General features: G+C 63.5%; 202 protein-coding genes, 1 tRNA gene and 3 pseudogenes (2 of these 206 running past the window's edge). 118 read left to right on the plus strand and 88 right to left on the minus strand.

All coding sequences use genetic code 11. The features are described from left to right. Positions 1-989, minus strand: the 5' portion of a protein-coding gene (locus AC5O5R_RS21410) for an MBL fold metallo-hydrolase (protein ID WP_172225850.1). Its footprint begins 70 nt before the window's first position; only the first 989 of its 1,059 coding nucleotides appear in the window; its start codon is at positions 987-989; its stop codon lies beyond the left edge, outside the window. Positions 990-1,150: 161 nt separating this feature from the next. Here AC5O5R_RS21410 and AC5O5R_RS21415 point away from each other — a divergent pair, with 161 nt between their 5' ends. Both AC5O5R_RS21415 and AC5O5R_RS21420 read left to right on the plus strand, forming a co-directional pair. After that, positions 1,151-2,224 carry a diguanylate cyclase gene (locus AC5O5R_RS21415; RefSeq protein ID WP_172225873.1) on the plus strand — a complete coding sequence of 358 codons (1,074 nt, stop codon included), beginning with the start codon at positions 1,151-1,153 and terminating at the stop codon, positions 2,222-2,224. Between the two features lie 52 nt (positions 2,225-2,276). Next, positions 2,277-4,862: a bifunctional diguanylate cyclase/phosphodiesterase gene (locus AC5O5R_RS21420; protein WP_172225847.1), complete on the plus strand. Its 2,586-nt coding sequence runs from the start codon at positions 2,277-2,279 to the stop codon at positions 4,860-4,862. An 8-nt stretch (positions 4,863-4,870) separates the two neighbouring features. On the opposite strand, the gene AC5O5R_RS21425 is transcribed toward AC5O5R_RS21420, so the two are convergent. Both AC5O5R_RS21425 and AC5O5R_RS21430 read right to left on the minus strand, forming a co-directional pair. After that, complete coding sequence (locus tag AC5O5R_RS21425) at positions 4,871-5,224, minus strand: DUF2025 family protein (RefSeq protein WP_172225844.1); 354 nt, start codon at positions 5,222-5,224, stop codon at positions 4,871-4,873. 120 nt (positions 5,225-5,344) lie between these two features. After that, positions 5,345-6,259: a LysR family transcriptional regulator gene (locus AC5O5R_RS21430; RefSeq protein WP_172225841.1), complete on the minus strand. Its 915-nt coding sequence runs from the start codon at positions 6,257-6,259 to the stop codon at positions 5,345-5,347. 112 nt (positions 6,260-6,371) lie between these two features. On the opposite strand from AC5O5R_RS21430, the gene AC5O5R_RS21435 reads away from it, so the two are divergent. After that, entirely contained in the window at positions 6,372-7,130 is a 759-nt protein-coding gene (locus tag AC5O5R_RS21435; protein ID WP_172225838.1) for an SDR family NAD(P)-dependent oxidoreductase, read from the plus strand. 19 nt (positions 7,131-7,149) lie between these two features. Here AC5O5R_RS21435 and AC5O5R_RS21440 read toward each other — a convergent pair whose 3' ends face one another. From AC5O5R_RS21440 to AC5O5R_RS21470, 7 genes are all read right to left on the minus strand, one after another. Continuing rightward, complete coding sequence (locus AC5O5R_RS21440) at positions 7,150-8,007, minus strand: efflux RND transporter periplasmic adaptor subunit (protein WP_172225836.1); 858 nt, start codon at positions 8,005-8,007, stop codon at positions 7,150-7,152. 12 nt (positions 8,008-8,019) lie between these two features. Next, a complete protein-coding gene (locus tag AC5O5R_RS21445) occupies positions 8,020-8,226 on the minus strand; it encodes a DUF1656 domain-containing protein (RefSeq protein WP_172225833.1) in 207 nt (68 codons plus the stop codon). Continuing rightward, positions 8,213-10,201: an FUSC family protein gene (locus AC5O5R_RS21450; RefSeq protein WP_172225830.1), complete on the minus strand. Its 1,989-nt coding sequence runs from the start codon at positions 10,199-10,201 to the stop codon at positions 8,213-8,215. Before AC5O5R_RS21450 ends, AC5O5R_RS21445 begins: the two co-directional genes overlap by 14 nt. Positions 10,202-10,405: 204 nt before the next feature. After that, positions 10,406-10,522, minus strand: a complete 117-nt coding sequence (ccoM, locus tag AC5O5R_RS21455) for a cytochrome c oxidase subunit CcoM (RefSeq protein WP_003254862.1) — start codon at positions 10,520-10,522, stop codon at positions 10,406-10,408. 135 nt (positions 10,523-10,657) lie between these two features. Continuing rightward, positions 10,658-10,819 (minus strand): hypothetical protein, encoded by a 162-nt coding sequence (locus AC5O5R_RS21460; protein WP_172225827.1) that lies wholly within the window; start codon positions 10,817-10,819, stop codon positions 10,658-10,660. A 67-nt stretch (positions 10,820-10,886) separates the two neighbouring features. Next, entirely contained in the window at positions 10,887-11,216 is a 330-nt protein-coding gene (locus AC5O5R_RS21465) for an aspartate-semialdehyde dehydrogenase (RefSeq protein WP_172225824.1), read from the minus strand. A 63-nt stretch (positions 11,217-11,279) separates the two neighbouring features. Next, positions 11,280-11,975 carry a M949_RS01915 family surface polysaccharide biosynthesis protein gene (locus AC5O5R_RS21470; RefSeq protein WP_172225822.1) on the minus strand — a complete coding sequence of 232 codons (696 nt, stop codon included), beginning with the start codon at positions 11,973-11,975 and terminating at the stop codon, positions 11,280-11,282. A gap of 149 nt (positions 11,976-12,124) precedes the next feature. On the opposite strand from AC5O5R_RS21470, the gene rapA reads away from it, so the two are divergent. Beyond that, positions 12,125-14,971 carry an RNA polymerase-associated protein RapA gene (gene rapA / locus AC5O5R_RS21475; RefSeq protein WP_172225819.1) on the plus strand — a complete coding sequence of 949 codons (2,847 nt, stop codon included), beginning with the start codon at positions 12,125-12,127 and terminating at the stop codon, positions 14,969-14,971. Between the two features lie 306 nt (positions 14,972-15,277). Further along, positions 15,278-17,542, plus strand: coding sequence for a putative bifunctional diguanylate cyclase/phosphodiesterase (locus AC5O5R_RS21480; protein ID WP_172229083.1), 2,265 nt, complete (start codon positions 15,278-15,280; stop codon positions 17,540-17,542). Here AC5O5R_RS21480 and AC5O5R_RS21485 read toward each other — a convergent pair. Beyond that, the gene (locus tag AC5O5R_RS21485) at positions 17,442-18,329 is read right to left on the minus strand and encodes an NAD(P)-dependent oxidoreductase (RefSeq protein WP_172229085.1); all 888 of its coding nucleotides are present in this window, start codon (positions 18,327-18,329) and stop codon (positions 17,442-17,444) included. The two genes, AC5O5R_RS21480 and AC5O5R_RS21485, sit on opposite strands and share 101 nt — an antisense overlap. A 177-nt stretch (positions 18,330-18,506) precedes the next feature. Next, positions 18,507-18,818, minus strand: a complete 312-nt coding sequence (locus tag AC5O5R_RS21490) for a DUF2288 domain-containing protein (protein WP_172229087.1) — start codon at positions 18,816-18,818, stop codon at positions 18,507-18,509. 359 nt (positions 18,819-19,177) lie between these two features. Between AC5O5R_RS21490 and AC5O5R_RS21495 the strand changes: the two genes are divergently transcribed. From AC5O5R_RS21495 to nhaA, 8 genes are all read left to right on the plus strand, one after another. After that, on the plus strand, positions 19,178-20,293 hold the full coding sequence (locus AC5O5R_RS21495) for a branched-chain amino acid ABC transporter substrate-binding protein (protein ID WP_172229089.1): 1,116 nt from the start codon (positions 19,178-19,180) through the stop codon (positions 20,291-20,293). 188 nt (positions 20,294-20,481) lie between these two features. After that, complete coding sequence (gene livH, locus AC5O5R_RS21500) at positions 20,482-21,405, plus strand: high-affinity branched-chain amino acid ABC transporter permease LivH (protein WP_008097482.1); 924 nt, start codon at positions 20,482-20,484, stop codon at positions 21,403-21,405. Then, entirely contained in the window at positions 21,402-22,658 is a 1,257-nt protein-coding gene (locus AC5O5R_RS21505; protein WP_172229091.1) for a high-affinity branched-chain amino acid ABC transporter permease LivM, read from the plus strand. Before livH ends, AC5O5R_RS21505 begins: the two co-directional genes overlap by 4 nt. Beyond that, positions 22,655-23,422 carry a high-affinity branched-chain amino acid ABC transporter ATP-binding protein LivG gene (livG, locus tag AC5O5R_RS21510; protein WP_172229093.1) on the plus strand — a complete coding sequence of 256 codons (768 nt, stop codon included), beginning with the start codon at positions 22,655-22,657 and terminating at the stop codon, positions 23,420-23,422. Before AC5O5R_RS21505 ends, livG begins: the two co-directional genes overlap by 4 nt. After that, positions 23,423-24,124, plus strand: coding sequence for an ABC transporter ATP-binding protein (locus tag AC5O5R_RS21515; protein ID WP_003254879.1), 702 nt, complete (start codon positions 23,423-23,425; stop codon positions 24,122-24,124). A 239-nt stretch (positions 24,125-24,363) separates the two neighbouring features. Then, positions 24,364-25,038: a COG3650 family protein gene (locus AC5O5R_RS21520; protein WP_172228554.1), complete on the plus strand. Its 675-nt coding sequence runs from the start codon at positions 24,364-24,366 to the stop codon at positions 25,036-25,038. Positions 25,039-25,142: 104 nt separating this feature from the next. Next, positions 25,143-26,750 carry an NAD(P)/FAD-dependent oxidoreductase gene (locus AC5O5R_RS21525; protein WP_172228552.1) on the plus strand — a complete coding sequence of 536 codons (1,608 nt, stop codon included), beginning with the start codon at positions 25,143-25,145 and terminating at the stop codon, positions 26,748-26,750. Between the two features lie 311 nt (positions 26,751-27,061). Continuing rightward, entirely contained in the window at positions 27,062-28,237 is a 1,176-nt protein-coding gene (gene nhaA / locus AC5O5R_RS21530) for a Na+/H+ antiporter NhaA (protein ID WP_172228550.1), read from the plus strand. Between the two features lie 70 nt (positions 28,238-28,307). Here nhaA and AC5O5R_RS21535 read toward each other — a convergent pair whose 3' ends face one another. Continuing rightward, positions 28,308-28,772 (minus strand): outer membrane lipoprotein, encoded by a 465-nt coding sequence (locus AC5O5R_RS21535; protein WP_172228548.1) that lies wholly within the window; start codon positions 28,770-28,772, stop codon positions 28,308-28,310. Positions 28,773-28,919: 147 nt separating this feature from the next. Between AC5O5R_RS21535 and AC5O5R_RS21540 the strand changes: the two genes are divergently transcribed. Then, positions 28,920-29,153, plus strand: coding sequence for a hypothetical protein (locus tag AC5O5R_RS21540; RefSeq protein WP_172228546.1), 234 nt, complete (start codon positions 28,920-28,922; stop codon positions 29,151-29,153). Between the two features lie 41 nt (positions 29,154-29,194). On the opposite strand, the gene pdxH is transcribed toward AC5O5R_RS21540, so the two are convergent. From pdxH to dinG, 5 genes are all read right to left on the minus strand, one after another. Continuing rightward, complete coding sequence (gene pdxH, locus AC5O5R_RS21545; RefSeq protein WP_172228544.1) at positions 29,195-29,842, minus strand: pyridoxamine 5'-phosphate oxidase; 648 nt, start codon at positions 29,840-29,842, stop codon at positions 29,195-29,197. Between the two features lie 18 nt (positions 29,843-29,860). Then, the gene (locus AC5O5R_RS21550) at positions 29,861-30,838 is read right to left on the minus strand and encodes an OmpA family protein (protein WP_172228542.1); all 978 of its coding nucleotides are present in this window, start codon (positions 30,836-30,838) and stop codon (positions 29,861-29,863) included. Between the two features lie 99 nt (positions 30,839-30,937). Then, positions 30,938-32,083, minus strand: coding sequence for a serine hydrolase domain-containing protein (locus AC5O5R_RS21555; RefSeq protein ID WP_172228540.1), 1,146 nt, complete (start codon positions 32,081-32,083; stop codon positions 30,938-30,940). Positions 32,084-32,230: 147 nt separating this feature from the next. After that, a complete protein-coding gene (locus AC5O5R_RS21560) occupies positions 32,231-34,465 on the minus strand; it encodes a beta-galactosidase (protein ID WP_494514740.1) in 2,235 nt (744 codons plus the stop codon). 79 nt (positions 34,466-34,544) lie between these two features. Next, positions 34,545-36,689, minus strand: coding sequence for an ATP-dependent DNA helicase DinG (dinG, locus tag AC5O5R_RS21565; protein ID WP_172229223.1), 2,145 nt, complete (start codon positions 36,687-36,689; stop codon positions 34,545-34,547). 98 nt (positions 36,690-36,787) lie between these two features. Here dinG and AC5O5R_RS21570 point away from each other — a divergent pair, with 98 nt between their 5' ends. Then, a complete protein-coding gene (locus AC5O5R_RS21570; protein WP_172229221.1) occupies positions 36,788-37,252 on the plus strand; it encodes a CopD family protein in 465 nt (154 codons plus the stop codon). A 58-nt stretch (positions 37,253-37,310) separates the two neighbouring features. Here AC5O5R_RS21570 and AC5O5R_RS21575 read toward each other — a convergent pair whose 3' ends face one another. Both AC5O5R_RS21575 and AC5O5R_RS21580 read right to left on the minus strand, forming a co-directional pair. After that, complete coding sequence (locus tag AC5O5R_RS21575) at positions 37,311-37,586, minus strand: DUF1145 domain-containing protein (RefSeq protein WP_172229220.1); 276 nt, start codon at positions 37,584-37,586, stop codon at positions 37,311-37,313. Positions 37,587-37,710: 124 nt separating this feature from the next. Then, positions 37,711-38,403: a PA1041 family peptidoglycan-binding anchor lipoprotein gene (locus AC5O5R_RS21580; protein ID WP_172229218.1), complete on the minus strand. Its 693-nt coding sequence runs from the start codon at positions 38,401-38,403 to the stop codon at positions 37,711-37,713. 159 nt (positions 38,404-38,562) lie between these two features. Here AC5O5R_RS21580 and AC5O5R_RS21585 point away from each other — a divergent pair, with 159 nt between their 5' ends. The 4 genes from AC5O5R_RS21585 to AC5O5R_RS21600 are packed head-to-tail and all read left to right on the plus strand — an operon-like array spanning position 38,563 to position 40,235. Beyond that, a complete protein-coding gene (locus AC5O5R_RS21585) occupies positions 38,563-39,057 on the plus strand; it encodes a DUF6231 family protein (protein WP_172229216.1) in 495 nt (164 codons plus the stop codon). 2 nt (positions 39,058-39,059) lie between these two features. Beyond that, positions 39,060-39,536 carry a YchJ family protein gene (locus AC5O5R_RS21590; protein WP_172229214.1) on the plus strand — a complete coding sequence of 159 codons (477 nt, stop codon included), beginning with the start codon at positions 39,060-39,062 and terminating at the stop codon, positions 39,534-39,536. Positions 39,537-39,538: 2 nt separating this feature from the next. Next, positions 39,539-40,024 (plus strand): LEA/WHy family protein, encoded by a 486-nt coding sequence (locus tag AC5O5R_RS21595; RefSeq protein WP_172229212.1) that lies wholly within the window; start codon positions 39,539-39,541, stop codon positions 40,022-40,024. 7 nt (positions 40,025-40,031) lie between these two features. Continuing rightward, a complete protein-coding gene (locus AC5O5R_RS21600) occupies positions 40,032-40,235 on the plus strand; it encodes an SEC-C metal-binding domain-containing protein (protein ID WP_172229210.1) in 204 nt (67 codons plus the stop codon). Between the two features lie 44 nt (positions 40,236-40,279). Here the strand turns inward: AC5O5R_RS21600 and AC5O5R_RS21605 are convergent, their stop codons facing one another. Then, positions 40,280-41,425: an MFS transporter gene (locus AC5O5R_RS21605; RefSeq protein WP_494515479.1), complete on the minus strand. Its 1,146-nt coding sequence runs from the start codon at positions 41,423-41,425 to the stop codon at positions 40,280-40,282. A gap of 202 nt (positions 41,426-41,627) precedes the next feature. On the opposite strand from AC5O5R_RS21605, the gene AC5O5R_RS21610 reads away from it, so the two are divergent. The 7 genes from AC5O5R_RS21610 (at position 41,628) to pdeM (ending at position 52,701) form a co-directional block, all read left to right on the plus strand. Continuing rightward, a complete protein-coding gene (locus AC5O5R_RS21610; protein ID WP_494514741.1) occupies positions 41,628-42,986 on the plus strand; it encodes an aminotransferase-like domain-containing protein in 1,359 nt (452 codons plus the stop codon). A gap of 85 nt (positions 42,987-43,071) precedes the next feature. Further along, positions 43,072-45,513, plus strand: coding sequence for a penicillin acylase family protein (locus AC5O5R_RS21615; RefSeq protein ID WP_172231584.1), 2,442 nt, complete (start codon positions 43,072-43,074; stop codon positions 45,511-45,513). Between the two features lie 107 nt (positions 45,514-45,620). Beyond that, complete coding sequence (locus tag AC5O5R_RS21620) at positions 45,621-46,637, plus strand: ligase-associated DNA damage response exonuclease (RefSeq protein WP_172231581.1); 1,017 nt, start codon at positions 45,621-45,623, stop codon at positions 46,635-46,637. Further along, on the plus strand, positions 46,634-48,292 hold the full coding sequence (locus tag AC5O5R_RS21625) for an ATP-dependent DNA ligase (protein WP_172285594.1): 1,659 nt from the start codon (positions 46,634-46,636) through the stop codon (positions 48,290-48,292). Before AC5O5R_RS21620 ends, AC5O5R_RS21625 begins: the two co-directional genes overlap by 4 nt. Before the next feature lie 122 nt (positions 48,293-48,414). Continuing rightward, entirely contained in the window at positions 48,415-49,530 is a 1,116-nt protein-coding gene (locus AC5O5R_RS21630; RefSeq protein ID WP_494511594.1) for a succinylglutamate desuccinylase/aspartoacylase family protein, read from the plus strand. Between the two features lie 67 nt (positions 49,531-49,597). Continuing rightward, positions 49,598-52,048, plus strand: a complete 2,451-nt coding sequence (locus tag AC5O5R_RS21635; RefSeq protein ID WP_494514742.1) for a ligase-associated DNA damage response DEXH box helicase — start codon at positions 49,598-49,600, stop codon at positions 52,046-52,048. Then, a complete protein-coding gene (pdeM, locus tag AC5O5R_RS21640; protein WP_172227894.1) occupies positions 52,045-52,701 on the plus strand; it encodes a ligase-associated DNA damage response endonuclease PdeM in 657 nt (218 codons plus the stop codon). The genes AC5O5R_RS21635 and pdeM overlap by 4 nt, the downstream gene beginning before the upstream one ends. 10 nt (positions 52,702-52,711) lie before the next feature. Here the strand turns inward: pdeM and AC5O5R_RS21645 are convergent, their stop codons facing one another. Beyond that, positions 52,712-52,939: a hypothetical protein gene (locus AC5O5R_RS21645; protein WP_172227896.1), complete on the minus strand. Its 228-nt coding sequence runs from the start codon at positions 52,937-52,939 to the stop codon at positions 52,712-52,714. Between the two features lie 96 nt (positions 52,940-53,035). Next, entirely contained in the window at positions 53,036-53,602 is a 567-nt protein-coding gene (dcd, locus tag AC5O5R_RS21650; protein ID WP_003258001.1) for a dCTP deaminase, read from the minus strand. Positions 53,603-53,940: 338 nt separating this feature from the next. On the opposite strand from dcd, the gene AC5O5R_RS21655 reads away from it, so the two are divergent. Then, complete coding sequence (locus AC5O5R_RS21655; protein ID WP_012273869.1) at positions 53,941-54,150, plus strand: cold-shock protein; 210 nt, start codon at positions 53,941-53,943, stop codon at positions 54,148-54,150. 132 nt (positions 54,151-54,282) lie between these two features. Here AC5O5R_RS21655 and apbC read toward each other — a convergent pair whose 3' ends face one another. Beyond that, the gene (gene apbC, locus AC5O5R_RS21660) at positions 54,283-55,377 is read right to left on the minus strand and encodes an iron-sulfur cluster carrier protein ApbC (protein ID WP_172227898.1); all 1,095 of its coding nucleotides are present in this window, start codon (positions 55,375-55,377) and stop codon (positions 54,283-54,285) included. A 158-nt stretch (positions 55,378-55,535) separates the two neighbouring features. On the opposite strand from apbC, the gene metG reads away from it, so the two are divergent. The 7 genes from metG (at position 55,536) to AC5O5R_RS21695 (ending at position 61,222) form a co-directional block, all read left to right on the plus strand. Further along, a complete protein-coding gene (gene metG, locus AC5O5R_RS21665) occupies positions 55,536-57,575 on the plus strand; it encodes a methionine--tRNA ligase (RefSeq protein ID WP_172227909.1) in 2,040 nt (679 codons plus the stop codon). A gap of 87 nt (positions 57,576-57,662) precedes the next feature. Beyond that, positions 57,663-58,211, plus strand: a complete 549-nt coding sequence (locus tag AC5O5R_RS21670) for an Rnf-Nqr domain containing protein (protein WP_172227911.1) — start codon at positions 57,663-57,665, stop codon at positions 58,209-58,211. Beyond that, entirely contained in the window at positions 58,208-59,182 is a 975-nt protein-coding gene (locus tag AC5O5R_RS21675; protein ID WP_172227913.1) for an RnfABCDGE type electron transport complex subunit D, read from the plus strand. The genes AC5O5R_RS21670 and AC5O5R_RS21675 overlap by 4 nt, the downstream gene beginning before the upstream one ends. Next, entirely contained in the window at positions 59,179-59,781 is a 603-nt protein-coding gene (locus AC5O5R_RS21680; RefSeq protein WP_172227915.1) for an RnfABCDGE type electron transport complex subunit G, read from the plus strand. Before AC5O5R_RS21675 ends, AC5O5R_RS21680 begins: the two co-directional genes overlap by 4 nt. Beyond that, positions 59,774-60,298 (plus strand): NADH:quinone oxidoreductase, encoded by a 525-nt coding sequence (locus AC5O5R_RS21685; protein WP_172227917.1) that lies wholly within the window; start codon positions 59,774-59,776, stop codon positions 60,296-60,298. The genes AC5O5R_RS21680 and AC5O5R_RS21685 overlap by 8 nt, the downstream gene beginning before the upstream one ends. A 4-nt stretch (positions 60,299-60,302) precedes the next feature. Next, entirely contained in the window at positions 60,303-60,941 is a 639-nt protein-coding gene (gene nth, locus AC5O5R_RS21690) for an endonuclease III (RefSeq protein WP_172227919.1), read from the plus strand. A gap of 104 nt (positions 60,942-61,045) precedes the next feature. Then, positions 61,046-61,222, plus strand: a complete 177-nt coding sequence (locus tag AC5O5R_RS21695; protein WP_172227921.1) for a PA3496 family putative envelope integrity protein — start codon at positions 61,046-61,048, stop codon at positions 61,220-61,222. 56 nt (positions 61,223-61,278) lie between these two features. On the opposite strand, the gene AC5O5R_RS21700 is transcribed toward AC5O5R_RS21695, so the two are convergent. Further along, positions 61,279-61,902 carry a response regulator transcription factor gene (locus AC5O5R_RS21700; protein WP_172227923.1) on the minus strand — a complete coding sequence of 208 codons (624 nt, stop codon included), beginning with the start codon at positions 61,900-61,902 and terminating at the stop codon, positions 61,279-61,281. A 359-nt stretch (positions 61,903-62,261) separates the two neighbouring features. Between AC5O5R_RS21700 and AC5O5R_RS21705 the strand changes: the two genes are divergently transcribed. Continuing rightward, the gene (locus AC5O5R_RS21705) at positions 62,262-62,744 is read left to right on the plus strand and encodes a hypothetical protein (RefSeq protein ID WP_172227932.1); all 483 of its coding nucleotides are present in this window, start codon (positions 62,262-62,264) and stop codon (positions 62,742-62,744) included. A 68-nt stretch (positions 62,745-62,812) separates the two neighbouring features. On the opposite strand, the gene AC5O5R_RS21710 is transcribed toward AC5O5R_RS21705, so the two are convergent. Both AC5O5R_RS21710 and AC5O5R_RS21715 read right to left on the minus strand, forming a co-directional pair. Then, positions 62,813-64,030: an argininosuccinate synthase gene (locus AC5O5R_RS21710; protein ID WP_494511602.1), complete on the minus strand. Its 1,218-nt coding sequence runs from the start codon at positions 64,028-64,030 to the stop codon at positions 62,813-62,815. A gap of 299 nt (positions 64,031-64,329) precedes the next feature. Beyond that, positions 64,330-65,253 (minus strand): flagellar protein MotY, encoded by a 924-nt coding sequence (locus tag AC5O5R_RS21715; protein ID WP_172232950.1) that lies wholly within the window; start codon positions 65,251-65,253, stop codon positions 64,330-64,332. 130 nt (positions 65,254-65,383) lie between these two features. On the opposite strand from AC5O5R_RS21715, the gene pyrC reads away from it, so the two are divergent. Both pyrC and rnt read left to right on the plus strand, forming a co-directional pair. Continuing rightward, the gene (pyrC, locus tag AC5O5R_RS21720; protein WP_172285584.1) at positions 65,384-66,430 is read left to right on the plus strand and encodes a dihydroorotase; all 1,047 of its coding nucleotides are present in this window, start codon (positions 65,384-65,386) and stop codon (positions 66,428-66,430) included. Between the two features lie 59 nt (positions 66,431-66,489). After that, the gene (gene rnt / locus AC5O5R_RS21725; protein WP_372242459.1) at positions 66,490-67,101 is read left to right on the plus strand and encodes a ribonuclease T; all 612 of its coding nucleotides are present in this window, start codon (positions 66,490-66,492) and stop codon (positions 67,099-67,101) included. Between the two features lie 97 nt (positions 67,102-67,198). Here rnt and AC5O5R_RS21730 read toward each other — a convergent pair whose 3' ends face one another. Then, positions 67,199-67,801 carry a peroxiredoxin gene (locus AC5O5R_RS21730; protein ID WP_012273884.1) on the minus strand — a complete coding sequence of 201 codons (603 nt, stop codon included), beginning with the start codon at positions 67,799-67,801 and terminating at the stop codon, positions 67,199-67,201. 224 nt (positions 67,802-68,025) lie between these two features. On the opposite strand from AC5O5R_RS21730, the gene AC5O5R_RS21735 reads away from it, so the two are divergent. After that, positions 68,026-68,244: a bacterioferritin-associated ferredoxin gene (locus AC5O5R_RS21735; RefSeq protein WP_003254947.1), complete on the plus strand. Its 219-nt coding sequence runs from the start codon at positions 68,026-68,028 to the stop codon at positions 68,242-68,244. A gap of 201 nt (positions 68,245-68,445) precedes the next feature. Next, on the plus strand, positions 68,446-68,919 hold the full coding sequence (bfr, locus tag AC5O5R_RS21740) for a bacterioferritin (protein ID WP_172230423.1): 474 nt from the start codon (positions 68,446-68,448) through the stop codon (positions 68,917-68,919). Positions 68,920-68,976: 57 nt separating this feature from the next. Here bfr and grxD read toward each other — a convergent pair whose 3' ends face one another. Together grxD and AC5O5R_RS21750 are read right to left on the minus strand one after the other, a co-directional pair. Then, positions 68,977-69,312 carry a Grx4 family monothiol glutaredoxin gene (grxD, locus tag AC5O5R_RS21745; protein WP_012313029.1) on the minus strand — a complete coding sequence of 112 codons (336 nt, stop codon included), beginning with the start codon at positions 69,310-69,312 and terminating at the stop codon, positions 68,977-68,979. 91 nt (positions 69,313-69,403) lie between these two features. Beyond that, entirely contained in the window at positions 69,404-71,512 is a 2,109-nt protein-coding gene (locus AC5O5R_RS21750) for a molybdopterin-dependent oxidoreductase (RefSeq protein ID WP_172230426.1), read from the minus strand. Positions 71,513-71,886: 374 nt separating this feature from the next. On the opposite strand from AC5O5R_RS21750, the gene argF reads away from it, so the two are divergent. Both argF and AC5O5R_RS21760 read left to right on the plus strand, forming a co-directional pair. Beyond that, the gene (argF, locus tag AC5O5R_RS21755) at positions 71,887-72,807 is read left to right on the plus strand and encodes an ornithine carbamoyltransferase (RefSeq protein ID WP_172288646.1); all 921 of its coding nucleotides are present in this window, start codon (positions 71,887-71,889) and stop codon (positions 72,805-72,807) included. Then, complete coding sequence (locus AC5O5R_RS21760) at positions 72,804-73,913, plus strand: ABC transporter ATP-binding protein (RefSeq protein ID WP_172288648.1); 1,110 nt, start codon at positions 72,804-72,806, stop codon at positions 73,911-73,913. Before argF ends, AC5O5R_RS21760 begins: the two co-directional genes overlap by 4 nt. A gap of 36 nt (positions 73,914-73,949) precedes the next feature. Here the strand turns inward: AC5O5R_RS21760 and ybaK are convergent, their stop codons facing one another. Further along, positions 73,950-74,420, minus strand: coding sequence for a Cys-tRNA(Pro) deacylase (gene ybaK / locus AC5O5R_RS21765; protein WP_105945838.1), 471 nt, complete (start codon positions 74,418-74,420; stop codon positions 73,950-73,952). Positions 74,421-74,733: 313 nt separating this feature from the next. Here ybaK and AC5O5R_RS21770 point away from each other — a divergent pair, with 313 nt between their 5' ends. The 4 genes from AC5O5R_RS21770 to glpD all read left to right on the plus strand — a co-directional run bounded on the left by AC5O5R_RS21770 (position 74,734) and on the right by glpD (position 79,747). Next, positions 74,734-75,585, plus strand: coding sequence for an MIP/aquaporin family protein (locus AC5O5R_RS21770; protein ID WP_172225266.1), 852 nt, complete (start codon positions 74,734-74,736; stop codon positions 75,583-75,585). Between the two features lie 51 nt (positions 75,586-75,636). Then, positions 75,637-77,136: a glycerol kinase GlpK gene (gene glpK, locus AC5O5R_RS21775; protein WP_172225269.1), complete on the plus strand. Its 1,500-nt coding sequence runs from the start codon at positions 75,637-75,639 to the stop codon at positions 77,134-77,136. Between the two features lie 101 nt (positions 77,137-77,237). After that, a complete protein-coding gene (locus AC5O5R_RS21780) occupies positions 77,238-77,993 on the plus strand; it encodes a DeoR/GlpR family transcriptional regulator (protein ID WP_172225272.1) in 756 nt (251 codons plus the stop codon). A 215-nt stretch (positions 77,994-78,208) separates the two neighbouring features. After that, entirely contained in the window at positions 78,209-79,747 is a 1,539-nt protein-coding gene (glpD, locus tag AC5O5R_RS21785) for a glycerol-3-phosphate dehydrogenase (protein WP_172225275.1), read from the plus strand. A 48-nt stretch (positions 79,748-79,795) separates the two neighbouring features. Here glpD and AC5O5R_RS21790 read toward each other — a convergent pair whose 3' ends face one another. Next, on the minus strand, positions 79,796-83,935 hold the full coding sequence (locus AC5O5R_RS21790) for an NEL-type E3 ubiquitin ligase domain-containing protein (protein WP_494514743.1): 4,140 nt from the start codon (positions 83,933-83,935) through the stop codon (positions 79,796-79,798). A gap of 335 nt (positions 83,936-84,270) precedes the next feature. Here AC5O5R_RS21790 and AC5O5R_RS21795 point away from each other — a divergent pair, with 335 nt between their 5' ends. The 7 genes from AC5O5R_RS21795 (at position 84,271) to AC5O5R_RS21825 (ending at position 91,144) form a co-directional block, all read left to right on the plus strand. Continuing rightward, entirely contained in the window at positions 84,271-85,188 is a 918-nt protein-coding gene (locus tag AC5O5R_RS21795) for a glutamate/aspartate ABC transporter substrate-binding protein (RefSeq protein ID WP_172225281.1), read from the plus strand. Positions 85,189-85,330: 142 nt separating this feature from the next. Beyond that, complete coding sequence (locus AC5O5R_RS21800; RefSeq protein WP_172225284.1) at positions 85,331-86,077, plus strand: amino acid ABC transporter permease; 747 nt, start codon at positions 85,331-85,333, stop codon at positions 86,075-86,077. Then, a complete protein-coding gene (locus AC5O5R_RS21805) occupies positions 86,078-86,749 on the plus strand; it encodes an amino acid ABC transporter permease (RefSeq protein WP_172225287.1) in 672 nt (223 codons plus the stop codon). It begins immediately after the preceding gene. Beyond that, positions 86,746-87,480 carry an amino acid ABC transporter ATP-binding protein gene (locus AC5O5R_RS21810; RefSeq protein ID WP_172225290.1) on the plus strand — a complete coding sequence of 245 codons (735 nt, stop codon included), beginning with the start codon at positions 86,746-86,748 and terminating at the stop codon, positions 87,478-87,480. Before AC5O5R_RS21805 ends, AC5O5R_RS21810 begins: the two co-directional genes overlap by 4 nt. A gap of 72 nt (positions 87,481-87,552) precedes the next feature. Beyond that, positions 87,553-89,457: a two-component sensor histidine kinase AauS gene (gene aauS, locus AC5O5R_RS21815; RefSeq protein ID WP_172225293.1), complete on the plus strand. Its 1,905-nt coding sequence runs from the start codon at positions 87,553-87,555 to the stop codon at positions 89,455-89,457. Continuing rightward, positions 89,454-90,782, plus strand: a complete 1,329-nt coding sequence (gene aauR / locus AC5O5R_RS21820) for a two-component response regulator AauR (RefSeq protein WP_172225296.1) — start codon at positions 89,454-89,456, stop codon at positions 90,780-90,782. The genes aauS and aauR overlap by 4 nt, the downstream gene beginning before the upstream one ends. Positions 90,783-90,808: 26 nt before the next feature. Further along, complete coding sequence (locus tag AC5O5R_RS21825; RefSeq protein WP_172225299.1) at positions 90,809-91,144, plus strand: GlpM family protein; 336 nt, start codon at positions 90,809-90,811, stop codon at positions 91,142-91,144. A 15-nt stretch (positions 91,145-91,159) separates the two neighbouring features. Here the strand turns inward: AC5O5R_RS21825 and AC5O5R_RS21830 are convergent, their stop codons facing one another. Beyond that, entirely contained in the window at positions 91,160-92,155 is a 996-nt protein-coding gene (locus tag AC5O5R_RS21830) for an alpha/beta fold hydrolase (RefSeq protein WP_172228344.1), read from the minus strand. Positions 92,156-92,351: 196 nt separating this feature from the next. Here AC5O5R_RS21830 and metR point away from each other — a divergent pair, with 196 nt between their 5' ends. After that, a complete protein-coding gene (metR, locus tag AC5O5R_RS21835; protein ID WP_172228346.1) occupies positions 92,352-93,269 on the plus strand; it encodes a transcriptional regulator MetR in 918 nt (305 codons plus the stop codon). Here metR and AC5O5R_RS21840 read toward each other — a convergent pair. Continuing rightward, a complete protein-coding gene (locus AC5O5R_RS21840; RefSeq protein WP_172228348.1) occupies positions 93,253-93,666 on the minus strand; it encodes an NUDIX hydrolase in 414 nt (137 codons plus the stop codon). The genes metR and AC5O5R_RS21840 overlap by 17 nt on opposite strands. 184 nt (positions 93,667-93,850) lie before the next feature. On the opposite strand from AC5O5R_RS21840, the gene AC5O5R_RS21845 reads away from it, so the two are divergent. After that, positions 93,851-98,131, plus strand: coding sequence for a DEAD/DEAH box helicase (locus AC5O5R_RS21845; RefSeq protein WP_172228350.1), 4,281 nt, complete (start codon positions 93,851-93,853; stop codon positions 98,129-98,131). A gap of 184 nt (positions 98,132-98,315) precedes the next feature. Next, the gene (locus tag AC5O5R_RS21850) at positions 98,316-99,935 is read left to right on the plus strand and encodes an FMN-binding glutamate synthase family protein (RefSeq protein WP_172228352.1); all 1,620 of its coding nucleotides are present in this window, start codon (positions 98,316-98,318) and stop codon (positions 99,933-99,935) included. A gap of 139 nt (positions 99,936-100,074) precedes the next feature. Here the strand turns inward: AC5O5R_RS21850 and AC5O5R_RS21855 are convergent, their stop codons facing one another. Continuing rightward, complete coding sequence (locus AC5O5R_RS21855) at positions 100,075-101,493, minus strand: amino acid permease (protein WP_172228354.1); 1,419 nt, start codon at positions 101,491-101,493, stop codon at positions 100,075-100,077. Between the two features lie 415 nt (positions 101,494-101,908). Between AC5O5R_RS21855 and AC5O5R_RS21860 the strand changes: the two genes are divergently transcribed. The 3 genes from AC5O5R_RS21860 to AC5O5R_RS21870 all read left to right on the plus strand — a co-directional run bounded on the left by AC5O5R_RS21860 (position 101,909) and on the right by AC5O5R_RS21870 (position 106,447). Further along, positions 101,909-105,058, plus strand: coding sequence for a transglycosylase domain-containing protein (locus AC5O5R_RS21860; protein WP_172230250.1), 3,150 nt, complete (start codon positions 101,909-101,911; stop codon positions 105,056-105,058). A gap of 89 nt (positions 105,059-105,147) precedes the next feature. Further along, complete coding sequence (locus AC5O5R_RS21865; RefSeq protein ID WP_172230248.1) at positions 105,148-105,693, plus strand: PadR family transcriptional regulator; 546 nt, start codon at positions 105,148-105,150, stop codon at positions 105,691-105,693. Beyond that, entirely contained in the window at positions 105,686-106,447 is a 762-nt protein-coding gene (locus AC5O5R_RS21870; RefSeq protein ID WP_172230245.1) for a siderophore-interacting protein, read from the plus strand. Before AC5O5R_RS21865 ends, AC5O5R_RS21870 begins: the two co-directional genes overlap by 8 nt. A gap of 130 nt (positions 106,448-106,577) precedes the next feature. Here the strand turns inward: AC5O5R_RS21870 and AC5O5R_RS21875 are convergent, their stop codons facing one another. Both AC5O5R_RS21875 and AC5O5R_RS21880 read right to left on the minus strand, forming a co-directional pair. Beyond that, positions 106,578-107,216 (minus strand): Pr6Pr family membrane protein, encoded by a 639-nt coding sequence (locus AC5O5R_RS21875; protein ID WP_172230242.1) that lies wholly within the window; start codon positions 107,214-107,216, stop codon positions 106,578-106,580. Between the two features lies 1 nt (position 107,217). After that, positions 107,218-107,439, minus strand: coding sequence for a VF530 family protein (locus AC5O5R_RS21880; RefSeq protein ID WP_008093990.1), 222 nt, complete (start codon positions 107,437-107,439; stop codon positions 107,218-107,220). A 164-nt stretch (positions 107,440-107,603) separates the two neighbouring features. Between AC5O5R_RS21880 and AC5O5R_RS21885 the strand changes: the two genes are divergently transcribed. The 7 genes from AC5O5R_RS21885 (at position 107,604) to cmoB (ending at position 118,671) form a co-directional block, all read left to right on the plus strand. Then, positions 107,604-109,652, plus strand: coding sequence for a TonB-dependent receptor (locus tag AC5O5R_RS21885; RefSeq protein ID WP_494514744.1), 2,049 nt, complete (start codon positions 107,604-107,606; stop codon positions 109,650-109,652). A 297-nt stretch (positions 109,653-109,949) separates the two neighbouring features. Then, positions 109,950-111,284: a carbohydrate porin gene (locus AC5O5R_RS21890; RefSeq protein ID WP_494511610.1), complete on the plus strand. Its 1,335-nt coding sequence runs from the start codon at positions 109,950-109,952 to the stop codon at positions 111,282-111,284. Positions 111,285-111,313: 29 nt separating this feature from the next. Then, positions 111,314-113,725 carry a glucose/quinate/shikimate family membrane-bound PQQ-dependent dehydrogenase gene (locus tag AC5O5R_RS21895; RefSeq protein ID WP_172230287.1) on the plus strand — a complete coding sequence of 804 codons (2,412 nt, stop codon included), beginning with the start codon at positions 111,314-111,316 and terminating at the stop codon, positions 113,723-113,725. A gap of 241 nt (positions 113,726-113,966) precedes the next feature. After that, the gene (gene lon / locus AC5O5R_RS21900) at positions 113,967-116,384 is read left to right on the plus strand and encodes an endopeptidase La (protein WP_494514745.1); all 2,418 of its coding nucleotides are present in this window, start codon (positions 113,967-113,969) and stop codon (positions 116,382-116,384) included. A gap of 108 nt (positions 116,385-116,492) precedes the next feature. Then, positions 116,493-116,885 carry a protease inhibitor I42 family protein gene (locus tag AC5O5R_RS21905; protein WP_172223573.1) on the plus strand — a complete coding sequence of 131 codons (393 nt, stop codon included), beginning with the start codon at positions 116,493-116,495 and terminating at the stop codon, positions 116,883-116,885. Positions 116,886-116,974: 89 nt separating this feature from the next. Then, the gene (cmoA, locus tag AC5O5R_RS21910) at positions 116,975-117,718 is read left to right on the plus strand and encodes a carboxy-S-adenosyl-L-methionine synthase CmoA (protein WP_172223569.1); all 744 of its coding nucleotides are present in this window, start codon (positions 116,975-116,977) and stop codon (positions 117,716-117,718) included. Next, positions 117,715-118,671: a tRNA 5-methoxyuridine(34)/uridine 5-oxyacetic acid(34) synthase CmoB gene (cmoB, locus tag AC5O5R_RS21915; RefSeq protein ID WP_172223566.1), complete on the plus strand. Its 957-nt coding sequence runs from the start codon at positions 117,715-117,717 to the stop codon at positions 118,669-118,671. Before cmoA ends, cmoB begins: the two co-directional genes overlap by 4 nt. Before the next feature lie 65 nt (positions 118,672-118,736). Here the strand turns inward: cmoB and AC5O5R_RS21920 are convergent, their stop codons facing one another. Beyond that, positions 118,737-118,940 (minus strand): hypothetical protein, encoded by a 204-nt coding sequence (locus AC5O5R_RS21920; RefSeq protein WP_172223563.1) that lies wholly within the window; start codon positions 118,938-118,940, stop codon positions 118,737-118,739. Between the two features lie 258 nt (positions 118,941-119,198). Here AC5O5R_RS21920 and AC5O5R_RS21925 point away from each other — a divergent pair, with 258 nt between their 5' ends. Beyond that, positions 119,199-119,873 carry a heavy metal response regulator transcription factor gene (locus AC5O5R_RS21925; RefSeq protein ID WP_172223560.1) on the plus strand — a complete coding sequence of 225 codons (675 nt, stop codon included), beginning with the start codon at positions 119,199-119,201 and terminating at the stop codon, positions 119,871-119,873. Beyond that, entirely contained in the window at positions 119,870-121,252 is a 1,383-nt protein-coding gene (locus tag AC5O5R_RS21930) for a heavy metal sensor histidine kinase (protein WP_172223557.1), read from the plus strand. The genes AC5O5R_RS21925 and AC5O5R_RS21930 overlap by 4 nt, the downstream gene beginning before the upstream one ends. A gap of 111 nt (positions 121,253-121,363) precedes the next feature. Here AC5O5R_RS21930 and pdxJ read toward each other — a convergent pair whose 3' ends face one another. The 10 genes from pdxJ to rpoE all read right to left on the minus strand — a co-directional run bounded on the left by pdxJ (position 121,364) and on the right by rpoE (position 131,333). After that, a complete protein-coding gene (pdxJ, locus tag AC5O5R_RS21935; protein ID WP_175586180.1) occupies positions 121,364-122,086 on the minus strand; it encodes a pyridoxine 5'-phosphate synthase in 723 nt (240 codons plus the stop codon). A 61-nt stretch (positions 122,087-122,147) separates the two neighbouring features. Further along, positions 122,148-122,831 (minus strand): DNA repair protein RecO, encoded by a 684-nt coding sequence (gene recO / locus AC5O5R_RS21940; RefSeq protein WP_172223551.1) that lies wholly within the window; start codon positions 122,829-122,831, stop codon positions 122,148-122,150. A 124-nt stretch (positions 122,832-122,955) separates the two neighbouring features. Next, positions 122,956-123,858: a GTPase Era gene (gene era / locus AC5O5R_RS21945; RefSeq protein WP_172223548.1), complete on the minus strand. Its 903-nt coding sequence runs from the start codon at positions 123,856-123,858 to the stop codon at positions 122,956-122,958. After that, positions 123,851-124,540 carry a ribonuclease III gene (gene rnc / locus AC5O5R_RS21950; protein ID WP_012273927.1) on the minus strand — a complete coding sequence of 230 codons (690 nt, stop codon included), beginning with the start codon at positions 124,538-124,540 and terminating at the stop codon, positions 123,851-123,853. Before rnc ends, era begins: the two co-directional genes overlap by 8 nt. Positions 124,541-124,701: 161 nt before the next feature. Beyond that, entirely contained in the window at positions 124,702-125,556 is an 855-nt protein-coding gene (gene lepB / locus AC5O5R_RS21955) for a signal peptidase I (RefSeq protein ID WP_172223543.1), read from the minus strand. 5 nt (positions 125,557-125,561) lie between these two features. After that, positions 125,562-127,361: a translation elongation factor 4 gene (lepA, locus tag AC5O5R_RS21960; RefSeq protein ID WP_016498174.1), complete on the minus strand. Its 1,800-nt coding sequence runs from the start codon at positions 127,359-127,361 to the stop codon at positions 125,562-125,564. Between the two features lie 180 nt (positions 127,362-127,541). Beyond that, positions 127,542-128,942 (minus strand): DegQ family serine endoprotease, encoded by a 1,401-nt coding sequence (locus AC5O5R_RS21965; RefSeq protein ID WP_372242422.1) that lies wholly within the window; start codon positions 128,940-128,942, stop codon positions 127,542-127,544. Positions 128,943-129,151: 209 nt separating this feature from the next. After that, positions 129,152-130,117 carry a MucB/RseB C-terminal domain-containing protein gene (locus tag AC5O5R_RS21970; protein WP_172223536.1) on the minus strand — a complete coding sequence of 322 codons (966 nt, stop codon included), beginning with the start codon at positions 130,115-130,117 and terminating at the stop codon, positions 129,152-129,154. Positions 130,118-130,129: 12 nt separating this feature from the next. Continuing rightward, on the minus strand, positions 130,130-130,720 hold the full coding sequence (locus AC5O5R_RS21975; protein ID WP_172223533.1) for a sigma-E factor negative regulatory protein: 591 nt from the start codon (positions 130,718-130,720) through the stop codon (positions 130,130-130,132). A 31-nt stretch (positions 130,721-130,751) separates the two neighbouring features. Continuing rightward, complete coding sequence (rpoE, locus tag AC5O5R_RS21980; protein ID WP_003252049.1) at positions 130,752-131,333, minus strand: RNA polymerase sigma factor RpoE/AlgU; 582 nt, start codon at positions 131,331-131,333, stop codon at positions 130,752-130,754. Between the two features lie 435 nt (positions 131,334-131,768). Between rpoE and nadB the strand changes: the two genes are divergently transcribed. Beyond that, the gene (gene nadB, locus AC5O5R_RS21985; RefSeq protein ID WP_172223529.1) at positions 131,769-133,373 is read left to right on the plus strand and encodes an L-aspartate oxidase; all 1,605 of its coding nucleotides are present in this window, start codon (positions 131,769-131,771) and stop codon (positions 133,371-133,373) included. A gap of 133 nt (positions 133,374-133,506) precedes the next feature. Here nadB and AC5O5R_RS21990 read toward each other — a convergent pair whose 3' ends face one another. Beyond that, positions 133,507-133,971, minus strand: coding sequence for a protein YgfX (locus AC5O5R_RS21990; protein ID WP_172223525.1), 465 nt, complete (start codon positions 133,969-133,971; stop codon positions 133,507-133,509). Next, positions 133,955-134,209 (minus strand): FAD assembly factor SdhE, encoded by a 255-nt coding sequence (locus tag AC5O5R_RS21995; RefSeq protein ID WP_172223520.1) that lies wholly within the window; start codon positions 134,207-134,209, stop codon positions 133,955-133,957. The genes AC5O5R_RS21990 and AC5O5R_RS21995 overlap by 17 nt, the downstream gene beginning before the upstream one ends. A gap of 133 nt (positions 134,210-134,342) precedes the next feature. Here AC5O5R_RS21995 and ygfZ point away from each other — a divergent pair, with 133 nt between their 5' ends. Continuing rightward, positions 134,343-135,284, plus strand: a complete 942-nt coding sequence (gene ygfZ / locus AC5O5R_RS22000; RefSeq protein ID WP_172223517.1) for a CAF17-like 4Fe-4S cluster assembly/insertion protein YgfZ — start codon at positions 134,343-134,345, stop codon at positions 135,282-135,284. A 55-nt stretch (positions 135,285-135,339) separates the two neighbouring features. After that, entirely contained in the window at positions 135,340-136,146 is an 807-nt protein-coding gene (locus AC5O5R_RS22005) for an HDOD domain-containing protein (protein WP_172223514.1), read from the plus strand. 64 nt (positions 136,147-136,210) lie between these two features. Here AC5O5R_RS22005 and AC5O5R_RS22010 read toward each other — a convergent pair whose 3' ends face one another. Then, positions 136,211-137,590: a sensor histidine kinase gene (locus tag AC5O5R_RS22010; protein ID WP_172232647.1), complete on the minus strand. Its 1,380-nt coding sequence runs from the start codon at positions 137,588-137,590 to the stop codon at positions 136,211-136,213. Beyond that, positions 137,583-138,254: a response regulator gene (locus tag AC5O5R_RS22015; RefSeq protein WP_172232650.1), complete on the minus strand. Its 672-nt coding sequence runs from the start codon at positions 138,252-138,254 to the stop codon at positions 137,583-137,585. Before AC5O5R_RS22015 ends, AC5O5R_RS22010 begins: the two co-directional genes overlap by 8 nt. A 200-nt stretch (positions 138,255-138,454) precedes the next feature. On the opposite strand from AC5O5R_RS22015, the gene AC5O5R_RS22020 reads away from it, so the two are divergent. The 5 genes from AC5O5R_RS22020 to AC5O5R_RS22040 all read left to right on the plus strand — a co-directional run bounded on the left by AC5O5R_RS22020 (position 138,455) and on the right by AC5O5R_RS22040 (position 143,950). Next, positions 138,455-139,744, plus strand: coding sequence for an OprD family porin (locus AC5O5R_RS22020; protein ID WP_494514746.1), 1,290 nt, complete (start codon positions 138,455-138,457; stop codon positions 139,742-139,744). Between the two features lie 46 nt (positions 139,745-139,790). Then, entirely contained in the window at positions 139,791-140,771 is a 981-nt protein-coding gene (locus AC5O5R_RS22025; RefSeq protein ID WP_172233235.1) for a Bug family tripartite tricarboxylate transporter substrate binding protein, read from the plus strand. Between the two features lie 178 nt (positions 140,772-140,949). Continuing rightward, entirely contained in the window at positions 140,950-141,408 is a 459-nt protein-coding gene (locus tag AC5O5R_RS22030) for a tripartite tricarboxylate transporter TctB family protein (RefSeq protein ID WP_172233160.1), read from the plus strand. Between the two features lie 3 nt (positions 141,409-141,411). Then, positions 141,412-142,926 (plus strand): tripartite tricarboxylate transporter permease, encoded by a 1,515-nt coding sequence (locus AC5O5R_RS22035; protein WP_172233157.1) that lies wholly within the window; start codon positions 141,412-141,414, stop codon positions 142,924-142,926. Continuing rightward, positions 142,919-143,950 carry an AbrB family transcriptional regulator gene (locus AC5O5R_RS22040; RefSeq protein WP_494514747.1) on the plus strand — a complete coding sequence of 344 codons (1,032 nt, stop codon included), beginning with the start codon at positions 142,919-142,921 and terminating at the stop codon, positions 143,948-143,950. Before AC5O5R_RS22035 ends, AC5O5R_RS22040 begins: the two co-directional genes overlap by 8 nt. A 45-nt stretch (positions 143,951-143,995) precedes the next feature. On the opposite strand, the gene ung is transcribed toward AC5O5R_RS22040, so the two are convergent. Continuing rightward, a complete protein-coding gene (gene ung, locus AC5O5R_RS22045) occupies positions 143,996-144,688 on the minus strand; it encodes a uracil-DNA glycosylase (RefSeq protein ID WP_172227084.1) in 693 nt (230 codons plus the stop codon). A gap of 126 nt (positions 144,689-144,814) precedes the next feature. On the opposite strand from ung, the gene dspII reads away from it, so the two are divergent. Continuing rightward, the gene (dspII, locus tag AC5O5R_RS22050; RefSeq protein WP_172227081.1) at positions 144,815-145,921 is read left to right on the plus strand and encodes an enoyl-CoA hydratase/isomerase DspII; all 1,107 of its coding nucleotides are present in this window, start codon (positions 144,815-144,817) and stop codon (positions 145,919-145,921) included. Between the two features lie 44 nt (positions 145,922-145,965). On the opposite strand, the gene AC5O5R_RS22055 is transcribed toward dspII, so the two are convergent. Next, the gene (locus AC5O5R_RS22055) at positions 145,966-146,412 is read right to left on the minus strand and encodes a hypothetical protein (protein WP_172227078.1); all 447 of its coding nucleotides are present in this window, start codon (positions 146,410-146,412) and stop codon (positions 145,966-145,968) included. A gap of 211 nt (positions 146,413-146,623) precedes the next feature. On the opposite strand from AC5O5R_RS22055, the gene AC5O5R_RS22060 reads away from it, so the two are divergent. The 7 genes from AC5O5R_RS22060 to AC5O5R_RS22090 all read left to right on the plus strand — a co-directional run bounded on the left by AC5O5R_RS22060 (position 146,624) and on the right by AC5O5R_RS22090 (position 153,631). Next, positions 146,624-148,105 (plus strand): sensor domain-containing diguanylate cyclase, encoded by a 1,482-nt coding sequence (locus AC5O5R_RS22060; protein WP_172227075.1) that lies wholly within the window; start codon positions 146,624-146,626, stop codon positions 148,103-148,105. Continuing rightward, entirely contained in the window at positions 148,098-148,310 is a 213-nt protein-coding gene (locus tag AC5O5R_RS22065; protein WP_172227053.1) for a cysteine-rich CWC family protein, read from the plus strand. The genes AC5O5R_RS22060 and AC5O5R_RS22065 overlap by 8 nt, the downstream gene beginning before the upstream one ends. An 8-nt stretch (positions 148,311-148,318) precedes the next feature. Continuing rightward, the gene (locus AC5O5R_RS22070; RefSeq protein ID WP_172227050.1) at positions 148,319-149,011 is read left to right on the plus strand and encodes a pseudouridine synthase; all 693 of its coding nucleotides are present in this window, start codon (positions 148,319-148,321) and stop codon (positions 149,009-149,011) included. Positions 149,012-149,461: 450 nt separating this feature from the next. Continuing rightward, on the plus strand, positions 149,462-150,349 hold the full coding sequence (locus AC5O5R_RS22075) for an alpha/beta fold hydrolase (RefSeq protein ID WP_172227047.1): 888 nt from the start codon (positions 149,462-149,464) through the stop codon (positions 150,347-150,349). Between the two features lie 112 nt (positions 150,350-150,461). Then, positions 150,462-150,535 (plus strand) — tRNA-Gly (locus AC5O5R_RS22080). Between the two features lie 200 nt (positions 150,536-150,735). Beyond that, entirely contained in the window at positions 150,736-152,442 is a 1,707-nt protein-coding gene (locus AC5O5R_RS22085) for a SulP family inorganic anion transporter (RefSeq protein WP_172227044.1), read from the plus strand. A 178-nt stretch (positions 152,443-152,620) separates the two neighbouring features. Beyond that, positions 152,621-153,631 (plus strand): DUF4917 family protein, encoded by a 1,011-nt coding sequence (locus tag AC5O5R_RS22090; RefSeq protein ID WP_172227041.1) that lies wholly within the window; start codon positions 152,621-152,623, stop codon positions 153,629-153,631. Between the two features lie 130 nt (positions 153,632-153,761). On the opposite strand, the gene AC5O5R_RS22095 is transcribed toward AC5O5R_RS22090, so the two are convergent. Together AC5O5R_RS22095 and AC5O5R_RS22100 are read right to left on the minus strand one after the other, a co-directional pair. Further along, complete coding sequence (locus AC5O5R_RS22095; RefSeq protein ID WP_172227038.1) at positions 153,762-154,976, minus strand: class I SAM-dependent methyltransferase; 1,215 nt, start codon at positions 154,974-154,976, stop codon at positions 153,762-153,764. A 227-nt stretch (positions 154,977-155,203) separates the two neighbouring features. After that, positions 155,204-155,821, minus strand: a complete 618-nt coding sequence (locus AC5O5R_RS22100) for a TPM domain-containing protein (RefSeq protein ID WP_494514748.1) — start codon at positions 155,819-155,821, stop codon at positions 155,204-155,206. 186 nt (positions 155,822-156,007) lie between these two features. Between AC5O5R_RS22100 and bglX the strand changes: the two genes are divergently transcribed. The 6 genes and pseudogenes from bglX (at position 156,008) to AC5O5R_RS22130 (ending at position 164,468) form a co-directional block, all read left to right on the plus strand. After that, positions 156,008-158,299: a beta-glucosidase BglX gene (bglX, locus tag AC5O5R_RS22105; protein WP_494511620.1), complete on the plus strand. Its 2,292-nt coding sequence runs from the start codon at positions 156,008-156,010 to the stop codon at positions 158,297-158,299. Between the two features lie 84 nt (positions 158,300-158,383). Beyond that, the gene (locus AC5O5R_RS22110; RefSeq protein WP_172227854.1) at positions 158,384-160,141 is read left to right on the plus strand and encodes a sensor histidine kinase; all 1,758 of its coding nucleotides are present in this window, start codon (positions 158,384-158,386) and stop codon (positions 160,139-160,141) included. After that, positions 160,135-161,466, plus strand: coding sequence for a sigma-54-dependent transcriptional regulator (locus tag AC5O5R_RS22115; protein ID WP_494514749.1), 1,332 nt, complete (start codon positions 160,135-160,137; stop codon positions 161,464-161,466). Before AC5O5R_RS22110 ends, AC5O5R_RS22115 begins: the two co-directional genes overlap by 7 nt. A 257-nt stretch (positions 161,467-161,723) precedes the next feature. Beyond that, positions 161,724-163,043: an MFS transporter gene (locus tag AC5O5R_RS22120; protein WP_172227850.1), complete on the plus strand. Its 1,320-nt coding sequence runs from the start codon at positions 161,724-161,726 to the stop codon at positions 163,041-163,043. 452 nt (positions 163,044-163,495) lie between these two features. Further along, positions 163,496-163,741: pseudogene (locus tag AC5O5R_RS22125) on the plus strand (hypothetical protein); the annotation flags it as partial. Between the two features lie 121 nt (positions 163,742-163,862). Further along, entirely contained in the window at positions 163,863-164,468 is a 606-nt protein-coding gene (locus tag AC5O5R_RS22130) for a flavin reductase family protein (RefSeq protein ID WP_172227846.1), read from the plus strand. Here AC5O5R_RS22130 and AC5O5R_RS22135 read toward each other — a convergent pair whose 3' ends face one another. Further along, the gene (locus AC5O5R_RS22135; RefSeq protein ID WP_172227844.1) at positions 164,469-164,699 is read right to left on the minus strand and encodes a hypothetical protein; all 231 of its coding nucleotides are present in this window, start codon (positions 164,697-164,699) and stop codon (positions 164,469-164,471) included. It abuts the gene before it with no gap. A 108-nt stretch (positions 164,700-164,807) separates the two neighbouring features. Then, complete coding sequence (locus AC5O5R_RS22140; RefSeq protein WP_172227842.1) at positions 164,808-165,101, minus strand: putative quinol monooxygenase; 294 nt, start codon at positions 165,099-165,101, stop codon at positions 164,808-164,810. Positions 165,102-165,303: 202 nt separating this feature from the next. Between AC5O5R_RS22140 and AC5O5R_RS22145 the strand changes: the two genes are divergently transcribed. Then, positions 165,304-166,224: an AraC family transcriptional regulator gene (locus AC5O5R_RS22145; protein WP_494514750.1), complete on the plus strand. Its 921-nt coding sequence runs from the start codon at positions 165,304-165,306 to the stop codon at positions 166,222-166,224. Between the two features lie 138 nt (positions 166,225-166,362). Here AC5O5R_RS22145 and AC5O5R_RS22150 read toward each other — a convergent pair whose 3' ends face one another. Continuing rightward, complete coding sequence (locus AC5O5R_RS22150; RefSeq protein ID WP_172227838.1) at positions 166,363-168,000, minus strand: 5-guanidino-2-oxopentanoate decarboxylase; 1,638 nt, start codon at positions 167,998-168,000, stop codon at positions 166,363-166,365. A 114-nt stretch (positions 168,001-168,114) separates the two neighbouring features. Here AC5O5R_RS22150 and AC5O5R_RS22155 point away from each other — a divergent pair, with 114 nt between their 5' ends. Further along, on the plus strand, positions 168,115-168,990 hold the full coding sequence (locus tag AC5O5R_RS22155; protein WP_494514751.1) for a LysR substrate-binding domain-containing protein: 876 nt from the start codon (positions 168,115-168,117) through the stop codon (positions 168,988-168,990). A 98-nt stretch (positions 168,991-169,088) separates the two neighbouring features. On the opposite strand, the gene AC5O5R_RS22160 is transcribed toward AC5O5R_RS22155, so the two are convergent. Together AC5O5R_RS22160 and AC5O5R_RS22165 are read right to left on the minus strand one after the other, a co-directional pair. After that, complete coding sequence (locus AC5O5R_RS22160; RefSeq protein ID WP_172226650.1) at positions 169,089-169,703, minus strand: NAD(P)-dependent oxidoreductase; 615 nt, start codon at positions 169,701-169,703, stop codon at positions 169,089-169,091. A 27-nt stretch (positions 169,704-169,730) separates the two neighbouring features. Then, on the minus strand, positions 169,731-170,606 hold the full coding sequence (locus AC5O5R_RS22165) for an MBL fold metallo-hydrolase (RefSeq protein WP_172287492.1): 876 nt from the start codon (positions 170,604-170,606) through the stop codon (positions 169,731-169,733). A 102-nt stretch (positions 170,607-170,708) separates the two neighbouring features. Here AC5O5R_RS22165 and AC5O5R_RS22170 point away from each other — a divergent pair, with 102 nt between their 5' ends. Next, entirely contained in the window at positions 170,709-171,614 is a 906-nt protein-coding gene (locus AC5O5R_RS22170) for a LysR family transcriptional regulator (RefSeq protein WP_494514752.1), read from the plus strand. Between the two features lie 364 nt (positions 171,615-171,978). Here the strand turns inward: AC5O5R_RS22170 and AC5O5R_RS22175 are convergent, their stop codons facing one another. Continuing rightward, positions 171,979-172,848 (minus strand): isocitrate lyase/PEP mutase family protein, encoded by an 870-nt coding sequence (locus AC5O5R_RS22175; RefSeq protein WP_172226641.1) that lies wholly within the window; start codon positions 172,846-172,848, stop codon positions 171,979-171,981. A 376-nt stretch (positions 172,849-173,224) separates the two neighbouring features. Between AC5O5R_RS22175 and AC5O5R_RS22180 the strand changes: the two genes are divergently transcribed. Further along, positions 173,225-174,676, plus strand: coding sequence for an MDR family MFS transporter (locus tag AC5O5R_RS22180; protein WP_494514753.1), 1,452 nt, complete (start codon positions 173,225-173,227; stop codon positions 174,674-174,676). Positions 174,677-174,750: 74 nt separating this feature from the next. On the opposite strand, the gene ttgR is transcribed toward AC5O5R_RS22180, so the two are convergent. Further along, the gene (gene ttgR / locus AC5O5R_RS22185; RefSeq protein WP_172226635.1) at positions 174,751-175,383 is read right to left on the minus strand and encodes an efflux transport transcriptional regulator TtgR; all 633 of its coding nucleotides are present in this window, start codon (positions 175,381-175,383) and stop codon (positions 174,751-174,753) included. 256 nt (positions 175,384-175,639) lie between these two features. On the opposite strand from ttgR, the gene ttgA reads away from it, so the two are divergent. The 6 genes from ttgA to AC5O5R_RS22215 all read left to right on the plus strand — a co-directional run bounded on the left by ttgA (position 175,640) and on the right by AC5O5R_RS22215 (position 184,672). Continuing rightward, entirely contained in the window at positions 175,640-176,794 is a 1,155-nt protein-coding gene (gene ttgA, locus AC5O5R_RS22190) for a toluene efflux RND transporter periplasmic adaptor subunit TtgA (RefSeq protein ID WP_172226632.1), read from the plus strand. A gap of 3 nt (positions 176,795-176,797) precedes the next feature. Further along, positions 176,798-179,950, plus strand: coding sequence for a multidrug efflux RND transporter permease subunit TtgB (ttgB, locus tag AC5O5R_RS22195; protein WP_172226629.1), 3,153 nt, complete (start codon positions 176,798-176,800; stop codon positions 179,948-179,950). Next, entirely contained in the window at positions 179,947-181,401 is a 1,455-nt protein-coding gene (locus tag AC5O5R_RS22200; protein ID WP_172226626.1) for an AdeC/AdeK/OprM family multidrug efflux complex outer membrane factor, read from the plus strand. Before ttgB ends, AC5O5R_RS22200 begins: the two co-directional genes overlap by 4 nt. Before the next feature lie 408 nt (positions 181,402-181,809). Further along, on the plus strand, positions 181,810-183,015 hold the full coding sequence (locus AC5O5R_RS22205) for an OprD family porin (protein ID WP_372242860.1): 1,206 nt from the start codon (positions 181,810-181,812) through the stop codon (positions 183,013-183,015). 146 nt (positions 183,016-183,161) lie between these two features. Beyond that, positions 183,162-184,085, plus strand: a complete 924-nt coding sequence (locus AC5O5R_RS22210; RefSeq protein WP_494511626.1) for a LysR family transcriptional regulator — start codon at positions 183,162-183,164, stop codon at positions 184,083-184,085. 74 nt (positions 184,086-184,159) lie between these two features. Next, entirely contained in the window at positions 184,160-184,672 is a 513-nt protein-coding gene (locus AC5O5R_RS22215) for an Mpo1 family 2-hydroxy fatty acid dioxygenase (RefSeq protein WP_172285661.1), read from the plus strand. 188 nt (positions 184,673-184,860) lie between these two features. On the opposite strand, the gene pcaC is transcribed toward AC5O5R_RS22215, so the two are convergent. The 7 genes from pcaC to pcaR all read right to left on the minus strand — a co-directional run bounded on the left by pcaC (position 184,861) and on the right by pcaR (position 192,948). After that, a complete protein-coding gene (gene pcaC / locus AC5O5R_RS22220; RefSeq protein WP_172232362.1) occupies positions 184,861-185,253 on the minus strand; it encodes a 4-carboxymuconolactone decarboxylase in 393 nt (130 codons plus the stop codon). 10 nt (positions 185,254-185,263) lie between these two features. Continuing rightward, positions 185,264-186,055, minus strand: coding sequence for a 3-oxoadipate enol-lactonase (pcaD, locus tag AC5O5R_RS22225; RefSeq protein ID WP_172232359.1), 792 nt, complete (start codon positions 186,053-186,055; stop codon positions 185,264-185,266). 11 nt (positions 186,056-186,066) lie between these two features. Continuing rightward, a complete protein-coding gene (locus tag AC5O5R_RS22230) occupies positions 186,067-187,419 on the minus strand; it encodes a 3-carboxy-cis,cis-muconate cycloisomerase (protein WP_494514754.1) in 1,353 nt (450 codons plus the stop codon). A 9-nt stretch (positions 187,420-187,428) separates the two neighbouring features. After that, positions 187,429-188,718, minus strand: coding sequence for an MFS family transporter (locus tag AC5O5R_RS22235; RefSeq protein WP_172227507.1), 1,290 nt, complete (start codon positions 188,716-188,718; stop codon positions 187,429-187,431). A gap of 200 nt (positions 188,719-188,918) precedes the next feature. Continuing rightward, positions 188,919-190,124 carry a 3-oxoadipyl-CoA thiolase gene (gene pcaF, locus AC5O5R_RS22240; protein ID WP_172227513.1) on the minus strand — a complete coding sequence of 402 codons (1,206 nt, stop codon included), beginning with the start codon at positions 190,122-190,124 and terminating at the stop codon, positions 188,919-188,921. A 282-nt stretch (positions 190,125-190,406) separates the two neighbouring features. Beyond that, positions 190,407-191,753, minus strand: a complete 1,347-nt coding sequence (pcaK, locus tag AC5O5R_RS22245; protein WP_172227505.1) for a 4-hydroxybenzoate transporter PcaK — start codon at positions 191,751-191,753, stop codon at positions 190,407-190,409. Positions 191,754-192,072: 319 nt separating this feature from the next. Next, on the minus strand, positions 192,073-192,948 hold the full coding sequence (gene pcaR, locus AC5O5R_RS22250; RefSeq protein ID WP_372242438.1) for a pca regulon transcriptional regulator PcaR: 876 nt from the start codon (positions 192,946-192,948) through the stop codon (positions 192,073-192,075). Between the two features lie 432 nt (positions 192,949-193,380). Between pcaR and AC5O5R_RS22255 the strand changes: the two genes are divergently transcribed. Both AC5O5R_RS22255 and AC5O5R_RS22260 read left to right on the plus strand, forming a co-directional pair. Continuing rightward, positions 193,381-193,581, plus strand: coding sequence for a hypothetical protein (locus AC5O5R_RS22255; RefSeq protein ID WP_172227509.1), 201 nt, complete (start codon positions 193,381-193,383; stop codon positions 193,579-193,581). A 312-nt stretch (positions 193,582-193,893) separates the two neighbouring features. After that, positions 193,894-195,366, plus strand: a complete 1,473-nt coding sequence (locus AC5O5R_RS22260; RefSeq protein WP_172227503.1) for an inorganic phosphate transporter — start codon at positions 193,894-193,896, stop codon at positions 195,364-195,366. Between the two features lie 76 nt (positions 195,367-195,442). Here the strand turns inward: AC5O5R_RS22260 and AC5O5R_RS22265 are convergent, their stop codons facing one another. After that, entirely contained in the window at positions 195,443-196,918 is a 1,476-nt protein-coding gene (locus AC5O5R_RS22265; protein ID WP_172227501.1) for a helicase HerA-like domain-containing protein, read from the minus strand. A 170-nt stretch (positions 196,919-197,088) separates the two neighbouring features. Between AC5O5R_RS22265 and AC5O5R_RS22270 the strand changes: the two are divergent. The 5 genes and pseudogenes from AC5O5R_RS22270 to gpgF all read left to right on the plus strand — a co-directional run. Further along, positions 197,089-198,105: pseudogene (locus AC5O5R_RS22270) on the plus strand (cache domain-containing protein); the annotation flags it as partial. A 261-nt stretch (positions 198,106-198,366) separates the two neighbouring features. Beyond that, a pseudogene (locus AC5O5R_RS22275) lies at positions 198,367-198,963 on the plus strand (methyl-accepting chemotaxis protein); the annotation flags it as partial. 147 nt (positions 198,964-199,110) lie between these two features. Beyond that, a complete protein-coding gene (gene gpgS / locus AC5O5R_RS22280; RefSeq protein WP_172285664.1) occupies positions 199,111-200,232 on the plus strand; it encodes an N-acetylglucosaminyl phosphatidylglycerol synthase in 1,122 nt (373 codons plus the stop codon). Then, positions 200,225-200,989 carry an N-acetylglucosaminyl phosphatidylglycerol deacetylase gene (gpgD, locus tag AC5O5R_RS22285; protein WP_172232545.1) on the plus strand — a complete coding sequence of 255 codons (765 nt, stop codon included), beginning with the start codon at positions 200,225-200,227 and terminating at the stop codon, positions 200,987-200,989. The genes gpgS and gpgD overlap by 8 nt, the downstream gene beginning before the upstream one ends. After that, entirely contained in the window at positions 200,986-201,978 is a 993-nt protein-coding gene (gene gpgF / locus AC5O5R_RS22290; RefSeq protein WP_172232542.1) for a glucosaminyl phosphatidylglycerol flippase, read from the plus strand. The genes gpgD and gpgF overlap by 4 nt, the downstream gene beginning before the upstream one ends. Positions 201,979-202,166: 188 nt before the next feature. Here gpgF and purU read toward each other — a convergent pair whose 3' ends face one another. Next, positions 202,167-203,018 carry a formyltetrahydrofolate deformylase gene (gene purU, locus AC5O5R_RS22295; RefSeq protein ID WP_172285666.1) on the minus strand — a complete coding sequence of 284 codons (852 nt, stop codon included), beginning with the start codon at positions 203,016-203,018 and terminating at the stop codon, positions 202,167-202,169. 283 nt (positions 203,019-203,301) lie between these two features. Between purU and mvaT the strand changes: the two genes are divergently transcribed. Next, positions 203,302-203,679 carry a histone-like nucleoid-structuring protein MvaT gene (gene mvaT / locus AC5O5R_RS22300; RefSeq protein ID WP_172230942.1) on the plus strand — a complete coding sequence of 126 codons (378 nt, stop codon included), beginning with the start codon at positions 203,302-203,304 and terminating at the stop codon, positions 203,677-203,679. A gap of 72 nt (positions 203,680-203,751) precedes the next feature. Here the strand turns inward: mvaT and sbcB are convergent, their stop codons facing one another. From sbcB to AC5O5R_RS22315, 3 genes are all read right to left on the minus strand, one after another. Then, the gene (sbcB, locus tag AC5O5R_RS22305; RefSeq protein ID WP_172230944.1) at positions 203,752-205,185 is read right to left on the minus strand and encodes an exodeoxyribonuclease I; all 1,434 of its coding nucleotides are present in this window, start codon (positions 205,183-205,185) and stop codon (positions 203,752-203,754) included. Between the two features lie 42 nt (positions 205,186-205,227). Then, positions 205,228-205,587 (minus strand): PilZ domain-containing protein, encoded by a 360-nt coding sequence (locus AC5O5R_RS22310; protein WP_172230947.1) that lies wholly within the window; start codon positions 205,585-205,587, stop codon positions 205,228-205,230. Positions 205,588-205,709: 122 nt separating this feature from the next. After that, positions 205,710-206,096 (minus strand): tetratricopeptide repeat protein, encoded by a 387-nt coding sequence (locus tag AC5O5R_RS22315; RefSeq protein WP_172230950.1) that lies wholly within the window; start codon positions 206,094-206,096, stop codon positions 205,710-205,712. Positions 206,097-206,275: 179 nt separating this feature from the next. Here AC5O5R_RS22315 and pyk point away from each other — a divergent pair, with 179 nt between their 5' ends. Next, the gene (pyk, locus tag AC5O5R_RS22320; RefSeq protein ID WP_172230953.1) at positions 206,276-207,730 is read left to right on the plus strand and encodes a pyruvate kinase; all 1,455 of its coding nucleotides are present in this window, start codon (positions 206,276-206,278) and stop codon (positions 207,728-207,730) included. 123 nt (positions 207,731-207,853) lie between these two features. On the opposite strand, the gene AC5O5R_RS22325 is transcribed toward pyk, so the two are convergent. Beyond that, positions 207,854-208,774 (minus strand): iron-sulfur-binding ferredoxin reductase, encoded by a 921-nt coding sequence (locus AC5O5R_RS22325; protein WP_172285667.1) that lies wholly within the window; start codon positions 208,772-208,774, stop codon positions 207,854-207,856. 250 nt (positions 208,775-209,024) lie between these two features. On the opposite strand from AC5O5R_RS22325, the gene AC5O5R_RS22330 reads away from it, so the two are divergent. Next, the gene (locus AC5O5R_RS22330; protein ID WP_172231519.1) at positions 209,025-210,548 is read left to right on the plus strand and encodes a fumarate hydratase; all 1,524 of its coding nucleotides are present in this window, start codon (positions 209,025-209,027) and stop codon (positions 210,546-210,548) included. A 61-nt stretch (positions 210,549-210,609) separates the two neighbouring features. Here AC5O5R_RS22330 and AC5O5R_RS22335 read toward each other — a convergent pair whose 3' ends face one another. Together AC5O5R_RS22335 and AC5O5R_RS22340 are read right to left on the minus strand one after the other, a co-directional pair. Continuing rightward, positions 210,610-211,482, minus strand: coding sequence for a carbon-nitrogen hydrolase family protein (locus AC5O5R_RS22335; protein ID WP_172231522.1), 873 nt, complete (start codon positions 211,480-211,482; stop codon positions 210,610-210,612). Further along, positions 211,479-212,069, minus strand: a complete 591-nt coding sequence (locus tag AC5O5R_RS22340; RefSeq protein ID WP_172231525.1) for a GNAT family N-acetyltransferase — start codon at positions 212,067-212,069, stop codon at positions 211,479-211,481. The genes AC5O5R_RS22335 and AC5O5R_RS22340 overlap by 4 nt, the downstream gene beginning before the upstream one ends. 115 nt (positions 212,070-212,184) lie before the next feature. On the opposite strand from AC5O5R_RS22340, the gene AC5O5R_RS22345 reads away from it, so the two are divergent. Next, entirely contained in the window at positions 212,185-212,583 is a 399-nt protein-coding gene (locus AC5O5R_RS22345; protein ID WP_172231528.1) for a nuclear transport factor 2 family protein, read from the plus strand. Positions 212,584-212,707: 124 nt separating this feature from the next. Here AC5O5R_RS22345 and AC5O5R_RS22350 read toward each other — a convergent pair whose 3' ends face one another. The 6 genes from AC5O5R_RS22350 to AC5O5R_RS22375 form a co-directional block, all read right to left on the minus strand. Beyond that, positions 212,708-213,286, minus strand: coding sequence for a DJ-1/PfpI family protein (locus tag AC5O5R_RS22350; protein ID WP_172285609.1), 579 nt, complete (start codon positions 213,284-213,286; stop codon positions 212,708-212,710). A 51-nt stretch (positions 213,287-213,337) separates the two neighbouring features. After that, positions 213,338-214,495, minus strand: coding sequence for a phospholipase D-like domain-containing protein (locus tag AC5O5R_RS22355; protein WP_172227449.1), 1,158 nt, complete (start codon positions 214,493-214,495; stop codon positions 213,338-213,340). Between the two features lies 1 nt (position 214,496). Next, the gene (locus AC5O5R_RS22360; protein ID WP_172227447.1) at positions 214,497-215,078 is read right to left on the minus strand and encodes a YceI family protein; all 582 of its coding nucleotides are present in this window, start codon (positions 215,076-215,078) and stop codon (positions 214,497-214,499) included. A 44-nt stretch (positions 215,079-215,122) separates the two neighbouring features. After that, complete coding sequence (locus AC5O5R_RS22365) at positions 215,123-215,419, minus strand: amidase (RefSeq protein ID WP_172227445.1); 297 nt, start codon at positions 215,417-215,419, stop codon at positions 215,123-215,125. Continuing rightward, on the minus strand, positions 215,416-216,495 hold the full coding sequence (locus AC5O5R_RS22370) for a serine hydrolase domain-containing protein (RefSeq protein WP_172227443.1): 1,080 nt from the start codon (positions 216,493-216,495) through the stop codon (positions 215,416-215,418). Before AC5O5R_RS22370 ends, AC5O5R_RS22365 begins: the two co-directional genes overlap by 4 nt. Before the next feature lie 168 nt (positions 216,496-216,663). Continuing rightward, the gene (locus tag AC5O5R_RS22375; RefSeq protein WP_172227441.1) at positions 216,664-217,551 is read right to left on the minus strand and encodes an acyl-CoA dehydrogenase middle domain-containing protein; all 888 of its coding nucleotides are present in this window, start codon (positions 217,549-217,551) and stop codon (positions 216,664-216,666) included. Positions 217,552-217,710: 159 nt separating this feature from the next. Between AC5O5R_RS22375 and olsB the strand changes: the two genes are divergently transcribed. Together olsB and AC5O5R_RS22385 are read left to right on the plus strand one after the other, a co-directional pair. Continuing rightward, positions 217,711-218,466, plus strand: coding sequence for an L-ornithine N(alpha)-acyltransferase (gene olsB / locus AC5O5R_RS22380; protein WP_172227439.1), 756 nt, complete (start codon positions 217,711-217,713; stop codon positions 218,464-218,466). After that, the gene (locus AC5O5R_RS22385; protein ID WP_172227437.1) at positions 218,466-219,254 is read left to right on the plus strand and encodes a 1-acyl-sn-glycerol-3-phosphate acyltransferase; all 789 of its coding nucleotides are present in this window, start codon (positions 218,466-218,468) and stop codon (positions 219,252-219,254) included. Before olsB ends, AC5O5R_RS22385 begins: the two co-directional genes overlap by 1 nt. 91 nt (positions 219,255-219,345) lie before the next feature. On the opposite strand, the gene AC5O5R_RS22390 is transcribed toward AC5O5R_RS22385, so the two are convergent. Further along, positions 219,346-219,936, minus strand: coding sequence for an acyl carrier protein phosphodiesterase (locus tag AC5O5R_RS22390; protein ID WP_172227435.1), 591 nt, complete (start codon positions 219,934-219,936; stop codon positions 219,346-219,348). A 150-nt stretch (positions 219,937-220,086) separates the two neighbouring features. On the opposite strand from AC5O5R_RS22390, the gene AC5O5R_RS22395 reads away from it, so the two are divergent. Further along, positions 220,087-220,389 carry an ArsR/SmtB family transcription factor gene (locus AC5O5R_RS22395; protein WP_172227433.1) on the plus strand — a complete coding sequence of 101 codons (303 nt, stop codon included), beginning with the start codon at positions 220,087-220,089 and terminating at the stop codon, positions 220,387-220,389. Between the two features lie 16 nt (positions 220,390-220,405). After that, positions 220,406-221,455: an alkene reductase gene (locus AC5O5R_RS22400; RefSeq protein ID WP_172227431.1), complete on the plus strand. Its 1,050-nt coding sequence runs from the start codon at positions 220,406-220,408 to the stop codon at positions 221,453-221,455. 81 nt (positions 221,456-221,536) lie between these two features. Here AC5O5R_RS22400 and AC5O5R_RS22405 read toward each other — a convergent pair whose 3' ends face one another. The 3 genes from AC5O5R_RS22405 to AC5O5R_RS22415 form a co-directional block, all read right to left on the minus strand. Beyond that, entirely contained in the window at positions 221,537-222,406 is an 870-nt protein-coding gene (locus tag AC5O5R_RS22405; protein WP_172227429.1) for an ATPase, read from the minus strand. Positions 222,407-222,493: 87 nt separating this feature from the next. Next, the gene (locus AC5O5R_RS22410) at positions 222,494-223,489 is read right to left on the minus strand and encodes an NAD-dependent epimerase/dehydratase family protein (RefSeq protein ID WP_172227427.1); all 996 of its coding nucleotides are present in this window, start codon (positions 223,487-223,489) and stop codon (positions 222,494-222,496) included. A gap of 49 nt (positions 223,490-223,538) precedes the next feature. Further along, complete coding sequence (locus AC5O5R_RS22415; protein WP_172227425.1) at positions 223,539-224,429, minus strand: LysR family transcriptional regulator ArgP; 891 nt, start codon at positions 224,427-224,429, stop codon at positions 223,539-223,541. Between the two features lie 90 nt (positions 224,430-224,519). Here AC5O5R_RS22415 and AC5O5R_RS22420 point away from each other — a divergent pair, with 90 nt between their 5' ends. From AC5O5R_RS22420 to AC5O5R_RS22435, 4 genes are all read left to right on the plus strand, one after another. Further along, the gene (locus AC5O5R_RS22420; protein WP_172227423.1) at positions 224,520-225,119 is read left to right on the plus strand and encodes a LysE/ArgO family amino acid transporter; all 600 of its coding nucleotides are present in this window, start codon (positions 224,520-224,522) and stop codon (positions 225,117-225,119) included. Between the two features lie 221 nt (positions 225,120-225,340). Next, positions 225,341-225,937: a superoxide dismutase gene (locus tag AC5O5R_RS22425; RefSeq protein WP_172227421.1), complete on the plus strand. Its 597-nt coding sequence runs from the start codon at positions 225,341-225,343 to the stop codon at positions 225,935-225,937. Positions 225,938-226,182: 245 nt separating this feature from the next. After that, entirely contained in the window at positions 226,183-228,234 is a 2,052-nt protein-coding gene (locus AC5O5R_RS22430; RefSeq protein ID WP_172285604.1) for a putative bifunctional diguanylate cyclase/phosphodiesterase, read from the plus strand. Positions 228,235-228,379: 145 nt separating this feature from the next. Beyond that, positions 228,380-229,379, plus strand: the 5' portion of a protein-coding gene (locus tag AC5O5R_RS22435) for an imelysin family protein (protein WP_172221093.1). The gene runs 335 nt beyond the window's last position; only the first 1,000 of its 1,335 coding nucleotides appear in the window; its start codon is at positions 228,380-228,382; its stop codon lies beyond the right edge, outside the window.

The following is a 229,379-nucleotide window of genomic DNA, read 5'->3' on the forward strand; positions in this document are numbered from 1 at the left end:
TGCCCGGCATGCGGCGAGTCGATGCTGACCCGCTCGCCGATCTGCGGCGTGCTCAGCCGCACCTGGGCCTGGCTGGTCAGGGCCAATATGCGTTCGAAGGGTTCCTGCCAGCCATGGATCGACAGATCGAAAGTGCCGTTGTGAATCGGCAGCATCCAGCGCCCGCGTAGATCCAGGTGCGCCTGCAGGCTTTGCTCGGGCTGCATGTGAACATCGGGCCAGGCAACATTGTAGGCCCCGGCTTCCATCAAGGTCAGGTCGAACGGCCCGAAGCGGTCGCCGATCTGCTTGAAGCCGTCGAAGTAGCCGGTATCACCGCTGAAGAACACGCGCACATCCTCGTCCATGATCACCCAGGATGCCCATAGGGTCCGGTTGCTGTCCAGCAGCCCGCGCCCGGAAAAGTGCTGGGCCGGAGTGGCGACGAAGCGCACGCCTTCCACCTCGCGTTCCTGCCACCAGTCCAGCTGCCGTACTTTCGAAGGCGGCACGCCCCATTTCATCAGCCGGTCGCCCACGCCCAGCGGCGCCAGGAACACTGCGGTGCGTGGGGCCAACCTGCGAATGGCCTGTTCGTCTAGATGGTCGAAGTGATCATGAGACAGCACAACCGCCGCCAGCGGCGGCAACTGCTCAAGTGGCAGTGGTGGCGCATGGAAACGCAGCGGGCCGGCCCACTGCACGGGTGAGGCGCGCTCGGCGAACACGGGGTCTGTAATAAAGAAGCGCCCGCGCAACTTGAGCAATACCGTTGAATGGCCCAGGCGCCACAGGCTGTGGTCAGGGGCATCGAACACCTGCTGGCGGGTCATGGGCTGCAGGCTGACGGGCATGGATGGCCGGGTTTCCGGCGGTTTGCGCAAGAACAGGTATTTGAGCCCGATGCGCAGCTTTTTCATTACACCATCCTGTGGCCTCACCACCTGGTTGTGGAAACGTCCGTCCCAATGTGGCGCCGGCTCGCCGGCAGCGTTGGCCAAGGGAACCATCAGCAGCACTCCGAGCAACAGGAAGTGTTCATGTTACCCCACAGTGACCGGATCAACCGTGAAATGGCTTGTAAGGTCATTTTTCAACGATGAAACACTGTTCAACAATATTCACGCGCGTTATGCGATAAACGGTATCCGGCAGAAGAACGATGACCATGATGGACAAACGCAGCGGCAAAGGCCTTTCATTCGTCAAGCGCATCTACCTGCCGCGGGTCATCGGCATGGGCATCGGCCTGCTCAGTGTGATGGCTGCCATCGCGCCTCTGTCGCCGCCGATCTGGGTATGGCTGCTGATGCTGTTCAACGGGCTGCTGTGGCCTCACGTCGCCTACCTGTGGGCCACCCGCTCGGCGACGCCCTACCAGGCAGAACAACGTAATCTGGTGCTGGACTCGCTGATGGGCGGTTTCTGGACCGCCGCCATGCACTTCAACCCGCTGCCCAGCGTGACCGTACTGTCGATGATGACCATGAACAATGTCGCCGCTGGCGGCAAACGCATGGTCTTTCGTGGGGGGCTGGCCCAGCTGGCGGGCATGCTCATCGCCACCTTGCTGCTCGGCACGGGCCTGCAGCTGAATGCCACGCCGCTGCAGGTGTATGCCTGCTTGCCGATGCTGACACTGTACCCGCTGGCGCTGGGTTGGGTGTGCTACCAGCTGGCGATCAAGCTGGCCGAGCACAAGCGCCGGCTCAGCGCCCTGAGCCTCACCGACAGCCTGACCGGGTTGCTCAACCACGGCGCCTGGAAAGACCTGCTGCTGCTGAAGTTCGAAGCCTGCAGGCAGCAACAGGGGCAAGCGGTGATTGCCTTGATCGACATTGACCATTTCAAGACCATCAACGACACCTTCGGCCACGTGGTCGGCGACTGCGTGCTGCGCCAGCTCAGTGCCGAGTTGCGGCGCAACCTGCGCGAGGGCGACCAGGCCGGTCGTTACGGCGGCGACGAGTTTTGCGTGATCCTGCCAGGCACCAGCGAAACTCAGGCCTGCCAGACCATGGAGCGCCTGCGCGAGCAGGCTGCCAGCTATCGCAACCCGCAGTTGCCGCATCTGCGTATCAGCCTGAGCATCGGCCTGTCGCCTTTCGAGGCTGGCCTGGACTCACCCGAACAATGGCTTGAACAGGCGGACAAGGCCCTCTACACCGCCAAGCATGCTGGCCGCGACCGGGTCAATTTTGCCCGCAACGAAGCTGCGGCGCTCAAGCTGGCCTATCCTGATTGAACCTCCTGCATGACTACCCGGCGGGGGGGCTGCTTGAAGGAGCCGCTCGCGCATGGCCAGGACTGCCAACCTTCCATCCACCAGCCCCACGCCACGCGTTCAGGTGCGCCGCCTGATTGCCGGTTTCAGCGCCGTGTTCGGCCTGGCTTGCCTGGTCATTCTCGCTGCACTGTTCAATATCGCAGGCACCCTGGACCAGCAGGAGCGCCAGCGCAGCGCCTTCCACGCGAACCAGGCGCTGGAGCAACGGCTGCTTGCCTCGCGCCAGTTCCTGTCCAGCTACGCCGTGTGGGATGCCGCCTTTGAGCACCTGGCGGGCCAGGCCGACTGGCAGTGGGCCTACGAACAAAAGAACATTGGCGAATCGCTGTACAGCGCCAGCGGCTACGAAGGGGTGTTTGTGCTGGAGAACGAGCGCACTACCTACGCCCTGTTCAAAGGGCAGCCCAGCCAGGCAAGCGCCACTACTTATATAGATGCACCGCTGCAACCGATCATCGACCAGGCCCGTGCCGCTGCCATCCCGCGCGAGCAGATCACCCGTTTCGTCCTGTTCAATGGCTGGCCGGCCGTGCTCAGTGCTGCGGCGGTGCGGCCGGACCGCGAAGTGACCGACAGCGATGTAGCCCATGCGCCCGTGATGCTGTTCGTCGACCAGCTTACCGAAGACAAACTGGCGGTGCTGGGCAGCGGTGCCGGCCTGACCGGGATGCACGTGGAAAAGGATCAGACCAAGGCGCACGACCATCTGCGTATCGAACTAGGGGATACCGGCTACCATCTGGCCTGGAGCAGCCCGCTGCCAGGGCGGCAAATGCTCCGGGCGGTGTTGCCAGCCCTGGCAGCTGCCCTGCTGATACTCGGCCTGATCATGCTCTACCTGTTCCGCCATGCCCTGCGCAGCTCGCGGGCGATGGGCATGACGCTGACGCACCTGCAAGAGAGCAATCAGGCCCTGGAGGCCAGCGAGCAGCGGTTCCGCGCTGTCGCCGAGTCGGCTTCCGACTGGATCTGGGAGACCGACCGTGAACAGCGCCTGACCTACCTGTCGCAGCGCTTTGCCAATGTCACCGGCTACAGCGTGGACGACTGGCTGGGCCACCCGCTCAACCAGTTGCTGGCCTGCGATACTACCCCGCTGTCGCCATGGGTTGACGCCCTGGGCACGGCCGACCCGCAACAGCTGGCCAACCTGCGCTGCTCCTACCGTGACCAGAATGGCCAGAACCGCTACTGCCGAATCTCTGCCCGCGCGATCTTCCACCATGGCGACCCCATGGGTTATCGCGGCACCGCCAGCGACATCACCGACGAAGTGGATGCCCACGCGCGCATCCAGCACTTGTCGCTGCACGACCCGCTGACCGGGCTGGCCAACCGCAACAAGCTCGCCCGGCATCTGGAGCAGGCGCTGTTGCGCGGCAGTGATTCACCGCCGCTGACGTTGCTGCTGCTTGACCTGGACAACTTCAAGCCGATCAACGACTCGCTCGGCCATGGTGCCGGTGATGCCGTGCTGCAGGAGGTGGCCACACGCCTGCGTGATACCACCCGCGAGGGCGACCTGGTGGCGCGCCTGGGCGGCGACGAGTTTGTGCTGGTGCTCAACGGCATGGACAACCGCAACGAAGTCGACCGTTTTTGTGCACGGCTGATCGGCCTGCTGCAGCAACCCATCGACTTCGACAGCCAGCACCTGCACATTGGCGCCAGCGTCGGCGTCGCGCAGACCCGCACCCAAGGTTTCGATGCCGGCGAACTGATCCGCTGCGCCGATATCGCGTTGTATCAGGCCAAAGCCGATGGCAAGGGCACCTGGCGCTATTTCGCTGCCGAAATGAACCAGCAGATCCAGTACCGCCGCCAGCTGGAGAACGATCTGCGCCGGGCGCTGCGCAACCAGGAGTTCGAGCTGCATTACCAGCCGCGCTACCGCCTCAGCGACCTGCGCATTGTCGCGGTCGAAGCGTTGCTGCGCTGGCAGCATCCGCAGGAGGGGTTGCTCGGGCCGGATACTTTCATTCCGCTGGCCGAGCAGAGTGACATCATCGTCGCGCTGGGCCGCTGGGTATTGCGCGAGGCCTGCCACACTGCTCACGACTGGCCCGCCGACATCGTGGTGTCGGTGAACCTGTCGCCGGCGCAGTTCCTGCGCAGCGATGTGGTGGCCGACGTGCGCGAGATCCTGCTGGAAACGGCCTTCCCGGCACAGCGCTTGGAGCTGGAGATTACCGAAAACGTGATGCTCAACGACATCGAGGGCGCCCTGGGCACCATGCTGTCGCTGAAGGAACTGGGCGTGCGCCTGAACATGGACGATTTCGGCACCGGCTATTCATCGCTGGGGTACCTGCGCACCTACCCGTTCGACAGCATCAAGATCGACAAACGCTTCATCAGTGGCCTGGGCAGCAACAGCGGCAGCGACCGCGCCGTGGTCCAGGCCATCATCAGCCTGGGCGAGGCCATGGGGCTGACGGTTACCGCCGAAGGGGTGGAGAGTGAACAGCAGCTCAAGGCGCTGGAGAAGGACCGCTGCCATGAAGTGCAAGGCTATTACCTGAGCCGGCCACTGGACGGCCCTGGGGTTGAGGCATTGCTGCACCACACACCCCAGATAACCGCGCGCCCGCTGTAGCAGCGGGTTTACCCGCAAACACCGGTGCCGCCGGGTCCGGGCCGTTGCAGGCTGCGCTCAGCGACAATTTCCGGCAGCTCGCTGCGGCGCAAGTAGGCGCGCAGCGGCTCACCGATGTTCAAGCGGTCATCCACATGCTGCGCCAGCAAAAGCGACAACCGCTCGCGACAAAGGGCCATGCGCAGCCCTTGGACTGGCCGCCAGACGAATTCGCTACAGGGCGTGATGCTGTCGTCGGCTACGTCCATGCCGAACGCGTCTTCGGAGAACCGCACGATATGAATGCCGCGTTTGCCATGAAAGCCGACAAAGCCCATGAGCTGGTCGGCGGCAATACAGATGTCTTGGGAAGTGATGGCCATGACGTAACCTCGCAATGAACTCGGAAGATACGCACGCAGGAAGGGTACCAGGTCGCCTCTGCCGGGCGACTCGCAGCAGGCAGCCTAACGCAAGTCGCCTTTGCAGCGCCATGGCTTGGCTCAATCACTGGCCGCGGGATCAACCTGGGTGTGCAGGACCTCGCCCAGCCACTGCATGAATGCCTGCACCCGGCGCGGCACATGCCGTTGCCGGGCATACAACAGCGACACCGGCATGGCCGGGGCCTGCCAGTCTTCCAGCACCGAAACCAGTTCGCCGCGTTGCAAATGCTCGGCAACTCCCACCGCAGGCACCTGGATCAGGCCCAGCCCGGCCAGGCAGGCCGCCGAGTAGGCTTCGGCGTTGTTGACCGTCACCCCACCGGCCATGGCCTGGTACTGCAGTTCCCCGCCTTGCAGGTATTCGAAACCGGCGCTGCGCGCACCCAGGGTCCGTACGTAGTGCACCAGCTGATGCTCGGCCAGGTCCTGCAGCGTGCGCGGCACGCCGTAGCGGGCCAGGTAGGCGGGGCTGGCACAGTTGCGCATGCTCAGTTGCCCGACCGGCCGCGCCACCACGTCCAGGTCATGCAGGGCGCCGATGCGCATCACGCAATCGAACCCCTCGCGCAGCAGGTCGACCTGGCGATCGGTGCAGCTGAGCTCCACTTCCAGGCGCGCATGGCGCTGCAGAAACTGCGGCAGCGCCGGGATGATCACGCGACGGGCCATCATGGTCGGCAGGTCGATGCGCAGGCGCCCGGACAGTTCGGCATCATCGGTGCTGAACAGGCTCTCGATCTCGTCCATGCCCGACAGCAGGTCCTTGCTACGCTCGTACAACAAAGCGCCATCCTGGGTCGCCCGGACCCGCCGGGTGGTGCGGTTGAACAACTGCGTGCCCAACAGCCGTTCCAGCGCCCGCACCTGCTCCGACACGGTCGACCGTGGCAGGCCCAGGCTCTCGGCGGCCAGCGTGAAGCTGCTGACCTCACTGACCCGCACAAAGGTGCGCAACAAATCCAGCTTGTTCACTCGAGGCCTCAACTGTCCGGTTTTACCGAACAGTATTTCCATTTTTACAGGATTTAACAGCACCAGAGCGACCAATAACCTGTGATCATTCACCCACCATGAGGTTTCCACCATGACTCGCAAGATTGCCCTGATCACTGGCGCCAGTCGCGGCCTCGGCCGAAATGCTGCCGAACACCTGGCAGCACGCGGTATCGATGTCATCGGCACCTACCACAGCAAGGCCGACGAAGCGCAAGCCGTAGCAGCCCGGCTGGAGCAGGCCGGGGTCAAGGCTGCAATGCTGCAGCTGGATGTCAGCGACAGCGCCAGCTTTGCCGGTTTCGCCGAGCGCCTGGGCGCAACCCTGCAGCAGCGCTTTGCTCGCGAGCGTTTCGACTTTCTGGTGAACAATGCCGGGATCGGGCTGAATGTGCCGTACATCGAAACCAGCGAAGCGCAGTTCGACCAACTGCTCAACATTCAGCTGAAGGGCCCGTTCTTCCTCACCCAACGCCTGTTGCCGCTGCTGGTCGACAATGGCCGTATCGTCAACATTTCCACCGGCCTGGCACGTTTTGCGCTGCCGGGGTATGCCGCCTACGCCGCGATGAAGGGCGCAATGGAGGTGCTGACGCGGTATCAGGCCAAGGAGCTGGGGGCACGTGGGATTCGGGTGAACATACTGGCGCCGGGCGCCATCGAGACCGACTTTGGCGGCGGCGTGGTGCGCGACAACCAGCAGGTCAACGCGTACATTGCCGGCAACACGGCGCTTGGCCGGGTGGGCTTGCCGGACGATATCGGGGCGGCAATCGCGCTGTTGCTGGAAGACGGCAATGGCTGGATCACCGGGCAGCGGCTGGAAGTGTCAGGCGGGATGTTCCTTTAAGGCGCTCGTCCCGCCCGTCTTACTGTTCATGCACCTGCACACTCGCGGTCATCCCGGCGCTCAGGGTCACGCCTTCCGGTACTTGGTCCAGGCGGATCCTTACCGGAATGCGCTGGGCTAGCCGCACCCAGTTGAAGGTGGGCTCCACCTCCGGCAGCAACTGGCTGTCCGGGTTGCTGTTGCGGTCGGTGATACCGCGGCTGATGCTCTCCACATGCCCTTGCATCGGCTCGCCGGCGCCCATCAGCCAGACCTTCACCGCGTCGCCGACGCGGATGCGCGGCAGCTTGGTTTCCTCGAAGTAGGCCTGGATATAGAACGTTGAATCATCCACCAGCGCCATCACCGATTGCCCGGTGTTCACATAGTTGCCTTCGGCCAGACGCAGGTTGGTGATATGCCCGCTGCGCGGTGCCCGTACTTCGCTGCGCGCCAGGTTGATTTTGGCAACCTGTAACTGGGCCTCGGCTTCATGCAGTTCGCCCCGCGCGATGGCGGCGTTGATCTGTGCATTTTCCCGCAACTCGGCACTGATCGCCTCCGGCCCAAGGGCGGTACGCCGGGCTGCTTCGCGCTCGCGCAGGCGCAGTTGCTGGGCGCGGGTCTCGGTCACGGCGCTGGCCTGGTCGAAGGCCGCCTTGAAGCGCTCGCGGTCGATACTCATCAACAGATCGCCCGCCTTGACCTGCTGGTTGTCGCGGGCCTTGAGCTCGCGCACCCAACCGGACACATCGGGGGCAATTACCACCACGTCGGCGCGCACCCGGGCATCGCGAGTCCAGGGGGTAAGCATGTAGTACTGCCATAACTGGTAACCGGCCAACACGGCCAGGGCTACCACACACAAGGTCACCAGAGTACGTACGGCGGCACGCATCCAAACACTCCTTTATAAAGCTCCCAGCAGTCGTACCACCAGGAACAACACACAAACGAACAGCGCCGTGTCGAACAGCGCCTCATGCCAGATCCAGCGCCCCAGCGGCGTGGCCTGCACCACCAGGCGCAACACGCCGGTAAGCACCAGCGCCAGCAACACATAAAGCAGAAACGGGCTCAGCAGTACGCCGCCCACTTCCCATTCACGCAACCCCATGGGTCTCCTCCTGCCAGCGGCACCACTTGCGCCAACTTTTCTGCAATTGCAGCACCGCCCCTTCGGCCAGCCGTAGCGAGTCGCTCGAAGGTAGCCGGCGCAAGGCGGCAATAAACTGTTCGCTGGCGCTGTCCAGGCGCTGACCACGCCCGACGGCAGGCCCGTTGGCCAGTACCGCCTGCACCTGTTGCAGGTACTCGCGCTCGGCCCGGCCCAAAGGCGCTTGGGCAACTGCCAGACACATGCGCAGATGCACCAGTTCGTCGCCTATGTCCAACCCGTGCAGGCCGTCATCCCAGCGCTTGCGCTCGCTTTCGGGCAGCTCGCTGGCATGCCTGGCCAATTGCATCAGGCGGTCGGCCATGCGCCCGCCAAACCAGCTGTCGGCCCCGCGCAGGTCGCGCCGGGTCAGGCGTACCAGGTCGCTCTGGGTGGCTGCACGCAGACGCCGGCCCAGCCAGGCCGGGTGGCGGAACACCAATAGACGAAACGCCATTACTGCGGCAGACACCCCCACCAGCATGGCCAAGGCACTGTTCAGCATCGTCGCTACGCCAAACTGCATGACATTGAGCGGCGACACCAGCACGATGAAGTGCAGGCAATAGGAGGTCGCCGTGGCCCCGGTACGTGGATGGGCCATGCCCAGGGCGCCAAGAAACAGCGGCACGCCCATGCCCAGGCAGAGCATGGCGAAGCTGCTCCACTGCGGCAGCAGAATCTGCCCCACCAGAAACGCCACAGGTATCGCCAGGAAGATTCCGCGCAGAAAGCTCAGGCCAATCTGCGCGCCGTTCTCACGGCTGGCAAACAAGCTGCAGACCACACAGGTGAGCACCAGCCCCCCCGGCGCCGAAGGCCAGGCCGTGGCCAGCCAGAAGCCGCTCATTACCAGAAAGGCCAGAGCACTGCGGGAACCGAACAGCAAGGCGAGCGACCAGTCGCGGTGTGCGGCCAGCCCCTGGGACACATCCTTCGGTGCCCTGCCCGCCTCGACATCCGCCAGTGCCTGACCGGCCGCCATGGCGTAATCCAGCAGCAGGGCCATGCGTGCCAGGCAGAAGTGTTCGGTCGAACTGATTTGCTCATCGTGGGCGGCATCCCAGATACGCTGGCGCAGCAGTAGCAGGCTGGGCGGGTCGGGTTTGACCAGCAGCGACCGCGCTTCCTGCAGCCAGGGTGCCAGGTGCTCGGTCTCCCGCTCATCCAGTTGCCGCCATTGGCGGCGTACCGAGCGCGAGATGCGCAACAGCACCATCAGTTTCTGGCTCAGGCCGCGGATGGCGCGGGCACGCTGGCGCCCGCGATTGCCTTCAAACCAGGCATGTTCGCGCTGGCTGTCGATGGCCACGATGCGCCCCAGGCTTTCCAGCAAGCCTTTGCGCGCCTCGTCTTCGCCGCCCAGCATGGCACTGGCGGCCTGCAGGCCATTGTGCCAGGCCTGTCGCGCCTGCCCGGCCAGTTGCTGTTCAACGCGCATGGGCCACAGCAAGGCACTGCAGGCCGTGGCGCAAAAAATCCCCAGGCAGATCTCGGTGCAGCGCGCCACTGCCTGATCGAACACCTGCAACGGGTGGTCGATGGCTGGCAGGGCAATGATCGCCGCAGTGTAGCCCGCCAGCACGAAGGCATAGGCCCAGGCACTGCGTAGTTGGGTAGACGCGGCGGTGCACAGGGCCAGCCACAGGGCCAGGGCCAGCAGGAACAAGCCCGGTGTCTGGGCGAACAGGCCAATGAACAGCACCGACATGACGGTGCCGACCAAGGTTCCGGCGAGCCGCGCCAAGCCTTTCTGCACCACCATGCCAGACAGCGGCTGGGCCACGATGAACGCGGTCATCAGTGCCCATGAGGGCTGTTCCAGGCCCCAGCGCATCGCCAGCCATAGCGCCAACCCACCACCGAGCAGGGTCTTGATGGCGAACTTGAGGGCGAGGCTGCTGGGGGCGAACAGGGCCTGGAGAGTGATGGGCACGAGGCGGACCTTGCGGGAGGGTCTTGATTGAACGATAGACAATGGTGGACAGAATAAAGCGGAAACGATTAATTAGCTAGCTAATCATCTTTTAGAGGTTCGGGTCTGCTCGGCAGGCCTCTGGGCGGGCAAGCCGAATTCCAGGCAAAAAAATGGGCGACCGAAGTCGCCCTAAATGCCTTGCGTGCTCGTGTACCCGGAAGCTCAGCGCGGCTTGCGCTTGTTCGAGTCTTTCCAGATGAATATGCCCAGACCGGCAAAGAAGGCGACCATCAACCCAACCGTTACCACACCGGCGATAACCACGTTGTCGAAGAACATGCCTGCCTCCCCATTCGTTTGCCGTTGTCCGATGGGTGCAAGATAACCAATGTGGGGGCGGGAAAAATTGATCGGCGTCAATGGTGCCCGGGGCCGGGCACGCGAGGCGGGTGCAGGGTTGACCTGCGTCAAGTTTCAGCGCTTCTTCGGCTTGCCCTTGGGCTTCTTTTTCTTGCTGGCGTTCAACGGCAGGGCCTGTTCGAATGCATTGCGCATTTCGTTCAGGCGCTTTTCCTTGAGATCGTGGGCGCGCTTGGCGCGTTCGGCATCGAAATCGATGAGGTTGTCTTGGCTCATTGGCAGGCTCGACGGTGAACTGAGACGTGCATGATGAAGCCAGGCGCAGGCGCTGACCAGCCCCGCGTCAGACTTCGATGTCCACCAGCAACCCCTGGCGTACATGCTCCCCCATCAACGGCGCCACCGGCACGGTGTTATCGGCATTGACCTCGTCACCCGGCAGCGCGCTGTAGCGCTGCTGGTCACCCTGCTGCCTGCGTTGCTGCTGGCGGCGCTGCTCGTCACGCAGCAAAAGCGCCTGCTCCTGGGGGTCACGTTGCTGCTTGAGGTCGATGGCGCTTTCCCCGGAGGCAGGCTGCGTCGGCACCACCGGTTTGATGTCGGGGGTTGGCTTGACCGGGTCCTGTTGCGAGGTCACCGGAGCGGCACTGAGCGGAATGATCGGCGGCAGCATGGACGTTCTCCTATGCCCCCTGTATCGGCAGGCGCGGGTTTACCTTGATGTCTTGGACAACATTTACTCGGCTTCGTCGTCAGGCTCGTCGTAGCTCGGCGTGCTGGCTTCGCTCCAGGGCCGCTTGTAAACCTGCTGCCAGACCGCGTCCATGTGCTCGCGCAGCACCGGCGGCGCGGTTTTGAGCGAAGCGCTGTCGTCGCGCTCACCGCCGATCGGTTCTTCACCAGCGGGGGTGATCAGCGACTGGCCAGTGATGGTGTAACTGGCCTGGCCTTCGCGCATCTCGATGGCGATATCATGCGGATCTATACCGCCACCGCAGAAGGCATGGCTGGCCACTGTCACCTCGGCCGTGCCGTCCTTGTTCAGGTCGCTGACATCGCTGACATCGGTGTAGAAGTCCACGTCCAGGTCCAGCCCCGGGCAGGTGGTTTCCTGCTCGATCTGCCAGCGGGCCTTGAACGTGTCGCTTGCTCCGCCGCGCCCGTACAGCGTGGCCTTGAGCACCACCTTGTCGACTTCCTGCTCGCTTTCCGGGTCGCTGGCCTGGCCATCGCTGCGGCTCAATACCAGCAGGCCTTCGCCATCGCGGTCACGAAAGTGCACGCTCTTGATCGGCGTCTGTACGCCCAGCACCTCAAGTTGCTCCATGGGGATGGCAGGCAAGGTCTCGAAGTTTTTCTGCTCACAGGCGCTCAGCAGCAGCAGGCTGCCCACGGCCATGGAAGCGCTGATCCAGCTGTGCTTGGCAGACATGTTGATCCGGAACCCTCGTCGGCGACGCAGTACGGGGCGATGAAACGACTAGACTGTGCCTTTTGATACCTTTCGGTACGCACGGCGCTTTGGTCTGACCGGCCGATCCGTTAACATAACCGGCTTTTCATCGCGGGAGTTCAGGCAGTATGGCGCAGCAGTATCAACCGGGGCAACGCTGGATCAGCGACAGCGAAGCAGAGCTCGGCCTGGGTACCATCCTGGCGCAGGATGGCCGCCTGTTGACCGTGCTCTATCCGGCCACTGGCGACACCCGCCAGTATTCCCTGCGCAATGCGCCGCTGACCCGCGTGCGCTTCTCGCCAGGTGACCAGATCACCCACTTCGAGGGCTGGAAACTGACCGTGCGCGAAGTCGATGACATCGACGGGCTGATGGTCTACCACGGCCTGGACGGGCAGAACCAGCCACGCACCCTGCCAGAAACCCAGCTGTCGAACTTCATCCAGTTCCGCTTGGCCAGCGACCGCCTGTTCGCCGGGCAGATCGACCCGCTGTCCTGGTTCAGCCTGCGCTACAACACCCTGCAGCACACCAGCAAGCAGATGCAGTCGGCACTGTGGGGCCTGGGTGGTTGCCGTGCACAACCCATCGCCCACCAGTTGCACATTGCCCGCGAAGTAGCCGACCGCAGCGCGCCACGGGTGTTGCTGGCCGACGAAGTGGGCCTGGGCAAAACCATCGAGGCCGGTCTGGTCATTCACCGCCAGCTGCTGTCGGGCCGTGCCAGCCGCGTGCTGATCCTGGTACCGGAAAACCTCCAGCACCAGTGGCTGGTGGAAATGCGCCGCCGCTTCAACCTGCAGGTGGCGCTGTTCGACGCCGAGCGCTTCATCGAAAGCGACGCCAGCAACCCGTTCGAGGATGCCCAGCTGGCGCTGGTTGCGCTGGAATGGCTGGTAGACGACGAAAAGGCCCAGGACGCGCTGTTTGCTGCGGGCTGGGACCTGATGGTGGTCGACGAGGCTCACCACCTGGTCTGGCATGAAGACCAGGTCAGCACCGAATACAGCCTGGTCGAGCAACTGGCCCAGGTGATCCCGGGCGTGCTGCTGCTTACCGCTACCCCCGAGCAGCTTGGCCAGGACAGCCACTTTGCCCGCCTGCGCCTGCTCGACCCCAACCGTTTCCACGACCTGGCCGCCTTCCGCGCCGAGAGCGAGCACTATCGCCCGGTGGCCGAGGCCGTGCAGGAACTGCTCGACGAAGGCCGCCTGTCGCCCAAGGCTCACGCCACCATCCAGGGCTTCCTGGGTGCCGAAGGCGAAGCCCTGCTGGCTGCGGTCAGCGATGGCGACACCCAGGCCAGCGCGCGGCTGATCCGCGAACTGCTCGATCGCCACGGCACTGGCCGCGTCCTGTTCCGTAACACCCGCGCAGCGATCCAGGGCTTCCCTGAGCGCCAGCTGCACCCCTACCCGCTGGCCACACCAGAGCAATACCGCGACCTGCCAGCCGGCGAGCGGGCCGAGCTGTACCCGGAAGTCGCCTTCCAGGCCCAGGGCGAGGTGGCCGACGACGAGCGCTGGTGGCGTTTCGACCCGCGTGTCGACTGGCTGATCGACACCCTGAAAATGCTCAAGCGCACCAAAGTGCTGGTGATCTGCGCCCACGCCGAAACCGCGATGGACCTGGAAGACGCCCTGCGCGTGCGTTCCGGCATCCCGGCATCGGTGTTCCATGAGGGCATGAGCATTCTCGAGCGCGACCGCGCCGCTGCCTACTTCGCCGACGAAGAGTTTGGCGCGCAGGTGCTGATCTGCTCCGAAATCGGCAGTGAAGGCCGCAACTTCCAGTTCGCCCACCACCTGGTGATGTTCGACCTGCCGGCGCACCCGGACCTGCTCGAACAGCGCATCGGCCGCCTCGACCGGATCGGCCAGAAGCACACCATCCAGTTGCACATCCCGTACCTGCAGGACAGCCCGCAAGAACGCCTGTTCCAGTGGTACCACGAAGGCCTCAATGCCTTCCTCAACACTTGCCCCACCGGCAGCGCCCTGCAACACCAGTTCGGCCCGCGCCTGCTGCCGCTGCTCGAAAGTGGCGACAGCAAAGCCTGGGAGGCCCTGGTGGCCGACGCCCGCACCGAGCGCGAGCGCCTGGAAGCCGAACTGCACAGCGGCCGTGACCGCCTGCTGGAGCTGAACTCCGGCGGTGCCGGCGAGGGCCAGGCGCTGGTCGAGGACATTCTCGAGCAGGACGACCAGTTCGCCCTGCCGATCTACATGGAAACCCTGTTCGACGCCTTCGGCATCGACAGCGAAGACCATTCCGAGAACGCCCTGATCCTCAAGCCTAGCGAAAAGATGCTCGATGCCAGCTTCCCGCTGGGTGACGATGAAGGCGTGACCATCACCTATGACCGTGCCCAGGCGCTGTCGCGCGAGGACATGCAGTTCCTCACCTGGGAACACCCGATGGTGCAGGGCGGCATGGACCTGGTGCTGTCCGGTTCGATGGGCAACACCGCCGTGGCGCTGATCAAGAACAAGGCGCTCAAGCCAGGCACGGTCCTGCTCGAACTGCTGTTCGTCAGCGAGGTGGTAGCACCGCGCAGCCTGCAGCTGGGCCGTTACCTGCCACCGGCGGCACTGCGCTGCCTGCTCGATGCCAATGGCAACGACCTGGCCTCGCGCGTGGCCTTCGAAACCCTCAACGACCAGCTGGAAAGCGTGCCGCGCGCCAGTGCCAACAAGTTTGTCCAGGCCCAGCGCGACGTGCTGGCCAAGCGCATCAGTGGCGGTGAGGAGAAGATCCTGCCGATCCACGTCGAGCGCGTGGCCGAAGCCCAGCGCCGCCTGGCAGCCGAAGCCGACGAAGAACTGGCCCGCCTGGTGGCCCTGCAGGCGGTCAACCCGAGCGTGCGCGACAGCGAAATCGACGCCCTGCGCAAGCAGCGCGAAGACGGGCTGGCGATGCTCGAGAAAGCCGCCCTGCGCCTGGAAGCCATTCGCGTGCTGGTGGCTGGCTGATCAAGGATTGGCACACCTTTTTGTAGGAGCGGCCTTGTGTCGCGATGGGCTGCGCAGCAGCCCCTGGCCTTGGCGCAGAAATCCGGGGGGGCTGCTGCGCAGCCCATCGCGACACAAGGCCGCTCCTACAGGGGTTGCGTAAACGGTCCCCCATTTATTCCCTCGGGCGATTAGGCTGATAACCAAATCGTAGGAATCAATGTGCCATTATTCAGGAAGGCTTAAACACCTCTTCCTATACTGCCTCTGGACAGTCTGCACAGGGTTGTAGCGCAGACGAGTGAAAACTCGATCAAGAGGCATTCCATGGAGTGGCTGGGGCTGCAACTGTTCGCCGACCTTCCTGCAACCGGGCGTATCGTCATCGATTGCCGCCATGAGCCCTTCCTGGTTCTGCTCGCCTATCTCGTCGCCTGCGCGGCGTGCTTCGCCACCCTCGACATGGCTGAGCGCCAGTCGCACAGCGAGGACCCCACCGCACACCGGCAATGGAACATGCTCGGCGCGTGCTGCCTGGCAGGCGGCATCTGGGCCATGCACTTCATCAGCATGCTGGCGTTCCAGGCGCCGGTGGAAGTGCACTACGACATTTCCCTGACCATTCTCTCGCTGCTCATCGCCCTGGCTGTCGCCTGGCTGGCCATGCACAGCCTTGACCGCAGCCACCTAGACTCGCGTCACTTTGTGCTGAGCGCCGTCCTGATCGGCCTGGGCATCATCCTCATGCACTTTGTCGGCATGGCCGCAATGGAAACCGGCGCCCGCCAGTACTACCAGACAGGCCTGCTGCTGGCGTCTGCCGCGATCGCCCTGCTCACCAGCCTGGCGGCACTGTGCCTGGCCCGCTACTTTCGCAATGGCAGCGGTACCCTGCACCAGGCGATGAAATACGGCGCCAGCCTGCTGATGGCCGGCGGCATCGTGGCTACCCACTTCACCGCCATGTCGGCCATGACCCTGGTCATACCCGCCGATACCGCCCTGCGCCTACCCTCTGGCGACAACAGCCTGCAGCTGGGGCTGGGCATCGGTTTCATCACCCTGCTGATCAGTGGCGCCAGCATCAGCGCGGCACTGGCGGACAAGAAGCTGCAAAGCAAGGAGCATGACCTGCGCCGGGTCAGCGTACTGCTCGGCCAGCTCGACCAGGCCCGAGCCTCGCTGCAGCAGGCCGCACATTATGATGCGCTGACCAACCTGGTGAACCGCCGTGGCTTCAACCAGGTGTTGGCCGAACGCCTTGCCGAACACCAGGCCAGCGAAAGCCGCCTGGCGGTGATGTTCCTCGACATCGACCATTTCAAGCGTATCAATGACAGCCTTGGCCACGACGCCGGCGACGAGCTGCTCAAAGTGATCGCCAACCACATCAAGGCCGCCACCCGCAGCCAGGACCTGGTAGCGCGATTTGGCGGCGACGAGTTCTGCGTGGTCACCAGCCTCAACAGCCGCGACGAAGCGCGCCACCTGGGCCAGCGCATCATGCAGCGGATGAAAGAGCCGATCGACCTGGGTGGCCGGCGCATGGTCATGACCACCAGCATCGGTATCAGCATCTTCCCTGACGACGGCAGCACAGCCGAAGAGCTGCTCAAGCATGCCGACCTGGCCCTGTACCAATCCAAGGACAACGGGCGTAACAGCTTGAACTTCTTCAACGACAGCCTGAAGGCGCGGGCCACAATTGCGTTGCAACTGGAAGAAGAGCTGCGCCTGGCCCTGCTCGAAGAGCGTGGGCTGTGCGTACACTACCAGCCGATCTTTGACCTGCGCAGCGGGCAAGTGGCCAAACTGGAAGCCCTGGTCCGTTGGCAGCATCCGCAACACGGCCTGCTCGGGCCCGACCGGTTTATCGGCATCGCCGAAGCCAACGGCCTGATCATCGACCTCGACCTGTGGGTACTGCGCCACGCCTGCGCCGACCTGGCCCACTTGCAACGCCACGGTTATGGCGAGCTCAAGGTCACCGTGAATTGCTCTGCGGTCACCCTCAGCCACGACGAACTTCCCGCAGAGGTAGAGAAGGCGTTGTTCCACGCCGGCCTCGCGCCCCGCCAGCTGGAGCTGGAGGTGACCGAGAACGCCTTGATGGGGGATATCCAGCGCACCGTCAGCTTGCTCAAGCGTGTTCGTGCCCTGGGCGTTGCGCTGTCGATCGACGACTTCGGCACCGGTTACTCATCACTGGCGTACCTCAAACGGCTACCGCTCGACGTACTGAAGATCGACCGTACCTTCCTGCAAGATGTGCCGGGCAGCCAGAAGGATCGCGAAATTGTCCAGGCAATCATCGTCATGGCGCATACCCTGCACCTGCAGGTCGTCAGCGAGGGCGTGGAAACCGTCGAACAGCAGGCGTTTCTCGAAGGCCACGGCTGCGACTACCTGCAAGGGTACCTGCTGGGGCGCCCTGTGCCCCTGGCTGAACTGCGGCCGCTACTGGAGCGGCCACAACGCCTCGGCGCTGGGCTCACCCCTTGTTGCGATACAGCTCTACCAGGGTCGCCGGATCTTTATGCAGGTAACCCTGGCTACCGTGCAGACGCATCAATTGCGCGGCGAGGCCACTGAGCGGCGTCGCAGAACCCTGCTCGCGGGAAAACTTGACCGCACCATCGAGGTCCTTGAGCAGCGTGCGCACATGCCACTTGATCGGCTCGAAGCGGCTCTCGGCCATCTGCGGTGCGAGTATCTGCAGCGGCTTGGAATCGGCAAAACCACCCGCCAGGGCTTCGGCGATCAGGGTCGCATCAACCCCCGACTGTTCGGCCAGCGCCACCACTTCGGCAATGACCAGGGCATTGCAGGCCACGATCATCTGGTTACAAGCCTTGGTCACCTGGCCCGCGCCCACCGCGCCCATGTGCGTCACCCGCTGGCCCAGCACCTGCAGCACCGGGCGTGCACGTTGCAGGTCGGCTGCCTCACCGCCGACCATGATCGCCAGGCTGCCGGCCTCGGCACCGGAGGTGCCGCCGGACACCGGAGCATCCAGCCAGGCCATGCCACACAGTGCCGCCAGTTCGCTGGCCATTTCGCGGGTAGCGGTGGGCTCCAGGCTGGAGAAATCGACGAGCAGCTGGCCACTACGCCCACCCTCGGCAATGCCTTGAATGCCGAACACCACCTCGCGCACCACAGCGGTGTCGGCCAGGCATAACAGCACCATGTCGCTGTCGCGGCAAAGTTGCGCCGGGCTGCTGGCCAAGCGCGCGCCAGCGGCGACCAGCGCCGCGCACTTGTCAGGGCTGCGATTCCAGACAGTCAGCGGGTAACCCGCCGCCAACAGACGCCGGCACATGGGCAGGCCCATCAGGCCGATGCCGGCGAATCCAAGCGAAGGTAGTGCAGTGCTCATCGATGACTCCTGACTGGTTCGAACATTAAGGCTGCGCGTGGCCTGGCGGAACTGGGGACACATTACGCATTCCGTAAACTGTTACCGCCACGCCGAATTGTTACTTACCTCTACCCGCCTTGAACGCCATCAAGCACCAAAACGGGGCCGCTGCGTATTTTCACGCACCAAAAGCGATCACGCCTCTTTCTGGTCTTTTACCTGAATAACGATGAACGGCGAAACGACCACGGCCCAGATCTCTGGATCGCGGCTTTGCAGGTCCAGGGCCTGCTCGGCGGTGACCGGCCCAACAGTGCCATCACTACGCCACTTGGCGAAGATCTCGCCGCGATTCTCGGCCATCGCCTCGGCAACGGTGATCAGGTCCAGGCGGGGGTCGACCCAAATCAGGTCACCCTTGGCCCAGAAACGCTCAAGCGCTTTCCACTCGATGATTGCTGTCTCGCCAAGCAATTTGGCATAGAGGGTGCTTGTTTGATCAGTCATGGGTGGTATCCGCAAAAAATCGGCCAATGAAAAGGTCGGCATTTTTGCAGAAAAACCCGGTTTCAAATAAGTAATTTGGTCGATTGCCCCCGAATTCGCGGGGCAAAGCCGCAGATGCAGGCAGTTTGATGGCGCCTTTCTGTATCTTTCTGTCGACCAAGCGACAACACGGGAAACAGGCACTTTTCGACCGCTTTTCAAGCGCTCGAACAGCGCTCTACACTGTACCGGTACAGTTCCGGGACATGTTCCGGGGGAAGGTGGGCTTGCGCGTTGGCATGGCCACGCCGCAAATCCCGCCCGGTCTGTAGCCCTGGCCGCCAGGACTATAAGAATTACAACAGAATGAGTGGAGCACTATGATCAAGATTTCCAAGCTGTTCGCCGCAATGGTTCTGGCCGGGGTAGCCAGCCATTCGTTTGCCGCCGATACCATCAAGATCGGCATCGCCGGTCCCAAGACGGGTCCTGTGACCCAGTACGGCGACATGCAGTTCATCGGCGCCAAGCAAGCCATCAAGGACATCAACGCCGCGGGCGGCGTCGATGGCAAAATGCTCGAAGCCAAGGAATACGACGACGCATGCGACCCTAAACAGGCCGTGGCAGTCGCCAACAAAGTGGTCAACGACGGCGTCAAGTTCGTGATCGGCCACCTGTGCTCCAGCTCTACTCAGCCTGCGTCCGACATCTACGAAGACGAAGGCGTGATCATGATCACCCCGGCCGCCACCTCGCCGGAAATCACCGCCCGTGGCTACAAGCTGATCTTCCGCACCATCGGCCTGGACAGCGCCCAGGGCCCGGCGGCCGGCAACTACATCGCCGACCACGTCAAGCCGAAAGTGGTCGCGGTACTGCACGACAAGCAGCAGTACGGTGAAGGCATCGCCACCGCGGTCAAGCAGACCCTGGAGAGCAAAGGCACCAAGGTTGCCGTGTTCGAAGGCCTGAATGCCGGTGACAAGGACTTCTCCTCGATCATCCAGAAGCTCAAGCAGAACAACGTCGACTTCGTCTACTACGGTGGCTACCACCCAGAGCTGGGCCTGATCCTGCGCCAGGCTCAGGAAAAAGGCCTGAAAGCCAAGTTCATGGGCCCGGAAGGCGTGGGTAACGACTCCATCTCGCAGATCGCCCAAGGCGCCTCCGAAGGCCTGCTGGTGACCCTGCCGAAGTCGTTCGATGCCGACCCGGAGAACAAGAAGATCGTCGATGCCATCAAGGCAGACGGCAAGGACCCAAGCGGCCCGTTCGTGTTCCCGGCCTACTCGGCTGTCGAACTGATCGCCCAGGGTATCAAGGCCGCCAAGTCCGAAGACACCGACAAGGTGGCAGCCGCCATCCACGCCGGCACCTTCAAGACCCCGACCGGCGAGCTGGCCTACGACGAGAAAGGCGACCTGAAAGACTTCAAGTTCGTGGTCTACGAATGGCACTTCGGCAAGCCGAAGACCGAAGTCTCCCCTCAGTAACTGCGTGACTAAATAGCTGACCGTAAAAAGCCCACTGTGCGAGCAGTGGGCTTTGTTTTACGAGGTTCATGAGCCTGGCTGCCGCGATCCGGATGCCGGCTCACCTGAAAATCTTAAAACCGTCACCCGCGGTTTCCTGGCCCTACCCCCGCCAGCGAAATGCAAATCAGGTTTTTAGGAGCGCTGTAATGCCTGAGATCTACCATTTCTTCCAACAACTGGTTAATGGATTGACCATCGGCAGCACCTATGCCTTGATCGCCATCGGTTACACGATGGTGTACGGCATCATTGGCATGATCAACTTCGCCCACGGCGAGGTGTACATGATCGGTTCCTATGTGGCCTTCATCGCCCTGGCGGGCCTGGCCATGATGGGTATCCATTCGCTGCCGATCCTGATGACCGTTGCCTTCGTCGCGACGATCTTCGTCACCAGTGCCTATGGCTACAGCATCGAACGGGTTGCCTACCGCCCCCTGCGCAACAGCAACCGCCTGATCCCGCTGATTTCCGCCATCGGCATGTCGATCTTCCTGCAGAACACCGTGCTGCTTTCGCAGGATTCCAAGGACAAGTCCATCCCCAACCTGATCCCCGGCAGTTTCTCGTTCGGCCCGGGCGGCGCGGAGGAAGTACTGATCAGCTACATGCAGATCCTGGTGTTCGTCGTCACCCTGGTGGCCATGACCCTGCTCACCCTGTTCATCTCCCGTTCTCGCCTGGGCCGCGCCTGCCGCGCCTGCGCCGAGGACATCAAGATGGCCAACCTGCTGGGCATCAACACCAACAACATCATCGCCCTCACCTTCGTCATCGGTGCCGCCCTGGCAGCCGTGGCGGCCGTGCTGCTGAGCATGCAGTACGGGGTGATCAACCCCAACGCCGGTTTCCTGGTGGGCCTGAAGGCCTTCACCGCGGCGGTGCTGGGTGGCATCGGCAGCATCCCGGGCGCCATGCTCGGCGGGCTGGTGCTGGGCGTGGCCGAAGCGTTTGGCGCCGATATCTTCGGTGACCAGTACAAGGACGTGGTGGCATTCGGCTTGTTGGTTCTTGTCCTGCTATTCCGGCCGACCGGCATCCTGGGCCGCCCGGAGGTTGAAAAAGTATGAACAGAAATCTCAAACAGGCGTTCTTCAGCGCCTTGCTGGTATGGGCCGTGGCCTTCCCGGTGCTGGGTCTGAAACTGAGCATCGACGGCATCAGCCTGGTAGTGCACAGCCAGGGTTCGTTCACCATCAGCATCATCGCCGTGTGTTCGGTGCTGATGTTCCTGCGCGTGCTGTTCGACAAGCAGTGGAGTTCGGTGATGGGCCGCCGCTCGGATCGCAAGCTGATCCCGCCGGCTGTCAGCAACTACCTGACCCTGCCGAAAACCCAGCGCTACGTGATCATCGGCCTGATCGTTGCCGCACTGGTGTGGCCGTTCTTCGGCTCGCGCGGTGCGGTCGATATCGCCACGCTGATCCTGATCTACGTGTTGCTGGGCCTGGGCCTGAACATCGTGGTCGGCCTGGCGGGCCTGCTCGATCTCGGTTACGTCGGCTTCTACGCCGTCGGCGCCTACAGCTATGCCATGCTCTCGCACTACCTGGGCTGGAGCTTCTGGGTGTGCCTGCCGATCGCCGGCCTGATGGCCGCCACCTTCGGCTTCCTGCTCGGCTTCCCGGTGCTGCGCCTGCGCGGCGACTACCTGGCGATCGTGACCCTGGGCTTCGGCGAGATCATCCGCCTGTTCCTGCGCAACCTTACCGACTGGACTGGCGGCCCCAACGGCATCAGCAACATCCCCAAGCCGGAGTTCTTCGGGCTCACCTTCGAACGCCGTGCCGCCGAGGGCATGCAGACCTTCCACGAGTTCTTCGGGCTGCAATACAACTCGATCAACAAGGTGATCTTCCTGTACCTGGTGGCGCTGCTGCTGGCCTTGCTGGCGCTGTTCGTGATCAACCGCCTGCTGCGCATGCCGATCGGCCGTGCCTGGGAAGCGCTGCGCGAAGACGAGATCGCCTGTCGCGCGCTGGGCCTGAACCCGACCATCATCAAGCTCTCGGCGTTTACCCTCGGTGCCTGCTTTGCCGGTTTCGCCGGCAGCTTCTTCGCCGCGCGCCAGGGCCTGGTGACGCCGGAGTCGTTCACCTTCATCGAGTCGGCAATCATCCTTGCCATCGTCGTGCTCGGCGGCATGGGCTCACAACTGGGCGTGATCCTCGCGGCCATCGTAATGATCCTGCTGCCCGAGCTGATGCGTGAGTTCAGCGAATACCGGATGCTGATGTTCGGTGCGCTGATGGTGTTGATGATGATCTGGCGTCCGCAGGGCCTGCTGCCCATGCAACGTCCACACATGGAGCTGCGTCGATGAGCCGCGAAATTCTGCAAGTCAGCGGCCTGAGCATGCGCTTCGGCGGCTTGTTGGCGGTCAACGGCGTGGCCCTGACCGTCAAGGAAAAACAGGTGGTGGCGCTGATCGGCCCGAACGGCGCCGGCAAGACCACCGTGTTCAACTGCCTGACCGGTTTCTACAAGCCCAGTGGTGGCACCATCCTGCTCGATGGCCAGCCCATCCAAGGCCTGGCCGGGCACCAAATCGCCCGCAAGGGCGTGGTGCGGACCTTCCAGAACGTGCGCCTGTTCAAGGAAATGACCGCGCTGGAAAACCTGCTGATTGCCCAGCACCGCCACCTCAACACCAACTTCTTCGCCGGCCTGTTCAAGACCCCGAACTTCCGCCGCAGCGAGAAAGAGGCCATGGAACGCGCGCAGTACTGGCTGGAGAAGGTCAACCTGACCGAATTCGCCAACCGTACCGCCGGCACCCTCGCCTACGGCCAGCAGCGTCGCCTGGAAATCGCCCGCTGCATGATGACCCAGCCGCGCATCATCATGCTCGACGAACCGGCCGCGGGCCTGAACCCGAGAGAGACCGAAGACCTGAAGGCGCTGATCGCCTACCTGCGGGAGTCGCACAACGTCACCGTGCTGCTGATCGAGCATGACATGAAGCTGGTGATGAGCATTTCCGACCATATCGTGGTGATCAACCAGGGCACCCCCCTGGCCCACGGTACGCCGGAACAGATCCGCGACAACCCTGATGTGATCAAAGCCTACCTGGGGGAAGCGTAAATGCTGAAGTTCGAAAACGTTTCCACCTTCTACGGCAAGATCCAGGCGCTGCACAGCGTCAACGTGGAGATCAACCAGGGCGAGATCGTTACCCTGATCGGCGCCAACGGCGCCGGCAAGTCGACCTTGCTGATGACCCTGTGCGGCTCGCCGCAGGCGCACAGCGGCAGCATCAAGTACCTGGGGGAAGAACTGGTCGGCCAGCCGTCCTCGCACATCATGCGCAAAAGCATCGCGGTAGTGCCGGAAGGTCGCCGCGTGTTCGCCCGCCTGACGGTCGAGGAAAACCTGGCCATGGGTGGTTTCTTCACCGACAAGGGCGACTACCAGGAGCAGCTGGACAAGGTGCTGCAGCTGTTCCCGCGCCTGAAGGAACGCTATATCCAGCGCGGCGGCACCATGTCCGGTGGCGAACAGCAGATGCTGGCCATCGGCCGGGCGCTGATGAGCAAGCCCAAGCTGCTGCTGCTCGACGAGCCTTCGCTGGGCCTGGCGCCAATCATCATCCAGCAGATCTTCGACATCATCGAACAACTGCGCCGTGATGGCGTAACGGTGTTCCTGGTCGAGCAGAACGCCAACCAGGCGCTGAAGATCGCAGACCGCGCCTATGTGCTGGAGAACGGCCGGGTGGTGATGCAGGGGACGGGTGAGGCACTGCTGACCGACCCCAAGGTACGCGACGCGTATCTGGGTGGTTGATTGGGAAAGGGCCTTCGGGCCCTTTTTAATGCCTGCAAGGAATGAATTGCCATTGCCGGCCCTTTCGCGGGTAAACCCGCTCCCACAGAGGTAGCACCATGCTTGAATCTGGCGCCGTACCTGTGGGAGCGGGTTTACCCGCGAAGAGGCCCGCACAAGCAACCATTAACTTGAGATCCACCGCCAGCCTGCGTAACGTGGCCCGCTTTCACGGCAAAGATCCCGGAGCCTGCCCTATCATGCGCCTCACCCCCACCCTGCTGCTCACCGCCATGCTGCCCCTGTTCGCCGGCTGCCAGCTCATGGCTGACGCCCCCAGCGACCCGAACATCGGCACCACGCGCATGCAGGGCGAGCTGCGCGCCGCCGGCGGCCAGCTGCTGTTCAAGCCCTGCAGCGAAAACCGTACCTTCGTGATCAACGACGTCGGCGCCACCGGCATCCTGCAAGAAGCCGCCAATCTCGCCGAAGACGCAAACGACAAGCTGTTCGCCGACGTCCGTGGCCGCCTCGCCGGGACCAAGCAGGCCAATAACGACGGCCAGTTCGAGGTGCGCCGCCTGTACCGTCTGGAACCGTCCACGCGTGCCTGCGAAGACCCCAATTTCAAGCAGCTGACGCTGCGCGCCAACGGTCATGAGCCGGACTGGGACATCAAGGCCAGCGGCAAGGGCATGGTGCTCAACCGCGTCGGCCAGCCCCCCCTGCCCCTGCCCTTCCTGGAAGAAGAAGTACCCGGCGGCGGCCTTACCCTGAGCAGCGAAGCCAACGGCCAGCACGTCGAACTGTGGGTCGCACCGCAGCGCTGCGTGGGCAGCGCCACAGGCGCCATCTACCACCTGCGCGCCGAACTGCGCATCGACGGCAAGACCTTGCAGGGCTGCGGCTACTACGGCGGCGCGCGCGACAACTGATCGCCGGGCGCTTTTTATCCTGCCAGTCGGGGCGGCTAACAGCTTATACTTGGCGGTTTGTGTAAAGCCGCCGGCCGCCCATGGCCGGGATACTGGACCCTGCCATGCTACGAATCACCGAACTGAAGCTGCCCCTGGACCATCCCGACGAAGCCCTGCGTGATGCCATCATCCAGCGCCTGGGCATCCGCGACGAGCAACTGATCAGCTTCAACCTGTTCAAGCGCAGCTACGATGCGCGCAAGAAGAACAGCGAACTGCTGTTCATCTACACCATCGACCTGGAAGCCAGCAACGAAGCCGAGCTGCTGCTCAAGTTCGCCGATGATCGCAATATCGGCGTGGCACCCGACGTCACCTACAAGTACGTCGGCCAGGCCCCGGCCAACCTTGAACAACGTCCGATCGTGGTCGGCTTCGGCCCCTGCGGTATCTTCGCCGGCTTGCTGCTGGCGCAAATGGGCTTCAAGCCGATCATCCTCGAACGCGGCAAGGAAGTGCGCCAGCGCACCAAGGACACCTGGGGCCTGTGGCGCAAAAGCGTGCTCAATCCCGAGTCCAATGTGCAGTTCGGTGAAGGTGGCGCCGGGACCTTCTCCGACGGCAAGCTGTATAGCCAGATCAAGGACCCGCAACACCACGGCCGCAAAGTGCTCGAAGAGTTCGTCAAGGCCGGTGCCCCGGACGAGATCCTGTACATCAACAAGCCGCACATCGGTACCTTCCGCCTCACCGGCATGGTCGAGCAGATGCGCCAGGACATGATCGCCATGGGCGCCGAGGTGCGCTTTCAGGAGAAGGTCAGCGACCTGCTGATCGACGACGGCCAGGTGACCGGCGTGGTCCTGGAGAGCGGCGAGCAGCTGCATTCGCGCCATGTGGTACTGGCCCTCGGCCACAGTGCCCGCGACACCTTCCGCATGTTGCACGCCAAGGGCGTGTTCATGGAGGCCAAGCCGTTCTCGGTGGGCTTCCGTATCGAGCACCCGCAAACGCTGATCGACAAGGCGCGCCTGGGTAAATATGCCGGTCACCCGAAACTGGGTGCCGCCGATTACAAGCTGGTCTACCACGCCAAGAACGGCCGGTCGGTGTATAGCTTCTGCATGTGCCCGGGCGGCACCGTGGTCGCTGCCACCAGCGAGCCGGGCCGGGTGGTCACCAACGGCATGAGCCAGTACTCGCGTAACGAACGCAATGCCAACTCGGGTATCGTTGTCGGCATCGACCCCGAACGCGACTACCCGGGCGGCCCACTGGCCGGCATCGAACTGCAGGAGCGCCTGGAGGCACACGCCTACGTGATGGGTGGCAGCAACTACCAGGCGCCAGCGCAGCTGGTGGGTGACTTCGTCGCCGGCCGCGCTTCGACAGCGCTGGGCAGTGTCGAGCCGTCCTACAAACCGGGTGTGACCCTGGGTGACCTGGCGCCAAGCCTGCCGGACTTCGCCATCGAGGCTATCCGTGAGGCGCTGCCAGCCTTCGACCGGCAGATCAAGGGCTACAACCTGCATGACGCAGTGTTGACCGGGATCGAGACGCGTACTTCCTCGCCGCTGCGGATTACCCGTGGGGAGGATTTCCAGAGCCTGAACCTCAGGGGGCTGTTCCCGGCAGGAGAAGGGGCCGGGTATGCGGGCGGTATCCTGTCGGCAGGTGTCGACGGGATTCGCATTGCAGAGGCGGTGGCGCGGGATATGCTCGCCCTGTAATTTCGAATGCCTGTACGGGCCCCTTCGCGGGTGAACCCGCTCCCACAGGATTTTCCACATGGCTGAATCATGTGGGGTACTTGTGGGAGCGGGTTCACCCGCGAAGGGGCCGTACAAACCTCAGAGAATTCCGCCACACCAGTCTGACTTCCCCTCCACCCTTCCCCTCAATATGCATCTAGGCTTGCACCAGGCTTGGCAGTAACCCCATATAACAAAAACGAATATAGTTTTTATTTCAAAGCATATCGCCACAGACCAGGGTGTACGCCCATTCCATTCGTAAACTGCTCATGGAGAGCCCATAGCCCGTGCGTAGCCTGTTTACCCGTTTCTTCCAGCTAGAAGCCGCCAGCGGCGTGCTGCTGATCGTCGCCGCCATTCTGGCCCTGGTCATGAACAACTCGCCGCTTTCCTACCTGTACAGCGGCCTGCTGGACATCCCCGTCGCCGTCCAGGTTGGCGCGCTGAACATCGCCAAGCCGTTGCTGCTGTGGATCAACGACGGTCTGATGGCCCTGTTCTTCCTGCTTATCGGCCTGGAGGTCAAGCGCGAGGTGGTCGACGGCCAGCTGTCAAAGCCGTCCCAGGTAATTCTGCCTGCTACCGCCGCCGTCGGCGGCATGGTAGTACCCGCATTGCTCTACTGGTTCATCAACCGCGACAACCCGGCTGCCGTGACGGGCTGGGCGATCCCCACTGCTACCGACATTGCCTTTGCCCTGGGCGTTCTGGCCTTGTTGGGCAGGCGCGTTCCGGCGTCACTGAAGCTGTTCCTGATGACCCTGGCGATCATCGACGACCTGGGTGCGATTATTGTCATCGCCCTGTTCTACTCAGGCACCCTGTCAAGCTTGTCGCTGATGCTCGCGGCCGGCTGCCTGCTCACGCTGGTCGCGATGAACCGGCTTGGGGTGTTCAAATTAGGGCCGTACATGGTCGTTGGCCTGATCCTGTGGGTGTGCGTGCTCAAGAGTGGCGTGCATGCCACACTGGCCGGAGTCACCCTGGCCTTTTGCATCCCGCTGCGTACCCGCAATGCAGAAGCTTCGCCCCTGCTGGCCCTCGAGCATGCGCTGCACCCTTGGGTGGCCTACGCGATTCTGCCGCTGTTCGCGTTTGCCAATGCCGGGGTTTCACTGGCTGGCATGACCATCGACAGCTTCACCCACCCAGTGCCGATGGGTATCGCGATTGGCCTGCTGCTGGGCAAGACCGTAGGTGTTTTCGGCCTGACCTGGCTAGCGGTCAAACTCGGCATCGCCGCTTTGCCGGCAGGTGCCCGCTGGGGGCAAATGTTTGGCGTCGCAATCCTGTGCGGGATTGGTTTTACCATGAGCCTGTTCGTGGGCTCACTCGCCTTCGAGCCCGGCAGTAGCGAGTTCGCAGGCATGGACCGCATGGGCATTCTCACCGGTTCGTTCCTCGCCGCAGTGCTTGGCTATACCATCACTGCCATGGCCAGCCGCAAACCCGCCATCCACTGATACACCCGCAGCATGAAAAAACCCCGACTGGCGAGCAGCCATGTCGGGGTTTTCTGTAGTTGCGGTACGGTCAGTGCGAGACGCGACTGGTACCGTCGACGGTCATGATGCGCACGCGGTCGCCAACGCGGAAAATCTCGTTCTCTTGCACAGCCTGCACGTAGGCACGCATGCTGCCGTCGTCTTCACGCACGGTGATCTCGACACCCTGGGTGCGAGTCAGCCCTTCTTCGGCGGCGGAACCTGCCAGGCCACCGGCCACGGCGCCGATCACAGCGGCAACGATGCTGCCACGGCCACCGCCCACGGCGCTGCCGGCAACACCACCGACGATGGCACCCGCACCACCGCCGATCGGGGTCTTGGTGCCCTCGATCTTGACCGGGCGCAGGGATTCGATGGTGCCCATACGCACGGTTTGCACGCGGCGGGCCTCGTCACGGGAGTAGCTATCGCCGGTCAGGCTCGAGGCACAGCCCCCCAGCAGCAGCGACATGGTGGTGAAGGTTGCCACCAGCAAAGCGGATGTACGCATGGGTAAAATCTCCATAAGTCAGGTGCTTATTAGACGCTGCACGTTGACCGCTGTCACGGTACAAACGTAATAAAATTGTTTTCATTCAGCCGGGGTACAGCCGCTGCGGCTGTGCCAAGCGCCATTCAAGTGAGACCAAGGATAGCCATGGATTACTTCATCATCGTGGTCACAACCGCTGCAGGGCTGTATTTCCACGGCTGGTTGTACCTGCGCATTCGCCGCTGGATGGACCGCGACCTGGCATTGTCGCTGGCGGGGGCAGACCCGGGCAAACGCGCCTATATGCTGCAACGATTGCAGCAGGCGCGGACGCAGAAGGTGGGGCGCAAGCAGTTGGCGGGATGGTTGCAGCGGGAGGCGAAGGGTTATTCGCGCTAGCCTGGTGGGTTTGCGGGGGCTGCAAGGCAGCCCCCAGGATATCAGGGTGCCAGCCGCTCCCGCAGCCATTGCCCGTCGACCAGCCGATAGTTCAACCGGTCATGCAGGCGGCTTGAACGCCCCTGCCAGAACTCGATGCGCTCCGGCAGCAAACGGTAGCCACCCCAGTGTTCAGGGCAATGCGGCTGGGTGTCAGAGAAGCGCGCCTCGGTGGCCTTGACCAGGCCCTCAAGCTCCTCACGACCGGCAATCACCCGGCTTTGCGGCGAAGCCCAGGCCCCCAGGCGGCTGCCGAGCGGGCGCACCTGGTAGTAGTCGTCCGACTCCTTGGCCGTGACCTTTTCCACCCGCCCTTCAATACGTACCTGGCGCTCCAGCGCCGGCCAGAAGAAGGTCATGGCAGCGAAAGGATTGGCCTGTAGCTGCTGGCCCTTGGCACTGTCGTAGTTGGTAAAGAAGGTGAAACCCCGCTCATCGAGCCCCTTCAGCAGCAACACGCGGCAGTGCGGGCGACCGTCGCCATCGACCGTGGCAATGGTCATGGCGTTGGCTTCCACCGGCGCCTGCTCGGTTTTCACCGCATCGGCAAACCACTGGTGGAACAAGGCGAATGGCTCGCCCGGCGCCTGGGCTTCAGCCAGGCCATCACGGGTGTAGTCTCGGCGCATATCGGCCAGGGATTGGGTCATTGCTGCGTTCCTTGACGATCAATTGGTCTTCGCAGGGCTGTTGGAAGCTACTTTCTTGTCCGCGGTAGCTTTCTTGGCGAGCGGTTTGGCCGGCGCGGCTTTCTTCTTGGCGGTGGCTTTTACCGGGGCCTTGGCCTTGGCTGCCGGTTTTTTCGCCGCAGGTTTGGCTGCAGGCTTGCTGTCAGCGACCTTGGCTGCAGGTGCCTTGGCATCCTGCACCGCCACCATCGAGGCCGGGGTCGGTGCCGGGGTAGCCTGCTGATATTTGGCCAGCAATGCGACCATGGTGTTCTGCGGCGTCAGCAGCATTTCCACGCGGCGGTTCAGGGCACGGCCCTCGGCGCTGTCGTTGGCGGCGCGCGGCATGACCGAACCCATGCCCTTGAGCGTCAGGCGGTCACGTTGCAGGCCACTGAGGCGGAAGATGGCCGACACCGAAGCGGCGCGCTCCAGGCTGAGCTTCTGGTTGGCAGCGGCAGCACCACTGGTGTCGGCATGGCCCAGCACCAGCACGGCGGTCTTGGGGTCGCCTTCAACCGTTTTGGCCACGCGGGTGATGGGGCCGAGGGTCATGGGCAGCAGCATGTTCGGGCGGTCAGGGTTGTACGCGCTGTCCACCGGGATGGTGACGGCCAGCACGTTGTCGCGGCGCTCCAGCTCCAGCTTGCTGTCCTTGATCGCTTCACGCAGCTTGGGCTCGTACTCGTCCAGCCAGGCCTGGGTGGCCTTCTGGTCGATCTTCGGCACGACTGGCCCCTTGGCCTGCTTGTCGTCACCCCCAAACGGCCACCACCAGCGGCTGGCACTCTCGGACTTGGCGTCGGCCTTGGCGACGTTTTCGCTGACGGCTTGCTTCACTTCCTGCTCGGCAACCTTGTCCGAACCAAAGGGCCACCAGCTCGAGCCACTGGTCTTGGAGCCGTCCGGGGAGTGGCTGGCACAGCCGGTGACGGCGGTCAGGCACAGGGCGAGTGCTAAGGTTTTATGTGAAGACATCAGCGATACACCATGAAATAGAAAGAAAATTTGCCCACACACTTCAGGCGTTGGCAATGAGGATAGTCAAAGGGGTGGGGCAATACCCGCGTTACCCGATCAAAGGCAACTGGCAAGGACACGTACCAGTTTCTGGGCTCGTGGGTCCATGAGCACATAAGGGCCGAGGGTATTGACCACGAAACCGAAGGCCACATCGTGCTCCGGGTCGGCGAACCCGACCGACCCACCGGCGCCGGGGTGGCCGAAGGCGCGGGCGCCGAGGCCGAAGGTGGCATTGGCCACATCCGGCTGGTCGAGCATGCAGCCCAGGCCGAAACGGGTCTGGGTGAGCAAGGTGCGGTCCTGGCCGAGGCTGTGCTCGCGGGTCAATTCGTCGAGCAGTTCGGATTCGAGCAGGCTGCCGTCCAGCAGACCGGCATAAAAGCCCGCCAGGCTACGTGCATTGCCATGGCCGTTGGCCGCCGGCTGCTGCATGCGTCGCCATTCCGGCTTGTTGGTACTGGTGAGGATCGCCGGCGGGTTGGTGAACGCACGGGTCGAAAGTGCCTCGGGTTCACGCATGGTCACCTGCAACAGGCGCTGTGCTGCAGCATCGCCAGGGTTGCCTTTGCCGCGGGCGATATGCGCCACGCGGTGGAACTCCTCATCCGCCAGGCCTACATGGAAGTCCAGCCCCAACGGGCGCGCGGTGCGGGCCACGATCGAGTCGCCGGGGCCGCGGCCGTCGGCACGGCGAATCAGCTCGCCGATCAACCAGCCATAGGTGATGGCGGCATAGCCATGTTCGCTACCGGGCGTCCACCATGGAGTTTCCGCAGCCAGGGCATCGACCATGGTCTGCCAGTCATACAGCGCTTCGGCCGGCAACAGTTCACGGATGGCCGGCAAGCCGGCACGGTGACTGAGCAGGTGGCGCAGGGTAATCGACTGTTTACCACCCTGGGCGAACTCGGGCCAGTAATTGGCAACCGGGGCATCGAGACCCAGCTTGCCCTCGCCCACCAACTGCAAGGCGGTAACGGCGGTGAAGGTCTTGGTACAGGAGAACAGGTTGGCGATGGTATCGCTGTGCCAGGCCTGCTGGCCATCCTTGTCGGCACTGCCAGCCCACAGGTCGACGACCGTCTCGCCCCCCACCTGAATGCACAGCGCGGCGCCACGCTCCTGGGGATCATCGAACAGCGCGGCGAACGCTTCGCGCACGGCTTCGAACTTCAGCTCATAGTGACCCTGGATCTGCACCCGCTGTTCTCCGTACGACCATATCCAAAAGGGTGTGCATTGTTTCAGTAGTTTGGCGTTTTGCAAACTGGCTTGGGCTGGGTGGTCGCGATGAACGGTATTCATCGCAACACCAGGCCGCTCATGCACAGACCGCAGCAGCCCGTGCTACGGGGCTGGCTTTTCCAGTTGGGCGCGGAGCTCGGCCAAAGCCTGCAGGTTGCTCTTGCGCACGGCATCGACGAACCCCGGGTACGGCACATCGGTGATCGCCACCAGCCCGAGGTGCCCGTTCTCACCATCGAGCAAGCGGCCACTGGCCGGCTGGTCGAGGTACTGGAACCAGTGCGCGCCGACGATCATCGGCTGCGCCATGGCCGCTTTGAGGAAATTGCCATAGGCCGGGCCACGGTCTTCTTCCCGCGCCACTTCCAGCGGCCCCGGCCAGAACGGCCCGCGATCACGCGAACCAAACTGGAACTCCGATACCAGCACCGGTTTGTCCAGCTCGGCCAGGCGGGCGAAGTCGTAGCCGTCCTGCGGCTTGAGGGTATAGAAGTTGAAGCTGAGCACATCACAGAACTCGGCGCAGGCGTTGACCGCCTCCGGCGTGCTGACGGCGTAGCGGCCACCGAGCAGCAGGTGATTGGGGGCGTGCCAGCGCAGCGAATCGGCAATGGTGCGGAAGTAGGTTTCGGCGAACACTTGCTGGAAGTGCTGATAGTCACGTTCGATTTCCGGGTGCTCTGCGCTGGGCAGCGGCGCCTCGAAGCCTGGGTCTTCCATCAGCTCCCAGGCAGCCAGCTCGATGCCCCAGGCCTTGGACAGGCCTTCCTGGTTGCGGTATTTGTCGCGCAACTGCTTGAGGAACGCGCGCTTGGCCGGCACATCGGTAGTCAAGCGCAAGGTGCCGTAGGCCAGACCATATCGGGCCTTGGGGTCACTGCCGGGGGCGGCCCAGGCCAACTCGTTGTCGGCGAAGTAGCCCACCAGCCAGGGGTCGTCCCGGTGATCGCGGGCAGCAATGGCCACGGCGCGTTCGGTGGCCATGGCAAAGCGCGGGTCGAACGGGTCGGGCATGCGGCCCCACCAGTCCATGCCGGTACTGATGCTGGCGTAATCACCCACGATCGCCAACGGCAGGGTGTACGGCATGCGCCTGGCCTGGGCAAGGCCGGGTTCACTCCAGTTGCCGACCGTATTGAAACCCCAGGCCTGCAGGCGGTCGAGTGCGTGCCCCTGCCAGCGGGCAGCATCCAGCACCAGCGGCGGGCAGTTGGCCGGCTGCCCTTCTGCTGCGGGCGGGCAGGGTTTGCCATAGGTGCGCTGGACATTGGCGGCATAGAAATCGAACCAGCGCCCCTTTTTGAAATTGCGCCCTTGCGAAGAGGCATTGCCATCGTCGTTGTTGCCTTCGCCATAGAACGCGGCCAGTTCGTCGCCCTCGGCAGGCAACCCTTTGAACATGCCCTCACGCCCGGCGATATAGGTGCGACCGCCATCGGCAGCTACTGCGTTGACCCCCAGGGAATAGAACGGGTGGCCGTCCGGCGTTACCAGGTACCAGCGGCCATCACGCTTTTCGGTGCGGAAGAAGCCCTTGGACTCGAATGCCGGCCCGGCCAGCAGCCCGCCGTAAGCGTCCAGCTGCTGCTTGCCACGCTCTGCCAGCCAGCCTTTGAGTTGTTGCTGCTCACGCGCACCGGTCGCCTTCAGCTGTTCGTCATTTGCGATCTTTTCCGGCCATTGGGCGCGGGTGGACTGGCCGTAGGCATCGATCAGCTCATGGTAAGCCGCCTGGTAGGCCTGGTCGTCATCCTGAATGCCAACCCGTTCGATCAGCAGGTTTTGCGCTGCCTTGGGGTTGGGGATACTGAGGCTGACCGAAGCCACCTGCTTGAGGTCGAGCGCACCGACGCTGCTGGTCAGCAGCAGGCGCTGGCCGCCATGGTTCCATGGCATCGGCGGGCCGGCACGCATGCCCTGGCTCAACGGCGAGCTGGCTGTCAGCGGCACCATCACGGTCTGGGCAGGGCCCGCCGGCAAGTCGATGCGGCTGGTCAATGTACGACCATCGCTGCCTTGCACCGTGACATCCACGGTCAGCGCCCAGTCCATGGCACTTTGCAGGCGCAAGGTGAGAAACTGCCCGGCGGACCAGTCCCACACGCCGGCTTGGGGGCTCAGGCGCAGGGTCGGCCGCTCGGCCGGGTTGAACACCACACGGCGCAATACCTCGCCTTCGGCCGTCTGTTCCGCGTTGTACTGCGGCATGCCGGCATCCTCGGTGACCACGTTGACCACCGAGGCCGGGCGCACGAAGCTGAACAGCGTCTGCTGCCCGGCCAGCAACGGCGAGCTGAACAACAGGGCAAAAACGGCGGGCAGGGTGCGACGGACCATAAGGCTGTGGCTCTCCTTCAGGGCCGTCATGGCCCAGGGCTGAGTAGTGGACAACGCGCCGGAGCAAGTGCTCCGACGGTCAGGAAATCTCCCGCCGGAACGGCGGCAGCGCATTGAGAATAGCCTTGCCGTAGCGTTGGGTGACCAGGCGCCGGTCAAGCAAGGTGATGACGCCGCGATCCTGCTCGGTACGCAGCAGGCGGCCGCAAGCCTGGATCAGGCGCAGCGAGGCGTCGGGCACGGCGATTTCCATGAACGGGTTGCCACCACGGGCCTCGATCCACTCCGCCAGCGCGGCTTCCACCGGGTCATCGGGCACGGCAAACGGAATCTTGGCGATCACCACATGCTCGCAGTACGCACCAGGAAGGTCGACACCCTCGGCAAAGCTGGCCAGGCCGAACAGTACGCTGTGCTGGCCATCGTCTACCCGCGCCTTGTGCTTGTTCAGGGTTTCCTGCTTGGACAGGTTGCCCTGGATAAGCACCAGCTTGCGCCAGTCACGGTCCAGGCCGTCGAACACTTCCTGCATCTGCTTGCGCGAAGAGAACAGCACAAGCGCGCCGCGGGCACCTTCGACGATATTTGGCAGCTCGCGGATGATCGCCGCAGTATGTGCCGCCGCGTCGCGGGGGTCGGCCTGCAGGTCGGGGACCCGCAGCACACCGGCATCGCCATGCACGAACGGGCTGGGCACCACGCAGGTGACCGCATCGCGGGGCAGGCCCGAACGCATGCGGAACCTGTCGAACTTGCCCAGCGCGGTCAATGTCGCCGACGTCACCAGCGCACCGTGGGCAACGCTCCACAAGCTGCGGCGGAGCATTTCGGCGGCGAGGATAGGGCTGGCGTTGACCTCGATGTCGAACAGCGCACCGCTTTCGGCCAGGGTCAGCCAGCGGGCCATGGGCGGGCTGTCCTCCGGGTCTTCGGCGGTAAAGGCCGTCCACAGCTCCCAGTTGCCTTGGGCACGGGTGACCAGGCTACCGAACAGCGGGTACCATTCCTCGGCCTGATGGCTGGCGATACCAATGCTTACCTCGCCATCCATGCCTTCCTTGAGCAGGTCGGCCAGGCGGGTGAACAGGTCGTTGAGGCGGGCAAAGCCCTTTTTCAACTCGATGCCCACTTCGCGGATCTGCTCCGGCACCACGCCACCCTCGAAGCGGTAGCGCGGGCGCTCGCGGCCCTCGGTGTCCTCGGTGGGGCGGAAGTCGGCAACCTGCTCGCACAGGGTGAACATGAACTGCTGCTGGGTGCGCACTTCACGCGCCAGTTCGGGCACCTGCTCGATGTACTTGCCCAGGTCGCCTGGCAGCGGGTGCTGGGCCAGCAGCTTGGTGAGGTTCTTGGCGGTCTGCTCCAGCCAGTCGGCAGTGGAACGCAAGCGCGAATAATGAGCGAAATGGCCGATCGCCTTGTCTGGCAGGTGATGGCCTTCGTCGAACACGTACATGGTGTCGCGCGGGTCGGGCAGTACCGCCCCGCCGCCCAGCGCCAGGTCGGCCAGGACCATGTCGTGGTTGGTGACAATAACGTCGACCTTGCCCATGCCCTCGCGGGCCTTGTAGAACACGCACTGCTGGAAGTTCGGGCAGTGGCGGCCGGTGCACTGGCTGTGGTCGGTGGTCAGGCGTGCCCAGTCCTGGTCTTCCAGGGCCTCGGGCCAGCTGTCACGGTCACCGTCCCAGCGGTTGCCGGCGAGCTTCTCGATCATGCTGTTGAACAGCTTCTGGCTGCGCTCGTCGACTTCGATGTGGAAGCCTTCTTCCTCGAACAGCTGCGCGGTGGCCGACTGGGCGTGGCCCTCCTGCAGCAGGATGTCGAGTTTGGACAGGCACAGGTAACGGCCACGGCCCTTGGCCAGGGCGAAGCTGAAATTGAGCCCGCTGTTGCGCATCAGGTCGGGCAGGTCCTTGAAGACGATCTGCTCCTGCAGGGCGACGGTGGCAGTGGCGATGACCAGGCGCTTGCCGGCAGCCTTGGCGGCCGGAATGGCGGCCAGGCTGTAGGCCACCGTCTTGCCGGTACCGGTGCCCGCCTCCACTGCCACCACGGCGGGCTCGCCGGCACGGCGGCCTTCATCGTCGCAGGCAATGTCGCCGAGCACTTTGGCCACTTCGGCGATCATCAGGCGCTGGCCATAGCGCGGCTTGAGGCTCTTGGCTTCGAGAAAACGCGAGTAGGCGCCCTGGATGGTGGCTTTGAGTTCGGTGCTGATCATGGTCTGCAGGCGCCCGGAGGGCTGGATATATTTTCAGTGTTTCGCATGGGGCGGCTATCATACCCCGCTATTGCCCTTTGTGCCGCATGGAGATCCTGATGCTTGCCTTTGCCCTGCCCTACACACTGCATGTTCTGGCCGCCCTGGTGTGGGTCGGCGGCATGTTCTTCGCCTGGCTGGTGCTGCGCCCGGCAACGGTTGCAGCCCTTGAGGGCCCTGCGCGGCTGCGTCTGTGGGTGGAAGTTTTCCGACGCTTCTTCGGCTGGGTCTGGCTGGCGGTGGCGATCTTGGCGATAAGTGGTATCGGCATGTTGCACATGCGTTTCAGCGGTTTCGAGACTGCGCCGAAGTATGTACAGGTGATGATTGGCGGGGGAATTGCCATGTTTGCCCTGTTCTTGCGCGTGCAGGCGTTGCTGCTGCCGGAACTGAAGGCGGCTGTCCAGGCCGAGGACTGGGCGGCGGGTGCAGCGGTGCTGGGACGGATTCGGCGGATGGTGGGGGTTAACCTGCTGCTGGGGATTGCCGTGGTGGCGGTGGCCAGCTCGCGGGGGATGGTGTGACAGTTGGGCCAGCCGCAGCACATTCAGCGCCTGTGAGATCGAGCGCCGCCGCTTCCCCTCAACCATCCCGCCGCACCTTCCGCACCCGGGGAATGGACATCACATGAAAAATCCCCGTCAACACTATCTGCAGCCGGTCGAACCAGCGGTGGCTGCGCCCTCGCAGGCTGCCATTGAAAAACAGCACTTCCAGCAGGTGCAGCCCCAGCAACACGATGCCCGTGGCATTGATCAGCAGATTGAAGGGCAACGGTTGCGGCACCAGCTGGTTGAACAGCAGCACTCCCCAGAAAGCGACCGTCAGGACCTTGCCCAGTCCCAGGATGAACTTCATGGCGTTCTCCCTACCGTTTTGAAAGCCAGGCTGGGGGGCTGCCCCCATTACCCTTCCATCGCCCGGGATACCGAGCGCCGCCTGGGCGGCGCTCGGTATCACACAGACTGCAGAGCGCAAACCTTCAGCGCTGGATCTTGATCTCGGTACGACGGTTCATGGAGCGCCCTTCGGCCGTGGCATTGTCCGCCACTGGCTGGGTTTCACCGGCACCTACCACCGAAACGAAGCTGCTGCGCGGTACACCGCTCTCGACCAGGTAGTCGGTCACCGAGTGGGCACGGCGCTCGGACAGTTTCTGGTTGTAGCTGTCGGAGCCGACGCTGTCGGTATGGCCGCTGACACTCAGGCGGGCAGAAGGCGCTTCCTGTTTCAGGCGCGTGGCAATGGTATTGAGGCGCTCCTTGTCACGGGCGGTCAGGCGCGCAGAGTCGAACTCGAAGTGCACATCGCGGATGACGATGACTTCTTCTTTCTGCACCACCACTTCCTCAACCACCGGGGCCGGCTCTGGTGGGCAGCCATTGGCATCGACCTGCACGCCGCGCGGGGTGCCGGGGCACTTGTCGCGGCTGTCCGGAACGCCATCGCCATCCTCGTCGCCATCACCGTGAGCCCAGCAGTAGCCCGCCGCCAGGCCACCGCCCAGCAACGCGCCCCAGCCAGCCCAGCTGGAACTCTCGATGGCACCCAGGGCGGCGCCGCCTACACCCCCGACGGCGGCACATTTAGGCCAGTCGGTTTTTTGCAAACCTGCACAACCAGTCAACACACTGGTCAGCAGTACCAGGGGTAACGCTGTGCGTACTATGCTCATTTCATTGCTTCTCCTAGGGGGAATCGGCATAAGGCCGATCTCTGGGAGTAAAGACCGCGCACTCCAACCCTGCCACCAATAAGCCACGACACGGTCACATGCCGCTTTGCCCGCGCGCGCCGGACCGCTAGTCTTGGACAACTTGAACGAGGATTGGCAATGACCGACGGTTTTTCCCAACGCACCCCGCAGCAGGCCCTGGCAGCCCTGCTAGAGCGTTTCACCCCGCAACGCCTGCTGCTGGTCGGCACGCGCTTTCCAGCCCTGGACGCCTTTGCCCAGGCGCACCCACAGGTGACCATCGCCAGCGCTGCACCGGGCCCGCTGCCAGCCGAACTGGCAGCCCAGCGTTTCGACCTGGCGGTGCTGGTCGACTGCCTGGAGCACCTGCCCAAGCGCGCCGGCCTGGAACTGCTCGGCGGCATCCGCAACCTCAATGCCAGCCGTGTCGCGGTGCTGGCCGACCTGGGTGCCTGCGGCTGGCAGGACACCGACTTCTTCGCCCTGGCGCTGTCGGCCAGCGAGAAATTTCGCCGTGACCAGCAGGTGCTGAGCCTGTTCACCTATGATCTACATGATTACAAACAGGTCCCCGACTGGCTGAACGCCAGGTTCTGGGCCAACCCTGAAAACTTCGGCAAGTACTGGTGGTGATGATGAGTGTCTCGGTCTGCCCTTGTGGCAGTGGCAACCTGCTCGATGCCTGCTGCGGGCACTACCATGCCGGCACCCCGGCACCGGATGCCCAGGCATTGATGCGCTCACGCTACAGTGCTTATGTGCTGGGCCTGATGGACTACCTGGTGGCCACCACCCTGCCGGCCCAGCAAGCCGGTCTTGACCGTGCCGCCATGGCTGCCTGGAGCGCCCAGAGCACCTGGCTGGGCCTGGAGGTGGAAAAGGCAGAAGTGCTGGGCGGCCAGCCGGAGCATGGCTTTGTCACCTTCAGCGCACGCTGGCACGATCAGGACGGCGACCATCAGCACCGCGAACGCTCGGCGTTCGTCCAGCATGATGGGCGCTGGTACTTCATTGACCCAACAGTCGGCCTGAAGGCGGGGCGCAACGACCCTTGCCCCTGCGCCAGCGGGCAGAAGTTCAAGAAATGCTGCGCCAGTTACGTGGGTAGCTGAGCATGATCGCCCGCGCCCGGTCGCTGCTGCTGGCTACGCTGATCGCCTGGCTGGCGCTGCTGGCGGGGTGTGTCAGCTGGGGGGGCGACGACTGGCGCGAGCCCGAGGTGCACCTGGTCGAGGTGGAAACGGTCAAGGCGAGGTTGCTGGAGCAGGAGTTCGTGTTGCACCTGAGGGTCGACAACCCCAACGACAGCCGCCTGTTCATCCGCAACCTGGCCTACGCGATACGCCTCAACGACCTGCTGCTGGTGGAGGATGAAGCCAGCATCTGGCGCAGCGTGGGCGGGCACGCCCGGCGCACCTTCAAGATCACCGCTCGGACCAACCTGTGGCGGCAGCTCAAACCCCTGGCCAAGCTGCTCAAAAGCGGGCAACCGCTGCATTACACCCTGCAGGGCGAGCTGGCGACCGGGTTGATCGTGCATCGGGACCTGCACTTGTCGCGCAGTGGTGAGATAATCCCCGGCGATCTCAACCCGGAGTAACCCTGCAATGTCCCAGCAACCTCACGTCCATGGCCCTGACTGCAACCACGATCACGACCATGATCACCACCAGGATCATGGCCATGTACACGGCCCGCACTGCAACCACGGCCACCAGGAGCCGGTACGCAACGCCCTGAAGGACGTTGGCCGGAACGACCCGTGCCCGTGCGGCAGCGAGAAGAAATTCAAGAAGTGCCACGGCGCCTGAGCCGATCGCCACGCGCCTAGCGTGAACAGGCGAGGCCTGGCCCGCTAGTTGGCCGCGGCAGGCCCTGATACCTTGCGCTGCAGCAACCCGGCGGTTGCCACCAGCAGCACGATGCACAGGGCCATGCAAATGGCGTTGGTGCCGTCCCAGCCGACCGTACCCAGCAGCAGCGACGGGCTGAACGCGCCAACCGTCGCGAGTACCGCAATCGCCAGGTCGTTCTTGCCCTGCATCTGCATGGCTGCCGGGCTGTTCTGCAGCGCTTGCGCCAGCAAGGCCCCGCCGCCCACATAGGTCAGGTTCCAGCCCAGGCCAAGGGCTATCAACGACAACGTCATCATCGCGTAGCTGTGCGACCACATGTTCATGGCCGTACAGGCGATCAACAGCCCCAGGCCAGCGCAGATGGTAGTCCTGATGCCAAGGCGCTGGATGATGGCGCCGGTGAAGAACGACGGGGCAAACATGGCAATCACGTGCCACTGGATGGCCAGGCGCACATCGGAAAAGTCTTCATGCATGTGTTTCATGTGCATCGAGGCCTGGATCATCAACAAATTCATGATTCCATACCCCAGCGCGGCAACCGCCATGGCCACGGCTACGACCGGGCTAAGCCTCTGCGCGGCCGCGTCCGTCGTGTTTACCGTGCGCTGCTGGCTCGCCGTCGCAGTATCGCCAGGCAGGCAGGCCGCAATCAGCAAGGCCATTACCGCCAAGCCGACAAAGGCGGCGTAACACAGCGAAAACAGCGGATACCCGCCTACCTCGCGCAGCCACTCGGTCAGCGCCGGCCCGACCACGGCAGCGATCACCCCGCCGGCCACCACCAGCGAAAGCGCCCTGGGTTTCAGGCTCTGGGGCAGGTTATCGGTCGCCGCGAAACGGTTGAAGTTGGCAAACGCGATATAGACACCCAGCGCTGAATGGCTGAGGACCAAGGTCGGAAAGTGCTGGTATTGCACTGCCAGGTACCCGCTGACGCCCGACAGCGCCAGCGGTATCGAACCCAGCATGAATGCCTTTTTTCGGCCAATGCGGCCCATCAGCCGGGACACCGGGTACGTCGCCAGCATCAGGCACAGGAACTGGAAGCCGTAAGGCACCGTGGACCAGGTGGCAGCGGGCGCCAGCGCTGCCCCGACGATCGCGGCCATGGTGACGGACATGACGGCCGTGGTCAGGTTGATCGACTGCGCGGTGAACTACAGGTAGGTGCGCCGCGGTAGGGTGCTGGTCATGGCGTGTGCTCACGGTGGTTCGAAGGGTTTTGGCATCGCGAAAAAGTGCCTACGGGCGCATGGTCGCATCAGCCGCGCGGGCTAGCTCGAACAGTCGACGAGGTTTTGGCTTAACTGTTAGGCTGGTTTTTCTAACAGTCGCGGACTCGCCATGCCTACGCCCAGCCTTCATGAGCAGTTGAAACAACGCCTCGACGCCGGCGAATGGCTGCCCGGGCAGCGTATGCCGTCCATTCGCAAGCTGACCGCAGCGATCGGCTGCAGCTATCACGATGTTGTGTCTGGCTACGCCCGGTTGGTCGGCGAAGGGTTGCTGACGTCCGTCCCTGGCCGTGGCTACTTCGTGGCCAGCCACCCACGGCAGCACGGGCCGGTGGATGCCCCCAGCGGCATGGCTGGCGACCCGCTGTTCAAGCTGCTGCAGGGTGGCCAGCACTACACCAAGCTGGGCAGCGGCTGGCTGCCACCCGCCTGGCGAGACACCGAACTGCTGGCCAAGGCGATCCGGCGCACGGCGCGCCTGGAGCAGAGCTCGCTGGCTGAATACGGCGACATCCAGGGCTACCTGCCCATGCGCAACCAGCTGTGCGTGCACCTCGCACGCCTGACCCGTATCGACGCGCGGCCGCACCAGCTGCTGACCACGCTGGGCGCCACGCAGGCACTGGACCTGGTCGCACGGCTGCTGATCACGCCAGGCGACCATGTGTTCGTCGACGAGCCTGGCAATGGCAACCTGATCAAGCTGGTCCAGCTGGCCGGTGGCCACGTGGTCGGGGTGCGGCGCAACCAGGATGGTCCGGACGTGGATGAGATGAAAAAGCACCTGGCCACGCACAAGGTCAAGGCGTTCTTCTGCAACAGCACCTTCCACAACCCGACCGGCGGCAATATCACCCCGCACAATGCCTTCAGCGTGTTGCGCCTGGCGGTGGAGCACGACTTCCACGTGGTTGAAGATGATGTGTACGGCGACTTCAGCCCCGGCGTTCGCCAGACCCTGGCGGAACTGGACAACCTGGAACGGGTCATCTACATCGGCAGCTTCTCCAAGTGCCTGTCGGCATCATTGCGGGTGGGCTACATCGCCTGCCCGGCGGCCCTGATCGAGCCGCTGACACGCTTGAAGCTGCTGACCTGCGTGGCCGTCCCGGCGTTTTGCGAGCGCTTCGTCAACACCATCCTGGCCGATGGTACCTATGCCCGGCACATGAATGACGTGCAGCAGCGCCTGATCCGCCAGCAGGCGCAAACCCAGCGTTTGTTGCTGGCGCGTGGCTGGCAGTTCGACATAACCCCGCAAGGCGGCATGTTCCTGTGGGTCCATCACCCCGATCTGGCAGACCTGCAACCTTTCATGCACAAGCTGGAACAGCATAAAGTGCTGCTGATGCCAGGCTCGGCGTTTGCGGTCGGGCGTGACTACAAACGCTTTGCGCGCATCAACTGCACACACTTTTCCGACGCCGTGGCCGAGCATTTCAAGGTTCCGCCAGGCATCGGTAAATAAAGCGCCGAGTGACCTTGCACGGCGACTGCGCGCTTACTACCTTAGCGCCTTTAAAACCTTGCCACGCCTTGCAGGAGCCCTTGTCATGGCCGCCCCCGCCTTTCCTCCCTTCCGCCTGCGGTTCGCAACCGCCGCCACGCTGCTCGGCACGCTCGGGCTGGCCGGCTGCCAGACGGGCGGCTACCAGGACAGCGTGCCACCGACCAGCGGCATGCAACCGCTCAAAGGCCTGGCACAGAACGTTTCGGTACGCCGCAACGCCATGGGTGCACCGCTGATCGAAAGCAGCAGCTTCCATGACGCACTGTTCAGCCTGGGCTATGTGCACGCCGGCGATCGCATCGAACAGATGGTCGCCATGCGCCTGCTTGCCCAAGGCCGCCTGGCCGAGCTGGCCGGCAGCGAAGCACTGGACATCGACCGCCTGATGCGCGCGGCCAACCTCAAGCAGAGCGCCGCCCAGCAATACGCCGACGCATCGCCACGGCTAAAACGCTTCTTCGAAGTGTATGCGCGCGGGGTCAACGCCTACCTGTTCCGCTACCGCGACAAACTGCCCGCCAGCCTGGCCAGCAGGGGCTACCGCCCCGAATACTGGAAGCCAGAAGACTCGGCGCTGATCTTCAGCCTGTATGCCTTCAGCCAGTCGGTGAACCTGCAGGAAGAGCTAAGCGCCCTGACCCTGGCGCAGAAAACCGGCAGCGACAAGCTGGCCTGGCTGCTGCCGGGGGCCCCGGACGAACCGTTGGCCGAAAGCGAGGTGGACAAGCTCAAGGGCCTGAACCTGGCCAGCCAGTTGCCGGGGCTGCCGGCCCTGGCCGCTGCCAGCCAGAAGCTCGCCGAGCTCGACCTGCTCGGCAGCCCGGGCTCGGCCAACCTGGCCCTGGCCCCGCAGCGCAGCCGCAGCGGCAAGAGCCTGCTGGCCAGCGATAGCCGTGCCGCCTGGGCCCTCAGCCCGGTACAGATCCACACCGGCAAGTACCAGGTTGCCGGCCTGTCGCTGCCTGGCCTGCCGATCGTGCTGGCCGGCTATAACGGCAAGCTGGCCTGGAGCAGCAGTGCAGTCATGGCCGACAACCAGGACCTGTACCTGGAGCAGCTGCGCCGCCAGGGCACCCAACTGAGCTACCTGGCCGACGGCAAGTGGCTGCCGGCCCGGGCCCGCAGCGAAACCTTCCTGGTGCGCGGCCAGCGACCGCTGCGCGAAGTGATGTACGACACCCGCCATGGCACCCTGCTGGCCCAGCCCGACAACGCCAGCCTGGGCCTGGCACTGAACCTGCCGCAGTTCAAGGGCGACCGCAGCCTGGATGCGCTGTTCGACCTGACCCGCGCCAAGAACGTGGAACGTGCCTTCGACAGTACCCGCGAAGTCACCGCCGTCGCCCTCAATTTCGTTTTCGCCGAGCCTGAGCACATCGGCTGGCAAGTCAGCGGCCGCTACCCCAACCGCCGCGAAGGCCAAGGCCTGCTGCCCTCGCCAGGCTGGGACGGGCGCTACGACTGGGACGGCTATGCCGACCCGATGCTGCACCCCTACGACCAGGACCCGCCCGCCGGCTGGCTCGGCCACGCCAACCAGCGCAGCCTGCCACGCGGCTATGGCATGCAGCTGTCCAGCAGCTGGTACTACCCCGAGCGCGCCGAGCGCCTGGGCCAGCTGGCCGGCAATGGCCGCCACGATAGCCGCAGCCTGATGGCCCTGCAGAATGACCAGGTCACCCTGATGGCCGACAAGCTCAAGCAGATGTTCGACGCCCCGGGGATGGCACAGCCGCTGAAACAGGCGATCGATGCCCTGCCCGCCGCACAGCGCGACAAGGCCCGCGACACCCTGGCCCGGCTCAAGGCGTTCGATGGCCGCCTGAGCCCGGTGTCGGCAGATGCCGCGCTGTACGAGCTGTTCCTTCAGGAAATGGCTCGGCAGACGTTCCTTGACGAGCTGGGCCCGGAGTCCGGCCCGGCCTGGCAAGCGTTCGTCAGCAATGCGCGGTTGTCATTCTCGGCCCAGGCCGATCACCTGCTGGGCCGCGACGACAGCCCGTTCTGGGATGACCGCAACACCCCACAGAAGGAAGACAAGCCGGCCATCCTCGCCCGCAGCCTGGCAGCGGCAGTGGATGCCGGCACCGCGCAACTGGGCGCTGACCGCCGCGCCTGGCAGTGGGGCAAGCTGCACCAGTACCGCTGGCCGGCACCGGCCTACCATGGCCTGGGCGACCCGCTCGGCCGCTCGCCCATGGCCGCAGGTGGCGATTTCACGACCCTCGCCTTGACGCCTTACGCCTGGGGCAACGATTTCGATACCCGCCTGCCGGCCTCGGCGCGGATGATCGTCGACTTCGGTCAGGCCGAACCCTTGCAGGTGCTGACCAGCACCGGGCAATCCGGCAACCCGGCCAGCGCGCATTACAGCGACGGGCTGGATGCCTGGCTCAAAGGGCGCTTCATGAGCCTGCCGCTGCAACCGCAGAACTTCGGGCGGGCGTATGGCAACCAGCGGCTGACGTTGGTGCCTGGAAAATAAGCGTGATCGCCCGTATCGGGGCCGCTTTACGGCCCCGGTCATTTCCGGTCGAACTTCCCATGTCTGCCATGGCTCCTAACTGGTAACGCCAAACCAGTGCCCGTGCCATGGACCTCGTCATTGCCCGCCCCGAAGGCCTGTACTGCCCGCCCGGTGATTTCTACATCGACCCCTGGCGGCCGGTCGAGCGTGCCGTCATCACCCACGGCCACGGCGACCACGCCCGTACCGGCAACGCCCATTACCTGACTGCCGCACCGGGCGCCGGCATCCTGCGCAGCCGCCTGGGCCAGGACATCGACCTGCAGACCCTGCCCTACGGCGAGCGTTTGCTGCACCACGGGGTAACCCTGAGCCTGCACCCTGCCGGCCATGTGCTGGGTTCGGCGCAGGTGCGCCTGGAGTATCAGGGCGAAGTCTGGGTGGCCTCCGGCGACTACAAGGTGGAGCCCGATGGCACCTGCACCCCCTTCGAACCGGTGCCCTGCCACACCTTCATCACCGAATCGACCTTCGGCCTGCCGATCTACCGCTGGCCCAGCCAGGGTGAAATATTTGCCGGCATCAATGCCTGGTGGCGGGCCAACTGCGAACTGGGCAAGGCCAGCGTGCTGTTCTGCTACGCCTTCGGCAAGGCCCAGCGAATTCTGCACGGGCTGGACGCCAGCATCGGCCCGATCCTCGTGCATGGCGCCGTCGAGCCGCTGAACCGGGTGTACCGGGAGGCCGGCGTGCACCTGCCGGAAACCCGCTACGCCGGTGACATCCCGCGCAACGACCCACTGCTGCGCCAGGCCCTGGTGCTGGCGCCGCCATCGGCCGGCGGCAGCAGCTGGATGCGCCGTTTTGGCGACTACAGCGACGCGTTCGCCAGCGGCTGGATGCTGCTGCGTGGCACGCGCCGGCGGCGCGGCGTCGACCGCGGCTTCGTGCTCTCGGACCATGCCGACTGGCCAGGGTTGCTCTGGGCCATCGCCCAGACCGGTGCAGAACGGGTGATGGTCACCCACGGCTCGGTCAACGTGCTGGTTCGCTACCTCAACGAACAAGGCCTGGACGCCCGTGCTTTCGTCACCGAGTACGGCGAGGAAGACGACGCGACCAGCGCGGAGCCAGACGCATGAAGGCCTTCGCCGAGCTGTATCTGCGGCTGGATGCGACCACCTCGAGTAATGCCAAACTCGAAGCCCTGCGCGACTACTTTGCAAGCGCCCCCGCCGACGATGCGGCCTGGGCGGTGTACTTCCTGGCGGGCGGCCGCCCCCGCCAATTGGTGCCAACCCGTGTGTTGCGGGAGCTGGCCACCGCCCTGGCAGGGTTGCCTGACTGGCTGTTCGAAGAGAGCTACCAGTCCGTTGGCGACCTGGCCGAAACCATCTCGCTGTTATTGCCGCAGAGCCCTCAGCAGAGCGCCGATGGCCTTGCGTACTGGGTTGAAGCCCATTTGCTGCCGTTGCGCGGGCTGCCCCCGGAACAGATACAGCAACGCCTGCCGCCTTTGTGGGCGCAGCTGGACCGCCCCAGCCTGATGCTGTGCCTGAAGCTGATCACCGGCAGCTTGCGCGTCGGTGTATCGAAGCTGCTGGTCACCCGCGCCCTGGCGCAGCTGGCGGGCCTGGATGCCAAGCGGGTGGCCCAGCGCCTGGTCGGGTATACCGACATCAGCCACCGCCCCACTGCGGCCAGCTACCAGCAACTGGTCGCCCCGGAGTCTGCCGATGAACATCGTCAGCGTGGCGGCCAGCCGTACCCGTTTTTCCTCGCCCACCCGCTGCAAGCGCCAATCGAGCAGTTCGATGCACTGCTCGGCCCGCCAGGCGACTGGCAGATCGAGTGGAAGTGGGACGGCATTCGCGCCCAGGTGGTCAAGCGCGAGGGCCAGCTCTGGGTGTGGTCGCGCGGCGAAGAGCTGGTCACCGACCGCTTCCCCGAATTGCACAGCCTGGCGCAGACGTTGCCTGATGGCGTGGTGCTCGACGGCGAGATTCTGGTATGGAAGCCGGGCGCTACCGCTGCTGACCTGGCTGTACAGCCGTTTGCCCTGTTGCAACAACGTATCGGGCGCAAGACGCTGGGCAAGAAGCTGCTGGGGGATGCGCCTGTAGTGCTGCAGGCCTACGACCTGCTGGAGTGGCAAGGCGAAGACTGGCGCAGCCGGCCACAGTACCAACGCCGCCGTCAGCTGGAGCTGTTGCTGGAGCACTATCCGTTGGCCCCGGTGCTGCTATCACCCCTGCTCGAAGGCCCGGACTGGGCCGACCTCGCCCGCCAGCGCGAGCGGTCCCGCAGCCTGGGTGTCGAGGGCTTCATGCTCAAGCAACGCGAGGCCCTGTATGGCGTGGGGCGCACCAAGGATATGGGCACCTGGTGGAAATGGAAAATCGACCCGTTCAGCGTCGATGCCGTGCTGATCTATGCCCAGCGCGGCCATGGCCGGCGGGCAAGCCTTTACAGCGACTACACGTTTGCCGTGTGGGACGCTCCGGCTGGCACCCCGGGGCGAGCGCTGGTGCCTTTTGCCAAGGCCTACTCCGGGCTTACCGATGAAGAGATGCGCAAGGTCGACGCCATCATCCGCAAGACCACCGTGGAAACCTTCGGCCCGGTACGCAGCGTAACGCCAACACTGGTGTTCGAACTGGGTTTCGAAGGCATAGCCCTGTCCAGGCGCCACAAGAGCGGCATCGCCGTGCGCTTCCCACGCATGTTGCGCTGGCGGCTGGACAAACCGGTGGATGAGGCCGATGACCTGGCGACCTTGCAGGCGCTGCTGGCCTGAGACAAATGTGCGACCTGCAGGCTTCAAGCAGATACCGGAAGAGGCGCAGCAGCAGAATTTATGCTTCTATCTTTGTGCCGACCCGTGTCGCAGACCGTTTTCGCCACGTAGCCAGGACTACCATGCACCATTCGACCCACGACCTGCTCTCACCCGTTCCGGGCATTACCCGCCAATTGCACAGTTTCCACTTCGGCCCCCGCGGGGGCGGCAAGGTCTATATCCAGGCCTCGCTGCATGCCGACGAGCTGCCCGGCATGTTGGTGGCCTGGCACCTCAAGCGGCGCTTGGTAGAGCTGGAACAGCAAGGCCGCCTGCGGCGCGAGATCATTCTGGTGCCGGTGGCCAACCCTGTCGGCCTGGAGCAGGTGCTGCTGGATGCGCCACTGGGGCGTTTCGAATTGCAGAGTGGGGAGAACTTCAACCGCAACTTCGTCGACCTGTCGGACAGCATCGGCGACCAGGTCGAAGAACACCTGACCCTGGACCCGGTACACAACACCGCACTGATCCGTGAATACCTGCGCCGGGGGCTTGATGCACATCCCGCGCGCACGCCGCTGCAGGCGCAGCGCCTGATCCTGCAGCGGCTGGCCTGCGATGCCGACCTGGTGCTGGACCTGCACTGTGACTTCGAGGCCGTGGAGCACCTGTACACCACGCCCGAAGCCTGGCCGCAGATCGAGCCACTGGCCCGCTACCTGGGCGCCCGGGCCAGCCTGCTGGCGACCGACTCGGGCGGGCAGTCGTTCGATGAATGCTTCAGCCTGGTCTGGTGGCAGTTGCAACAACGTTTCGGCAAGCGCTATCCGATCCCGCAGGGTTGCTGCTCGGTCACCGTCGAGCTGCGTGGCCAGGCGGACGTCAGCCACGCGCTAGCCAGCAAGGACAGCCAGGCGATCCTGGATTTCCTGACGCATGCCGGGGTCATCGAGGGTGCCAGCGCTGCCCTGCCCGCCTTGCTCAACCCCGCCACGCCGCTGGCTGCGGTTGAACCTGTGGCAACGCCGCTGGGCGGCTTGCTGGTGTATCACGCCAAACCCGGGCAGCACCTTGAGGCCGGGCAGTTGATCGCCGAGGTGATCGACCCGCTCAGCGACCGGGTGACCGCCATACGCAACAGTCAACCGGGCCTGTTGTATGCACGCAGCGTAAGGCGCATGGCCACTGCGGGCATGGTCGTCGCCCATGTGGCTGGCCAACAGGTATGCCGCAGCGGCTACCTGCTGGCCAACTGATCCGGTAAAACCATTGCACCTGGCGGGCGGTCTGTAGAAGCACAGCCTTCGAAGGACCACCAGCCCCATGCCCGCCGCTACCAACCTTGCCGATGCCTGGTTCGCCCAACGCGGCTGGACGCCGTTCGCTTTCCAGCGGCGGGTCTGGGCGGCTGTCGAGCGGGGTGAGTCCGGCCTGCTGCATGCCAGTACCGGCGCGGGCAAGACCTACGCGGTCTGGCTCGCCGCACTGCGTGCATTCAAGGCCCAGCCTCAAGGCCGTCAGCCGGCGCCCTTGCAGGTGGTGTGGGTGACGCCCATGCGCGCCCTTGCCGCAGACACCGCCCGGGCACTGCAGGCACCCCTGGATGAACTGGGTTTGCCGTGGAGCGTGGGCGTGCGCAGCGGCGATACCGGCAGCGCCGAACGTGCCCGCCAAGCGCGTCGCCTGCCCAGCGTGCTGGTGACAACTCCCGAGAGCCTGACCTTGCTGCTGACCCGGGCACAGGCCAGCGAAGACTTCGCCAGCGTGCGCCTGGTGGTCGTGGACGAATGGCACGAACTGTTGGGCAACAAACGTGGGGTGCAACTGCAACTGGCGTTGGCCAGGCTGCGTCGCTGGCACCCTGGCTTACCCACCTGGGGCCTGTCTGCCACGCTGGGTAACCTGCAGCACGCCCTGGACGTTCTGCTGCCCCAAGGCGGCTTGCTGGTGCAGGGCAGGCAGGACAAGGCCCTGCAGGTCGATACCCTGCTGCCAGCGGCGATCGAGCGCTTCCCCTGGGCCGGGCACATGGGCCTGAAAATGCTCGACCAGGTCAGCCGGGAGATCGATGCCAGTGCCAGCTGCCTGGTCTTTACCAATACCCGCGCCCAGGCCGAACTCTGGTACCAGGCCCTGCTGGACGCACGCCCGGACTGGGCCGGCCTGATTGCCCTGCACCATGCCTCGCTGGCCCGCGATACCCGTGACTGGGTCGAGCGCAGCCTCAAGCAAGGCGCCCTCAAGGCGGTGGTCTGCACCTCCAGCCTGGACCTGGGGGTAGATTTTCTGCCGGTGGAACGCGTGCTGCAAATCGGCTCCGCCAAGGGTATCGCCCGCCTGATGCAGCGCGCCGGGCGCTCTGGTCATGCCCCCGGACGGCGCTCGCGACTGACCCTGGTGCCCACCCATAGCCTGGAACTGGTGGAAGCTGCGGCGGCCCGCCAGGCATTGGCCGCGGGGCATATCGAGGCGCGCTTCTCGCCGCGGCTGTGCATGGACGTGCTGGTGCAGCACCTGGTCAGCATGGCCTTGGGCAGCGGCTTTCGCGCCGACCAGTTGCTGGCCGAAGTACGCAGCACCTGGGCCTTTGACGAACTGCGCGACAGCCAGTGGCAGTGGGCACTGGACTTTGTCTGCCACGGCGGTAGCTCGCTCACCGCCTACCCGGACTACCAGCGCGTCGAGCGCGACGCCGACGGGGTTTATCGGGTTGCCAGCGAACGCCTGGCGCGACGCCACCGCATGAGCATCGGCACCATCGTCAGCGACGCCAACCTGCAACTGAAATACTGGAGCAAAGGCGGTGGCGGCAAGACATTGGGCAGTGTCGAAGAAGCCTTCATCGCTCGCCTGCGGCCGGGCGATACCCTGGTCTTTGCCGGGCGGGTGCTGGAGCTGGTCCGCGTCGAAAACATGACCGCCTATGTGCGCCGCAGCACCGCGCGCAAGGCTGCGCTGGCGCGCTGGAACGGCGGGCGCATGCCGCTTTCCAGCGAACTGGCCGATGCGCTGGTCGAACAGCTCGACGCTGCCGCTCATCAGCATTTCGAAGGGCCCGAAATGCGGTCGGTGCGCCCGTTGCTGGAACTGCAGGCGCAATGGTCGGCGCTGCCCACCACCCGCACGCTGCTGGCAGAAACCTTCAAGTCACGCCAGGGCTGGCACCTGTTCCTGTACCCGTTCGCCGGGCGCATGGCCAACCTGGGCCTGGCCAACCTGATTGCCTGGCGGGTCAGCCGGGACCAGCCGCTGTCGGTATCGATTGCCGTCAACGACTATGGTTTCGAACTGCTCAGCCCGGGCAACGTGGACTGGGCGACGCATTTGCCTCGGGCGCTCGGTACCGATCATCTGCTGGAGGATGTGCTGGCCAGCCTGAATGCAGGCGAAATGGCGCTGCGGCGCTTTCGCGAAATCGCCCAGATTGCCGGGCTGGTGTTTGGTGGTTACCCGGCGGCGCAGAAGAGTACACGGCAGATCCAGGCCTCCAGCGGGTTGTTCTATGAGGTGTTCCGCAAGCACGATGCGGGGAACCTGCTACTGGGCCAGGCTAGCGATGAAGTGCTCAGAGAGGAGCTGGAAATCGACCGGCTGCATCGGCAACTGGTAAAAATGGAGGGCCTGCGCCTGGACCTGCAGGCATTGAAGCGCCCGGGGCCGCTGGCGTTTGCCTTGCTGGTGGAGGGGATGCGCGAAACCCTGAGCACCGAGAAGCTGGCCGACCGTATTGCGCGAATGGTGGCGGACCTGGAACGCGCGGCGGGTGGGCAGTGAACAACCATCAGCCGATCGATTTGTGCGGTCAGGTACTATGGCTGCTGCCCGACAAGGCCATTTACTGGCCCGCCCGCCGGGCCTTGCTGGTGGCCGATGTGCATATCGGCAAGGCCGCCAGTTACCGTGCCCTGCATCAACCGGTACCGCGCGGGACCACCGATGCGACGCTGGCCCGCCTGGATGCCTTGCTGGCAGCGCATGATTGCGAGCGTCTGGTCGTGCTTGGCGATTTTCTGCACGCACGTACGGCCCGGGCACCCGCAACACTGGCCAGGCTGCAAGTATGGCGCGAGCGCCATGCAGGCCTGGATATTGTACTGATACGGGGCAATCACGACCGCAACGCCGGCGACCCACCGGCCGCGCTCGATATCCGGGTCGTCGACGAGCCATGGGTACTGGCGCCTTTCGCGTTGCAGCACGAACCCAAGCCGCACCCGGCCTACCCGGTGCTTGCGGGCCACGTGCATCCGGTGTTCGTCCTGCGCGGCAGGGCACGCCAGCGCTTGCGCCTGCCGTGCTTCCTGATCGATCAGCAAGTCAGCCTGCTGCCCGCATTCGGTGAGTTCACCGGCGGGTGGGAAATTGCACCGGCCAGCGCCAGCAAGGTTTATCTGGCTGGCGCAGACCGCGTGTGGCCGCTGCTATAGCAGCGCAGGCTCAGGCAACAGGTGCGGGAGGTGGCTCATCAGGCAGGGTCGGCTCGCCCGGCTCCATGGGTGGTGTTTCACCAGGTTGCGGTGGTTGCGGGGTATCGGGACCAGGCTGGTGGGGCACGCCCCCCGCCTGCAGCGGCAGCGGATGCGCCAGCAGTGACCACGGCAGCACCCCTACATGGTTGGGCTGCAAGCCGGCCAGCTTCGCACTGATCGCGGGATGGAGTTTCATTGGCACCTCCTGACAACAGCCGATGGGCGTCATGCACATCGGCACGGTTATCCGTTGGAGTGCCAAAGGCGCGTGAAATTCCGCGCGCCCGTCGGCTCAGGTGCGCGGCAGGGTGACGCCGCGCTGGCCCTGGTACTTGCCGCCACGGTCCTTGTACGAGACTTCACATTCTTCGTCGGACTGCAGGAACAGCATCTGCGCCACGCCTTCGTTGGCGTAGATCTTCGCCGGCAGCGTGGTGGTGTTGGAGAACTCCAGCGTCACGTGGCCTTCCCACTCGGGCTCGAGCGGGGTGACGTTGACGATGATGCCGCAGCGGGCGTAGGTGCTCTTGCCCAGGCAGATGGTCAGCACGTCACGTGGAATGCGGAAGTACTCGACGGTGCGCGCCAGGGCAAACGAGTTCGGCGGGATGATGCACACGTCACTCTTGATGTCGACGAAGCTGCCGGCATCGAAGTTCTTGGGGTCGACGGTGGCCGAGTTGATGTTGGTGAACACTTTGAATTCGTCGGCGCAGCGCACGTCGTAGCCATAGCTGGAGACGCCGAAGGAGATCACCCGGCTGTCCTGCTCGCCGCGCACCTGGCGCTCGACGAACGGTTCGATCATGCCGTGTTCCTGCGCCATGCGGCGAATCCACTTGTCCGATTTGATGCTCATGGCGGGGTGTCCTGAAGAGTTGCGAGGTGAAAATGGTGACGCGCATCTTACCGGTCCCGGCGCCCGCTTCAAAGTTTCATCCTGCATTAGGGCTACAATCCCCGCCCGACGGGGCTTGCAGCCGCCGTCGATCCGATTTTGCGTAAAGCGGCCTCTGGCCATTGGCAGGTTGCGGAAAGTGGGGTAAGGTGTCGCCACTGTGCTGCACGTGACACCGAGAATCTCTAGTTTGATGCACGATCAAGATCGCACCATCGCTGAATTTTCTGCTCTCTTTGCGCTCAGTCCCGGGAAGGGTTTTTCCTGACCGTAATTAAATTGTCCAAGGAGACAGAAAAATGTCCAACCGTCAAAACGGTACCGTTAAGTGGTTCAACGATGAGAAAGGCTACGGCTTCATCACCCCTCAGTCGGGCGACGACCTGTTCGTGCACTTCAAAGCCATCCAAGCTGACGGCTTCAAAACCCTGAAAGAAGGCCAGGCTGTTACTTTCGTCGCTACCCGCGGCCAGAAAGGCATGCAGGCTGAAGAAGTTCAGATCGCCTAAGTCGATCTAGCTTCCTAGCTTTCAAAAAAACCCGCCTTCTGGCGGGTTTTTTTATGCCTGGCTGAAAGACCGGGTCGCCTGCTTCGCGGGCTTGCCCGCTCCCACTGCGGGAGCAGGCGACTCGGTCTCAGGTCAATCTTCGCTGATGGTGATGCTCGGCATGGCAGGTGCTGCTGCTTCCTGCAGGACGATCCGGGCGCCCACCTGGCGCGCCAGTTCCTGGTAGACCATGGCAATCTGGCTTTCCGGCTCGGCAATCGCCGTTGGCTTGCCACTGTCGGCCTGCTCGCGGATCAACATCGACAACGGCAGTGACGCCAGCAGGTCGACGCCGTACTGGCTCGCCAGCTTCTCCCCACCACCCTCACCAAACAGATGCTCGGCATGGCCGCAGTTCGAGCAGATATGCACGGCCATGTTCTCGACCACGCCCAGCACCGGGATATTGACCTTGCGGAACATCTCCACGCCTTTTTTGGCATCCAGCAGCGCCAGGTCCTGTGGCGTGGTGACGATCACCGAGCCGGCCACCGGCACCTTCTGTGCCAGGGTCAGCTGAATGTCACCGGTGCCCGGCGGCATGTCGATCACCAGGTAGTCCAGGTCATCCCAGGCAGTCTGGGTCACCAGTTGCAGCAATGCACCGGAAACCATCGGGCCACGCCAGACCATAGGCGTGTTGTCGTCGGTAAGGAACGCCATGGACATCACTTCGACGCCATGGGCCTTGATCGGCACAAACCACTTCTGCTCGCGAATCTGCGGGCGAGTGCCCTCGGCGATACCGAACATCACGCCCTGGCTAGGGCCGTAGATATCGGCATCGAGGATACCGACCCGTGCACCTTCGCGGGCCAGGGCCAGGGCCAGGTTGGCTGCGGTGGTCGACTTGCCCACACCGCCCTTGCCCGAGGCCACGGCGATGATGTTCTTGACGTTGGCCATGGCCGGCACCTGGGCCTGGGCCTTGTGCGCAGCCACGACGCAGTCGATCGACACCTGGGCGCCGCTGACGCCGTCAAGGTTGCCGATAGCGGTCTGCAGCACCTGGGCCCAGCCGTTCTTGAACAGCCCTGCGGCATACCCCAGCTGCAACTGCACGCTGACCTGCCCACCCTGGATATCGATGGCGCGCACGCAACCGGCGCTGACCGGGTCCTGGTTCAGGTAGGGGTCGGTGTACTGGCGAAGCACGCCTTCGACGGCGGCACGGGTGACGGCACTCATGGACACTCCCATTGGCAAACTGAATATAAAACAGGCGCCTATCCTAACCCGTCAATCGTCCGCAGATGCTTCTGCTGGGTGAAATATATTCGCCAGCCCTTTATAGTGGCCGATCACCCTCATTTTTACCCCGTAGCCAGATAAGTAGCCGAGCCACCATGTCCGAGCCACGTCAGATTCTCGTCACCAGCGCCCTGCCCTATGCCAATGGATCGATCCATCTTGGCCATATGCTGGAGTACATCCAGACGGACATGTGGGTGCGCTTCCAGAAGCTGCGCGGCAACCAGTGCATCTATGTCTGCGCCGACGACGCCCACGGTTCGGCGATCATGCTGCGCGCCGAGAAGGAAGGCATCACGCCGGAACAGCTGATTGCCAACGTCCAGGCCGAGCACAGCAGCGACTTCGCCGACTTCCTGGTGGACTTCGACAACTTCCACTCCACCCACAGCGAAGAAAACCGCGAACTGTCCAGCCTGATCTACACGCGCCTGCGTGAAGCCGGGCACATCGCCACCCGTTCGGTGACCCAGTATTTCGACCCGGAAAAGGGCATGTTCCTCGCCGACCGCTTCATCAAGGGCACTTGCCCGAAATGCGCGGCCGAAGACCAGTACGGCGACAACTGCGAAAAATGCGGCGCCACCTACGCGCCCACCGAGCTGAAAAATCCCAAGTCGGCCATCTCGGGTGCCACCCCGGTACTGCGTGATTCCCAGCACTTCTTCTTCAAGCTGCCAGACTTCCAGGCCATGCTGCAGCAGTGGACCCGCAGCGGCACCCTGCAGGACGCGGTCGCCAACAAGCTGGCCGAATGGCTGGACTCGGGCCTGCAGGAGTGGGACATCTCCCGCGATGCGCCGTACTTCGGCTTCGAGATCCCGGGCGAGCCGGGCAAGTACTTCTACGTGTGGCTGGATGCGCCGATCGGCTACATGGCCAGCTTCAAGAACCTCTGCGCACGCCGCCCGGAGCTGGATTTCGATGCCTTCTGGAACCAGGACTCCAAGGCCGAGCTGTACCACTTCATCGGCAAGGACATCGTCAACTTCCACGCCCTGTTCTGGCCAGCCATGCTCGAAGGCGCCGGCTTCCGCAAGCCGACCGCGGTCAACGTACACGGCTACCTGACCGTCAACGGCGCCAAGATGTCCAAGTCGCGCGGCACCTTCATCAAGGCCCGCACCTACCTCGACCACCTGCAGCCGGAATACCTGCGCTACTACTACGCGGCCAAGCTGGGCCGTGGCGTCGATGACCTCGACCTGAACCTCGAAGACTTCGTGCAGAAGGTCAACTCCGACCTGGTCGGCAAGGTGGTCAACATCGCCAGCCGCTGCGCCGGGTTCATCCACAAGGGCAACGAGGGCGTGATGGTAGCCGGCGATGCCGCGCCAGAGCTCACCGAAGCTTTCCTGGCCGCCGCGCCGTCCATTGCCGAAGCGTATGAAGCGCGCGACTTCGGCCGCGCCATGCGCGAAATCATGGCACTCGCCGACCGTGCCAACGCCTGGATCGCCGACAAGGCACCGTGGTCGCTGGCCAAGCAGGAAGGCAAGCAGGATGAAGTGCAGGCCATCTGCGCCCAGGGTATCAACCTGTTCCGCCAGCTGGTGATCTTCCTCAAGCCTGTGCTGCCGGTGCTGGCCGCCGACGCCGAAGCGTTCCTCAACGTGGCGCCATTGACCTGGAACGACCACCTGTCGCGCCTGGAAAACCACGCGCTGAACCCGTTCAAGGCGCTGATGAGCCGCATCGAACTGGCCAAGGTCGAGGCCATGGTCGCTGCCAGCAAGGAAGACCTGCTGGCCGCCGAAGCCAAGGCCCCGGCGGGCAATGGCGAGCTGACCAAGGACCCGCTGTCGGCGGAGATCGAGTTCGATACCTTCGCTGCCGTCGACCTGCGCGTGGCGCTGATCGTCAAGGCCGAAGCCGTGGCGGGTGCCGACAAGTTGCTGCAACTGACCCTGGACATTGGTGACGAGCGCCGCAATGTGTTCTCCGGGATCAAGTCGGCCTACCCCGACCCGTCCCAACTCGAAGGCCGCCTGACCATGATGGTGGCCAACCTCAAACCGCGCAAGATGCGCTTTGGCGTGTCCGAGGGTATGGTCATGGCTGCGGGCCCTGGCGGTGAGGAAATCTACCTGCTGAGCCCGGACAGCGGCGCCAAGCCAGGTCAACGCATCAAGTAAGCTCCCTGCCCCGGCCCTCGTGCCGGGGCATTGCTTTCAGCCCTTGGTGACCGGACCCTCGCCACGATTTCCGGCTATCGTCATGCCATGAACGACTACATTCTGGTGTTGGTCAGTGCCGCGCTGGTCAATCAACTGTGCCTGCTGCAACAGCCCGTTCCCAGGCTGCACGTGCATGTGCACGGCCTGGCCTGCGCATTGTGCATTGCCCTGGGCGTGATCGGTGGTCAGCTGCTGGTGCGCGCAGTGCTTGTGCCGCTGCAGGCGCAGGACTTTGTCCTGTTTCTGCTGTTGCCATGGCTGGCGCTGCTCGCCTGGGGCGTACCGCAATTGCTGGCCATGTGGCGTCCGGCCTGGGCCATGGTGGGTCGGCCGACACTGCTACTGGGAAATGCCGCAGTGTTGGGCCTGGCCCTGCAGCAGACAAGCAGCGACAGCACATGGCTGGCAACGCTGCTGCAAGCCCTGCTGGCCGGTGCCGGCTTCTGGCTGGCGCTGGCGCTGTTTGCCGACCTGCGCGAGCGCTGTGCCCACGCCGACATCCCTGGCGCACTACGCGGTCTGCCCATCGAATTGCTGGGTGCCGGGATAATGGCCATGGCATTTTCCGCTTTCAACGGGTTGTTCGCACCATGAAAACCGTTCCCGACCCGCGGCTGCGCACCAGCATGGGCCTGGTACTGCTGGCCTGCAGCCCTGGCCTGCTGACGTTGCTGTGGCTGCAAGGCTGGGGGGTGCTGCTGAACCTTCTGCTAAGCGCCAGTGCCGCCCTGCTGTGCGAAGCGTTGCTGGTGGCGGTACGGGCACAACCGCCGGGTGCGGCGCTGAACGATGGCAGCGCGCTGGTAACCGCCGTATTGCTGGCGGCCTCCTTGCCCGCCCTGGCCCCTTGGTGGTTACCCGTGGTTGCCGCGAGCGTTGCCATTGGCATTGGCAAACAGGCCTTTGGCGGTGTCGGGCGCAATCTGTTCAACCCGGCCATGGTCGGCTATGCCTTCGTGCTGCTGAGCTTCCCGCTGCAGATGAACCATTGGCCAGGACCGGCACCCGGCCTGCTGGACAGCCTGCAACAGGTGTTTGCCGGGGGCGACCAGGTCGATGCCTGGGCCCGGCCGACACTGCTCGACGGCCTGCGCCACAACCGCAGCCTGACCATCGATGAACTGTTCGCCAGTCACCCAGGCTTCGGCAGCATTGGCGGGCGGGGCAGCGAATGGGTGAACCTGGCCTTTCTGCTAGGCGGCCTTTTCTTGCTACAGCGCAGAGTAATCAGCTGGCATGCCCCTGCGGGGTTGCTGGCAGGGCTGGCGCTGTTCAGCCTGCTGGGCTGGAACGGTTCGGGGTCGGACTCCAATGGCTCGCCCTTGCTGCACCTGTTCTCCGGTTCGACCATGCTGGCGGCGTTCTTCATTGCCACCGAACCTGTATCCGGTCCCAGGAGCGAATGGGCCAGGCTGTACTTCGGGGTGGGCACAGGGCTGCTCATCTACCTCATTCGCACCTGGGGCAGCTACCCGGATGGCACGGCCTTCGCCATCCTGCTGATGAACCTCATGGCACCGGCGCTCGACCGCCTGGCCCTGCAGCGCCAGCAGGCCGCTCGATGAACCGCCTGGCGCGCGACGCGGGCCTGTTGCTGCTGACCGCAGCCATTGCTGTGTCCACTACCCTGGCATGGCGGCAGTGGACCCGGCCGGCGATCGTCAGCGCCGAGAAGCAACTGCAAACTCGCCAACGACTGGCGGTGCTGCCCGCCGGCAGCTACGACAACCAGCCGCTGGACAACCCTTTGCCAACACCTGCTGCACAGCGGCCAGCCAGCCGCATCCTGGCGGCTTACCGGGCCACCCTGACGGGCAAGCCAAGCGCGATCATTCTGGTCACCCAGGCCCAGGGCTACGCCGGGCCAATCGTACTGAGCGTCGCCATCGCCACAGACGGCCGGTTGATTGCCAGCCAGGTGGTCGAACAGCAGGAAAGCCCGGGGCTGGGGGCACGCCTGGGCGACCCGCAGGTGCACTGGCTGGACCAATTTGCCAATCGCCATCTGGGCGATCACTGGGCGCTTGAACGGGACCACGGTGACTTTGACCAGCTGGCCGGCGCAACCGTGACCTCGCGGGCAGTGATCACCGCCTTGCAGGAAGCGCTGGGCTATTTCGATGAACAACGTGGCAGGCTGCTGGAGGGCGCCCTGGATGAATAGGTTCTACCTGTTGGCTGCAAGCCTGGTGTCCTTGCTGGGCGCCACCCGGACACTGCGCGAAGGTGTCGCCATTGGCTTGTGCGCAGTGCTGACAGCCAGCTTGCACCAACTGTTGCTGACACCGCTGCGCAAGCGGCTGGCCCGTTGGGCGTATGTGCTGGCCAGCTTGCTGCTGCTGGCGGCGTTGCTCACCTGCTTGCAACTGGGGCTGCGTGCCTGGCTGCTACCGCTGGCGATTACCCTCGGCCCCTACCCGCTCCTGCTGTGCCTGCAATGCCTGGCCGTTGACCACCTGGTACCCGAACAAGGCCGCTGGCGCCTGCTTGCCACGCACCTTGGCGCGGTGTTTGCCTGCTGCCTGTTGCTTGGCGCCTGCCGCCAGTGGCTGGCCAACATCACAGATGTACACCTGGCCAACCTGGCCCCCGGCGCGCTGCTACTGCTCGGACTGCTGGTGGCCTTGTACAATCGCCTGCGTCCGGGCCCCGCCCATCCACGCCGTCAAGGAAAGCTCTGATTTCATGAATGCCGCCAAACGCCTGGAGATATTTCGCAGGCTGCACGAAGACAACCCCGACCCCAAGACCGAACTGGCCTACACCACTCCGTTCGAGCTGCTGGTGGCCGTGACGCTGTCCGCGCAATCCACCGACGTCGGGGTCAACAAGGCTACCGCCCGCCTGTTCCCGGTTGCAAATACCCCCGAGGCTATCCATGCCTTGGGTGTTGAAGGCTTAAGCGAGTACATCAAGACCATCGGGCTATACAACAGCAAGGCCAGGAACGTGATTGAAGCCTGCCGGCTGCTGATCGAACTTCACGACAGCCAGGTGCCGCAAACCCGCGAAGCCCTGGAGGCGCTGCCTGGTGTGGGTCGCAAAACCGCTAACGTGGTACTCAATACCGCGTTCCGCCAGCCAGCCATGGCAGTGGATACGCATATTTTCCGCGTCAGCAACCGCACGGGTATTGCCCCAGGCAAGACCGTGCTGGAAGTGGAGAAAAAGCTGATGAAGTTCGTACCGAAGGATTACCTGCTGGACGCTCATCACTGGCTGATCCTGCACGGGCGTTACGTGTGCCAGGCGCGCAAGCCGAGGTGCGGCAGCTGTCGGATCGAAGATTTGTGCGAATACAAGCACAAAACCTCTGACGATTGAGCCAATAGGCAGAAACCACCCAGCACGATTGAAAAAATCTTTTTTACCAACGTCTGCTTTCTGGTTATAAGGACGGCCAATGGCCCCTTGGCTTGGAGCGACTCATGAGTAGCGATAAAGACGACCTGTCGATCGAAGATGATTTTGTTGCCGTAGAGGATGAAGCGGAGCCCCAGGTGGAAACCGCAAAGACCAACCTCAGCAAACGCCGCACCATCGACAACATGCTCGAAGAGCGACGCTTGCAAAAGCAGCTGGCCGATTTCGACTACGATCTGTAGCGCCGGGCCGGCAACCCTGGCAAAGCCTCCCGATTGGAGGCTTTACGGCTTCGCCGTCAGTTCAGTCCTTGCCGCTGTGCCAGTTCGATCAAGTCGACGAGTGATCGCGCATTCAGCTTGAGCAACAACCGCGCCTTGTAGGTACTGACCGTCTTGTTGCTGAGGTACATGCTGTCAGCGATTTCCTTGTTAGAACGCCCCCGGGCCAGCTGCTGCAATACGGTCATCTCGCGCGCCGAGAGGCGGTTGACCATGTCTGTCTCGCTACCCCCTCCCCTGCCACGTGACGCATGCAAGGCCTGGTTGGGGAAATAGCTGTAGCCCGACAGTACGGCCTTGATGGCGCTCAGCAGCTCGGTCAGCTCCTGTTGCTTGCATACATACCCCGCAGCCCCCGCCTGCATGCAGCGCATCGAAAAGTTGCCGGGCACCTGCGATGTCAGCACCAGTACCTTGCTCTTCGGACTGAAAGTCGCAATGCGGGCAATCACCTCCAGGCCATCGAGTTTCGGGATACCGATATCCAGAACCACGATATCCGGCAGGTGTTGCCTTGTCAGCTGCAGCGCAGCCACCCCATTGTCGGTTTCCGCCACGACGTCGTACCCATGCCGCTCCATCAGCATGCGTACGGCCAGGCGTATGACCGGATGATCATCCACGATAAGCACTTTATTCATGCGATATCCATTCATTCATTATTGCTTTGGCACGCCAAGATAACCGACGGGGCGCCTGCTGGCGCGGCGATTTCCGGGCGAAACGGATGAACAGATGAAACCTACATCACTTACAGAAATTTCCTACACACAACGGCAGTAGTTGTAACAACCAACTTCTTTATTACCTAAAAGCGGTATCAGTCGGCTGCAACAATGACCCTATTGAACATTCACCTTGATTTGAAGAAGCATCCAACTTCTCAGTCAGAAAAAATACTGCTGCAGAGCATGCTGGCGTCCACACCCGGAAGCGCTCCAGTCTTCAGTTGATTGCACCTCAGAGGTGAAGATGGGCAAAATCGCTGGAGACGGCCCACATGACCCCATCACAACCTGTCGCCCCGCTGACCATCATTGCCATCTTCGCGGGGATCATCGAGGCATCCGCCCTGGCTACACTGCCGTTTCTAAGCGAGTCCAGCCAAAAGCTCTACACTTGGTTCCTGGTAGGCTTCCCGTTCTTTCTGACGGCACTGTTTTTCCTGACGCTGAACTTCAATTACAAGTCGTTCTACAACCCGTCAGCACGTGAAACAGCAACCGACGCCCCCCCGCAATCCAGCGCTGCAGCCACTCCGTCCATCGCCAATAACCCCCAGGAGTCTGCGCATGAGGAGCCTGTCACCTTCACGTTCTCCGGCCCTGAGGCCAACCGCCTGATGGAGCAACAGTTGCTGTTTGCGCTTGCCCAGCCAGCCGTGCCAGCGCGCATCTGGCGCTTTTGCAACCTGGATCAACGTCAATGTGTTCAGCTGTCGATCAGCCCACTGGATGCCGATGTGGTAGACCCTGGAAGTTGAAACCGCAGGCCTTTGCGCAGGCAAAAAAAACCCCGGCCAAAGCCGGGGTTCTTGCTACACGCCAATGATCAGAGCAGCGAACGGCCCTTGTTGGCAGCGATGCGCATACGCAGGGCGTTGAGCTTGATGAAGCCGGCAGCATCCGCCTGGTTGTAGGCGCCGCCATCTTCCTCGAAGGTAGCGATGTTGGCATCGAACAGCGAATCGTCCGACTTGCGGCCCACTACGGTGACGTTGCCTTTGTACAGCTTCAGGCGAACAACACCATTCACGTTGACCTGCGAAGCGTCGATCATCTGCTGCAGCATGACGCGCTCCGGGCTCCACCAGTAACCGGTGTAGATCAGGCTGGCGTACTTCGGCATCAGCTCGTCTTTCAGGTGAGCGACTTCGCGGTCCAGGGTGATCGATTCGATGGCACGGTGAGCCCTGAGCATGATGGTGCCGCCAGGCGTCTCGTAGCAGCCACGCGACTTCATGCCGACATAACGGTTTTCGACGATGTCCAGGCGGCCGATACCGTTGGCACCACCGATACGGTTCAGATCGGCCAGGACGGTGGCCGGGGTTTTCTCGACGCCGTCGATGGCGACGATGTCACCGTTGCGGTAGGTCAGCTCGAGGTAGGTTGCCTGGTCCGGGGCGTTCTCTGGCGAGACGCTCCAGCGCCACATGTCTTCTTCGTGCTCGGTCCAGGTATCTTCCAGGACACCGCCTTCGTATGAGATATGCAGCAGGTTGGCGTCCATCGAGTAAGGCGATTTCTTCTTGCCGTGACGCTCGATCGGGATGCCGTGCTTCTCGGCGTAGTCCATCAGCTTCTCGCGGGACAGCAGGTCCCACTCACGCCATGGGGCGATAACCTTGACACCTGGCTTCAGGGCATAGGCACCCAGCTCGAAACGAACCTGGTCGTTGCCTTTGCCGGTGGCGCCATGGGAAATGGCGTCAGCGCCGGTTTCGTTGGCGATTTCGATGAGGCGCTTGGCGATCAGCGGACGGGCGATGGAGGTACCCAGCAGGTACTCGCCTTCGTAGACGGTGTTGGCGCGGAACATCGGGAACACGAAATCACGCACGAACTCTTCGCGCAGGTCGTCGATGTAGATCTCTTTAACGCCCATTGCCTGGGCCTTGGCGCGGGCCGGCTCGACCTCTTCGCCCTGCCCCAGGTCAGCGGTGAAGGTCACCACTTCGCAGTTGTAGGTATCCTGCAGCCACTTGAGAATCACCGAAGTATCAAGGCCGCCGGAATACGCCAGTACGACCTTATTTACGTCCGCCATGCCATCACTCCACGGGGTTGTACGGAAAGGGATCGATTCTAACGGCCTTGAGGATAAATTTACAGTGGGGCGACAGCTTCTGACGACAAAGCGACAGGAACTGTCGGAAGGGCGACGGGGTTGGAGGGGGCTGATGATCGAGGCACCAGGTGCATGGCTTGGAATGGATGGATGGGATCATGGCCCCAAGGTGCATGCCTTGCCATATTCAGCGGTTGTGAGATCGAGCGCCGGAAATGCTGTGCCGAACACATGGAGGCCTCATTGCAATCCACCTCCATACACCCGGCCCTCCACCCTCAAGGAGCCTTCGCCCCCGGCGCTGCTGCAGCAGGCGCAGGCGCAGCCTGCTCCACCGGTTTCTCTGGCACCCCCCCCCGATCCAGCTCGATATTCACCCGCCGATTGCGCGCCCGATTCGCCGCACTGTTGTTCTTTGCAAGCGGGTACCGCTCGCCATGGAAACGCACGGTAATCTGCTCCTGCGCAATCCCATGCGCCGTCAGGTAATCAGCCACGGCCAACGCCCGGCGGCGCGACAGGTCGCGATTGGTCAAACGGTTACCACTGTTGTCCGAGTGCCCATTGAGCTCGACATGGTTAACCGACGGATCAGCCTTCATGTAATCCAGAATCACATCCAGCCGCGCGCGCGCGGAATCATCCAGTTCGATACCCCCCCCCGGGAAGCCCACCTGGGTCTGGCGTACCTGGTCGTAGTTCATCGGCAGGAGCTTGGCAGCACACACCTGGTAATCGCTGTAGGCCTTGGCGAAGCTGACCGGCAACACGCGCACTTCCATCGGCCTGCCCGCCTCACCGGTGTAGTTGCGCACCACCGTGCTGCGGCCATCGAGCAAACCGTTGATCAGGCGGCTGGCCTGACCCTGTGACGAGCTGAACAGCACGCCTGTGCGGGCCAGGCGGACGCTGCCAAGGTTGATATCACCACGCCCGGGCTGCCACGGCGCCGCTGCCGCCAGCAGGCTGGCGTTGCCCGCGCCCAGCACATTGCCGGCCGAGCGCAGCTGGAACACCGGCTGCTCGCCCGCCCGGCGCACGAACTCGCCGCTGCCAAAGCCGTCGATCGGCTGGATAAGGCGGCATTCGAACTGGTCACCTTCAACCTTCCAGGCAATGTTTTCCATGCGCGTCTGGAATGTCAGTGCGCCGGCCGGCAGGCTGGCGAACAGGGTCAACAGGGCTATGTAACGCTGGCGCACGGGCGGCTCCACAAATTCTGACGGCTTACCTGCAGGCTATCGGACGCGTCCCGGAAAACTTGATACCCGTGCTCGCCCGGGGGTTTTCCGGTAGCATTGGCGCTTGAGTTCGACCCGCCTGGAATCCCCAATGTCCGATCGCCTGACCCTCCTGCGCCCCGACGACTGGCACATCCATCTGCGCGATGGTGCCGTCCTGCCCCACACCGTTGGCGATGTGGCGCGTACCTTCGCCCGTGCCATCATCATGCCCAACCTGGTTCCGCCGGTGCGCAATGCCGACGAGGCCGGCGCCTACCGTGAGCGCATCCTGGCCGCGCGCCCTGCCGGCAGCCGCTTCGAGCCGCTGATGGTGCTGTACCTCACCGACCGCACCAGCCCCGAAGACATCCGCGCGGCCAAGGCCAGTGGCATTGTCTACGCCGCCAAGCTATACCCGGCCGGCGCCACCACCAACTCCGATTCGGGCGTTACCAGCATCGACAACATCTTCCCGGCCATCGAGGCGCTGGCGGAAGTTGGCATGCCACTGCTGGTGCATGGCGAAGTGACGCGCAGCGAGATCGACGTTTTCGACCGTGAAAAACGCTTCATCGACGAACACATGCGCCGCGTAGTCGAGCGATTCCCGACGCTGAAAGTGGTATTCGAGCACATCACCACCAGCGATGCCGCGCAGTTCGTCACCGAGGCCCCGGCCAACGTTGGCGCGACCATCACCGCGCAGCACCTGTTGTACAACCGCAACCACATGCTGGTTGGCGGCATTCGCCCGCACTTCTACTGCCTGCCGATCCTCAAGCGCAACACCCACCAGGTGGCGCTGCTGGACGCGGCCACCAGCGGCAACCCGAAGTTCTTCCTCGGCACCGACTCGGCACCCCATGCCCGTCACGCCAAGGAAGCCGCCTGCGGTTGCGCCGGTTGCTACACCGCCTATGCGGCCATCGAGATGTACGCCGAAGCATTCGAACAGCGTAACGCTCTGGACAAGCTGGAAGGCTTTGCCAGCCTGCACGGCCCGGCCTTCTATGGCCTGCCGGCGAACACCGACAGCATCACGCTGGTTCGTGAAGAATGGACCGCGCCGGACAGCCTGCCGTTTGGCGAGCAGACGGTGATCCCGTTGCGCGCTGGCGAAAAGCTGCGCTGGCGCCTGCTGGAGGAAAACGCGTGAGCGAAGACCTCTACGAAGACGACCAGGACACCCAGGGCAACAGCGGTTCGCGTCACCCGATGGCCGAGCGCTTCCGCGGCTACCTGCCGGTTGTGGTGGATGTGGAAACCGGCGGCTTCAACAGCGCCACCGATGCCCTGCTGGAGATTGCCGCAGTCACCATCGGCATGGACGACAAGGGTTTCCTGTTCCCCGAGCACACCTACTTCCACCGGGTTGAACCGTTCGAAGGGGCCAACATCGAACAGGCCGCACTGGAATTCACCGGGATCAAGCTGGACCACCCGCTGCGCATGGCCGTCAGCGAGGAAACCGCGTTGACCGACATCTTCCGCGGCATACGCAAGGCACTCAAGGCCAATGGCTGCAAGCGGGCGATCCTGGTCGGCCACAACAGCAGCTTCGACCTGGGCTTCCTCAATGCAGCAGTGGCGCGCCTTGACCTGAAGCGCAACCCGTTCCACCCGTTCTCCAGCTTCGACACCGCCACCCTGGCGGGTCTGGCCTACGGCCAGACCGTGCTGGCACGGGCCTGCCAGAGCGCCGACATCGACTTCGACGGGCGTGAAGCGCACTCGGCGCGGTACGACACCGAGAAGACGGCCGAGTTGTTCTGCGGCATCGTCAACCGCTGGAAAGAAATGGGCGGCTGGCGCGACTTCAACGACTGAGTTGCCAAACCATTCGCGGGCATGCCCGCGAAGAGGCCGGCACAGAAAGGCACAAAAAAACCGGCCACATGGGCCGGTTTTTTCATGCACGCAGCAATTACAGCTTGCCGGCGTTCTCGCTCAGGTAGGCAGCAACGCCTTCTGGCGAAGCGTTCATGCCTTTGTCGCCTTTTTTCCAGTTGGCAGGGCAGACTTCGCCGTGCTCTTCGTGGAATTGCAGGGCGTCGACCAGGCGCAGCAGTTCGTCCATGTTACGGCCCAGTGGCAGGTCGTTGATGATCTGCGAGCGGACAACACCGTTGGTGTCGATCAGGAACGCGCCACGGAAGGCAACGCCGCCTTCGGACTCGACGTCGTAGGCTTTGCAGATCTCGTGGGTCATGTCGGCAGCCAGGGTGTACTTCACCTGGCCGATGCCGCCGTTGTTGACCGGGGTGTTACGCCAGGCGTTGTGGGTGAAGTGCGAGTCGATCGACACGCCGATCACTTCCACGTTGCGGGCCTGGAAGTCAGGGATGCGGTTGTCCAGGGCGATCAGCTCGGACGGGCAGACGAAGGTGAAGTCCAGCGGGTAGAAGAACACCAGGCCGTACTTGCCCTTGATGGCCGAAGCCAGGTTGAAGCTGTCGACGATCTCGCCATTGCCCAGCACGGCTGGCACGGTGAAATCGGGGGCTTTCTTACCAACGAGTACGCTCATTGTAATCTCCTGATGAGGGTGAAAAACCGTTTGCCGGGCCAGACGGGCTTGCCCGACATCCAACAAAGGCCGACCATCATACACGGCTTCTGATGACAGGCCGAATCCATCAGGCAGTCAACCATCGGTCGCTCAAGCACGGCCCTTTCAGAAAGTCCTTTGACAAGCATTCTCATTAACATTAAGCTCCACCCCATCGACTCAACCAGCGATGGTCAGCCCTTATGTATGTGTGTCTTTGTGTCGGCGTTACCGACGGACAGATCCGCGATGCGATCTATGAAGGATGCTGCAGTTACAAGGAAGTGCGAGCCGCGACCAACGTCGCCAGCCAGTGTGGCAAATGCGCCTGCGTGGCCAAGCAAGTGGTCCGCGAGACCCTGACCGAGCTCCAGGTCAGCCAGGCAGCCCTGCCCTACCCGGTGGAATTCACTGCGGCCTGATTACCCCGAATTTGAAGAACCGGACCTCGTGTCCGGTTTTTTTATGCCTGTAATTCAATAAGTTAGCGTCCCAACGCGGTTCACAAACATTCTTATTCCTATTAATTTTCATTTATTATTCAACAACTTAGGTTTGACACTACTAACTATCGGGCTCAAACTTCCCTGTATTGGCACACTTCTACAGGGCAGGAACCCGTAATGAAAGGCGACGTAAGCGTCATCCAGCATCTCAACAAGATCCTCGGAAACGAGCTGGTCGCGATCAACCAGTACTTCCTGCACGCTCGCATGTACGAAGATTGGGGCCTGAACAAACTCGGCAAGCACGAGTACAAGGAATCCATCGACGAGATGAAGCACGCTGACAAACTGATCAAGCGTATTCTTTTCCTCGAAGGCATCCCCAACGTTCAGGACCTGGGCAAGCTGCTGATCGGCGAGCACACCAAGGAAATGCTCGAGTGCGACCTTAAACTCGAAAAGAAAGGCCTGGCCGACCTCAAGGCAGCCATCGCCCATTGCGAAACGGCTGGCGACTTCGGTTCGCGTGACATGCTCGAAGACATCCTCGAGTCCGAGGAAGAACACATCGACTGGCTGGAGACCCAGCTGGGTCTGATCGACAAGATCAGCATCGAGAACTACCTGCAATCGCAGATGGGCGAAGAGTAAAAGCTTCCCGCATAAAAAAACCCGCCAAGTGCGGGTTTTTTCATGTCTGCAGGCAGATCAGGCTTCGGAGGCCTTCGCCTTCGCAGCGGCGTCCTTGATCAGGGTCTGCAGCTCGCCGTTCTCGAACATCTCCAGCATGATGTCGCTGCCGCCAACCAGCTCACCGGCTACCCACAGCTGCGGGAAGGTCGGCCAGTTGGCATATTTTGGCAGGTTTGCGCGGATTTCCGGGTTCTGCAGGATGTCGACGTAGGCGAACTTTTCGCCACAACCCATCACAGCTTGCGATGCCTTTGCCGAGAACCCGCACTGCGGGGCATTCGGCGAGCCTTTCATGTAGAGCAGAATGGTGTTGTTGGCAATCTGCTCTTTGATCGTTTCGATGATATCCATGTAGCACCTCGGCTGAACTTTCCGACGTCGTCGTCGGCACGGTGACGCATTGTATCGGAAAGCCAGGCAGCATGCTCGGCCTTACCGTTCCTCACGCGGCCTCCACCTGCACGGGCACGCCATTGAGTGCAGCATTGCCGGAAACCTGATCGCGCAGGCGCTCATCGGTGAGGTCGTTGGCACTCACCCCCGGCTGGGCCCGGGCTACCTGCAACTGCACGCCCTTGCGTGCATGGCCGAAGCCATGGGGCAGGCTGACCACGCCGGGCATGATATCCGCGCAGGCCTGCACCTCCACTTCAAGGGTGCCGGTGCGCGAGCGGATGCGTACCCGCTGGCCATCCTGCAACTGGCGCTGCTGCAAGTCTTGCGGGTGCATCAACAACTGATGGCGTGGCTTGCCTTTGACCAGGCGCTGGAAATTGTGCATCCACGAGTTGTTGCTGCGCACGTGGCGACGTCCGATGAGCAGCAATTCGCCCGGTACCGGGGGCGGCTGTTGCGCCAGCCGCTGCAGGTCGTCCAGCAGTACCTGCGGCGCCGCTTCGACAGCCTTGCCGACCGTCGCCAGGCGCGCCGCGAGGTTGGCACGCAACGGTCCAAGGTCGAGGCCATGCGGGTGATTGTCCAGTGTCATGAGCGAAAGCTGCCATGGCGTGGCCTCGCCATAACGCCCCTTGCGCAGGGCCACGTCGATCATCTGTGCTGGCGCCAAGGTCGGTTTCAACTCCCGCTCGGCACGCTTGGCGAATGCCTGTGCAAGACCGACAAATATCTCCCAGTCGTGCAGCGCGCCTTGCGGCCTGGGCAGGATTGCCCGGTTGAAACGCGTCACGTTGCGCACGGCCAGCAGGTTGAAGGTAGTGTCGTAGTGGTCGTTCTCCAGTGCCGAAGTGGACGGCAGTATCAGGTCGGCGTGACGCGTGGTCTCGTTGATGTACAGATCGATGCTCAGCATGAAGTCGAGGCCTTCGAGCGCGGCATCCAGCTGGCGACCGTTGGGCGTGGACAGCACAGGGTTGCCGGCCACCGTTACCAAGGCACGCACCTGCCCGTCGCCGGGGGTCAGCATTTCCTCGGCCAAGGCCGCCACGGGCAGTTCGCCGGCATACTCCGGCAAGCACGAAACCCGGCTCTGCCAAGCGTTGAAGTGGCCACCGGAAGTGCTCGCCACCAGGTCGACGGCAGGCTCCGTGCACAACGCACCGCCTTCGCGGTCGAGGTTGCCGGTCACCAGGTTGATCAGTTGCACCAGCCAGTGGCAGAGGGTACCGAAGGCCTGGGTGGAGACACCCATGCGGCCGTAGCACACCGCCCGCTCAGCAGCGGCGAAGTCGCGTGCCAGTTGCCGAATCTGCGCTGGCGCGATGCCACAATGCGCGCTCATGGCCTCTGCAGTGAACGGCGCAAGCGCTTCGCGCACCTGCTGCAGCCCGTTGATGGGCAAATGCGAGCCCCGCGTCAGGCCTTCGGCAAAGAGGGTGTTGAGCACGCCGCCGAGCAGGGCAGCATCCCCGCCTGGGCGCATGAACAGGTGAGTGTCCGCCATCGCAGCCGTTTCGCTACGCCGCGGGTCGATCACCACCAGGCGCCCGCCACGTGCCCGCAGGGCCTTCAGGCGCTTTTCCACGTCTGGCACGGTCATGATGCTGCCATTGGAAGCCAGTGGGTTGGCGCCGAGGATCAGCATGAAGTCGGTGTGGTCGATATCGGGGACCGGCAGCAGCAGGCCATGGCCGTACATCAGGTGGCTGACGAGGTGCTGCGGTAACTGGTCCACCGAAGTGGCAGAGAAACGGTTGCGGGTTTTCAGCAGGCCGAGGAAATAGTTGCTGTGCGTCATCAAGCCGTAGTTGTGCACGCTCGGATTGCCCTGATAGACCGCCACGGCATTGCGCCCGTGGGCTTGCTGGACTGCCCACAGTCTGTCGGCCGCCAGGGTAAAGGCTTCATCCCAGCCAATGGCTTGCCAGCCCTTGCCCACGCGTTTGTGCGGCTGGCGCAGGCGGTCGGGGTCGTTCTGGATATCCTGCAGGGCCACGGCCTTGGGGCAGACATGGCCACGGCTGAACGGATCCAGGGGATCGCCCTTGATCGAGGTAATCAGCGCCCGCCCGTCGTCCTCGTGGCTGACTTCTATGTTTAACCCGCAAATCGCTTCGCACAGGTGACAGGCACGGTGATGCAGGGTCTTGGTCATGGCCGTCTCTGCCTTGTTGGTGTCGAGCAATGACTATGCGCCCGGCCCCTCCCCCCCGCCAGCGCGCTTCGCCGCGTGAATCCAGCGTCATCAGGCGCACGATTCGCGACAGCCATTTGCCAAATTGCCAGCAAGCCGTGTACAACCGTCTGTAGCAAATAAAAAACAGCACCGCCCTGCGGGTCGAGACACCCTTTGCAACATCCTTAGCGATCGGCAGCTGTTTCCCCTCTTGGTTTCAGGCGACATTTAATTATAGTATTGCGCCTTTCCCTATTTCGTCCGCCCCGTGCGGCTTACGCCGCAGGTCACTCCCGTTGTCAAAAAAAACCATACGGTCGACCTGCATACCGTTGCAGATAAGGTAGTCAATCATGAGCGCTAGGCACTTTCTCTCCCTGCTGGACTTCACCACCGACGAATTGCTCGGGGTGATCCGCCGCGGCATCGAGCTGAAGGACCTGCGCAAACGAGGCGTGCTGTTCGAGCCGCTGAAAAGCCGCGTGCTGGGCATGATCTTCGAGAAATCCTCGACCCGTACCCGGGTGTCGTTCGAAGCCGGCATGATCCAGCTCGGCGGCCAGGCGATTTTCCTGTCCCCGCGCGACACCCAGCTGGGCCGGGGCGAGCCGATCAGCGACAGCGCCATCGTGCTGTCGAGCATGCTTGACGTGGTAATGATCCGTACCCACGCCCACAGCACGCTCACCGAGTTCGCCGCCAACTCGCGCGTACCGGTGATCAATGCCCTGTCCGACGAGTCGCACCCATGCCAGCTGCTGGCCGACATGCAGACCTTCCTCGAACAGCGTGGCTCGATCCAGGGCAAGACCGTGGCCTGGATCGGCGATGGCTTCAACATGTGCAACTCGTATATCGAGGCCGCCCGGCAGTTTGGCTTCCAGCTGCGCATCGCCTGCCCGGAAGGTTACGACCCGGACCCGCGCTTCATGGCCATTGGCGGTGACAGCGTGCAAATCGTCCGCGACCCGAAGGAAGCCGTGCGCGATGCCCATCTGGTGACCACGGATGTCTGGACTTCCATGGGCCAGGAGGAGGAAACTGCACGGCGCCTGGCGCATTTCGCGCCTTACCAGGTCACCCGCGAACTGCTCGACCTGGCCGCACCCGACGCCCTGTTCATGCACTGCCTGCCCGCCCACCGTGGCGAGGAAATCAGCCATGACCTGCTCGACGACCCACGTTCGGTCGCCTGGGACCAGGCTGAAAACCGCCTGCATGCACAGAAGGCCCTTCTCGAATTCCTTGTCGAACCGGCTTACCACCACGCATGAGTCAACCCCTACTGCTCAACCTGCGCAACCTGGCCTGCGGCTATGGCGACCAGCGCATCGTCCAGAACCTCAACCTGCACCTGAACGCAGGCGACATTGGTTGCCTGCTGGGCTCATCCGGTTGCGGCAAGACCACCACCTTGCGCGCCATCGCCGGTTTCGAGCCGGTGCATGACGGCGAGATCCAGCTGGCCGGTGAGGTCATTTCCCGGGCGGGTTTCACCCTCTCGCCGGAAAAACGCCGTATCGGCATGGTGTTCCAGGACTACGCGCTGTTCCCGCACCTGACCGTTGCGCAGAACATTGCCTTTGGCATTGCCAAGCACCCACGCCAAGCCGCCGTCATCGACGAGATGCTCGAACTGGTCAAGCTGGGCGGGCTGGGCGGGCGGTACCCGCATGAGCTGTCCGGCGGCCAGCAGCAACGGGTCGCACTGGCCCGGGCGCTGGCGCCCGAGCCGCAGCTGCTACTGCTCGACGAGCCGTTCTCCAACCTTGACGTGGAGCTGCGCCGGCGCCTCAGCCATGAGGTTCGCGACATCCTCAAGAGCCGTGGCACCAGCGCCATCCTGGTCACCCATGACCAGGAAGAAGCCTTCGCCGTCAGCGATCAGGTCGGCGTGTTCAAGGAAGGCCGCCTCGAGCAGTGGGACACGCCCTACAACCTTTATCACGAGCCGCAGACGCCGTTTGTGGCCAGCTTCATCGGCCAGGGCTACTTCATCCGTGGCCAGATGAGCAGCCACGAAGCAGTCAATACCGAGCTGGGTGAATTGCGCGGCAACCGCGCCTACATCATGGCGCCGGGCAGCTCGGTAGATGTGCTGTTGCGCCCGGACGATATCGTGCATGCGCCAGATAGCCAGCTGCGGGCGAGCATCGTCGGCAAGAGCTTTCTCGGGGCATCGACCCTGTATCGCCTGCAGTTGCCCACCGGCAGCCAGCTGGAGGCGATTTTCCCCAGCCATGTCGACCATCAGGTCGGCGGCGATGTGGGTATTGCGGTGAAGGCCGATCACCTCGTGCTGTTCCCGGTGCCGGGCAGTGTCGCGGCGCAGCTCCCGCGGCAGGAGAACGGGGTTCGTCGGCACAGCTCGGCGACCTGACTCGACATATGGGGCCGCTTGGCGGCCCCAAAAATCTCAGCCCCGGCCGATCCCGGCAAACTTGCCCTGGGTGTGCTCGGCCAGCACCACCGCCGCCAACTCCACTTCCAGCCCACGCCGTCCAGCACTGACATGGATGGTTGCAAAATTCTGCGCCGAGTCATCGATGAAGGTGCGCAGGCGCTTCTTTTGCCCAAGCGGGCTGATGCCGCCGACGAGGTAACCCGTGGCTCGCTGCGCCGCCGCCGGGTCAGCCATCTCGCACTTCTTCACCCCGGCAGCATGGGCCAGGGCCTTGAGGTCCAGCGTGCCCACCACCGGTACCACCGCTACAAGCAACTCGCCTTTCTCGCTGCTCGCCAGCAACGTCTTGAAAACCTGCTGTGGGTCGAGGCCAAGCTTTTCCGCTGCCTCCAGGCCGTAGGAGGCCGACTTCGGGTCATGTTCATAACTGTGCACGCGGTGTTCGGCGCGATGCTTTTTCAGCAGATCTAGGGCGGGGGTCATGCACGGGCTCCGGGCTGGGACGGCTCGGCGGCTACTTTAGGACAATTCCCACTTCCCAGCCAGCGCACCGCAATCGCGCCGCTCTACAACGCGGCTGCAACGGGGCTACGCAGTAGAAATACGCAGCCAGATCGTGACTGATCGTTCACTTTCGACCTTTGACATAAGCGTTTCTTGTCTATATTTTTTCGTTTCCGAATAAACGGTGCACTTTTAGCGTGCATTTCCTACATCTGCCTGGGGTCAAGGGGATAGACACCGGGCTTTGCTGTCGAGCGCCACGCGCCTCACAACAAAAAAAACGAGGTCATACATGACGACTGCTCTACGCCAACCCACGTTGTCCAGCCAATGCCTTGCCGAATTTCTCGGCACTGCCCTGCTGATCTTTTTCGGCACCGGCTGCGTCGCTGCGCTGAAGGTCGCGGGCGCCAGCTTTGGCTTGTGGGAAATCAGTATCATCTGGGGCGTTGGCGTCAGCATGGCCATCTACCTCACGGCCGGTATTTCCGGCGCTCACCTGAACCCGGCCGTGAGCATCGCCCTGACCCTGTTTGCCGACTTCGACAAGCGCAAGCTGCCTTTCTACATGCTGGCCCAGGTCTGCGGCGCGTTCTGTGGGGCGGCACTTGTCTACACGCTGTACAGCAGCCTGTTCTTCGATTTCGAACAGGCGCACAGCATGCTGCGCGGCAGCGAAGCCAGCCTGGAGCTGGCCTCGGTGTTCTCCACTTACCCGCATCCCTCGCTGTCCACCGGCCAGGCGTTCCTGGTGGAAGTGGTGATCACCGCCATCCTGATGGCCGTGATCATGGCCCTGACCGATGACAACAACGGCCTGCCGCGCGGCGCCATGGCCCCGCTGCTGATCGGCCTGCTGATTGCAGTGATCGGCAGCGCCATGGGCCCGTTGACCGGCTTCGCCATGAACCCGGCCCGCGATTTCGGGCCAAAACTCATGACCTTCCTGGCCGGTTGGGGCGAAGTCGCCTTCACGGGTGGACGAGACATCCCTTACTTCCTGGTTCCGCTGTTCGCACCGATCCTTGGCGCCTGCCTGGGTGCCGCGACCTATCGTGGCCTGATTGCCCGCAACCTGCCAACGGCAACAGCCGCAAACCCTGAGACAAATGACAATCGCCAGGGCGATACTCAAGTCAATTGATGCCGGCATCACGCCCAGCCCTGACCCCCTATTCATGCAAGGCCTAAGACCATGACAGACACCCAGGACAAGAACTACATCATCGCCCTGGACCAGGGCACCACCAGTTCGCGAGCGATCATCTTCGATCGTGACGCCAATGTGGTGGGCACCTCCCAGCGCGAGTTCGCCCAGCACTATCCGCAGGCGGGCTGGGTCGAACACGACCCGATGGAAATCTTCGCCACCCAGAGCGCGACCATGGTTGAGGCCTTGGCCCAGGCAGGTATAAGCCACGCACAGGTTGCCGCACTGGGTATCACCAACCAGCGCGAAACCACCGTGGTGTGGGACAAGGAAACCGGTCGCCCGGTGTACAACGCGGTAGTCTGGCAGTGCCGCCGAAGCACTGAGATATGTGCCCAGCTCAAGCGTGACGGCCATGAAGACTATATTCGCGAAACCACCGGCCTGGTCACCGACCCGTACTTCTCCGGTACCAAGCTGAAGTGGATCCTCGACAATGTCGAAGGTGCCCGCGAACGCGCCGAGCGTGGCGAACTGCTGTTCGGCACCATCGATACCTGGCTCATCTGGAAGTTCTCCGGTGGCAAGGTGCACGTCACTGACTACACCAACGCCTCGCGCACGCTGATGTTCAACATCCATAGCCTGCAATGGGACGACAAGCTCCTGGAAATCCTCGGTATCCCGCGGCAGATGCTGCCCGAGGTGCGCCCTTCCTCGGAAGTGTACGGTCACACCAAGAGCGGGATTGCCATTGCCGGTATCGCCGGCGACCAGCAATCTGCCCTGTTCGGCCAGATGTGCGTAGAGCCAGGCCAGGCCAAGAACACCTACGGCACCGGTTGCTTCCTGCTGATGAACACCGGCGACAAGGCTGTGAAATCGTCCCATGGCCTGCTCACCACCATCGCCTGTGGCCCCCGTGGCGAAGTGGCCTATGCGCTGGAAGGTGCCGTGTTCAACGGCGGCTCAACCGTACAGTGGCTGCGTGACGAGCTGAAAATCGTCAATGACGCGCTGGATACCGAGTATTTCGCCAGCAAGGTCAAGGACAGCAACGGCGTGTATCTGGTCCCGGCCTTCACCGGCCTGGGTGCACCGTACTGGGACCCGTACGCCCGCGGGGCGCTGTTCGGCCTGACCCGCGGGGTGAAGGTGGATCACATCATCCGCGCCGCGCTGGAGTCGATCGCCTATCAGACTCGCGATGTGCTCGACGCAATGCAACAGGACTGCGGCCAGCGCCTGTCGGAACTGCGTGTGGACGGTGGCGCGGTCGCCAACAATTTCCTCATGCAGTTCCAGGCCGACATCCTCGGTACCTGCGTGGAGCGGCCGAAGATGCGCGAGACTACCGCCCTTGGTGCTGCCTACCTGGCCGGCCTGGCCTGCGGCTTCTGGAGCGGCCTGGACGAACTGCGCGACAAGGCAATCATCGAGCGCGAATTCAGCCCGCAACTGGATCAGGCGCAGAAAGAAAAGCTGTATGCCGGCTGGAAAAAGGCCGTCGAACGTACCCGTGACTGGGAAGATCACGAGGCGTAACACGACGTGGGGCCGTCACGCGGCCCCAATCGTCTACTGGCTGTCATCCGCTTCCTACGGCATCATTGCAGAATTTGTCCGGCTGCCCCAAAGGACCGCCCATGAATCTGCCTCCCCGCCAACAACAAATCCTCGAACTGGTGCGCGAGCGCGGTTACGTCAGTATCGAAGAAATGGCGCAGCTGTTTGTCGTTACGCCGCAAACCATCCGCCGTGATATCAATCAACTGGCCGAACTCAACCTGCTGCGCCGTTACCACGGGGGTGCAGCGTATGATTCGAGCATCGAAAACACTGCCTATGCCATGCGCGCTGACCAGATGCGCGACGAAAAGCAACGCATCGCCGAAGCCGTGGCCCGGCAGATTCCCGACCATGCCTCGCTGTTCATCAACATTGGTACCACCACCGAATCCATTGCCCGGGCGCTGCTCAACCACAATCACCTCAAGGTCATCACCAACAACCTGCACGTGGCAGCGATCCTGGCCGCCAAGGAAGATTTCGAAGTGTTGATCGCGGGTGGCACGGTGCGCCGAGATGGCGGCGTGGTCGGCCAGGCCAGCGTCGATTTCATCAGCCAGTTCAAGGTCGATTTCGCCCTGGTGGGCATCAGTGGCATCGATGAGGACGGCAGCTTGCTGGACTTCGATTACCAGGAAGTACGGGTATCCCAGGCCATCATCGCCAATGCCCGCCAGGTGGTCCTTGCGGCCGACTCGAGCAAATTCGGGCGCAATGCCATGGTGCGCCTGGGGTCGATCAGCCTGGTCGATTGCCTGGTCACCGACCAGCCGCCGACGGACGGTCTCGGTCAGTTGCTTACCCAGTACAAAGTCCGGGTTGAGGTGGTTTGAGGCGTGCTGTGGGGCGGCGCTCGATCGGTCAGGCGCCACACCTGCGAAACGGGACACCCCGAACGCGAAAATTTTCGTAAATGTTCACTTTCCTGTCATCTGATCAGTTTTTTCTATAAAGACTGACTGGCGACCGGCTTCCTGTTGCGCTAATATTTTCGGAAACGAACATAAATGTTCATATTCGCTATGAACAGCCTCAGGAGGCCTTGCCCGTGTCCCAGCCCGTTCCGTCCCAGCCCCCCATCGCCGACTGCTATGACCTCGCCGTGATCGGCGGCGGCATCAATGGCGTGGGCATCGCTGCCGACGCCGCCGGGCGCGGCCTGAAGGTATTCCTTTGCGAAAAGGATGATCTGGCCCAGCACACCTCTTCTGCGAGCAGCAAGCTGATCCACGGCGGCCTGCGCTATCTGGAGCACTACGAGTTCCGCCTGGTGCGTGAAGCACTGGCCGAGCGTGAAGTGCTGCTGGCCAAGGCGCCGCATATCGTCAGGCCGATGCGCTTCGTGCTGCCGCACCGCCCGCACTTGCGCCCTGCCTGGATGATCCGCGCCGGCCTGTTCCTCTACGATAACCTGGGCAAACGCAAGCGCCTGGGCGCTTCGCGTAGCCTGCGATTCGGCCCGGGCTACCCGCTCAAGCCTCCCATCACCCGCGGTTTCGAATATGCCGACTGTGCGGTGGATGACGCCCGCCTGGTGGTGCTCAATGCCATGGCGGCCCGCGAGCACGGTGCACATGTGCATACCCGTACCCGCTGTTTGCGCGCCGAGCGTATCGATGGGCTGTGGCAGGTGGACCTGCAGCACGCCGATGGCAGCCTGCAAAGCATTCGCGCCCGTGCCCTGGTCAACGCCGCCGGCCCGTGGGTCGCCAGCTTCATCAAGGACGACCTGAAGCTTGAGGCGCCTTACGGTATCCGCCTGATCCAGGGCAGCCACATCATCGTGCCGCGGCTGTATGAAGGCGAACACGCCTACATCCTGCAGAACGAAGACCAGCGTATTGTCTTCTGCATTCCTTACCTGGAACGCTTTACCCTGATTGGCACCACCGACCGGGAATACAGCGGTGACCCCGCACAGGTGAAGATCACGGAGCAAGAAACCGACTACTTGCTGAAAGTGGTGAATGAGCACTTTAACCATCAGCTCGGCCGCAGCGATATCCAGCACACGTATTCTGGGGTTCGGCCGCTGTGCAACGACGAATCGGACAACCCGTCAGCCGTCACCCGTGACTACACCCTGGCCTTGTCTGCAGGTGAAGGCCAGGCGCCTCTTTTGTCGGTATTCGGTGGCAAGCTCACCACCTACCGCAAGCTCGCCGAATCGGCGATGGCCGAGTTGAAGCCGTATTTTGCCCAAATGAGCGCAAGCTGGACTGCTACGTCCGCGCTCCCGGGCGGCGAGGAAATGACTACGCCCCAGGCGCTGGTCGACGCAATTCTGGCTCGCTGTGGCTGGTTGCCAGCCGACATCGCCAAACGCTGGGCGGTCACCTATGGCAGCCGCGTCTGGCAGTTGCTCGAAGGCGTGCACGGGCCGCAGGACCTCGGGGCATCCATCGGCGGTGGTCTGTTCTGCCGCGAGGTGGATTACCTGCGCAGCAGCGAATGGGCCAGCACTGCCGAGGACATTCTCTGGCGTCGTACCAAGCTGGGTCTTTTCACTACCGCACAGGAGCAGCAGGCCTTGAAAGACTACCTGCAGCGGCTCGAAGAGAACCAGGCGCGCACTCACGCCGCCTGATTCACAATGGGTTACGCCGCAGCACTGGAAACCAGATGCTGCGGTTGGTCACGACCGGCTCATCCGCTCCCAGGCCTCCCTGGCCAATGTGCGGATGAGCACCTCCTCTTCCGCTTGCAGAGCGTGCATCAAAATATCGGCGCCTTCGAGATAGACCTGATCGCCTTCGGTATGCGCTCTCCCCTCCAGCTCGACCAGCTGTGCATGGTAAGGCTCGGCAAGCGCTTCGAAACGCTCGGTATAATGCCTGCGCACATAACGCTGCCAGAACGGGCGTTGAACCAGCGAATCGAGAACTTGCTCAGGGGTTTCGTGTTGCAATACATCGACCTGGGCTTTGACCAGGTCGGCCTCACCTACCTGTGCCACGGATGCGTAATGCATTTCGTCCGCATGCACGGGCAACTCCAGCACTCGAGCAAGCTGGTTGCGGAAGTACAAGCGCACTTCAACCTCGTCAACGTTACGCGCTCCTTGGTTGCGTAGCCGCTCGACATGTCGAGCGGCGATGGTATCGACGCGGTCAAGACGATGCAGCTGTCGCCCCAACTCAACCAGGCGCTGCTCCACCATGGCCGCTGGCAGCCCGGAAATTCCGCGCTGCACCAGCACACCTACCTCCAGCTGGTTGAGCAGGTACAACAGGCGATCCTCGCAGGTGAGCACGCTGCCAACTTCGCGGAAAATCGCTTCGCGTAGCTCCTCGCTCTGTTCACAGGCTTCAAGGATGCTCCATATACGCCTGCGATAAAGAGCTGAACTCTCGGCAAAGTCCTCAGAATGAGTGAGTTCGGCGAGAAATCTGAACAAGTCTTCGGAGCCTGGCTCGCTGGAAAGACGGTTCCATATCCCCTCGCGTCGCAGGCGTCGCTGTACCTGGCGGCTTTCTACCAGCGCTTCACGCACCTCACCATCGGCCTGGGCATGCTGGCGGGCAGGACGGCCGCGCGCCCCGCCCTGACTCTGCCCCCCCGCCCGCACTTGCTCGAGGTAATTGCGGCTGGTGTCGTTCAACGGGTTGTCATGCAGCTCTAATTGCTGCAGCCGGCGCGTAAGCCCATGCACCTCGTCTTGCAGCTCGGTAATGCGGTTATCACGCAAGTCCACCAGCGCCCGCCACGAAGCCCGCTCCAGTAACTGACGGATATCGACCTGTCCAGTAGAGCGCAGGTACAGGTGACGCACGTGGCGCAAGCCGGAGAGGTCCGGCGCCTGCAATTCGGGGTTGAAACTCAGTTCGATGGACTCGAGCAGTGACAACTGAGCCAGCTGTCGATTGCCAATAGCGTCGATGGTTATGCGGTTGTTGGAAAGGTCGATCCTGCGCAACTGCACCAGCCGCTCAATGCCTGCTGGAATGGCCGTAAGCCTGTTATTGCTGAGATCAAGCTCGACAATGTTGGGAAAGCGACGAAGGAAGTCCTCATCAATTGTCTGCAGCCCCATGTCCCGCAGTACCAGCCGCCTGACATGGGCGAAGTCGACGCCTTCGGGCAACGTGGGCAAGCCGGCGATGTGCTCGCCGCTGATGAGCAGTTCGTAATGATCATTCACATCAACCAGCTTGCGCCGCCAGCTACGTCGCAGTGTGTCGGCAACACGCCTGCGACGTAGCGCTTCCACCGGAGTACTCCATGCGGCTTGCCACTCGGTCAACGCGTTTCGCAAGCTCTCGAGCTGGCGTTGCAACGCCAGGTAATGATCCCAGATATTTACTCCCCGGGCCCGCACTGCAGCCAGGTAGGCATCCAGTTGCAGTTCGCTGAGTGTCGGGAAGATCTGATGAATGCCACGCCTGATCGCCTGGTAGCTGCTTTCCCCGCCTCTTCCGCTCAGTGAATAGCCCAAGCGGCCGTCGGCAAAACGTCGCGGCGGCCGCAGGCGCGTCTCGGCAGCAGGCAACCCCATGGTCTGCGCAGCCAGATCCCGGTCCCCCTTGGCTTGTTCCAGAAGCCACGCGCGCAATTGCTTCACGGTGAGGCCGGGATCGCCTAAAACGGCTTTCTGACTGCCATCCAGGCATTCAAGCACCACCTTGAGCAGCGGCTCCTCCAGCGTGGCGGCAGCCTCTGCGAAGCGGTACCGCCATTCGTTCCTGACCACGATCCGGGTCAGCTCACTGCCGCCATCACCGGTGGCGAACAACACCGGCCCTTGCGAACTGCCCTCTCGCAACTCGATGCGCACGTTATCCGGCCAGGGCGCCTTGCGGGCAAGAAGCCCGAATACCAGGCTTTCACTGTCGACGTTGATCGCCTGCGGCAATCTGATCCCCAGGCAGGCACGGTCCAGGCGGCTCTCGCGCACAGACCAGCGCGCACGCTCGGCCAGGCTCAAAGGGATTGGCTTGCCCGGGCCGAGGCGTTCGAGCAAAGCACTGCTCGAATGATCGATGACTTCCTGGGCGGCTCGCGGGCTCAGCCCTTTGAAAGCAGCCATCAGCAAGGCCTGCTGCTCAGTGGCTGGTTCACGCAGGCCGTCCAGTGCCTGCTCGAACGCTGCGCCCGTCAGGGTGGGGTCGCTTTTATGCAGTTGCCAGCGCTCGTGGGCATCGAGCAAGCGAGCAGGCGCTGGCGCATTTTCCACTCGCAACCGGCGAACTCGCTCCAGGTCAAGGCCAGTAACGCGTAACAGGTCCAGGGCATCGTCCGAGATCAGGCGGGAAAGTGCCGCAGGCTGCAGGTCTTGCAGCAATACGGCCGAGTTGCTCTCCATGTGCGGCAGATCCCGCTCGAACCCCAGTTTCACCACGCCGTCCCGGAACCTTGGAACAAGCTCATCGACAAACGGGGTACGCGTTATGGTGTGAATCGCGCCTGCAGTAGCACCGGCAACCACCAGCGCTTGCGCCACGTCGAACAGGTGACCCAGAGCTGCCTGGCGGTCGCCCAGGCGCCAGTCCTGATAGCCCTCATAGATGCCATCGAGCAATTGCGCCGCACTGACCACCAGCATCAGCTCACCCAGCACAGGCACGAAAAGGCCTGCCCAGCCCAACAGGTCCAGCCAGGCCGATACCATGCTGCGCAGCCGCTCATGGCGGGCGGCCAGGTCCTCATCGCCGGTCGGTGCAGCCAGGTAGCGGGCGTCGGCAAAAATCTTGTCTATCTGCTGAGTGCCTGCGTAGGCAAACAACGGCTTGTCGATGCTCAGGTTGCGCCCGTCCAGCTCGATGGCCGCTTTGCTTGCATCCTTCGCCAGCAGCGCTCCCACCGCCTTGTTGAATGCGGGCCGATCCTGCGCCCGGATGAACCGGCCGAAGAATTCCCGGTACGCAGACGCACGCAGTGCCAACCCGATCGCCTCGTACAACGCCTGCCAGGAAGCATGTCGGAACAATGCCTGGCCAGGGCTGCCAGGGATCCAGGCGATCACGCTTTCCAGGCTGTCATCCACCTTGCGCCGGATCTCCACCGTGATCACGCCGACGATGCGTTTGCCCAGCAGGTAAAGCTGGCGGGGCGTGACCGACGACGAGGGCGCGGCGATAGCAGGCTGCGATGTGAAGAAGGCTGACATGCAGTCATGTTCGAAACTGCTCAATTGCCCCTTGAAGACGCCTTCACGTACCGCGACATCCAGCCGCGACCGCAGCGCATTCTCGAACAGCTCCTCTACCTCTCGGCGCGCCTGTGCCGTGGTCTGGCCACGACCTGAGCGGGTCGGTCGCAGCACCGACATCAGTTTCGCCTGGTAGCGCGCCCCGATATCCAGCGTGCGACACAGACCGGCGAAGCGCTCGAAACTCAGCGGCAGGCGCTCTCCCCGCTCGCCGGTCAGGTGGGCGTGGCGATGGATGGAGGGCTGCAGCTCATCGCTGGCGAAGTTATGCATTGCGGCCGCAAGCAGACTTTGCCGAGAGCTGAAGGTCACCATGGGCTGGTAGAGCTTTTCGGCAGCAGACGGATACTGGATATCCTGCGTGATCACGACCTTCATCACACGCACGTCGCCCACCAGCCCCTGCTCACGTAACGCCGCCTCCAGTAATGGCGCTGCGAACGCATCAAGCGCGGGAATATCTGCAAAGAAACGCTGCATGCGCTCCGCGCAGGCTTGCTGTGCGTGCATTGCCTGGCGCAGTGCAAGGACTTGCTCCTCCCAGCCGTTGGTCATCCACGCGGGTAATTGCCGGGCTATCAGGTGATCTACCGAACCGGTGGGTATTACGTTGCTTGGCGGCGCCATGGCTGGCCTCCATGAGTTGGGCCTGCCAGAACATCACGTACCGGGATCAGTTCAGCGGTAGATAGATCCTACCCACTGCAAGGCGCGAGCACTCATTCGGATTGCCGAACGATGATCGAGCCATCATTCGGAAAGCCGTACCAAGCGCCGCAACATCTAATGGTCAAAAAAGATTAATTCCCAGTGTTTACACAGCGTTATGATCTGAACCAGAGCTTGGCACGACTCATGCTCTACACTTGGTAGCCGAATGCACCCGCTTCATGCGGTATTCGTTGAACGAAAGAGTCCGCCAACGGCTCCATAAAAAAAACAAACACGTCGAGGGAAATTTGATGCGTATCGTTCGTCAATTGCTGGGCGCCGCCATCGCGGCTGCAGTCATCGCTTCGCCGGCCATGGCCGAGGAGCTCACCGGCACCCTGAAGAAGATCAAGGACTCAGGCACCATCACCCTGGGGCACCGCGACTCCTCCATTCCGTTTTCCTACCTGGCCGGCAAGCCCGAGCCCGTGGGCTACTCGCATGACATCCAGCTGGCTGTCGTCGACGCCCTGAAGAAGCAACTGGGTACGGACATCAAGGTCAAGTACAACCTGGTCACCTCCCAGACCCGCATCCCGCTGGTGCAGAACGGCACCGTCGACCTGGAATGCGGCTCCACCACCAACAACGTCGAGCGCCAGCAGCAAGTCGGCTTCACCGTGGGCATCTTTGAAGTCGGTACCCGCCTGCTGACCAAGGTCAAGGACGGTCAGCCAGCCTACAAGGACTTCCCGGACCTGGCTGGCAAAAACGTCGTGACCACCGCAGGCACCACTTCCGAGCGCCTGCTCAAGGCCATGAACGCTGACAAGCAGATGAAGATGAACGTGATTTCCGCCAAGGACCACGGTGAAGCCTTCAACATGCTCGAAAGCGGCCGCGCCGTGGCCTTCATGATGGACGACGCACTGCTCGCCGGCGAAATGGCCAAGGCGCGCAAGCCTGCTGACTGGGTTATCACCGGTACCCCACAATCGTACGAAATCTACGGCTGCATGGTGCGCAAGGATGACGCGGCATTCAAGAAAGCGGTGGATGACGCCATCGTCGGCTATTTCAAGTCGGGCGAAGTCAACAAAAGCTACGACAAGTGGTTCAACCAGCCGATCCCGCCAAAGGGCTTGAACCTGAGCTTCCCGATGAGCGACGAGCTGAAAAAGCTGATCGCCGAGCCGACCGACAAGGCAGCGGACGAGAAGAAATCCTGACCCCCAGCCAGTGGCCTGATGCGCTGCAAAGCGCGAATTAAACCTGCAGGCCACCCGTTAGTGTCTAACCTTTCATCCGAGGGCGTTGCGCCCTCGGATGTTGGAAGGTGCCCGTGAAACAACCGTCTGAGGGGAAATCCCGATGAATTACAACTGGGACTGGGGCGTGTTCTTCAAGTCCACCGGCGTGGGCAGCGAAACCTATCTGGACTGGTACATCACCGGTCTGGGCTGGACCATCGCCATCGCCATTTCCGCCTGGATCATCGCCTTGCTACTGGGGTCGGTGCTGGGCGTCATGCGTACGGTGCCAAACCGGCTGGTGTCGGGTATTGCCACCGCTTACGTGGAACTGTTCCGCAACGTGCCACTGCTGGTACAGCTGTTCATCTGGTACTTCCTGGTGCCGGACCTGCTGCCCGAAGGCCTGCAGGAATGGTTCAAGCAAGACCTGAACCCGACCACTTCGGCGCTGATCAGCGTGGTTGTCTGCCTCGGCCTGTTCACCGCCGCCCGTGTTTGCGAGCAGGTGCGGACCGGCATCCAGGCGCTGCCCCGTGGCCAGGAAGCCGCCGCCAGGGCCATGGGCTTCAGCCTGTCGCAGATCTACACCAATGTGCTGCTGCCGCAGGCCTACCGGATCATCATTCCGCCGCTTACGTCAGAATTCCTCAACGTGTTCAAGAACTCCTCGGTGGCGTCGCTGATCGGCCTGATGGAGCTTCTGGCGCAGACCAAGCAAACGGCCGAGTTCTCCGCCAACCTGTTCGAGGCCTTCACCTTGGCCACGCTGATCTACTTCACCCTGAACATGGGCCTGATGCTGCTGATGCGTATGGTCGAGAAGAAAGTCGCCGTGCCCGGCCTGATTTCCGTGGGGGGCAAATAAATGGAAATGGATTTCAGCGAAATCATCCCGGCCCTGCCTGCCCTCTGGGACGGCATGATCATGACCTTGCAGCTGATGGCCATGGGCGTGGTCGGCGGTATCGTGCTCGGTACCATCCTGGCCCTGATGCGCCTGTCGTCCAGCAAGCTGATGTCGCGGGTAGCCGGCGCCTACGTCAACTACTTCCGCTCCATCCCGTTGCTGCTGGTGATCACCTGGTTCTACCTGGCGGTACCCTTCGTGCTGCGCTGGATCACTGGCGAAGACACCCCGGTCGGGGCCTTCACCTCGTGCGTGGTCGCGTTCATGATGTTCGAGGCCGCGTACTTCTGCGAAATCGTCCGTGCCGGCGTGCAGTCGATCTCCAAGGGCCAGATGGGCGCCGCCCAGGCCCTGGGCATGACCTACAGCCAGACCATGCGCCTGATCATCCTGCCGCAGGCATTCCGCAAGATGACCCCGCTGCTGCTGCAGCAGAGCATCATCCTGTTCCAGGACACCTCGCTGGTGTACACCGTGGGCCTGGTGGACTTCCTCAACTCGGCACGCTCCAACGGCGACATCATCGGGCGCTCCCATGAGTTCCTGATCTTCGCCGGTGTCGTGTACTTCATCATCAGCTTCTCCGCTTCGTGGCTGGTCAAGCGCCTGCAAAAAAGGATCACCGTATGATTTCCATCAAGAACGTCAACAAGTGGTACGGCGACTTCCAGGTGCTGACCGACTGCACCACCGAGGTGAAAAAGGGTGAAGTGGTGGTGGTCTGCGGCCCTTCGGGCTCGGGCAAATCCACCCTGATCAAGTGCGTCAACGCGCTGGAGCCGTTCCAGAAAGGCGATATCGTGGTCGACGGTACCTCGATCGCCGACCCAAAGACCAACCTGCCCAAGCTGCGCTCGCGGGTGGGCATGGTGTTTCAGCACTTCGAGCTGTTCCCGCACCTGACCATCACCGAAAACCTGACCATTGCCCAACGCAAGGTCCTGGGCCGCAGCGAAGCGGAAGCGACCAAGAAGGGCCTGGCCCTGCTCGAGCGCGTCGGCCTCAGCGCCCACGCCAAGAAGCATCCGGGCCAGTTGTCCGGCGGGCAGCAGCAGCGCGTGGCCATCGCCCGCGCGCTGTCGATGGACCCGATCGTCATGCTGTTCGACGAACCAACCTCGGCGCTGGACCCGGAAATGGTCAACGAAGTGCTGGACGTGATGGTCGAGCTGGCCCACGAGGGCATGACCATGATGTGCGTGACCCACGAAATGGGCTTTGCCCGCAAGGTGGCCAACCGCGTGATCTTCATGGACAAGGGCAACATCATCGAGGACTGCCAGAAGGAAGCCTTCTTCGGTGACCCGACGGCCCGCCACGAACGCACCCAGCACTTCCTCAGCAAGATCCTGCAACACTGATTTTGCTTCACTGAAACGGTCGGCGCCGCTGCCTTTCGGGCAGCAGGCGCTGGTCGTGACAAGGCCACTGTGATGAAATGCGACCCTTCGCTTCTTCTCCCTGCCAAGCCTGCCGTGAATTCCCGCCTGATACGCCAATTGCTGATACCGCCACTGATCATCCTGCTGATGGTCGGGCTGGGCCTGGCTGGCTATCTGATCAGCGAAAGCAACGGCATCCGCAGCCTCAGCGAAAATGGCGAACGCCAGCTGGAGCTGCACGCGCGCACGGTAGAGAGCGAAATCAGCAAGTACACCTACCTGCCGAGCCTGCTGGAGCTCGAAGACAGCGTCTCGCACTTGCTCACCGAACCTGACGGTGGCTCGCGACAGGCAGTCAACGAATACCTTGAAGGCCTGAACCGGCGCAGCCGCAGCCGGGCCATCTTCGTCCTCGATACCAATGGACGGGTGCAGGCCACCAGCAACTGGCGCGATGCCGACTCGTTCCTGGGTGAAGACCTGTCGTTCCGCGCCTACTTCCAGACCGCCGTGCGTGGGGAGCCCGGGCGCTTCTACGGCATCGGCAGCACCACGGGCGAAGCCGGTTACTACCTGGCCCACGGCCTGGAAGAACACGGCAAGATCATTGGCGTGGCGGTGATCAAGGTGCGCCTGGACACCCTGGAGGAGCGTTGGCAGCGTGCCCGCCTGGAAGCCTTCGTCAGCGACGAGAACGGCATCATCATCCTTTCCAGCGACCCGGCCCGGCGCCTGAAGTCGGTGCGTCCGCTGACCCCGCAAATCAAGGAGCGCCTGGCGCGCAGCCTGCAGTATTACTGGTGGCCGCTGAACGAGTTGCAACCCTTGGCCCGGGAAACCCTGGCCGACGGCGTCGAAAAGCTGACCTTCCCGGCCAACACTGAAACCGCCCAGAGCAAGCCCCACGAAGTGGCGTACCTGGCCCAGACCCGCCGCCTGGCCGATACCCCCTGGCACTTCACCCTCCTGACCCCGCTGCAGGACTTGCGCCGCGAATCCATGGTGCAAGGCATCCTGGTAGGCGTGGCCTTCGCCTTGCTGGCCATCCTCGGCATTGCCTGGAACGAGCGGCGCAAGGTCATCGCCACCCGCCTGGCCGCCCGCGAGGCGCTGGAAGAAGCCAACAGTCAGCTGGAGCGGCGAATCGCCGAACGCACCGCCGACCTGCGCGCCAGCAACGAACGCCTGAAAGGCCAGATTCGCGAGCGCCGGCATGCCGAGCAGACCCTGCGCCACGCCCAGGACGAGCTGGTACAGGCCGGCAAGCTGGCGGCCATCGGGCAGATGTCCACCAGCATCGCCCACGAGCTGAACCAGCCGCTGGCCGCGCTGCGCACCTTGTCCGGCAACACCGTGCGTTTCCTGGAACGCGGGGCGCTGGACACTGCCAGTACCAACCTGCGCACCATGAATGACCTGATCGACCGCATGGGCCGCATCACCGCCAGCCTGCGCTCGTTTGCCCGGCGCGGTGACGACAGCGGCCAGGCCTCGCTGGCCAAGGCGGTGGAAGCCACCTTGCAGGTGCTGGCCAACCGCATCAGCGCTTGCCACCTGCAATTGCATCACCAGTTCGAGGACCAACAACTGGCCATCGACCAGACCCGCCTGGAGCAGATCCTGGTCAACCTGATCGGCAACGCCCTGGATGCCATGGCCGCGCAGCCGTCGCCCGAGCTGTGGCTGGAAGGCGAACTGCAGGGCGACAAGTACCGTTTGCAAGTGCGCGACAATGGTCACGGCATCGACGCAGAAGCGCGCAAGCACCTGTTCGAACCGTTCTTCACCACCAAACCGGGCGAGCATGGCCTGGGCCTGGGCCTGACCCTGTCGGCGAGCCTTGCGGCGGCCGCCAAGGGCAGCCTCAACGTCGAGCACCCCGCCACTGGCGGCACGGCCTTTGTCCTGGCCTTGCCGCTGGTCTCCCCCCCTAGCGAATTGGCAGAGCACCCATGAACCAAGCGCCTCTTACTGTCCTGATCGTCGAAGACGACCCGCATGTGCTGCTCGGCTGCCAACAGGCACTGGCCCTGGAGGACATCGCCTGCGAAGGTGTGGGCAGCGCCGAACAGGCGCTGGAGCGCATCGGCGAGGATTTCGCCGGCATCGTCGTCAGCGACATCCGCTTGCCAGGCATCGATGGCCTGGAGCTGCTTAACCGCCTGAAGGCCCGTGACCGCAGCCTGCCGGTGGTGCTGATCACCGGCCACGGCGATATCGACATGGCGGTAGGCGCCATGCGCAACGGCGCCTATGACTTCATGGAAAAGCCGTTTTCCCCGGAACGCCTGGTCGACGTGGTGCGCCGCGCACTGGAACACCGTGGCCTGTCCCGCGAAGTGGTGGCCTTGCGCCGGCAACTGGCCGAACAGAGCAGCCTGGAGGGGCGCATCATTGGCCGCTCATCGGCCATGCAGGACTTGCGCGAACTGATTGTCAACGTTGCCGATACCTCGGCCAACGTGCTGATCGAAGGCGAAACCGGCACCGGCAAGGAGCTGGTCGCCCGCTGCCTGCACGACTTCAGCCGCCGCCAGGGGCAGCCGTTCGTGGCGCTGAACTGTGGCGGCCTGCCAGAAAACCTGTTCGAGAGCGAGATATTCGGCCACGAGGCCAATGCGTTCACCGGTGCCGGTAAACGCCGCATCGGCAAGATCGAACACGCCAACGGTGGCACGCTGTTCCTCGATGAAGTGGAGAGCATGCCGATCAACCTTCAGATCAAGCTGCTGCGCGTGCTGCAAGAGCGCACCCTGGAGCGGCTGGGCTCGAACCAGAGCATCCCGGTGGACTGCCGGGTGATCGCTGCGACCAAGGCCGACCTCGACACCCTGGGCCAGACTGGCCAGTTCCGCAGCGACCTGTACTACCGGCTGAACGTGGTCACCCTGGAGCTGCCCCCGCTGCGCGAGCGCCGTGAAGATATCCTGCAGCTGTTCGAACACTTCCTGCAGCAGTCGGCCCTGCGCTTCGACCGCGAGATGCCAACGCTGGACAGCCAGACGCTGTCACGCCTGATGGCCCACGACTGGCCGGGCAACGTGCGCGAGTTGCGCAACGTGGCCGAACGCTATGCGCTCGGCCTGCCAGCATTCAAGAAAGGCCCCAGCGGGGCCGCCAGCCAGGGCCTGGGCTTTGCCGAGGCCGTGGAAGCGTTCGAGCGCAACCTGCTGAGTGATGCCCTGCAGCGCACCGGTGGCAACCTCAGCCAGGCCAGCCAGGAGCTGGGCATGGCCAAGACCACGCTGTTCGACAAAGTTAAAAAATACGGCCTCGGCTGACCCCGCACCCTGACCTGGAAGACGATGTGGACCTGGTATTCAAAGCTGCCCTTGGCGCTGGCGTGGTACTGCTGCTGGCGATGCTGTCGAAGACGCGCAACTACTACATCGCCGGGCTGGTACCGCTGTTCCCCACCTTTGCGCTGATTGCCCACTACATTGTCGGCAAGGGGCGCAGCATTGCCGACCTGAAGACCACCATCCTGTTTGGCATGTGGTCGATCATTCCGTACTTCGTGTACCTGGCGACCCTGTATGTGCTGGTCGACCGCCTGCGCCTGGAGGCGTCGCTGGCGCTGGCCACGGTGGCCTGGCTGATGGCCGCGACCGTGCTGGTGACCTTGTGGCTGCGGATGCACTGAGGGCCAGTCCCTGCCTCAAAGCCCGGCGATATGTGTGACATCCTGCCGATGCGCCTGCAGGTAGGGCAACACCGCGCCCAGCAGCGGCGCCTTGAAGCGCTCTTGAAACCGGTGCGCCAGCCCGGGTATCAAGCGCAGCTGGCTGCCCTGGATATGCGCTGCCAGGTGCACACCATGCATCACCGGTAGCAACGGGTCGGCGGTGCCATGCACCACCAGGGTCGGCACCCGAAGCTGGTTCAGCAATTCCACCCGGCTGGGCTCGGCCAGTATCGCCATTATCTGGCGCTTGGCCCCGTCCGGGTTGAAGGCCCGGTCGTAAGCCACAGCCGCCTGCTGCAGCAATACCGCACGGTCGTCACGTACTTCGGGGCTGCCCAGGGCGGCGAGCAGGTCGGCCTGCTGCTCGATGGCCACTTCGCGGTTCGGCGCACTGCGCCGCGCCAGCAACTGCACCAGCGCCGGGTCCGGCGCTGGCAACCCGGCAGCCCCTGAACTGGACATGACCAACGTCAGGCTGCGCACGCGTTCGGGGGCCATGGCCGCCAGGTGCTGGGCGATCATGCCGCCCATGCTCACACCCAGCACATGAAACTGCCGCACGCTCAAGGCATCCATCAGGCGCAAGCCGTCATCTGCCATATCCGTCAGCGTGTAGGGTGCCGACACCGGCAGGCCCACCTTGTAACGCAGCAGTTCGAGCGTGAGGTTGGCTGACGGTGGCAGCTGGTTCCAGCGTGACAGGCCGACATCGCGGTTGTCATAGCGGATCACCCGAAAACCCTGGCGACACAACGCCTCGACCACGTCATCAGGCCAGTGGATCAGTTGTCCACCCAGGCCCATCACCAACAGCAGGACCGGGTCACGCGGCGCGCCGACGCTCTGGTACACCAGGCTGACCGCGCCCAGCTCGGCGCGCTGCACCGGGACGTGGGTGTCACAACGTTGATCGGCGAAACTCGCAGGTACGCTGAATATGAAGAAAACAAAAAGCAGAAAAGCCCGCATGGAAGAAACACCAGAATGCAGATACCCAGTAGAGCGCGAGTCTGATGAATTCTTTTCGGTCGCGCTGCCACAGTTCAGTGACAGTTTGATGACTCCCGCCAGGCGGTGCGGCTGAACGTGCAGTCGACAGCGACCGCAACATGAGGGAAACTCAACTCTATTGCTCTTTTCTCATATCATCACCCCGGAGTCAGCAGTGCTGGAGATCCGTCACCTGAAAACCCTTCATGCCCTGCGCGAAGCCGACAGCCTGGTGGAGGCTGCCGAGCGCCTGCACCTGACTCAGTCGGCGCTGTCGCATCAGTTCAAGGAACTGGAAGAGCGACTTGGCCTGCCGTTGTTCGTGCGCAAGAGCAAACCGATCCGCTTCACCAGCGCCGGTTTGCGCCTGCTGCAACTGGCCGATGCCACCCTGCCACTGCTGCGCGGCGCCGAACGCGACATCGCGCGCCTTGCCGGAGGTACCGCCGGGCGCCTGCACATGGCCATCGAATGCCACAGTTGCTTCCAGTGGCTGATGCCGACCATCGACCAGTTCCGCGACGCATGGCCGGAAGTGGAGCTGGACCTGGCCTCCGGCTTCGCCTTTGCCCCGCTGCCGGCGCTGGCGCGCGGGGACCTCGACCTGGTGGTGACCTCCGACCCGCTGGACCTGCCCAGCATCACCTATGTGCCGCTGTTTACCTATGAAGCGATGCTGGCCGTGGCCAACCAGCATCCGTTGGCCAGCAAACCGTATATCGTGCCGCAGGACCTGCTCGACCAGACCCTGATCACCTACCCGGTGGAGCGCGACCGCCTGGACATCTTCACCCGTTTCCTGGAGCCGGCAGACATCGAGCCCGCAGCCGTGCGCACCTCCGAGCTGACGGTGATGATGATGCAGCTGGTGGCCAGCGGCCGCGGCGTCTGTGGCATGCCGCACTGGGCGCTGCATGAATACAGCTCTCGCGGTTATGTGAAGGGCAAGCGCCTGGGCGACAAGGGCCTGTTTGCCACGCTGTACGCCGCCGTGCGCACTGACATGCTCGATGCGCCGTACATGCGCGACTTCCTGCTGACGGCCAAGGACACCTCTTTCGCCACGCTGGACGGTGTCAGCGCGGTTCGTTGAGCACCTGGCGGTACAGCGGCAGGATCAGGTCGCGGGTCAGGGGCGCCAGTGGCATCGCGGGCGTCTGATCGCCGGCCAGCCACACCACTTCTTCGATCTCGGCGGCCGGGACCACCGCTGCGGCGCTGTCGACCCGGAACAGTTCGGCCTGTACTTCGAAGCCTGGCTCGTTGGCGGCCGGGGCGCTGAACTGGCCCAGGTGCACGGCCTGGTCCGGGTCGATCTGCAGGCCCAGCTCCTCATGCAGTTCGCGCACCAGTGCCTGAACGGGTGATTCGCCGGCATCGATCTTGCCGCCAGGCTGCATGAATGCCTGGGTCCCACGCTTGCGCACCAGCAGGGTGCGGCCCTGAGGGTCGATCAGCAGGGCAGCGGCGATGCGGATGGTGTTGGGCATGGGCTGGGCTCACCAAGGACAATGGCCGTGGAGGATCCCATGGGGTCATTGGCCTGACAAGTCCACGGCCTCCTGTCCCCGGCCTTTTGCGGGCAAGCCCGCAAAAAGGCCGCATCAGTTTTCACCAGACCTCCCAGACGAACGGCCCCTTGCCAACCCGCCCCGCACCCGCCATAACCAGAACATGAACCTGCCCGCCAAACACCACCCGGTGCTCGAGCTGTTCCACCCCGCCGTGCGTACCTGGTTCCGTGGCCATTTCGCCACCGTCACCGATGCGCAAGCGCAGGCCTGGCCGTTGATCCATGCCGGCCAGTCACTGCTGCTGGCCGCGCCAACCGGTTCGGGCAAGACCCTCAGCGCATTCCTGGCGGTGCTCGACGAGCTGTTTCGCCAAGGTCTGGAGCGCCACGGCGACTTGCCCGCGCAAACGCAGGTGGTCTACGTCTCGCCGCTCAAGGCCTTGTCCAACGACATCCGCCTGAACCTGCAGGCGCCGCTCGAAGGCATCAGCCAGGCACTCGCAGACGAGGGCCTGAAAGCGCCGCGCATCACCACGGCAGTGCGCACCGGCGATACCCCGCAGAAGGAGCGTGCTGCCATGCGCAAGCTGGCCCCGCACATTCTGGTGACCACCCCCGAATCGCTTTACGTACTGATGGGCTCGGCGTCTGGCCGCGAAGGCCTGGCCAACGTACACACGGTGATCGTCGACGAAATCCACGCCTTGGCCGGCAACAAGCGCGGCTGCCACCTGGCCCTGACCCTGGAGCGCCTGCAGGCCTTGAGCAACCGCCCGCTGCGGCGTATCGGCCTGTCCGCCACGCAACGGCCGGTCGAGCGGGTGGCGCAGTTTCTGGTCGGCAGCGCTCGGCCTTGCGCCATCGTCGATGTGGGGCATGCGCGCCAGCGTGACCTGGCCATCGAGGTCCCGCCCGTGCCGCTGGGTGCAGTGATGGCCACCGATGTCTGGGGCCTGGTGTACGACCGGTTGGCCGCCTTGGCCAGGGAACACCGCACCACCCTGGTATTCGTCAATACCCGCCGCCTGGCGGAACGCATCACCCGCCACCTCAGCGACCGGCTGGGCAAAGAGGCCGTTGCCGCGCATCACGGCAGCCTGTCCAAGGAGCTGCGTCTGGATGCCGAACAGCGCCTGAAAAACGGCAAGCTGCAGATGCTGGTGGCAACCGCGTCACTGGAACTGGGCATCGACATCGGTGATATCGACCTGGTGTGTCAAATCGCCTCGCCGGGTTCGATCGCGGCGTTCCTGCAACGTGTCGGCCGCGCCAGCCACCAGGTGGACGGCGTGCCAAAGGGGCGCTTGTTCCCCACCTCGCGCGACGACCTGATCGAATGCGTGGCGCTGCTGGACTGCGTACGCCGCGGCGAACTGGACGAGCTGCACATGCCCCGGGCGCCGCTGGACGTGCTGGCCCAGCAGATCGTTGCCGAAGCCAGCAACCAGGCCTGGCATGAGCAGGCGCTGTTCGACTGCCTGCGCCAGGCCGCGCCCTATGCCGCACTCGACCACGCCCATTACCAGGCGCTGCTGCGCATGCTCGCCGAGGGTTACAACGGCCGCCAGGGCGTGCGCAGTGCCTACCTGCACCGCGACGCCGTGAGTGGCACCTTGCGTGGCCGCCGCGGCAGCCAGCTGACGGCGCTGACCAGCGGCGGCACCATCCCCGACAACGCCGACTACTCGGTACTGCTCGAACCGCAGTCGCTCAACATCGGCAGCGTCAATGAAGACTTTGCCGTGGAAAGCATTGCCGGCGATATCTTCCAGCTGGGCAATGCCTCCTATCGCATCCTGCGGGTAGAACCGGGCCGGGTGCGGGTGGAGGATGCCCAGGGCCTGCCGCCGACCATCCCGTTCTGGCTGGGTGAAGCGCCGGGGCGCAGTGACGAGCTGTCGGCTGCGGTGGCCCGCTTGCAGGGGCAGGTTGACCAGCAACTGGCACTGGCTGACGGTAACCTGGACCGAGTGCTGGCGTGGTTGCAGAGCGCATTCGAACTGGGTGAAGACAGCGCCGGCCAGTTGCTCGACTACCTGGCCCGCACCCGCGAAGCGCTTGGCGCCCTGCCCTCGCAGGAGACCCTGGTGATGGAGCGCTTCTTCGACGAATCCGGCGGCACCCAGCTGATCATCCACTCGCCGTACGGCAGCCGCATCAACCGCGCCTGGGGCCTGGCGCTACGCAAGCGCTTCTGCCGCACCTTCAACTTCGAGCTGCAGGCCGCCGCCAGCGAGGATGCCATCGTACTGTCGCTGTCGACCAGCCATAGCTTCGAGCTCGATGAAGTGTGGCGCTACCTGAACAGCCGCAGCGCCGAGCCAATCCTGATTCAGGCAGTGCTCGAGGCGCCGTTGTTCGGCGTGCGCTGGCGCTGGAACGCCAGTGTGGCGATGGCCCTGCCGCGCTTTGTCGGCGGGCGCAAGGTAGCACCGCAGATCCAGCGGATGAAAAGCGAAGACCTGGTGGCCGCCGTGTTCCCCGACCAGATCGCCTGCCTGGAGAACATTGTCGGCGAGCGGCAGGTACCCGATCACCCGCTGGTCGAACAAACCCTCGATGACTGCCTGCACGAGGCGATGGACTGCGAAGGCTGGCTGGCGCTGTTGCGGCGCATGGAAAGCGGCGCAGTGCGTCTGCTGTGCCGTGACCTGCCCGCCCCCTCTCCGCTGGCTGCGGCCATTCTCAATGCCAGGCCGTATGCCTTCCTCGACGATGCACCGCTGGAAGAGCGGCGCACCCAGGCGGTGCTGAACCGGCGCTGGAGCGAGGTGCGCAGTGGTGACGACCTGGGTGCGCTGGACGCAGACGCCATCGCGGCCGTCGAAGCCGAGGCCTGGCCAGAACCCGGCAACGCCGATGAAATGCACGAGGCGCTGATGGGGCTTGGCTGTATCAGCCAGGACGAAGTGCAGGCCAACCCCGATTGGGCGCTGCTGCTCGGGCAGCTGGCCAAAGCTGGACGGGCGTTGCGCGTGGTGGATGAAAACCTGTGGGTGGCGCGTGAGCGGCTGAGCCTGATGAACGTGCTATACCCGGGCGCTCGGCTGGAGCCTGCGCTACCGGTACTGCCAGGCTTCGATCAGGCCGTGGAGCCTGACAGTGCGCTGGTCGAACTGTTGCGGGCCCGCCTGAGCGGTCATGGTCCACAAACCGCGCCCCGGATCGCAGCACCGCTTGGCCAACCGCTGCAGGCCATCGAACAGGCCCTGGCCCGCCTGGAAGCCGAAGGCTATGTGCTGCGCGGGCACTTCAGCCCCGCTGCGACCGACCTGCAATGGTGCGAGCGCCACCTGTTGGCGCGCATACACCGCTACACGGTCAAGCGCCTGCGCCGGGAGATCGAACCGGTCAGCCTGCAGGACTTCATGCGGTTTCTGTTCGATTGGCAACACCTGGCCCCGGACGAACGCCTGCGCGGACCGCAGGCGGTGGCCGAGGTGCTCGGGCAGTTGCAGGGGTTTCCGAGTGCCGCCGGCGCCTGGGAAGCAGCGCTGCTGCCGGCGCGTATCAAGGACTACAGCCCGCACTGGCTCGACGAAGCCTGCCGCAGCGGGCAGTTTGCCTGGAGCCGGCTGGCGGCTACGGTGGCAAGCAGCACGCTGTTCAGCACACCACTGGTGCTGCTACCGCGCGACCCATTGAACAGCTGGCGCAGCCTGGCGCCCGCCCCCGCCGTCGATACCCTCGGCCTGCGCGCGCAGCGGGTTCATGAAGCCCTGAAAACCCACGGGGCGCTGTTCTTCGATGAGCTGGCGCATGAGGCACATCTGCTACCCAGCGAACTGGAAAATGCGCTGCAGGAGCTGGTGGGCTCGGGGCTGGTCGGTGCTGACAGCTTCACCGGCTTGCGCAGCCTGATCACGCCTGCGGCCAAGCGCACTGCACGCAACAGCCGCCGCGGCCACCCGCCGCTGTCCAGCAGCATGGCGCATGCCGGGCGCTGGGCCCTGCTGCGCCGCAGCGATACGCCTCCTGACCACGAACAGCGCCTGGAGCATATTGCCCGCAGCCTGCTGCGCCGCTATGGGGTGATCTGCTGGCGGCTGCTGGAGCGCGAGAGCGACGTGCTGCCGCCCTGGCGTGAACTGTTGCGCTGCTATCACCGGCTGGAAGCCCGTGGCGAGATTCGTGGCGGGCGCTTCATTGCCGGGCTGGCCGGCGAACAGTTCGCCTTGCCGGAAGCAGTGGGGTTGCTGCGGCAGGTGCGCCGACGCGAGCCCGACGGCGCGCTGCTGGTGGTAAGTGCCGCTGACCCGCTGAACCTGATCGGGTCATTGCTGCCGGGGGCGAAGGTACCTGCGGTGAGCGGCAACCGCTTGTTGTATCGGGATGGGGTGCCGGTGGCGATGCGGGTGGCCGGGCGCTACACATTCATGGTCGAGGCGCCGGTACAGGAGCAGGAGGGCTGGCGACAGATGCTGTTGCGCAACACGATTTGAGCGGTATTTGCTGCGGCGGGGCAAATGCTAGCGGGCTCGCGGGCGCCAAGGCCGTTGATGCAGCAATGGCTTGGCGAGAATGATTTTCGCTACCCCGATTTTAATTTGCACAGCCCGGCAACTTGGCTATGGTCGGGGTTTGCCCCAGGCCCTGAGCCTGACCGCGCCATCGCAAGGACCCTGTATGAGCCTGTCACTTCTCAGCCGCTACGCCTTCTTCGCCGCCTGTGTACTGTTCACCCTGGCGAGCCTGCCCTTCACCCACCACGAATGGCTGTGGCCGTTCACGCTGACCACCGGCATCCTCAGCCTGATCGGCCTGTTCGACCTGCTGCAGCAACGCCATGCCGTGCGCCGCAACTACCCGATCCTGGGCAACATCCGCTACCTGGTCGAGGCCATACGCCCGGAAATTCGCCAGTACCTGCTGGAGTCCGACAGCGACGCCCTGCCATTTTCCCGCGCCCAGCGCTCGCTGGTGTACGCCCGGGCCAAGAACGAGGCTTCGGACAAACCCTTCGGCACCTTGATCGACGTGTACGAGTCCGGCTTCGAGTTCATCGGCCACTCCATGCGCCCGGCACCGCTGGCCGACCCGTCCAGCTTCCGCACCATCGTCGGCGGACCACAGTGCAGCCAGCCGTACTCGGCGTCGATCTTCAACATCTCGGCCATGAGCTTCGGCTCACTCAGCGCCAATGCCATCCGCGCCCTCAACCAGGGCGCCAAGCTGGGCAATTTCCACCATGACACCGGCGAAGGCAGCATCAGCCCCTATCACCGCGAGCACGGTGGCGACCTGGTGTGGGAACTGGGCAGCGGCTACTTCGGTTGCCGCACCCCGGATGGCCGTTTCGACCCTGAGCGCTTCGCCACGCAAGCACGCAGCCCGCAGGTGCGGATGATCGAGATAAAGATGAGCCAAGGCGCCAAGCCCGGCCATGGCGGCATCCTGCCCAAGCACAAGGTCACCCAGGAAATCGCCGAGACCCGCGGCATATTGATGGGCGAAGACTGCATCTCGCCGTCGCGCCACAGCGCCTTCTCCACCCCCACCGAAATGATGCAGTTCATCGCCCAGCTGCGTGAACTGTCGGGGGGCAAACCGGTGGGGTTCAAGTTCTGCCTGGGCCACCCGTGGGAGTTCATGGGCATCGCCAAGGCCATGCTGGAAACCGGCATCCTGCCCGACTTCATCGTGGTCGATGGCAAGGAAGGGGGCACGGGTGCGGCGCCCGTGGAATTCACCGACCATATCGGCGTGCCGTTGCGCGAAGGCTTGCTGTTCGTGCACAACACCCTGGTCGGCCTGAACCTGCGCGACAAGATCAAGCTAGGGGCCAGCGGCAAGATCGTCAGTGCTTTTGACATTGCCAGCGTGCTGGCCATTGGCGCCGACTGGGCCAACTCGGCGCGCGGTTTCATGTTTGCCATTGGCTGCATCCAGTCGCAAAGCTGCCATACCAACAAATGCCCGACCGGCGTGGCCACGCAAGACCCGTTGCGCCAGCGCGCCCTGGTGGTGCCGGACAAGGCCCAGCGGGTGTTGAACTTCCATCACAACACCTTGCGTGCATTGGCCGAAATGCTGGCTGCGGCGGGATTGAACCATCCCGAGCAGCTGGAAGCCAAGCACCTGGTACGGCGGGTATCGGCCACCGAGATCAAGCTGTTCTCGCAGATGCATGTGTTCCTGAAGCCGGGGGAGTTGCTGACTGGCGAGGTGAATGGCCAGTTCTATTCGCGCATGTGGCAACTGGCGCGGGCGGACAGCTTTGAGCCGCACAGTGAGGTGGCGGCCTGACAGGCACCTGGGGCTGCTTTGCAGCCCATCGCCGGCAAGCCAGCTCCCACACTGACCGCTTTGCCCTGGAGCGATATGCTGTAACTGTGGGAGCTGGCTTGCCGGCGATGGGCCGCAAAGCGGCCCCGGCTATCTCAGATCAGGAAGCGGTACTGGCCACACCCTGCACCTCTTTCGGTGCCAGGCGGAACGTGTAGTACAGCACCGTCAGCAACACCAGGAACGCCGGGCCAATGTACAGGGCCACGCGGGTATCCTCGAAGTACGCCATCAGGCCAACCACCAGCACCAGGAAGGCCAGCGCCAGGTAGGAGCTCAGCGGCCACAGCCACATGCGGTACTTGAGTGCCTTGCGCTCGGCGGTGCTCAGGCCAGCGCGGAACTTGAGCTGCGCCAGCAGAATCATCACCCAGGTCCAGATTGCACCGAAGGTGGCGATCGAAGTCACCCAGACGAAGACCTTTTCCGGTACCAGGTAGTTGGCCAGCACACCCAGCAGCAGCGCGCCGATCGACAGCAGCAGCGCATTGCGCGGTACGCCGTTTTTCGAGGTACGGGCGAACGCCGCCGGGGCCTGGCCATTCTGCGCCAGGCTGTAGAGCATGCGCCCGGTGCTGAAGATACCGCCGTTGCACGACGACAGCGCCGCAGTGATGACCACGAAGTTGATGATGCCCGCCGCAGTCTTGATGCCCAGGCGCTCGAAGGTCATGACGAACGGGCTGCCCTGGCTGCCGATTTCGTTCCACGGGTAGATCGACAGGATCACGAACAGCGCACCAACGTAGAACAGCAGGATGCGCCAGAACACCGAGCCGATGGCCTGTGGAATGGTCTTCTGCGGGTTGCGCGCTTCGCCGGCGGTCAGGCCGATCATTTCCACGCCCAGGTAGGCGAACATGACCATCTGCAGCGACATCAGCACACCAGTCATGCCGTTGGGCATGAAGCCGCCATTGCTCCACAGGTTGGAAATACCGAGTGCCACACCGTCGTTACCGAAGCCGAAGGCAATCACGCCAATGCCCCCAAGGACCATGGCGATGATGGTGACGATCTTGATCAGGGCGAACCAGAACTCGAACTCGCCGAAGGCCTTCACCGCCACCAGGTTGACCGCGCCCATGCTGCCCAGGGCCGCCAGGGCCCAGATCCAGCGTGGTACATCGGGGAACCAGATGCCCATGTAGATGGCCACCGCAGTGATTTCGGCCACGCAGGTTACCAGCCACAGGAACCAGTAGTTCCAGCCGGTAAGAAAGCCCGCCAGCGGGCCGAGGTAGTCCTGGGCATAGCGGCTGAAAGACCCGGCGACCGGGTTGTGCACGGCCATTTCGCCCAGGGCGCGCATGATCACCAGGATGGCCAGGCCGCCGATGATGTAGGACAGCATGATGGCAGGGCCGGCCATTTCGATGGCCTTGGCCGAACCCAGGAAAAGACCGACACCGATACAGGCGCCCAGCGCCATCAGGCGGATGTGCCGTTCGCCCAGTTCACGCTTGAGCGGGCCGCCTTCAGTGGCTTGGCCGTGGGCAGGGTGGTTGCCGACTGGCATAGCAATACAACCTCATTTTGTTATTGGATTTGACCTTCGTGCAGCACTGACCATGCCGATAGGCGTGGCGGTGGCTTGCCAGGCTGGCCTCGTGGGCCGGCCCGTATGCCGGTGTAGAGCACCCGGCGGGGCGAAGGGGGCGAGCAGTATAGGAAGCTCGGTGCAGGGTTTTTCGCTGTATATACAGGAAAAATCAGCGAGTTCTCTGGGGTTTTGGCAGCTGGCTTGCTTGCGAGCGGGGCGCAGCGGCCGCAAAACTCGGGCACCATAGCAATATCGGCGAACGAGGAAACCCACACCAAAGCCGCATAGCCTTACGCCACTTTCCGTCGCGTCCTACAAATTTTTCACCTGATGCGCTCAACGTCTAAGCTTCAGACAAGCAAGACGAAAACACCTGGCCGGATTGAAGACTATGGGCGCACTGTGGCAATCGGAACCAAGCAGAACGGAAGCACCCCAGATACCTCCGGCCGAGACGCCACAACCCCAGTCACCCCGTCAGCGTCGGCTATGGTGGCGGCTGATCATCCTGATCCTGCTGGTGGCGCTGGTGGCCATCGGCTTTGCCGCGTATGACGAATTTCGCACGTCCGAACTGCAATCGCGGGAATTCAGCAAACTGGCGGGCACCCTCACCTATTCACTGCAGCCCGGCCCCAGCGATGCCATCGTCTACCCCGGTGAAGGGCCGTTCGACAAACGCCTGGGCTACAGCGCGCTGGGCGAGTTCCTGCCACGCCTGCTCAAGCGCGACTACCTGATCAGCGAGCAGGTGAGGTTTTCGCCAGCGTTGATGAACTACGTCGATCATGGGCTGTTCGCCCCGTATATCGAGAAAATCCAGGCGGGCCTGTCGATCACCGACTGCCGCGGCGACACGCTGTACCAGTACAACTATCCGCAGCACCTGTACCCGGACTTTGCGGCGATCCCGCCGGTGATGGTCAACAGCCTGCTGTTCATCGAAAACCGCGACCTGCTCGACGCCAAGGACCCACGCAACAACCCCGCCGTGGACTGGCCGCGCTTCGCCAAGGCCGCCTACAGCCAGATCGCCAAATACCTGGCCCTGCCGGGGCAGTCGGCCGGCGGTAGCACCTTGGCCACCCAGCTGGAGAAATACCGCCACTCGCCAGACGGCCTGACCGTGTCAGGCGCCGAGAAGATCCGCCAGATGGTTTCTGCCAGCGTTCGCGCCTACCAGGGCGGCCCCGATACCACCGAGGCACGCCAGCGTATCGTGCGCGACTACCTCAACAGCGTGCCGCTGTCGGCAGTGCCTGGGCATGGCGAGGTGCATGGCATGGCCGAAGGGCTGCGGGTGTGGTACGGCGCCGACTTCGACCAGGTCAACCAGGCCCTGACGTCCACCGCCAGCGACGCCGAGAGCCTGGCCACACGCGGCCTGGCCCTGCGCCAGGTGCTGTCGCTGATGATTGCCCAGCGCCGGCCCTCGCACTACTTGTCCAAAGGCCGGATCGAGCTGGCCGAGCTCACCGACTCACACATCCGCGTGCTCGCCGCCAACAACGTCATTGAACAGCCGCTGGCCGACGCCGCGCTGGCCAGCAAGGCGGTTTATCGTGACTGGGTCGCGCAACCGACCATCGTCCCAATCGTCACCAACAAGGGCATCAGCCTGGCGCGCAACCGCTTGGCAGCCATGCTCAACCGCCCACTGTACGACCTCGACCGGCTCGACCTGTCAGCCACCAGCACCTTGCAGGCCGACCTGCAGTTGCAGGTCAGCCAGTACCTGAAAAACCTCGCCGACCCCGCATTCGCCGCACAAATGGGCCTGATCGGCGAACGCCTGCTCACCACCAAGACCACCGACCAGGTCAGCTACAGCTTCACCTTGTTCGAGCGCACCGCCGATGGCTCGCGGGTGCGGGTGCAGACCGACAGCACCAACCAGCCCTTCGACATCAACGAGGGCAGCAAGCTGGAGCTGGGTTCCACTGCCAAGCTGCGAGTACTCACTACCTACCTGGAAATCATTGCCGAACTGCATGACAAGTACGCCGGCAAGCCCCCCGCCGAATTGAAGAAAGTCGAGGTCGCCGAACTCGACCGCATCACCCAGTGGTCGCTGGAATGGCTGGCGCAGAACAGCAAGAACCAGAGCCTTGATGCCATGCTCGACGCAGCGCTGGAGCGCAAGTACTCGGCCAACACCGGCGAAGCCTTTTTCACCGGCGGCGGCATGCATGTGTTCAACAACTTCCGCAAGGAAGACAACAACCGCAACCCGACTCTCAAGGACGCCCTGCGCGAGTCGATCAACCTGCCGTTCATCCGCTTGATGCGCGACCTGGTGCGCTACGTGACGTACCAGCAGCCGTTCAACCGGGTACCGCTGCTGAAGGACGACGCCGACCCGCGCCGCCAGGAATACCTGGCCCGCTTCGCCGACAAGGAGGGCACCAACTACCTGATGCGCTTCTGGAAAAAATACCAGCGCAAAACCTCGCAGCAGCGCCTGGACACGTTCCTCGACAGCATGCGTGTCACCCCGCAACGGCTGGCCGCGGTGCACCGTTACCTGTTTCCCGAAGCCGGCCAGGAAACCTTCAACGCCTTTGTCCGGGCCCACCTCAAGGGGGACAAGATCACCCTCGGCAAACTCACCGACGGGCGCCTGTCCGAGATGTACGCCGCTTACGGCCCGGGCAAGTACGACCTACCCGACCAGGGCTATATCGCCAAGGTCCATCCACTGGATTTGTGGCTGCTGGGTTACCTGCTGAAGAACCCGAGCTCGACCTTGACCGAGATGGTCAATGCCAGCCGCTTCGAGCGCCAGGAGGTGTACGGCTGGCTGTTCAAAAGCCGCCATCAGGGCGCCCGCGACAGCCGCATCCGCACCATGGTCGAGATCGAAGCGTTCCTCGACATCCACCAGCGCTGGAAGCGCGTGGGCTATCCGTTCGACCATCTGGTGCCGTCGCTGGCCACCGCCATCGGCAGCTCGGGCGACCGCCCTGCCGCCCTTTCCGAGCTGGTCGGCATCATCCAGAACGATGGCATTCGCCTGCCGACGCTGCGCATCGACACCCTGCACTTTGCGGCCAACACCCCTTACGAAACCAAGCTGCTCACCGACCCGGACCGCGGCGTGCGGATTTTGCCAGTGGAGGTGGCGCGAGCCCTGAAAGGCGCCATGTCGCAGGTGGTGGATGCAGGCACGGCGCGGCGGATTTCCGGCAGCTTCAAGCTGCAGGACGGCACGCCACTGGTAATGGGTGGCAAGACCGGCACGGGTGATAACCGCATCGAAAGCTTTGGCGCCGGCGGGCGGCTGATCGGCTCCCGCTCGCTGAACCGAACCGCCACGTTCGTGTTCTTCCTGGGCGACAACCACTTTGGCACCTTGACCGCCTTCGTCCCTGGGCGCTCGGCAGAAGCCTTCAAATTTACCTCGGCGCTGCCAGTTCAGGTGCTCAAGGGCATGGCGCCGATCCTGATGCCTTACCTGCAGCCGGGCAATCCGAATGAGTGCAAACCGCCACAGGTGGCCGTTCATACCCCGGCACCTTCAGGAAACCTATCGACCAACTAGATGATAATCATCCGCAACAAAGGGCTTGTCTTTAGATATATCTTGAGTAATATCTTAAGATATATCGCAAACGACGGAGCTCAATGCCCATGCGTGAACACACCCCCCACGATCCGTTCGAGCGGCGCCCAGGCCGCGGCGAGCGTGGCCCCCGCGTCTTCGCCCCCGGTGATCTCAAGCTGCTGATGCTGGACCTGCTCGCCGAGCAACCCGGGCACGGCTACGACCTGATCCGGCAGATCGAAAATCTGTTCGATGGCAGCTACAGCCCAAGCCCGGGGGTGATCTACCCCACGCTGAACTTTCTTGAGGAAGCCGAGCTGATCAGCGGCCAGGTGCAAGGCAGCAAGCGCCTTTATGCCATCACCGATGCCGGCCGCAGCGCCCTGGCTGAGCAGGCCGTGGCCCTTGACGGCGTGCGCATGCGCATCGAAGTCAGCAAGCGCGCCCTGCGCGGCCACGATCGCCCACCAGAAATCCATGAAGCGGTCGGCAACCTGCGCCACGCACTGCACATGCACAGCGGCCGCTGGACCGCCGAAGAAATCGAGCGGGTCCGCGATCTGCTCAACCATACCGCCAAGGCCATCGCCACCGGGCCGGCCGAACGCGTCAAGGAGACTCCCCATGAGTGACACCATTCACCGCGTCAACCACGAAATTCGCCAGCGCCGCCTGCAGGTGCTGCGGGTGACCGAACTGACCCCACGCATGCGCCGCATCACCTTGGGTGGTTCCGAACTCGAAGGCTTCACCAGCGTGGGCAGCGACGACCATATCAAGCTGCTGTTCGCCGAAACACCGGAGCAACAGCAGGCCATCGACGCGCGCAACCTGCGCCCCGACGGCGGCCCGCGCCCGACCATGCGCGAATACACACCACGGCGCATCGACCTGGTGGCCAATGAACTGGACATCGACTTCGTGCTGCACGGCGATGGCCCTGCCTCAACCTGGGCCGCTCAGGCCGCGCCTGGGCACACCCTGAACATCGCCGGGCCTCGGGCTTCGCTGGTGGTGCCGGACATTTTCGACAGCTATCTGCTGATCGGGGACGAAACTGCCATTCCGGCGATTGGCCGGCGGCTGGAGGAGTTGCCCGCAGGCCGCCAGGTTCTGGCGGTTATCCAGATCGAAGACGAGCAAGAGCGCCAGCCGCTGCCGAGCAAGGCCCAGGTGGAAGTGATCTGGGTGCGCCGTAGGCAAGAGGACCTGCTGACGCTGGTGAAGAACCTGAGCTTGCCGCAAGGCCGGCTGTATGGCTGGGTGGCGCTGGAAAAAGCCCTGACCCGCCAGGCCAAGGCAGTGCTGCTGGAGAAAGGCGTGGCTGAGGATGCGCTGAAGGCTGCGGCATACTGGCGTGCTGACGGGACTGCGGAGGACGAGTGACTGGTAGTCCCAGGACTGGCTTTGTCGTCGGCAGGCCAGTTGCAGCAGGGATTGCATCAGGGCTGACAGGTGCTCGCCACAGGATATGCAGCGTCTGTGAGATCAAGCGCCGCGCGGGCGGCGCTCGATCTCACAGACGCTGAAAATGTTGTGCCATATACCTGTCCACCGCCAACAACACCAGCCCGATCCCCCAGAACCCTGCCAGCACCCCCAGCGCATTGAGCATCACCTGCCCAATCCCCAGGCTCGCCACATCGATGAACGGGTAGGCATACACGCCAATATCGCTCCCCCGCCACAGCGCATAGGCAAAATACACAGCCGGGTACAACGCCCAAACCGCCAAATGCCGCAGCCGCAGGGTGCCCTTGGGCACTTCGCACCACCAATACAGCGCATACAGTGCGGGCATCACGTCGTGCAACAGCTCGTCCGCCAGCCATTGCCAGCCCTGCGGCTGCCACAAATGGCGCAGCAACAGGCTGTAGGCCAGCGCCACCAGCACGATGCTGGCAGCCACTGCCGTACTCACCGAAGGTGACAGGAAAAAGCGTTTGCCCCGCCCTTCCCGGCCAAACGCCGCATAACTGAGCACCGTTGCCACCAGGGTATTGGTCAACACGGTGAAATAGCCGAAGACGTTGATGAGACCGCCGATCAGGCTGGCCTGATCGTGCCAACGCGCCAGCAGCACCAGGTACACCTGAACGGTCAGGCCGAACCAGCCCAGTACAGCCATGCCGGTCAGCCACGGGCGCCGCGGCATGTCAGGCCTGGCGCTGCAGCTTCACGTACAGCTGCTCGACCTTTTCCCGCGCCCACGGTGTCTTGCGCAGGAAGGTCAGGCTCGACTTGATGGTCGGGTTGCTCTTGAAGCAGCGCACATCGACGCGCTCGGCCAGCCCCTGCCATTGGTAGTGCGCCACCAGTTCGGTGAGGATCTGTTCGAGGGTCTTGCCGTGCAGCGCGTTGTGTTGGGCCGTGCTCATGCTGTGCTCCGTAGGAAAGATGCGCACCTTACACGAGTGTAGTGGCGGGTGGGATCAGTCGGGTCGACAGAAAAATCGCTGGCCAGGCGCAAATCCTCTATGCTGAAATAGTTATGTTATCTTGTAACACTATAAAAGCATCTGCCAAGGAACGCCCGCCCCCCATGCTGTATTCACCCCTTCGCTTCTCCTCTCTCACCGTCGCGCTCTGGCTTGCCGCATCACCCAGCCAGGCCGTGGAACTCGAACCCCAGGTCATCACCGCCAACCCGCTGGGCAATAGCCAACTGGCCGCTCCCAGCACCGTGCTCGAAGGCGACAACCTGCTGCAACAGCAGCATGGCAGCCTCGGTGAAACCCTGAACAAGCAGCCCGGTGTCGCCTCGACCTGGTTCGGCCCTGGTGCCAGCCGCCCGGTAATCCGCGGCCTGGACGGCGACCGCATTCGCATCCTGCGCAATGGCGTCGGCGCCCTGGATGCCTCGTCGCTTTCCTACGATCATGCCGTGCCACTGGACCCGGTAACCGTCGACCGGGTCGAAATCGTCCGCGGTCCCGCCGCCCTGCTGTACGGCGGCAACGCCATTGGCGGCGTGGTCAACACCTTCGACAACCGTATCCCGGACGCGCCGATCGAGGGCATCCACGGTGCCGGTGAGCTGCGCTACGGCGGCGCCGACACCACCCGCAGCAGCGCCGGCAAGCTGGAGGCCGGCAACGGTGCCTTCGCCTTGCACCTGGATGCCAACAGCCGCCAGTTCAACGACCTGCGCATTCCCGGCTATGCCCGTAGCGCCAAGGTGCGCGATGCCGAAGAGCCCGGCAGCAAGCACCGCCTGGAAAACAGTGACGGCCGCCAGGACGGTGGCGCACTGGGCGGCGCCTACCACTGGGATCATGGTTACGCCGGGCTGTCGTACAGCCGCTATGACAGCAACTACGGCTCAGTGGCCGAACCCGGTGTGCGCCTGGACATGCAACAGGACCACTACGCCTTCGCCTCCGAGCTGCGTGACCTGAACGGCCCGTTCAGTTCGATCAAGGTCGACGCCGGCTACACCGACTACGAGCACAGTGAAATAGAAGAAGGTGAGGTCCACACCACGTTCAAGAACAAGGGCTACGAAGCGCGCATCGAAGCCCGTCATCAACCGCTCGGGCCGGTAGAAGGGGTAATCGGGGCCCAGGTCAGCCGCAACCAGTTCTCGGCCTTGGGCGAGGAAGCGTTTGTCCCGCACACCGATACCGACAGCCTGGCGCTGTTCATGCTGGAGCAGTGGCAGGCCACCGAGCGGCTGAACCTGAGCCTGGGCGCGCGCATGGAGCACACCCGGGTCGACCCGGACGCCAAGGGCAACGAGAACTTCGTCAACGCCGACAGCGCCAGCAGCTTCAACGCCTTCAGCCTGTCATCGGGTGCGGTGTACCAGCTCGACCCGATCTGGTCGCTGGCCGCCAACCTGGGCTATACCGAACGCGCCCCGACCTTCTACGAGCTGTACGCCAATGGTGCCCACGTGGCCACCGGTGCCTATGAAGTGGGCGACGCCAGCCTGAACAAGGAAAAGGCCATTTCCGCCGACCTCGCGCTGCGCTTCGACAATGGCACCCACAAGGGAAGTGTCGGGGTGTTCTACAGCCACTTTCGCAACTACATCGGCCTGATCGGCACCGGCAACCTGCGCGAGGGCGGGCATGACCACGGCCATGACGACGATGATCACGACCACGATCATGACCACGACGGTTTCCCGGAATACCAGTACCAGGGCGTGCGGGCGCGCTTCTACGGCATCGAGGCCCAAGACCGCTGGCAGCTGGCCGAGAACCGCTATGGCAGCTTCGCCCTGGAGCTGTCCGGTGACTACACCCGGGCCAAGAACCTCGACAGTGGCGAGGCGCTGCCCCGCATCGCGCCGCTACGGCTGAACAGTGGACTGGTCTGGGAGCTGGATCGCTGGCAGGCTCGGGTGGATGTCCAGCATGCCGCCTCGCAGCAGCGCAAGCCGGCCAATGAAACCAGCACCGATGGCTACACCACCCTGGGCGCCAGCGTCGGCTATCGCTTCGACATCGGCCAAAGCCAGTGGCTGGCATTTGTGCGCGGCGAGAACCTGACCGACCAGACCGTGCGCTACGCCAGTTCGATCCTGCGGGATATCGCGCCAGCCCCTGGGCGTAGTGTGGAGGTCGGCTTGCGTACCACCTTCTGATCAGACGCGGCCTGTGTAGGAGCGGGTTCACCCGTGAATGCAATGGTGGAGCCACCGCCGCATTCGCGAGTGAACCCGCTCCCACAGGTTATGTACATCCCGCAAATACCAGGACTGTTGCCAAACCCGCAACAATCCACTGCGACAATTTGTCTTTTTTTCTTACAACTTCCGCTATATCCTCCCCGCCGCAAGCTGAAACGCTTCATCGACCCCAACTTGTCGTCCTATCCATTGAGGAGCTCGCTCTTCGATGCGCTTGCCATTTTTTCAATAATCAAAAGATAGCGCTATCTCATGTTCCAACTGCCCAAACCCTGCTACATCGGCCTTGCCCTCGGCGCCTTGGCAACCCCCGCCAGCGCCACTGAAATGTTCGCCAGCGACTCCCCGTGGATGCTCGGCGACTGGGGCGGCACCCGCAGCCAGTTGCTGGAAAAAGGCTACGACTTCACCCTCGGCTACACCGGCGAGATGGGCAGCAACCTGCACGGCGGTTACGACCACGACCGCACCGCGCGCTACAGCGACCAGTTCACCTTCGGTAGCCACCTGGACCTGGAAAAGATCCTCGGCTGGGAAGACTCCGAATTCCAACTGACCATTACCGAGCGCCACGGCGACAACATCAGCAACGACCGCATCAACGACCCGCGCGTGGGTGGCTTCACCTCGGCCCAGGAAGTCTGGGGCCGTGGCGAAACCTGGCGGTTGACGCAGATGTGGATCAAGCAGAAGTACTTCGACGGCGCGCTGGACGTGAAATTCGGCCGCTTCGGCGAAGGCGAGGACTTCAACAGCTTCCCCTGCGACTTCCAGAACCTGGCGTTCTGCGGCTCGCAAGTGGGCAACTGGGTAGGTGGCATCTGGTACAACTGGCCGGTCAGCCAGTGGGCATTGCGCGTGCGCTACAACCTCAGCGACGCACTCTATGCCCAAGTCGGGGTGTTCGAGCAGAATCCGTCCAACCTCGAATCGGGCAACGGGTTCAAGCTCAGCGGCAGCGGCACCCAGGGTGCCGTAATGCCGATCGAACTGGTATGGAGCCCACGTATCCAAGGCCTGAAAGGGGAATATCGCGCCGGCTACTACTACAGTAATGCCAAGGCACAAGATGTTCTCAAGGACAGCAGCGGCCAGCCGGCAGCCCTTAGCGGCGCCGCCTACCGCAGCAGCTCGAGCAAGCACGGCTTGTGGCTCGGCGCCCAGCAGCAGGTGACCTCGCTGGCGTCCGACCAGTCGCGTGGCCTGAGCCTGTTCGCCAACGCCACGGTGCATGACAAGAAGACCAATGCCATCGACAACTATGTGCAGGCAGGACTGGTATACAAAGGGCCTTTCGACGCCCGCGCCAAGGACGACATCGGTTTCGCCCTCGCGCGCGTGCACGTCAACCCTGCCTATCGCAAGAACGCCCGCCTGGCCAACCAGGCCGCCGGCCTCGACGATTATGACAACCCCGGCTTCCTGCCGGTGCAGGACACCGAGTACAGCGCCGAGCTGTACTACGGCATCCACCTGGCCGACTGGCTCACGGTACGCCCCAACCTGCAGTACATCCGCCACCCGGGCGGGGTGTCGCAGGTCGATGGCGCCCTGGTCGGCGGCCTCAAGATCCAGAGCAGTTTCTAACCCCTTTTTGACCTGACGGAGAACCTACGATGAGCACTGAAGGTGCCAACAATGGAAGCCGCTGGCTACCGCGCCTGATCGGCGCGTTGCTGTTGCTGATGGGCCTGGCCTTGTTGGCCGGCGGCATCAAGCTGAGCCAGCTGGGCGGATCGCTGTACTACCTGATCGCCGGTATCGGCTTTGCCCTGTCCGGCATCCTGCTGCTGGCCCAGCGCCGCATCGGCCTCGGCCTGTACGGCCTGGTGCTACTGGGCAGCACCGTGTGGGCCTTGCTGGAAGTGGGCCTGGACTGGTGGCAGCTGGTGCCGCGCCTGGCCATCTGGTTCGCCATCGGTGTGGTGCTGTTGCTGCCGTGGGCACGTCGCCCGCTGATCGGCCCAGGCAGCAAAGCCAACACTGCACTGCTCGGCGTTGCCGTGGTCGCGTCGGGTGCTTGCGCCCTGGGCAGCCAGTTCACCCACCCCGGTGAAGTGTTCGGCGAAGTGGGCCGCGACAGCAGCGAAATGGCCAGTGCCGCACCGGCCATGCCCGACGGCGAATGGCAGGCTTACGGCCGCACCGAGCATGGCGACCGTTACTCGCCGCTGCGCCAGATCACCCCGCAGAATGCGTATCGCCTGGAAGAAGCCTGGCGCATTCGCACCGGTGACCTGCCGACCGACAATGACCCGGTGGAGCTGACCAACCAGAACACCCCGCTGAAGGTCAACGGCATGCTCTACGCCTGCACCGCGCACAGCCGCCTGCTGGCACTGGATCCGGACACCGGCGCAGAAATCTGGCGCTACGACCCACAGGTCAAGAGCCCGGTCGGCACCTTTAAAGGCTTCGCCCACATGACCTGCCGCGGCGTTTCGTACTATGACGAAAACCGCTACGTCAGCCGTGACGGCAGCCCGGCACCGAAAATCACCGACGCTGGCCAGGCCGTGGCCCAGGCCTGCCCGCGCCGCCTCTACCTGCCGACCGCAGACGCTCGCCTGATCGCCATCAACGCCGACAACGGCAAGGTCTGCGAAGGTTTCGCCAACCAGGGCGTGATCGACCTCACCACCGGCATCGGCCCGTTCACGGCCGGCGGCTACTACTCCACCTCGCCTGCCGCCGTGACCCGTGACCTGGTGATCATCGGTGGCCATGTCACCGACAACGAGTCGACCAACGAGCCGTCCGGCGTGATCCGCGCCTACGATGTGCATGACGGCCACCTGGTCTGGAACTGGGACAGCAACAACCCGGACGACACCAAGCCACTGGCCCCCGGCAAGATGTATAGCCGCAACTCGGCCAACATGTGGTCGATCGCCAGCGTTGACGAAGACCTGGGCATGATCTACCTGCCGCTGGGCAACCAGACCCCCGACCAATGGGGCGCCGACCGCACCCCGGGTGCAGAGAAGTACAGCGCCGGCGTGGTCGCCCTGGACCTGGCCACCGGCAAGGCGCGCTGGAACTACCAGTTCACCCATCACGACCTGTGGGACATGGACGTTGGCAGCCAGCCGACTCTGGTCCACCTGAAGACCAATGACGGCGTGAAACCGGCGATCATCGTGCCGACCAAGCAAGGCAGCCTGTACGTGCTCGACCGCCGCGACGGTACGCCGATCGTGCCGATCCGTGAAATCCCGACCCCGCAGGGCGCGGTGAAGGGCGACCACACTTCACCCACCCAGGCCCGCTCCGACCTCAACCTGCTTGGCCCGGACCTGACCGAACAGGCCATGTGGGGCGCCACGCCGTTCGACCAGATGCTGTGCCGCATCCAGTTCCGCGAACTGCGCTACGAAGGCCAGTACACCCCGCCGTCCGAGCAGGGCTCGCTGATCTACCCGGGCAACGTCGGTGTGTTCAACTGGGGCAGCGTGTCGGTCGACCCGGTGCGTCAGCTGCTGTTCACCTCGCCCAACTACATGGCCTTCGTGTCGAAGATGGTCCCGCGCGAGCAAGTGGCCGAAGGCAGCAAGCGCGAAAGCGAGACCAGCGGCGTGCAGCCGAACACCGGCGCGCCGTATGCCGTGACCATGCACCCGTTCATGTCGCCACTGGGCGTACCCTGCCAGGCCCCGGCCTGGGGTTATGTGGCCGCCATCGACCTGTTCACCAACAAGGTGGTGTGGAAACACAAGAACGGCACTACCCGTGACAGCACCCCGGTACCTATCGGCATGCCGGTTGGCGTGCCAAGCATGGGCGGTTCGATCGTCACCGCCGGTGGCGTCGGCTTCCTCAGCGGCACGCTGGACCAGTACCTGCGCGCCTATGACACCAATAATGGCAAGGAACTGTGGAAAGCCCGCCTGCCAGCGGGTGGCCAGGCCACACCGATGACCTACACCGGCAAGGACGGCAAGCAGTACGTGCTGGTGACTGCCGGCGGGCATGGCTCGCTGGGTACCAAAATGGGCGATTACATCATCGCTTACAAATTGGCCGAGTAATGCTACCGGGCCCCTCTTCAGGGGCTCATTCACCTGTACCGGCCTGATCGCCGGCAAGCCAGCTCCCACAGGTACTGCGCAGGCCTTGAAAGCTGCGCGATACCTGTGGGAGCTGGCTTGCCGGCGATCAGGCCGGTACGGGCCAGCAAAGATGAAAGCCTTCCCTGCTGCCTTCGTCTACCATTGAAACCCATCCCCCCGCGCCCCATCTAAGCACCATAGTCATTCACGCAGGTGCCCCATGAGCGACCAGCAGGATTTCCCGGAACACCCCGAAGAACACAGCGAAGTCGAACACACCACCCAGGCCGAACCTGGCCACGCCCTCGCCCTGCCCGGCCAGCAGTTGCCGGACAAGGTCTACGTGATTCCGATCCACAACCGACCGTTCTTCCCGGCCCAGGTGCTGCCGGTGATCGTCAACGAAGAACCTTGGGCCGAAACCCTCGACCTGGTGGCCAAGTCACCCGATCACTGCCTGGCGCTTTTCTTCATGGACACCCCGCCAGAAGACCATCGCCACTTCGACACCTCGGCGTTGCCGCAGTACGGCACGCTGGTCAAGGTGCACCATGCCAGCCGGGAAAACGGCAAACTGCAGTTCGTCGCCCAGGGCCTGACCCGGGTACGTATCCGCACCTGGCTCAAGCATCACCGTCCGCCCTACCTGGTCGAAGTCGAATACCCGCGTCAACCCGCCGACCCGACCGACGAGGTCAAGGCGTACGGCATGGCGCTGATCAACGCGATCAAGGAGCTGCTGCCGCTCAACCCGCTGTACAGCGAAGAGCTGAAGAACTACCTCAACCGCTTCAGTCCCAACGACCCGTCGCCGCTCACCGACTTCGCCGCCGCCCTGACGTCCGCTACCGGCAGCCAGCTGCAGGAAGTGCTCGACTGCGTACCCATGCTCAAACGCATGGAAAAAGTCTTGCCCATGCTGCGCAAGGAAGTGGAAGTGGCGCGGCTGCAGAACGAGATCTCGGCCGAGGTCAACCGGCAGATCGGCGAACACCAGCGCGAATTCTTCCTCAAGGAACAACTCAAGGTCATTCAGCAAGAGCTGGGGCTGACCAAGGACGACCGCAGCGCCGACCTTGAACAGTTCGAGCAGCGTCTTGAAGGCAAGACCCTGCCGCCGCAGGCGCGCAAACGCATCGATGAAGAGATGGGCAAACTGGCCATTCTCGAAACCGGGTCGCCCGAATACGCCGTCACCCGTAACTACCTGGACTGGGCCACCGCCCTGCCGTGGGGCGTCTACGGCAAAGACAAACTCGACCTCAAGCACGCGCGCAAGGTCCTCGATCAGCACCACGCTGGCCTTGACGACATCAAGGAACGCATCCTCGAATTCCTTGCCGTGGGTGCCTGGAAAGGCGAGATCAGCGGCTCGATCGTGCTGCTGGTGGGCCCGCCCGGCGTGGGCAAGACCAGCATCGGCAAGTCCATCGCCGAGTCGCTGGGGCGGCCGTTCTACCGCTTCAGCGTCGGCGGCATGCGTGACGAAGCCGAGATCAAGGGCCATCGCCGCACCTATATTGGAGCCCAGCCCGGCAAACTGGTGCAGGCCCTTAAAGATGTCGAAGTGATGAACCCGGTGATCATGCTCGACGAGATCGACAAGATGGGCCAGAGCTATCAGGGCGACCCGGCTTCGGCGCTACTGGAAACCCTCGACCCGGAGCAGAACGTCGACTTCCTCGACCATTATCTCGACCTGCGCCTGGACCTGTCCAAAGTGCTGTTCGTGTGCACCGCCAACACCCTCGACTCGATCCCCGGGCCGCTGCTCGACCGCATGGAAGTGATCCGCCTGTCCGGCTACATCACCGAAGAAAAACTCGCCATCGCCAAGCGCCACCTGTGGCCCAAGCAGTTGGCAAAGGCCGGCGTGGCCAAGACCAGCCTCGCCATCAGCGACAGCGCCTTGCGCCTGGTGATCGAGGGCTATGCCCGCGAGGCCGGGGTGCGGCAACTGGAAAAGCAGCTGGGCAAACTGGTTCGCAAAGCCGTGGTCAAGCTGCTGGAAGATCCGGCTGCCAAGATCAAGATCGGCCCCAAGGACCTGGAAACCACCCTCGGCATGCCGGTATTCCGCAGCGAGCAGGTGCTGGCCGGCAAAGGCGTCATCACTGGCCTGGCCTGGACCAGCATGGGCGGCGCCACGCTGCCCATCGAAGCCACCCGCATCCATACCCTCAACCGTGGCTTCAAGCTGACCGGCAAGCTGGGCGACGTGATGAAGGAATCGGCTGAAATCGCCTACAGCTATGTCAGCTCCAACCTCAAGCAGTTTGGTGGCGACCCGGGCTTCTTCAACGAAGCCTTCATCCACCTGCACGTTCCCGAAGGCGCCACGCCCAAGGACGGCCCGAGCGCCGGCATCACCATGGCCAGCGCCCTGCTGTCGCTGGCTCGCGACCAGGTGCCGAAGAAAGGCGTGGCCATGACCGGCGAGCTGACCCTCACCGGCCAGGTGCTGCCGATTGGCGGGGTGCGCGAGAAGGTAATTGCCGCCCGGCGGCAGAAGATCTTCGAGCTGATCTTGCCGGAGCCTAACCGCGGCGACTATGAGGAGCTGCCCGACTACCTGCGCGACGGCCTGACGGTACATTTCGCCAAGCGCTTCGCCGACGTGGCCAAAGTGCTGTTCTGACCCGTACCGGCCTCTTCGCGGGCTTGACCGCGAAGAGGCCGGCACCGGCAACACAAAACCTCACCCGCATCGGTTATCCTCAGGCCATTCCCAGCCTCCGGAGCCAACATGACCGTCCCTCGTCTGCTCGTTCCCCTGAGTTTTACCCTGCTTTCTGCCTGTGCTCAACAGCCCACCAACCCGATCGAGCTGGACGCCGAAAGCGAATGCCCCATCCGCCTGCAGGTTGGCCAGGCACTGACGCTCACCTTGCCCAGCAACCCGTCCACCGGCTACCGCTGGCGCATCGAAAACCCGGCTTCGAACATTTTGCGCAGCCTCGGCCCGGAGGTGTACAGCGCCCCCGATGAGGTAGGCGTGGTAGGCAGCTCGGGTGTTTCCACCTGGCGCTACCAGGCCAGCACCGCGGGCGAGGGCCACTTGTTGCTGGTCTATCAGCAACCCTGGGCCCGAGACGTAGCACCGGTGCAAACCTTCGATTGCGTGGTGCGCGTCAACTGAACGGGCAGCGCCGGTCAGCCAACCATGCATCCTGGCGACAGTTTGGCTAGAATGCGCACCCTGCATATCGCCAGCCGCCTGGATTCACCGTGAGCAAACAACCCGACCGCCTCTTCGCCCAGCCTCTGGAGCAGGTGCCCGATTTTGTCTTCAACGAGGACGTGGTGCGCGTGTTCCCGGACATGATCAAGCGTTCGGTGCCCGGTTACCCGACCATCGTCGAAAACCTCGGGGTGCTGGCTGCGCGCTTCGCCCAGCCGAACACCGCGCTGTACGACCTGGGCGCGTCATTGGGTGCCGTCACCCAATCGCTGCGCCGGCATGTGCGCGCCGACGGCTGCCGGGTGATCGCGGTCGACAACTCGGCGGCCATGGTCGAGCGTTGCCGGCAGTACCTGGTTGCCCAGGATTCGATGTTCCAGGAGCTGCTGCCAGTTCAGGTACTGGATGCCGATATCCTCGCCCTGCCGTTCGAGCCCGCTTCGGTGGTGGCGATGAACTTCACCCTGCAGTTCATCGCCCCCGACCAGCGCCTGCAGCTGCTTGGCCGCATCCGCCAGGCGCTGTTGCCCGGAGGCGCGCTGATCCTCTCGGAAAAACTGCGCTTCGCCGATGATGACGAGCAGGACCTGCTTAACGAACTGCACCTGGACTTCAAACGGGCCAATGGCTACAGCGAACTGGAAATTGCCCAGAAACGCAGTGCCATCGAAAACGTGATGAAGCCCGACACGCTGGAAGCCCACAAGGAACGCCTGCACGCCGCCGGCTTCTCGAAAGTGGTGCCCTGGTTCCAATGCCTTAACTTTGCCTCGTTGATAGCCCTGCCATGATCGATCTGTCCCCCCTCGTCCGCCGCCTGGCGGGTACGCCCCTGGCTTCCTGGTCGCAAGGCCTGCAAGCGCAACTGGAAGCCAAGCTGGAGAAGGGCCACGGTGACCTCGACCGCTGGCGCGGTGCGCTCGATGCCCTGCCCGCCCTGCAACCGAGCGAAATCGACCTGGTCAACGGGCTGCGCCTGGACTGCGACTGCGACGACGCCACCCGGGCCCGGATGCACCAGGCACTGATGGGCCTGTCGCCATGGCGCAAAGGGCCGTTCGACCTGTTTGGCGTGCACGTGGACACCGAATGGCGTTCGGACTGGAAATGGTCACGCATCGCCCCGCACCTGGACCTCAAGGGCAAACGTGTGCTCGATGTCGGCTGTGGCAACGGCTACTACCAGTGGCGCATGCTCGGTGCCGGCGCCGACATGGTAGTCGGGGTCGACCCCAACTGGCTGTTCTTCTGCCAGTTCCAGGCCGTGCAGCAGTACCTGCCGGACCTGCCAGCCTGGCATCTACCCTTCGCCCTGGAAGAGCTGCCCGCCAACCTGGAAGGGTTCGACACGGTGTTTTCCATGGGCGTGTTCTACCATCGCCGCTCGCCGATCGAGCACCTGCTGGCGCTCAAGGACTGCCTGGTCAAAGGTGGCGAGCTGGTGCTGGAAACCCTGGTGGTCGAGGGCGATGAGCAGCAAGTGCTGGTGCCAGAGGACCGTTACGCGCAGATGCGCAATGTCTGGTACCTGCCGTCGGTACCGGCGCTGGAACGCTGGCTGCGGCGTGCCGGCTTCAGCGATGTGCGTTGCGTCGACGTGAGCGTGACCAGCGTCGAGGAGCAGCGTAGCACCGAGTGGATGCGCTACCAGTCGCTGGGCGACTTCCTCGACCCGAACGACCACAGCAAGACCATCGAAGGCCTGCCGGCGCCGCGCCGCGCCACCCTGCTGGCGCGCAAATAAAAAAGGCGCCCGGTTGGGCGCCTGAACCTGCGGCGAGGAGCTGTCGCGACGCAGGTGCTGTTACTTCAGTCCCTGGCCACCTCGCGGGCCTTCTCCTGCGCCTTGCGCTCACGCTCGGCAACGGCCTGTTGCCTGTCGCCGTACAGGCGCTGCTGGTCTTCGCGGAAGGCTTGCCAGAACTCTCTGGAGCGCTCCGCACCGCCCTCGGCGTAGACACTGGCGCTGCCCAGGGCAAGGGTGGCCAACAGCAAGTATTTGGTCAGGTTCATCGTGGTCGCCTCGTGATAACCGATCAGATGGGGCCATCCTAGCGAGGGTTAGCTAACGGCAAGGTGAGGCCGGGATTACAGTCCTGCAATGTGGCCATGCGTTGCCTGTTCGGGCCGAACAGACAGCCAGATAACGCCAGGATTACAAATCCGTTATCTGCACCGCAGGCCCTTACTCATGCCGTAACATCCCGGGCCTTGACCCTGATGTCACTACAGGGTGGAAAATCCCCTCTCTTCATCATCCCGAGCCCCCTCATGCGCCTACTGATCATCGAGGACGAACTGCGTACCGCCGATTACCTGCAACAGGGCCTGCGCGAGAACGGCTACGTGGTCGACTGCGCCCACACCGGCACCGACGGCTTGCACTTGGCCCGTCAACAGCCTTACGACCTGGTCATCCTCGACGTCAACCTGCCCGAGCTCGATGGCTGGACCGTGCTCCAGCGCCTGCGCGCCGAATCGACCACGCGCATCATGATGCTCACTGCCCACGGCCGCCTGGCGGACCGGGTCAAAGGCCTGGACCTGGGTGCGGACGATTACCTGCTCAAGCCCTTCGAATTCCCGGAGCTGCTGGCACGCATCCGCAGCCTGTTGCGCCGCAACGACCAGCAAATGCAGCCCGGCACCCTGCGTGTTGCCGACCTGGAGCTGGACCCGGGCCGCCACCGCGCCTACCGCGCCGGGCAGCGTATCGACCTGACCGCCAAGGAATTCGCTTTGCTGCACCTGTTGATGCGCCAGACCGGCGAGGTGCTGTCCCGGACGCAGATCATCTCGCTGGTGTGGGACATGAACTTCGACTGCGACACCAATGTGGTCGAAGTGTCGATTCGGCGCTTGCGGGCGAAGATCGACGACCCCTTCGACAACAAGCTGATCCATACCCTGCGTGGCGTTGGCTATGTGCTCGAGGCACGCGTTTGAAAAACGCCAGCCTGTCGCTTCGCCTGGGACTGAGCGTGACCCTGATGGGCGCCGCACTGGTGCTGCTGCTGGCCTGCCTGGCGGTGTTCGCGCTGGAGCACGAACTGGACAGCCGCGCGCGCAAGGACCTGGCCCGCAAGATGCTGCAGGTCGAGCACAACCTGCGCGTCGACCTGCGCAGCGAGGACCTGGGCAGCCGTGCCCATCCGTTGCTCGACCTGGTGATGGGCCACGACAACCTCAGCCTCAACGTACTCGCCCTCGACGGGCGCCACCCACACCTGCTCAGTCTGGGCCCTGCCGTGGAATCGCGGGTCGGCGACCTGCACACCGACATGCGCCTGAATTTCCACGAATGGCGTGACAGCAGCGGCAACCAGATCCTCACCGTCACCCGCCAGATGCGCCTGCGCGACGACACCCCGGTGCGGGTCATGATGTCGCTCAACCGCGCCGACGACCAGGACCTGCTCCAGGCCTATCTACGCTCGACCCTGCTGGCCCTGCCACTGTTGCTGGTGCTGATCGGCGCCGGTGCCTGGTGGCTGATGCAACGTGGCCTGAAGCCGCTGCGCCGGTTCCGGCGCATTGCCGGGCAGGTTTCAGCCCAGGACCTGCAGCACCGGCTGCCTGTCGCCGGCCTGCCGCTGGAACTGGCGGAGCTGGCGCGCAGCATCAACATCATGCTCGACCGCCTCGACCAGGGCGTGCGTCAGTTGTCCCAATTCTCCGACGACCTCGCCCATGAGTTGCGCACACCGCTGAGCAACCTGATGGGCAAGGCCCAGGTGACCCTGGCGCGTGAACGCGACAACGCCAACTACCGGGAAGTGCTGGAGGACAGCGTCGAGGAACTGACCCGGCTTAATCGCATCATCAACGACATGCTGTTTCTTGCCCAGGTCAGCCAGCCGCAAGCGCAGGTGGCGCTGAAGCCGTTGGCGCTCGCCGATGAGGCGTCACGCGTCAGCGAGTTGTTCGCATTCAGTGCCGAGCTAAAGGGTATCGAGTTGCACTTGCAGGGCTGGGGGACAGCACTGGCCGACCGCCTGAGTTTTCAGCGAGCGTTGTCGAACCTGTTGAGCAACGCCATTCGGCACAGCCCTGAGGACAAGCCTGTGGAGTTGCGAATCGAACGCCAGGGGTGTGAAGTTCGGCTATCAGTGGAAAACCAGGGGCCTGGTATTGCAGCAGAACACCAGTCGCGCTTGTTCGAGCGGTTTTACCGGGTAGGTTCGGGGCGCTCGCGGCTGGAGGGAGGCACAGGGCTGGGGCTGGCGATCGTCAAGTCGATCATGCAGTTGCATGGTGGGCGGGTCGAAGTGAACAGCGAAACCTTAGGGCCTACGCGGTTTACCCTGGTGTTTCCTGCTGAGTAAGCTGCCGCCTGTTCGGGCCCATTCGCGGGTAAACCCGCTGCTACATGGTTTGTATAACGCCATGTGGGAGCAGGTCTACCCGCGAATGGGCCCGAACAGGCAGCCTACCTGTCAGCGCGAAGCCGCGACGATCAGTGCCTTCATCTCGGCCACAGCGGCTTTGAAACCAACAAACAGTGCATGCGCCACCAGTGCATGACCGATGTTCAGTTCATTGATGCCCTTGATTGCCGCCACCGCCTCCACGTTGTGGTAATGCAGCCCGTGGCCAGCATTGACGATCAACCCCTGCCCCACGCCAAACGCCACACCATCGGCGACACGCTTCAGCTCCTCAGCCACTTCGCTCGGGGTTTGCGCATCGGCATAACGCCCGGTATGCAGCTCGATAGCCGGCGCGCCCACGCGGCGCGACGCCTCGATCTGCCGCTCGTCGGCATCGATGAACAGCGACACTTCGGCACCGGTACGTGCCAGGCGTTCTACTGCTGCCTTGATCCGTGCCTCCTGGCCCGCCACATCCAGCCCACCTTCGGTGGTCAGCTCCTGACGGGTCTCGGGTACCAGGCAGATATGCGCCGGACGGATCTGCTCGGCAAAGACCATCATCTCTTCGGTGACGCCCATCTCGAAGTTCATGCGGGTCTGCAGCACATCCTTGAGCAGCACCACGTCACGCTCCTGGATGTGCCGGCGGTCTTCGCGCAGGTGCACGGTGATGCCATCGGCACCGGCTTCCTCGGCATCCAGGGCGGCCTTGACCGGATCAGGGTAACGCGTGCCCCGGGCTTGGCGCAGGGTCGCCACGTGGTCGATATTTACGCCTAGAAGCATGCGGTTGCTGTGAGTCACGAAAGGCTCTCCTGAGGTATGAGCCCCACAGCATACGTCGTGATCAGCGCTTGCGAAACAGTTCCCGGCTGACCAGCGGTTTCGGCCCCAGGTGAACCGCCAATGCCTGGCGCATCAGGCGCTTGGCTGCCAACAAGGCGCCAGGGGCGTCCCAGTCGGCTTCAGCCAGGGCCAGCAGCTCAGTGCCACGGAACAGGCCCGGCTGCACCAGCTCGATCCGCTCCAGGCCGGCATCTACACGCAAGCGATACAAGCCGTCGGCAGCGATCGGCTGGTCGTTGACGTCATGCGCCAAGGAAAACGCATACCCGAGTTCGTCCAGCAGCCGCCATTCGAAGGAACGCAGCAGCGGCTCCAGCGGACGACCGGCGGCCAACGCTTGCAGGGTCAGGGTGTAGTGTTCGAACAGTGCCGGGAACGGCGCTTCGGCAGGCAACAGGCGCATCAGCAGCTCGTTGAGGTACAACCCGCTGAACAGTGCATCGCCGTTCAGCCAGGCGGCAATACCGGCGCTGTCCATGCGCCCGACGTTCTTCAGCTCGCCGCGTCCGCGCAGCTCTACCTCCAACGGCACGAATGACCGCACCAGGCTGCCACCCTTGCCCCGCGCCCGCCGCAGCACCGCACGTACGCGGCCCTGCGGGGTGAAGAAGTCCACCAGCGCGCTGGTTTCCTTGTAGGCACGGCTATGCAGGACGTAGGCCGGTTGGCCGACAACTTGATCCATGTGCGATCTCTACTATTCACAAACAACTGTGGGAGCGGGTTTACCCGCGAATGCGGTGGTGAATCCACTGACGCATTCGCGGGGAAACCCGCTCCCACAGAGTAACCTGAGCAGTCAGGTGGAGTTACAGGTCGCCGTAGCCCAGCGAACGCAAGGCGCGCTCGTCGTCGGACCAGCCGCCTTTGACCTTGACCCAGAGGTTGAGCATGACCTTGGAGTCGAACAGCACTTCCATGTCCTTGCGCGCCTCGGAGCCGATGCGCTTGATGCGCTCGCCCTTGTCACCAATGATGATCTTCTTCTGGCCGTCGCGCTCGACCAGGATCAGGGCGTGGATATGCAGCACATGACCCTGCTGCTTGAACTCCTCGATTTCCACGGTGATCTGGTACGGCAGCTCTGCACCGAGCTGACGCATGATCTTCTCGCGAACCAGCTCGGCAGCCAGGAAGCGGCTGCTGCGGTCGGTGATCTGGTCTTCGGGGAAAAAGTGGTCGTTCTCCGGCAGGTGCTTGGCGATCTGCGCTTCCAGCGCTTCGAGGTTGTGCCCCTGCTGCGCAGAAATCGGCATCACCTCGGCATTCGGCAGTTGCTCCTGCAGCCACTGCAGGTGCGGAATCAGCTCGGCCTTCTCTTCCATGCGGTCGGTCTTGTTGACCGCGATGATCAGCGGGCCGGTCACGTACTGCACACGCTCCAGCACCAGTTGGTCCTCGTCGGTCCACTTGGTACGGTCGACCACGAAAATAACCACATCGACGTCCTTCAGGGCAGCCGATGCAGTGCGGTTCATGTAGCGGTTCAGGGCCTTGTCATTGGCCTTGTGCATGCCGGGGGTATCGACGTAGATCGCCTGCACATCACCCTCGGTCTTGATACCGAGCATGTTATGGCGGGTGGTCTGCGGCTTGCGCGAGGTAATCGCCAGCTTCTGGCCGAGGATGTGGTTGAGCAGGGTCGACTTGCCGACATTGGGGCGGCCGACAATGGCTACGTAGCCGCAGCGGGTCGGGGTGTTATCAGTCATTGCCATTCTCCACGCCCAGGGCGATCAGTGCAGACGCGGCGGCAACTTGCTCGGCAATACGCCGGCTAACGCCCTGGCCACGACTCTTGTTGTTCAGCAGCACCACTTCGCATTCGACGAAGAAGGTCCGGCAGTGCGGTTCACCCTGGATATCCACTACCTCATAACGCGGCAGCTCACAGCTGCGCGATTGCAGAAATTCCTGCAGGCGGGTTTTCGGATCCTTGTTGGTGTCGACCAGGGTCAGGCCTTCGAATTCGTCGGCCAACCAGGCGAGCACACGTTCGCGTGCCGTGTCCATGTCTGCGTCCAGATAGATGGCGCCGATCAGCGCCTCCAGGGCATCAGCCAGGATCGACTCGCGGCGGAAACCACCGCTCTTGAGCTCACCCGAACCCAGGCGCAGGTATTCGCCCAGGTCGAAACCACGGGCCAGGCGGGCCAGAGTCTCGCCCTTGACCAGCCGCGCTCGCAGGCGCGACAACTGGCCTTCACGGGCCTGCGGGAAGCGCTCGAACAGCGCTTCGCCGGCGACGAAGTTGAGAATGGCGTCACCGAGAAACTCCAGGCGCTCGTTATTGCGCCCGGCATAGCTGCGATGGGTCAGGGCCAGGAGCATCTGGTCCTGGTTCTTGAAGGTGTAACCGAGCTTTCGCTCCAGACGGGCAAGGGAAGCAGTCATGCGGCCACCCGTTGGTTGTTCAACGCGTTGTTCAAATCAACATCCTGAAAGACTGTTTGGCTGTGGTACGCCGCTAAACACGGCGAATCTCCCGATCCCTGAGAACACAGCCTATGTCAGAAATGCATTCGGCGCTGTCTGCTGGACAGCGCCGAAGGGTATCAATGGATCAGACCAACCCGCGACAGGTTGGGCAGGTGGCTGAGCTTGGGCTCTGGCCAGCTCATCCAGACCGCAAAGGCCTTGCCGACGATGTTCCGGTCCGGAACCATGCCGTGCAGTTCCTTGGGAATGTTCGGATCATCCCAGTAGCGGCTGTCGTTGGAGTTGTCGCGGTTGTCGCCCATCATGAAGTAATGGCCGGCCGGTACGGTCCATTGCTGGTCCGGCGGCATGCGATAACGGCTCATTTCCTTGCGGATCAGGTGTTCGGCCTCGCCGAGCTTTTCCTTGTACAGCTCGGCGCTGCCCAAGGTGCCCGGTTCGGTACCCACCAGTTGCTCGGCAATCGGCTGGCCGTTGACGAACAGCCGCTTGTCGTTGGTATAGCGGATCTGGTCGCCCGGCAGGCCGACCACACGCTTGATGTAATTGACGTTCGGGTCGCTCGGGTAGCGGAACACCATCACATCACCGCGCTGCGGGTCACCCACCTCGATGACCTTCTTGTCCACCACCGGCAGGCGAATGCCGTACGAGAACTTGTTCACCAGGATGAAGTCGCCCACTTCCAGGGTCGGTTTCATCGACCCGGAAGGGATCTGGAACGGTTCGACCAGGAACGAACGCAACACCAGCACGATGAACAGCACCGGGAAGAACGACTTGCCGTACTCGACCAGCAACGGTTCCTTGTTCAGGCGTTCGACCACCGCCATCTCGGGCTGGCTGACGCTGCCCTGATAGTTGGCGATTGCCGCACGCCGGCGCGGGGCCAGGAACAGCAGGTCGATCAAGCCCAGCAAACCGCAGACGAAGACGGCGATGACCAGCAACAGCGGGAAATTTAGCGACATAGGACCTAGCTATCCAACCTGAGCACGGCGAGGAAGGCTTCTTGTGGAATTTCCACGTTGCCCACCTGTTTCATGCGTTTCTTACCGGCCTTCTGCTTCTCCAGCAGTTTCTTCTTACGGCTGACGTCACCACCGTAGCACTTGGCCAGTACGTTCTTTCTGAGCGCCTTGACGGTTGTCCGCGCAATGATCTGGCCGCCAATGGCTGCCTGGATCGCCACATCGAACATCTGCCGAGGGATCAGCTCCTTCATCTTCTCGGTCAACGCACGGCCTTTGTAGGCCGCGTTGTCGCGGTGCACGATCAACGCCAGGGCGTCTACCTTGTCGCCGTTGATCAACACGTCCAGCTTGACCAGGTTGGCCGACTGATAGCGATCGAAATGATAGTCCAGCGAAGCATAGCCGCGGCTGGTGGACTTGAGACGATCGAAGAAGTCCAGCACCACTTCGTTCATCGGCATGTCGTAACGCACCTGCACCTGGCTGCCGAGGAACTGCATGTCGCGCTGCACGCCACGCTTCTCGATGCACAGGGTGATCACGTTGCCCAGGTGCTCCTGCGGCACCAGGATGGTCGCGGTGACGATCGGTTCGCGGAAATCGGTGACCGCCGAGACGTCAGGCAGCTTCGACGGGTTGTCGACGATGATGGTTTCGCCGGTTTTCAGCTCGAGCTCGTAGATCACGCTAGGTGCGGTGGTGATCAGGTCCAGGTCGTATTCGCGCTCCAGGCGCTCCTGGATGATTTCCATGTGCAGCATGCCGAGGAAGCCGCAACGGAAGCCGAAGCCCAGTGCATCGGAGCTTTCCGGCATGTACTGCAGCGACGAGTCGTTCAGGGTCAGCTTCTGCAGGGCATCGCGGAAGTCTTCGAAGTCGTCGGAGCTGACCGGGAACAGGCCGGCGTAGACCTGTGGCTGGATCTTCTTGAAGCCTGCCAGTACTTCGACCTCCGGGGTCGAGGACAAGGTCAGGGTGTCACCCACCGGGGCACCGTGAATGTCCTTGATGCTGGCGATGATGAAGCCCACTTCACCGGCTTTCAGGTCAGCCGTCTGGGTATGCTTCGGGGTGAATACGCCGACGCTGTCGACCAGGTGCACCTTGCCGGTGGACTTGACCAGGATCTTGTCGCCTTTCTTGACCCGGCCCTGGCGCACACGCACCAGCGAGACCACGCCCAGGTAGTTGTCGAACCAGGAGTCGATGATCAGCGCCTGCAGCGGCGCGTCAATTTCGCCTACCGGCGCAGGGATGGTGTGCACCAGGCGCTCGAGCACCTCGTCCACGCCCATGCCGCTCTTGGCACTGCAGGCCACGGCGTCGGTGGCGTCGATGCCGATGATCTTCTCGATCTCGTCCTTGACGCGGTCCGGATCTGCCTGCGGCAGGTCCATCTTGTTCAGCACCGGCATGACCTCGAGGCCCTGCTCGATGGCGGTGTAGCAGTTGGCGACCGATTGCGCCTCGACACCCTGGCCGGCATCGACGACCAGCAGTGCGCCTTCACAGGCCGCCAGCGAGCGCGAAACTTCATAGGTGAAGTCGACGTGGCCTGGGGTATCGATGAAGTTCAGCTGGTAGGTCTTGCCGTCCTGCGCCTTGTAGTGCAGCGTGACGCTGTGGGCCTTGATGGTGATCCCGCGCTCACGCTCCAGGTCCATGGAATCGAGCACCTGGGCTTCCATTTCGCGCGCCGACAGGCCACCGCACATCTGGATGAAACGGTCGGCCAGCGTCGACTTGCCATGGTCGATGTGGGCGATGATGGAGAAATTGCGGATATGACTCAAATCACTCACGGGTCAACACTCGAAAAGGCTGCGAGCCGGACGCCCGCCGAAAAATAGCCGGGAATTGTACCTTAAACAGCAGGGATAGGGGAGGTTCCTCTGTCCGACTGTACACAGGATTCGCCCCTGCAATTGTGAACGTTCATGAAAAAGGGCAGCCGAAGCTGCCCTTGTCCCCTGCGAACGCGCTTACTCGGCGAGCTTGAAGGTGATGAAGCTGGCACGCCCCTGGCGCAGCACCCGCATCGACACCGAGCGGTTCTTCGGCAGGTCCTTGGCGATTTCGGTGAACTCCTTGGCCGAACCGATGGCCTGGTTGTTCAGATGGCTGATGACGTCACCCGGGCGCAGGCCGATCAGCGCTGCCGGGCCATCCTGGACTTCCTTGATGACCACGCCACCTTTGAGCTCCAGGGATTTCTTCTGCTCGGCGGACAGGTCGGCCACCGATACACCCAGGCGATTGCTGCTGCGCTCGGCGCTGCCTTCGGCACCGGTGCCGATATCGGCATCGTCATCCGGCATGGCACCCACGGCCACATCCAGGTTCTGGCGCTTGCCGTTGCGGATGATTTCGAGCCTGGCTTTCTCGCCATCCTTCAGGCTGCCCACCAGGTGCGGCAAATCTGCCGACATCACGATCGGTTGGCCGTTCATGCTCAGGATCACGTCACCCACCTGCAGGCCGCCCTTGGCTGCCGGACCGTTTTCCAGTACCTGCGCCACCAGCGCACCCGCCGGTTTGTCGAGGCCGAACGACTCGGCCAGGTCCTTGTTGACCTCTTGGATGACCACGCCCAGCCAGCCACGGCTGACCTTGCCGTCTTTCTTCAGCTGGTTGGACACATCGATCGCCACGTCGATCGGGATGGCGAACGACAGGCCCATGAAGCCGCCGGAACGGGTGAAGATCTGCGAGTTGATACCCACCACTTCGCCCTTCATGTTGAACAACGGGCCGCCGGAGTTACCCGGGTTGATGGCCACGTCGGTCTGGATGAACGGTACATAGGTGTCGTTGGGCAGGGTGCGGCCCTTGGCGCTGACGATACCTTTGGTCACCGAGTGGTCAAAGCCGAACGGCGAGCCGATGGCCAGTACCCACTCGCCAACCTTGAGCTTCTCGGAATCGCCCAGCTTGACGATCGGCAGGTTCTTGCCTTCGACCTTCAGCAGGGCCACATCGGTACGCGGGTCGGTGCCGATCAGCTTGGCCTGCAGCTCACTGCGGTCCGACAGGCGGACGATGATCTCGTCAGCATCGGCCACCACGTGGTTGTTGGTGAGCACATAACCGTCGCTGGAAATGATGAAGCCCGACCCCAGCGACATCGCCTCACGCTGGCGATCACCGCGCGGGGAGCGTGGCTGCTGCGGCATGTTGCGCTCGAAGAACTCGCGGAACATCGGCGGCAGGCCTTCCAGGTCCGGCATCTGCCCGGCGGCCATGCGCCGGTCCGGGAGCTTCTGCTTGGTACTGATGTTGACCACCGCCGGCGAGGCTTGCTCGACCAGGGTGGTGAAGTCCGGCAGGGCTTCCTCGGCCTGGGCGGTGAGCACCTGGCCGAGCATCAGCACGGCGGCGAACATCGATAGGTAGGATTTCAAGCGTGGTGTTGACATACGACTCCCGTCACAACGAGCGGTAGTTTAGAAAGGCCCCTGCACAACGCAGGAAAGGCCAGGCTCCTGAAAGCCTGACCTATAGAAAATTTGCCGATGGATTGCAAATGACAATGCTTTAATTTCATTTCAGCCGTATGTCCGCCCACCTTGGCAAAATTGCGAAAAGCGCGCCATCACTGGCGCGCCTGGGCATCCTGGGGGCGCATCGACAGTGCGACGCGTTCTGCCGTACCCAATGGGATTTCGCCGACCACGGTCACCATCACCTTGCCCTTGGGCGTGTTCAGGCGACGCGAAACCGCTGAAGTCGGGCCCAGCTGGGTGCGCATGTCGGTGCCGCCATCATCCTTGACCGATTCGAGGAATACCGAGAAACGCGCCAGGCCATCGTCGTACATGAGGCTGCTGACGGTGCTCCCGCGTTTCGGATCGGGGCGCACCGAACTGTTGACCAGCTCGAACCCGGGCGGCAGCCAGTCCGAGCGCCAGCCGGCGACGCTGTCGTTGCCAGCGGCCGCAACCTGCTGCACCGGCTTGCAGGCAGCGCTGGGGCGCAGGTCATTGTCGCTGGGCGGCTGACTGGTATCGAGGCGGGTCATCTGGAAGCGCTCCAGCAACTGCCCTTTGTCGTTGAGCATCAACGAGCGCAGCGGCAAACCGGTTAAACGGTCCAGATGCAATTCGAAAGCATAGCGGTGCTGGTCACGGGGGGTGAGCGTCACGATCACGGCGTCGCGCCCGGCGACCCGTGACTTGCCCGCCACGCTCAAGTCGTACCAACCCATCAGTTTCAGCGGATCAAGCACACGCGAGGCATTGTCCGGCGGCGTTGTCACACCGCTGACCAAGTCCCCGCTGACACACTCTACCTTTCCGTCCACGCGCACAATTTCCTGGGCGGCGCCATCGAGCTGCAATAGCCGCTCGCTGACCTTGCCGTCCACGACTTTGTGCCAGATATCGTGGGAAGAAAAACTGCCGTTGCGTTCGTAGACAAAAGAGCCTTGATAGCTCTGTTTTTGCTCGGCCTGTGCCAGCTTGTTCAGCCACTCATTCGCCTGGGGCGAAGAGTTGGCCGCCAATGCTGGCACCACCATGCAGCTGCCAATCAGCAGCGACAGGAGAGGTAGCGCGCGCATGATCCTCCTTACTTAACGGTTTTCCAGGCTGGCAGCGCGGGCATACGGCAAGGCGGTTTCAGTGCCCTTGAGCGCAGATTCCTGGGCGTGCTGGCGCAGATAGCCTGGCAGACGCTGATCCCATCCGGCCTGGTTCTGCAACACGCCGTTGGCCATTGGCCCGGTCGGTTGCTCACTGCTTTCACTATAGCCTGCCAGAACGGCCGGGCCCTGGGCTTGCGGCACGCTCAGACCCTGCTGGGCAGGTTGCTGGGCAGCCAGCTCGGCGCCGGTGATTTCGTCCTGGTTGTACATACGTACACCGGCCAGCACGGCCACGGTGACCGAGGCAGCAACCGCCAGGCGGCCAATGCTGCGCCACGGGCCTTTGTTGACCTTGGCCGGCACGGCTTCGTCAGCCAGCGCCGCAGACACCGCCGAGGCGATATCCAGGTTCGGCAGCAGCAGCTCCTTGTGCATGGCTGCACGGGCAACCTGGTAACGCGACCAGGTGGCACGGGTTTCGGCATTGTCGACGGCGCTCAGCACCCGACGCAGTTCCAGTTCGTCCGCTTCGTTATCCATCACCGCGGACAGCGATTCCTGCAAAGCTTCACGACTCATGGCGGTTCCTCTCTTGGCTGTCGCCGCTGTCTCAGGTTTCCTGCAACAACGGCTGCAGGGCTTTATCTATGGCCTCCCGAGCGCGGAAGATTCGAGAGCGCACGGTACCCACCGGACATTGCATGACACTCGCAATGTCTTCGTAACTCAGTCCGTCGAACTCGCGCAGGGTCAACGCCGTGCGCAGGTCTTCAGGCAGTTGCTGGATGGTGCGATGGACAGTGCCTTCGATTTCATCCCGCAACAACGAGCGCTCTGGGGACTCGAGATCCTTGAGACCATGATCGCCGTCATAAAACTCCGCATCCTCGGAGCTCACATCGCTGTCTGGCGGCCGTCTTCCACGGGACACCAGGTAGTTCTTCGCCGTGTTGATGGCGATGCGGTACAGCCACGTATAAAACGCACTGTCGCCGCGGAAGTTGCCAAGCGCACGGTAGGCCTTGATGAAGGCTTCCTGTGCTACATCCTGGGCCTCGTGGGTATCGTGAACGAACCGCACGATCAACCCGAGAATCTTGTGCTGATACTTCAGCACCAACAGATCGAACGCTCGCCTGTCACCGCGCTGCACGCGCTCGACAAGCTGCTGATCCTCTTCCTGGGTTAGCATGAACACTCCTCGGTGAACTCGAAGGAGCGCTGCATCAGCCATCGTTCAGGCTTGCAACCATAGACTCGGGCTTTGCGCAAAAGTTCTCCCCTCCAAGCAAGTTTCCTGCAGCCCTTGGTCGGCTTGCACGGAAGACGCGGCGCGGGCACGGCCGGCTACGTCGATAATCAGGTTTCGAATACGCAGGTACAGCCCGGAAAAGGCCTGCCACCCTGCGTCGCCGCGGCAAACTGTGGCGTGCGGGCAGCCTTCATAGGATTTCCGGGCATACCGGAAAGTTCCCGCAAAGGTTGTCGCGAACTGGCGGGCGGCATGGAAATTGGCCACCCGGGGCTGCTATAAAGGCTACCCGGCCAAGTTTAACGATAGTTTCACATTGCCATCGGCGCGTGACTATTGTGCCGTGCCCCTCCCGAAGATTACTAGTGTCCCGACATGAGCCAACAATTCCAACATGATGTCCTGGTGATCGGCAGCGGTGCCGCCGGTCTCAGCCTGGCACTGAACCTCCCCAGCCACCTGCGCGTCGCCGTGCTCAGCAAGGGCGACCTGGCCAACGGCTCGACCTTCTGGGCCCAGGGCGGTGTTGCAGCGGTGCTGGACAATACCGATACCGTACAGTCGCATGTCGAGGATACCCTCAATGCTGGCGGCGGCCTGTGCCATGAAGATGCGGTACGTTTTACCGTCGAGCACAGCCGCGAGGCCATCCAGTGGCTGATCGAGCAAGGCGTGCCCTTTACCCGCGACGAGCACAACAGCGTCGACGACGGCGGCTTCGAGTTCCACCTGACCCGCGAAGGCGGCCATAGCCACCGGCGCATCATTCACGCTGCCGACGCCACCGGTGCAGCAATTTTCACCACGCTGCTGGCCCAGGCCCGCCTGCGCCCGAATATCCAGTTGCTGGAGCAGCGTGTGGCGGTCGACCTGATCACCGAGCGCCGCCTGGGCCTGCCCGGCGAGCGCTGCCTGGGCGCCTATGTGCTCGACCGCAATACCGGTGAGGTAGATACCTTCGGCGCACGCTTCACGGTACTGGCCACGGGCGGTGCGGCCAAAGTCTACCTGTACACCAGCAACCCCGATGGCGCCTGCGGCGACGGCATTGCCATGGCCTGGCGCGCGGGGTGCCGGGTGGCGAACCTGGAATTCAACCAGTTCCACCCGACGTGCCTGTACCACCCGCAAGCCAAGAGCTTCCTGGTTACCGAAGCCCTGCGCGGCGAGGGTGCCCTGCTGCGCCTGCCCAATGGCGAGCGCTTCATGCCACGTTTCGATCCGCGTGAAGAACTGGCCCCGCGCGACATCGTGGCGCGTGCCATCGACCACGAGATGAAGCGCCTGGGCGTGGACTGCGTGTACCTGGACATCACCCACAAGCCCGCCGACTTCATCAAGAGCCACTTCCCAACCGTGTACGAACGCTGCCTGGGCTTTGGCATCGACATCACCCGCCAGCCGATCCCGGTGGTGCCAGCCGCGCACTACACCTGTGGCGGGGTTATGGTCGATGACCGCGGGCATACCGACGTACCAGGCCTGTACGCCATCGGCGAGACCAGCTTTACCGGCCTGCACGGCGCCAACCGCATGGCCAGCAACTCGTTGCTGGAATGCTTCGTGTATGGCCGCGCGGCGGCTGCGGACATCCAGGCGAACCTGGAGCAAGTGGCGATGCCCCAGGCCTTGCCTGGGTGGGACGCCAGCCAGGTTACAGATTCGGACGAAGACGTGATCATTGCGCACAACTGGGACGAATTGCGGCGATTCATGTGGGACTATGTCGGCATCGTGCGCACCAGCAAGCGCCTGCAGCGGGCCCAGCACCGCATTCGCCTGCTGCTGGACGAAATCGACGAGTTCTACAGCAATTACAAGGTCAGCCGGGACCTGATCGAGCTGCGTAATCTGGCGCAGGTGGCCGAGCTGATGATTTTGTCGGCGATGCAGCGCAAGGAAAGCCGGGGGTTGCATTACACCCTGGATTACCCGGGAATGCTGGATGAGGCGAGGGATACGGTGCTGAGTCCTTTGTGAGAGGGGGGCTGGGCTAGCGTGCGGGTTGAGACCGGCAGTTGCCCGCCTTGCCATCTCCAGCGCCTGTGAAATCGAGTGCCGCGCGGGCGGCGCTCGATTTCACAGGCGCCGAAAATGCCATGGTGAACACCTGTCAGCCCTGACCCGCCCCCACATCAGCCCAACGTCGCCGACTGAACTTCAACCGCACCCGCAATCGCCGATGCTCATCCGGCCTCAGCGCATCGCGCAGCACACACTGGCTCTCCCCCACACACCGCCCGGGCCGCACAAAACGCAACACCACCAACCCCGGTACCGCCACGCTGTCGCGACACAACCGCACCGGCTGCCAGCCACGCGCGCGGCTGAACACCTGCCAGCCGCGCATATCACGGCGCAGGCCGACAACGGCATGTTCATGGGTCAACAGAATTCGTCGGGGAATGGCGCAGCCAGCGTGGGCAATGCAGGCGGCGAGCACAGAAACGGCCAGCCACCCAGGCAGCGGGCTCGCACACACGGCAAGCCATGCCAGCACCTGACAGGTCAGGTAGGCCGCCAGCAGCAGGCGCGAGCCCTGCCAGCGGCACTCGAAGCACTCACTTGGGCTGGACACGGTCCAGAATGATGCGGACCATGCGCTGCAGCTCCGGGTCTTCGGACTCGGTACGCTCCATGAACCAGCCGAACATGTCCTGATCCTCACAGCTCAACAGGCGCACATACAGCTCGCGGTCAGTCTCGTTGAGGGTGGCGTACACTTCCTGGGTGAAAGGCACCAGCAGCACGTCCAGCTCCAGCATGCCGCGGCGGCTGTGCCAGAAAAGCCGGTTGAGTTCAGTTTGTTCGACCATGGGGCCCTCCTCGAATGGCCGGCCAGTATACAGCCAGGCGAGCGAAGCGGCACCGGGCGTTGGTCTAGTCACCTACCTATTTTGTTACCGGCGTTCTATGATGGCCGCCAGTCTTTAGCCACCGCGATGACCCATGGCCGATTCCGCTTTCTTCTGCCCCCTGTCCCACGAGGGCATCCTCGCCGTCCGCGGCTCCGATGCAGGCAAGTTCCTGCAAGGCCAGCTGACCTGCAACATCAACTATCTCAGCCCTGAATACGCCAGCCTCGGCGCCCGCTGCATGGTCAAGGGGCGCATGCAGTCAAGCTTCCGCATCCTGCCAGAAGGCAACGGCTACCTGCTGGCCATGGCCAGCGAGCTGCTAGACGCGCAATTGGCTGACCTGAAAAAGTACGCCGTGTTCTCCAAGGCCACGCTGACCGATGAAAGTGCCGCCTGGGCACGCTTCGGCCTGCAGGGTGGCGACACTGCACTGCAGTCGCTGGGGCTCGATGTGCCCGCAGACGCCGGCAGCACCGCGCGCCATGACGGCCTGATCGCCATCGCAGTGTCGGCGGGCCGCGTGGAACTGTGGGTACCTGCAGACAGCGCCGCCAGAGTGCGCCAGGCACTGGCCGGCGCCCTTCCCGAAGGCACCCTCGACGACTGGTTGCTGGGGCAGATCCGCGCCGGTATCGGCCAGGTCATGGGGCCAACCCGCGAGCTGTTCATCCCGCAGATGATCAACCTGCAGGCAGTTGACGGTGTCAGCTTCAAGAAGGGCTGCTACACCGGCCAGGAAATCGTCGCGCGCATGCAGTACCTGGGCAAGCTCAAACGCCGCCAGTACCGCCTGGCACTGGACCAGCAGGCTGCCCCCGCCCCGGGTGCCGAGATATTCTCGCCTACCCATGGCTCGTCGGTCGGTGAGGTGGTGCTGGCTGCCAATAATGGCGCGGGCTGCGAACTGCTCGCGGTGCTCAGCGCCGATGCGGTGGCCGACGACAATCTTCACCTGGGCAGCCTGGAAGGCCCGCGCCTGCAGGTGCTGACCCTGCCCTACGAACTGGACCGCGACCAGGAAATCCTGCGCTGACCAGCCTGCCCCGCCCCTGCGGCGGGGCCGCACCACCACTGCGGTAGACAAGCCCATGAACAAGCTGGCCGAGATGGTTCAAGCACAATTGCTTGATGCCATCGAAAAGGATGACCTGGTCCTGCCGACACTGCCCGAGGTTGCCTTGAGCATCCGCGAGGCAGCGGAAGACAGCGAGATCAGCGTAGCGGCCCTGAGCAAGGTAATCGGTCGCGATGCGGCCCTTTCAGCGCGCCTGATCAAGGTAGTCAACAGCCCATTGCTGCGCGCCGCGGTCGAGGTCACCGACCTGCATACCGCTATCACGCGGCTGGGGATCAATTACAGCTGCAACCTGGCCATCGGCCTGGTAATCGAACAGATTTTCCACGCACGGGCGCCGGCGGTTGAGCATAAACTGCGCGATATCTGGGCAAACAGCCTGGAAGTTGCCGGTATCAGCTATGAAGTCTGCCGTCGCTTCACCCAGCTCAAACCCGACCAGGCCACCCTTGGCGGGCTGGTCAACCAGATTGGCGCCCTGCCGGTGCTGATCTATGCCGAAGAGCACAACGAACTGTTGTCGGACCCGGTGTGCCTGCACTATGTGATCGAGCAGATTCAGCCGGTGCTGGGCGACAAGATCCTCAAGGCGTGGGAGTTTCCCGAGCAGTTGGTGAGCCTGCCAAGCCAGATCCAGGACCTGGACCGGCAGACCGACAAGGTCGATTACATCGACATCGTGCAGATCGCCCGCTGCATCAGCCAGCGCGGCCGCAACCGGCCGCTGGCAGCGCTGCCGGCGTACCGCCACCTGGGGTTGCCGTTCGGCACCGAACTGGAGGTGGATGAGCTGCTGGAGGCGCGGAGCATGTTGCGCTGAGCCTGTGCTGGCCTCTTCGCGGCAATCCGGTTCACCCGCGAAGAGGCCAGCACAGGCAAACCCATCAGTCGGCAATAAAGCTCACCCGCACCCGCAACCCACCATTGGCTCCATCATGCAGGCTCACCTGCGCCAGATGCGCCCGGCAGATTTCGCCAACAATCGCCAGGCCAAGCCCGCTACCCTGCGCGCTACGCCGATAGAAACGTTCGAACACCCGTTCGCGCTCGGCCTCGGGAATCCCCGGCCCATCGTCCTCGACCTCCAGCACCGCCGGCGCCAATACCCGCAGAATCACATTGCCGCCCGCCGGTGTATGCGCCAGGGCATTGTCCACCAGGTTGCTCAGCAGCTCGTTGAGCAGCGTCGGCTCCCCCTTCAGCCATACCGGCGCCTCGGCCTCGAGCGCCAGCGCGACCCCGCGCTTGTGGGCCAGCGGCGCCATGGCCATGCCCAGCTCACGGGCCAGCTGGCTCAAGTCCAGGCGCTGCGCGCCGCCCTCGGCAATCGCCCGCGCACCGTTCTCGACCCGCGCCAGCGACAGCAGCTGGTTAGCCAGGTGGGTCAGGCGATCGGTACCCTGGGCCGCAGATTCCAGGGTCTGCCGCCACTCCTGCGGCTCGGAAGAGCGCAGGCCCAACTCGACCCGGGCCTTCAGCGCCGCCAGTGGTGTACGCAGCTCATGTGCGGCGTCGGCGATGAACTGCGCCTGGCGCTCGAACTGGCCGCGCAAGCGCTCGGTAAAGTGGTTCAAGGCCCGTACCAGCGGACCCAGCTCGCGCTGCACCTGTACCACCGGCAGGGCCCGCAGGTCGTCCGGCTGGCGCTCTTCCACCGCTGTGCGCAGGCGCTCCAGCGGCCGCAGCGCTGCACTCACGGCAAACCACACCATCACCAGCGCACCCAGTGCCAGCATCCCCAGGCGCAACAGGGTATCGGCCATCAGCCCGCGAGCCATGCGCACCCGCGCTTCCTCTGTTTCGGCAACGCGAATTTCCGCCATGCCGTTCATGTTCGGCTCGCTGACCGCCTTCAGCAGGCTGACCACGCGCACGTCCTGGCCCAGGTAGGTGGCGTTGTAGAACCGCGCCAGCGCCGGGTAGTCGTCGGTGCGGGGGGTGCCCGCAGGTGGTGCAGGCAGGTTCTCGTAGCCGGAAATCAGCCGCTGCTTGATATCCAGCACCTGATAGTAGATCCGCCCGGCGCTGTCATAGGCGAAGGTATCCAGGGCCACGTAGGGCACGTCCGCACTCAGCGAGCCATCGCGTTGCGACAGACCGGCGGCGATGGTCCGCGCCGACGCCAGCAGTGTGCGGTCGTAGGCGGTGTCGGCGGCCTCTCGGCCGTTCCAGTACGCGCTCAGGCCGCTGGCCAGCATCAGCACCACCAGCAACAGGGCCAGATTGCCCAGCAAGCGCCCGCGCAGGCTACCGTTGTCACGCATCGCGATGCTCGAGCAGGTAGCCCAGGCCGCGGAAGGTGACAATGGCCACCGGGTGGCCGTCCAGCTTCTTGCGCAGGCGGTGGATGTAGATTTCGATGGCGTCGGGGCTGGCCTCTTCGTCCAGGCCGAACACCTGGGCGGCCAGTTGCTCCTTGCTCATCACGCGGCCCGGCCGGGCGATCAGCGCTTCCAGCACGCTCTGTTCGCGCGAGGTCAGGGTCAGGTTGTCGTCACCGAGCGAGAAACGCCGTGTGTCGAGGTCGTACACCAGCGGCCCACAGCGTTGCTGGCGCTCACCACCGAGCACGCTGCGGCGCAGCAGGGCCTTCACCCGGGCCTCCAGCTCGGTCAGCTCGAACGGCTTGGCCAGGTAGTCGTCGGCCCCCAGGTTCAAGCCATGCACCCGGTCCTTGACGTCGCTGCGCGCGGTCAGCATCAGCACCGGCACGGTCTTGCCGCGGCCACGCAGGCGCGCCAGCACCTCGAAGCCATCCATGCGCGGCAAGCCGACATCCAGCACGACCACCGCATATTCCTCACTGGCCAAGGCCAGGTCGGCAGCCACGCCGTCATGCAGCACATCCACGGTCAGGCCGTGGCTCTTCAGGGCCTGGGCCACGCTTTCGGCCAGTTGCAGATGGTCTTCGACCAGCAGCACACGCATCGGTTTCTCCCTGCTCGGGTGGGGCGGTGGCGCGGAGTGTACCGCTGTACTCAGGCCTGTGAAGCCCCTGGTAACAAACCTTTCTCACTGAAAGGTTAGCGAAAGGTTCGTTGCCTAGCATCGCACCACGGTCGCTCCTCGCGCCGAAAAAAGCACCAGCAAGGTGCAACGAATAAGAACAATAAACGGAGTCATCATCGATGCTGTCATCGCAGCCGCAGGCGTTCGCGCCTACCCGTTCCTTTGCCGCACGCCCCTCTGCCATCGCCAGCGCCCTTGCGCTTGCCGGTGTTGCCCCGATGAGCCAGGCCGCCTTCTTCGAAGACAGCACAGCCACCTTCGAAACCCGAAACATGTACTTCAACCGCGACTTCCGCGACGGCACCAGCGCGCAACAATCCAAGCGCGACGAGTGGGCCCAGGGTTTCATCCTCAACTTCGAGTCCGGCTACACCGATGGCACCGTAGGCTTTGGCCTGGATGCGCTGGGCATGCTCGGCATCAAGCTCGACTCCAGCCCCGACCGCACCGACAGCGGCCTGCTGCCGACCCACGATAATGGCAAGGCTGCCGACGAGTACTCCAAACTCGGGCTGACCGGCAAGGTCAAGATCTCGCAGACCGAACTGAAGATCGGCACCCTGATCCCCGAACTGCCGACCCTGCAGCCCAACGATGGGCGGATCCTGCCGCAAACCTTCGAAGGCGGCCTGCTTACCTCGAAGGAGATCAAGGGCCTGACGTTCACCGGTGGCCGCCTGGACAAGGCCAAGGACCGCAACGACACCAACTGGGAAGACCTGGCCCTGAACAACAAGAACGGCCGCTTTGGTGGCTCGTTCAGCGCCGACAACCTGGCCCTGGGTGGCCTGGACTACCAGTTCACCGACCGCATCACCGGCAGCTACCACTTCGCCCAGCTCGACGATATCTACCGCCAGCACTTCATCGGCATGGTCGCGACCCAGCCGTGGGGCCCGGGTACCTTCGGCGCCGACCTGCGCCTGGCAGTCAGTGACGACGCCGGCGCCGCCAAGGCCGGCAACATCGACAACACCACGGTCAACGGCATGCTCAGCTACAGCCTGGGCGGACACAAGGTCAGCGGTGCCTGGCAGCAGTTGTCCGGCGACAGCGCCTTCCCGTATGTCGATGGCGCCGACCCGTATCTGGTCAACTTCGTCCAGATCAACGACTTTGCCGGTGCCGACGAGCGTTCCTGGCAGGCGCGCTACGACTACAACTTTGCCGCGCTCGGCGTACCTGGCCTGACCTTCATGACCCGCTACATCAGCGGCGACAACGTCAGCCGCGCCGCCGGTGGTGAAGGCAAGGAGTGGGAGCGCAATACCGAACTGAAGTACGTGGTACAAAGCGGCGCGCTGAAAAACGTCGCCGTGCGCCTGCGCAACGCCACCTTCCGCTCCAACTTCGCCCGGGATGCCGACGAAGTGCGGCTGCTGGTGAGCTACAGCGTGGCGCTGTGGTAAGCCAATAGCGATAACCCGATAACAACAACGCTCACGGAGATCGACGATGACCTTTTCACTGCGCCGCCTTGTCCTCGCTACCGGCTGCCTGCTGCTGGCCGGCAACGCCCTCGCTGCCGAACCGAAACGCCCCGAATGCATCGCCCCGGCCTCGCCGGGCGGTGGCTTCGACCTGACCTGCAAGCTGGTGCAAAGCGCCTTGGTGCAGGAAAAGATCCTCAGCAAGCCGATGCGCGTCACCTACATGCCCGGCGGTGTCGGCGCCGTGGCGTACAACGCCGTGGTTGCCCAGCGCCCGGGCGATGCCGGCACCCTGGTGGCCTGGTCCAGCGGCTCGTTGCTGAACCTGGCCCAGGGCAAGTTCGGCCGCTTTGACGAGAACGCAGTCAAATGGCTGGCTGCGGTCGGCACCAGCTACGGCGCCATCGCGGTGAAAAGCGACTCGCCCTACAAAACCCTCGATGACCTGGTCGCGGCGCTGAAGAAAGACCCGAGCAAGGTCGTGATCGGCTCCGGCGGCACCGTCGGCAGCCAGGACTGGATGCAGACCGCGCTGATCGCCAAGGCCGCCGGCATCAACCCGCGTGACCTGCGCTACGTGGCCCTGGAAGGCGGCGGCGAGATCGCCACGGCACTGCTGGGTGGGCACATCCAGGTCGGTTCGACGGACATCTCCGACTCCATGCCGCATATCCAGAGCGGCAACATGCGCATCCTGGCGGTGTTCTCGGAAAAACGCCTGGACGAGCCGGAAATGAAGGACATCCCTACCGCCAAGGAGCAGGGCTACGACATCGTCTGGCCGGTGGTGCGCGGCTTCTACCTGGGGCCAAAGGTGAGCGACGAGGACTACGCCTGGTGGAAGGCCTCGTTCGACAAGATGCTGGCCTCGGAAGACTTCGCCAAGCTGCGTGACCAGCGCGAACTGTTCCCGTTCGCCATGACCGGTGAAGAGCTGGACGGCTATGTGAAGAAGCAAGTGGCTGACTACAAGGCACTGGCCAAGGAATTCGGCCTGGTCCAGTAAGCCTCCAACGACACCCGCTCTTTGTAGGAGCGGCCTTGTGTCGCGAAAGGGCTGCAAAGCAGCCCCAGCGATTTGTGCACCGCTGCTGGAATCGTGGGGCCGCTTCGCAGCCCTTTCGCGACACAAGGCCGCTCCTACAAAGGATCTGCGTCTTGCCGAACAACAAGAGGATTCCTTGATGATCCTGCAACGCATCTTCGCCCTGGCCCTGCTGGCGGTGTGCGCCGTCCTGGCCGTGATGGCCTGGCCCTACCAGGCGGCGTTTTCCTATGAACCGGTAGGCCCGCGCGCCTACCCACTGTTGATGCTGGGCCTGATGGGCCTGGGTTTGCTGTACCTGGCGTTCCGCCCTACGCCCATCGTGCGCAAGGACGATGAGCCCGAGCTGGACCGCCACACCCTGATCAAGATCGCCGCCTGCGTCGGCCTGCTGCTGGTCTTTGCCGCCACCTTCGAACCCCTGGGCTTTATCCTCAGCGCCATCCTCGTCGGTCTGCCAATGGCCCGCCTGTACGGCGGTCGCTGGCTGCACAGCGCCATCGTGGTGGTCGGCATGAGCGTGTTCCTCTACTGGCTGTTCGACCGCGTGATGGACGTGCCCCTGCCCCTTGGCCTGCTGAGCGTACTGGAGAACTGACACATGGATACCTTGAGCTACCTGGGCCAGGGCTTCGGCGTCGCCCTGTCCCCCTACAACCTGGTCACGGCCCTGTCCGGCACCCTTATCGGCACCGTGGTCGGCCTGCTGCCGGGCCTGGGTCCGATCAACGGCGTGGCCCTGCTGATCCCCATCGCCTTCGCCCTGGGCCTGCCGCCGGAGTCGGCGCTGATCCTGCTGGCGGCGGTGTACCTGGGTTGCGAGTACGGCGGGCGTATCAGCTCGATCCTGCTGAACATCCCGGGCGAAGCCTCGACCGTGATGACCACCCTGGACGGCTACCCGATGGCGCGCAAGGGCCTGGCGGGCGTGGCCCTGTCGTTGTCGGCATGGAGTTCGTTCATCGGCGCCTTCATTGCCACCTGCGGCATGGTGCTGTTCGCCCCGCTGCTGGCGAAATGGGCAATCGCCTTCGGGCCGGCGGAATACTTCGTGCTGATGGTTTTCGCCATCGTCGCCCTGGGCGGCATGGCGGGTGACAAGCCGCTGAAGACCTTCATCGCCGCCTTGATCGGCCTGTTCCTTTCGGCAGTCGGTATCGATGCCAACAGCGGTGTGTACCGTTTCACCGGTGACAGCGTGCACCTGGCCGACGGCATCCAGTTCGTGGTGCTGGTACTGGGCCTGTTCTCCATCAGCGAAATCCTCTTGCTGCTGGAAAAGACCCACCATGGCCACCAGGCGGTCAAGGCCACCGGGCGCATGCTGTTCAACTTCAAGGAAGCGGCTTCGGTGTTCGCGGTCAACATCCGTTGCGGCCTGCTTGGCTTCATCATGGGCGTGCTGCCCGGCGCGGGCGCGACACTGGCCAGTGCCGTTGCCTACATGACCGAGAAGCGCCTGGCGGGTGACAAAGGCGAGTTCGGCAAAGGTGACGCTCGCGGCCTGGCCGCCCCGGAAACCGCCATTGGCGCCTCCTGCTGTGGCGCCCTGGTACCGATGCTGACACTGGGCGTGCCTGGATCGGGCACCACTGCGGTGATGATCGGCGCCCTGACGCTGTACAACATCACCCCGGGCCCACTGCTGTTCCAGCAGCAGCCCGACATTGTCTGGGGCCTGATCGCGTCGTTGTTCATCGCCAACATCATGCTGGTGATCCTCAATATCCCGATGATCCGCATCTTCACCCGCATCCTTGCCGTGCCGAACTGGGCGCTGGTGCCGGTGATCGCCATCATCACCGGTATCGGCGTGTACGCCGTGCATGCCACCACCTTCGACCTGTTCCTGATGGTCGGCATCGGCATCATGGGTTACATCCTGCGCAAGCTGGACTTCCCGCTGTCGCCGATTTTGCTCGGTTTCATCCTGGGCGGGCTGATGGAGCAGAACCTGCGCAGGGCGCTGTCGATTTCCAACGGTGAGCTGGGCATCCTCTGGTCGAGCCCGATCAGCATGTCGGTATGGGCACTGACCGTCTGCATGCTGACATTGCCGCTGCTGCGCAGCTGGCGCAAACGCAGCCAGCTGCGTCGGGCCATGGCCGATGCCTGATCGCGCGTTGCCGTTGTTTGTCGCAACCGGGCTGGTCGGCATTGCTGGCGGTTTTGCCGCCAGCAAGGTCGGCTGGCCTTTGCCGTGGATGGTCGGCTCGTTGCTGGCGATCATCCTGGTGCGCTGCCTGACACCCTGGCAGCTGCCGGAAATGCCCAATGGCCGCAAATGCGGGCAGTGGATCATCGGCATCGGCATTGGCCTGCATTTCACCCCTGCCGTAATCGAACAGGTGGCCAGCCATTTCGCGCTGATCTTCTTCGGCGCGCTGTTCACCACCTTGTCCAGCGTGATCAGCGTGTGGCTGTTGCGGCGCACCGGCGAGGACCGCGCCACCGCGTTCTTCGCCAGCATGCCCGGCGGTTCGGGGGAGATGGTCAACCTGGGCGCGCGCAATGGCGCGGTGCTCAGCCAGGTGGCGGCGGCGCAGAGCTTGCGCGTGCTGGCGGTGGTGCTGTGTGTGCCGGCATTGTTCAAGCTCTTGCTGGGCGATGGGGTGCCACTGAACCACACTGGCAGTGTCAGCTGGGGCTGGCTGGCGTTGATCGCCCCGCTGGGTGTGGTCGTTGCGTTGCTCTGGCAGCGCCTGCGCCAGCCCAACCCCTGGCTGTTCGGGCCATTGCTGGTGGCGGCAGCGGTGAGCCTGGCGGGCAACCTGCAGATCGCCCTGCCCAACGGCGCCGGCCAGATCGGCCAATGGCTGATCGGCAGCGGCCTGGCCTGCCACTTCAACCGCGCGTTCTTCCGCCGTGCCCCGTCGTTTCTCGGGCGCACCCTGCTGGCCACGGCGCTGTGCATGGCGATCGCCGCCAGTGCCGCGTGGGTACTGAGCGTGACGACCGCGCTGGACCTGCGCTCGCTGACACTGGGGATGATGCCGGGCGGGATTGCCGAGATGAGCCTGACGGCGGAAACCTTGCAGCTGTCGGTGCCGCTGGTGACGGCGTTGCAGGTGATGCGCTTGCTGTTTGTGCTGTTTCTGGCGGAGCCGTTGTTCCGCTTGTGGAACACAAACCCGGACTGACCGCGTCGCCTGCCCGCGAAGAGGGCGACACGGTATGTCAGGCAATCAAAGCGGCGGCAGTGCCCAGTTGATCGGCGCCAGCCCGCGCTGCTCGAGGAAGCCGTTGGCCCGGCTGAAATGCCCACACCCCAGGAACCCACGGTAAGCCGATAACGGCGACGGGTGCACCGACTTGAGCACCAGGTGCCTGGTCCCGTCGATCAGCTTCTGCTTGCTCTGCGCATGCGCGCCCCACAGCAGGAACACAACATTCGGGCATTGCTCGCTGACCACCTGAATGATCCGGTCGGTGAAGAACTCCCAACCCTTCTTCGCGTGCGACGCCGCATTGGCGCGCTCTACGGTCATGGTGGTGTTGAGCAGCAGCACGCCCTGCTCGGCCCAGCTCTGCAGGTAGCCATGGCTGGCAATCGGAATGTTCAGGTCGCGCTGCAACTCTTTGTAGATGTTCACCAGCGAGGGTGGCGTGGCAACCCCCGGCTGCACCGAGAAGCACAGGCCGTGGGCCTGCCCCGGCCCGTGGTACGGGTCCTGGCCGAGAATGACTACCTTCACCTGGTCCAGCGGTGTCGAGTTCAACGCATTGAAGATCAGCGGCCCTGGCGGGTAGATCTCCTTGCCAGCGGCGTATTCGCCACGCAGGAACTCACGCAGCTGATGCATGTAGGGCTGGTCGAACTCGTCGCGCAATGCGGCTTTCCAGCTGGGTTCGAGTTTGATGCGATCGTCTTCAGTCATGGGGCCATCCGTAAATAATGGCGCGACACTAGGTAAGCCCTCCCCGCTTGTCAAACGATCCGACCGACAACCGGCATGATCGGCCAGGCCAGCCATACTAGAGCGATGACTTGAGCGAGGTAGTCCATGGCCATTCATTGCGAGGTACTCACCGGCGCCGATGGCGCCCGCATCGGCATCGCCACCCTGAACGCGCCCATGGCGCTCAACGCCCTGAACCTGCCGATGATCGAGGTGCTGGGCGAACAGCTGCACGCCTGGGCCCGCGACCCGGGCATCGTTTGCGTGCTGCTGCGCGGCCAGGGGGCCAAGGCATTCTGCGCCGGCGGTGACGTGCGTGCGCTGGTGCAGGCCTGCCGCGACCACCCAGGCAGCGTGCCACCGCTGGCCGCCACCTTCTTCGCCGCCGAATACCGCCTGGACTTCGCCCTGCACACCTACCCCAAGCCCCTGCTGTGTTGGGGCCACGGGCATGTGCTGGGGGGTGGCATGGGGTTGCTGCAGGGCGCCAACATACGGGTGGTCACTCCCAGCAGCCGGCTGGCCATGCCGGAGATCAGTATCGGCCTGTATCCGGACGTAGGCGCCAGCTGGTTCCTCGCGCGCCTGCCCGGCAAGCTGGGGCTGTTCCTTGGCCTGACCGGCGCGCCGATCAACGCCCGTGACGCCTTGGATTTGAGCCTGGCCGACCGCTTCATGGGTGAACACCAGCAAGAAGCCTTGATCGAGGAGCTGCTGCAGCTGAACTGGCAGGAACAGACCGCCCTGCAACTCAACAGCCTGCTCAAGGCCGAGCAGCATCGCGCCTGCGCCGAATTACCTGCTGCGCAGTGGTTGCCACGGCGGCAGGTGATCGACAGCTTGCTCGACGTGGCAGATGCCGCCGGGGCATGGCGGGCGCTGGAAGCGCTGAAGCAGCATGACGACCCGCTGCTGGCAGACGCCGGCAAGCGCCTGCATGAAGGGTGCCCGCTGACTGCGCACCTGGTGTGGGAGCAGATTCACCGGGCGCGGCATATGTCATTGGCGCAGGTGTTCCAGATGGAATACAGCATGAGCCTGAACTGTTGCCGCCACCCGGAGTTCAGCGAAGGCGTGCGCGCCCGTTTGCTGGACAAGGACAACCAGCCGCGCTGGCACTGGCCGGACGTCGCGCAAGTGCCAACGGCGGTGGTGGAAGCGCATTTTGCCAAAGTGTGGGAGGGCCGGCATCCATTGGCCGACCTGGAATAGCGTGGGCAACCTGGGGCTGCGTTGCAGCCCAGGGTTAGGCTCAGCTAGCGCTGCCAGTTCCCCCCCTGCCCCTGCCCGCGCCGACCATCCCAGCGCCCGCCGTCATTGCCCTGCCGGTTGGAGTGCCGGTCACCATGCTGGTAACGCTGGCTGCCATCGCGGTAGTCGTGACGATCCCGGTCACGTCCATAGTCATTACGCTGACGGTTACCGTAGTCATAGCGCGGGTTACCGTGCCACTGGTTGGCTCCCGGGTGTGGCTGCGGCCGGTAATAAGGCGCTGGCGCCGAGCGGTAGTAGCGCGGGGCAGGCTGGTAGTAATAACGCGGTTGCGGCGTCACGTAATAACGGTCGGAACGGTAATATCCCGGCGACACATAGCGGTCGGTTGAGTAATAGTCCGAACGGTAATAACCCCCGCTTCCGTAGTAAGGGGCGCAGGCGGATGTCATCAGCCCGAGCAGGGCAATCAACAGGATTCGGTAGGACATGGCGGCCTCCTGGACCGCTGGAGTGCCCGAACAGCGGCGCTGGCGAGCGTCGATGCACAACGCGATCATCGACGTAGAATAAGACCGCGAGGCCGAGTTGCAGTGCCATTTACGCAACAAATTGATACAGGTGCGCTGGCCCAAAAAACTTGCAGTGATTTCCCGGCCATCTCACTAGAATAAGCGCCCTGGCACACATCACGGGAAGATCATGCCTTTACGTTCCGCTCTGTTTTCACAGCGTTCGCTGATCTTGACCCTGTTGCTGCTGCTGGCGTGCGGCTTCCTCGGCACTTCCCTGCTCAGCTACTTCGCCTCACGCAGCGCCATCCGCGACGGCATCATCAACACCGAGCTGCCGCTCACCTCCGACACGGTCTACTCGGAAATCCAGAAAGACCTGATTCGCCCGGTCCTGATCGCCTCGATGATGGCCCAGGACACCTTCCTGCGTGACTGGGTGCTGTCCGGTGAGCAGGATACCCGGCGCATGACCCGCTACCTTGGCGAGGTGATGGGCAAACAGGACACCTTCACGTCCTTTTTTGTCTCCAACCGTACCTTGACCTACTACCAGGCCAAGGGCGTGCTCAAGAAAGTCGAACCCGGCACCTGGCGCGATGCCTGGTACTTCCGCCTGCGCGAACTCAAGGCCCCCTACGAAATCAACGTCGACCTGGACATGGCCAATCAGGACAGCCTGACCGTGTTCATCAACTATCAGGTGCATGACTACCAGCAACGCTTCATCGGCGCCGCCGGGGTCGGGCTGAGCGTCTCGTCGGTGGTCAAGCTGATCGATCAGTACCAACGCCGCTACCAGCGTTCGGTGCTGTTCACCGACGCCAAGGGCAAGGTCCTGCTGACGGGCTCCGAAGGCGGCCCGCAGGGCTTGCGGGTCGGCCAGCCGCTCAGCGCCAACCCCGAACTGGATGACCTGCTGGCCGCGCAACCGGTACCCGGCGAAGGCAGCCACGAATACCGCGACAGCGATAACCACAGCCACTTTCTGAACGTGCGCCACCTGCCCGAGCTTGACTGGTACCTGCTGGTGGACAAGCGCGAAACCGGCGCCCTCGACCGAATCCGTCACTCGCTGTACCTGAACCTGGTCATCTGCGCGATGATCACCTTGGTGGTACTGGCGCTGATTCACGCCATGGTCCGCCGCCACCAGGCCAGCACCGAGGCGCTGGCCACCCTCGACAGCCTCACCGGCCTGCCCAACCGGCGCAGCTTCGACCTGCTGGCCGCCCAGGCCTTGCACGAAGCCCAGCGCGACAGTGGTCCGCTGGTAGCATTGCTGATCGACCTGGACCATTTCAAGGCGCTGAATGACACCCACGGCCACCTGGCAGGCGACGAAGTGCTGCGCCAGTTCGCCAATGTGCTGCAAGGCAGCCTGCGCCAGTCGGATATACTCTGCCGCTGGGGTGGCGAGGAATTCATCGTGCTGCTGCGTGAAGCCGAAGGCCGCCCGGCCATCGAAGTGGCGGAAAAGATCCGCCGGCGCACCGAGCAGCTGACCTTCAGCTACGACGACCAGCCGCTGCGCCTGACCACCAGCATCGGTCTGAGCAGCCTGCAACCTGGGGATACCTTGCATACCCTGCTGACCCGCGCCGACCGCGCGCTTTATCGTGCCAAGCAGGCCGGCCGCAACCGCGTCTGCAGTGAAACCGACCATGAATGATAGCCAATACTGCCCCGCTTGCGGTGCGCTCAACCAGTGCAGCCTGGCTGACCCGCGCCTCGCCACCCAGGCCTGCTGGTGCTACAGCGTGAGCATCGACCCGGCGGTGCTCCAGGCCCTGCCCGCCGAGTTGCGTGACAAAGCCTGCCTGTGCCCGCGCTGCGCAGCCGTTGAAGAACAACTCCGATCACCTGCCGCCGACTGACCCTTGCCATGCGCCTTGACCGTTTCCTCGCCAACCTGCCCAGCTACAACCGCCAGCAAGTCCGCCTGATGCTGGCGCAACGCCGTGTGCGGGTGGACGGCCAGGTGGTCAGCGACCCGCTGGCCGAGGTCCGCGAATTCAGCCGCGTCGAGCTGGACGACCAGTTGCTGCAGGCCGGCCGCCCGGCGCGCTACCTGATGCTGCACAAACCTGCGGGCTGCGTGAGCGCGACGCGCGACCCGCAACACCGCACTGTGCTCGACCTGCTGCCAGCCGCAATGCGTGATGACCTGCACATAGCTGGGCGCCTGGACTTCAACACCACCGGCCTGATGATCCTGACCAACGACGGGCAATGGTCGCGACGCCTGACCCAACCTGCCACCAAGCTGCCCAAGCATTACCTGGTGGAAACCGAGGACGAGATTGGCGAGCACTATGTCGCCAGGTTCCGGGAAGGGTTCTATTTTGCCTTCGAGGACCTCACCACCCAGCCTGCGCAGCTGGACATCCTTGGGCCGCGCCGGGCTCGCCTGGCAATCGTCGAAGGCCGTTATCACCAGGTCAAGCGCATGTTCGGCCATTTCGACAACAAGGTGGTGGGGCTGCATCGCGAGAGCATGGGGGCGATCCAGCTGGACCCGGGGTTGGCGCCCGGGGCCTTTCGTGAGCTGACGGTGGGTGAAATCGCCACTGTCTAGGGTGCCTGCCCTGCCCTGTTCGCGGGTAAACCCGCCCCTACAGGGACCTCGTCGCGCTCGAGAGCTGCGCTGGACCTGTGGGAGCGGGTTCACCCGCGAAAGGGCCGGAACAGACCGCAAAGGGTCGTCACACGACCGCTCGGCGACAAAAGTCACACTTTCGCCCGAACGGCACTTGCGGGATCCGCAACCCACTGCTTGAATCCAAATCGTCAGTCTGCATGTGACTACCAAGTCACAACCGCAGTCGAGGACAACTTTTTGCCGGCCACCCAGGGCCTAGATGCCTTGGGGCACGGCAGATTGCCCGCCAAAAACAATACCGTCGACGCAAGTGCCAAGGATCGACACAGGCCCCCCCCGGTTACTCTTCAGGCGAATGCCTACCTGTCATAAAGAACGTGCACCCTAGGTGACGCGAATACCCTTTTTGCGCCAGGAGTCGATGACATGAGGCCAGAAATCGCTGTACTTGATATCCAAGGTCAGTATCGGGTTTACACGGAGTTCCATCGCGCGGATGCGGCCGAGAAGACGATCATCCTGGTCAACGGCTCGTTGGCCACCACGGCCTCGTTCGCCCAGACGGTTCGTAACCTGCACCCGCAATTCAACGTTGTATTGTTCGACCAGCCGTATGCGGGCAAATCCAAGCCGCACAACCGTCAGGAGCGGCTGATCTCCAAGGAGACCGAGGCGCACATCCTGCTGGAGCTGATCGAGCATTTCCAGGCCGATCACGTGATGTCGTTCTCGTGGGGTGGTGCAAGCACGCTGCTGGCGCTGGCGCACCAGCCGCAACGGGTGAAAAAGGCCGTGGTCAGTTCGTTCTCGCCAGTGATCAACGAACCGATGCGTGATTACCTGGACCGGGGCTGCCAGTACCTGGCCGCCTGCGACCGCTACCAGGTCGGCAACCTGGTCAACGACACCATCGGCAAGCACCTGCCGTCGCTGTTCAAACGCTTCAATTACCGGCATGTCAGCAGCCTGGACAGCCACGAGTACGCGCAGATGCACTATCACATCAACGAAGTGCTGCAGAACGACCTGGAGCGGGCGCTGAAAGGTGCGCGCAATATCGACATCCCGGTGCTGTTCATCAACGGCGACCGCGACGAGTACACCACGGTCGAAGATGCCCGGGAATTTGGCAAGCACGTGGGCAATAGCCACTTCCGCGTGATCCGGGACGCTGGCCACTTCCTCGACATGGAAAACAAGGTTGCCTGTGAAGATACCCGCAACGTGCTGCTCGGCTTCCTCAAGCCGACGTCGCGCGAGCACCGTCCACGCTACCAGCACGTGCAACAGGGGCAGCATGCATTGGCCATCTGAGCAGCTCGGCGCCCTTTGGCAGATACCCGCAAGGCTACTGGGTGCCGACAAGCTTTTTGATAACTTGGGCTTCTAATTCGTTGAGGGTTCTGGTAAAAAGTGCTGCGCAGACGCGGGTATAGTTTAGTGGCAAAACGAAAGCTTCCCAAGCTTTAGTTGAGGGTTCGATTCCCTCTACCCGCTCCACATTGCATTCCGCATGGCGTTTCAGCAACGTCATCGCTGTCAAAAGGAGCCCCGGCTCCTTTTTTCGTTTCTGCCTTTCACTCAACCTGGACCATGGCCATTTGCCTGTCGATCCGTTTCAATGCGCAGGCGCGTGCAAGCGAAACGGCTTGTAGCGCATATGTTCAATGGATCTGTGAAGCATTTCGAAAGGACGACGCATGTTTCTCTCCCGCTGGCTCCCGGGCCTCGCCAACCTGCTGCAGTACCGCCGGGAATGGTTCCACGCCGACCTGCAGGCCGGTCTATCGGTAGCAGCGATCCAGATTCCCATCGCTATCGCCTATGCGCAGATCGTCGGTCTGCCGCCGCAGTACGGCCTGTACGCCTGCGTGCTGCCGATGATGGTCTACGCCTTGATCGGCAGCTCGCGCCAGCTGATGGTCGGCCCTGACGCCGCTACCTGCGCGATGATCGCCGGCGCTGTGGCGCCACTGGCCATGGGCGACCCGCAGCGGATTGCCGAGCTTTCGGTGATCGTCACCCTGCTGGTCGGGATGATGTTGATCGGCGCTGGCCTGGCCCGCGCCGGGTTCATCGCCAGCTTCTTTTCGCGGCCGATCCTGATCGGCTACCTCAACGGCATCGGCCTGAGCTTGATCGCCGGGCAATTGTCCAAGGTGGTGGGCTTCAGGATCGAAGGTGACGGTTTCATCCTCAGCCTGATCAATTTCTTCCAGCGCCTGGGCGAAATCCACTGGGTGACGCTGCTTATCGGCCTGGCGGCGCTGGGCCTGCTGATCTGGTTGCCACGGCGCTACCCGCGCCTGCCCGCCGCCCTGATCGTGGTGGCACTGTTCATGTCACTGGTCGGCCTGCTTGGACTGGACCGCCTGGGGGTGGCGATTCTCGGCCCGGTGCCGGCGGGTATCCCGCAGCTGGCATGGCCACACAGCAACCTGGCAGAAATGAAGAGCTTGCTGCGCGATGCCCTGGGGATCGCCACCGTCAGCTTCTGCAGCGCCATGCTTACCGCACGCAGCTTTGCCGCCCGGCACGGTTACGCGATCAACGCCAACCACGAATTCGTCGCCCTGGGCGTAAGCAACCTGGCGGCCGGCGCGTCCCAGGGCTTCGCCATCAGCGGCGCCGACTCGCGCACTGCGGTCAACGACATGGTCGGCGGCAAAAGCCAGCTGGTGGGCATCATCGCCGCGCTGGTCATCGCCATGATACTGATGTTCTTCACCGCGCCGATGGCGTGGATCCCCCAGGCCGCACTGGGTGCCGTGCTGCTGATGGCCGGCTGGGGGCTGATCGACATCAAATCCCTGGGGCATATCCGCCGCCTGAGCCGCTTCGAGTTCTGGCTGTGCCTGCTGACCACGGTGGGCGTGCTGGGCCTGGGCGTGCTGCCCGGTATCGTGTTTGCCGTGACCTTGGCGATCCTGCGCCTGCTGTACAGCATCTACCAGCCCACCGACGCCGTGCTCGGCTGGCTGCCGGGCACCGAAGGCCAGGTAGACATCCGCAAGTTCAAGGATGCCCGTACCGTGCCCGGGCTGGTGGTGTACCGTTTCGACGACGCGATCCTGTTCTTCAATGCCGACTACTTCAAGATGCGGCTGCTTGAGGCGGTACAGAGCCAGGACCAACCCAAAGCCGTGCTGTTCGATGCCGAAGCGGTAACCAGCATCGATGTCAGCGGCATCGCGGCCCTGCGCGAAGTGCGTGACACCCTGGCGGCGCAAGGCATCTTCTTCGCTATCGCCCGCGCCCGCGGCACCTTCCTGCGCATGCTGGTGCGCTCCGGGATGGCGCGGGAGATGGAAGACAAACTGCTGTTCGGCTCGGTGCGGGCGGGAATTCGGGCGTATCGGGTTTGGCGCAACAGGAACCGCAGTTTGCAGGTGGCAGAACAGGGCTGAAGCAGGCTTCGATATCAAGGTCGCAACGTTGAGAAACTGGGAACAAGGACGACGCGAACCTATCGGACCAGGCTTGAACAGACAACACATGAACATTGCCTTGACGGCCAACCGTCGCCCACCTTGCATGACATGCTAAAGTCGCCCCCGTTCTCCGCGCCACCCAACGGATCCCAGCATGCCCGCACTTGACGCCACCCTTTCTCCCTGGCCAGAACTCGCCGCCCGCCACCCCTGTGACGCGCTGCTGCTGGGCAACGGCGCCAGCCGCGCACTGTGGAAACCGTTCGGCTATTTCTCGCTGTTCGAGCAAGCGCAACGCGCCGGCCGCAAGAAGGGCCTGGCCGTCAGCGACCAGGCACTGTTCAAGTCGCTGGGGACAGAGCTGTTCGAACCCGTGCTCAGCGCCCTCAACACCACGGTTCGCACCAACGCCGCGCTGGCGATCAATTCCACCGCACCGCTGAACCGCTACTACTCGATCAAGGAAGCGCTGATTCACGCCGTGCGCACCGTGCACCTGCCGTGGCCACTGATGACGCCGGCTACGCTGACCACCCTCAACCAGGCCCTGCGCGGCTACCGCAACGTCTATACCAGCAATTACGACCTGCTGCTGCCGTGGGCGGTGCAACATGCTCCGCACGGCTTCGCCGACCTGTTCGACGAGCAGGGCTTCTTCGATGTACGCCGCACCCAAACCGAAGGCACCCGGGTGCTGCACCTGCATGGCGGCATGCACTTGCTGAAGCTGCCCGACGGCACCACACGCCAACGCAGTGCCGACAACGCCGAACTGCTCGATGGGTTTGCCGTGAACATCCCGGGCGAGGTACCGCTGTTCGTCAACGAAGACCGCAGCGACGAGAAACTGCGTGCGATCCGCAATTCTGACTACCTGAGCTGGTGCCTGGGGCAACTGGCCGGGGAAAGCCAGGGGCTATGCCTGTTCGGGCAGCATCTGGACAGCAGTGACCAGCACTTGCTTGACGCTATCCGGCTGGCCCGGCCGAAGCAGTTGTCGATTGCTGTACGGCCGTTGAACGAGGCGTCGGTGATCAATCAGAAGCAGCACTTTGTCGATCGCTTTGGCGACCTGGCGGGGATTGAGCTGCATTTCTTCGATGCCAATACGCATCCGTTGGGGCAGGCGGAGTTGGCGGTCAAGCCACCAATCGCTGGGCGCTAGCAGGAGGCCTGCAGGATCGGCCTCGTGTCGCGATGGGCTGCAAGATCCCAGCAGCGTAGCAAGCCATCCGCGACCGTTCGCGACAACCGCTCTCACAATAGGCAGCGCTGAAGACGGCCACTGAAACCTGTCAAAGCAACCCATCCGCCCGCAACAGCGTCTCCAGGCAATGCTCCTGCACCCCATAGAACGCCTTGAGCTGGGCAATTTTCTCCAGCAGCGCGCCGTTATCCCCCGCCTGCTTGCGCTTCACCGCAAGAATCATCTTGTTCTTGTTGGTGTGCTCCAGGGAGATGAACTCGAACACCTTGGTTTCGTACCCGCAGGCTTCCAGATACAGCGCACGCAGGCTGTCGGTGAGCATTTCGGCCTGCTGGCCCAGGTGCAGACCGTACTGCAGCATGGGTTGTAGCAACCCCGGACTGTGCAGTTGCGGGCGGATCTGTTTGTGGCAGCACGGCGAGCACATGATGATCGCGGCGTTGCAGCGAATACCGGTATGGATGGCGTAGTCGGTGGCGATGTCGCAGGCATGCAGGGCGATCATCACTTCGATGGCCTCGGGTACCACACTGCGCACGTCACCACACTGGAACTCCAGGCCCGGGTGCTCCAGGTGCGAGGCGGCCGCGTTGCACAGGTCGACCATGTCCTGGCGCAGTTCCACACCGGTGACCTGCGCTTCACGGCCCAGGCTGTTGCGCAGGTAATCGTGCATGGCAAAGGTCAGGTAGCCCTTGCCGGAACCGAAATCGGCGACCCGCAGTGCCTGCTCTGGCGGCACCGGGGCGCTGGCCAGGGCGTGGTCGAAGACCTCGATGAACTTGTTGATCTGCTTCCACTTGCGCGACATGGACGGGATCAGTGCGCCTTGTGCATCGGTGACGCCAAGGTCACGCAGGAAGGGCCGTGCCAGCTCCAGGTAGCGCTTTTTCTCACGGTCATGGCCGCTGCTGGCGGCAACCTCGCGTGCGGCCTGCGCGCCGTGACGCTGGAGCATGGGCTTGCCCTTCTTGCTGAAGGTCAGCTGCACTTCACCCTCTGCGTCGAACAGGTGGGCATTACGGAAGCTGCCTGGCAGCAGCTCGGCGACCAGCGCCTGGGCCTGGTCCAGCGCCAGGTTTTGGGTGATATCGCGGGTCTGGTGACGATAGACCAGCGACAGGCACGGCTGGCCCTTGACCTGCAGCGGCTTGGCAATGATTCGTTGCAAGGTCTGGTCGGCACCTACATGGCGCGCCAGCACCAGTTTGACCAAGGTGTTGCCGTGCAGGGCGGCGTTCAGCAGGTCAAGAAACCGGGCGCGCGCATCGGGCGCGGAGGGAGCGGAATTACTGGCGGACATGGAGAAAGGGGCCTTGAGTAGCGGAACACTCATTCTACCGTGTGCCGTGCGAGCGGGCATACCCTGGCCATTCAGGGCCGCTTTGCGGCCCATCGCCGGCAAGCCAGCTCCCACTTCGACCACGTCAATTTCAAGCCATGCGCTGTACCTGTGGGAGCTGGCTTGCCGGCGATGGGCTGCACAGCAGCCCTGAACTGCCTGCCCTCGTTGAGGCGGCTGCATGCTGCTCAATCGAGGATCACCAGCCGGTTCGGCAATTCGTTACGCGCATGCGTAGGCGGCACATGCTCGCCAAGCAGCTCGCCACAGGCATCGATACACTCGACAAAGCCCTGCAAGGTCCGGCCCTGACGCACCTGCTCGGCAAAACGGGCAACGATCACCGCACGGGCGGCGGCATCCAGATAACGCTCGATGCCACGGTCTACCAGTATCTCCACATGCCGCTCGGCCTCACTGACAAAAATCAGCACCCCCGTGGCCCCCGCAGTCCGCTGCAGGTTCTGTTCACGAAACTGTTGCCGTGCCAGCCGCGAGGCGCGCCAGCGGCGCAGCGCACCGGGGATTAGCCAGCCGGCCAGGCGCGGGTTGCGCAACAACAGGCACAAACCCACGAACAGCAACACGTTGGCCACCAGCAGGCCACGTACACCGGGCCACCCCGACAGCCACTGCAACAAACCGGGCAGCGCCAGGGCCAGCACCGCGGCCCACAATAAAGGCCAATAGGCGTAATCATCGGCACGACGGGCCAGCACCGTGACCAGTTCGGCATCGGTGCGCCGTTCGGCACGGGCAATGGCTTCGGCTATCTGCCGCTGGTGATATTCGTCGAAGGGGGCCATGCCGTCGGTCTCTCGAGCGATCTTATTGTTGTTGTCCCGGCATTCGGGGCTTCGTCCGCGGGCGACATATTCAGGCATAATCCGCCGCTGGAAGAAATGCCTGCGAATCGTACAACAATAGCCGCCTGAAAACTTCGGCCGCGCGCGTATCAGCGTGGATACGGCACAGGCCCTACTACGGAATTCATGATGAAACTGTCTTTGCTGGGCCTGGCCATGGGCCTTGCCAGTCAGGTGGCCTTGGCCGCCCCCTCCGCCCCGCCCCTGCAGGACAAGCAGGCATTCATCGACCACCTGATCGGGCAGATGACCGAGGCCGAGAAAATCGGCCAGTTGCGGCTGATCAGTATCGGCCCGGAAATGCCCCACGAGAAGATCCGCGAGGAAATTGCTGCGGGCCGCATCGGCGGCACCTTCAACTCGCGTACCGCCCCCGAAAACCGGCCGATGCAGGATGCCGCCATGCGCAGCCGCCTGAAGATCCCGATGTTCTTCGCCTACGACACCGTCCACGGCGAGCGCACCATCTTCCCGATCGGGCTGGGCATGGCGGCCACCTGGGACATGGACGCCGTCGCCAAGGTGGGCCGCACCGCCGCCATCGAGGCCTCGGCCGATGCCCTGGACATGACCTTCGCGCCGATGGTCGACATCGCCCGCGACCCGCGCTGGGGCCGCACCAGCGAAGGTTTCGGTGAAGACACCTACCTGACCTCGAAGATCGGCCAGGTGATGGTGCGCTCGTTCCAGGGCAGCAGCCCGGCCAACCCCGATAGCATCATGGCCATCGTCAAGCATTTCGCCCTGTACGGCGCGGTGGAGGGCGGGCGCGACTACAACACGGTCGATATGAGCCTGCCGAAGATGTACAACGACTACCTGCCACCCTACCGCGCCGCGCTCGACGCCGGTGCTGGCGGGGTGATGGTGGCGCTGAACTCGATCAACGGCGTGCCGGCCACCTCCAACACCTGGCTGATGAACGACCTGCTGCGCAAGGAGTGGGGCTTCAAGGGCGTGACCATCAGCGACCATGGCGCCATCCAGGAGCTGATCCGCCACGGCGTTGCCCGTGACGGCCGTGAAGCTGCCAAGCTGGCGATCAAGGCCGGCATCGACATGAGCATGAACGACACCCTGTACGGTGAAGAGCTGCCCGGCTTGCTGAAGTCCGGCGAAGTGACCCAGGGTGAACTGGACCAGGCCGTGCGCGAGGTACTCGGCGCCAAGTACGACATGGGTCTGTTCAAGGACCCGTACGTGCGCATCGCCAAGGCCGAAGACGACCTGAAGGACTACTACGGCAACGACCGCCTGCACCGCGATGCCGCGCGTGACGTGGCACGCCGCAGCCTGGTACTGCTGGAAAACCACAAGCAGACCTTGCCGTTGAAAAAGGCCGGCACCATCGCCCTGGTCGGCCCATTGGCCGATGCCCCGATCGACATGATGGGCAGCTGGGCCGCCGACGGCAAACCGGTGCATTCGGTGACCGTGCGCGAAGGCTTGCGCCGTGCCGTCGAAGGCAAGGCCAAGCTGGTCTATGCCAAGGGTTCCAACGTCACCGGCGACAAGGCGATGTTCGACTACCTGAACTTCCTCAACTTCGATGCCCCGGAAATCGTCGACGACCCGCGCCCGCCTGCGGTGCTGATCGACGAGGCGGTCAAGGCGGCGGAGCAGTCCGACGTGGTGGTGGCAGTGGTCGGCGAATCCCGCGGCATGTCCCACGAATCGTCCAGCCGCACCACCCTGGAGATCCCGGCCAGCCAGCGTGAACTCATCAAGGCCCTGAAGGCCACCGGCAAACCGCTGGTGCTGGTGTTGATGAACGGCCGGCCGCTGTCGATCGGCTGGGAGCGCGAGCAGGCTGACGCCATCCTCGAAACCTGGTTCGCCGGCACCGAGGGCGGCAACGCCATCGCCGACGTGCTGTTCGGTGACTACAACCCGTCCGGCAAGCTGGCCATTACCTTCCCGCGTTCGGTCGGGCAGATCCCGATGTACTACAACCACACCCGTATCGGTCGGCCGTTCACCCCAGGCAAGCCGGGCAACTACACCTCGCAGTACTTCGAGGAGCCCAACGGCCCGCTGTACCCGTTCGGTTATGGCCTGAGCTACAGCAGCTTCGAGCTGTCGGGCCTGGCCCTCTCGAGCAAGGACCTGAAGCGCGGCGACACGCTGCAGGCCAAGGTGACGGTGAAGAACACCGGCAAGCGGGACGGCGAGACCGTGGTGCAGCTGTACCTGCAGGATGTGTCGGCCTCCATGAGCCGCCCGGTGAAGGAGCTCAAGAACTTCCAGAAGCTGATGCTCAAGCCGGGTGAGTCACGGACTTTGACCTTCAGCATCAGCGAAGAAGACCTGAAGTTCTACAATGGCCAACTGCAACGGGTTGCCGAGCCTGGCGAGTTCAACGTCCAGGTGGGCCTGGATTCGCAGGCGGTGCAGCAGCAGAGTTTTGAATTGCTGTAACTGATCGGCCGCTTGTACTGGCCCTTTCGCGGGCTTGCCCGCGAAGGGGCCGGTCCCGATATTCCAATCATCCGGATCCGCCCCATGCCCTTTTCCTTTCGCGCCCTGCGTCTGGGGCTGATCACCCTGCTGATCGCGCTGGGTACCGCCTTGAGCGCCGGCTGGGCCATGCACCAGGCCAAGCGCCAGGCGATGGAAGACGACGCCCGGCGTGCCAGCCAGCAACTGGGGCTGTACGCCAACGCCCTGCACACCCTGATCGACCGCTACCGCGCCCTGCCCGCCGTACTGGCGCTGGACCCGGAACTGATCGCCGCCCTGCGCGGCCCGGTCAGCGAAGCGGTGCAGGACGCCCTGAACCGCAAACTTGAGCGCATCAATGGCGCCGCCAATTCCTCCACCCTCGAACTGCTCGACCGCACTGGCCTGGCGATTGCCGCCAGCAATTGGCGACTGCCCAGCAGCTACGTCGGCTCCAACTACGGCTTTCGCCCGTACTTCAAGCAAACCCGTAGCCAGGGCAGTGGCCGCTTCTATGCCGTGGGCGTGACCAGCGGCGTGCCGGGCTACTTCCTCGCCAGCGCGGTGAATGATGAGCAGGGCCGCTTCCTCGGTGCCATGGTGGTCAAGCTGGAGTTCCCTGAACTGGAGCGCGAGTGGCGCCAAGGCAGCGATATCCTGCTGGTCAGCGACGCCCGCGGCATCACCTTCATCGCCAACCAGGATGGCTGGCGCTACCGCGAGCTCAAACCGCTCAGCAGTGCCGACCGCGCCGAGCTGGCTGAAACCCGGCAATACGACAAGCAACCCCTAGTGCCCTTGCAACACCAGGTGCTGACCCGTTTTGCCGAAAACAGCCACCTCAGCCGTGTGCAGGGCCCGCAAGGCAGCACCGAATACCTGTGGGAAAGCCTGCCGCTGCCTGGCGAGGCCTGGACCCTGCACCTGTTGCGTAAACCGCAGGTCGCCGCCAGTGGCCGCAATGCCGCCCTGGGGGCTGCCGCAGTGTGGCTGAGCCTGGTGTTTGCCGCGCTGTTCGTTAGCCAGCGCCTGCGCCTGGCGCGCCTGCGGCAACGCAACCGGGAAGAACTCAAACGCCAGGTCGAGGAGCGCACCCGCGAGCTGCGCACCGCTCAGGAGGGCCTGGTGCAATCGGCCAAGCTGGCGGCGCTCGGGCAGATGTCGGCGGCCATGGCCCATGAAATCAACCAGCCGCTGACCACCCAGCGCATGCAGCTCGAAACCCTGCGGCTGCTGCTCGACCATGGCCGTCATGACGAAGCACGTCAGGCGCTGGAACCGCTGGAGCAGATGCTGACGCGCATGGCCGCGCTCACCAGCCATCTGAAGACCTTCGCCCGCAATAGCCCAGTGGGCCTGCGCGAGCGGCTGGACCTGGCCACCGTGGTCGACCAGGCCTTGCACTTGCTGGAGGCACGCATTCGCAGCGAACAAGTTGAGGTAGCCCTGTACCTGGCCCGCCCTGCCTGGGTGCGCGGCGATGCCATCCGCCTGGAACAGGTGCTGATCAACCTGCTGCGCAACGCGCTCGACGCCATGGCCGACAAGCGTTACAAACGCCTGGAGATGCGCATCGAGCGCGATGGCGAACTGTGGCGCCTGAGTGTGCTCGACTCCGGTGGCGGCATTGCCGAAGCCGACCTGACCAAGGTCTTTGACCCGTTTTTCACCACCAAGCCGGTGGGCGAAGGCCTGGGGCTTGGCCTGGCGATCTCCTACGGGATCGTCCACGAGGCCGGTGGCCAGCTGCTGGCCGAAAACTTGCCCGGCGGTGCTCGCTTCAGCCTGACCCTGCCCCGAGACCTGGAGCCTGTATGTTGAATTCAGTGATCGTTGTCGATGATGAAGCCAGTATCCGCAGCGCGGTCGAACAGTGGCTAAGTCTGTCCGGCTTCAGCGTGCAGTTGTTCCCGCGCGCCGATGAATGCCTGGCCCACCTGCCCGCGCACTTTCCCGGAGTAATCATCAGCGATGTGCGCATGCCCGGCATGGATGGCCTGCAATTGCTCGAGCGCCTGCAGGCGGACGACCCCGACCTGCCGGTAATCCTGCTGACCGGCCACGGCGACGTGCCCATGGCTGTGGAGGCCATGCGCAGCGGGGCCTATGACTTCCTGGAAAAGCCCTTTACCCCGCAGCACCTGCTCGGCAGCCTGCGCCGTGCCCTGGAAAAGCGCCAGCTGGTGCTGGAAAACCGCCGGTTGCACGAACAGGCGGACCTCAAGTCACGCCTGGAGGACACGCTGCTGGGCATGTCGCAAGGCCTGCAAGCCCTGCGCCGGCAAGTGCTGGACCTGGCCAGCCTGCCGGTCAATGTGCTGATCCGTGGCGAAACCGGCAGTGGCAAGGAGCGGGTAGCCCGCTGCCTGCACGATTTTGGCCCTCGCGCCGGCAAGCCTTTTGTCGCCCTCAACTGCGCGGCAATCCCCGAGTCACTGTTCGAGGCCGAGCTTTTTGGCCATGAAAGCGGCGCCTTCACCGGTGCCCAGGGCAAGCGTATCGGCAAGCTGGAGTATGCCAACGGCGGCACGGTGTTCCTCGACGAGATCGAAAGCATGCCACTGGCCCAGCAGGCCAAGCTGTTGCGGGTCATACAGGAGCAGAAGCTGGAGCGCCTTGGGGCCAACCAGAGCATCAGCGTCGACCTGCGCATCATTGCCGCAACCAAGCCAGACCTGCTTGAAGAGGCCCGGGCCGGGCGTTTTCGTGAGGACCTCGCCTACCGGCTGAACGTAGCTGAACTGCGCCTGGCGCCCTTGCGCGAGCGGCGTGAAGACATCCCGCTGCTGTTCCAGCACTTTGCCCGGGCTGCTGGCGAAAAGCTTGGCCGTGTGGCGCCGCCGCTGTCGGGCGCTCAGCTGGCACAGCTACTGTCGCATGACTGGCCGGGCAATGTACGTGAGCTGGCCAATGCGGCAGAGCGGCATGCGCTGGGGTTGGGTGCGCCGAACATCGAAGTGGCCCCGGCCGGGCGGTCGCTGGGCGAACAGATCGAAGCGTTCGAGGCGCAGTGCCTGCGTGCGGCGTTGCGCCAGCATGGGGGCGAGATCAAGGCGGTGATGGAAACGTTGCAGCTGCCACGGCGTACGCTGAACGAAAAGATGCAGCGGCATGGGTTGGTGCGCGAGGATTTTATCGGGAGGTAATGAGCGGAAATCCGCTTATTGGGTGCGTACAGCAAGCGGAATTCCGCTTATTGCTTCGAGATTTTGGGGCTGCTTTGCAGCCCACGCCACACAAGGCCGCTCCTGCAGGGACAGCGCCGGCCTGCTTATTACGGGGTTCACTTGGGGTTGAATGCCCCCGAATGAATCACCACGCACCCATTTGGCACACCTTCTGCAATGGCCTTGGCAAGCTGCGCCACGGCGCGCTCCACAAAAACAACGAGAAGGTATCCCTGATGGATAACGCCACCTCCCTGCCCGCCGGGGCGGCCACCGCGCCTGCCGCAGAAAAAACCACCGCCAGCCGCCTGAAGTCGATCTTCAGCGGGTCCATCGGCAACATGGTGGAATGGTACGACTGGTACGTCTACGCCGCATTCTCGCTGTACTTCGCCAAGGCCTTCTTCCCGGCCGGCGATTCCACCGCACAACTGCTCAATACCGCTGCGATCTTTGCCGTCGGCTTCCTCATGCGCCCGATCGGTGGCTGGCTGATGGGCCTGTACGCCGACCGCAAAGGCCGCAAGGCCGCGCTGATGGCTTCGGTGCTGCTGATGTGCGCAGGTTCGCTGGTCATCGCCCTGACCCCGGGTTATGAAACCATCGGCGTGGCCGCCCCGATCCTGCTGGTCTTCGCACGCCTGCTGCAAGGGCTGTCGGTGGGTGGCGAATACGGCACTTCGGCCACCTACCTGAGCGAAATGGCCAGCAAGGAACGCCGTGGCTTCTTCTCCAGCTTCCAGTACGTGACCCTGATCTCCGGCCAGCTCATCGCCCTGGCGGTGCTGATCGTCCTGCAACAGACCCTCACCACCGAGCAGCTGTATGCCTGGGGCTGGCGCGTGCCGTTCGTGATCGGTGCCCTGTGCGCCGTGGTTGCCCTGTACCTGCGTCGCGGCATGGAAGAAACCGCCTCCTTCAGCAAGAAGGAAAAGGCCAAGGAAAGCCTGATGCGCACCCTGATGCGCCACCCCAAGGAGCTGATGACCGTGGTCGGCCTGACCATGGGCGGCACCCTGGCCTTCTACACCTACACCACTTACATGCAGAAGTACCTGGTCAACACCGTGGGCATGAGCATCAGCGACTCGACCACCATCTCGGCCGCCACGCTGTTCCTGTTCATGTGCCTGCAGCCGGTGATCGGCGGCCTGTCCGACAAGATCGGCCGACGCCCTATCCTGATCGCCTTCGGTGTGCTCGGCACCTTGTTCACCGTGCCGATCCTGAGCACGCTGCACACCATCCAGACCTGGTGGGGCGCGTTCTTCCTGATCATGGCGGCGCTGATCATCGTCAGCGGTTACACCTCGATCAACGCCGTGGTCAAAGCCGAGCTGTTCCCTACCGAAATTCGCGCACTGGGCGTGGGCCTGCCCTACGCGCTGACCGTGTCGATCTTCGGCGGCACTGCCGAGTACATAGCCCTGTGGTTCAAGAGCGTTGGCATGGAAAGCGGCTTCTACTGGTACGTCACCGCCTGCATCGCCTGCTCGCTGCTGGTTTACGCGACCATGAAGGACACCAAGCAGCACTCGCGGATTACTACTGACTGATGCTGGAGTTGCAAGACTGAAGGGGCGCTCCATCGCATGGGGCGCCCTTTTTTCATGATGCAAACGGGACAGTGAGCCAGTCGCCATCCCTATTCGTGGGGCTTGGTCAGGAAGTCGCCGAACGTGGCGCCGAAGGGGCGATGGTGCTGAGCAGCGCCTGAAAAATCGGTTGGTGATTGATGAAAAATACGTACATCGGCCTCGGCCGTCAGGTTTTTCCTTCTTAACGCCCCATTAATTCCACACCATCAAGCTGCATTGGCTGGCAGAACGCTGCCCGCAACTGCGGACGCTTCCAGAGTCAGGCCGCTGTCCAATCCACCGGACCCGCACCTCAACATATCGATTTATTGGATCTTAAAGTGCATATTTTTGCGCTTTTTAATCAATTTAATCGGAGTAGCATTAAACCCATGGAAACAAACAACTTCATCCACCCCGGAGCAACGACCATGAAAAACAAACTTATCCTGACCTTGGCCCTTTCGGTTTTCGCTGCTGGCGCCTTCGCTGAAGATGGCTTTGACCGCACCGACGCCCACACCTTCGCCACAGCCCAGAGCCAATCCGCCAGCTACGCTGAAGACGGTTTCGACCGCACCGGCGGCCAACGCTTTGCCGAAGACGGTTTCGACCGCACCGGCGGCCAACGTTTTGCCGAAGACGGTTTCGACCGCACCGGCGGCCACCGCATCAGCTGATCCCTGATGCGAGCGCCCAGCCCGGCTTTTGCCGGGCTTGATCATTTTCAGCCGGGCACAGGCTTGGCACACTAGGCGCCTTGTCCACCAGGAGGTAGGGCCAACAAGCCCAGCACAGATGTATTACTACGAACCCGCCAAAGGCCACGGCCTGCCCCACGACCCGTTCAACGCCATCGTCGGCCCCCGCCCTATCGGCTGGATCTCCTCACAGGACCGCGAAGGCCGCCTGAATCTGGCGCCTTACAGCTTCTTCAACGCCTTCAACTACATCCCGCCGATCATCGGTTTCTGCAGTGTCGGGCGCAAAGACAGCCTGAACAACATCGAGCAGACCGGCGAATTCGTCTGGAACCTGGCCACCCGTCCACTGGCGGAGCAGATGAACCAGAGCTGCGCGCCGGTTGCTGCCGAAGTGAACGAGTTCGAATTGAGCGGCCTCAGCGCAGCGCCATCGCGCATCGTCAAGGTGCCGCGTGTGGGCGAAACGCCGGTAGCCTTCGAGTGCAAGGTCAGCCAGATCGTGCAGCTCAAGCGGGCCGACCAGGCGCTGGTGCCCAGCTGGCTGATCCTGGGTGAAGTGGTGGCGGTGCACATTGCCGAGCACCTGCTGAACAACGGCATCTACGATACTGCTGCCGCCGAACCGATCCTGCGAGGCGGTGGCCCGGCGGACTATTTCGAGCTGGGCAACCTGTTCAAGATGGCCCGGCCGCCGGCCTGATCACCAGACCAGCTCACCCTCTTCGCTGACGCCCTGCAGGCGTTGCAGCTCGGCGGTGGCCGCTTCGTCGGCGGCCACGGCGCCCTTGAACACCTGCCCATCGAGCACCTTGTGGAAGCGCGGCGCGCCGCCTGCCAAAGCCTTGACCGCGATGGCCGCGTTGTAGCCGCCACCGTCCACCGGCACCATCGCCGAAACCGCTTCGAATTGCGGGAATTCCCTACGTGCCATGTTGCTGTCCGCTTCGTTGATCAATTTGCGGCATATTACTCCATTCAGCACCTGCGCCGAACCTGTGGGAGCTGGCTTGCCGGCGATAGGGCCAGTACAGGCAATACATCAATCAAAGGTATGCAGATCCAGGCTGCTGACCACCTGCGCCTGCACCAGCTCACCAAACACCTCCAGCGTCGGCGAAGCGAAGTATCCACTCATCGCCTGCTGGTCTTGCCAGCTTCCGCTGAGCAACCACAAGTCCGCATCCGCCTGCGATCGCTGCACGGTAAAACTCAGGCAACCTGGTGCACGCAACGAGGGCTCGAGCAGGTCACGCAGGCGCGCGCCCAGCTCCGCCGAGCGCCCGCTGCTGGCACGGATGAAAGCAAGGTGGGTGACCGGTTGTTGTAGGGTCATTGCACAATCTCCTTGAAGCCAGCGGACGGATAAACCAGGCTGCCAAGGTTAGGGTCTTGAGCGCGAGCCGCGTTAGGCCATTACTGCATGCCGATTGCCTGATCCTGCAATGCGGCAGGATCAGGCAATCGAGCTGCAGCTTTCGACTAGCGCCCGACACGGCGCAAACTTATGCTGCGTGGGTCATCAGAGGAACGCCAACATGACCACCGCCACCTCCACCGAGCCGTCCCTGGAGCTGCAGCGCCAGGAGCTTGCCGAGCTGATCCGTCGCCACGCCGGCGATCCCCATGGCCCGGCTTCGGCCATCGATGACCTGTACCTGGTGCGCTATACCGAAAACGTGCGCTCGGTACCAACCTTTGCCCAACCGGCGCTGTGCATTCTGGCCCAAGGCAGCAAAAGCCTGTTTCTCGGCGACGAGCAGTACGCCTATGACCCGCTGCACTACATGGTGGTATCGGTGACCCTGCCGCTGAGCGCCGTGAAGCTCGACGCCAGCCCCGAGAACCCCAGCCTTGGCGTGCGCCTGGACCTGGACCCTGCCGAGATCAGCCAGCTGATCGCCGAGAGCGGGCCGATGCTGGTGCCCAACCGCCCCTCGGGCCGAGGCCTGTATGTGGAAAAAACCGATGCCGCGTTGCTCGATGCCCTACTGCGGCTGATCCGCCTGCTGGAGACTCCGCGCGACATCGGTATGCTGGCGCCGCTGATCCGTCGTGAGATTCTCTACCGCCTGCTGCGTGGGCCGCAGGGTCATCGGCTGTATGAAATTGCCTTGGCCAATAGCCAGACGCACAGGGTTTGCCAGGCCATCAGCTGGCTCAACCAAAACTACCAGTTGCCCCTGCGCATCGAGGATCTTGCCCGGGAAGTGAACCTGAGCACCTCGACCTTGCACCACAGGTTCAAGGCGGTGACCTCCATGAGCCCGTTGCAGTATCAGAAACAGCTGCGCCTGCAGGAGGCGCGGCGGCTGATGCTCAATGACGGGCTTGAGGCGGCAGTGGCCGCCTACCGGGTGGGATATGAAAGCCCGTCGCAGTTCAGCCGCGAATACAGCCGGCTGTATGGCGCACCGCCGATTCGCGATGTGGCCAGGTTTCGGGCTACTGCTGGTTGAAGCTCATGGTGGCTGTACCGGCCCTATCGCCGGCAAGCCTGCTTCCACAGGGATCGCATCAACCTGGCGGCATGCGCTGTACCTGTGGGAGCTGGCTTGCCGGCGATTGGGCCAGCACCAGCAATCCAGGATCAAAGTTCAACCAATGACCGTGTCCTGCCACTGATTCTGGTCCACCTGGATCAAGGTCGGCCCCTTGCGCTCCACCGCCTGCCCCAGCGCCGCCTGCAGTTGCGCCACATCCGCAACGTTTTCTGCCGCAGCCCCCAACGCCCGCGCCACACCGATGAAGTCCGGGGTATGAATATCCACCCCGACCGGCTCGATAGCGCGGTTGACCATGTACTTCTTGATCTCCTCGTACCCCTGGTTATTCCACAGCAGCACGACCAGCGGCACCTGTGCCTCCACCGCACTGGCCAGTTCCGGCAGGGTGAACTGCAAACCGCCATCGCCAATCAGGCACACCGCAGGCGCCCGCTCGCCGGCCTGCTGCGCGCTGCCCAGCCAGGCGCCCATGGCCGCTGGCAGGGCGTAGCCCAGGGTGCCGTAGCCAGTCGAGGCATTGAACCAGCGCCGTGGCTGGTCCATGTCCACGGTCAGGTTGCCGGTGTACACCGGCTGAGTAGAGTCGCCCACCAGAATCGCATTGGGCAGGCGTTCGAGAATCGCCTTCAGCAAACGCGTCTGGCTCAGGGTTGGCTGATCCCAACCTTCTGCCAGCACCTGGCGCAGGTTGGCCACCCGGGTCACACCCCAAGTGCTTTCACGCACGGGCTGCGGCTGGGCCTGCAAGGCGCCGAGCAGTGCTTCGGCCGCCAGCTCGGCATCGGCCACCAGCGCTAGCTCTGGCAAGTAATTGCGCACGGTCTGGTCCGGGTCGATGTCGATGCGCAGCAGGCTGCCCGGAATCTCGAAACCACCTTTGAAGGTCACGTCATAGTCGGTTTCGGCAAGCTCGGTACCGATTGCCAGCACTACGTCGGCCTCAGCCACCAGCGCACGCGTGGCCGGGAGCGACTGGGTAGAGCCGATCTGCAGCGGGTGGCTGGCCGGCAGCAGACCCTTGGCATTGATTGTCAGCGCCACCGGGGCCTGCAGGTGTTCGGCCAGGCGCGCCAGCGCAGCCCCGGCAGCCAGCGCCCCGCCGCCCGCCAGGATCAATGGCCGCTTCGCCCGGGCCAGCCGCGCGGCCATCTGCGCCACGGCCTGCGGTGCGGCGCCCGCCCGGCTGCCACGCACCGGGCGGCCCGGCAGCAGCTGGTCGGCGGGTTCCACCAGCACATCCAGCGGGATCTCGATATGCACCGGGCGCGGCCGGGCACTGTCGAACACGGCAAAGGCCCGGGCCAGCACCTGCGGCAGGTCCGCCGCACTCATCAAGGTGTGGGAAAACGCGGCCACACCCGCTACCAGCGCCGCCTGGTTCGGCAGCTCGTGCAGCTTGCCACGGCCGCCGCCCAGCTGATCACGGGACTGCACACTGGAGATCACCAGCATCGGGATCGAGTCGGCATAGGCCTGGCCCATGGCGGTGGTGATATTGGTCATGCCCGGGCCGGTGATGATAAAACACACCCCGGGTTTGCCACGGGTGCGCGCATAGCCGTCGGCCATGAACCCCGCGCCCTGCTCATGGCGCGGCGTGACATGACGAATGGACGAGCCCGCCAGGCCACGGTAAAGCTCCACGGTGTGTACACCGGGGATGCCGAAGACATGGTCAACGCCATAGCCTTCAAGGAGTTTTACCAGTACTTCGCCGCACGTTGCCATCGGGGTTCACCATGTATCTTGTTGGGTTGAGCCCTTATTGGACCCAAGCGGTGGCTATGCCCACAATGCAAAAAAACACATACTAGCCATGTCCTGTAATCATGGCTTAGCGCAATGAAACGCCTCCCGCCCCTGCCCGCCCTCCACACATTTCTGGTCACCGCCCAGCACTGCAACTTCACCCATGCCGGGCAACAGCTGCACATCACCCAAGGCGCGGTGAGCCGCCAGATCGCCGCCCTTGAGCAGCACCTGGGCTATGCCTTGTTCCAGCGCGAGGCCCGTGGCTTGAGCCTGACCCGTGAAGGCCAGGACTGGTTGCCACGGGTGCAGCAGGTGTTCGCGCTGATCGAACAAGGGGTGCACGAAGTGGGTGGGCGCCGCGCGACCTTGCAACTCAAGGCGCCGACCTGCGTGATGCGCTGGCTGCTGCCGCGCCTGATGGAATGGCAGGCACTGCGCCCGGATGTGCCGGTGGAACTGACCACCACCGTGCAGCATGGGGTTGATTTTCGTCGGGAAGGCTTCGATGCCGCGGTGGTCTATGGCGATGCGCCAAACCATGGGCTGCATGTGCGCAAGCTGTTCGATGAACAGCTTACGCCGGTGTGTGCGCCGTCACTGCGCCAGGGGCCGGTACCGTTGCAGCAGGTCGAGGACCTGGCCCGGCACATGCTGTTGCACCCTTCGCGGGATGAGCACGACTGGCGGTTATGGCTGCAGGCGGCTGGGGTAACGCTGGCTGCACAGGGGCCGAAGCAACACTTCGAGACGCTGGACATGGCAATGGCCATGGCTTCACAGGGGACAGGGGTGGCTATCGGTGATTGGTCGCTGATTGGCGATGACTTGCGTGGTGGGCGGTTGTGCATGCCGTTTGCGCTGAAGGTGCTGACCGGTAAAGGTTATTACCTGGTGAGCCAGGCCAGGAACTTGCCGGCGGGATTGATGGAGTTGCTGGACTGGCTGGAGGGCCAGGCCAGCCTGTGAAGGCCTCTTCGCGGGCTCGCCCGCTGCCACAGGTACCGCACAGGCTTTGAAACCTGTGCAATACCTGTGGCAGCGGGCATGCCCGCGAAGAAGGCAACTCAATAGCCGACTGTGAACCGCTGACGTGAATGCTGCGGCTTCTCCAGCTCATCCAGCATGGCAATCGCATAGTCGGCAAAGGTGATCCAGCTCTTGCCATCCGCACCGATCAGCAGATGGTCCTTGCCCAACGTGTAGTGCCCGCTGCGCGCCCCTTCAACGAACTCCGCCGACGGTGAGAGGAACGTCCAGTCCAGGTTCGGCTCGCGCTGCAACGCCTCCAGAAAACGCACCCCGGCAGTGGCCTCGGCCTTGTACGCCTCCGGGAAGTCCGGGCTGTCGATTACCCGAAGCCCCGACGGCAGCAACAGGCTGCCGGCACCGCCCACCACCAGCAGGCGCTTGACCCCGGCGCGCTTGACCGGTTCGATGATGGCCTGCGGCTCCATGGTGGAGAAATGCGCCGCGCTCAGCACCGCGTCCACACCCGCCACTGCCGCTTGAAGGGCCGCGCTGTCCTTGGCATCCAGTGCCATGACGGTCACCCCGTCACGCCCCTGCAGCTTCGAAGGGTCGCGGGCGATGGCCAGCACGCTGTGACCACGGCGCAGGACCTCTTCCAGCAACTGGCTGCCAGCGCGGCCAGTGGCACCGATGATTGCAATCTTGCTCATGGGATACTCTCCATCAGTTGAACGGAATTACCACTTCATTTCGCCCTTGGCGACCTTGGCCCCCAGCTCCAGCGAGCTTTCATCGGCCAGGCCCGGGTAACGCTGCTTCATCGCCTTGATCAACGCGCCAGCATCTTTCGCCTTGGCGGTTTCAGCATCGAAAGCACGGATGTAGTCGGCAGTAAAGCGCACGGCCTTCAGCGAGCGGCTGCTATCGCCCAGGTAGTGGCCCGGGATGACCGTGCGCGGCGCCAACGCTTCGATGTGCGCCAGGGTGCCAAGCCAGTCGGCGTGCGACCTGGCCGTTTGCGTGTCGGCCATCCATACATGAATATGCTCGGACACCACCACGCCACCCACCACCGCCTTGATCGACGGGATCCACACAAAGCTGCGATCCGGCTGCGGGCCATCCAGGCCGACCACCTCGAGGGCCTGCCCTTCCAGGGTCAGGCTGTGGCCCTCGAGCACCTGCGGCACCACCAGCCTTACCGGTTTGTCCGCACCCATCTGCGGCCCCCAGTACGCCAGCTTGGCATCCATCGTCTGGCGAATGTGCGCAACGGTGGCCGCCGAGGCCAGCACCTTGGCATCGGGGAAGGCCTGGGTCAGGGTGTCGAGGCCAAAGTAGTAGTCCGGGTCGCCATGGCTGATGTAGATGCTGGCCAGGTATTTGCCACTGGCCCGCAGGCGCTGTACCAGCTGCTCCGCCTGGGCCTTGCCGAACTGGGCATCGACCAGCACGGCGTCGTGCTGGCCGCTGACGATCACCGAGCTGACCGGGAAAATCGCCGCGTGCCCGGGGTTGTAGACCTCCAGCTGCAAGGGTTCGGCGGCCAGCACCGGGCCGGCCAGGGTTACACAGGCCAGCAGCAGGCCACGCAAAGGGGTGAACAGAGACATTGGCAACGCCTTCAGATGAGCAATGCCCAACAGCTTAGTTGCCAGATCCATGACAAAAAATGCGATGCTTGAACATAGTTTGTTTCTGAAACCGGGCAAATCATGGACCGTCTCAACGCCATGCGCGTTTTCGTCACCGTCGTCGACCTGGGAAGCCAGTCGGCGGCGGCTGATCAGCTGCAGCTTTCTCGCCCCGTCGTGTCGCGTTACCTGGCCGAGCTGGAGGCGTGGGTGGGCGCCCGGCTGATGCAGCGCACCACCCGCAAGCTCAGCCTCACCGCTGCCGGGCAGGAAACCTTGCCGCGCTGCCGGCAATTGCTGGAACTGGCCGGTGACCTGCAGGCGGCGGTGCAGCAGCCAGATGACGCGCCGAAAGGCGCACTGCGTATCAGCGTCAGTACCTCCTTCGGCCAGGCACAGCTGGCGGATGCAGTGGCTGCCTATGTGCGCCGCTACCCTGGGGTGAAGGTGGAACTGCAGATGCTCGACCGCACCGTCAACCTGGTGGATGAGCGCATCGACCTGGCAATCCGCACCAGCAACGACCTGGACCCCAACCTGATCGCCCGGCGCCTGACCGTGTGCCGTTCGGTGGTCTGCGCGGCACCGGCCTACCTGCACGAGCATGGCACGCCGCAACGGGTCGAGGAATTGAGCCGACACAACTGCCTGACCCATGCCTACTTCGGGCACAGCCTCTGGCAATTCGAGGTGGCCGGCCAGCAGGTCACGGTGCCGGTGGCGGGGAACATCAGTGCCAACGAGGCGATGACCCTGCAGAAAGCCGCGCTGGCCGGCGCCGGCATCGCCCTGCTGCCCACCTACCAGGCCGCCGAGGCCCTGCGCAGAGGTGTGCTGGTGCGCCTGCTGCCACAAGCCAAGCCGCGCGAGCTGAGTCTCAATGCCGTGTACACCTCGCGCAAGCACATGCCGGCCACCTTGCGCAGCATGCTGGACTTTCTGGTACAGCGGTTTCAGGACGAGCCGGAGTGGGACCGCGATTTGTAATGGACATGGTGGCCTCATCGCCGGCAAGCCAGCTCCCACATGCATAGCGCTGGCTTTGGCTGCGATGGCGTACCTGTGGGAGCTGGCTTGCCGGCGATGAGGCCGGTGCATGTCAACGCATAGACTATGCTTCTTGGTATCACCTATCGCTGTAACAGGAGGTGAGCACCATGGGCATCAAATCAAGAAGAGTCGCTGTGGTCATGGCCCTGACTGCAGTCGCAGGGCTCTACGGCTCAGCCTGCTGGCGCGCCGAGCTGCTGCGCAGCCAGCCCAGCGCCGCCGCCAGTTGCGAGCAGGCACATTGCGTGCCTCACAGCGCAACCTTGAGCGCCGTCCGTTGAGTTGACGGCGCCCCGGCCGGTCACTCCTCGACGCTCATGTATTCCTTGGCCCAGCGGATGTAGTCCTCAGGCTGGGTGTAGGTGTGCGAGAGCTCGGTAGCGCTCAGGCTTTCCGATTTGTTCTGCTGGCCGCGCTGCAGCCGCAGGCAGTCATACGTGGCCTTGATCGCGGCAAAGTAGGCGGCATGGCCATCTACCACGATGCGCACGCCAAGGCGTGCCAGGCGTTCGTCGTCGCGCAGGTTCGGGTTCGCATAGGTGACCAGCATCAGCGGCACGGTGAGGTGCTCGGCGATCTTTTCCAGCTGCTCGAAGTCCTTCACACCCACCATACAGATGCCATCGGCGCCGGCCTTCTGGTAGCTCTGGGTGCGCACGATGATTTCTTCGGTGCTGAGCACGCCAGCGTTGGTGCGGGCAATGATCGACAGCGAGGAATCGACCCGCGCCTCCAGCGCCGCACGGATCTTGCCCACGCCTTCCTCGACCGGGATCAGGTCGGTCGACTTGCGGCCGAACTGGGCAGGCAGCAGGGTGTCCTCGATGGTCAGCGCAGCCACACCGGCGCGCTCCAGTTCGGTGACCGTGCGCATCACGTTCAGCGCGTTGCCATAGCCATGGTCGGCGTCAGCCAGCACCGGCAGCTGCGCTACCCGGCCGATACGAGTGGCCTGTTCGACGAACTCGCTGAGGGTGATCAGGGCGAAGTCCGGCGCGGCCAGCACCTGCAACGACGCGACGGAACCGCCAAGGATGCCGACCTCGAAGCCCAGGTCTGCGGCAATGCGTGCCGACATCGGGTCGAATACCGATGCGGTGTGGAAACAGGAACCTGAAGCGAGCAGCTCGCGGAAGGCAAAACGCAGATCTTGATGGGAAGCCTTGGGCATGATCACTCCGCAATGTAAGTTGAAATTTGAACGGTAACTACCGACCCCTGTAATCGGGTCTACCTGGCCTGTTCCAACCGACGCGTTCCGGGCGGTCATGCTCGACATGCAGGCAGAGGAATAAAAGGTGTGGGAGACAACGGGCGGAAAACCTGCGGCATACTGTTGCACCAAGCTGGTGCAGGCCCCGGATTTCAGCCGCTGTGGCATACCAACGATATCACGCGGCCATGCAGCACTGGATGAATGCGCCAATGCCGATCTTGCATAGGGGATGCAGATAGTACATAGGAAGCTACCTAACTCAGGTTACAATTCGTGGGTTCTTCGCCGGCAAGCCCGTGAAGAAGCAGCCAAACACAGACAAGGTAAACCCGTGACCGCCGCCCTGCCGCCCACCTCCCTGCGCAACGTGCTCACCGCCCTGATGCTGGCGATCTTCCTCGGCGCGCTCGACCAGACCATCGTCGCCGTCTCGCTGCCGGCGATCTCGGCCCAGTTCAACGATGTCGGTCTGCTGGCCTGGGTCATCTCCGGCTACATGGTGGCGATGACCGTAGCCGTGCCGATCTACGGCAAGCTCGGTGACCTGTACGGTCGCCGGCGGATGATCCTCACCGGCATCAGCCTGTTCACGGTGGCCTCGATTGCCTGCGCCCTGGCCCAGGACATGCCGCAACTGGTGCTGGCCCGGGTGCTGCAGGGCATTGGCGCAGGCGGTATGGTTTCGGTGAGCCAGGCAATCATCGGCGACTTCGTGCCGCCGCGCGAACGCGGCCGCTACCAGGGTTACTTCAGCAGCATGTATACAGTGGCCAGCGTCGCCGGGCCGGTGCTGGGCGGCTGGCTCACCGAGTACCTGTCGTGGCGCTGGGTGTTCTGGATCAACCTGCCGCTGGGGCTGGTGGCCTTGTGGGCAATCCGCCGGGCCCTGGGCGGCCTGCCGGTGCAGCGCCGCCAGGCCCGGGTGGACTACGTGGGCGCCGTGCTGCTGATCCTTGGCCTGGGCAGTTTGCTGTTGGGCATCACCCTGGTCGGCCAGGGCCATAGCTGGGCCAATCCGGCCGTACTGGCGCTGTTCGCTTGCGCCGTGCTCGGCCTGGCGCTGTTCACCGTCCATGAACGCCGCTGCCCAGAGCCACTGCTGCCGCTCGGCCTGTTCGGCAACCGGGTGGCAGTGCTGTGCTGGGGGGTGATCTTTTTCGCCAGTTTCCAGTCGATTTCCCTGACCATGCTGATGCCCTTGCGCTACCAGGGCATCACCGGCGCCGGCGCCGACAGCGCCGCCCTGCATTTGCTGCCGCTGGCCATGGGGCTGCCCATGGGCGCCTTCACCGGCGGGCGCATGACCAGCCGAACCGGGCGCTACAAGCCGCAGATCCTTGCCGGGGCGCTGCTGATGCCGCTGGCCATCTTCGCCATGGCGCTGACACCGCCGCAGTCGGCGCTGCTCAGCGCACTGTTCATGTTACTGACCGGGATTGCCTGCGGGCTGCAGTTCCCGACCTCGCTGGTGGGTACGCAAAGTGCGGTGGACAGCAGGGATATTGGCGTCGCCACCAGCACCACCAACCTGTTCCGCTCGCTCGGTGGTGCCATGGGTGTGGCGTGCATGTCCAGCCTGCTGCTGACGCTGCTGCACCAGGGCGGCTTCGAACTGCTGGGCAACCCATTGCTTGGCAGCTTGAAGGCTGGCGAGGTGGACCTGGCAACGCAGGGGCGGCTACTGGAGACGTTCCGGCAGCTGCTGATGGCCAGTGCTGCCGTGGCTGCACTGGGGCTGGTTGCAGCGATTGCCTTGCCAGACCGGCAGTTACGCGGCCATTAGGGGCGCCCGCGTCGCGCATTTAATCCTCTGTTAATACGTGGGGGAAACACTCCCTCACAATCCTTAACAAAGTGTCATTTGCGCAGAGCCGGGCTCAAGCGCAGCATATCCAGCCCGGTGTCGACCCATTTTTCGACATCACCCAACAGATCGAAACTGTCAGGCAGCAGCAGCCAGCGCCCGATCAGGCCATCCACATACGCGAAGATGGCCACCGCCGAGCGCTCGACATCCAGCTCGCCCGGCAGCTGCCCCCGGCGCACGGCATTGGCCAACGCCAGGGCAACGCCCTTATGGCAATCCAGCACCGCACCTTGCCGTTGCTGGCGAATTTCACACATGTCATCGGTGAACTCGCACTTGTGATGCAGGATTTCATTGATACGCCGGGTCCGGGCATCGAGCACCAGCTCGTTGAACACCTGCAGCAGCAATTTGCGCATGCAGCCAAGCGGGTCGACTTCGTCCTCGCTTTCGCTCGCCCGCGCCAGGTGGTCATGGGTCTCGTGCAGGCTGTCGAGCAATGCCTGCACCAGCTCGGCCTTGTTGTTGAAGTGCCAGTAGATCGCGCCCCGGGTCACACCCGCCAGTTCGGCGATGTCGGCCAGGGTGGTGCGCGCAACCCCGCGCTTGTAGAAAGCCCTTTCCGCCGCCTCGATGATCTGGGCGCGGGTTTCCTGGGCTTCCTCTTTGGTTCGACGGACCATGGCAGTACAACCTCATCTGGCCCGAACGCGCGGCGCGCACGGGAGAACGCTTCGCGGGCACCTCTGCAGGGGGCCTCACGGATAAGCTAATCAGGGCTGTGGCAGTACCCGAGTACCACCCAGCGGTATTTACAAACAACCATGAATGTAAGTATATTCCTTAGCAAGCTATTTATCCACCGGATAGCAATTTTTCCAGATCAGACTCTTCCATTACTCTTGAGCGTCTCCCTGCTCTAGCGATCCGAGGATCCTCATGCAATTCAAGCCAGCCGTTACCGCTCTGGTTTCCGCCGTCGCCCTGGCAACCCTGCTCAGTGGCTGCAAGAAAGAAGAAGCAGCGCCAGCGGCGCAGGCTCCTCAGGTCGGCGTCGTGACCATCCAGCCGCAAGCCTTCACCCTGACCTCGGAACTGCCGGGGCGTACCAGTGCCTACCGCGTCGCCGAAGTGCGCCCGCAGGTCAACGGCATCATCCTCAAGCGCCTGTTCAAGGAAGGCAGCGACGTCAAGGAAGGTCAGCAGCTGTACCAGATCGACCCTGCCGTGTACGAAGCCACGCTGGGCAATGCCCAGGCCAACCTGCAGGCCACCCGCTCCCTGGCCGAGCGCTACAAGCAGCTGATCGACGAGCAGGCGGTGTCCAAGCAGGAATACGACGACGCCAATGCCAAACGATTGCAGGCCGAGGCTTCGCTCAAGAGCGCCCAGATCGACCTGCGCTATACCAAGGTGCTGGCACCGATCAGCGGCCGTATCGGCCGTTCTTCGTTCACCGAGGGTGCACTGGTGAACAACGGCCAGACCAACGCCATGGCCACCATCCAGCAGCTCGACCCGATGTACGTCGACGTCACCCAGTCCACCGCCGAGCTGCTCAAGCTGCGCCGTGACCTGGAAAGCGGCCAGCTGCAGAAGGCCGGCGACAACGCCGCCTCGGTGCAACTGGTGCTGGAAGACGGCAGCCTGTTCAAGCAGCAAGGTCGCCTGGAATTCTCCGAAGTGGCGGTCGACGAGACCACCGGTTCGGTCACCCTGCGCGCCATCTTCCCCAACCCCGACCACACCCTGCTGCCTGGCATGTTCGTGCATGCGCGGCTCAAGGCCGGGGTCAACGCCAACGCCATCCTGGCCCCGCAACAGGGCGTGACCCGCGACCTGAAAGGCGCGCCGACCGCGCTGGTGGTCAACCAGGAAAACAAGGTCGAACTGCGCCAGCTCAAGGCCAACCGTACCCTGGGCAGCGACTGGCTGATCGAGGAAGGCCTGAACCCGGGCGATCGCCTGATCACCGAAGGCCTGCAGTACGTGCGCCCTGGCGTCGAGGTCAAGGTCAGCGAAGCCACCAACGTCCAGAAGCCGGCCAGCCCCGACCAGGCCAACACGGCGAAAGCAGACGCCAAAGCGGAGTAAACCATGTCGAAGTTCTTTATCGATCGCCCGATCTTCGCCTGGGTGATCGCCTTGGTGATCATGCTGGTCGGGGCCTTGTCGATCCTGAAGCTGCCGATCAACCAGTACCCCAGCATCGCGCCGCCGGCCATCGCCATCGCCGTGACCTACCCGGGCGCCTCGGCGCAAACCGTGCAGGACACCGTGGTACAGGTGATCGAGCAGCAGCTCAACGGTATCGACAACCTGCGCTATGTGTCGTCGGAAAGTAACTCCGATGGCAGCATGACCATTACCGCCACGTTCGAACAAGGTACCAACGCCGACACCGCGCAGGTGCAGGTGCAGAACAAGCTCAACCTGGCCACCCCGCTGCTGCCGCAAGAAGTGCAGCAGCAAGGTATCCGCGTCACCAAGGCTGTGAAGAACTTCCTGCTGGTGATCGGCCTGGTGTCCGAAGACGGCAGCATGACCAAGGACGACCTGGCCAACTACATCGTCTCCAACATGCAGGACCCGATCTCGCGTACCGCAGGTGTGGGTGACTTCCAGGTGTTCGGTGCCCAGTACGCCATGCGTATCTGGCTTGATCCGGCCAAGCTGAACAAATTCCAGCTGACCCCGGTCGACGTCAAGACCGCGGTCGCCGCGCAGAACGTGCAGGTGTCCTCCGGTCAGCTCGGCGGCCTGCCGGCCATGCCGGGTACCCAGCTGAACGCGACCATCATCGGCAAGACCCGCCTGCAGACCGCCGAGCAGTTCGAAAAGATCCTGCTCAAGGTCAACAGCGATGGCTCGCAAGTACGCCTGGGCGATGTCGCCGAGGTGGGCCTGGGTGGTGAAAACTACGCGGTCAGCGCCCAGTTCAACGGCAAGCCGGCTTCGGGCCTTGCGGTAAAACTGGCCACCGGCGCCAACGCCCTGGACACTGCCAAGGCACTGCGCAAGACCATCAGCGACCTGGAGCCGTTCTTCCCGCCAGGGGTCAAGGCGGTGTTCCCGTATGACACCACCCCGGTGGTCACCGAATCGATCAGCGGCGTGATCCACACCCTGATCGAAGCGGTGGTGCTGGTGTTCCTGGTGATGTACCTGTTCCTGCAGAACTTCCGCGCCACCATCATCACCACCATGACCGTACCGGTGGTGTTGCTGGGTACCTTCGGCATCCTGGCCGCTGCGGGCTTCAGCATCAACACCCTGACCATGTTCGCCATGGTATTGGCCATCGGCTTGCTGGTGGATGACGCCATCGTCGTGGTGGAAAACGTCGAGCGGGTGATGTCCGAGGAAGGGCTGCCGCCCAAGGAGGCCACCAAACGTTCGATGGAGCAGATCCAGGGCGCCCTGGTGGGTATCGCCCTGGTGCTGTCGGCGGTACTGCTGCCGATGGCGTTCTTCGGCGGTTCCACCGGTGTGATCTACCGGCAGTTCTCCATCACCATCGTCTCGGCCATGGGCCTGTCGGTGCTGGTTGCGCTTATCTTCACCCCCGCGCTGTGCGCCACCATGCTGACGCCGCTGAAAAAGGGCGAGCACCATGTGGCCAAAGGCGGGTTCTTTGGCTGGTTCAACCGCAACTTCGACCGCAGCGTTACCGGCTACGAGCGCAGCGTGGGCACCATCCTGCGCAACAAGGTGCCGTTCCTGCTGGCCTATGCACTGATCGTTGTAGGCATGATCTGGCTGTTCGCCCGCATCCCTACCGCGTTCCTGCCGGAAGAAGACCAGGGCGTACTGTTCGCACAGGTCCAGACCCCGGCCGGTTCCAGTGCCGAGCGCACCCAGGTGGTGGTCGACCAGATGCGTGAGTACCTGTTGAAGGACGAGGCCGATACCGTGTCGTCGGTGTTCACCGTCAACGGCTTCAACTTCGCCGGCCGTGGCCAGAGCTCGGGCATGGCGTTCATCATGCTCAAGCCGTGGGGCGAGCGTTCGGCCGAGAACAGCGTGTTCAACCTGTCGACCCGCGCCCAGCAACACTTCTTCGGCTTCCGCGACGCCATGGTGTTCGCTTTCGCCCCGCCGGCAGTACTCGAACTGGGTAACGCCACCGGCTTTGACGTGTTCCTGCAGGACCGCGCCGGCGTCGGCCATGCCAAGCTGATGGAAGCCCGCAACCAGTTCCTGGCCAAGGCTGCGCAGAGCAAGGTCCTGATGGCGGTGCGCCCCAACGGCCTGAACGATGAGCCGCAATACCAGCTGACCATCGACGACGAACGTGCCAGCGCCTTGGGCGTGACCATCGCCGACATCAACAACACCCTGTCGATCGCGCTCGGTGCCAGCTACGTCAACGACTTCATCGACCGTGGCCGGGTCAAGAAGGTGTACATCCAGGGCGAACCGAATGCGCGGATGAGCCCGGAAGACCTGCAGAAGTGGTACGTGCGCAACGGCAAGGGCGAAATGGTGCCGTTCTCCTCGTTCGCCAAGGGCGAGTGGACCTACGGCTCGCCGAAGCTGTCGCGCTACAACGGCGTCGAGGCGGTCGAAGTGCTGGGTGCTCCGGCTCCGGGCTACAGTACGGGTGAAGCCATGGCCGAGGTAGAACGCATCGTCGGCGAACTGCCAACCGGCATCGGCTACTCCTGGACTGGTATGTCCTACGAGGAAAAACTCTCCGGTTCGCAGATGCCGGCGCTGTTCGCCCTGTCGATCCTGTTCGTGTTCCTCTGCCTGGCAGCGCTGTACGAAAGCTGGTCGATCCCGATCGCGGTCGTGCTGGTGGTGCCGTTGGGTATCATCGGTGCGCTGATCGCCACCAGCCTGCGCGGGCTGTCCAACGACGTGTACTTCCTGGTCGGCCTGTTGACCACCATCGGCCTGGCGGCGAAAAACGCCATTCTGATCGTCGAGTTCGCCAAGGAGCTGCACGAGCAAGGTCGCAGCCTGTATGACGCCACCATCGAGGCGTGCCGCATGCGTCTGCGCCCGATCATCATGACCTCGCTGGCGTTCATCCTCGGCGTGGTACCGTTGACTATCGCCAGTGGCGCCGGTGCCGGCAGCCAGCATGCCATCGGTACGGGCGTGATCGGCGGCATGATCAGTGCGACGGTGTTGGCAATCTTCTGGGTACCGCTATTCTTCGTCGCTGTGTCGTCGCTGTTCGGCAGCAAAAAGCCGGAAAAAGACGCCACCCCTGAAACTCCACGTTATGAGGCTGGGCAATGACCAAGTCTTTGTTGTCCCTGGCGGTAACCGCTTTCATTCTCGGCGGCTGCTCGCTGATCCCTGACTACCAGACCCCGGAATCGCCGGCGGCTGCGCAGTGGCCGCAAGGCCCTGCGTACTCGCCGACGCAGTCGGCGGACGTCGCCGCTGCCGAACAGGGCTGGCGGCAGTTCTTCCACGACCCGGCACTGCAGCAGCTGATCCAGACCTCGCTGGTGAACAACCGCGACCTGCGCGTCGCGGCCTTGAACATCGACGCCTACCGCGCGCAGTACCGTATCCAGCGTGCCGACCTGTTCCCGGCGGTTTCGGCCACCGGCAGCGGCAGCCGCCAGCGCGTGCCGGGGAACATGTCGCAAACCGGTGAATCGGGCATCACCAGCCAGTACTCGGCCACCTTGGGCGTCAGCGCCTATGAGCTGGACCTGTTCGGCCGGGTGCGCAGCCTGTCCGAGCAAGCCCTGGAAACCTACCTGTCCAGTGAGCAGGCCCGTCGCTCCACGCAGATTGCCCTGGTGGCCAGCGTGGCCAACGCCTACTACACCTGGCAGGCCGACCAGGCGCTGTTCAAGCTGACCGAAGAAACGCTGAAGACTTACCAGGAAAGCTACAACCTGACCCGTCGCAGCAACGAAGTGGGCGTAGCGTCGGCGCTGGACCTCAGCCAGGCACGCACCGCCGTCGAAGGCGCCCGGGTCAAGTACTCGCAGTACCAGCGCCTTGTCGCCCAGGACGTCAACAGCCTGACCGTGCTGCTGGGTACCGGCATTCCTGCCAACCTGGCCAAGCCGCTGGAGCTCAACGCCGACCAGCTGGCCAAGGTCCCGGCCGGCCTGCCGTCGGACATTCTCCAGCGTCGCCCGGACATCCAGGAAGCCGAGCACCTGCTGAAGGCTGCCAACGCCAACATCGGCGCCGCCCGCGCAGCGTTCTTCCCGAGCATCAGCCTGACGGCCAACGCCGGCAGCCTGAGCCCGGACATGGGTCACCTGTTCAGCGGTGGTCAAGGCACCTGGCTGTTCCAGCCGCAGATCAACCTGCCGATCTTCAACGCCGGCAGCCTGAAGGCCAGTCTGGAATACTCGAAGATCCAGAAGGACATCAACGTCGCCAAGTACGAAAAAACCATCCAGACCGCCTTCCAGGAAGTCTCCGATGGCCTGGCGGCGCGCAAGACCTTCGAAGAGCAGCTGCAGGCCCAGCGCGATCTGGTGCAAGCCAACCAGGACTACTACCGTCTGGCCGAACGCCGCTACCGCATCGGGATCGACAGCAACCTGACTTTCCTCGATGCCCAGCGCAACCTGTTCAGCGCCCAGCAGGCCCTGATCGGCGACCGCCTTTCGCAGCTGACCAGCGAGGTCAACCTGTACAAGGCGTTGGGCGGTGGCTGGTATGAGCAGACCGGGCAGGCCAACCAGCAGGCATCGGTGGAAGTACCGAAGAGCTGATAGGCCTTGGTTTAGCAGAAAGCCCACCCTTGATGGTGGGCTTTTTGTTTTGTGTTGCCTGCACTGGCCCTATCGCCGGCAAGCCAGCTCCCACAAGGACCACGTAGAACCTGATGAATGTGGGGGCCCTGTGGGAGCTGGCTTGCCGGCGATAGGGCCAGTAAAGACAAACTATTAACCACCTGGAACATTCCGTTCGATTATCGCCCCGTTCCGTTTGCGGCGAATTGCCTCACCCCCGCCCTACCCCGCACCATCCCCTCACGCAACGTTGCCCAGGTTCATCAATAAAGCCCCGCCCCTGCAGGCCGCATCCTGCAGCGCACCGGCTCACCCATAAAAACAAGAGATCCACGACAGATGAGCATTTCGCAACCCGCACGCCAGCTGCTGCCCGGCCTGTTGGCCATGTCCTGCGCGTTCCCGCTGTGCGCCGCCGAAGGCGGTTTCATGGAGGATGCCAAGGCCACTCTCAACCTGCGCAACTTCTACATCAACCGCAACTTCGTCGACCCGGCCAACGCCCAAGGCAAGGCCGAGGAGTGGACCCAGAGCTTCATCCTCGACGCCCGCTCCGGCTTCACCCAGGGTACTGTCGGTTTCGGCGTGGACGTTCTGGGCCTGTATTCGGTCAAGCTCGATGGCGGCAGAGGCACCACCAACACTCACCTGCTGCCGGTGCATGACGATGGGCGGCCGGCCGACGACTTCGGCCGCCTGGGCGTGGCGCTAAAAGCCAAGCTCTCGGAAACCGAGCTGAAAGTGGGCGAATGGATGCCGGTACTGCCGATCCTGCGCTCGGACGATGGCCGTTCGCTGCCGCAGACCTTCCGCGGCGGCCAGCTGACCTCGAAGGAAATCGCCGGCCTGACCCTGTACGCCGGCCAGTTCCGCGGCAACAGCCCGCGCAACGACGCGAGCATGGAGGACATGTCGCTAAACGGCCGGGCGGCGTTCACCTCCGACCGCTTCAACTTCGGGGGCGGCGAGTACACCTTCAATGACAAACGCACCATGGTCGGCCTGTGGAATGCCCAGCTCAAGGACATCTACCGCCAGCAGTACCTCAACCTGGTACACAGCCAGCCCCTGGGTGACTGGACCCTGGGCGCCAACCTGGGCTACTTCATCGGCAAGGAAGACGGCGCCGAACGCGCCGGCAAGCTGGACAACCGCACCGCCTCGGCGATGCTCTCGGCACGCTACCAGGGCCACACGTTCTATGTCGGCCTGCAGAAGGTCAGCGGCGACGACGCCTGGATGCGGGTCAACGGCACCAGCGGCGGCACCCTGGCCAACGACAGCTACAACTCCAGCTTCGACAACGCCAAGGAGCGTTCCTGGCAAGTACGCCATGACTTCAACTTTGCCACCGTCGGCGTGCCGGGCCTGACCTTGATGAACCGCTACATCAAGGGTGACAACGTTACCGCCGGCGCTGTGGACGATGGCAAGGAATGGGCGCGGGAGACCGAGCTGGCCTATGTGGTGCAGTCGGGCAGCTTCAAGGACCTGTCGGTGAAGTGGCGCAACTCCACCATGCGCCGGGACTTCAGCACCAATGCGTTCGATGAGAACCGCCTGATTGTGAGCTACCCGCTGAATCTGCTTTGAAGCTGATGGCCTTTGGCGGGCTTGCCCGCGAAAGGCCAATCGCCCAATAAATAACCAATGGATATAACCAAATCAGTAAACCGTCTTTGACGGAATATAAAGTAATCGCTTGAATAGGCCCCTGATCCCCGCCCCAGAGCCGTGACATGGACCTCCGCCAGCTGCGCTACTTCATCGCCCTCACCGACTACCGCAGTTTCGTCCGTGCCGCCGAGGCCATGGGCATCACCCAACCGGCCTTCAGCCGCGCCATCCAGAACCTTGAACACAGCTTCGGCTGCCCGCTGGTCGACCGCGCCAGCAAAGCCCTGCCGCCCACGCCCGAAGGCCTGGTGGTACTGCAGCATGCCCGTCGCCTGGTACAAGGCGCGGCGCAACTGAGCAACGACGTGCTGCAAATGACCAAGCTCGATGCCGGCGAACTGCACTTCGGCAGCGGCCCGGCGCTGGCCGTGCGCCTGGTGCCCGAGGCTTTGCGCCACTTCATCGAGCGCCACCCGGGCATCCGCACCGCGCTGCTGGTGGACAATGCCGAACGCCTTGGCCAGGCCCTGCGCCGTGAACAGATCGAGTTTTTCGTCGACGATATCCGCCTCTTCGAAGCCGACCCCAACTTCCACACCGAGCCGCTGTCACCCCGCCCGGGCCTGTTCTTCTGCCGCCCGGGGCACCCGTTGCTGAGCAAGGACAGCCTGTCGACCAACGACCTTTTTCGCTACCCGCTGGCCAGCGCCCTGCTCGCCCCGGGGGTTCGCAAGCGCCTGGCCAACCTGAGCGGGCGCAGCGACTTCGCCCCGCACTTGCAGACCGAACACCTGGCCATCCTGCGCAGTGTGGTGCAAGCCAGCGACGCCATTGGCACGGCCAGCGAGGAAGCGGTCGCCGAAGACCTCGCCAGCGGTAAGCTGGTGCGCCTGCACTGGCGCAACCTGCCACCGGCGCTGGAGGTGCTGAGCGTGCGCTGTGGGGTGGTCAGCCGCAGCGGCTACCGGCTGTCGCCGGCGGCACGGGCAATGATCGAGACCCTGGTGGGGCTGGATGCGCCAATGCAGGCTGCCGCCATTCGCTGAGCTGATGATGGTGGTGGCTGCGGGCTATCCTGATCACTATCAGGCAACGCAAAGCCGAAGCGGGAGGCACAACAATGAAAACCCTCGTCGACCACCTGAGCCAATACGCCAGTTACCACCGCGACCCACGTAACATCGCCACCCATTTCATCGGCATCCCGATGATCGTGCTGGCGGTCACCATCCTGCTATCGCGCCCAGGCTGGGCGGTTGGCGGCATGTGGCTATCCCCTGCGTTGCTGGCAGCTGCAGCGTCGGTGTGGTTCTACCTGCGCCTGGACCTGCGTTTCGGCTTGGTGATGGGCTTGTTGCTGGGCTTGTGCCTGTGGCTCGGCCAGGTGCTGGCCGTGCAGGCGACGGCGCTGTGGCTAAGCGCCGGGGTGGGGGCGTTCGTGGTGGGCTGGATCATCCAGTTCGTCGGCCATTACTACGAAGGCCGCAAACCGGCCTTTGTCGACGATGTCAGCGGCTTGATCATCGGGCCGCTGTTCGTGGTCGCCGAAGCGGCGTTCATGCTGGGCTTGTGCCCGACCCTGAAGCAGGCCGTGGAAAGCAGCGCAGGGCCGGTGGGCGTGCGCTCTCTGTAAATGCATACGCGGTCACTGTGGGAACAACTGTCTTGCGCAAAATTTAAAAAGCGTGCGTGATCCCTGTGGGAGCGGCGGTGCGGCGATCCGATTTACCCGCGAAGAGGCCGGACCTGCCGGCCACTATCCTTGGGCATTCACCGTTGTCGCCTCCACCGCATTCGCGGGTGAACCCGCTCCCACACCGATCAGCTACGTGACTCTACGCCCAGCTCATCCCATACCGACTCGGCCATGTGGAAGGTGGCATTGGCCGCCGGAATGCCGCAGTAGATCGCGCTCTGCATCAGCACTTCCTTGATCTCGTCGCGGGTGACGCCGTTGTTGGCCGCCGCGCGCAGGTGCAGCTTCAGCTCATCGTTGCGGTTCATGCCGATCAGCATGGCGATGGTGATCAGGCTGCGGGTATGCCGTGGCAGGCCCGGGCGGGTCCAGATATCACCCCAGGCGTGGCGGGTGATCATTTCCTGGAACTCGCCGTTGAAGTCGTTGAGCTTTTCCAGGCTGCGGTCGACGTGGGCATCGCCCAGCACCGCACGGCGCACTTGCATGCCCGCTTCGTAACGTTGTTTCTCGTCCATGGCGGTGCCCTCAGTGAGCCAGCAGGAAGTCAAGGACGCGGCGGCTGAACGCCTCGCCGATCTCGACGTTGGACAAGTGCGCTGCCGGGAAGTCGACATACTCCGCACCGTTGATACCGGCCTGCATGAAGCGGCCATGCTCGGGGGTGGTAACCACGTCTTCGGTGCCGGCAACGATCAGCGCCGGCACCTGGATGCGGCCTAGTTGCTCGCGGTAATCGGCATCGCGCACTGCCGCGCAGTTGCCGGCGTAGCCTTGCGGGCTGGTTTGCGCCAGCATCTGGCAGATGCGCTGGGCCTGCTCGGGCTGGGCCTGGGCAAAGCCCGGGGTGAACCAGCGGGCGATCGAGGCATCGCGCAGCTCGACCATGGCCTGCTGGCCGCCCTTGAGCACGGTGTCGATACGGGTATTCCACACCTCGTCATTGCCGATTTTGGCGGCGGTGTTGCACAGGGTCAGGCTGTGCAGGCGCTCGCCAGCATTGATCCCCAGCCACTGGCCGATCAGGCCGCCCATCGACAGGCCGACAAAGTGCGCCTTGGCGATGTCCAGGCCATCGAGCAAGGCCAGCACGTCGCGGCCCAGCTGTTCGATGCTGTAGGCCCCTTCTGTGACCAGCGAGGCGCCATGACCACGGGTGTCGTAGCGCAGCACCCGGAAGTGCTGGCTCCACAGCGGAATTTGGGTGTCCCACATACCCAGGTCAGTGCCGAGCGAGTTGGACAGGACCAGCACCGGGGCGTTCTCCGGGCCATCAATCTGGTAGTTCAAAACGCCATCGGCCAGTTGCAAGTGCGCCACAGCGGTCTCCTTCAGGCAATAAAACGTTGATGTTCGGATACGGCGCGCGCCACCCAGACGCGGGCCTGGCCCAGGTAATGGGCGGGGTCGAGCAAGCGATCGAGTTCTTCAGCGGACAGCTCGGCACTGACCTGCGGTTCGTCACCCAGTACGGCACGCAGGTGGCGCTGCTCGGCGACCGCGCGCTGGCAGCACTGCTCCAGCAGGTGATGGGCGCGGTCGCGGCCCAGGCGCTGGGCGAGGACAATGCTTACCGCTTCAGCCAGCACCAGGCCCTGTGTCAGGTCGAGGTTACGGCGCATGCGCGCGGCATCCACTTCCATGCCCTCGGCAATCAACTGGGCCTGGCGCAGGGCACCAGACACCAGGCAGCAGATCTCCGGCAGGGTTTCCCATTCGGCATGCCACAGGCCAAGGCTGCGCTCGTGCTCCTGAGGCATGGCACTGAACAGCGTCGAGACCAGGCCGGGTACGCGGGTGGCGGCACCGATCAGCACCGCGGCACCGACCGGGTTGCGCTTGTGCGGCATGGTCGAGGAGCCGCCCTTGCCGGGCGCGGAAGGCTCGAACATCTCCCCCGCTTCGGTTTGCATCAGCAGGCTGACATCGCGGCCGAACTTGCCCAGGCTGCCGGCCACCAGGCCAAGCACCGAGGCAAACTCCACCAGGCGGTCGCGCTGGGTGTGCCAGGGCTGCTCGGGCAAGCTGAGCTTGAGCTGCTCGGCCAGCGCCTCGGCCACCGGCATCGCCTTGCTGCCCAACGCCGCCAGGCTGCCCGAGGCACCGCCAAACTGCAGCACCAGCAGGCGCGGGCGCAGCTCCTGCAAACGCTGGCGGTGGCGGGTCACGGCGCCCAGCACACCGGCCAGTTTCATGCCCAGGGTCACCGGGGTGGCGTGTTGCAGCCAGGTGCGCCCTACCATCGGCGTATCGGCATGCATCAGGGCCTGTTGTGACAGGGTCTCGGCCAGTCTGCCAAGGTCGCTTTCGATCAGCTCCAGGGCATCGCGCAACTGCAGGACCAGGCCGGTGTCCATCGCGTCCTGGCTGGTGGCCCCCAGGTGCACATAGCGCTCGGCCTCGGGTACACCGCTGGCGATCACCTTGCCCAACGCTTTCACCAGCGGGATCGCCGAATTGCCCGCAGTGGCAATGGCATTGGCCAGCGCGCCAACCTCATAACGCTCGGCGTCGCACGCCGCTTCGATGGCCGCCACCGCGCTGTGCGGGACCAGCCCGGCAGCGGCTTCGGCCCGTGCCAGCGCCGCTTCGAAATCGAGCATGCCCTGCAGGCGGCCGCGGTCGGAAAACACCTCGCGCATGGCAGGCGCCGTGAAGTAGGCGTCGAACAGTTGGTTGCTCATGCAACTTCCTTAATCATCATGGTGCAGGTACGCCGCCTGCTTGGGCAGGCGCAGGCTGAACAGGAACGCGATCGCCATCATCGCCGTCACGTACCAGTAGAAGGTGTTTTCCATACCCAGGGTCTTCAGGCCCAGGGCCACGTATTCGGCTGAACCGCCAAATATCGCGTTGGCAACCGCGTAAGCCAGGCCGACGCCCAGCGCACGCACCTGCGGCGGGAACATCTCGGCCTTCACCAGGCCGCTGATCGAGGTGTAGAAACTGACGATACACAGCGCCAGGGTGACCAGCACGAAGGCCATGAACGGGCTGCTTACAGTCTTCAGCGCCATCAGCAACGGCACCGTGAACAGCGTACCCAGCGCACCGAACAGCAGCATCGAGTTACGTCGGCCGATACGGTCGGAGAGCATACCGAAGAACGGCTGCATGACCATGTACAGGAACAACGCACCGGTCATCACGAAACTGGCGCTCTTCGCCGACATGCCCGCGGTATTCACCAGGTACTTCTGCATGTAGGTGGTGAAGGTGTAGAAGATCAGCGAGCCGCCGGCGGTATAGCCCAGCACGGTGATGAAGGCTGCCGTGTGGTGACGGAACAGGCCCTTGATAGACCCTGCGTCCTTGTCCTGGCGGGTTTCGGCGCTGCTGGTCTCGTGCAGCGAGCGGCGCAGCATCAGTGAGATCAGCGCGGCGATGGCACCGACCACGAACGGAATACGCCAGCCCCAGGCGCGCAGTTCGTCTTCGGTCAGCAGCTGTTGCAGGATCACCACCACCAGCACCGCCAGCAACTGGCCGCCGATCAGGGTGACGTACTGGAAAGAGGCAAAGAAGCCACGTTGCCCGCGCAGGGCGACCTCGCTCATGTAGGTGGCCGTGGTGCCGTACTCACCGCCCACTGACAGGCCCTGGATCAGGCGGGCCAGCAACAGCAGCGCCGGGGCCCAGGCACCGATGCTGGCATAGGTGGGCAGGCAGGCGATCATCAGCGAGCCGAAGCACATCATCAGCACCGAGATCATCAGGGAATTCTTGCGACCATGGCGGTCAGCCAGGCGACCGAAGATCCAGCCACCGATGGGGCGCATCAGGAAGCCGGCCGCAAACACACCTGCCGTGTTCAACAGCTGCACGGTGGGGTCGTCGGAGGGGAAGAACGCCGGGGCGAAGTAGATCGCGCAGAAGGCATAGACGTAGAAGTCGAACCATTCCACCAGGTTGCCTGAAGAGGCACCGACGATAGCGAAGATGCGCTTGCTGCGTTCTTCGCCGGTGTAATAGGTTGAGGTCATGACGGTTTTACTCCAGGAGGGTTCCAGATAAGTCTAGACATACCTGGTAACACACTCGTTCCGCTATCGGGCTGGCAATTGGCCTTGAGTCGAATGTACCGGCCCCTTCGCGGGTAAACCCGCCGCCACAGGTCAACATTGTGCAGTGGGCAACGCTTTTCCTGTGGGAGCGGGTTTACCCGCGAAGAGGCCGGTACAGTTCAAACCCGTTCGATGGCCAGCGCCAAACCTTGGCCGACGCCCACACACATGGTCGCCAGGCCCTTGCGCCCACCGCTCTTTTCCAGCTGGTGAAGCGCCGTCAGTACCAGGCGCGCACCGCTCATACCCAGCGGGTGGCCCAGGGCGATGGCGCCGCCGTTGGGGTTCACCTGCGGCGCATCGTCGGCCACACCCAGCTCACGCAGCACCGCCAGGCCTTGGCTGGCGAAGGCTTCGTTGAGCTCGATCACATCGAAATCACTCACTGCCACGCCCAGCCGCTCGGTCAGCTTGCGTACCGCCGGCACGGGGCCGATGCCCATCACCCGCGGTGCGACACCGCCACTGGCCATGCCCAGCACTCGGGCACGTGGGGTCAGGCCATGTTTCTTCACCGCGTCGGCCGAAGCCAGGATCATTGCCGCCGCACCGTCGTTCACGCCCGAGGCGTTGCCGGCGGTGACGGTCTTGTCCGGGCCGTTGACCGGCTTGAGCCTGGTCAGGGCCTCAAGCGTGGTTTCGGGACGCAGGTGCTCGTCGCGCTCGACGATGGTTTCGCCCTTCTTGTGCACGATCCGCACTGGGACGATTTCTTCGGCAAAGAAGCCAGCGGCCTGGGCGGCGGCGGCCTTCTGCTGGCTGCGCAGGGCGAAAGCGTCCTGGTCAGCACGCGAAACCTGGTAATCATCGGCCACGTTGTCGGCGGTTTCCGGCATGGAGTCCACACCGTACTGGCTTTTCATCAGCGGGTTGATGAAGCGCCAGCCGATGGTGGTGTCTTCGAGTTTCATGTTGCGCGAGTAGCCGCTTTCGGCCTTGCCCATGACGAACGGAGCCCGCGACATCGATTCGACGCCGCCGGCAATCACCAGCTCCATTTCGCCGCTGGCGATGGCACGGAAGGCAGTGCCGATGGCATCCATGCCCGACGCGCACAGGCGGTTCAGGGTAACGCCCGGGATGCTCTCTGGCAGGCCGGCCAGCAGCAGCGCCATGCGTGCCACGTTGCGGTTGTCTTCACCGGCCTGGTTGGCGCAGCCGAAGAACACTTCGTCAACCTGGTCCCACTGTACGCCAGGGTTGCGCTCGATCAGCGCCTTCAGCGGCACCGCCGCCAGGTCGTCGGCGCGCACACCGGCCAAGGCGCCACCGAAGCGGCCGATGGGGGTACGGATGGCATCACAGATGAATACATCGTGCATCAGGCTTCTCCTGCCAGTCGGCCGTGGGCCGCGGCGGTATGGGTTAGGGGGTGTCTGCAGAGTGTCGGCCAAGCCGGGCATTTGCGGACATCTGGAGGCTCCTGGTCAGGGTGCTTCGATGCGCTCAGATTAAGGAGGGTGGCGGGTAGCTTACAATCCGATAATCGACTATTTGGGCGGTTATCGAACAATTTGTTGTCCTGCTATTTATTTCCATTTGCAGCTGCTGCGCAACCCATCGCGACGCAAGGCCGCTCCGACAGGGGCCGGAGCGGCCTCAAAGCTTCAGGTTGCGTCAGCGTGGCTCACCAGCCCCTTCACGATCACACCTACCGCAGCAAGCCCGGCGGGTACCAGCAGCGCCGTCAGCACCTGTTCGAAATTCCAGCCCAGGCCCAACAGCGTCGCGCCACTCCAGGCCCCGAGAATTGCACCAAAGCGGCCGATGCCGAGCATCCACGATACACCCGTGGCACGGCCCTGGGTCGGGTAGAAGCGTGCCGCCAGCGAAGGCATCGCCGACTGCGCACCGTTCACGCACATCCCGGCAATCAGCACCAAGGTCGCCAATAGCGTGATGTTGCCCAGGCTTTGCCCAACGGCGTAGGCAAATACACCCGCAAGCAGGTAGAAAATGCCGATCACTTTGTGCGGATTGAAGCGGTCCATGGCCCAGCCCACGCCGACGGCACTGAGGACACCACCAAACTGGAACAACGCACCGATGAACGCGGCCTGCTCCATGCTTGCGCCGCTGTCGCGCATCAAGGTTGGTAGCCAGCTGGTCAGCAGGTAGACGATCACCAGGCCCATGAAATAGGTCAGCCACAGCAATACGGTCCCCAGGCCGTAGGTACCGGAGAAGATCACCGCAAACACGTTGCGCGCGGCCACGGCCTTCTGTTCCGGCACGCTGAAGCTGCCGGCCTCGGCCACCACCTGCGGTGCGATTGGCGCCAGGGTCTTGCGTATCTTGTCTGTGCCTCGGTTGCGTACCACCAGAAAGCGCGCCGACTCTGGCAGCCAGACCATCAGCACCAGCGCCAGCAGCAACGGCAGTACCCCGCCGATGACCAGCAGGCTGTGCCAGCCGTAGGCGGGGATCATCTTGGCCGATATGAAGCCACCACCGGCCATGCCCAGGTTGAAGCCGCAGAACATGCTGGTCACCAGCAGCGACTTGAGGCGTTCAGGGGTGTATTCAGACAGCAGCGTGGTGGCATTGGGCATGCCGGCGCCAAGGCCCAGGCCAGTCAGAAAACGCAGCACCAGCAGTTGATCGACGTTGCTGGCATAGGCCGAGGCCAGGCTGAAACCGCCGAACACCAGTACCGCGCCCACCAGCACGCCCTTGCGGCCAAAACGGTCGGCCAGCGGCCCGGAACCCAAGGCACCGAACACCATGCCGATCAATGCGGCGCTCATGACCGGGCCGAGGCTGGCCCGGTCGATCCCCCACTCCTGCGACAGGGCCGGGGCGATGAAGCCCATGGCGGCGGTGTCCAGGCCATCGAGAAAGACGATCAGGAAGCACAGCAACACGACCCGCCACTGGTAGCGGGACAAAGGCTGCTGATTGATAAACGACTGGACGTCGAGGCTTTTGCCGACGTTGCTTTGCGCGTGGTTCATTGTTGTTATCCAGAATGAAGGGCACAGCCAGGCCACTGCACGCGGGTAGCCGGCACAGAAAGCGATGAATAGGTAATGTGGCCTGCGTCAGCCTGGATACAACGGTACTGCATGCGGGTGCGGCCGCAGCAGCGAGGGGACAGTATTCATGGTATGTGCCTCTATGTTTTTCTTGTTCGGTCGGCACAGCCGACCGTTGCGAGAGACATTAATCAGCGGGCGCGCTGGACGCAATTCACCCGGAACGACACTGTGCGTTTATCGCACAGGAAAGGGTTTTACCTGTTCGGACCCAGGGCCGCTTTGCAGCGCGTCGGCCTCAGCCGAACAACTGATGGCAAAGGTCCCGGCTGGCCGCCAGCAGAATTGGCAAGAAGCGCTGCTCCAGCTCACTGCGCGTCACCCGTCCCACATGGGTACTTACATTCAGGGCCGCCAACACCTGCCCGGAAGCGTCATAGATCGGCACCGCAATCGAGCGCAGGCCCTGCTCCAGTTCCTGGTCGACCACGCACCAGCCCTGTGCACGCACCTGCTGAACGCAGGCGAACAGCGACTCCGGGTCATGCAGGGTACGGCTGGTGCGCGCCTTCAGGTCGGCACGCTCCAGGTACTCACGCAGGCTGGTGTCGTCCATGGCCGCCAACAGGATGCGCCCCATCGACGTGCAATAAGCCGGCAAGCGCCCGCCCACCGACAGGTCGACCGAAATCAGCCGCTCCACCGTGGCCGAACGGGCTATATAAAGAATGTCGTCGCCTTCCAGCGTGGCCATGTTGGCCGCTTCATGCAGCTGGTCGCTGATGCGGTCCAGATAAGGCTGGGCAGAGATGGCCAGTGGTGTGGACGAAAGGTAGGCATGCCCAAGGGTCAGCACTTTGGGCAGTAGCGAATACGTGCGCCCGTCGGAGGTGGCATAACCCAACTTGATCAACGTGTGCAGGCACCGACGCACTGCCGCGCGAGGGATCTCGGTACGGTGGCTGATCTGGGCGATGGTCAGGTGGCGCTTGCGCTCCTGGAAAGCCTGGATCACCGCGAGGCCACGTGCCAGCGAGGTCATGAAATCCGGGTCGCCGGTAAAGGCCTGGATACGCTTGGCCGGGGACGCCACGATTGGCGGCGCCATGGCAGCCGAAGCAGGCCGTTCCGCCTCCGGGTTGCCCGAATCGCTGCCCAAGGTTTCGTCACTCATCGCACACCTCAAAAAAAACGCCGGTTCGTGCGATTATCGAACAAACGACCGATAATCGCAATTGACCGCTGACACTTTTGCTTATACCTTTCTCGTGCCACTTGTGGCTTCTTTGGAGAGACTGGTCAGGTACCCACCGTAGAAGTCCCCAGGCAACGGCCTCGCCTTTCGGCGAGGCCGTTTTTCGTTAAGGCCGCACCCGCCCATAGCGACGAACTTTTGCCGCTCTTGCGTTTCAACATCTACGCAAGCTTCCTGGTTAACGGACACTGTTGATTAATTGCGTCTGATGATGTCAGGGCGGAGTAAATAACGATGTTCGCCGAATTATCGGTTGCTATAATCGAATGTGCCGGCCACAACGCTGGCGTTGCCTATGCACGTTGCACGATGCATAACTACAGTGATCAACACTTCATTCAGGTACTACATGTGACGAAAGATGAACTGCGCGCGGAACTCGAGCGCCAGGCTGAACGTTACAAGGATGTTTACGGTGGTGAAGTCACCACTTACGCCGCACAACCGGAACCGGAACGCAAACCCTGGCGCAAGCGTGCCAGCGTGCGCGACCAGGCGTTCAGCCAGGAACTGGAACGTATGGAAAAGGAACAGCGCAGCGACGCTCCCTGACCCCGGGGCCACGCCAGCGCGTCGTCGCCCGGCCAGCCCGGGCGCGGTCGATTTTTACTGCCAGGCCTCACATGAAATGGAATTTCACAAATTTCATACAACTGTTTGAATAATGGCCAGTCGGATTTTTCCTTGCTTTAACACCTTTTTTCGCTATTTTTCGCGTTTTTTAGCAGACATTACCCTGCCCTTCTGCACCGCACTGCAAATTACGTTCCGCCCACGAAGATCGATATCGGTCTGCACCGGGTGCATCGATTGCCAACATTTTCTGGCATAATCCCGCCCCCCTAAGACCGCCAGACAACCTTCATGATCGATTTATTCAGCGGACTGGATGCCTGGGTGTTGGTGAGCCTCCTGCTCGCCTTGACCTTCGTACTCGCCTTCGAGTTCATCAATGGCTTTCATGACACCGCCAACGCGGTAGCTACCGTCATCTATACCAAAGCCATGCCACCGCACCTCGCCGTGTTCTTCTCCGGCGTGTTCAACTTCCTTGGCGTGCTGCTTGGCGGTGTGGGGGTGGCCTACGCCATCGTGCACCTTCTGCCGGTCGAGCTGCTGATCAATGTGAACACCGGACACGGCCTGGCCATGGTCTTCTCGTTGCTGGCCGCGGCCATCACCTGGAACCTGGGCACCTGGTACTTTGGTATCCCCGCCTCCAGCTCGCACACGCTGATCGGCTCCATCCTCGGCGTCGGCCTGGCCAACGCCCTGATCAACGACATCCCACTGGGCGACGGCGTCAACTGGCAGAAGGCGATCGATATCGCCATGTCACTGGTGGTCTCGCCAATGGCCGGCTTTGCCGTTGCCGCCCTGGTGTTGCTCGGCCTGAAGTGGTGGCGCCCGCTGTCGAAGATGCACAAAACCCCCGAGCAGCGCCGCAAGCTCGATGACAAGAAGCACCCGCCGTTCTGGAACCGCATGGTGCTGGTGGTTTCGGCCATGGGCGTGAGCTTCGTGCACGGCTCCAACGATGGCCAGAAAGGCATTGGCCTGATCATGCTGGTGCTGATCGGTATCGTGCCGGCCAAGTTCGTGCTCGACCTGAACAGCACGACCTACCAGATCGAGCGTACCCGCGACGCCACGCTGCACATGAGCCAGTTCTACCAGCGCAACGCCAGCACGCTGGGCGAGTTCCTGGCACTGGGCAAGGCCAAGTCCAGCGACCTGCCAGAGCAGTTCAGCTGCAACCCGCAGCAGACCGAGCCGACCATCGCCGCGCTGCAGTCCTCGCTGCAGGGCGTGACCGACTACCACAGCCTGGATGCCGACAAGCGCGTCGAAGTACGCCGCTACCTGTTGTGCCTGGATGACACGGCGAAGAAGGTTGGCAAACTGCCTGGCCTGGACGCCCGTGAAAAGGCCGACCTGGAAAAACTGCGCAAAGACCTGACCGCTACCACCGAATACGCCCCGTTCTGGGTGATCGTGGCCGTTGCCCTGGCCCTGGGCCTGGGCACAATGGTCGGCTGGAAGCGCGTCGTGCTGACCGTTGGCGAGAAAATCGGCAAGCAGGGCATGACCTACGCCCAGGGCATGTCGGCACAGATCACTGCCGCCTGCGCCATCGGCATGGCCAACGTGTTCGCGCTGCCGGTATCGACCACCCACGTGCTGTCGTCCGGCGTTGCCGGCACCATGGTTGCCAACAAGAGCGGTCTGCAAGGCGGCACCGTGAAGACCATCCTGCTGGCCTGGATACTGACGCTGCCCGCATCGATGGGCCTGGCGGCCGGCCTGTTCTGGCTGGCGTCCAAAGCCATTGGCTGAGTGATGCAGCAATAGATCAAGGCGCCTTCGGGCGCCTTTTTCATGCTCGCTGGTCCTGTGAAGAGGCATAGGCAAACTAGCGCTTCTTGCCCCCCAACAATGACCCCATCAAACCGCGCACCAACTGCCGGCCCAACTGGTTGGCCGCCTGGCGCACTGCCGACTTGATCGCCTGCCCCGCCGCCCCCTGCAGAAACTCGCCGGCCTTGTCGGCAAAGCTCTCTTCATCAGCCTTGGGCTGCGGCGCCGGCTCCACTGCCTCGCCCTTGCGCTGGGTCAGCATTTCATAGGCCGATTCACGGTCCACTGGTTTGTCATAACGCCCCGCCAGCGGCGAAGCGGCAATCAGCGCACTGCGCTCGGTTGCACTCAACGGCCCGATCCGCGACTGCGGCGGTGCTATCAGCACACGCTGCACCATGGCCGGCGTGCCCTTCTCTTCCAGCGTACCTACCAGCGCCTCACCGATCCCCAGCTCGGTCAGCACCGCCAGGGTGTCGAGCGCCGGGTTGGGGCGGAAGCCATCGGCCACCGCCCGCAGGGATTTCTGTTCCTTGGCAGTAAACGCCCGCAAGCCGTGCTGGATACGTAACCCCAACTGGGCCAGCACAGCATCCGGCAAGTCCCCCGGCGACTGGGTGACGAAGTACACCCCCACCCCCTTGGAACGGATCAGCCGTACCACCTGCTCCAGACGCTCCTGCAACGCCTTGGGCGTACCGTTGAACAGCAAGTGCGCTTCATCGAAGAACAACGCCAGCACCGGTTTGTCGGCATCGCCGCGCTCGGGCAACTGCTCGAACAACTCGGCCAGCAGCCACAACAGGAAGGTCGCATAGACCTTGGGCGCCTCATGCACCAGCCGGCTGGCATCCAGCAAGTGGATGCGACCACGGCCGTCCGCGTCCGGTCGCAGCAGGTCCTCCAGTTGCAACGCCGGTTCGCCGAACAAAGCCTCGGCCCCTTGCTGCTCCAGAGTTGCCAGGCGGCGCAACAAGGCCTGGGTAGACCCCGAAGTCATCAGCGCGCTGTCTTCGCCAAGCATTTGCGGGTTGTCTTTCAGGTGCGCGAGCAGCGCTTTGAGGTCCTTGAGGTCGAGCAGTAGCAAGCCTTCGCGGTCGGCCACCTTGAATGCCGCATACAGCGCCGCCTGCTGGCTGTCTGTCAGCTCCAGCAAGTTGCCCAGCAACAGCGGCCCCATTTCACTGAGGGTGGTGCGCAGCGGGTGGCCGGACTGCCCGGCGATATCCCACAAGCTTACCGGGTACGCGCGGGGCGTATGCCCCAGCCAGGGCATGCCGGCAATGCGCTCTGCTACCTTGCCCTGCGGCGCACCGCTTGCCCCCAGGCCGCAAAGGTCGCCTTTGACGTCAGCGGCGAACACCGCCACCCCGGCGTCGCTGAACACTTCCGCCAGGTGCTGCAGGGTAACGGTCTTGCCAGTACCCGTCGCACCCGCTACCAGACCGTGACGATTGGCCAGCCGCATGGCTTGCCCGACGGGTTGGCCTTCCGGGCCTGCACCTACAACGATGGTCGAAGATTCCGACATCTCTTTAATCCTCTGCTCAAGCTTTGGCTTAATTCGGCCGATACCCGTGGGTGATATTCGCCTTAAATAGAGAGGAACAACCGAAAAGGGACTTTTCGGCATGTTGCACGGCCTTGCCGCTCCACTCGTGCGAACGCCTGATATAAAACCTTAGCGGAACCGATTACGCCATGAACAAAAGCCTTCGTTTCAGCCACAAGATTCTTTTCGCAGCATCACTGATCGTGATACTCGCCTTCAGCCTGTTCACCCTCTACAACGATTACCTCCAGCGTAATGCGATCCGCGAGGACCTGGAAAACTATCTGGCTGAAATGGGCGCCTCCACTTCGACCAACATCCGCAACCTGTTCGAAGGCCGTATCAAACTGGTGGAGAACCTGGCGCAGAACATTGCCCAGGACCCGGCCAATGCGGAAAACCTGATGGGCCAGAATGCGCTGATTTCCAGCTTCCTTACTGTATACCTGGGCAAGGTCGACGGCGGCTTCAGCGTGCGCCCGGATACGAAAATGCCCGACGGCTACGACCCACGCCCGCGCCCCTGGTACAAGGACGGCATGAACGCCGCCGGCGCAACCCTGACCGAGCCGTACATCGACATGACCACCAACAAGATGGTCATCGGCATCCTCAGCAAGGTGTCCAGCAGTGTCGGCGTGGTGGGTGGCGACCTGGCCCTGGACGGGCTGGTGCAGATCATCAACTCGCTGAACTTCGGCGGCATGGGCTACGCCTTCCTGGTCAACGACCAGGGCAAGATCCTGGTGCACCCGGACCAAGACCTGGTGATGAAATCGCTCTCCGATCTGTTCCCCCAGCACACCCCCCGATTGACCGGTGAGCTGACCGAAGTGCAGAGCGAGGGCCAGACCCGGCTGCTGACCTTCACCCCGATCACCGGGCTGCCGTCGGCCAACTGGTACATCGGCCTGTCGGTGGACAAGGACAAAGCCTTCGCGATGCTCAGCACCTTCCGCACCTCGGCAGTGATTGCCACGGTGGTGGCGGTGGTGATCATCATCGGCCTGCTTGGCCTGCTGATCCGCGTGCTGATGCAGCCGCTGCACACCATGACCCGTGCCATGGAAGACATCGCCGAAGGCGAAGGCGACCTGACCAAGCGCCTGCGCATCCATAACCACGACGAGTTCGGCATCCTGGGCAGCGCCTTCAACCGCTTTGTCGAGCGCATTCACAGCAGTATCCGTGAAGTGTCCTCGGCCACCGAGCAGGTCAACGAAGTGGCCCTGCGGGTGATGAGCGCCTCGAACTCGTCGATGACCAATTCCGATGAGCAATCCAACCGCACCAACAGCGTGGCCGCCGCGATCAACGAACTGGGCGCCGCCGCCCAGGAAATTGCCGGCAACGCCGCCCAGGCCTCGCAGCACGCAAGCTCGGCGCGGCTGCTGGCCGAAGAGGGCCAGCAGGTGGTAGAGCGCAATATTGCGGCGATGAACCGCCTGTCCGACCTGATCGTCAGCTCCAGCGCGCACATCGAGACGCTGAACAACAAGACCGTCAACATTGGCCAGATCCTCGAAGTGATCACCAGCATCTCCCAGCAGACCAACCTGCTGGCGCTGAACGCCGCCATCGAAGCGGCCCGTGCCGGTGAAGCCGGCCGTGGCTTTGCGGTGGTTGCCGATGAAGTGCGCAACCTGGCACACCGCACCCAGGAGTCGGCGCAGCAGGTGCAGACCATGATCGAAGAGCTGCAGGTTGGCGCTCGCGAGTCGGTCGAGACCATGGACCAGAGCCAGCGCCACAGCCAGGACAGCGTGCAGATCGCCAACCAGGCCGGCGAACGCCTGGACAGCGTCACTGTGCGCATCGGCGAGATCGACGGCATGAACCAGTCGGTGGCCACCGCCACCGAAGAGCAGACCGCCGTGGTAGAAGCGATCAACATGGACATCAACGAAATCAACATGCTCAACCAGGAAGGCGTGGAGAACCTGCAGGCCACCCTGCGCGCGTGCACCGACCTGGAGCAGCAGGCTGGCCGGCTGAAGCAGCTGGTGGGCAGTTTCCGCATCTGACAGCGTCGCCTGCAGGGCTGGAGTTCTTGCTCCAGTCCTGCCACCCAACCCGATCGAACAAACTATCCTTCACACAGGTCAACTTTAAGGCGCGTCATCGCCGGCTCATAACCGCCGGATGACAGACCCGAAGACGATCCCGGAGGGATGCTGATCGTGCACATTGCCGACATCACCATGTTCTACGCCCCCGCCAGCGGCGGCGTACGTACCTATCTTGATGCCAAACACCGCCGCCTCGATGCCATCCACGGCGTACGCCACAGCCTGCTGATACCCGGTGCCAGTGCCCAGCACGGCGACGGTATCTATCAGGTACCTGCCCCTCCCCTGCCATTCGGCAAAGGCTACCGCTTCCCGCTGCGACTGGCGCCGTGGTGCAACACGCTGCGCACGCTCAAACCCGACCTGATCGAAGTCGGCGACCCCTACCTGACCGCCTGGGCAGCGCTCGAAGCCCGTCGCCAGCTCGACGTACCGGTGATCGGCTTCTACCATTCCGACCTGCCGCTGCTGGTCAGCAACCGCATGGGCAACTGGTTCACCCCCAATGTCGAAGCCTATGTCAGCAAACTGTATGGCAATTTCGACCGGGTGCTGGCCCCTAGCCAGGTAATGGCCGACAAACTTCGCCGCCTGGGGGTGCGCGACGTACATGTGCAACCCTTGGGCGTAGACCTGACCACTTTCAACCCCGAGCAACGCGACCCGCGGCTGCGCGCCGAACTGGGCATTGCCGACACCAGCCGCTTGCTGATTTATGCCGGCCGCGGCTCGCGCGAAAAGAACCTGCCCGTGCTGCTCGACTGCATGCAGCAGCTGGGCCGCCCCTATCACCTGCTGCTGGTGGGTTCGAATATGCCCGCCAACGTGCCGCGCAACGTCAGCGTGATCAACCGGTTCTGCCCGGCGCCTGAAGTGGCCAGGCTGATGGCCAGCGCCGACCTGCTGGTGCACGCTGGCGACCAGGAAACCTTCGGCCTGGTGATTCTCGAAGCGATGGCCAGCGCTACACCGGTGGTGGCTGTGCGCGCCGGGGCTTTCAGTGAAATCGTCAACGAACAGTGCGGGCGCTTGTGTCGCCCCAACGATGGCCAGGCCATGGCGGCGGCCGTGCGCGAAGCGTTCGAGGCAGGCGTGCGAACCCTCGGCACCCAGGCGCGCAACCACGTGGAGCAACACTATTCCTGGGACAACGTGGTGGCCGGCCTGCTGCAGCACTACCAGGCCGTGCTTGGCCACCAGCCGCAGGTCCGCGCGCATGGCTGAGCCCATGCCGGGACCGCCCAGCCTGATGCTGGTGCTGCACGATGTCGCGCCGGAGACCTGGCCAGACTACCAACCGTTCGTCCAGGCCATCGATGCCATCGGCGGCATCCCCATGACCTGGCTGGTGGTTCCGGACTTCCACCAGCGTAATCCCTTGCAGCGCTCGCCATCCTTCTGCCACCTGCTGGAACAACGCCTGGCGCAGGGCGACGAGTTGGCCCTGCATGGCTTTTATCATGCCGACAGCGGCCCACCACCGCGCACGCCAGGCGAATACTTCATGCGCCGCATCTACACCCACGAAGGCGAGTTCTATGCCCTCGACCAGCAACAGGCCCTGCAGCGCCTGGAAGCTGGGCTGGCGCTGTTCAGCCAGCAGGGCTGGCCGGTAGCGGGCTTTGTCGCACCGGCCTGGCTGATGAGCGAAGGCACCCGCCAGGCTCTGCGCAGCCTGCCGCTGCGCTACACCAGCACGCCGCAGCACCTGTACCGGCTGCCGGATTTCACTGCCATCGAAGCCCCGGGGCTGGTCTGGAGCGCCCGCAGCGCATGGCGTCGCGGTCTCTCGCGAGTGCTCTGCGACTGGCAATGCCGACGCTGGCGCGATGCCGACACCTTGCGCCTTGGCCTGCACCCGGTAGACATGCGCCACCGCACATCCCGCGAGTACTGGCTGAACACCGTGCAAACCTTGCTGGCCCAAGGCCGTCAACCACTGACCAAGTCGGCCTGGCTGGACAGCCGGGCCAACGCATGAACCGCCTGGCCTGGCTCGGCCTGGCATTGCTTGGCGCGGTGCTGGTGCCAACCTTGCTCGGCGGCAGCGAACTGCTGCCGAGGCTGCAGCGCTTCGACCCGACACTGCTGCTGACCCTGCTGGGCATGATCCTGCTGTGCTGGGTGATCAATGCCATCCGTCTGCGCCTGCTGCTCGGCCAGCATGGCGCACGGCTGGGGCCCATGCGCAGCCTGGGCGTGGTGATGGCCACCGAGTTCGCGATCTGCACCACGCCCGGTGGCAGCGGCGGGCCGTTGACCTTGATGGCCCTGCTATCACGCGACCGCATACGCCCGGCGCACAGCGGTGCAGTGTTCGCCATGGACCAGTTGAACGACCTGGTGTTCTTCTTCTGCGCGATGCTGGCGATTGCTGGCTACGCGCTGTTTCACAGCCTGGGGCGTAGCCAGCAGAGCATGCTGCTGGGCAGTGCATTGATGTTGTGCACGGCGCTGGCCGGGTTGATCGGGCTATTGCGCTACCGGCGCACGGTGATGCGCGTCAACGGCAGGCTGCTGCAGCGCCTGGGCGTAGGCCGACAGCGCCAACGCCGCTGGGCGCGCAAAGTACTGCACTTCATTGATGCGCTGGCGCAGACCTGGCGCCTGCCCAAGCGCACGCTGACCCTGGTGTTCACCCTGACCTGCGCACACTGGAGCCTTCGCTACAGCGTGTTGTACCTGGTGTTGCGGGGGCTGGGCGTGGACCTGGCGTGGATCCCCAGCTTCCTGGTGCAGATGCTCTCGCTCAGTGCAGGGCAGTTCAGCCTGCTACCGGGAGGGGCCGGTGCCGCCGAGCTGACTTCGGCCAGCCTGCTGACGCCACTGGTGGGCAGTTCGACCGCGGCTGCGGCGATCCTGATATGGCGGGCGGTTACCTACTACTTCTACCTGCTGGCGGGTGGGCCGGTGTTTGTGTGCCTGCTGGCGCGTCCGTTGCTGGAGCGCTGGCGGCGCCAGGCGGGTTGAGCTGCTGCCAGAGTTCGACAGCGCCCGGGAAATCGGTACCGTCGGTGTCGGCCAGGGCTTCAGGGTCGAAACGGGCCAGGCAGCCTTCGCCGAGCGTAGGTGGGGGTGAAGCGGTGGGTTGGTTGCGCTGTCCGGGCATTGGTGTCTCCCTCAGATGTGCTGGGGGGCGCTTTGCGCCCCCTGCGCAATCAGTCAAACACTACCGTCTTGTTGCCATGTACCAGCACGCGGTCTTCCAGGTGATAACGCAAGCCACGGGCCAACACCATCTTCTCGACATCGCGGCCAAAGCGGACCATGTCCTCGATGCTGTCGGCATGGCTGACACGCACCACGTCCTGCTCGATGATCGGGCCGGCGTCCAGTTCTTCGGTCACGTAATGGCAGGTTGCGCCGATCAGCTTCACGCCACGCAAGGCAGCCTGGTGGTACGGCTTGGCACCGACAAACGAGGGCAAGAAGCTGTGGTGGATGTTGATGACCTTCTCGGCGTAGTCCTGGCACAGCTGCGGCGGCAGGATCTGCATGTAGCGGGCCAGCACCACCACGTCGGCAGTGTGCTCCTGAACCAGGCGCGATACTTCGGCAAAGGCCGGGGCCTTGTCCTTGGGGTCGACGGGTACATGGAAGAACGGAATACCGTGCCACTCGACCATGCTGCGCAGGTCGTCATGGTTGGAGATCACGCACGGGATCTCGCAGTCCAGTTCATCGGTGTGCCAGCGGTGCAACAGGTCGGCCAGGCAATGCGACTCGCGGCTGGCCATCAGCACGACGCGCTTCTTTTGCGCAGAGTCGGTAACCCGCCAGGTCATGGAGAACTCTTCGGCAATCGGCGCAAACGCTTCGCGGAAGGCCTCGATACCGAACGGCAACGATTCGGCGCGGATTTCATGACGCATGAAGAACCAGCCGCTCTGCTCATCGGAGTGGTGACTGGCTTCGTTGATCCAGCCATTGTACAGGGCCAGGAAATTACTGACTTTCGCCACGATGCCAACACGGTCGGGGCAGGCGATCACCAGACGATAGGTGCGCATGAATGAGACTCCAGAACTTCGCAAAGGCGCTCATTCTAGCGGCCCGCCAGAAAAAACGCAGTATTGATCGTAGCCGCGATGGCGCGCCCAGGTCGCCAGATGCTTGAGGGCAATGTCTGACAGACATGACCACATGCACGGTATTTATGTAAATTTTTGTTCACGTAGAGAAATATTGTCACAGCTTAATTAGCAGTTAACTGGCCAATATTATGTTTACTTGCGAGTATCGGCTGTCTATTATTGCCCCACACATTTCTGAACACGCATTAAGGAACACTCCATGTCCCTGATCAACGAGTACCGCGCTACCGAAGAAGCCATCAAGGAACTTCAGGCCCGCCTGGCCAACCTGTCGCAGGATGACAAGCTGAAGAAAGAACTGGAGTTCGAAGGCAAACTGCGCACGCTGATGGGCGAGTACTCCAAGTCGCTGCGCGACGTGATTGCCCTGCTCGACCCAGAGTCGAAACTGAGCAAGGCCCCACGCGGCGCCGTCAAGACTACTGCCACCAAGCGTGCGCGCAAGGTCAAGCAATACAAGAACCCGCACAATGGTGAAGTGATCGAAACCAAAGGCGGCAACCACAAAACCCTGAAAGAGTGGAAAGCCAACTGGGGCGGCGATGTGGTTGAAAGCTGGGCGACCCTGCTGGACTGATTTTCCGCCTCCGCCTTTTGCTTCGCTCAACAAAAACGCCGGCACATTGCCGGCGTTTTTGTTTGTCTGCTCTCAGCCAATTGCAAATTGTGCCTGCAATTGCCGTGCATGCACTTGCCAGGCCTCCAGCACACCCCGGCCCGCCTCGTCGGCGCCATCCCAGGCTTGCTGGCACGCCTTTGCAAAGTCGCCCAAGGTATTCGGCGCGCCCCACTGTGGCTCGCTCAGGCGCTGCTGGCAGAAGCCAAACCAACGTTGCTGCTCTTCGCCGGTCAAGGTATCCGGAAAGTTACGCGCCCGATAGCGGAACAACAATTCCGGCAGACGCGGGTCATCGAACATCCATTGCCCGCGGCCCAACTGCGCCGGTTCCAGCGCACGAACTTGCTCGCATAAGCGCCGGTCCCGGTCACCCAGAAAACCAGCATACAACTGCTGTTCCGGGTCTTCACTCGGGGCAAAGTCTTCCGGGCCGAAGATGTGTTCCAGCTTGTCTTGCCATTGCGCCTGTTGATTAGCCAACTGTTCGCCGCGCAATTGTAACAACGTCAAGTCCAGGCCCAGGCGTTGTTGATCGGCCGGGCGCAATACCGACAATGGCGCCAGTACCGGACAGCGGTTGATCTGTACCAGTTTGAGCGGCACCGGTAATTCACCCTCGGCCAGTTCTTCGTGGCGCGTATACAACCGCTGGCGCAGTACTTCAGCACTTTCCGTCAGCAGCGGCAGGGTTTCCTGATGCAGGTCGCAGACAATCAGCGCATTGCGGTTACGCGGGTGCCAGGCCAACGGCAATACCACGCCCAAGTAACTACGTGCTGCCGAAAAGCGCCCGGATATATGCACCAGTGGCTGCAACAGACGGACCTGCTCCATCACTTTGTGCTTGCTGCGCAACTGGAACAGCCAGTCATACAATTTGGGCTGTTGCTGCCGGATCAGTCGGGCCAGGGCAATGGTTGCCCGCACGTCGGAAAGCGCTTCGTGGGCATGCCCATGGTCAATGCCATTGGCCTTGCTCAGCAGCTCCAGGCGCAGGCTGGTACGCCCGTCCTGTTGCGGCCAGTGAATACCGTCCGGGCGCAGTGCATAGGCTGTACGCACGATGTCGATCAGGTCCCAGCGGCTGTTGCCGCCCTGCCATTCACGCGCGTAGGGGTCGAAAAAGTTGCGGTACAGGCTGTAGCGCGTCACTTCGTCGTCGAAGCGCAGGGTGTTGTAGCCAGCGCCACAGGTACCCGGTTGCGCCAGTTGCGCGTGTACCCGGGTCATGAACTCGGCTTCGCACAGGCCGTGTTCGGCCAGCTGCTGCGGAGTGATGCCGGTCACCAGGCAGGCGGCCGGGTGCGGCAGGATGTCGTCGGAGGGCCGGCAATAAAGACTGATCGGATCGTCGATCTCGTTGAGGTCGAAGTCGGTGCGCACGCCGGCCACCTGCAGCGGCCTGTCGCAGCGCGGGTTGATGCCGGTGGTTTCGTAGTCGTGCCAGAATATGCTGGAGGTCACGGGGTCGTCCTGTATCGAGGTCGACCCGATTCTAACGCAGCCTCAAACCGAAGCGTCGGCAGGAAGGAAACTGAAATACTCCCGCAATGAGCGAACGAATTCATCGTATTCGCGCGGTGCTTGCAACAGCATGAAGCCCGAGTCGTAGTGCCCCGGCGTCTGGTCCTCGCGGCACCACAGGCAGCTGGCCGTCAGGTTGACAAACTGGTGCCCGCCGCCGACCAGTGGCAAGCGCAATTGCAGTTCGTAATCTGGCCCTACCAGCACTGGCAGCTGGCTGATGACCATCAACCCGTCTTCGGAGGCATTGCCCAGCTGGCCGAGCGCCTGGCCGGTAAAGCGGTTGAATACCTTGAGGACACAAGGCAGTTGGTGACGTTCGATGTGGCGCTTGTTGAACATGATCGCAAGTGCATTCCGTACCTGAGCCAGGAATACGTGGAACTGGCGGTTGTTGTAACAGCTGAGTTACAGATTAGCGCAGGGCGCGCCGCAAATCCCGTGAAATAAATCACACCTTGGTGTTATCGCCAAGGTGCAGTCGTCACCGGGTTGGCCACCGCCGCTTCCCCACCACGGTAATGGCCGAGCTTTTCAAGGGTTTGCAGGCGTGCCTGCGCCCGATAGGCATATTCGTTGCCCGGGTATTGCTGGATCAGGTACTGGTAGGTCTGCGCAGCATCCACGTACAGCGCCTGGCGCTCCAGGCACTGGCCGCGCAGCAGCGAAACCTCGGGGTGGATGAACGGTCGGGCGCGGCTGGTGCGGTCGACCTGGGACAGCTCCAGCATCACCCGCTGGCAGTCGCCACGGTCGTAGGCGCGATAGGCATTGTTCAGGTGGTGGTCCATGGACCAGCGGGTGCAGCCGACGGCGCTGGCGGCCAGGGCGAAAACGATCAGGGCTCGCATGGGGATCTCCTTTGATGCCAGTGTATCGGCGCTTGCCTGCAAATCTTCACACCGTTTTGCAAGGATACCCTGCCCGTTCAAATGCCACCCTGCCTTGGTCGCAGGTAGTGCAACCGAACAATGACTACAGCGAGATTCAGGAGTAGCCTTTCGCTGCGCTTCACTATAGGAGTCTGTGCATGACCATCCGCCGTACCAAAATCGTCGCCACCCTTGGCCCCGCCAGCAACTCGCCGGAAGTGATCGAACAACTGATCCTTGCCGGCCTGGACGTGGCGCGCCTGAACTTCTCCCACGGCACCCCGGACGAGCACAAGGCCCGCGCCCGCCTGATCCGCGAAATCGCTGCCAAGAACGGCCGCCATGTCGCACTGCTGGGCGACCTGCAGGGCCCGAAGATCCGCATCGCCAAGTTCGCCAACAAGCGCATCGAATTGAAGATCGGTGACAAGTTCACCTTCTCCACCGCTCACTCGCTGACCGAAGGCAACCAGGACATCGTCGGTATCGACTACCCCGATCTGGTCAAGGACTGCGGCGTAGGTGACGAACTGCTGCTCGACGATGGCCGTGTGGTCATGCGCGTCGAGACTGCTACCGCTGATGCCCTGCACTGCGTGGTGATCATCGGTGGCCCGCTGTCGGACCACAAAGGCATCAACCGCAAAGGTGGCGGCCTGACCGCACCGGCCCTGACCGAAAAAGACAAGGCCGACATCAAGCTGGCCGCAGAAATGGACCTGGACTACCTGGCCGTTTCCTTCCCGCGTGACGCCAGCGACATGGAATACGCGCGCAAGCTGCGCGACGAGTCCGGCGGCAGCGCCTGGCTGGTGTCCAAGATCGAACGCGCCGAAGCCGTTGCCGACGATGAAACCCTCGACAAGCTGATCGCCGCTTCCGACGCAGTGATGGTTGCCCGTGGCGACCTGGGTGTGGAAATCGGCGATGCCGAGCTGATCGCCATCCAGAAGAAGATCATCCAGCACGCCCGCCGCAACAACAAGGCGGTGATCGTGGCGACCCAGATGATGGAGTCGATGATCCAGAACCCGATGCCGACCCGTGCCGAAGTGTCCGACGTGGCCAACGCCGTGCTCGACAACACCGACGCGGTGATGCTGTCGGCCGAAAGTGCCGCCGGTTCCTACCCGATCGAAGCCGTCCAGGCCATGGCCCGCATCTGCCTGGGTGCTGAAAAGCACCCGACCAGCCAGAAGTCCAGCCATCGCCTGCACACCACCTTCGAGCGCTGCGACGAAAGCATCGCCCTGGCGGCCATGTACACCGCCAACCACTTCCCGGGCGTGAAGGCGATCATCGCCCTGACCGAAAGCGGCTACACCCCGCTGATCATGTCGCGCCTGCGTTCGCACGTGCCGATCTACGCACTGTCGCCGCACCGCGCCACCCAGGCGCGCGCCTCGATGTTCCGCGGCGTGTACCCGATCGCCTTCGACCCGGCCTCGCTGCCGGCCGACAAGGTGAGCCAGGCGGCGGTCGACGAACTGCTCCAGCGTGGCCTGGTGCAGCAAGGCGACTGGGTGATCCTGACCAAAGGTGACAGCTACCACACCATCGGTGGCACCAATGGCATGAAGATCCTGCACGTTGGCGATCCGCTGGTCGGCTGATCCTTAGCTTGAAAGGGGCCGCTTTGCGGCCCTTCGCGACACAAGGCCGCTCCTACAAGGGTTATGCATTCCCCGGTAGGAGCGGCCTTGTGTCGCGAAAGGAGGGCAACGCCCTCCCGGCTTTCAGACATGCTCCACAAACACATCAGCAAACACCTGCCCCCGCGGCACCCCGGCAATGAACAGCCGTCGGGCAAACCGCTCGACACTCCCCGGCGCTCCGCACACCAGCGCCAGCGTCTGCCGCGATGACGGCCGCAACCGCGCCAGCGCTTCATCCATCTGCTCCGCCAGCACAAGTTCGACATCCACGCCTTGCAGTTGCATCAGCGCCTCGGCCAGATAATGCCCAGCACGGTCCCGTGCCACATGCACCACCCGAATCTGCCCCCGATGCCCCTGGCGCAACGCCTCGCGCAAGATGCCCCACAACGGTGCCAGACCGGTACCGGCCGCCAGCAGCCACAGTGGCCGCTCCTGCCAGTCCGGGTCGTAGTGCAACGCCCCGCCCCTGAGTTCGCCCAGCCGCAGCGTGTCCCCGAGCTTCAGCCCCCGGGCCCTGTCGCAAAAATCGCCTGGGCGCTGGCAATCGATATGAAATTCAAGGTAATCATCCTCACCCGGCAGGCTGGCCAAGGAATAAGGCCGCGCGGCCTCGCCCAGCCACAACACCACATGCTGCCCCGCCTGATAGCGCAGCGCCCGCTCCGGGCGCAGGCGCACCCGCAACACATCGCCGAACCAGTCCAGCGCACTGACCTGGGCTGGTACACCATCGCGCCGCGGGTCGAACAGCGCCACGCGCAGGTCTTCGACCACCCGGCACTGGCAGGCCAGGCGCCAGCCCAGGGCATGTTTGTCCAGCGCCAGGGCCTCGGGCATGGCATCCAGCGGCTGGCCCACCTCGCAATGCACCAGGCAGGCATGGCAGCTGCCGGCGCGGCAGCTATAGGGGACGTGCAGCCCGGCGTCGTTCAGGGCATCGAGCAGGTTGCTGCCGGTCGGCACCACCCAGCGGCGTTCGCCCACGCAAAGTTCCGGCATGGTCGGTGTTTCTCCATCGTTCATCAGGCCACTGTATGCCAAGCGGGCAATACCAGCAAAAAGGATGCCTGCGCCTTGCCGACCAAGGTCCAGACCACGCGCAGGTGTTTCACACCCAGAGGCACGCTATACTGCCGCGCCTTTTGCGTCGGCCATGCTGCCGGCGCGCCTTTGCAAGGCGTTTCGACATGCTGGTCGGCACCGTCGAGCGTCTCTATGAATGTTCCCGTCTTTAAGAGGAGCGCGCTGCATGACCGTGATCAAGCAAGACGACCTGATTCAGAGCGTCGCCGACGCCCTGCAATTCATCTCGTACTACCACCCCGTCGATTTCATCCAGGCCATGCACGAGGCCTATCTGCGTGAAGAGTCGCCTGCTGCACGCGATTCCATTGCCCAGATCCTGATCAACTCGCGCATGTGCGCCACCGGCCACCGCCCGATCTGCCAGGACACCGGTATCGTCACCGTGTTCGTGCGCGTGGGCATGGACGTGCGCTGGGACGGCGCCACCCTGAGCGTCGACGACATGATCAACGAAGGTGTGCGTCGCGCCTACAACCTGCCTGAAAACGTCCTGCGTGCTTCGATCCTGGCCGACCCGGCCGGTGCCCGCAAGAACACCAAGGACAACACCCCGGCAGTGATCCACTACTCCATCGTCCCCGGCGACAAGGTCGAGGTCGATGTCGCAGCCAAAGGCGGCGGCTCGGAGAACAAGTCGAAGATGGCCATGCTGAACCCGTCCGACTCGATCGTCGACTGGGTACTGAAGACCGTGCCGACCATGGGCGCTGGCTGGTGCCCGCCTGGCATGCTTGGCATCGGCATCGGCGGCACCGCCGAGAAAGCTGCGGTCATGGCCAAGGAAGTGTTGATGGAGTCCATCGACATCCACGAACTGAAAGCCCGTGGCCCGCAGAACCGCATCGAGGAAATCCGCCTGGAGCTGTTCGACAAGGTCAACCAGCTGGGCATCGGCGCCCAGGGCCTGGGTGGCCTGACCACCGTGCTCGACGTCAAGATCATGGACTACCCGACCCACGCCGCCTCCCTGCCGGTGTGCATGATCCCCAACTGCGCCGCCACCCGGCACGCGCACTTCGTGCTCGATGGCTCCGGCCCGGCCGAGCTGGAAGCGCCGTCGCTGGACGCCTACCCGGAAATCGTCTGGGAAGCCGGCCCGAGCGCCCGTCGCGTCAACCTCGACGACATCACCCCGGAAGAAGTGGCCAGCTGGAAGCCGGGCGAGACCATCCTGCTCAACGGCAAGATGCTGACCGGCCGCGATGCCGCCCACAAGCGCATGGTCGAAATGCTCAACCGTGGCGAAGAACTGCCGGTCGACCTGAAAGGCCGCTTCATCTACTACGTTGGCCCGGTCGACCCGGTGGGTGACGAAGTGGTAGGCCCGGCTGGCCCGACCACCGCCACCCGCATGGACAAGTTCACCCGCCAGATCCTCGAGCAGACCGGCCTGCTGGGCATGATCGGCAAGTCCGAGCGTGGCCCGACCGCGATCGAGGCGATCAAGGACAACAAGGCCGTGTACCTGATGGCCGTCGGCGGCGCTGCCTACCTGGTGGCCCAGGCCATCCGCAAGTCCAAGGTGCTGGCCTTCGCCGAGCTGGGCATGGAAGCGATCTACGAGTTCGACGTCAAGGACATGCCGGTTACCGTCGCTGTAGACAGCAACGGTGAGTCGGTACACATCACTGGCCCTGCCCTGTGGCAGAGTAAGATTGCCGAGAGCCTGGCAGTTGAAGTGAAGTAAGCCTGCTGTACCAGCGGCTTCATCGAGGCGTCGAACCGCCGCGAAGAGGCCGCCCCTGCCTTCAAAGCACTCTGTCAAACTGCTGCGGCCAATCCCTGCGGGTAAACACCTGCCCCTGCGTCCTCACCCGCCGCACTTGCTGCAGATCCAGCTCGCACACCAGCCATTGGCTGGTAGCCGGGCTCAAGTCCTCACTCAGCGCCAGCACCCCATCCCCCGGCATCCCATGATCCGGCGGCACGAACAGCCCTGCCCGGCCCTGATTCTCGTCCAGCGCCGGCGACCAAGGCGCCAGCCCGACCGTGGGGCTCTGCAACACGGCAATCTGGTTTTCCAGTGCCCGCGCCTGGGCGCCGATACGCACCCGGTGATAACCCGCCTCGGTATCGGTACAGCTCGGCGCCAGGATCAGGTCGGCACCGTCCTCGGCCAGGCACCGGGCCAGCATCGGGAACTCGTTGTCGTAGCAGATCAGGATCCCCAGGCGCCCCAGTTCGGTGTCGAACACCTGCAATCCCTGGCCTGCGGTGATACCCCATTGCTCGCGCTCGAAGCGGGTCATCATCAGCTTGTCCTGGTAGCCGAGTACGCCCTTGGGGCCGAACAGCCAGGCACGGTTGCGGTAGCACCCATCGCCGTCGAGCACTGGCATGCTCCCCGGTTGCAGGTAGATACCCCAGCGTCGGGCAATGCTCTCGCACAGCGCTTTCCAAGGTTCGATCAACGGCTGGATGCCGGCGATGGACGCCTTCAGGTCCCCCCGCTGCTCGGCACTCAGCTGGCCACTGAGCACCAGCCCGGCGTACTCCGGCAGCAACAGCAAGCGTGCGCCCATTTCCACCGCCTCGGCGCAAAGGCCTTGCAGATGGTCGGCATAGGCGTCCCAGGTTTCATGCAGCTCAATGGCGTACTGGCAGGCCGCCAGGTGGATCATATCGGCAGTTCCTTCAGCCAGAACGACATCAGTTTCTCCGAGCTTTCCTGCTCGTCCAGGTCGCGCCAGGCATAGCGGGTGCGCAGCGACGGGTCGTGCAGAAAGCCGCGGTTACGCCAGAAGCCATGCAGCGGCTTGTAGTCCGCAGGCCGCCGCGGGTGAACGCCGGGCCGCTCGACCGCGCAGAAAGCACAGTAGTCGAACTCGGCCAGTTTGTGCGCATAGGACTCGCGCTCGATAAAGAAGCGCACCCCCAGGCCCTGGCCACGGTATTGCGGCAATACCAGCGACTCACCGAAGTAATACACGCTGGCCGGGTCGCGCCCCTGGGCCAGGAACGGCTGCTGAAACTGCGGCGCAACATCCACCAGCGGCAGGCCGGTGGAGGCACCGACCACCTTGCCGTCGTCCAGCGCCAGCACCACCAGGCTGCGCCCGGAGCGGGCATAGCTCGCCAGGTAGTCGGCCTCGTACGCCGGGGTGCCGTCGTAAAGGTAGGGAAACTCGCGGAACACGGTAAGGCGCAGGCGAGCGAGGTCATCGATGTAAGGCGCGATAGCGGCGCCGTGCAACAGGCGTATTTCCATGCTTGGCGGTCGTTTTGTCGATGTGGATGACGCGCTCGGCTAAGCCGGGCTTGAGGGGAAACCCTATCATCCGAGGCAACGTCCCGCCTTTTCCCTACACGACAGGTATTGTTCCATGACCGCTACCGAACTGGTAAATGCTTACTACGCCGCCTTTAACGCTGGCGACATGCCGGGCTTTCTGGCGCTGCTCAGCGAAGACGTGATTCACGACATCAACCAGGGTGAGCGGCAGATGGGCAAGGCCAGGTTTGCCGCGTTCATGGACAAGATGAACCGCTGCTACCGTGAACGCCTGGCCGATATCGTGGTGATGCAGAACGCCGACGGCAGCCGTGCGGCGGCGGAGTTCACCGTGCATGGGGAATACCTGGCCGATGACGAGGGGTTGCCGGCGGCCAACGGGCAGACCTATGTGCTGGCGGCGGGGGCGTTCTTCTATATCCACTGCGGCAAGATTGCGCGGGTGACCAACTACTACAACCTCAATGACTGGGTTGAGCAGGTGGGTTAAACCTGGCAGGGGTGCATTGCCTGTACCGGCCTCTTCGCGGGTGAACCCGCTCCTACAGGGATTGCACAGGTTTTGAAGTGTGTGGCGATCCTGTGGGAGCGGGTTCACCCGCGAAGAGGCCCGGTCAGGCGATACGGGTGCCCAGCACCTTGAGAAAGGCCGCCAGCCAAGCCGGGTGCGCTGGCCACGCCGGTGCCGTCACCAGGTTGCCGTCCACATGCGCCTGGTCCACAGCGATGTCGATGAACGTTCCCCCCGCCAGTCGCACCTCCGGCGCACAGGCCGGGTAAGCGCTGCATTCACGGCCTTCCAGCACGCCAGCCGCAGCCAGCAACTGGGCGCCATGGCACACCGCGGCAATCGGCTTGCCGGCCTTGTCGAATGCACGCACCAGTTCCAGTACCTTCTCATCCAGGCGCAGGTACTCCGGCGCGCGGCCACCCGGGATCAGCAGCGCGTCGTAACTCTCGGGCCGTACCCGCACGAAGTCATGGTTCAGGGCAAAATTGTGCCCGGGCTTTTCGCTGTAGGTCTGCTCACCCTCGAAGTCATGGATCGCCGTGCGTACGGTCTGCCCCGCCACCTTCTCCGGGCATACGGCATGGACCGTGTGGCCGACCATGCTTAGCGCCTGGAACGGCACCATCGCTTCGTAATCCTCGACGTAATCGCCGACCAGCATGAGAATCTTCTTCGCCGTCATCGCACCCACTCCTTGCATTGCCCGTGAACAGTCAATGCACGATAGCCGCTATCAGTCGCGCCGGTCGAGCAGGTTGACCACCAGCCGGTCCAGCCAGCCCCATACCCGCTGCTTGACGCGCCGCCACAGTGGCCGGGCATGCCAGTGGGCGAGGTCGACTTCCTCGCTGTGGGCAAAGTCACGCTCGAAGCTGGCCACCACTGCGGCGGTCAACGGTGGGTCCAGCGCCTCGATGTTGGCTTCCAGGTTGAAGCGCAGGTTCCAGTGGTCGAAGTTGCACGAACCGACACTGACCCAGTCGTCTACCACAGCCATCTTCAGGTGCAGGAAGCAGGGCTGGTATTCGAATATGCGCACCCCGGCGCGCAGCAGGCGGGGGTAGTAACGATGCCCGGCGTAGCGCACAGACGGGTGGTCGGTGCGCGGGCCGGTCAACAGCAGGCGCACATCCAGGCCCTTGCTGGCGGCGCGGCGCAACGAGCGGCGCACGCTCCAGGTCGGCAGGAAGTACGGCGTGGCCAGCCACACCCGTTGCTTGCCACTGTTCAGGGCCCGCACCAACGAATGCAGGATGTCCTGATGCTGACGGGCGTCGGCATAGGCGACCCGTGCCATGCCCTGCCCTTGTGCAGGCGCCTTGGGCAGGCGCGGCAGGCCGAAGCCTTCGGCGGGGCGCCAGGCGGTGCGGCGGTTGTTGGCGTGCCACTGGCGGTCGAACAGCAGCTGCCAGTCGCTTACCACCGGCCCTTGCATCTGCACCATCACCTCGTGCCACTCGCTGGTCTGGTCGCCCGGCGTCCAGAACTCGTCGGTAACCCCCGTGCCGCCGACCACCGCCCAGCGTTCGTCCACCAGCAGCAGCTTGCGGTGATCGCGGTACAGGTTGCGCAGGCCGCGCTTCCAGCGCAGGCGGTTGTACCAGCGCAGGTACACGCCCGCGTCCAGCAGACGCTGGCGCAACTTGCTGTTGAATGCCAACGAGCCGTAGTCGTCGAACAGGCAGCGTACCCGGACCCCACGGCGGGCGGCCTGTTCCAGCGCTTCGACCACCGCCTCGGCGCAGGCGCCGGCCTCGACCAGATACAGCTCCAGGTCAACCTGAAATTCGGCGCGCACTATCGCGGTGAGCATGCGCGGAAAAAACTCGGGGCCGTCGATCAGCAGTTCGAACTGATTGCCATCCCGCCAGGGGAAGACCGGCCCCGGCATGTCAGCGCGCGGTGAAAATCAGTACCGCGTTAACCGGTACCGACGGATTGATGGACGTGAGCTTGGCAAACTTGCGCAGGCTTTCCAGCCCTGGCAGCAGGCCGAAGTCCTCGGCACGCAGCACCACAGGCTCCAGGGTGACGACCTGGAAACGGCGTTCGTCCAGCCGAGTGGCCAGCAACAGCGCGTTGTAGCTGTGCGACTGGCCGTGCAGGGTGACAGTGAGTGGCAGGCGCAGCTCGATCTGCGCACCGTTGGCCAGGTCGTTGATCGGCTGCAGATCCAGTTGCGCCTGCACCTTGGCCTCGGCAAAGCGCTCGACCTCGAACAGGCCGTCACGCATGCGTTCGTCACGCAACGGAATGCCGCTGCTGACCGAGTCCATCTCGATGCTCAGCCCCGCCACGCCCTTGCGGTCGACCTTGCCATGCAGCACCAGAAAGCGATGCACTTCAGCAGTGTCGCCGTTCTTGCCGGTGATGAATGACAGGCGAGACGATTCGCCATCGAGGTGCCAATTGGCGTGGGCGGGCAGGCAAAAAGCCAGCAACAGGGCGGGTAGCAGACGGGGCAACTTGAACATGACAGATCTCGTGAAACCAAGCCGCCAACCTTACCCGCCCGCCTTCACGGCAGCAAGCGGCAGCCCTCGCGCTGGCTTTGCCAGGCAGCCTGGTTGCGCCGGCCCAGGCCCTCGGCGGTCACCTGGCGCTGCTGGCTGTTTTCCTCCAGCGAACTCAGCGGCAGCCATTGCTGCACATAGCCCAGGCAATACGCCTGCTCGAAGCCCATGACGAAACGGCACGAACAATATTCCTTGGCCGAGTAGGCCGAGAGGATGCCGGGGAAGTCTGCCAGGGCCTGGCGCTCCTGCCAGGCCCAGTACAACAGCCCCGCCAGCACCAGCAACAACATGCGCTTCATGCACCCTCCCCGGCCAACGCAGCCAGTACCCGCTTGAGCAGCTCATCGTGGCGGTAGCTGCCGTCGCGGTCATCGGCATAGCGCACGATCACCAGCTTTTGCGCGGGCAGCACGTAAAGCGCCTGGCCCCAGTGACCGAGGGCGGCATAGGTGTCTGCGGGCGCATTCGGCCAAGGCCGCTGGGCACCGCCCAGTGGCTGGTTGAGCCACCAGTGGCCGCCGGGGTTGGCCTCGCCGGGTACCGGTTGGGCAAGGGCAAATGGCGTGCGGTTGAAGGCCACCCAGGCCTTGGGCAGCAGTTGCCGGCCCTGCCACTGGCCGTCGCGCTGCATCAGCAGGCCTATTCGGGCCAGGTCGCGGGCGCTCAGGTAGAGATAGGAAGACCCGACATAGGTACCCGCGCGATCGCGCTCCCACACTGCGCTGTCGATACCCAGCGGAGTGAACAGCGCATGCCAGGGGTAATCGGCGTACTGCCCGGCATCGAGCATGCCGCGCAGTGCGCCAGCCAGCAGATTGGTATCGCCACTGGAATAGAGAAACCGCTGGCCGGGGCTGGCCGCCGTGCCCCGCGCTGCCGTGTAGGCCGCCATGTCCTCGCGGCCACGGGTATACAGCATGGCCACCACCGAGGATTTGAGCGGGGCGTACTCGTAGTCTTCCTGCCAGTCCAGCCCGCTGGCCCAGTGCAGCAGGTCGGCCATGCGCACGCCGGGGTGGGCGCCCATGGCCGGGTAGAAACGAGCGACCGGGTCTTGCAGCTGGAAGCGTCCTTCGCCCTGGGCGACGCCCAGCAGCGTGGCCAGTACGCTCTTGCTGACCGACCAGGTGAGGTGCGCTGTGGCGGCGGTGGTGGGGGCTGCGTAGCGCTCGTGGAGGATACGGCCGTCGCGGATGATCAGCAGGGCATCGGTGCGGATGCCGCTGCGCTCGGAGGTGGGGTTTGCGGGGAATGCGTAGGCGTCGACGGCTTGCCAGTTGAGGTTAGCCTTATCGATCGGCCAGTCAGGCTGAGGCCATGCCTCCGCCCAGGCGCAACCCGTAATCATCGCCAGTATCAGCAGAAGTGCCTTCATCGCGTTCGCCTGCGTTGGGGCTGCTGTGCAGCCCATCGCCGGCAAGCCAGCTCCCAAAGGTACGGCATATACCTCGGGCATTGCGCGATCAATGTGGGAGCTGGCTTGCCGGCGATGGGCCGCAAAGCGGCCCCAGGATTCAATAGTTCACGACAACCTATCAGGCATTCATGACAATCCCGCAGCAGTCCAAGCCTTGTTCAGCCGCTTCTCCCGCGCCGCCGCAGCCAGCGCCATTACCCCTTGGTCACGCTGCCAGATTTGTGCCCAGTGTTCCGGCCCCATCGCCAATGCCGCATCGATTTCCCCGCGCAACGCCTGAAACTGCGCAAACAGCCCGCCCAGCAACAAATGACAAGCCACGCTATCGGCACACTGCCGACTGCCCTCGGCGCACCCGGCCAGCAGCCCAAGCAACTGCAGGCGCAACCCTTGCGGCCAGGCGCATTCCTGCCCTACGCCATACAGCCAGGCCGTCAATGCGGTCAGCACGTACAGGTCCTCCAGCGAGCGGAACGGCTTCACATAAGCATCCCAGCCATCACCGGCCAGCAACTCGCAGGCGGCATGATCCAGCAGCACCCGCCCGTGGCCAACCTCTGGCATCAGCGGCAGGGTCGGCAGTGGCTCCAGGGTCACGCCATGCACCCCGGGGTACACCACTGCCAGGTTCAACTGCGGCGCCGCACCGGGCGCTTCGCTGCGCGCCGCCACCAGCAACCATTGCGCCTCCAGCCCTGCAGTGACGAAGTCCTTGCTGCCTGTCAGGCGCAAATCCTCCAGGCGCGTGCGCATGTCTGCCGGCCGCACACTGCGCCGCTCGGTCGCGCACAGGGCCCCGAGACTGGACGGAGCGCTGGGCCAGAGCACGCGCAAGGCCGCCTGATAGCCCAGCAGAAACGCCAGCCCCGGGGTGGCCATCGCGCGCCCTCCCAGAACTGCCAGTTCGAACGGGACAACCGGGCCAAGGCGCTCAAGCAGCGCGGCGTAGGTCTCGCCCAGGGAGCCCGCCAGCGTTTGCCGATGCGGGTCGTTGAGTCGTTGCAACCAAGCCATTGGACAGCTCCTCGCTGGGGCTTTCGGTGAAGGCTTTCGGGGGTGTCACGCAAGCATCACCAAACATTCACGGGGGTGACACCGCGTCTACCTAGGCTGACTTTGCACAACAAAGCCGACCGGCCGCAACCCTTCATGGCTGGCTTATGGAGACTCGTAATGACTCGGATCGCTCACTCTGGCGACAACAGCACTGAACGCCGTCTGCAAGCCGAACGCCTGGTTGGCGCCGCGGCCCTGCAAGAAGCCCAGGCCCTGCGCTACAAAGTGTTCAGCGCAGAATTCAAGGCCCGGCTCAGAGGCGCCGAGCAAGGCCTGGACATGGATGACTACGACGTGCACTGCCGCCACATTGGCGTACGCGACCTGAGCACCGGCAAGCTGGTCGCCACTACCCGCCTGCTCGACCATCAGGCCGCCAGCAGCCTGGGCCGTTTCTACAGCGAAGAAGAATTCAGCCTGCACGGTCTGTTGCAACTGCAGGGCCCGATCCTCGAACTGGGCCGTACCTGCGTGGCCCCCGACTACCGCAACGGCGGCACCATTGCCGTGCTCTGGGGCGAACTGGCCGAAGTGCTCAACGAGGGCCGTTACAGCTACCTGATGGGCTGCGCCAGCATCCCTATGCAGGACGGCGGCGTGCAGGCCCACGCTGTGATGCAGCGCCTGCGTGAGCGCTACCTGTGCACCGAACACTTGCGCGCCGAGCCGAAGAACCCGTTGCCGAAGCTGGCCCTGCCCGGCAACGTCATCGCCGAAATGCCACCACTGCTCAAGGCTTACATGCGCCTGGGCGCGAAGATCTGCGGCGAGCCGTGCTGGGACGAAGACTTCCAGGTAGCCGACGTGTTCATCCTGCTCAAGCGTGACGATCTGTGCCCACGCTACGCCCGCCACTTCAAGGCAGCGGTCTGATGCCGAAGTTGCGGGCACTGGCCCGCCTCACTCGCCTGCTGCTGGTGCTGCTTCTGGGCATGCTGATGGCCAGCGTGATCGCCGTGGGCGAGCGCCTGGGCTTCAAGGCGCCGATCGAGCGCCGCCAGCGCTGGAGCTGCCTGTTCATGAAACGCCTGGTCGCCGCCCTGCCCTTCGATGTGCGGGTGGTGGGCGCGCTGCCGCAACGGCCGATGCTATGGGTCAGCAACCATGTTTCCTGGACCGACATACCGTTGCTGGGCATGCTGCTGCCGCTGTCGTTCCTGTCCAAGGCTGAAGTGCGCCACTGGCCAGTGGCCGGTTGGCTGGCGGAAAAAGCCGGCAGCCTGTTCATCCGCCGTGGCGGCGGCGACAGCCAGCGCCTGCGCGAGCAGATCGCCGGGCAACTGGGCCTGGCCCGGCCGTTGCTGATCTTCCCCGAAGGCACCACCACCAACGGCCGCAGCCTGCGCACCTTTCATGGGCGTCTGCTGGCAGGCGCCATCGACCGTGGGGTGGCGGTGCAGCCGGTGGCTATCCAGTACCTGCGCGATGGCCAGATCGACACGATTGCGCCGTTCATTGGCGATGACGACATGGTGTCGCACCTGATGCGCCTGTTTGCCCAGCCGCGGGGTGAGGTTTGCATTCACATGCTGCAACCGATCGGTAGTGTGGGCAAGGAACGCGCGGTGCTGGCGGTGCAGGCGCAGCAGGCGATTCACCTGGCGCTGTTTGGGGTTGAAGACGTTGAGGTAGCACCACGGCGGCAGGCGCGGGCTGCTTGAGTGCCACAACATAAGCAGCGCCTGTGAGATCCAGCGCCGCCCGCGCGGCGCGCGATCTCACAGGCGCTGCATATCTTTCGGCAAGCACCTGTCAGCCCTGATGCAGTCCCCGACGCCCCGCCGCCGCAAACGCCTGCAACTGCGGATAAAACTCCCTGAAGTCCAGCATCAGCGGCTCATACAGCTTTTCCAGTTCCCCCATCACCCCTGCCAGCCCCTCCGGCCGCGACAGCCGCCGGGCGATGCCATTGAACACCTGCTCCAGAGTGGCAAAATCACCATATGCGCCCAACCAGTCATCCGCTGCCATGAACGGCGCGATCCGGGCCAGCCGCCCGGGCAGCTCTGGCTCGGCCAGCAATACCTGATAGAACCCATCGGTAAACTGCTCAAGCGGCTGCTCGGCGTAGTCATGCCAATGCCGCGCCAGGCAATGGTCGAAGAACACATCCAGGACAATACCCGCGAAGCGTCGCCGCTCCCGTGGGAAACGTGCCAACGCCGCCAGCACCAAGGGGTGTTGATCAGTGTAACTGTCGATATGCCGGTGCAGGCGTATCGCCGCCTCCAGCGCAGGTGGGAAACGCCCCTCCAGCGAACCTTTGACGAAATCGCCATACAGGCTGCCAAGCAGTTGTTGCGGCGCCGGGCCGCCCAGGTGCAAGTGTGCGAGGTAGTTCATCAGCGCAGTCTAGCATCGCCTGGGGGTATATCGTCATAACCCGATATAGCGTTTGGCACTCAGTCAAGAACGTTTTCATATTTGTATATCGTCATTTTCCGATTTATATTTCGCCCTATCGCGATATGCCGCTACATAGAGCCTCAACCCATGCCTCTCGATCTCGACGAAATAATAAAAGCGCTGGCCCACCCGGTCAGGCGAGAAATCCTCAGCTGGCTGAAAGACCCGGCAACGCACTTTCCCGACCAGTACCACAGTACCGATAACGGTGTGTGTGCAGGGCAGATCGACCAACGTTGCGGCCTCTCGCAGTCGACTGTTTCCGCCCACCTGGCGACATTGCAGCGCGCCGGGCTGATCCGCAGCCAGAAGATCGGCCAATGGCACTTCTTCAGACGCGACGAAGCCACCCTCCAGGCGTTCCTCGAACAACTGCGCCAAGCGCTTTGACCAGCAGGTAACCGTTATGACCACGCTTTTCGATCCGATCACCCTGGGCGACCTGCAACTGCCCAACCGCATCATCATGGCCCCACTCACCCGCTGCCGTGCCGACGAGGGCCGCGTCCCCAATGCGCTGATGGCCGAGTACTACGTGCAGCGCGCCAGCGCCGGGCTGATTCTCAGCGAAGCGACCTCGGTCAGCGCCATGGGCGTTGGCTACCCGGATACCCCCGGCATCTGGAACGATGAGCAGGTCCGAGGCTGGAACAACGTAACCAAGGCGGTACACGGCGCAGGCGGGCGCATTTTTCTGCAACTGTGGCACGTAGGGCGCATCTCACACCCCAGCTATCTCAACGGCGAACTGCCGGTGGCCCCCAGCGCGATTCAGGCCAAGGGCCATGTGAGCCTGGTGCGCCCGCTCAGTGACTACCCCACCCCGCGCGCGCTGGAAACCGAAGAAATCATCGATGTGGTCGAGGCTTACCGCAGTGGCGCCGAAAATGCCAAGGCCGCCGGATTTGACGGTGTGGAGATCCACGGCGCCAACGGCTACCTGCTCGACCAGTTTTTGCAGAGCAGCACCAACCAGCGCACCGACCGCTATGGTGGCTCGCTGGAAAACCGTGCGCGGCTGCTGCTGGAAGTAACCGACGCGGCAATCGAGGTGTGGGGCGCAAACCGGGTAGGCGTGCACCTGGCGCCGCGTGCCGATGCCCACGACATGGGCGACGCCGACCGAGCAGAAACCTTTACCTATGTGGCCCGGGAGCTGGGCAAACGCGGCATCGCCTTTATCTGCTCGCGGGAGCGGGAAGCCGATGACAGCATCGGCCCGCTGATCAGGGCTGCATTCGGTGGCCCTTACATCGTCAACGAGCGTTTTGACAAAGCCAGTGCCAATGCCGCCCTGGCCAGCGGCAAAGCCGATGCGGTTGCGTTTGGCGTGCCATTCCTCGCCAACCCCGACCTGCCGGCGCGGTTGGCGGCGGATGCGCCGCTGAACGAGGCTCGGCCGGAAACCTTCTATGCCAAGGGGCCGGTGGGTTACATCGATTATCCGCGCTTGTGATCCTGGGCCATTCGCCGGCACGCCCGCTTCCACAGAAGGCATGTGGGAGCGGGCGTGCCGGCGAAGGAGACGCGGATGATCTTACGGCCGGGCGCTGATCTGCTTCTGCAGGTTCTGCACCTGGCTTTGCAAGGTGTTCAGGTTACGCGTCGTCTGCGCGCGGAAGGCATCGAACTCCTGCACCGAAGCACCACTGGCCGCAGCTGCGGCCGGGCGGTTGTCGATCTGGCTCTTGAGCACCACCATGTCCTGCTCCAGGCTCTGGATGGCCGCGCTCGGGTTGCCTTGCTTCTTCAACGCAGCCACCTCGCTGTCCAGGCTCTTGAGCTGCGCGTCCAGCTTGCCGCCATCGACCTGCGCAGCCTTCAGTGCGACAACCTGCTCGTCCAGGCCCTTGAGCTTGGCATCCAGCTTGCCACCGTCAACCTGCCCAGAGCGCAACGCGGCCAGTTCGCCATTCACCAGCTTCAACTGGGCCTGTAGCTGGCCTTGCAGCTCGGTCACGGCTTTCTGCTGTTCACGGGTGTCGGCCAGCACCTGCTCCAGGCGCTTGCCAAGGTCGCCGGTCTGCCCGGCCACACCCTGCTGCAATTGACGAAGCTGCCGCTTCAGCGCCTCGCTGCTGGTGGTGGCGCCCGACTCGCTGGCCTCGACCTTGCCGCTGATTGCCTGCAAACGCCCGGCGGCCTCTTCACTGATACGGGCAAAGCTTTCCTGGGTTGCCACCAGTTGCTGCTCCATCAGCGAGATCTGCTGGAAGCTCCACCAGCCCAGGCCCGCCAGGGCAATGAACGAGGCGCACAGCAATGCCCACAGCGGCGCGGTACTGGCGCCGCGGGCCGCTTTCTGACGGCTACGCACCACGTGCGCCGGCAGCAGTTCGTCATCATCAACCGTGCCCGCCCGCAAGGAAGGCACGTCATCGTAGTCATCGTGAGCATGGTTACGCATGGATACATTCAACCGCGGTAGTCGCAAAGAGGCACGAGTATAAACCGCCAGCGCGGCGCATTGATGACCATTGTCCGCCCGGCGGCTTCACTGCCCCGGCGGCTGGTGCTTCCACCAGGCGCAGAATTCGTCCAGCGCCGTCCACAGGCTGACCTTGGGCTGGTAGTCCAGGTACTGCCGGGCGCGGCTGATGTCCAGGGTAAAATCACGGCTCATCACCTGCATCCCCAAGCGCGACAGGGTCGGTTGCGGGCGCCCCGGCCACAGCATGCAGGCCGCCTCGTTCAGCGCAGCCAGGCTGTAGGCCAGGCCATAGGAGCGGTAACGGGTAACCTGTGGCAGCTGCATCCTGCGCATCACGTAGTTGACCACGTCCCACAGCGGAAGCGGCTGGCCGTTGCTGATGTTGTAGGCCTGCCCCAGCGCCCGGTCGTCGGCGAACAAGGCGCTGAGCAGTGCCTCGTTGAGGTTGTGCACACTGGTGAAATCGACTTTGTTCAGACCGTTGCCGATGATCGCCACGCGGCCCTTGCGCTGCATCTGCATCAGCCGTGGGAAAATGCTGGTATCGCCGGCGCCGGTGACGAAGCGCGGGCGCAGCGCCAGCACTTCGAGGCCGAACTCCTGGGCGCCAAACACCTTCTGTTCCGCCAGATGCTTGGTTTGCCCGTAATGGTCATGGAAACGCCGGGCTACCTGGTCTTCGCGGATGTCCAGGCGCGAGCGGCCATTGAAATAGATCGAGGGCGATGACAAGTGCACCAGGCGCCGCACGTGCTCCTTCAGGCAGCCCTCGACCACGTTTTCCGTGACCACCACATTGCCCTGGTAGAAGTCCTGGTAGCGCCCCCAGTTGCCCACCGCACCCGCGCAGTGCACCACGGCCTCGACGCCCTGGCACAGGCGCCTGGCCAGTTCGGCATCGCCAAGGTCGCCGGGGATGAACTGGGCGCCGCGCTTGACCAGGTGTTCGACCCCTTCGGCGCGGCGGCCACTGACCCGTACGTCCAGGCCCTGCTCCAGGGCGAAGCGCGCAAAGCGCCCGCCAATGAAGCCACTCGCGCCGGTGACCAGAATTCGCATGTAAGACTCCGTCTCGCCAGATTTCAGATGCAACAGACGCCAGCCGTGGCTACAAGGGCACCAGCCATTGTCGTGCGGTGTGCCGCAGGTGGTCAGTCAGTTGCGCGAGCAATTGCCCGCCATTGCGCCAATGATGCCAGTACAGCGGCACATCGATGGGAGTATCGCTGCAGATTTCCACCAGTTGCCCGCCGGCCAGTTGCTCGCGGGCCTGCAGTTCGGGCACCAGCCCCCAGCCCAGCCCGGCCTCGGTCATGCGCAGAAAACCTTCGGAAGACGGGCACAGGTGGTGCAGGAAGCCGTCCTCGATGCCCAGCGATGCCAGGTAGCGGTGTTGCAGGAAATCATCCGGGCCGTACACGATTGCCGGGGTGCGGGCGAGGCGACTGGCCACGAAACCGTGGGGAAAATGCCGCGCCATGAACCCGGGGCTGACCAGCGCCCGATAGCGCATGGCGCCCAGCGGCAGGCTGCGTGCGCCTGCTACCGGGCGCTCGCTGCCACACAGGCAGGCCGCCACTTCGCCTGCGCGCATGCGTTTGAGGCCCACGTCCTGGTCCTCTACCACCAGGTCGGTCAACACGTTCTGCTGCGCGCAAAAGTTGCCCACGGCGCCGGCCCACCAGGTGGCCAGGCTGTCGGCATTGAGGGCGATGCGCAGGCGCTCCGGCATGCCCTCTTCGTCCAGCGCCGGTACCTGGCGCTGCAGGTCACGCTCAAGCAGGCGTACCTGTTGCACATGGTTGAGCAACTGCCGGCCGACTTCGGTCGGGCTGGGCGGCGTGGCGCGGATCAGCACCGGCTGGCCGACCCGCGCTTCAAGCAGCTTGATGCGCTGCGAGATGGCCGATTGCGACAGGCCCAGCACCTGCGCCGCGCGCTCGAAACCAGCCTGCTCGATCACCGCCGCAAGGGCGGCCAACAGTTTGTAATCGAACATCACATTTCCTAATGCCAGATCAGCTTTATTTGTTTTTCTTATAGGCCACAAACCCACAAAATTGCCAGCATCTTTTACGGAGTACTCGCCATGTGGCAAAGCTATCTCAACGGCATGCTGGTGGCCTTCGGCCTGATCATGGCCATCGGCGCGCAGAATGCCTTCGTCCTGGCCCAGAGCCTGCGCCGCGAGCATCACCTGCCGGTGGCGGCACTGTGCATTGTCTGTGACGCCATCCTGGTGGCCGCCGGCGTGTTCGGCCTGGCCACGGTGCTGGCACACAACCCGACCTTGCTGGCGGTGGCCCGCTGGGGTGGCGCGGTGTTTCTGATCTGGTACGGCGCCAAGGCGCTGCGCAGTGCCTGCTCCAGACAGAGCCTGCAACATCAGCAAGGCCAGGGCACGCGTTCGCGGCGCGCGGTGCTGCTGAGTGCCTTGGCGGTGACCCTGCTGAACCCGCACGTGTATCTGGACACGGTGTTGCTGATCGGTTCGCTGGGGGCACAGCAGACCGAGCCTGGGGCCTATGTGGCCGGAGCGGCGAGTGCTTCGCTGCTGTGGTTCTCGACCCTGGCGATTGGCGCGGCATGGCTGGCACCTTGGCTGGCGCGGCCGGCGACCTGGCGCATGCTTGATCTGATGGTGGCGGTGATGATGTTTGCGGTGGCGGCGCAGCTGGTTTTCAGCTGAGTTGGCTTCGTCGGTGCCCGTCATGCCCCCCCACCACCTGTCGCCCCCCGCCAAGCGCTCTGGAACCTCTATTCCCTATCTTTGTTGCGTGGTTATGCGCCGGGCCCGGTGCTATGATCCAGCCCTTGCGTCGCAAAGAGTAAAAACTCGCCGACGCTTATCGGGCCGCCCGTGATCGGCCTTGCGCAAACCGCAAACAGACCTGAATCAGGAGATCCACCATGGCTTTTGAATTGCCGCCGCTGCCGTACGCCCACGATGCCCTGCAGCCGCACATCTCCAAGGAAACCCTGGAGTATCACCACGACAAACACCACAACACCTATGTCGTGAACCTGAACAACCTGGTCCCAGGCACCGAATTCGAAGGCAAGTCCCTGGAAGAGATCGTCAAGAGCTCTTCGGGCGGCATCTTCAACAACGCCGCTCAAGTCTGGAACCACTCCTTCTACTGGAACTGCCTGGCACCCAACGCCGGTGGCCAACCAACCGGTGCCCTGGCTGACGCCATCAACGCCGCTTTCGGTTCCTTCGACAAGTTCAAGGAAGAGTTCACCAAGACTTCGGTTGGCACCTTCGGTTCCGGCTGGGGCTGGCTGGTGAAGAAAGCTGACGGTTCCCTGGCCCTGGCCAGCACCATCGGCGCCGGCTGCCCGCTGACCAGCGGCGACACCCCGCTGCTGACCTGCGACGTCTGGGAACACGCCTACTACATCGACTACCGCAACATGCGTCCGAAGTATGTCGAGGCGTTCTGGAACCTGGTCAACTGGGCCTTCGTTGCTGAACAGTTCGAAGGCAAGACCTTCAAGGCCTGAGTCATTCAGCCCTGAAAAAACCCGGCCATGTGCCGGGTTTTTTTATGCCTGCACCGCGGGGCAGGGCCGGCACACTTTTGCTTGCTCAGCCCGCATAGCACGCTAACATCAACCCTCTGGAAGATTGCTACAGCGCACTCAAGTTGCGGGGTCAGGCAACCGATACACTGCTCATGGTCGGCCGGTAGTGTATCGTCATCATTGATGGCAAAATGATGCCATGCGCATGGATTAAGGAAACCCCATTGAAGCTGGAATTGCGGAACAGCTTGTCGGTCAAGTTGCTCAGGGTCGTGCTGCTGTCGGCGCTGGCGGTCGGCGTCGTGCTCAGCTGTGCGCAAATCGTCTATGACACCTACAAGACCCGCCAGGCCGTGAACAACGATGCCCAGCGCATCCTCGACATGTTCCGCGACCCTTCAACCCAGGCGGTGTACAGCCTGGACCGCGAAATGGGCATGCAGGTAATGGAAGGCCTGTTCCAGGACGAATCGGTGCGCATGGCCTCCATCGGCCACCCCAACGAAACCATGCTGGCAGAAAAGTCCCGCCCGCTGCAGGACATGTCGATGCGCTGGCTGACCGACCTGATCCTCGGCCAGGAACGCACCTACACCACGCAACTGGTCGGTCGCGGCCCCTACAGCGAATATTACGGCGACCTCAGCATCACCCTCGACACCTCCTCCTACGGTGAAGACTTCCTGATCAACGCGGTGATCATCTTCGTCTCCGGCGTGCTACGGGCCTTGGCGATGGGCCTGGTGCTGTACCTGGTCTATCACTGGCTGCTGACCAAACCCCTGTCGAAAATCATCGAGCACCTCACCCAAATCAACCCCGATCGCCCCAGCCAGCACCAGATTCCGCTGCTCAAGGGCCACGAAAAGAACGAGCTGGGCCTGTGGGTCAATACCGCCAACCAGTTGCTGGCATCGATCGAGCGCAACACCCACCTGCGCCATGAGGCCGAGAACAGCCTGCAACGCATGGCCCAGTACGATTTCCTCACTGGCCTGCCAAACCGCCAGCAACTGCAGCAGCAGCTGGACAAGATCCTCGTCGACGGCGGCCGCCTGCAGCACCGTGTGGCAGTGCTGTGCGTGGGCCTGGACGACTTCAAGGGCATCAACGAGCAATTCAGCTACCAGGTCGGCGACCAACTGCTGCTGGCGCTGGCCGACCGCCTGCGCGCCCACAGCGGCCGCCTCGGTGCGCTGGCACGGCTGGGCGGTGACCAGTTTGCCCTGGTGCAAGCCAACATCGAACAGCCCTACGAGGCCGCCGAACTGGCACAGAGCATTCTTGACGACCTGGAAGTGCCGTTCGACCTCGACCATCAGCAGATTCGCCTGCGCGCCACCATCGGCATCACCCTGTTCCCCGAAGATGGCGACAGCACCGAGAAACTGCTGCAAAAAGCCGAACAGACCATGACCCTGGCCAAGGCCCGTTCGCGCAACCGCTATCAGTTCTACATCGCCAGCGTCGACAGTGAGATGCGCCGCCGCCGCGAGCTGGAAAAGGACCTGCGCGAGGCCCTGCCGCGCAACCAGCTGTACCTGGTGTACCAACCCCAGATCAGCTACCGCGACCACCGCGTTGTCGGGGTCGAGGCGCTGCTGCGCTGGCAGCACCCAGAGCTGGGCATGGTGCCACCGGACCAGTTCATTCCGTTGGCCGAACAGAACGGCAGCATCATCAGCATCGGCGAATGGGTGCTCGACCAGGCCTGCCGGCAACTGCGCGAATGGCATGACCAAGGCTTCAGCGACCTGCGCATGGCGGTCAACCTGTCGACCGTGCAGCTGCACCACAGCGAACTGCCGCGGGTGGTCAACAACCTGTTGCAGGCCTACCGCCTGCCGCCGCGCAGCCTTGAGCTGGAAGTCACCGAGACAGGCCTGATGGAGGACATCAGCACCGCCGCCCAGCACCTGTTGAGCCTGCGCCGCTCGGGGGCGCTGATTGCCATCGATGACTTCGGCACCGGCTACTCGTCGCTCAGCTACCTGAAATCGCTGCCGCTGGACAAGATCAAGATCGACAAGAGCTTCGTCCAGGACCTGCTCGACGACGATGACGATGCCACCATCGTTCGCGCCATCATCCAGCTGGGCAAGAGCCTGGGCATGCAGGTAATTGCCGAAGGCGTGGAAACCGTCGAACAGGAAACCTACATCGTCGCCCAAGGCTGCCATGAGGGCCAGGGCTACCACTACAGCAAGCCGCTGTCGGCCCGTGAGCTCACCCAATTCCTCAAGCAGGCCCAGCGTAACCAGGTTTCGATGTTCTGACGCAACCCGCCGGTTACAGGCCGTGACCCGCATTTACATCAATTGCGCCCCCGCCCCTTTACAGCAAATGCAAATCTTTCGCATGATGTTGTGGTTTCGCGTGCCTCGGCGCACTGTCCAACCACACGACGCAGGAAAACCAATAATGATTCGTATGCCTCTGGCCTCGGCCAGTCTGCTGGCCATCGCCATCGCCCTTGCCGGTTGCGGCGAAAAAGATGACAAGGCTGCTGCTCCGCAAGCCCAGGCACCTGCTGCCGCCAGCACCACCGCTGCCGCGCCAGGGGCCGTCGACGAAGCCGCCGGTAAAGCAGTGGTCAAGCATTACGCCGAGCTGGTCTACGCCGTGTACAGCGACTCGCTGAGCACCGCCAAAACCCTGCAGACCGCTGTCGACGCGTTCCTGGCCAAGCCCAACGACGAAACCCTGAAGGCCGCCAAGGAAGCCTGGTTCGCCTCGCGCGTACCGTACCTGCAGAGCGAAGCGTTCCGCTTCGGCAACACCATCATCGACGACTGGGAAGGCCAAGTGAACGCCTGGCCCCTGGACGAAGGCCTGATCGACTACGTCGACAAGAGCTACGAGCACGCCCTGGGCAACCCGGCCGCCAGCGCCAACATCATCGCCAACACCGAGATCCAGGTGGGCGAAGAGAAAATCGACGTCAAGGACATCACCCCCGAGAAGCTGGCCAGCCTGAACGAACTGGGCGGCTCCGAAGCCAACGTTGCCACCGGCTACCACGCCATCGAGTTCCTGCTCTGGGGCCAGGACCTGAACGGCACCGGCCCGGGCGCTGGCAACCGTCCGGCTTCCGATTACCTGGAAGGCCAGGGCGCCACTGGCGGCCACAACGACCGTCGCCGCGCCTACCTGAAGGCCGTCACCGACCTGCTGGTCAAGGACCTCGAAGAGATGGTCGGCAACTGGGCACCGAACGTGGCCGACAACTACCGCGCCAAGCTGGAAGCCGAATCGGTCAACGACGGCCTGCGCAAGATGCTGTTCGGCATGGGCAGCCTGTCGCTGGGCGAACTGGCGGGCGAGCGCATGAAAGTTTCGCTGGAAGCCAACTCGCCGGAAGACGAGCACGACTGCTTCAGCGACAACACTCACTACTCGCACTTCTACGACGCCAAGGGCA

It is taken from the genome of Pseudomonas sp. 8_5_2, assembly GCF_059295255.1.

Coding starts and splice junctions, on each gene's coding strand:
- AC5O5R_RS21415 (WP_172225873.1), top strand. CDS start 1,151: ATGGACAAACGCAGCGGCAAAGGCCTTTCATTCGTCAAGCGCATCTAC.
- AC5O5R_RS21420 (WP_172225847.1), top strand. CDS start 2,277: ATGGCCAGGACTGCCAACCTTCCATCCACCAGCCCCACGCCACGCGTT.
- AC5O5R_RS21425 (WP_172225844.1), bottom strand. CDS start 5,224: ATGGCCATCACTTCCCAAGACATCTGTATTGCCGCCGACCAGCTCATG.
- AC5O5R_RS21435 (WP_172225838.1), top strand. CDS start 6,372: ATGACTCGCAAGATTGCCCTGATCACTGGCGCCAGTCGCGGCCTCGGC.
- AC5O5R_RS21440 (WP_172225836.1), bottom strand. CDS start 8,007: ATGCGTGCCGCCGTACGTACTCTGGTGACCTTGTGTGTGGTAGCCCTG.
- AC5O5R_RS21445 (WP_172225833.1), bottom strand. CDS start 8,226: ATGGGGTTGCGTGAATGGGAAGTGGGCGGCGTACTGCTGAGCCCGTTT.
- ccoM (WP_003254862.1), bottom strand. CDS start 10,522: ATGTTCTTCGACAACGTGGTTATCGCCGGTGTGGTAACGGTTGGGTTG.
- AC5O5R_RS21460 (WP_172225827.1), bottom strand. CDS start 10,819: ATGAGCCAAGACAACCTCATCGATTTCGATGCCGAACGCGCCAAGCGC.
- AC5O5R_RS21465 (WP_172225824.1), bottom strand. CDS start 11,216: ATGCTGCCGCCGATCATTCCGCTCAGTGCCGCTCCGGTGACCTCGCAA.
- AC5O5R_RS21470 (WP_172225822.1), bottom strand. CDS start 11,975: ATGTCTGCCAAGCACAGCTGGATCAGCGCTTCCATGGCCGTGGGCAGC.
- rapA (WP_172225819.1), top strand. CDS start 12,125: ATGGCGCAGCAGTATCAACCGGGGCAACGCTGGATCAGCGACAGCGAA.
- AC5O5R_RS21480 (WP_172229083.1), top strand. CDS start 15,278: ATGGAGTGGCTGGGGCTGCAACTGTTCGCCGACCTTCCTGCAACCGGG.
- AC5O5R_RS21485 (WP_172229085.1), bottom strand. CDS start 18,329: ATGAGCACTGCACTACCTTCGCTTGGATTCGCCGGCATCGGCCTGATG.
- AC5O5R_RS21490 (WP_172229087.1), bottom strand. CDS start 18,818: ATGACTGATCAAACAAGCACCCTCTATGCCAAATTGCTTGGCGAGACA.
- AC5O5R_RS21495 (WP_172229089.1), top strand. CDS start 19,178: ATGATCAAGATTTCCAAGCTGTTCGCCGCAATGGTTCTGGCCGGGGTA.
- livH (WP_008097482.1), top strand. CDS start 20,482: ATGCCTGAGATCTACCATTTCTTCCAACAACTGGTTAATGGATTGACC.
- AC5O5R_RS21505 (WP_172229091.1), top strand. CDS start 21,402: ATGAACAGAAATCTCAAACAGGCGTTCTTCAGCGCCTTGCTGGTATGG.
- livG (WP_172229093.1), top strand. CDS start 22,655: ATGAGCCGCGAAATTCTGCAAGTCAGCGGCCTGAGCATGCGCTTCGGC.
- AC5O5R_RS21515 (WP_003254879.1), top strand. CDS start 23,423: ATGCTGAAGTTCGAAAACGTTTCCACCTTCTACGGCAAGATCCAGGCG.
- AC5O5R_RS21520 (WP_172228554.1), top strand. CDS start 24,364: ATGCGCCTCACCCCCACCCTGCTGCTCACCGCCATGCTGCCCCTGTTC.
- AC5O5R_RS21525 (WP_172228552.1), top strand. CDS start 25,143: ATGCTACGAATCACCGAACTGAAGCTGCCCCTGGACCATCCCGACGAA.
- AC5O5R_RS21535 (WP_172228548.1), bottom strand. CDS start 28,772: ATGCGTACATCCGCTTTGCTGGTGGCAACCTTCACCACCATGTCGCTG.
- AC5O5R_RS21540 (WP_172228546.1), top strand. CDS start 28,920: ATGGATTACTTCATCATCGTGGTCACAACCGCTGCAGGGCTGTATTTC.
- pdxH (WP_172228544.1), bottom strand. CDS start 29,842: ATGACCCAATCCCTGGCCGATATGCGCCGAGACTACACCCGTGATGGC.
- AC5O5R_RS21550 (WP_172228542.1), bottom strand. CDS start 30,838: ATGTCTTCACATAAAACCTTAGCACTCGCCCTGTGCCTGACCGCCGTC.
- AC5O5R_RS21560 (WP_494514740.1), bottom strand. CDS start 34,465: ATGGTCCGTCGCACCCTGCCCGCCGTTTTTGCCCTGTTGTTCAGCTCG.
- dinG (WP_172229223.1), bottom strand. CDS start 36,689: ATGATCAGCACCGAACTCAAAGCCACCATCCAGGGCGCCTACTCGCGT.
- AC5O5R_RS21570 (WP_172229221.1), top strand. CDS start 36,788: ATGCTTGCCTTTGCCCTGCCCTACACACTGCATGTTCTGGCCGCCCTG.
- AC5O5R_RS21575 (WP_172229220.1), bottom strand. CDS start 37,586: ATGAAGTTCATCCTGGGACTGGGCAAGGTCCTGACGGTCGCTTTCTGG.
- AC5O5R_RS21580 (WP_172229218.1), bottom strand. CDS start 38,403: ATGAGCATAGTACGCACAGCGTTACCCCTGGTACTGCTGACCAGTGTG.
- AC5O5R_RS21585 (WP_172229216.1), top strand. CDS start 38,563: ATGACCGACGGTTTTTCCCAACGCACCCCGCAGCAGGCCCTGGCAGCC.
- AC5O5R_RS21590 (WP_172229214.1), top strand. CDS start 39,060: ATGAGTGTCTCGGTCTGCCCTTGTGGCAGTGGCAACCTGCTCGATGCC.
- AC5O5R_RS21595 (WP_172229212.1), top strand. CDS start 39,539: ATGATCGCCCGCGCCCGGTCGCTGCTGCTGGCTACGCTGATCGCCTGG.
- AC5O5R_RS21600 (WP_172229210.1), top strand. CDS start 40,032: ATGTCCCAGCAACCTCACGTCCATGGCCCTGACTGCAACCACGATCAC.
- AC5O5R_RS21610 (WP_494514741.1), top strand. CDS start 41,628: ATGCCTACGCCCAGCCTTCATGAGCAGTTGAAACAACGCCTCGACGCC.
- AC5O5R_RS21615 (WP_172231584.1), top strand. CDS start 43,072: ATGGCCGCCCCCGCCTTTCCTCCCTTCCGCCTGCGGTTCGCAACCGCC.
- AC5O5R_RS21620 (WP_172231581.1), top strand. CDS start 45,621: ATGGACCTCGTCATTGCCCGCCCCGAAGGCCTGTACTGCCCGCCCGGT.
- AC5O5R_RS21625 (WP_172285594.1), top strand. CDS start 46,634: ATGAAGGCCTTCGCCGAGCTGTATCTGCGGCTGGATGCGACCACCTCG.
- AC5O5R_RS21630 (WP_494511594.1), top strand. CDS start 48,415: ATGCACCATTCGACCCACGACCTGCTCTCACCCGTTCCGGGCATTACC.
- AC5O5R_RS21635 (WP_494514742.1), top strand. CDS start 49,598: ATGCCCGCCGCTACCAACCTTGCCGATGCCTGGTTCGCCCAACGCGGC.
- AC5O5R_RS21645 (WP_172227896.1), bottom strand. CDS start 52,939: ATGAAACTCCATCCCGCGATCAGTGCGAAGCTGGCCGGCTTGCAGCCC.
- dcd (WP_003258001.1), bottom strand. CDS start 53,602: ATGAGCATCAAATCGGACAAGTGGATTCGCCGCATGGCGCAGGAACAC.
- AC5O5R_RS21655 (WP_012273869.1), top strand. CDS start 53,941: ATGTCCAACCGTCAAAACGGTACCGTTAAGTGGTTCAACGATGAGAAA.
- apbC (WP_172227898.1), bottom strand. CDS start 55,377: ATGAGTGCCGTCACCCGTGCCGCCGTCGAAGGCGTGCTTCGCCAGTAC.
- metG (WP_172227909.1), top strand. CDS start 55,536: ATGTCCGAGCCACGTCAGATTCTCGTCACCAGCGCCCTGCCCTATGCC.
- AC5O5R_RS21670 (WP_172227911.1), top strand. CDS start 57,663: ATGAACGACTACATTCTGGTGTTGGTCAGTGCCGCGCTGGTCAATCAA.
- AC5O5R_RS21675 (WP_172227913.1), top strand. CDS start 58,208: ATGAAAACCGTTCCCGACCCGCGGCTGCGCACCAGCATGGGCCTGGTA.
- AC5O5R_RS21680 (WP_172227915.1), top strand. CDS start 59,179: ATGAACCGCCTGGCGCGCGACGCGGGCCTGTTGCTGCTGACCGCAGCC.
- AC5O5R_RS21685 (WP_172227917.1), top strand. CDS start 59,774: ATGAATAGGTTCTACCTGTTGGCTGCAAGCCTGGTGTCCTTGCTGGGC.
- nth (WP_172227919.1), top strand. CDS start 60,303: ATGAATGCCGCCAAACGCCTGGAGATATTTCGCAGGCTGCACGAAGAC.
- AC5O5R_RS21695 (WP_172227921.1), top strand. CDS start 61,046: ATGAGTAGCGATAAAGACGACCTGTCGATCGAAGATGATTTTGTTGCC.
- AC5O5R_RS21700 (WP_172227923.1), bottom strand. CDS start 61,902: ATGAATAAAGTGCTTATCGTGGATGATCATCCGGTCATACGCCTGGCC.
- AC5O5R_RS21705 (WP_172227932.1), top strand. CDS start 62,262: ATGACCCCATCACAACCTGTCGCCCCGCTGACCATCATTGCCATCTTC.
- AC5O5R_RS21710 (WP_494511602.1), bottom strand. CDS start 64,030: ATGGCGGACGTAAATAAGGTCGTACTGGCGTATTCCGGCGGCCTTGAT.
- pyrC (WP_172285584.1), top strand. CDS start 65,384: ATGTCCGATCGCCTGACCCTCCTGCGCCCCGACGACTGGCACATCCAT.
- rnt (WP_372242459.1), top strand. CDS start 66,490: ATGGCCGAGCGCTTCCGCGGCTACCTGCCGGTTGTGGTGGATGTGGAA.
- AC5O5R_RS21730 (WP_012273884.1), bottom strand. CDS start 67,801: ATGAGCGTACTCGTTGGTAAGAAAGCCCCCGATTTCACCGTGCCAGCC.
- AC5O5R_RS21735 (WP_003254947.1), top strand. CDS start 68,026: ATGTATGTGTGTCTTTGTGTCGGCGTTACCGACGGACAGATCCGCGAT.
- bfr (WP_172230423.1), top strand. CDS start 68,446: ATGAAAGGCGACGTAAGCGTCATCCAGCATCTCAACAAGATCCTCGGA.
- grxD (WP_012313029.1), bottom strand. CDS start 69,312: ATGGATATCATCGAAACGATCAAAGAGCAGATTGCCAACAACACCATT.
- AC5O5R_RS21750 (WP_172230426.1), bottom strand. CDS start 71,512: ATGACCAAGACCCTGCATCACCGTGCCTGTCACCTGTGCGAAGCGATT.
- argF (WP_172288646.1), top strand. CDS start 71,887: ATGAGCGCTAGGCACTTTCTCTCCCTGCTGGACTTCACCACCGACGAA.
- AC5O5R_RS21760 (WP_172288648.1), top strand. CDS start 72,804: ATGAGTCAACCCCTACTGCTCAACCTGCGCAACCTGGCCTGCGGCTAT.
- ybaK (WP_105945838.1), bottom strand. CDS start 74,420: ATGACCCCCGCCCTAGATCTGCTGAAAAAGCATCGCGCCGAACACCGC.
- AC5O5R_RS21770 (WP_172225266.1), top strand. CDS start 74,734: ATGACGACTGCTCTACGCCAACCCACGTTGTCCAGCCAATGCCTTGCC.
- glpK (WP_172225269.1), top strand. CDS start 75,637: ATGACAGACACCCAGGACAAGAACTACATCATCGCCCTGGACCAGGGC.
- AC5O5R_RS21780 (WP_172225272.1), top strand. CDS start 77,238: ATGAATCTGCCTCCCCGCCAACAACAAATCCTCGAACTGGTGCGCGAG.
- AC5O5R_RS21790 (WP_494514743.1), bottom strand. CDS start 83,935: ATGGCGCCGCCAAGCAACGTAATACCCACCGGTTCGGTAGATCACCTG.
- AC5O5R_RS21795 (WP_172225281.1), top strand. CDS start 84,271: ATGCGTATCGTTCGTCAATTGCTGGGCGCCGCCATCGCGGCTGCAGTC.
- AC5O5R_RS21800 (WP_172225284.1), top strand. CDS start 85,331: ATGAATTACAACTGGGACTGGGGCGTGTTCTTCAAGTCCACCGGCGTG.
- AC5O5R_RS21805 (WP_172225287.1), top strand. CDS start 86,078: ATGGAAATGGATTTCAGCGAAATCATCCCGGCCCTGCCTGCCCTCTGG.
- AC5O5R_RS21810 (WP_172225290.1), top strand. CDS start 86,746: ATGATTTCCATCAAGAACGTCAACAAGTGGTACGGCGACTTCCAGGTG.
- aauS (WP_172225293.1), top strand. CDS start 87,553: ATGAAATGCGACCCTTCGCTTCTTCTCCCTGCCAAGCCTGCCGTGAAT.
- aauR (WP_172225296.1), top strand. CDS start 89,454: ATGAACCAAGCGCCTCTTACTGTCCTGATCGTCGAAGACGACCCGCAT.
- AC5O5R_RS21830 (WP_172228344.1), bottom strand. CDS start 92,155: ATGCGGGCTTTTCTGCTTTTTGTTTTCTTCATATTCAGCGTACCTGCG.
- AC5O5R_RS21840 (WP_172228348.1), bottom strand. CDS start 93,666: ATGCCCAACACCATCCGCATCGCCGCTGCCCTGCTGATCGACCCTCAG.
- AC5O5R_RS21845 (WP_172228350.1), top strand. CDS start 93,851: ATGAACCTGCCCGCCAAACACCACCCGGTGCTCGAGCTGTTCCACCCC.
- AC5O5R_RS21850 (WP_172228352.1), top strand. CDS start 98,316: ATGAGCCTGTCACTTCTCAGCCGCTACGCCTTCTTCGCCGCCTGTGTA.
- AC5O5R_RS21855 (WP_172228354.1), bottom strand. CDS start 101,493: ATGCCAGTCGGCAACCACCCTGCCCACGGCCAAGCCACTGAAGGCGGC.
- AC5O5R_RS21860 (WP_172230250.1), top strand. CDS start 101,909: ATGGGCGCACTGTGGCAATCGGAACCAAGCAGAACGGAAGCACCCCAG.
- AC5O5R_RS21865 (WP_172230248.1), top strand. CDS start 105,148: ATGCGTGAACACACCCCCCACGATCCGTTCGAGCGGCGCCCAGGCCGC.
- AC5O5R_RS21870 (WP_172230245.1), top strand. CDS start 105,686: ATGAGTGACACCATTCACCGCGTCAACCACGAAATTCGCCAGCGCCGC.
- AC5O5R_RS21875 (WP_172230242.1), bottom strand. CDS start 107,216: ATGCCGCGGCGCCCGTGGCTGACCGGCATGGCTGTACTGGGCTGGTTC.
- AC5O5R_RS21880 (WP_008093990.1), bottom strand. CDS start 107,439: ATGAGCACGGCCCAACACAACGCGCTGCACGGCAAGACCCTCGAACAG.
- AC5O5R_RS21885 (WP_494514744.1), top strand. CDS start 107,604: ATGCTGTATTCACCCCTTCGCTTCTCCTCTCTCACCGTCGCGCTCTGG.
- AC5O5R_RS21890 (WP_494511610.1), top strand. CDS start 109,950: ATGTTCCAACTGCCCAAACCCTGCTACATCGGCCTTGCCCTCGGCGCC.
- AC5O5R_RS21895 (WP_172230287.1), top strand. CDS start 111,314: ATGAGCACTGAAGGTGCCAACAATGGAAGCCGCTGGCTACCGCGCCTG.
- lon (WP_494514745.1), top strand. CDS start 113,967: ATGAGCGACCAGCAGGATTTCCCGGAACACCCCGAAGAACACAGCGAA.
- AC5O5R_RS21905 (WP_172223573.1), top strand. CDS start 116,493: ATGACCGTCCCTCGTCTGCTCGTTCCCCTGAGTTTTACCCTGCTTTCT.
- cmoB (WP_172223566.1), top strand. CDS start 117,715: ATGATCGATCTGTCCCCCCTCGTCCGCCGCCTGGCGGGTACGCCCCTG.
- AC5O5R_RS21920 (WP_172223563.1), bottom strand. CDS start 118,940: ATGAACCTGACCAAATACTTGCTGTTGGCCACCCTTGCCCTGGGCAGC.
- AC5O5R_RS21925 (WP_172223560.1), top strand. CDS start 119,199: ATGCGCCTACTGATCATCGAGGACGAACTGCGTACCGCCGATTACCTG.
- pdxJ (WP_175586180.1), bottom strand. CDS start 122,086: ATGCTTCTAGGCGTAAATATCGACCACGTGGCGACCCTGCGCCAAGCC.
- recO (WP_172223551.1), bottom strand. CDS start 122,831: ATGGATCAAGTTGTCGGCCAACCGGCCTACGTCCTGCATAGCCGTGCC.
- era (WP_172223548.1), bottom strand. CDS start 123,858: ATGACTGATAACACCCCGACCCGCTGCGGCTACGTAGCCATTGTCGGC.
- rnc (WP_012273927.1), bottom strand. CDS start 124,540: ATGACTGCTTCCCTTGCCCGTCTGGAGCGAAAGCTCGGTTACACCTTC.
- lepB (WP_172223543.1), bottom strand. CDS start 125,556: ATGTCGCTAAATTTCCCGCTGTTGCTGGTCATCGCCGTCTTCGTCTGC.
- AC5O5R_RS21965 (WP_372242422.1), bottom strand. CDS start 128,942: ATGTTCGCCGCCGTGCTGATGCTCGGCCAGGTGCTCACCGCCCAGGCC.
- AC5O5R_RS21970 (WP_172223536.1), bottom strand. CDS start 130,117: ATGCGCGCGCTACCTCTCCTGTCGCTGCTGATTGGCAGCTGCATGGTG.
- AC5O5R_RS21975 (WP_172223533.1), bottom strand. CDS start 130,720: ATGAGTCGTGAAGCTTTGCAGGAATCGCTGTCCGCGGTGATGGATAAC.
- rpoE (WP_003252049.1), bottom strand. CDS start 131,333: ATGCTAACCCAGGAAGAGGATCAGCAGCTTGTCGAGCGCGTGCAGCGC.
- nadB (WP_172223529.1), top strand. CDS start 131,769: ATGAGCCAACAATTCCAACATGATGTCCTGGTGATCGGCAGCGGTGCC.
- AC5O5R_RS21995 (WP_172223520.1), bottom strand. CDS start 134,209: ATGGTCGAACAAACTGAACTCAACCGGCTTTTCTGGCACAGCCGCCGC.
- ygfZ (WP_172223517.1), top strand. CDS start 134,343: ATGGCCGATTCCGCTTTCTTCTGCCCCCTGTCCCACGAGGGCATCCTC.
- AC5O5R_RS22005 (WP_172223514.1), top strand. CDS start 135,340: ATGAACAAGCTGGCCGAGATGGTTCAAGCACAATTGCTTGATGCCATC.
- AC5O5R_RS22010 (WP_172232647.1), bottom strand. CDS start 137,590: ATGCGTGACAACGGTAGCCTGCGCGGGCGCTTGCTGGGCAATCTGGCC.
- AC5O5R_RS22015 (WP_172232650.1), bottom strand. CDS start 138,254: ATGCGTGTGCTGCTGGTCGAAGACCATCTGCAACTGGCCGAAAGCGTG.
- AC5O5R_RS22020 (WP_494514746.1), top strand. CDS start 138,455: ATGCTGTCATCGCAGCCGCAGGCGTTCGCGCCTACCCGTTCCTTTGCC.
- AC5O5R_RS22025 (WP_172233235.1), top strand. CDS start 139,791: ATGACCTTTTCACTGCGCCGCCTTGTCCTCGCTACCGGCTGCCTGCTG.
- AC5O5R_RS22030 (WP_172233160.1), top strand. CDS start 140,950: ATGATCCTGCAACGCATCTTCGCCCTGGCCCTGCTGGCGGTGTGCGCC.
- AC5O5R_RS22035 (WP_172233157.1), top strand. CDS start 141,412: ATGGATACCTTGAGCTACCTGGGCCAGGGCTTCGGCGTCGCCCTGTCC.
- AC5O5R_RS22040 (WP_494514747.1), top strand. CDS start 142,919: ATGCCTGATCGCGCGTTGCCGTTGTTTGTCGCAACCGGGCTGGTCGGC.
- ung (WP_172227084.1), bottom strand. CDS start 144,688: ATGACTGAAGACGATCGCATCAAACTCGAACCCAGCTGGAAAGCCGCA.
- dspII (WP_172227081.1), top strand. CDS start 144,815: ATGGCCATTCATTGCGAGGTACTCACCGGCGCCGATGGCGCCCGCATC.
- AC5O5R_RS22055 (WP_172227078.1), bottom strand. CDS start 146,412: ATGTCCTACCGAATCCTGTTGATTGCCCTGCTCGGGCTGATGACATCC.
- AC5O5R_RS22060 (WP_172227075.1), top strand. CDS start 146,624: ATGCCTTTACGTTCCGCTCTGTTTTCACAGCGTTCGCTGATCTTGACC.
- AC5O5R_RS22065 (WP_172227053.1), top strand. CDS start 148,098: ATGAATGATAGCCAATACTGCCCCGCTTGCGGTGCGCTCAACCAGTGC.
- AC5O5R_RS22070 (WP_172227050.1), top strand. CDS start 148,319: ATGCGCCTTGACCGTTTCCTCGCCAACCTGCCCAGCTACAACCGCCAG.
- AC5O5R_RS22075 (WP_172227047.1), top strand. CDS start 149,462: ATGAGGCCAGAAATCGCTGTACTTGATATCCAAGGTCAGTATCGGGTT.
- AC5O5R_RS22085 (WP_172227044.1), top strand. CDS start 150,736: ATGTTTCTCTCCCGCTGGCTCCCGGGCCTCGCCAACCTGCTGCAGTAC.
- AC5O5R_RS22090 (WP_172227041.1), top strand. CDS start 152,621: ATGCCCGCACTTGACGCCACCCTTTCTCCCTGGCCAGAACTCGCCGCC.
- AC5O5R_RS22095 (WP_172227038.1), bottom strand. CDS start 154,976: ATGTCCGCCAGTAATTCCGCTCCCTCCGCGCCCGATGCGCGCGCCCGG.
- AC5O5R_RS22100 (WP_494514748.1), bottom strand. CDS start 155,821: ATGGCCCCCTTCGACGAATATCACCAGCGGCAGATAGCCGAAGCCATT.
- bglX (WP_494511620.1), top strand. CDS start 156,008: ATGATGAAACTGTCTTTGCTGGGCCTGGCCATGGGCCTTGCCAGTCAG.
- AC5O5R_RS22110 (WP_172227854.1), top strand. CDS start 158,384: ATGCCCTTTTCCTTTCGCGCCCTGCGTCTGGGGCTGATCACCCTGCTG.
- AC5O5R_RS22115 (WP_494514749.1), top strand. CDS start 160,135: ATGTTGAATTCAGTGATCGTTGTCGATGATGAAGCCAGTATCCGCAGC.
- AC5O5R_RS22120 (WP_172227850.1), top strand. CDS start 161,724: ATGGATAACGCCACCTCCCTGCCCGCCGGGGCGGCCACCGCGCCTGCC.
- AC5O5R_RS22130 (WP_172227846.1), top strand. CDS start 163,863: ATGTATTACTACGAACCCGCCAAAGGCCACGGCCTGCCCCACGACCCG.
- AC5O5R_RS22135 (WP_172227844.1), bottom strand. CDS start 164,699: ATGGCACGTAGGGAATTCCCGCAATTCGAAGCGGTTTCGGCGATGGTG.
- AC5O5R_RS22140 (WP_172227842.1), bottom strand. CDS start 165,101: ATGACCCTACAACAACCGGTCACCCACCTTGCTTTCATCCGTGCCAGC.
- AC5O5R_RS22145 (WP_494514750.1), top strand. CDS start 165,304: ATGACCACCGCCACCTCCACCGAGCCGTCCCTGGAGCTGCAGCGCCAG.
- AC5O5R_RS22150 (WP_172227838.1), bottom strand. CDS start 168,000: ATGGCAACGTGCGGCGAAGTACTGGTAAAACTCCTTGAAGGCTATGGC.
- AC5O5R_RS22155 (WP_494514751.1), top strand. CDS start 168,115: ATGAAACGCCTCCCGCCCCTGCCCGCCCTCCACACATTTCTGGTCACC.
- AC5O5R_RS22160 (WP_172226650.1), bottom strand. CDS start 169,703: ATGAGCAAGATTGCAATCATCGGTGCCACTGGCCGCGCTGGCAGCCAG.
- AC5O5R_RS22165 (WP_172287492.1), bottom strand. CDS start 170,606: ATGTCTCTGTTCACCCCTTTGCGTGGCCTGCTGCTGGCCTGTGTAACC.
- AC5O5R_RS22170 (WP_494514752.1), top strand. CDS start 170,709: ATGGACCGTCTCAACGCCATGCGCGTTTTCGTCACCGTCGTCGACCTG.
- AC5O5R_RS22175 (WP_172226641.1), bottom strand. CDS start 172,848: ATGCCCAAGGCTTCCCATCAAGATCTGCGTTTTGCCTTCCGCGAGCTG.
- ttgR (WP_172226635.1), bottom strand. CDS start 175,383: ATGGTCCGTCGAACCAAAGAGGAAGCCCAGGAAACCCGCGCCCAGATC.
- ttgA (WP_172226632.1), top strand. CDS start 175,640: ATGCAATTCAAGCCAGCCGTTACCGCTCTGGTTTCCGCCGTCGCCCTG.
- ttgB (WP_172226629.1), top strand. CDS start 176,798: ATGTCGAAGTTCTTTATCGATCGCCCGATCTTCGCCTGGGTGATCGCC.
- AC5O5R_RS22200 (WP_172226626.1), top strand. CDS start 179,947: ATGACCAAGTCTTTGTTGTCCCTGGCGGTAACCGCTTTCATTCTCGGC.
- AC5O5R_RS22205 (WP_372242860.1), top strand. CDS start 181,810: ATGTCCTGCGCGTTCCCGCTGTGCGCCGCCGAAGGCGGTTTCATGGAG.
- AC5O5R_RS22210 (WP_494511626.1), top strand. CDS start 183,162: ATGGACCTCCGCCAGCTGCGCTACTTCATCGCCCTCACCGACTACCGC.
- AC5O5R_RS22215 (WP_172285661.1), top strand. CDS start 184,160: ATGAAAACCCTCGTCGACCACCTGAGCCAATACGCCAGTTACCACCGC.
- pcaC (WP_172232362.1), bottom strand. CDS start 185,253: ATGGACGAGAAACAACGTTACGAAGCGGGCATGCAAGTGCGCCGTGCG.
- AC5O5R_RS22230 (WP_494514754.1), bottom strand. CDS start 187,419: ATGAGCAACCAACTGTTCGACGCCTACTTCACGGCGCCTGCCATGCGC.
- AC5O5R_RS22235 (WP_172227507.1), bottom strand. CDS start 188,718: ATGACCTCAACCTATTACACCGGCGAAGAACGCAGCAAGCGCATCTTC.
- pcaK (WP_172227505.1), bottom strand. CDS start 191,753: ATGAACCACGCGCAAAGCAACGTCGGCAAAAGCCTCGACGTCCAGTCG.
- pcaR (WP_372242438.1), bottom strand. CDS start 192,948: ATGAGTGACGAAACCTTGGGCAGCGATTCGGGCAACCCGGAGGCGGAA.
- AC5O5R_RS22260 (WP_172227503.1), top strand. CDS start 193,894: ATGATCGATTTATTCAGCGGACTGGATGCCTGGGTGTTGGTGAGCCTC.
- AC5O5R_RS22265 (WP_172227501.1), bottom strand. CDS start 196,918: ATGTCGGAATCTTCGACCATCGTTGTAGGTGCAGGCCCGGAAGGCCAA.
- gpgS (WP_172285664.1), top strand. CDS start 199,111: ATGCTGATCGTGCACATTGCCGACATCACCATGTTCTACGCCCCCGCC.
- gpgD (WP_172232545.1), top strand. CDS start 200,225: ATGGCTGAGCCCATGCCGGGACCGCCCAGCCTGATGCTGGTGCTGCAC.
- gpgF (WP_172232542.1), top strand. CDS start 200,986: ATGAACCGCCTGGCCTGGCTCGGCCTGGCATTGCTTGGCGCGGTGCTG.
- purU (WP_172285666.1), bottom strand. CDS start 203,018: ATGCGCACCTATCGTCTGGTGATCGCCTGCCCCGACCGTGTTGGCATC.
- mvaT (WP_172230942.1), top strand. CDS start 203,302: ATGTCCCTGATCAACGAGTACCGCGCTACCGAAGAAGCCATCAAGGAA.
- AC5O5R_RS22310 (WP_172230947.1), bottom strand. CDS start 205,587: ATGTTCAACAAGCGCCACATCGAACGTCACCAACTGCCTTGTGTCCTC.
- AC5O5R_RS22315 (WP_172230950.1), bottom strand. CDS start 206,096: ATGCGAGCCCTGATCGTTTTCGCCCTGGCCGCCAGCGCCGTCGGCTGC.
- pyk (WP_172230953.1), top strand. CDS start 206,276: ATGACCATCCGCCGTACCAAAATCGTCGCCACCCTTGGCCCCGCCAGC.
- AC5O5R_RS22325 (WP_172285667.1), bottom strand. CDS start 208,774: ATGCCGGAACTTTGCGTGGGCGAACGCCGCTGGGTGGTGCCGACCGGC.
- AC5O5R_RS22330 (WP_172231519.1), top strand. CDS start 209,025: ATGACCGTGATCAAGCAAGACGACCTGATTCAGAGCGTCGCCGACGCC.
- AC5O5R_RS22335 (WP_172231522.1), bottom strand. CDS start 211,482: ATGATCCACCTGGCGGCCTGCCAGTACGCCATTGAGCTGCATGAAACC.
- AC5O5R_RS22340 (WP_172231525.1), bottom strand. CDS start 212,069: ATGGAAATACGCCTGTTGCACGGCGCCGCTATCGCGCCTTACATCGAT.
- AC5O5R_RS22345 (WP_172231528.1), top strand. CDS start 212,185: ATGACCGCTACCGAACTGGTAAATGCTTACTACGCCGCCTTTAACGCT.
- AC5O5R_RS22350 (WP_172285609.1), bottom strand. CDS start 213,286: ATGACGGCGAAGAAGATTCTCATGCTGGTCGGCGATTACGTCGAGGAT.
- AC5O5R_RS22355 (WP_172227449.1), bottom strand. CDS start 214,495: ATGCCGGGGCCGGTCTTCCCCTGGCGGGATGGCAATCAGTTCGAACTG.
- AC5O5R_RS22360 (WP_172227447.1), bottom strand. CDS start 215,078: ATGTTCAAGTTGCCCCGTCTGCTACCCGCCCTGTTGCTGGCTTTTTGC.
- AC5O5R_RS22365 (WP_172227445.1), bottom strand. CDS start 215,419: ATGAAGCGCATGTTGTTGCTGGTGCTGGCGGGGCTGTTGTACTGGGCC.
- AC5O5R_RS22370 (WP_172227443.1), bottom strand. CDS start 216,495: ATGAAGGCACTTCTGCTGATACTGGCGATGATTACGGGTTGCGCCTGG.
- AC5O5R_RS22375 (WP_172227441.1), bottom strand. CDS start 217,551: ATGGCTTGGTTGCAACGACTCAACGACCCGCATCGGCAAACGCTGGCG.
- olsB (WP_172227439.1), top strand. CDS start 217,711: ATGACTCGGATCGCTCACTCTGGCGACAACAGCACTGAACGCCGTCTG.
- AC5O5R_RS22385 (WP_172227437.1), top strand. CDS start 218,466: ATGCCGAAGTTGCGGGCACTGGCCCGCCTCACTCGCCTGCTGCTGGTG.
- AC5O5R_RS22390 (WP_172227435.1), bottom strand. CDS start 219,936: ATGAACTACCTCGCACACTTGCACCTGGGCGGCCCGGCGCCGCAACAA.
- AC5O5R_RS22395 (WP_172227433.1), top strand. CDS start 220,087: ATGCCTCTCGATCTCGACGAAATAATAAAAGCGCTGGCCCACCCGGTC.
- AC5O5R_RS22400 (WP_172227431.1), top strand. CDS start 220,406: ATGACCACGCTTTTCGATCCGATCACCCTGGGCGACCTGCAACTGCCC.
- AC5O5R_RS22405 (WP_172227429.1), bottom strand. CDS start 222,406: ATGCGTAACCATGCTCACGATGACTACGATGACGTGCCTTCCTTGCGG.
- AC5O5R_RS22410 (WP_172227427.1), bottom strand. CDS start 223,489: ATGCGAATTCTGGTCACCGGCGCGAGTGGCTTCATTGGCGGGCGCTTT.
- AC5O5R_RS22415 (WP_172227425.1), bottom strand. CDS start 224,429: ATGTTCGATTACAAACTGTTGGCCGCCCTTGCGGCGGTGATCGAGCAG.
- AC5O5R_RS22420 (WP_172227423.1), top strand. CDS start 224,520: ATGTGGCAAAGCTATCTCAACGGCATGCTGGTGGCCTTCGGCCTGATC.
- AC5O5R_RS22425 (WP_172227421.1), top strand. CDS start 225,341: ATGGCTTTTGAATTGCCGCCGCTGCCGTACGCCCACGATGCCCTGCAG.